This is a genomic window from Pseudomonas sp. NFACC46-3, from assembly GCF_900114515.1.
GTDB classification, from domain to species: Bacteria; Pseudomonadota; Gammaproteobacteria; order Pseudomonadales; family Pseudomonadaceae; genus Aquipseudomonas; species Aquipseudomonas fluorescens_Q.
The window spans coordinates 54,916-285,601 of sequence record NZ_FOTH01000002.1; the positions used below are offsets into that span (position 1 = coordinate 54,916).

At 61.1% G+C, this 230,686-nt stretch carries 210 protein-coding genes, 1 tRNA gene and 6 pseudogenes (1 of these 217 cut by a window edge); 129 read left to right on the plus strand and 88 right to left on the minus strand.

The annotated features are described in order from the left end of the window. The first annotated feature begins 93 nt into the window (after positions 1–93). From BM300_RS03915 to BM300_RS03950, 8 genes are all read left to right on the plus strand, one after another. Entirely contained in the window at positions 94–1,167 is a 1,074-nt protein-coding gene (locus BM300_RS03915) for an NAD(P)H-dependent flavin oxidoreductase (protein ID WP_092462067.1), read from the plus strand. Positions 1,168–1,295: 128 nt separating this feature from the next. Then, positions 1,296–2,048: a molybdate ABC transporter substrate-binding protein gene (gene modA / locus BM300_RS03920; RefSeq protein WP_092346270.1), complete on the plus strand. Its 753-nt coding sequence runs from the start codon at positions 1,296–1,298 to the stop codon at positions 2,046–2,048. Between the two features lies 1 nt (position 2,049). After that, positions 2,050–2,730: a molybdate ABC transporter permease subunit gene (modB, locus tag BM300_RS03925; protein ID WP_063320611.1), complete on the plus strand. Its 681-nt coding sequence runs from the start codon at positions 2,050–2,052 to the stop codon at positions 2,728–2,730. Positions 2,731–2,733: 3 nt separating this feature from the next. After that, positions 2,734–3,813: a molybdenum ABC transporter ATP-binding protein gene (gene modC / locus BM300_RS03930; RefSeq protein ID WP_092222778.1), complete on the plus strand. Its 1,080-nt coding sequence runs from the start codon at positions 2,734–2,736 to the stop codon at positions 3,811–3,813. A 185-nt stretch (positions 3,814–3,998) separates the two neighbouring features. Continuing rightward, a complete protein-coding gene (locus BM300_RS03935; RefSeq protein WP_092462069.1) occupies positions 3,999–5,054 on the plus strand; it encodes a DNA topoisomerase IB in 1,056 nt (351 codons plus the stop codon). A gap of 117 nt (positions 5,055–5,171) precedes the next feature. Beyond that, positions 5,172–5,735, plus strand: coding sequence for an ATP-dependent Clp protease proteolytic subunit (locus tag BM300_RS03940; RefSeq protein ID WP_014337800.1), 564 nt, complete (start codon positions 5,172–5,174; stop codon positions 5,733–5,735). A 125-nt stretch (positions 5,736–5,860) separates the two neighbouring features. Beyond that, positions 5,861–6,040 carry a con-10 family general stress protein gene (locus BM300_RS03945; RefSeq protein ID WP_003203031.1) on the plus strand — a complete coding sequence of 60 codons (180 nt, stop codon included), beginning with the start codon at positions 5,861–5,863 and terminating at the stop codon, positions 6,038–6,040. Positions 6,041–6,181: 141 nt separating this feature from the next. Then, entirely contained in the window at positions 6,182–6,652 is a 471-nt protein-coding gene (locus BM300_RS03950) for an arsenate reductase ArsC (RefSeq protein ID WP_063320607.1), read from the plus strand. Positions 6,653–6,656: 4 nt separating this feature from the next. On the opposite strand, the gene BM300_RS03955 is transcribed toward BM300_RS03950, so the two are convergent. Further along, positions 6,657–7,190, minus strand: coding sequence for a DUF3087 family protein (locus BM300_RS03955; RefSeq protein WP_092462071.1), 534 nt, complete (start codon positions 7,188–7,190; stop codon positions 6,657–6,659). Positions 7,191–7,407: 217 nt separating this feature from the next. Here BM300_RS03955 and ppnN point away from each other — a divergent pair, with 217 nt between their 5' ends. Then, positions 7,408–8,781 (plus strand): nucleotide 5'-monophosphate nucleosidase PpnN, encoded by a 1,374-nt coding sequence (gene ppnN / locus BM300_RS03960; RefSeq protein WP_063320605.1) that lies wholly within the window; start codon positions 7,408–7,410, stop codon positions 8,779–8,781. 129 nt (positions 8,782–8,910) lie between these two features. Here the strand turns inward: ppnN and BM300_RS03965 are convergent, their stop codons facing one another. Both BM300_RS03965 and BM300_RS03970 read right to left on the minus strand, forming a co-directional pair. Beyond that, the gene (locus BM300_RS03965) at positions 8,911–9,579 is read right to left on the minus strand and encodes an HAD family hydrolase (protein ID WP_092462264.1); all 669 of its coding nucleotides are present in this window, start codon (positions 9,577–9,579) and stop codon (positions 8,911–8,913) included. Positions 9,580–9,635: 56 nt separating this feature from the next. Further along, positions 9,636–10,982 (minus strand): MATE family efflux transporter, encoded by a 1,347-nt coding sequence (locus BM300_RS03970; RefSeq protein WP_092462073.1) that lies wholly within the window; start codon positions 10,980–10,982, stop codon positions 9,636–9,638. Between the two features lie 746 nt (positions 10,983–11,728). On the opposite strand from BM300_RS03970, the gene BM300_RS03975 reads away from it, so the two are divergent. From BM300_RS03975 to BM300_RS04025, 11 genes and pseudogenes are all read left to right on the plus strand, one after another. Then, positions 11,729–12,640: a methyl-accepting chemotaxis protein gene (locus BM300_RS03975; protein WP_371856143.1), complete on the plus strand. Its 912-nt coding sequence runs from the start codon at positions 11,729–11,731 to the stop codon at positions 12,638–12,640. An 11-nt stretch (positions 12,641–12,651) separates the two neighbouring features. Then, positions 12,652–13,020 (plus strand): response regulator, encoded by a 369-nt coding sequence (locus BM300_RS03980; RefSeq protein WP_003203044.1) that lies wholly within the window; start codon positions 12,652–12,654, stop codon positions 13,018–13,020. 15 nt (positions 13,021–13,035) lie between these two features. Next, entirely contained in the window at positions 13,036–13,320 is a 285-nt protein-coding gene (locus tag BM300_RS03985) for an STAS domain-containing protein (RefSeq protein WP_063320602.1), read from the plus strand. A gap of 39 nt (positions 13,321–13,359) precedes the next feature. Continuing rightward, a complete protein-coding gene (locus BM300_RS03990; RefSeq protein WP_092346325.1) occupies positions 13,360–15,462 on the plus strand; it encodes a chemotaxis protein CheA in 2,103 nt (700 codons plus the stop codon). 33 nt (positions 15,463–15,495) lie between these two features. Continuing rightward, positions 15,496–17,154 carry a methyl-accepting chemotaxis protein gene (locus BM300_RS03995; protein ID WP_092462075.1) on the plus strand — a complete coding sequence of 553 codons (1,659 nt, stop codon included), beginning with the start codon at positions 15,496–15,498 and terminating at the stop codon, positions 17,152–17,154. A gap of 39 nt (positions 17,155–17,193) precedes the next feature. Beyond that, positions 17,194–17,730: a chemotaxis protein CheW gene (locus BM300_RS04000; protein WP_092144655.1), complete on the plus strand. Its 537-nt coding sequence runs from the start codon at positions 17,194–17,196 to the stop codon at positions 17,728–17,730. Beyond that, positions 17,727–18,563 (plus strand): CheR family methyltransferase, encoded by an 837-nt coding sequence (locus BM300_RS04005; RefSeq protein WP_063320599.1) that lies wholly within the window; start codon positions 17,727–17,729, stop codon positions 18,561–18,563. The genes BM300_RS04000 and BM300_RS04005 overlap by 4 nt, the downstream gene beginning before the upstream one ends. Then, complete coding sequence (cheD, locus tag BM300_RS04010) at positions 18,560–19,057, plus strand: chemoreceptor glutamine deamidase CheD (protein WP_063320598.1); 498 nt, start codon at positions 18,560–18,562, stop codon at positions 19,055–19,057. The genes BM300_RS04005 and cheD overlap by 4 nt, the downstream gene beginning before the upstream one ends. Positions 19,058–19,059: 2 nt before the next feature. Further along, positions 19,060–20,133, plus strand: a complete 1,074-nt coding sequence (locus BM300_RS04015) for a protein-glutamate methylesterase/protein-glutamine glutaminase (RefSeq protein ID WP_003203057.1) — start codon at positions 19,060–19,062, stop codon at positions 20,131–20,133. Positions 20,134–20,583: 450 nt separating this feature from the next. Further along, a pseudogene (locus BM300_RS04020) lies at positions 20,584–20,766 on the plus strand (LuxR C-terminal-related transcriptional regulator); the annotation flags it as partial. Between the two features lie 76 nt (positions 20,767–20,842). After that, positions 20,843–21,385 (plus strand): hypothetical protein, encoded by a 543-nt coding sequence (locus BM300_RS04025; protein WP_092462077.1) that lies wholly within the window; start codon positions 20,843–20,845, stop codon positions 21,383–21,385. Between the two features lie 151 nt (positions 21,386–21,536). Here BM300_RS04025 and BM300_RS04030 read toward each other — a convergent pair whose 3' ends face one another. Both BM300_RS04030 and BM300_RS04035 read right to left on the minus strand, forming a co-directional pair. Next, the gene (locus BM300_RS04030) at positions 21,537–21,734 is read right to left on the minus strand and encodes an MbcA/ParS/Xre antitoxin family protein (RefSeq protein WP_092346264.1); all 198 of its coding nucleotides are present in this window, start codon (positions 21,732–21,734) and stop codon (positions 21,537–21,539) included. A gap of 224 nt (positions 21,735–21,958) precedes the next feature. Next, on the minus strand, positions 21,959–22,882 hold the full coding sequence (locus tag BM300_RS04035; protein ID WP_092462079.1) for a DMT family transporter: 924 nt from the start codon (positions 22,880–22,882) through the stop codon (positions 21,959–21,961). A gap of 110 nt (positions 22,883–22,992) precedes the next feature. Here BM300_RS04035 and BM300_RS04040 point away from each other — a divergent pair, with 110 nt between their 5' ends. After that, on the plus strand, positions 22,993–23,859 hold the full coding sequence (locus BM300_RS04040; protein WP_092462081.1) for a LysR family transcriptional regulator: 867 nt from the start codon (positions 22,993–22,995) through the stop codon (positions 23,857–23,859). A 720-nt stretch (positions 23,860–24,579) separates the two neighbouring features. Further along, positions 24,580–25,101, plus strand: a complete 522-nt coding sequence (locus BM300_RS04045; RefSeq protein WP_092462083.1) for an HIT family protein — start codon at positions 24,580–24,582, stop codon at positions 25,099–25,101. Here BM300_RS04045 and BM300_RS04050 read toward each other — a convergent pair. After that, positions 25,055–25,726 carry a DUF2268 domain-containing putative Zn-dependent protease gene (locus BM300_RS04050; RefSeq protein ID WP_092462085.1) on the minus strand — a complete coding sequence of 224 codons (672 nt, stop codon included), beginning with the start codon at positions 25,724–25,726 and terminating at the stop codon, positions 25,055–25,057. The two genes, BM300_RS04045 and BM300_RS04050, sit on opposite strands and share 47 nt — an antisense overlap. A 60-nt stretch (positions 25,727–25,786) precedes the next feature. Between BM300_RS04050 and BM300_RS31270 the strand changes: the two are divergent. Beyond that, positions 25,787–26,132, plus strand: a pseudogene (locus BM300_RS31270) (cytochrome c). 93 nt (positions 26,133–26,225) lie between these two features. Here the strand turns inward: BM300_RS31270 and BM300_RS04060 are convergent. The 3 genes from BM300_RS04060 to BM300_RS04070 form a co-directional block, all read right to left on the minus strand. Further along, a complete protein-coding gene (locus BM300_RS04060) occupies positions 26,226–26,861 on the minus strand; it encodes a pyridoxamine 5'-phosphate oxidase family protein (RefSeq protein ID WP_092462087.1) in 636 nt (211 codons plus the stop codon). Positions 26,862–26,895: 34 nt separating this feature from the next. Further along, the gene (locus tag BM300_RS04065; RefSeq protein WP_092346252.1) at positions 26,896–27,414 is read right to left on the minus strand and encodes a GNAT family N-acetyltransferase; all 519 of its coding nucleotides are present in this window, start codon (positions 27,412–27,414) and stop codon (positions 26,896–26,898) included. A 439-nt stretch (positions 27,415–27,853) separates the two neighbouring features. Then, positions 27,854–28,813, minus strand: coding sequence for a hypothetical protein (locus BM300_RS04070; protein WP_092346250.1), 960 nt, complete (start codon positions 28,811–28,813; stop codon positions 27,854–27,856). Positions 28,814–29,154: 341 nt separating this feature from the next. Between BM300_RS04070 and BM300_RS04075 the strand changes: the two genes are divergently transcribed. The 5 genes from BM300_RS04075 to BM300_RS04095 all read left to right on the plus strand — a co-directional run bounded on the left by BM300_RS04075 (position 29,155) and on the right by BM300_RS04095 (position 31,874). Next, entirely contained in the window at positions 29,155–29,427 is a 273-nt protein-coding gene (locus BM300_RS04075) for a hypothetical protein (RefSeq protein ID WP_063320592.1), read from the plus strand. Between the two features lie 169 nt (positions 29,428–29,596). Next, positions 29,597–29,911 (plus strand): type II toxin-antitoxin system RelE/ParE family toxin, encoded by a 315-nt coding sequence (locus BM300_RS04080; protein ID WP_092144732.1) that lies wholly within the window; start codon positions 29,597–29,599, stop codon positions 29,909–29,911. A gap of 1 nt (position 29,912) precedes the next feature. After that, positions 29,913–30,431, plus strand: coding sequence for an addiction module antidote protein (locus BM300_RS31520; RefSeq protein ID WP_092144647.1), 519 nt, complete (start codon positions 29,913–29,915; stop codon positions 30,429–30,431). A 237-nt stretch (positions 30,432–30,668) separates the two neighbouring features. After that, a complete protein-coding gene (locus BM300_RS04090; protein WP_092144645.1) occupies positions 30,669–31,118 on the plus strand; it encodes a GNAT family N-acetyltransferase in 450 nt (149 codons plus the stop codon). A 135-nt stretch (positions 31,119–31,253) separates the two neighbouring features. Next, entirely contained in the window at positions 31,254–31,874 is a 621-nt protein-coding gene (locus BM300_RS04095; protein ID WP_092144643.1) for a hypothetical protein, read from the plus strand. A gap of 363 nt (positions 31,875–32,237) precedes the next feature. On the opposite strand, the gene BM300_RS04100 is transcribed toward BM300_RS04095, so the two are convergent. The 3 genes from BM300_RS04100 to BM300_RS04110 all read right to left on the minus strand — a co-directional run bounded on the left by BM300_RS04100 (position 32,238) and on the right by BM300_RS04110 (position 33,774). Then, a complete protein-coding gene (locus BM300_RS04100) occupies positions 32,238–32,492 on the minus strand; it encodes a DUF2790 domain-containing protein (protein WP_092346248.1) in 255 nt (84 codons plus the stop codon). A gap of 112 nt (positions 32,493–32,604) precedes the next feature. Then, positions 32,605–33,075, minus strand: coding sequence for a cyanase (gene cynS / locus BM300_RS04105; RefSeq protein WP_063320589.1), 471 nt, complete (start codon positions 33,073–33,075; stop codon positions 32,605–32,607). A 39-nt stretch (positions 33,076–33,114) separates the two neighbouring features. Beyond that, entirely contained in the window at positions 33,115–33,774 is a 660-nt protein-coding gene (locus BM300_RS04110) for a carbonic anhydrase (RefSeq protein WP_092346246.1), read from the minus strand. 109 nt (positions 33,775–33,883) lie between these two features. Here BM300_RS04110 and cynR point away from each other — a divergent pair, with 109 nt between their 5' ends. Then, a complete protein-coding gene (gene cynR, locus BM300_RS04115; protein ID WP_092144730.1) occupies positions 33,884–34,771 on the plus strand; it encodes a transcriptional regulator CynR in 888 nt (295 codons plus the stop codon). A gap of 168 nt (positions 34,772–34,939) precedes the next feature. Here cynR and BM300_RS30970 read toward each other — a convergent pair whose 3' ends face one another. The 5 genes from BM300_RS30970 to BM300_RS04135 form a co-directional block, all read right to left on the minus strand. Further along, entirely contained in the window at positions 34,940–35,122 is a 183-nt protein-coding gene (locus BM300_RS30970; protein WP_158265806.1) for a hypothetical protein, read from the minus strand. A 237-nt stretch (positions 35,123–35,359) separates the two neighbouring features. Beyond that, positions 35,360–35,944 (minus strand): DUF805 domain-containing protein, encoded by a 585-nt coding sequence (locus BM300_RS04120; RefSeq protein ID WP_092346244.1) that lies wholly within the window; start codon positions 35,942–35,944, stop codon positions 35,360–35,362. 380 nt (positions 35,945–36,324) lie between these two features. Then, complete coding sequence (locus BM300_RS04125) at positions 36,325–38,724, minus strand: TonB-dependent receptor (protein WP_092346242.1); 2,400 nt, start codon at positions 38,722–38,724, stop codon at positions 36,325–36,327. Between the two features lie 129 nt (positions 38,725–38,853). After that, a complete protein-coding gene (locus BM300_RS04130) occupies positions 38,854–39,777 on the minus strand; it encodes a FecR family protein (protein ID WP_092346240.1) in 924 nt (307 codons plus the stop codon). Next, positions 39,774–40,280, minus strand: coding sequence for an RNA polymerase sigma factor (locus BM300_RS04135; protein ID WP_092346238.1), 507 nt, complete (start codon positions 40,278–40,280; stop codon positions 39,774–39,776). The genes BM300_RS04130 and BM300_RS04135 overlap by 4 nt, the downstream gene beginning before the upstream one ends. Positions 40,281–40,478: 198 nt before the next feature. On the opposite strand from BM300_RS04135, the gene BM300_RS04140 reads away from it, so the two are divergent. Further along, positions 40,479–42,464, plus strand: a complete 1,986-nt coding sequence (locus tag BM300_RS04140; RefSeq protein WP_092462089.1) for a M10 family metallopeptidase C-terminal domain-containing protein — start codon at positions 40,479–40,481, stop codon at positions 42,462–42,464. A 28-nt stretch (positions 42,465–42,492) separates the two neighbouring features. On the opposite strand, the gene BM300_RS04145 is transcribed toward BM300_RS04140, so the two are convergent. Together BM300_RS04145 and BM300_RS29905 are read right to left on the minus strand one after the other, a co-directional pair. Continuing rightward, positions 42,493–43,821: an alpha/beta hydrolase gene (locus BM300_RS04145; protein WP_092346234.1), complete on the minus strand. Its 1,329-nt coding sequence runs from the start codon at positions 43,819–43,821 to the stop codon at positions 42,493–42,495. 218 nt (positions 43,822–44,039) lie between these two features. Then, positions 44,040–44,975 (minus strand): Atg14 domain-containing protein, encoded by a 936-nt coding sequence (locus BM300_RS29905; RefSeq protein WP_092346232.1) that lies wholly within the window; start codon positions 44,973–44,975, stop codon positions 44,040–44,042. Between the two features lie 326 nt (positions 44,976–45,301). Between BM300_RS29905 and BM300_RS31635 the strand changes: the two are divergent. From BM300_RS31635 to BM300_RS04165, 3 genes and pseudogenes are all read left to right on the plus strand, one after another. Continuing rightward, positions 45,302–45,439, plus strand: a pseudogene (locus tag BM300_RS31635) (GNAT family N-acetyltransferase); the annotation flags it as partial. 135 nt (positions 45,440–45,574) lie between these two features. After that, complete coding sequence (locus BM300_RS04160) at positions 45,575–47,743, plus strand: TonB-dependent siderophore receptor (RefSeq protein ID WP_092462093.1); 2,169 nt, start codon at positions 45,575–45,577, stop codon at positions 47,741–47,743. Positions 47,744–47,876: 133 nt separating this feature from the next. After that, positions 47,877–48,128 carry a hypothetical protein gene (locus BM300_RS04165; RefSeq protein ID WP_092346228.1) on the plus strand — a complete coding sequence of 84 codons (252 nt, stop codon included), beginning with the start codon at positions 47,877–47,879 and terminating at the stop codon, positions 48,126–48,128. A gap of 171 nt (positions 48,129–48,299) precedes the next feature. Here the strand turns inward: BM300_RS04165 and BM300_RS04170 are convergent, their stop codons facing one another. Beyond that, positions 48,300–49,361 (minus strand): hypothetical protein, encoded by a 1,062-nt coding sequence (locus tag BM300_RS04170; protein ID WP_170862012.1) that lies wholly within the window; start codon positions 49,359–49,361, stop codon positions 48,300–48,302. Between the two features lie 47 nt (positions 49,362–49,408). Further along, positions 49,409–49,520 (minus strand) — tRNA-OTHER (locus BM300_RS30975). Between the two features lie 150 nt (positions 49,521–49,670). Between BM300_RS30975 and BM300_RS04175 the strand changes: the two genes are divergently transcribed. Both BM300_RS04175 and BM300_RS04180 read left to right on the plus strand, forming a co-directional pair. Then, positions 49,671–50,237 carry an RNA 2'-phosphotransferase gene (locus BM300_RS04175; RefSeq protein ID WP_086936753.1) on the plus strand — a complete coding sequence of 189 codons (567 nt, stop codon included), beginning with the start codon at positions 49,671–49,673 and terminating at the stop codon, positions 50,235–50,237. A 229-nt stretch (positions 50,238–50,466) separates the two neighbouring features. Beyond that, entirely contained in the window at positions 50,467–51,876 is a 1,410-nt protein-coding gene (locus BM300_RS04180) for a surface-adhesin E family protein (protein WP_256575789.1), read from the plus strand. A gap of 40 nt (positions 51,877–51,916) precedes the next feature. Here BM300_RS04180 and BM300_RS04185 read toward each other — a convergent pair whose 3' ends face one another. Further along, positions 51,917–52,666, minus strand: a complete 750-nt coding sequence (locus BM300_RS04185) for a substrate-binding periplasmic protein (protein WP_063320565.1) — start codon at positions 52,664–52,666, stop codon at positions 51,917–51,919. A gap of 215 nt (positions 52,667–52,881) precedes the next feature. Here BM300_RS04185 and BM300_RS04190 point away from each other — a divergent pair, with 215 nt between their 5' ends. The 4 genes from BM300_RS04190 (at position 52,882) to BM300_RS04200 (ending at position 55,936) form a co-directional block, all read left to right on the plus strand. Next, positions 52,882–53,682, plus strand: coding sequence for a DUF6630 family protein (locus BM300_RS04190; protein WP_092346222.1), 801 nt, complete (start codon positions 52,882–52,884; stop codon positions 53,680–53,682). Between the two features lie 161 nt (positions 53,683–53,843). Further along, positions 53,844–53,996, plus strand: coding sequence for a hypothetical protein (locus tag BM300_RS30980; RefSeq protein ID WP_158265810.1), 153 nt, complete (start codon positions 53,844–53,846; stop codon positions 53,994–53,996). Between the two features lie 39 nt (positions 53,997–54,035). Further along, positions 54,036–54,683 carry a VOC family protein gene (locus BM300_RS04195; RefSeq protein ID WP_092346220.1) on the plus strand — a complete coding sequence of 216 codons (648 nt, stop codon included), beginning with the start codon at positions 54,036–54,038 and terminating at the stop codon, positions 54,681–54,683. Between the two features lie 299 nt (positions 54,684–54,982). Next, complete coding sequence (locus tag BM300_RS04200) at positions 54,983–55,936, plus strand: alpha/beta fold hydrolase (RefSeq protein ID WP_092462097.1); 954 nt, start codon at positions 54,983–54,985, stop codon at positions 55,934–55,936. A gap of 128 nt (positions 55,937–56,064) precedes the next feature. Here BM300_RS04200 and BM300_RS04205 read toward each other — a convergent pair whose 3' ends face one another. The 3 genes from BM300_RS04205 to gabT all read right to left on the minus strand — a co-directional run bounded on the left by BM300_RS04205 (position 56,065) and on the right by gabT (position 58,635). Further along, positions 56,065–56,553, minus strand: a complete 489-nt coding sequence (locus BM300_RS04205) for an Lrp/AsnC family transcriptional regulator (protein WP_003203167.1) — start codon at positions 56,551–56,553, stop codon at positions 56,065–56,067. A gap of 45 nt (positions 56,554–56,598) precedes the next feature. After that, positions 56,599–57,255: an HAD family hydrolase gene (locus tag BM300_RS04210; protein WP_092462099.1), complete on the minus strand. Its 657-nt coding sequence runs from the start codon at positions 57,253–57,255 to the stop codon at positions 56,599–56,601. Positions 57,256–57,342: 87 nt separating this feature from the next. Further along, a complete protein-coding gene (gabT, locus tag BM300_RS04215) occupies positions 57,343–58,635 on the minus strand; it encodes a 4-aminobutyrate--2-oxoglutarate transaminase (RefSeq protein ID WP_092462101.1) in 1,293 nt (430 codons plus the stop codon). Between the two features lie 288 nt (positions 58,636–58,923). On the opposite strand from gabT, the gene BM300_RS04220 reads away from it, so the two are divergent. The 3 genes from BM300_RS04220 to BM300_RS04230 all read left to right on the plus strand — a co-directional run bounded on the left by BM300_RS04220 (position 58,924) and on the right by BM300_RS04230 (position 61,682). After that, positions 58,924–59,850 (plus strand): 2-hydroxyacid dehydrogenase, encoded by a 927-nt coding sequence (locus BM300_RS04220; RefSeq protein WP_092144578.1) that lies wholly within the window; start codon positions 58,924–58,926, stop codon positions 59,848–59,850. A gap of 225 nt (positions 59,851–60,075) precedes the next feature. Then, positions 60,076–60,933 (plus strand): GNAT family N-acetyltransferase, encoded by an 858-nt coding sequence (locus tag BM300_RS04225; protein ID WP_092462103.1) that lies wholly within the window; start codon positions 60,076–60,078, stop codon positions 60,931–60,933. A 41-nt stretch (positions 60,934–60,974) separates the two neighbouring features. Next, positions 60,975–61,682, plus strand: a complete 708-nt coding sequence (locus BM300_RS04230; RefSeq protein ID WP_092462105.1) for a cupin domain-containing protein — start codon at positions 60,975–60,977, stop codon at positions 61,680–61,682. A gap of 144 nt (positions 61,683–61,826) precedes the next feature. Here the strand turns inward: BM300_RS04230 and BM300_RS04235 are convergent, their stop codons facing one another. The 13 genes from BM300_RS04235 to BM300_RS04295 all read right to left on the minus strand — a co-directional run bounded on the left by BM300_RS04235 (position 61,827) and on the right by BM300_RS04295 (position 77,323). Next, entirely contained in the window at positions 61,827–62,906 is a 1,080-nt protein-coding gene (locus BM300_RS04235) for a tartrate dehydrogenase (protein WP_092462107.1), read from the minus strand. A gap of 40 nt (positions 62,907–62,946) precedes the next feature. Further along, complete coding sequence (locus BM300_RS04240) at positions 62,947–64,404, minus strand: NAD-dependent succinate-semialdehyde dehydrogenase (protein ID WP_092222765.1); 1,458 nt, start codon at positions 64,402–64,404, stop codon at positions 62,947–62,949. A 263-nt stretch (positions 64,405–64,667) separates the two neighbouring features. After that, complete coding sequence (gene argE / locus BM300_RS04245) at positions 64,668–65,825, minus strand: acetylornithine deacetylase (protein WP_092144570.1); 1,158 nt, start codon at positions 65,823–65,825, stop codon at positions 64,668–64,670. Then, positions 65,822–66,976, minus strand: a complete 1,155-nt coding sequence (locus BM300_RS04250) for an NAD(P)/FAD-dependent oxidoreductase (protein ID WP_092222763.1) — start codon at positions 66,974–66,976, stop codon at positions 65,822–65,824. The genes argE and BM300_RS04250 overlap by 4 nt, the downstream gene beginning before the upstream one ends. Further along, a complete protein-coding gene (locus BM300_RS04255; protein ID WP_092462109.1) occupies positions 66,973–68,364 on the minus strand; it encodes an FAD/NAD(P)-dependent oxidoreductase in 1,392 nt (463 codons plus the stop codon). The genes BM300_RS04250 and BM300_RS04255 overlap by 4 nt, the downstream gene beginning before the upstream one ends. Beyond that, positions 68,346–68,654: a (2Fe-2S)-binding protein gene (locus tag BM300_RS04260; protein WP_072339509.1), complete on the minus strand. Its 309-nt coding sequence runs from the start codon at positions 68,652–68,654 to the stop codon at positions 68,346–68,348. The genes BM300_RS04255 and BM300_RS04260 overlap by 19 nt, the downstream gene beginning before the upstream one ends. Then, positions 68,651–70,495 (minus strand): ABC transporter ATP-binding protein, encoded by a 1,845-nt coding sequence (locus tag BM300_RS04265; RefSeq protein ID WP_092144566.1) that lies wholly within the window; start codon positions 70,493–70,495, stop codon positions 68,651–68,653. Before BM300_RS04265 ends, BM300_RS04260 begins: the two co-directional genes overlap by 4 nt. Position 70,496: 1 nt before the next feature. Beyond that, a complete protein-coding gene (locus BM300_RS04270; RefSeq protein ID WP_063320549.1) occupies positions 70,497–71,372 on the minus strand; it encodes an ABC transporter permease in 876 nt (291 codons plus the stop codon). Then, positions 71,369–72,325: an ABC transporter permease gene (locus tag BM300_RS04275; RefSeq protein WP_014337747.1), complete on the minus strand. Its 957-nt coding sequence runs from the start codon at positions 72,323–72,325 to the stop codon at positions 71,369–71,371. Before BM300_RS04275 ends, BM300_RS04270 begins: the two co-directional genes overlap by 4 nt. A 43-nt stretch (positions 72,326–72,368) precedes the next feature. Beyond that, entirely contained in the window at positions 72,369–74,012 is a 1,644-nt protein-coding gene (locus BM300_RS04280) for an ABC transporter substrate-binding protein (RefSeq protein ID WP_092144564.1), read from the minus strand. An 86-nt stretch (positions 74,013–74,098) separates the two neighbouring features. Continuing rightward, positions 74,099–75,373: an NAD(P)/FAD-dependent oxidoreductase gene (locus tag BM300_RS04285; RefSeq protein ID WP_092144562.1), complete on the minus strand. Its 1,275-nt coding sequence runs from the start codon at positions 75,371–75,373 to the stop codon at positions 74,099–74,101. Between the two features lie 36 nt (positions 75,374–75,409). Continuing rightward, on the minus strand, positions 75,410–76,078 hold the full coding sequence (locus BM300_RS04290; protein WP_092144560.1) for a haloacid dehalogenase type II: 669 nt from the start codon (positions 76,076–76,078) through the stop codon (positions 75,410–75,412). A 360-nt stretch (positions 76,079–76,438) separates the two neighbouring features. Then, positions 76,439–77,323 carry a LysR family transcriptional regulator gene (locus BM300_RS04295; protein WP_072339520.1) on the minus strand — a complete coding sequence of 295 codons (885 nt, stop codon included), beginning with the start codon at positions 77,321–77,323 and terminating at the stop codon, positions 76,439–76,441. A 95-nt stretch (positions 77,324–77,418) separates the two neighbouring features. Here BM300_RS04295 and BM300_RS04300 point away from each other — a divergent pair, with 95 nt between their 5' ends. From BM300_RS04300 to BM300_RS04315, 4 genes are all read left to right on the plus strand, one after another. Next, a complete protein-coding gene (locus BM300_RS04300) occupies positions 77,419–78,555 on the plus strand; it encodes a DSD1 family PLP-dependent enzyme (RefSeq protein WP_092462111.1) in 1,137 nt (378 codons plus the stop codon). Next, positions 78,545–78,949 (plus strand): RidA family protein, encoded by a 405-nt coding sequence (locus BM300_RS04305; RefSeq protein WP_092462113.1) that lies wholly within the window; start codon positions 78,545–78,547, stop codon positions 78,947–78,949. Before BM300_RS04300 ends, BM300_RS04305 begins: the two co-directional genes overlap by 11 nt. 164 nt (positions 78,950–79,113) lie before the next feature. Continuing rightward, entirely contained in the window at positions 79,114–80,295 is a 1,182-nt protein-coding gene (locus BM300_RS04310; protein ID WP_092462115.1) for an NAD(P)/FAD-dependent oxidoreductase, read from the plus strand. Between the two features lie 203 nt (positions 80,296–80,498). Beyond that, a complete protein-coding gene (locus tag BM300_RS04315) occupies positions 80,499–81,947 on the plus strand; it encodes an aldehyde dehydrogenase family protein (RefSeq protein WP_092462117.1) in 1,449 nt (482 codons plus the stop codon). Positions 81,948–81,952: 5 nt separating this feature from the next. Here the strand turns inward: BM300_RS04315 and BM300_RS04320 are convergent, their stop codons facing one another. The 3 genes from BM300_RS04320 to BM300_RS04330 all read right to left on the minus strand — a co-directional run bounded on the left by BM300_RS04320 (position 81,953) and on the right by BM300_RS04330 (position 84,071). After that, positions 81,953–82,345, minus strand: coding sequence for a GFA family protein (locus BM300_RS04320; RefSeq protein ID WP_092462119.1), 393 nt, complete (start codon positions 82,343–82,345; stop codon positions 81,953–81,955). A gap of 65 nt (positions 82,346–82,410) precedes the next feature. Further along, positions 82,411–83,145: a CPBP family intramembrane glutamic endopeptidase gene (locus BM300_RS04325; RefSeq protein ID WP_092462121.1), complete on the minus strand. Its 735-nt coding sequence runs from the start codon at positions 83,143–83,145 to the stop codon at positions 82,411–82,413. Then, on the minus strand, positions 83,142–84,071 hold the full coding sequence (locus BM300_RS04330; protein WP_063320537.1) for a LysR family transcriptional regulator: 930 nt from the start codon (positions 84,069–84,071) through the stop codon (positions 83,142–83,144). Before BM300_RS04330 ends, BM300_RS04325 begins: the two co-directional genes overlap by 4 nt. Before the next feature lie 132 nt (positions 84,072–84,203). On the opposite strand from BM300_RS04330, the gene BM300_RS04335 reads away from it, so the two are divergent. Then, entirely contained in the window at positions 84,204–84,605 is a 402-nt protein-coding gene (locus BM300_RS04335; protein ID WP_092144544.1) for a RidA family protein, read from the plus strand. Between the two features lie 118 nt (positions 84,606–84,723). Here BM300_RS04335 and BM300_RS04340 read toward each other — a convergent pair whose 3' ends face one another. The 4 genes from BM300_RS04340 to BM300_RS04355 all read right to left on the minus strand — a co-directional run bounded on the left by BM300_RS04340 (position 84,724) and on the right by BM300_RS04355 (position 87,745). Continuing rightward, the gene (locus BM300_RS04340; RefSeq protein ID WP_092346194.1) at positions 84,724–85,203 is read right to left on the minus strand and encodes a VOC family protein; all 480 of its coding nucleotides are present in this window, start codon (positions 85,201–85,203) and stop codon (positions 84,724–84,726) included. A gap of 69 nt (positions 85,204–85,272) precedes the next feature. Then, a complete protein-coding gene (locus tag BM300_RS04345) occupies positions 85,273–86,574 on the minus strand; it encodes an Nramp family divalent metal transporter (protein ID WP_092346192.1) in 1,302 nt (433 codons plus the stop codon). Between the two features lie 153 nt (positions 86,575–86,727). Continuing rightward, on the minus strand, positions 86,728–86,964 hold the full coding sequence (locus BM300_RS04350; protein WP_063320533.1) for a hypothetical protein: 237 nt from the start codon (positions 86,962–86,964) through the stop codon (positions 86,728–86,730). Then, positions 86,957–87,745 carry an MlaA family lipoprotein gene (locus tag BM300_RS04355; protein WP_092462123.1) on the minus strand — a complete coding sequence of 263 codons (789 nt, stop codon included), beginning with the start codon at positions 87,743–87,745 and terminating at the stop codon, positions 86,957–86,959. The genes BM300_RS04350 and BM300_RS04355 overlap by 8 nt, the downstream gene beginning before the upstream one ends. A gap of 223 nt (positions 87,746–87,968) precedes the next feature. Here BM300_RS04355 and BM300_RS04360 point away from each other — a divergent pair, with 223 nt between their 5' ends. The 4 genes from BM300_RS04360 (at position 87,969) to kefC (ending at position 92,549) form a co-directional block, all read left to right on the plus strand. Further along, positions 87,969–88,679, plus strand: a complete 711-nt coding sequence (locus tag BM300_RS04360; protein WP_092346186.1) for a response regulator — start codon at positions 87,969–87,971, stop codon at positions 88,677–88,679. Next, entirely contained in the window at positions 88,676–90,022 is a 1,347-nt protein-coding gene (locus BM300_RS04365) for an ATP-binding protein (protein ID WP_092462124.1), read from the plus strand. Before BM300_RS04360 ends, BM300_RS04365 begins: the two co-directional genes overlap by 4 nt. A gap of 177 nt (positions 90,023–90,199) precedes the next feature. Next, positions 90,200–90,721: a glutathione-regulated potassium-efflux system oxidoreductase KefF gene (gene kefF / locus BM300_RS04370; RefSeq protein WP_092144533.1), complete on the plus strand. Its 522-nt coding sequence runs from the start codon at positions 90,200–90,202 to the stop codon at positions 90,719–90,721. A gap of 1 nt (position 90,722) precedes the next feature. After that, positions 90,723–92,549 (plus strand): glutathione-regulated potassium-efflux system protein KefC, encoded by a 1,827-nt coding sequence (kefC, locus tag BM300_RS04375; protein ID WP_092462126.1) that lies wholly within the window; start codon positions 90,723–90,725, stop codon positions 92,547–92,549. A gap of 6 nt (positions 92,550–92,555) precedes the next feature. On the opposite strand, the gene BM300_RS04380 is transcribed toward kefC, so the two are convergent. Continuing rightward, entirely contained in the window at positions 92,556–93,524 is a 969-nt protein-coding gene (locus tag BM300_RS04380) for a GlxA family transcriptional regulator (RefSeq protein ID WP_092462266.1), read from the minus strand. Positions 93,525–93,615: 91 nt separating this feature from the next. Here BM300_RS04380 and BM300_RS04385 point away from each other — a divergent pair, with 91 nt between their 5' ends. Then, a complete protein-coding gene (locus BM300_RS04385; protein ID WP_092462127.1) occupies positions 93,616–94,398 on the plus strand; it encodes an MBL fold metallo-hydrolase in 783 nt (260 codons plus the stop codon). Here BM300_RS04385 and BM300_RS04390 read toward each other — a convergent pair. Next, positions 94,395–95,258, minus strand: coding sequence for an aldo/keto reductase family oxidoreductase (locus BM300_RS04390; RefSeq protein WP_092462129.1), 864 nt, complete (start codon positions 95,256–95,258; stop codon positions 94,395–94,397). The genes BM300_RS04385 and BM300_RS04390 overlap by 4 nt on opposite strands. 100 nt (positions 95,259–95,358) lie before the next feature. Here BM300_RS04390 and BM300_RS04395 point away from each other — a divergent pair, with 100 nt between their 5' ends. From BM300_RS04395 to BM300_RS04420, 6 genes are all read left to right on the plus strand, one after another. Then, positions 95,359–96,312: a LysR family transcriptional regulator gene (locus tag BM300_RS04395; protein ID WP_092462131.1), complete on the plus strand. Its 954-nt coding sequence runs from the start codon at positions 95,359–95,361 to the stop codon at positions 96,310–96,312. A gap of 167 nt (positions 96,313–96,479) precedes the next feature. Then, positions 96,480–97,163, plus strand: a complete 684-nt coding sequence (locus BM300_RS04400) for an SOS response-associated peptidase family protein (protein ID WP_092462133.1) — start codon at positions 96,480–96,482, stop codon at positions 97,161–97,163. A gap of 17 nt (positions 97,164–97,180) precedes the next feature. Next, positions 97,181–98,059 carry an NmrA family NAD(P)-binding protein gene (locus BM300_RS04405; protein WP_092222733.1) on the plus strand — a complete coding sequence of 293 codons (879 nt, stop codon included), beginning with the start codon at positions 97,181–97,183 and terminating at the stop codon, positions 98,057–98,059. A gap of 74 nt (positions 98,060–98,133) precedes the next feature. Beyond that, positions 98,134–98,514: a RidA family protein gene (locus tag BM300_RS04410; RefSeq protein WP_079301342.1), complete on the plus strand. Its 381-nt coding sequence runs from the start codon at positions 98,134–98,136 to the stop codon at positions 98,512–98,514. Between the two features lie 265 nt (positions 98,515–98,779). Further along, positions 98,780–99,331 carry a thioesterase family protein gene (locus tag BM300_RS04415; RefSeq protein ID WP_092144521.1) on the plus strand — a complete coding sequence of 184 codons (552 nt, stop codon included), beginning with the start codon at positions 98,780–98,782 and terminating at the stop codon, positions 99,329–99,331. Positions 99,332–99,572: 241 nt separating this feature from the next. Continuing rightward, positions 99,573–101,336 carry an L-lactate permease gene (locus tag BM300_RS04420; RefSeq protein ID WP_092462135.1) on the plus strand — a complete coding sequence of 588 codons (1,764 nt, stop codon included), beginning with the start codon at positions 99,573–99,575 and terminating at the stop codon, positions 101,334–101,336. Between the two features lie 161 nt (positions 101,337–101,497). On the opposite strand, the gene BM300_RS04425 is transcribed toward BM300_RS04420, so the two are convergent. After that, positions 101,498–101,833, minus strand: a complete 336-nt coding sequence (locus BM300_RS04425; protein ID WP_063320519.1) for a hypothetical protein — start codon at positions 101,831–101,833, stop codon at positions 101,498–101,500. A gap of 246 nt (positions 101,834–102,079) precedes the next feature. Between BM300_RS04425 and BM300_RS04430 the strand changes: the two genes are divergently transcribed. Beyond that, on the plus strand, positions 102,080–102,736 hold the full coding sequence (locus BM300_RS04430) for a polysaccharide lyase family 7 protein (protein ID WP_092222729.1): 657 nt from the start codon (positions 102,080–102,082) through the stop codon (positions 102,734–102,736). Positions 102,737–102,754: 18 nt separating this feature from the next. Here the strand turns inward: BM300_RS04430 and BM300_RS04435 are convergent, their stop codons facing one another. From BM300_RS04435 to BM300_RS04445, 3 genes are all read right to left on the minus strand, one after another. Beyond that, the gene (locus BM300_RS04435) at positions 102,755–103,987 is read right to left on the minus strand and encodes a nucleoside permease (RefSeq protein WP_092144517.1); all 1,233 of its coding nucleotides are present in this window, start codon (positions 103,985–103,987) and stop codon (positions 102,755–102,757) included. A gap of 192 nt (positions 103,988–104,179) precedes the next feature. After that, positions 104,180–105,271, minus strand: coding sequence for a sugar phosphate isomerase/epimerase family protein (locus BM300_RS04440; RefSeq protein WP_092462137.1), 1,092 nt, complete (start codon positions 105,269–105,271; stop codon positions 104,180–104,182). Then, the gene (locus tag BM300_RS04445) at positions 105,268–106,443 is read right to left on the minus strand and encodes a Gfo/Idh/MocA family protein (protein ID WP_092462138.1); all 1,176 of its coding nucleotides are present in this window, start codon (positions 106,441–106,443) and stop codon (positions 105,268–105,270) included. Before BM300_RS04445 ends, BM300_RS04440 begins: the two co-directional genes overlap by 4 nt. Before the next feature lie 166 nt (positions 106,444–106,609). Between BM300_RS04445 and BM300_RS04450 the strand changes: the two genes are divergently transcribed. The 4 genes from BM300_RS04450 (at position 106,610) to BM300_RS04465 (ending at position 111,285) form a co-directional block, all read left to right on the plus strand. After that, positions 106,610–107,608, plus strand: a complete 999-nt coding sequence (locus BM300_RS04450; protein WP_092346172.1) for a LacI family DNA-binding transcriptional regulator — start codon at positions 106,610–106,612, stop codon at positions 107,606–107,608. 234 nt (positions 107,609–107,842) lie between these two features. Further along, positions 107,843–108,793: a TAXI family TRAP transporter solute-binding subunit gene (locus BM300_RS04455; RefSeq protein ID WP_092144509.1), complete on the plus strand. Its 951-nt coding sequence runs from the start codon at positions 107,843–107,845 to the stop codon at positions 108,791–108,793. Between the two features lie 81 nt (positions 108,794–108,874). Beyond that, positions 108,875–110,902 (plus strand): TRAP transporter permease, encoded by a 2,028-nt coding sequence (locus BM300_RS04460; RefSeq protein WP_092462140.1) that lies wholly within the window; start codon positions 108,875–108,877, stop codon positions 110,900–110,902. Next, positions 110,899–111,285, plus strand: coding sequence for a DUF1850 domain-containing protein (locus tag BM300_RS04465; protein ID WP_063320511.1), 387 nt, complete (start codon positions 110,899–110,901; stop codon positions 111,283–111,285). Before BM300_RS04460 ends, BM300_RS04465 begins: the two co-directional genes overlap by 4 nt. A 206-nt stretch (positions 111,286–111,491) precedes the next feature. Here the strand turns inward: BM300_RS04465 and BM300_RS04470 are convergent, their stop codons facing one another. Together BM300_RS04470 and BM300_RS04475 are read right to left on the minus strand one after the other, a co-directional pair. Further along, positions 111,492–112,583 (minus strand): SMP-30/gluconolactonase/LRE family protein, encoded by a 1,092-nt coding sequence (locus BM300_RS04470; RefSeq protein WP_092222717.1) that lies wholly within the window; start codon positions 112,581–112,583, stop codon positions 111,492–111,494. 96 nt (positions 112,584–112,679) lie between these two features. Further along, positions 112,680–113,810: a sensor histidine kinase gene (locus BM300_RS04475; RefSeq protein WP_092144507.1), complete on the minus strand. Its 1,131-nt coding sequence runs from the start codon at positions 113,808–113,810 to the stop codon at positions 112,680–112,682. A gap of 243 nt (positions 113,811–114,053) precedes the next feature. On the opposite strand from BM300_RS04475, the gene BM300_RS04480 reads away from it, so the two are divergent. Then, the gene (locus BM300_RS04480; RefSeq protein ID WP_092462142.1) at positions 114,054–115,019 is read left to right on the plus strand and encodes an EamA family transporter; all 966 of its coding nucleotides are present in this window, start codon (positions 114,054–114,056) and stop codon (positions 115,017–115,019) included. A gap of 294 nt (positions 115,020–115,313) precedes the next feature. Further along, positions 115,314–116,174: a CAP domain-containing protein gene (locus BM300_RS04485; protein ID WP_092222711.1), complete on the plus strand. Its 861-nt coding sequence runs from the start codon at positions 115,314–115,316 to the stop codon at positions 116,172–116,174. Positions 116,175–116,367: 193 nt separating this feature from the next. On the opposite strand, the gene BM300_RS04490 is transcribed toward BM300_RS04485, so the two are convergent. Next, entirely contained in the window at positions 116,368–116,901 is a 534-nt protein-coding gene (locus tag BM300_RS04490; protein ID WP_063320506.1) for a cysteine hydrolase family protein, read from the minus strand. A gap of 40 nt (positions 116,902–116,941) precedes the next feature. Then, entirely contained in the window at positions 116,942–118,669 is a 1,728-nt protein-coding gene (gene ggt / locus BM300_RS04495) for a gamma-glutamyltransferase (RefSeq protein WP_092346166.1), read from the minus strand. A 165-nt stretch (positions 118,670–118,834) separates the two neighbouring features. On the opposite strand from ggt, the gene BM300_RS04500 reads away from it, so the two are divergent. Further along, complete coding sequence (locus BM300_RS04500; RefSeq protein ID WP_092462144.1) at positions 118,835–119,266, plus strand: GNAT family N-acetyltransferase; 432 nt, start codon at positions 118,835–118,837, stop codon at positions 119,264–119,266. An 80-nt stretch (positions 119,267–119,346) separates the two neighbouring features. On the opposite strand, the gene BM300_RS04505 is transcribed toward BM300_RS04500, so the two are convergent. Then, on the minus strand, positions 119,347–119,697 hold the full coding sequence (locus BM300_RS04505) for a hypothetical protein (protein WP_013693699.1): 351 nt from the start codon (positions 119,695–119,697) through the stop codon (positions 119,347–119,349). Between the two features lie 144 nt (positions 119,698–119,841). On the opposite strand from BM300_RS04505, the gene BM300_RS04510 reads away from it, so the two are divergent. The 8 genes from BM300_RS04510 to BM300_RS04545 all read left to right on the plus strand — a co-directional run bounded on the left by BM300_RS04510 (position 119,842) and on the right by BM300_RS04545 (position 124,121). Next, positions 119,842–120,102, plus strand: coding sequence for a hypothetical protein (locus tag BM300_RS04510; protein WP_092222705.1), 261 nt, complete (start codon positions 119,842–119,844; stop codon positions 120,100–120,102). A 2-nt stretch (positions 120,103–120,104) separates the two neighbouring features. Beyond that, positions 120,105–120,434 carry a DUF6388 family protein gene (locus BM300_RS04515; RefSeq protein WP_092144499.1) on the plus strand — a complete coding sequence of 110 codons (330 nt, stop codon included), beginning with the start codon at positions 120,105–120,107 and terminating at the stop codon, positions 120,432–120,434. A 222-nt stretch (positions 120,435–120,656) separates the two neighbouring features. Beyond that, complete coding sequence (tusD, locus tag BM300_RS04520; protein ID WP_092144722.1) at positions 120,657–121,049, plus strand: sulfurtransferase complex subunit TusD; 393 nt, start codon at positions 120,657–120,659, stop codon at positions 121,047–121,049. Next, positions 121,049–121,411, plus strand: coding sequence for a sulfurtransferase complex subunit TusC (gene tusC / locus BM300_RS04525; RefSeq protein WP_072339595.1), 363 nt, complete (start codon positions 121,049–121,051; stop codon positions 121,409–121,411). The genes tusD and tusC overlap by 1 nt, the downstream gene beginning before the upstream one ends. Further along, positions 121,411–121,704 carry a sulfurtransferase complex subunit TusB gene (gene tusB, locus BM300_RS04530; protein ID WP_063320500.1) on the plus strand — a complete coding sequence of 98 codons (294 nt, stop codon included), beginning with the start codon at positions 121,411–121,413 and terminating at the stop codon, positions 121,702–121,704. The genes tusC and tusB overlap by 1 nt, the downstream gene beginning before the upstream one ends. Continuing rightward, positions 121,701–122,036, plus strand: a complete 336-nt coding sequence (locus tag BM300_RS04535; RefSeq protein ID WP_063320499.1) for a TusE/DsrC/DsvC family sulfur relay protein — start codon at positions 121,701–121,703, stop codon at positions 122,034–122,036. The genes tusB and BM300_RS04535 overlap by 4 nt, the downstream gene beginning before the upstream one ends. Further along, positions 122,033–123,034, plus strand: coding sequence for a glycosyl transferase family protein (locus BM300_RS04540; protein ID WP_092144495.1), 1,002 nt, complete (start codon positions 122,033–122,035; stop codon positions 123,032–123,034). Before BM300_RS04535 ends, BM300_RS04540 begins: the two co-directional genes overlap by 4 nt. 88 nt (positions 123,035–123,122) lie before the next feature. Continuing rightward, positions 123,123–124,121, plus strand: coding sequence for a glutathione S-transferase family protein (locus tag BM300_RS04545; RefSeq protein WP_092462146.1), 999 nt, complete (start codon positions 123,123–123,125; stop codon positions 124,119–124,121). Between the two features lie 119 nt (positions 124,122–124,240). Here BM300_RS04545 and cysG read toward each other — a convergent pair whose 3' ends face one another. From cysG to BM300_RS04575, 6 genes are all read right to left on the minus strand, one after another. Further along, positions 124,241–125,635, minus strand: coding sequence for a siroheme synthase CysG (cysG, locus tag BM300_RS04550; RefSeq protein ID WP_092462148.1), 1,395 nt, complete (start codon positions 125,633–125,635; stop codon positions 124,241–124,243). Next, the gene (serS, locus tag BM300_RS04555) at positions 125,636–126,916 is read right to left on the minus strand and encodes a serine--tRNA ligase (RefSeq protein ID WP_063320495.1); all 1,281 of its coding nucleotides are present in this window, start codon (positions 126,914–126,916) and stop codon (positions 125,636–125,638) included. Positions 126,917–126,928: 12 nt separating this feature from the next. Beyond that, positions 126,929–127,306, minus strand: coding sequence for a fluoride efflux transporter CrcB (gene crcB, locus BM300_RS04560; RefSeq protein WP_063320494.1), 378 nt, complete (start codon positions 127,304–127,306; stop codon positions 126,929–126,931). Continuing rightward, positions 127,303–128,628: a replication-associated recombination protein A gene (locus tag BM300_RS04565; protein WP_092144489.1), complete on the minus strand. Its 1,326-nt coding sequence runs from the start codon at positions 128,626–128,628 to the stop codon at positions 127,303–127,305. The genes crcB and BM300_RS04565 overlap by 4 nt, the downstream gene beginning before the upstream one ends. Before the next feature lie 108 nt (positions 128,629–128,736). Beyond that, complete coding sequence (gene lolA, locus BM300_RS04570) at positions 128,737–129,360, minus strand: outer membrane lipoprotein periplasmic chaperone LolA (RefSeq protein ID WP_063320492.1); 624 nt, start codon at positions 129,358–129,360, stop codon at positions 128,737–128,739. A gap of 57 nt (positions 129,361–129,417) precedes the next feature. Next, the gene (locus BM300_RS04575) at positions 129,418–131,823 is read right to left on the minus strand and encodes a DNA translocase FtsK (RefSeq protein WP_063320491.1); all 2,406 of its coding nucleotides are present in this window, start codon (positions 131,821–131,823) and stop codon (positions 129,418–129,420) included. A 308-nt stretch (positions 131,824–132,131) separates the two neighbouring features. Between BM300_RS04575 and trxB the strand changes: the two genes are divergently transcribed. The 4 genes from trxB to infA all read left to right on the plus strand — a co-directional run bounded on the left by trxB (position 132,132) and on the right by infA (position 134,960). Further along, the gene (trxB, locus tag BM300_RS04580) at positions 132,132–133,091 is read left to right on the plus strand and encodes a thioredoxin-disulfide reductase (RefSeq protein ID WP_063320490.1); all 960 of its coding nucleotides are present in this window, start codon (positions 132,132–132,134) and stop codon (positions 133,089–133,091) included. An 81-nt stretch (positions 133,092–133,172) separates the two neighbouring features. Continuing rightward, on the plus strand, positions 133,173–133,853 hold the full coding sequence (gene aat / locus BM300_RS04585; RefSeq protein WP_092144486.1) for a leucyl/phenylalanyl-tRNA--protein transferase: 681 nt from the start codon (positions 133,173–133,175) through the stop codon (positions 133,851–133,853). Between the two features lie 57 nt (positions 133,854–133,910). Further along, a complete protein-coding gene (locus BM300_RS04590) occupies positions 133,911–134,618 on the plus strand; it encodes an arginyltransferase (protein WP_063320488.1) in 708 nt (235 codons plus the stop codon). 123 nt (positions 134,619–134,741) lie between these two features. Continuing rightward, a complete protein-coding gene (gene infA, locus BM300_RS04595; protein WP_002553999.1) occupies positions 134,742–134,960 on the plus strand; it encodes a translation initiation factor IF-1 in 219 nt (72 codons plus the stop codon). 217 nt (positions 134,961–135,177) lie between these two features. On the opposite strand, the gene clpA is transcribed toward infA, so the two are convergent. Together clpA and clpS are read right to left on the minus strand one after the other, a co-directional pair. Then, on the minus strand, positions 135,178–137,448 hold the full coding sequence (gene clpA / locus BM300_RS04600) for an ATP-dependent Clp protease ATP-binding subunit ClpA (RefSeq protein ID WP_063320487.1): 2,271 nt from the start codon (positions 137,446–137,448) through the stop codon (positions 135,178–135,180). Positions 137,449–137,477: 29 nt separating this feature from the next. Continuing rightward, the gene (clpS, locus tag BM300_RS04605) at positions 137,478–137,840 is read right to left on the minus strand and encodes an ATP-dependent Clp protease adapter ClpS (protein WP_003180089.1); all 363 of its coding nucleotides are present in this window, start codon (positions 137,838–137,840) and stop codon (positions 137,478–137,480) included. 226 nt (positions 137,841–138,066) lie between these two features. On the opposite strand from clpS, the gene BM300_RS04610 reads away from it, so the two are divergent. Further along, the gene (locus tag BM300_RS04610; protein ID WP_092144484.1) at positions 138,067–138,336 is read left to right on the plus strand and encodes a cold shock domain-containing protein; all 270 of its coding nucleotides are present in this window, start codon (positions 138,067–138,069) and stop codon (positions 138,334–138,336) included. A gap of 77 nt (positions 138,337–138,413) precedes the next feature. Here the strand turns inward: BM300_RS04610 and icd are convergent, their stop codons facing one another. Further along, positions 138,414–139,670 carry an NADP-dependent isocitrate dehydrogenase gene (icd, locus tag BM300_RS04615; RefSeq protein WP_063320485.1) on the minus strand — a complete coding sequence of 419 codons (1,257 nt, stop codon included), beginning with the start codon at positions 139,668–139,670 and terminating at the stop codon, positions 138,414–138,416. Between the two features lie 482 nt (positions 139,671–140,152). Between icd and BM300_RS04625 the strand changes: the two genes are divergently transcribed. The 10 genes from BM300_RS04625 to aceA all read left to right on the plus strand — a co-directional run bounded on the left by BM300_RS04625 (position 140,153) and on the right by aceA (position 152,271). Next, a complete protein-coding gene (locus BM300_RS04625; RefSeq protein WP_072339621.1) occupies positions 140,153–142,378 on the plus strand; it encodes an NADP-dependent isocitrate dehydrogenase in 2,226 nt (741 codons plus the stop codon). Positions 142,379–142,829: 451 nt separating this feature from the next. After that, positions 142,830–143,708, plus strand: coding sequence for a hypothetical protein (locus BM300_RS04630; RefSeq protein ID WP_092462150.1), 879 nt, complete (start codon positions 142,830–142,832; stop codon positions 143,706–143,708). A 199-nt stretch (positions 143,709–143,907) separates the two neighbouring features. Next, the gene (locus BM300_RS04635; protein ID WP_092222683.1) at positions 143,908–144,354 is read left to right on the plus strand and encodes an NUDIX hydrolase; all 447 of its coding nucleotides are present in this window, start codon (positions 143,908–143,910) and stop codon (positions 144,352–144,354) included. A 59-nt stretch (positions 144,355–144,413) separates the two neighbouring features. Further along, entirely contained in the window at positions 144,414–145,538 is a 1,125-nt protein-coding gene (mnmA, locus tag BM300_RS04640; protein ID WP_057450008.1) for a tRNA 2-thiouridine(34) synthase MnmA, read from the plus strand. Further along, positions 145,535–146,158, plus strand: a complete 624-nt coding sequence (gene hflD, locus BM300_RS04645) for a high frequency lysogenization protein HflD (RefSeq protein WP_092462152.1) — start codon at positions 145,535–145,537, stop codon at positions 146,156–146,158. The genes mnmA and hflD overlap by 4 nt, the downstream gene beginning before the upstream one ends. A 272-nt stretch (positions 146,159–146,430) precedes the next feature. After that, the gene (gene purB / locus BM300_RS04650; RefSeq protein ID WP_092462154.1) at positions 146,431–147,801 is read left to right on the plus strand and encodes an adenylosuccinate lyase; all 1,371 of its coding nucleotides are present in this window, start codon (positions 146,431–146,433) and stop codon (positions 147,799–147,801) included. A gap of 84 nt (positions 147,802–147,885) precedes the next feature. After that, a complete protein-coding gene (locus tag BM300_RS04655; protein ID WP_003203358.1) occupies positions 147,886–149,052 on the plus strand; it encodes a ribosomal protein uL16 3-hydroxylase in 1,167 nt (388 codons plus the stop codon). Further along, positions 149,045–149,470: a GNAT family N-acetyltransferase gene (locus tag BM300_RS04660; RefSeq protein ID WP_018609216.1), complete on the plus strand. Its 426-nt coding sequence runs from the start codon at positions 149,045–149,047 to the stop codon at positions 149,468–149,470. Before BM300_RS04655 ends, BM300_RS04660 begins: the two co-directional genes overlap by 8 nt. Before the next feature lie 258 nt (positions 149,471–149,728). Then, on the plus strand, positions 149,729–150,490 hold the full coding sequence (locus BM300_RS04665; protein ID WP_092462156.1) for a secretin N-terminal domain-containing protein: 762 nt from the start codon (positions 149,729–149,731) through the stop codon (positions 150,488–150,490). A 455-nt stretch (positions 150,491–150,945) separates the two neighbouring features. After that, positions 150,946–152,271 carry an isocitrate lyase gene (aceA, locus tag BM300_RS04670; RefSeq protein WP_063320477.1) on the plus strand — a complete coding sequence of 442 codons (1,326 nt, stop codon included), beginning with the start codon at positions 150,946–150,948 and terminating at the stop codon, positions 152,269–152,271. 109 nt (positions 152,272–152,380) lie between these two features. On the opposite strand, the gene BM300_RS31640 is transcribed toward aceA, so the two are convergent. Further along, complete coding sequence (locus BM300_RS31640; protein WP_371914651.1) at positions 152,381–153,244, minus strand: methyl-accepting chemotaxis protein; 864 nt, start codon at positions 153,242–153,244, stop codon at positions 152,381–152,383. After that, positions 153,236–154,303: pseudogene (locus BM300_RS31645) on the minus strand (methyl-accepting chemotaxis protein); the annotation flags it as partial. The pseudogene BM300_RS31645 and the gene BM300_RS31640, both read right to left, overlap by 9 nt. A gap of 872 nt (positions 154,304–155,175) precedes the next feature. On the opposite strand from BM300_RS31645, the gene BM300_RS04685 reads away from it, so the two are divergent. From BM300_RS04685 to nuoN, 13 genes are all read left to right on the plus strand, one after another. Continuing rightward, the gene (locus BM300_RS04685; RefSeq protein ID WP_030141323.1) at positions 155,176–155,589 is read left to right on the plus strand and encodes an NADH-quinone oxidoreductase subunit A; all 414 of its coding nucleotides are present in this window, start codon (positions 155,176–155,178) and stop codon (positions 155,587–155,589) included. Positions 155,590–155,599: 10 nt separating this feature from the next. Further along, a complete protein-coding gene (locus BM300_RS04690) occupies positions 155,600–156,274 on the plus strand; it encodes a NuoB/complex I 20 kDa subunit family protein (RefSeq protein ID WP_013693708.1) in 675 nt (224 codons plus the stop codon). A gap of 72 nt (positions 156,275–156,346) precedes the next feature. Further along, positions 156,347–158,131, plus strand: a complete 1,785-nt coding sequence (gene nuoC / locus BM300_RS04695) for an NADH-quinone oxidoreductase subunit C/D (RefSeq protein WP_063320475.1) — start codon at positions 156,347–156,349, stop codon at positions 158,129–158,131. Positions 158,132–158,133: 2 nt separating this feature from the next. Continuing rightward, complete coding sequence (gene nuoE / locus BM300_RS04700) at positions 158,134–158,631, plus strand: NADH-quinone oxidoreductase subunit NuoE (RefSeq protein ID WP_053157826.1); 498 nt, start codon at positions 158,134–158,136, stop codon at positions 158,629–158,631. After that, positions 158,628–159,983, plus strand: a complete 1,356-nt coding sequence (nuoF, locus tag BM300_RS04705; protein WP_092144466.1) for an NADH-quinone oxidoreductase subunit NuoF — start codon at positions 158,628–158,630, stop codon at positions 159,981–159,983. The genes nuoE and nuoF overlap by 4 nt, the downstream gene beginning before the upstream one ends. Before the next feature lie 137 nt (positions 159,984–160,120). Beyond that, on the plus strand, positions 160,121–162,835 hold the full coding sequence (nuoG, locus tag BM300_RS04710) for an NADH-quinone oxidoreductase subunit NuoG (protein ID WP_092462160.1): 2,715 nt from the start codon (positions 160,121–160,123) through the stop codon (positions 162,833–162,835). Next, entirely contained in the window at positions 162,832–163,839 is a 1,008-nt protein-coding gene (gene nuoH / locus BM300_RS04715; protein ID WP_030141318.1) for an NADH-quinone oxidoreductase subunit NuoH, read from the plus strand. The genes nuoG and nuoH overlap by 4 nt, the downstream gene beginning before the upstream one ends. 11 nt (positions 163,840–163,850) lie before the next feature. Next, positions 163,851–164,399, plus strand: coding sequence for an NADH-quinone oxidoreductase subunit NuoI (gene nuoI, locus BM300_RS04720; protein ID WP_003180051.1), 549 nt, complete (start codon positions 163,851–163,853; stop codon positions 164,397–164,399). A 9-nt stretch (positions 164,400–164,408) separates the two neighbouring features. Next, entirely contained in the window at positions 164,409–164,909 is a 501-nt protein-coding gene (gene nuoJ, locus BM300_RS04725) for an NADH-quinone oxidoreductase subunit J (protein WP_063320471.1), read from the plus strand. 4 nt (positions 164,910–164,913) lie between these two features. Continuing rightward, positions 164,914–165,222: an NADH-quinone oxidoreductase subunit NuoK gene (gene nuoK, locus BM300_RS04730; protein WP_003180046.1), complete on the plus strand. Its 309-nt coding sequence runs from the start codon at positions 164,914–164,916 to the stop codon at positions 165,220–165,222. Next, positions 165,219–167,072, plus strand: coding sequence for an NADH-quinone oxidoreductase subunit L (nuoL, locus tag BM300_RS04735; protein WP_063320470.1), 1,854 nt, complete (start codon positions 165,219–165,221; stop codon positions 167,070–167,072). Before nuoK ends, nuoL begins: the two co-directional genes overlap by 4 nt. Positions 167,073–167,111: 39 nt before the next feature. After that, a complete protein-coding gene (gene nuoM, locus BM300_RS04740; RefSeq protein WP_063320469.1) occupies positions 167,112–168,644 on the plus strand; it encodes an NADH-quinone oxidoreductase subunit M in 1,533 nt (510 codons plus the stop codon). 7 nt (positions 168,645–168,651) lie between these two features. Then, a complete protein-coding gene (nuoN, locus tag BM300_RS04745) occupies positions 168,652–170,115 on the plus strand; it encodes an NADH-quinone oxidoreductase subunit NuoN (RefSeq protein WP_092222673.1) in 1,464 nt (487 codons plus the stop codon). A gap of 144 nt (positions 170,116–170,259) precedes the next feature. On the opposite strand, the gene BM300_RS31650 is transcribed toward nuoN, so the two are convergent. After that, complete coding sequence (locus BM300_RS31650; RefSeq protein WP_086936544.1) at positions 170,260–170,820, minus strand: TetR/AcrR family transcriptional regulator; 561 nt, start codon at positions 170,818–170,820, stop codon at positions 170,260–170,262. Positions 170,821–170,901: 81 nt separating this feature from the next. Here BM300_RS31650 and BM300_RS04755 point away from each other — a divergent pair, with 81 nt between their 5' ends. The 4 genes from BM300_RS04755 to BM300_RS04770 all read left to right on the plus strand — a co-directional run bounded on the left by BM300_RS04755 (position 170,902) and on the right by BM300_RS04770 (position 174,005). Then, on the plus strand, positions 170,902–171,591 hold the full coding sequence (locus BM300_RS04755) for a DJ-1/PfpI family protein (RefSeq protein ID WP_371914649.1): 690 nt from the start codon (positions 170,902–170,904) through the stop codon (positions 171,589–171,591). Positions 171,592–171,614: 23 nt separating this feature from the next. Next, the gene (locus BM300_RS04760; RefSeq protein WP_063320466.1) at positions 171,615–172,151 is read left to right on the plus strand and encodes a DUF2867 domain-containing protein; all 537 of its coding nucleotides are present in this window, start codon (positions 171,615–171,617) and stop codon (positions 172,149–172,151) included. Positions 172,152–172,220: 69 nt separating this feature from the next. Next, entirely contained in the window at positions 172,221–173,330 is a 1,110-nt protein-coding gene (locus BM300_RS04765; RefSeq protein WP_092462162.1) for an NAD(P)/FAD-dependent oxidoreductase, read from the plus strand. 198 nt (positions 173,331–173,528) lie between these two features. Continuing rightward, complete coding sequence (locus tag BM300_RS04770; protein ID WP_063320464.1) at positions 173,529–174,005, plus strand: hemerythrin domain-containing protein; 477 nt, start codon at positions 173,529–173,531, stop codon at positions 174,003–174,005. Between the two features lie 56 nt (positions 174,006–174,061). On the opposite strand, the gene BM300_RS04775 is transcribed toward BM300_RS04770, so the two are convergent. The 7 genes from BM300_RS04775 to BM300_RS04805 all read right to left on the minus strand — a co-directional run bounded on the left by BM300_RS04775 (position 174,062) and on the right by BM300_RS04805 (position 180,777). Further along, positions 174,062–174,940, minus strand: a complete 879-nt coding sequence (locus BM300_RS04775; protein ID WP_063320463.1) for a LysR family transcriptional regulator — start codon at positions 174,938–174,940, stop codon at positions 174,062–174,064. Positions 174,941–175,178: 238 nt separating this feature from the next. Then, positions 175,179–175,808, minus strand: coding sequence for an isochorismate family cysteine hydrolase YcaC (ycaC, locus tag BM300_RS04780; RefSeq protein ID WP_003203400.1), 630 nt, complete (start codon positions 175,806–175,808; stop codon positions 175,179–175,181). A 58-nt stretch (positions 175,809–175,866) separates the two neighbouring features. Then, on the minus strand, positions 175,867–177,705 hold the full coding sequence (locus BM300_RS04785; protein ID WP_024617381.1) for an amidohydrolase: 1,839 nt from the start codon (positions 177,703–177,705) through the stop codon (positions 175,867–175,869). Positions 177,706–177,823: 118 nt separating this feature from the next. After that, complete coding sequence (locus BM300_RS04790; protein WP_092346140.1) at positions 177,824–178,462, minus strand: antibiotic biosynthesis monooxygenase; 639 nt, start codon at positions 178,460–178,462, stop codon at positions 177,824–177,826. Then, positions 178,455–178,868, minus strand: coding sequence for a DoxX family protein (locus BM300_RS04795; RefSeq protein WP_092462164.1), 414 nt, complete (start codon positions 178,866–178,868; stop codon positions 178,455–178,457). Before BM300_RS04795 ends, BM300_RS04790 begins: the two co-directional genes overlap by 8 nt. Then, entirely contained in the window at positions 178,865–179,812 is a 948-nt protein-coding gene (locus BM300_RS04800; RefSeq protein ID WP_063320460.1) for a LysR family transcriptional regulator, read from the minus strand. The genes BM300_RS04795 and BM300_RS04800 overlap by 4 nt, the downstream gene beginning before the upstream one ends. A 143-nt stretch (positions 179,813–179,955) precedes the next feature. Then, positions 179,956–180,777, minus strand: a complete 822-nt coding sequence (locus BM300_RS04805; protein WP_092144450.1) for an alpha/beta fold hydrolase — start codon at positions 180,775–180,777, stop codon at positions 179,956–179,958. A 360-nt stretch (positions 180,778–181,137) separates the two neighbouring features. Here BM300_RS04805 and BM300_RS04810 point away from each other — a divergent pair, with 360 nt between their 5' ends. Next, on the plus strand, positions 181,138–183,927 hold the full coding sequence (locus tag BM300_RS04810; RefSeq protein ID WP_092462166.1) for an ATP-binding protein: 2,790 nt from the start codon (positions 181,138–181,140) through the stop codon (positions 183,925–183,927). Here BM300_RS04810 and BM300_RS04815 read toward each other — a convergent pair. Beyond that, entirely contained in the window at positions 183,889–185,376 is a 1,488-nt protein-coding gene (locus BM300_RS04815) for an ATP-binding protein (protein WP_092144447.1), read from the minus strand. The two genes, BM300_RS04810 and BM300_RS04815, sit on opposite strands and share 39 nt — an antisense overlap. Before the next feature lie 184 nt (positions 185,377–185,560). Next, on the minus strand, positions 185,561–186,511 hold the full coding sequence (locus tag BM300_RS04820) for a GlxA family transcriptional regulator (protein ID WP_092144445.1): 951 nt from the start codon (positions 186,509–186,511) through the stop codon (positions 185,561–185,563). A gap of 247 nt (positions 186,512–186,758) precedes the next feature. On the opposite strand from BM300_RS04820, the gene BM300_RS04825 reads away from it, so the two are divergent. Beyond that, positions 186,759–187,481 carry a pirin family protein gene (locus tag BM300_RS04825; protein ID WP_063320455.1) on the plus strand — a complete coding sequence of 241 codons (723 nt, stop codon included), beginning with the start codon at positions 186,759–186,761 and terminating at the stop codon, positions 187,479–187,481. Positions 187,482–187,847: 366 nt separating this feature from the next. Beyond that, on the plus strand, positions 187,848–188,261 hold the full coding sequence (locus BM300_RS04830; protein ID WP_092144441.1) for a hypothetical protein: 414 nt from the start codon (positions 187,848–187,850) through the stop codon (positions 188,259–188,261). 118 nt (positions 188,262–188,379) lie between these two features. Here the strand turns inward: BM300_RS04830 and BM300_RS04835 are convergent, their stop codons facing one another. Next, a complete protein-coding gene (locus tag BM300_RS04835; protein WP_063320453.1) occupies positions 188,380–189,423 on the minus strand; it encodes a GlxA family transcriptional regulator in 1,044 nt (347 codons plus the stop codon). Between the two features lie 293 nt (positions 189,424–189,716). Between BM300_RS04835 and BM300_RS31655 the strand changes: the two are divergent. From BM300_RS31655 to BM300_RS04890, 11 genes and pseudogenes are all read left to right on the plus strand, one after another. Continuing rightward, positions 189,717–190,799, plus strand: a pseudogene (locus BM300_RS31655) (cache domain-containing protein); the annotation flags it as partial. A 93-nt stretch (positions 190,800–190,892) separates the two neighbouring features. Then, entirely contained in the window at positions 190,893–191,660 is a 768-nt protein-coding gene (locus BM300_RS31660; RefSeq protein WP_371914652.1) for a methyl-accepting chemotaxis protein, read from the plus strand. A gap of 494 nt (positions 191,661–192,154) precedes the next feature. Next, the gene (locus BM300_RS04850) at positions 192,155–193,147 is read left to right on the plus strand and encodes a SphA family protein (protein WP_092462168.1); all 993 of its coding nucleotides are present in this window, start codon (positions 192,155–192,157) and stop codon (positions 193,145–193,147) included. 55 nt (positions 193,148–193,202) lie between these two features. Next, positions 193,203–194,384, plus strand: coding sequence for an MFS transporter (locus BM300_RS04855; RefSeq protein WP_092462170.1), 1,182 nt, complete (start codon positions 193,203–193,205; stop codon positions 194,382–194,384). A gap of 35 nt (positions 194,385–194,419) precedes the next feature. Beyond that, a complete protein-coding gene (locus BM300_RS04860; protein WP_092462172.1) occupies positions 194,420–195,868 on the plus strand; it encodes a carotenoid oxygenase family protein in 1,449 nt (482 codons plus the stop codon). Positions 195,869–196,186: 318 nt separating this feature from the next. Next, complete coding sequence (locus BM300_RS04865) at positions 196,187–197,038, plus strand: fumarylacetoacetate hydrolase family protein (RefSeq protein ID WP_092346126.1); 852 nt, start codon at positions 196,187–196,189, stop codon at positions 197,036–197,038. Positions 197,039–197,040: 2 nt separating this feature from the next. Next, a complete protein-coding gene (locus tag BM300_RS04870; RefSeq protein ID WP_092346124.1) occupies positions 197,041–197,862 on the plus strand; it encodes an IclR family transcriptional regulator in 822 nt (273 codons plus the stop codon). 21 nt (positions 197,863–197,883) lie between these two features. Next, on the plus strand, positions 197,884–199,530 hold the full coding sequence (locus BM300_RS04875; protein ID WP_092462174.1) for a bifunctional 3-(3-hydroxy-phenyl)propionate/3-hydroxycinnamic acid hydroxylase: 1,647 nt from the start codon (positions 197,884–197,886) through the stop codon (positions 199,528–199,530). Positions 199,531–199,552: 22 nt separating this feature from the next. Then, positions 199,553–200,401: a VOC family protein gene (locus BM300_RS04880; RefSeq protein ID WP_092346120.1), complete on the plus strand. Its 849-nt coding sequence runs from the start codon at positions 199,553–199,555 to the stop codon at positions 200,399–200,401. Positions 200,402–200,474: 73 nt separating this feature from the next. Beyond that, a complete protein-coding gene (locus BM300_RS04885) occupies positions 200,475–201,953 on the plus strand; it encodes an aldehyde dehydrogenase family protein (RefSeq protein WP_092346118.1) in 1,479 nt (492 codons plus the stop codon). A gap of 88 nt (positions 201,954–202,041) precedes the next feature. Then, positions 202,042–203,040 (plus strand): helix-turn-helix domain-containing protein, encoded by a 999-nt coding sequence (locus BM300_RS04890; RefSeq protein WP_092346116.1) that lies wholly within the window; start codon positions 202,042–202,044, stop codon positions 203,038–203,040. A 186-nt stretch (positions 203,041–203,226) separates the two neighbouring features. Here the strand turns inward: BM300_RS04890 and BM300_RS04895 are convergent, their stop codons facing one another. From BM300_RS04895 to BM300_RS04905, 3 genes are read right to left on the minus strand one after another with little or no spacing between them, the layout of a single operon-like run. Beyond that, on the minus strand, positions 203,227–204,624 hold the full coding sequence (locus BM300_RS04895; protein WP_092346114.1) for an efflux transporter outer membrane subunit: 1,398 nt from the start codon (positions 204,622–204,624) through the stop codon (positions 203,227–203,229). Next, the gene (locus BM300_RS04900) at positions 204,621–207,767 is read right to left on the minus strand and encodes an efflux RND transporter permease subunit (RefSeq protein ID WP_092462176.1); all 3,147 of its coding nucleotides are present in this window, start codon (positions 207,765–207,767) and stop codon (positions 204,621–204,623) included. Before BM300_RS04900 ends, BM300_RS04895 begins: the two co-directional genes overlap by 4 nt. A gap of 2 nt (positions 207,768–207,769) precedes the next feature. After that, entirely contained in the window at positions 207,770–208,963 is a 1,194-nt protein-coding gene (locus tag BM300_RS04905; RefSeq protein ID WP_092346110.1) for an efflux RND transporter periplasmic adaptor subunit, read from the minus strand. A gap of 112 nt (positions 208,964–209,075) precedes the next feature. On the opposite strand from BM300_RS04905, the gene baeS reads away from it, so the two are divergent. Together baeS and BM300_RS04915 are read left to right on the plus strand one after the other, a co-directional pair. Further along, positions 209,076–210,494, plus strand: coding sequence for a sensor histidine kinase efflux regulator BaeS (baeS, locus tag BM300_RS04910; RefSeq protein ID WP_092462178.1), 1,419 nt, complete (start codon positions 209,076–209,078; stop codon positions 210,492–210,494). Positions 210,495–210,496: 2 nt separating this feature from the next. Further along, positions 210,497–211,180, plus strand: a complete 684-nt coding sequence (locus tag BM300_RS04915) for a response regulator (RefSeq protein WP_092462180.1) — start codon at positions 210,497–210,499, stop codon at positions 211,178–211,180. A gap of 21 nt (positions 211,181–211,201) precedes the next feature. On the opposite strand, the gene BM300_RS04920 is transcribed toward BM300_RS04915, so the two are convergent. The 3 genes from BM300_RS04920 to BM300_RS04930 form a co-directional block, all read right to left on the minus strand. After that, the gene (locus BM300_RS04920; protein WP_092346104.1) at positions 211,202–211,651 is read right to left on the minus strand and encodes a hypothetical protein; all 450 of its coding nucleotides are present in this window, start codon (positions 211,649–211,651) and stop codon (positions 211,202–211,204) included. A gap of 107 nt (positions 211,652–211,758) precedes the next feature. Next, complete coding sequence (locus BM300_RS04925) at positions 211,759–213,021, minus strand: HAMP domain-containing sensor histidine kinase (protein ID WP_092462182.1); 1,263 nt, start codon at positions 213,019–213,021, stop codon at positions 211,759–211,761. Continuing rightward, positions 213,018–213,701, minus strand: a complete 684-nt coding sequence (locus BM300_RS04930; protein WP_060738151.1) for a response regulator transcription factor — start codon at positions 213,699–213,701, stop codon at positions 213,018–213,020. Before BM300_RS04930 ends, BM300_RS04925 begins: the two co-directional genes overlap by 4 nt. A gap of 225 nt (positions 213,702–213,926) precedes the next feature. Between BM300_RS04930 and bamA the strand changes: the two genes are divergently transcribed. The 3 genes from bamA to BM300_RS04945 all read left to right on the plus strand — a co-directional run bounded on the left by bamA (position 213,927) and on the right by BM300_RS04945 (position 218,207). Next, positions 213,927–216,293: an outer membrane protein assembly factor BamA gene (gene bamA / locus BM300_RS04935; RefSeq protein ID WP_092462184.1), complete on the plus strand. Its 2,367-nt coding sequence runs from the start codon at positions 213,927–213,929 to the stop codon at positions 216,291–216,293. Positions 216,294–216,400: 107 nt separating this feature from the next. Beyond that, on the plus strand, positions 216,401–217,345 hold the full coding sequence (locus BM300_RS04940; protein WP_092348317.1) for a glycosyltransferase family 2 protein: 945 nt from the start codon (positions 216,401–216,403) through the stop codon (positions 217,343–217,345). Between the two features lie 25 nt (positions 217,346–217,370). Beyond that, complete coding sequence (locus BM300_RS04945) at positions 217,371–218,207, plus strand: NAD-dependent epimerase/dehydratase family protein (RefSeq protein ID WP_218190625.1); 837 nt, start codon at positions 217,371–217,373, stop codon at positions 218,205–218,207. Between the two features lie 48 nt (positions 218,208–218,255). Here the strand turns inward: BM300_RS04945 and BM300_RS04950 are convergent, their stop codons facing one another. The 4 genes and pseudogenes from BM300_RS04950 to BM300_RS31300 form a co-directional block, all read right to left on the minus strand. Further along, positions 218,256–220,430 (minus strand): glycosyltransferase, encoded by a 2,175-nt coding sequence (locus tag BM300_RS04950; protein WP_092462188.1) that lies wholly within the window; start codon positions 220,428–220,430, stop codon positions 218,256–218,258. Beyond that, positions 220,423–221,109 carry a 2OG-Fe(II) oxygenase gene (locus tag BM300_RS04955; protein WP_170862013.1) on the minus strand — a complete coding sequence of 229 codons (687 nt, stop codon included), beginning with the start codon at positions 221,107–221,109 and terminating at the stop codon, positions 220,423–220,425. Before BM300_RS04955 ends, BM300_RS04950 begins: the two co-directional genes overlap by 8 nt. Continuing rightward, positions 221,103–222,623: a polysaccharide pyruvyl transferase family protein gene (locus BM300_RS31295; protein WP_256575801.1), complete on the minus strand. Its 1,521-nt coding sequence runs from the start codon at positions 222,621–222,623 to the stop codon at positions 221,103–221,105. Before BM300_RS31295 ends, BM300_RS04955 begins: the two co-directional genes overlap by 7 nt. Beyond that, a pseudogene (locus BM300_RS31300) lies at positions 222,603–223,826 on the minus strand (ABC transporter ATP-binding protein); the annotation flags it as partial. The gene BM300_RS31295 and the pseudogene BM300_RS31300, both read right to left, overlap by 21 nt. 183 nt (positions 223,827–224,009) lie before the next feature. On the opposite strand from BM300_RS31300, the gene BM300_RS04965 reads away from it, so the two are divergent. The 4 genes from BM300_RS04965 to BM300_RS04980 form a co-directional block, all read left to right on the plus strand. Then, a complete protein-coding gene (locus BM300_RS04965; protein ID WP_092348306.1) occupies positions 224,010–224,828 on the plus strand; it encodes an ABC transporter permease in 819 nt (272 codons plus the stop codon). A 148-nt stretch (positions 224,829–224,976) separates the two neighbouring features. Further along, positions 224,977–227,424, plus strand: coding sequence for a glycosyltransferase (locus BM300_RS04970; protein ID WP_092462192.1), 2,448 nt, complete (start codon positions 224,977–224,979; stop codon positions 227,422–227,424). A gap of 219 nt (positions 227,425–227,643) precedes the next feature. Then, entirely contained in the window at positions 227,644–230,052 is a 2,409-nt protein-coding gene (locus BM300_RS04975) for a phospholipid carrier-dependent glycosyltransferase (RefSeq protein ID WP_256575794.1), read from the plus strand. 12 nt (positions 230,053–230,064) lie between these two features. Further along, positions 230,065–230,686 carry the 5' portion of a glycosyltransferase family 2 protein gene (locus BM300_RS04980; RefSeq protein WP_092348297.1) on the plus strand. 401 nt of this gene lie beyond the right edge of the window, so only the first 622 of its 1,023 coding nucleotides appear in the window; it begins with the start codon at positions 230,065–230,067; the stop codon falls past the right edge of the window.

Genomic DNA, 230,686 nt, shown 5'->3' on the forward strand with positions numbered 1-230,686 from the left:
AAGTTGCAGCGCTCGATTGAAAAACTCGACTGGCCCTCGCCGGTCCACACCTGCTAAAACCGCTGTTTCCTTCTGCCGTCGGAGACCCCGCCCATGAGCCAGTGGCCAGACACTCGCATTCTTGACCTGCTCGGTATCGAGCTGCCCATCATTCAGGGGCCGCTGGCCGGGGTGACCGGGCCGGCCATGGTGGTCGCGACGTGCAATGCCGGCGGGCTGGGTTCGATGCCGGCGGCGATGCTCGATGTCGAACAACTGCGCCAGGCGCTGACGACCATCGGCGAGCAAACCGACAAGCCGTTCAACGTGAATTTTTTCTGTCACCAGCCCCCGGCCTTCGACGAACAGCGGGCCGCGGCCTGGAAGCAACGGCTCAAGCCGTACTACCAGGAACTGGGCGTCGACTTCGACGCGCCGACCCCGGTGTCCAACCGCACCCCCTTCGATGATGCCGCCTGCCAGGTGTTGGAAGAGATGCGTCCCAAAGTGGTCAGTTTTCATTTCGGCCTGCCGGAAAAATCCTTGCTGGATCGGGTGAAGGCCACTGGCGCGAAAATCCTTTCCTCGGCCACTACCGTCGAGGAGGCCATCTGGCTGGAACAGCATGGTTGCGATGCGATCATTGCCATGGGTTACGAAGCCGGTGGTCATCGCGGGATGTTCCTCAGCGACGACCTCAACACCCAAGTCGGGCTGTTTGCCTTGCTGCCGCAGGTGGTGGATGCGGTGAAGGTGCCGGTGATCGCCACCGGCGGCATTGGCGATGCACGGGGGATCGTCGCGGCGTTCGCCCTGGGCGCCTCGGCGGTGCAACTGGGCAGCGCCTATCTGTTCACCCCCGAGGCGAAGATCAGCGCTTCCCATCACCGCGCGTTGCGCACGGTCAAGGAAAGCCAGACCGCTGTTACCAACCTGTTCACTGGGCGCCCGGCCCGAGGCATCGTCAACCGGGTGATGCGCGAAGTGGGCCCGATGAGCCCGCTCGCACCGGCCTTTCCCCTGGCGGGCGGCGCGTTGATGCCGCTGCGCGCCAAGGATGAAGCGGGCTTCAGCAACCTGTGGGCCGGCCAGGCGTTTCCCCTGGGCCGCGAACTGTCGAGCGCCGAGTTGACCCGGCGGTTGGCTGAAGAGGCATTGGCCCGATTCAACAATCGTGGGCGGTCCTGACAGCCGTCATCGCCTGTCAGGCCGCCATCGCTTGCTCCCTCGCTCCCCAGGCAAAATGCCACGTTCCGTTTGTCGGCCATTCGCTATATATTCCGGTATATAGCGAACCTGCCCTCGGAGCCTCACCTATGCGCCTCACCCGCTTCGCGCCGTTGCTGTTGATCCCGTTCCTGACTATTGGCGCCGTCCAGGCCGCCGAGGTGCAGGTGGCGGTCGCCGCCAATTTCACCGCACCGATCCAGGCCATCGCCGCCGACTTCGAAAAAGACACCGGGCATAAATTGGTGGCGGCTTACGGCGCCACCGGGCAGTTCTACACGCAGATCAAGAACGGCGCGCCATTCGAAGTTTTCCTCGCCGCCGACGACACCACCCCGGCCAGACTCGAGAGCGAGGGCGACACCGTCAAGGGCTCGCGCTTCACCTACGCCGTCGGCACCCTGGCGCTGTGGTCAGCCAAAGAGGGTTATGTCGATGGCACGGGGCAGGTCCTCAAGCACAACGACTTCCAGCACCTGTCCATTGCCAACCCGAAAGCCGCACCCTACGGCCTCGCCGCGACCCAGGTGCTGGACAAGCTCGGCTTGACCGCGCAGGTGAAAGGCAAGCTCGTCGAAGGCCAGAACATCACCCAGGCCTATCAGTTCGTCTCCACCGGTAACGCCGAACTCGGTTTCGTCGCCTTGTCCCAGGTGTACAAGGACGGCAGAGTGACGGGCGGCTCGGCGTGGATCGTCCCGGCCGAACTGCACGACCCGATCAAACAGGACGCGGTGATTCTCAGCAAGGGCCGGGACAACCCCGCTGCCGCGGCTTTGGTGGATTACCTCAAGGGCCCGAAAGCCGCCGCCATCGTCCAAGCCTACGGTTACCATCGCTAAAATGCCCCTGACCAGCGCCGACTATGCCGCCATCTGGCTGACCCTCAAACTGGCGTCCTTGACCACGGTGATCCTGCTGCTCATCGGCACGCCCATCGCTTTATGGCTGTCGCGCACCCGCTCGTGGCTGCGCGGGCCGGTGGGCGCGGTGGTGGCATTGCCATTGGTGTTGCCACCCACGGTGATCGGCTTCTACCTGTTGCTGGCGTTGGGGCCGCACGGCTGGATCGGCCAATTCACCCAGGCCCTCGGGCTGGGCACCCTCACCTTCAGCTTCACCGGGCTGGTGATCGGCTCGGTGATCTACTCCATGCCGTTTGTGGTGCAGCCGTTGCAGAACGCCTTTGCCGCCATCGGCAGTCGCCCCTTGGAAGTCGCCGCTACCCTGCGGGCCGGGCCTTGGGATACGTTTTTCAGCGTCATCCTGCCCCTGGCCCGCCCCGGCTTCATCACCGCGGCGATTCTCGGCTTTGCCCACACCGTCGGCGAATTCGGCGTGGTGCTGATGATCGGCGGCAACATTCCGGAGAAAACCCGGGTGGTGTCGGTGCAGATCTACGACCATGTCGAAGCCTTGGAATACGCCCAGGCCCACTGGCTGGCAGCGGCGATGCTGGTGTTTTCATTCCTGGTGCTGCTGGCGCTGTATTCCAGCCGCCGAACCCGTGCCGGTTGGAGTTGATCGATGATTCAGGCGCGTTTTCAGCTCGACCACGGGGCTTTTTCCCTGGACCTGGATGTGCAACTGCCCGGCCGTGGCGTGACCGCACTGTATGGGCCTTCCGGTTCCGGTAAAACCACCTGCCTGCGCTGCATTGCCGGGTTGGAGCGACCGGCCCGGGGTTTTATCGAGGTCAACGGCCAAGTCTGGCAAGACAGTGAGCACGCGGTGTTCATGCCGCCCCATAAACGGCCGGTGGGGTATGTGTTCCAGGAGGCGAGCCTGTTCGCCCATCTGTCGGTGCAGGCCAACCTGGCGTTCGGCCTCAAGCGCATCGCGCCGGCACAACGGCGGGTGGACATGCAACAGGCGACCGAACTGCTGGGCATCGGCCACTTGCTCGATCGGCAGCCGCACAACCTGTCCGGCGGCGAGCGCCAGCGGGTGGGCATCGCCCGCGCCTTGCTCACCAGCCCGCAACTGCTGCTGATGGATGAGCCGCTGGCGGCCCTCGATACCCGGCGCAAAAACGAAATCCTGCCGTACCTGCAACGGCTCCACGATGAGCTGGACATTCCAGTGCTGTATGTCAGCCATTCCCAGGACGAAGTGGCGCGCCTGGCCGATCACATCGTGTTGCTCGACGGCGGTCGCGCGCTGGCCAGTGGGCCGATCGGCGAAACCCTGGCCCGGCTCGACCTGCCATTGGCCTTGGGGGACGACGCCGGCGTGGTGATCGAGGGCAAGGTCAGCGGTTATGACCCGGCTTATCAACTGCTGACCCTGAATCTGCCCGATAGCCAACTGAACGTACGCGTGGCCCACACGTCCCTGGCCCTCGGCCAGCCGCTGCGCTTCAAGGTCCAGGCCCGGGACGTCAGCCTCAGCCTGGCGAACGATGCCCAGACCAGCATCCTCAATCGCCTGCCGGTCACCGTGGTCAGCGAACAGGCCGCCGACAACACCGCCCATGTGCTGGTCCGCCTGGAAGCCGCCGGCACCCCGCTGCTGGCACGCATCACCCGCTATTCGCGCGATCAGCTCAAGCTGCATCCAGGGCAGTTGCTGTGGGCGCAGATCAAGGCGGTGGCGGTGTTGGCGTAGTCCACCTTGTGTGCGAGCTTGCTCGCGATGACGACGCATCCAACATTGATGCAAGCTGATTCACCGCTATCGCGAGCAAGCTCGCACACAGGGGTTGCGGGTAACCGCAGAATCTTGGCACGACCGCAACGGGCTGCGGTCAATCGATCACATGGCCACCGGATTCGCTGCCAAGGACTTTCTTCATGCCCGACACCCTGCCGCCGGATGCATTGCCGACCGACCTGCACTATGTCGATGACACGGCCCCCGGCATCACCCGCAAGAAATTGCGTGGCAAGTTCTGTTATTTCGACCCGCAAGGCCAGCGCATCACCGACGCAGCCGAGATCCAGCGCATCAATGCCCTGGCGGTGCCACCGGCCTATACCGATGTCTGGATCTGCACCGACCCGCGCGGCCATCTCCAGGCCACCGGGCGCGATGCCCGTGGACGCAAGCAGTACCGTTACCATGCGCGCTGGCGTGAGGTCCGTGATGCGGACAAGTATTCGCGGATGCTGGAATTCGGACGGGCCCTGCCGCGCTTGCGCAAACGCCTGGAGGAAATCCTCGCCACGCCCGGGTTCAGCCGCGACAAAGTCATGGCCACGGTCATCACCCTGCTGGACACGACCCTGATCCGCGTCGGCAACAGCCAATATGCCCGGGACAATCGCTCCTATGGCCTGACGACCCTGCGCAACAAGCATGTCGAGGTCAACGGCAGCGCCATCGCCTTCCAGTTCCGTGGCAAGAGCGGCATCGAGCACCAGATCACCGTGAAGGACCGGCGCCTGGCGCGGATCATCAAGCGCTGCCAGGAGATCCCCGGGCAGAACCTGTTCCAGTACCTGGACGAACACGGCGAACGCCACGCCATCAGTTCTTCGGACATCAACGCCTACCTCAAGACCCTCACTGGCGCTGACTTCACCGCCAAGGACTACCGCACCTGGGCCGGCAGCGCAGCCGCTCTGGCCGGGTTGCGGGCGCTGCGCTGGGAAACCGAAAGCGAGGCCAAAAGGCATGTCGCCGAGATGGTCAGGCAAGTCGCCCGACAACTGGGCAACACGCCAACCGTCTGTCGCAAGTGCTACATTCATCCTGCGGTGGTGGAGAGTTTCCTGCTCGGTGCCCTGACCCAGTTACCCAAACCCCGGGCACGTAAAGGCCTCAGCGAAGAAGAAGCCGGGCTGGCGTTATTCCTGCAGCGCATGACGCAAGCTGCCCAGAAATGCGAACAGCAGCAACCGGCTTGATGCGCTCACCGGCAGCCAGCCACGGATGAGGAACATCCGCAGACCGCTGGACTCCCAACTGTACGGCACAGCCGATCCGCAGGCACTTGCAAAGGGTGAAGTCGACAGGAGTTTCAGATGTCCGAACACATTGTCCATTTTCATTGCCAGATCGATCAGGGAACCACGGAACGCTTTCGCGATAACTGCCTGGAGGCCATTGAGAAAGGCGCCGACTCGCTGATGCTCAATCTCTCCACAGTCGGTGGCAGCACCAACTTCGGCTTCACCCTCTACACCTTCATCAAGTCCCTGCCGGTACCGGTACGTGCGGTGAACGCCGGCAACATCGAGTCGATGGGCATCGTCATGTACCTGGCCGCCAGCGACCGCACCACTACCCCGCACTCGCGTTTCCTGATTCATCCGATGAACTGGTACTTCGGCCAGAAGTCGGTGGACCACTCACGCTTGCGCGAGTACCTGTCCAGCCTGGACAACGACGTGGCGCGCTACGTGGAAATCTACGTCAAGGAAACCGCTGGCGCGGCGACGCAGCTGGATATCTTCAAATGCCTGTGTGCCGAGGAACGGGTGATTCCAGCGGAGAACTCCCTGGCTTTCGGCATTGCCCATCGGGTCGAGCAAGTGGTGTTCCCGGCAGATGCCAAGCATTGGAAAGTCAGCGGTGGCGAGGATTAGAAGTGAAGGCTGGTGGCAGACCATTCGTCGCCAGCAAGCGGTTTTTTTTAAACTTCCCCCGGCCATTTTCTTTCCCAACTAATGCGAGGCACGTTGCTCGCTCAACCAAAATGAGGATTCTCGAAATGGCCAGTAGCGGAAACAAAAACCCAGGCAACTTCGCCAATGATCGTGAAAAAGCATCGGAAGCCGGCAAGAAAGGCGGACAAGCGTCGGGCGGCAACGTTGCTAACGACCGGCAAAAAGGCACTGGAGCCGGTAACAAAGGTAGCGAACGCAGCCAAGGCGGCGGCAGAAAATCGTAACCACGCAAATCGTTGGGGCGCAGACGTATTGCGCCCCGGCGCTATCCGCTCTCGCTCTCGCTACAAATACGAAATTCCATATATTCGATTGTCCGCATATACTCCGGCGCAGCCCAACCTTGCGCTTATCGGAGCCGATCGATGAAAGTCCTCTTCATGTGCACAGCCAACAGTTGCCGCAGCATTCTCAGCGAAGCGATGTTCAACCATCTGGCCCCGGCCGGATTCCAGGCCGTCAGCGCCGGCAGTTTCCCCAAGGGCCACGTGCTCCCGCGCAGCCTGAGCACCTTGCAAGAAGCCGGTATCAGCGTAAAAGGCTTGCGCAGCAAGGGTAACGACGCATTCGAGGGCAGCCCGCCGGACATCGTCATCACCGTGTGCGACAGCGCCGCTCGCGATGCTTGCCCGGTGTACTTCGGTCCGGCCATCAAGGCCCACTGGGGCCTGGTCGATCCATCGACCGTCAGAGGCAGCGATGATCAGATCGGCCAGGCCTTCCATGCCACCCTGGATCGTATCGAAACCCGCTGCCGGGCCTTTTTTGCCCTGCCCTTCGACCAGCTCGATGCCCAGGCCTTGAAAGCCGAGCTCGACCGCATCGGCACCCTCTGACCGCTCAACCTGCGCGATAGGCCTGCTTCACCGTCTCGACCCAACTCGCCTCCAGGCGCGACTGTTCGGTGCCCAGGCCCAGCGCCTGCATCTTCGCCAGGTGCGCGTCGGCCTCTCGCGCCAGGGAGCCCTGGGCGCTGGAGTTGGCGTCCAGCTGATGCATCTGGGCCAGCCCCAGGTGATAGAAACGCAGCAGCTTCATAGCGGTGGGATCCTGGGCTTGCACGCCAGCGGTCACCTGGTGCATCACGTTGGTGATTTTCATCAGGCTGCGCTTGAGCTGCCAGCCGTACACGGCGGCGGCCATCCATGGCTGCGACCAGAAATACAGGCGCATCAGCGCGGCCATTGCCAGCACCGCGACAAGCACCCCGCCGAGATTGAAACGAAAGTTATCGCCTCCGGGCGTGCCCAGCAGCAGCACGGCCAGGCTGGACAGCAACATCGCCAGGGCCAGGAACACCACCGCGATGATCAGGGTGCTGCGGCGAGTCTGCTTGCGATAGGTGTCGCTATCCCACGGTTTGATCTCGAACATCGCGGTGCAATTTCCTTGTACGGCATCAAAAGAGTCACGCATTATCGCCTGCCCGGTCGATTTAGCTATGCTGGAGCTCATTTTGTATCGCAACCGACTCGCCGGGTCCGTATCGAAGTCCATGGCGATAGCGCAAGGATCGTGCGATCTTTCTGCGTGGACGTTTTTTTCAAGATGCCGTCGTTGTGTGCATGGCATCGTTTTCAAGGAAAGCTGAATGAATCAAAGACATGTAATCAACGCCTCGGTAAGCCCCAAAGGCAGCCTGGAGACCTTGTCCCAGCGCGAAGTCCAGCAACTGAGCGAAGCCGGTTCCGGCAGTATCTATACCCTCTTCCGCCAGTGCGCCCTGGCCATCCTCAACACCGGCGCCCATGTTGATAACGCCAAGACCATCCTGGAAGCCTACAAGGACTTCGAGATCCGTATTCACCAGCAGGACCGGGGCGTGCGCCTGGAGCTGCTGAACGCACCGGCCGACGCGTTCGTCGACGGCGAAATGATCGCCAGCACCCGGGAAATGCTGTTCAGCGCCCTGCGCGACATCGTCTACACCGAGAACGAGCTGGACAGCCAGCGCATCGACCTCAGCTCGTCCCAGGGCATCAGCGACTACGTCTTCCACCTGCTGCGCAACGCCCGCACCTTGCGTCCTGGCGTGGAGCCGAAAATCGTCGTGTGCTGGGGCGGTCACTCGATCAACACCGAAGAATACAAATACACCAAGAAGGTCGGCCACGAGCTGGGCCTGCGCAGCCTGGATATCTGCACCGGCTGCGGCCCTGGCGTGATGAAAGGCCCGATGAAAGGCGCCACCATTGCCCATGCCAAGCAGCGTATCCATGGCGGTCGCTACCTGGGCCTGACGGAACCAGGCATCATCGCCGCCGAGGCGCCGAACCCGATCGTCAATGAGCTGGTGATCCTGCCGGACATCGAGAAACGCCTCGAGGCTTTCGTACGTGTCGGTCACGGCATCATCATCTTCCCGGGTGGCGCTGGTACGGCGGAAGAGTTCCTCTACCTGCTGGGTATCCTGATGCACCCGGCCAACCAGGACCTGCCATTCCCGGTGGTGCTCACCGGACCGAAAAGCGCCGCGCCGTACCTCGATCAGTTGCATGCATTTGTCGGTGCAACCCTGGGTGAGGCCGCGCAGAAGCACTATCAGATCATCATCGACGACCCGGCCGAAGTGGCGCGGCAGATGACCCAGGGGCTCAAGGAGGTCAAGCAGTTCCGCCGCGAGCGCAACGACGCCTTCCACTTCAACTGGCTGCTGAAGATCGACGAAGGCTTCCAGCGCCCGTTCGACCCGACCCACGCCAACATGGCCAGCCTGGGCCTGAGCCGCGACCTGCCCGCCCACGAACTGGCGGCCAACCTGCGCCGGGCGTTCTCGGGCATCGTGGCCGGTAACGTCAAGGACAAGGGCATCCGCCTGATCGAAGAACACGGCCCTTACGAGATCCACGGTGACGCCGCCATCATGGAACCCCTCGACCGCCTGCTCCAGGCCTTCGTCGCCCAGCACCGCATGAAACTGCCAGGCGGCGCGGCGTATGTGCCGTGCTATCGCGTGGTGACCTGACCTACCCGAAGACCACAGATCCAATGTGGGAGCGAGCCTGCTCGCGATGGCGCCGGTACATTCAGCACTGATGCAAGCTGAACCACCGCTATCGCGAGCAAGCTCGCTCCCACAGGCGTTCTGCGGCGGTCATAGAACCGAAGGCAACCGCATCAGGCCGGCCTCATCCACCTCAATGCCTAGCCCAAGGTAATCCTCGATCTGCGGATGAAGGGTGACCACCGGGTGCGTATGCGTCGCCGTCACCACCAGCACATCCGCCCCCGCCGCCTCGCCAGCCCGAATGCCCGCCTCGGCGTCTTCAAACACCAGGCATTCCTGCGGTGCCACCTGCAAGCGTTCGGCAGCCAAGCGGTAGCAGGCGGGGTTGGGCTTGCCGTCGCTCACGTCCTCGGCAGTGACCATCACTGCGGGGCGTGGGATCCCGGCCGCTTCCATACGCCGCAAGGCCAGTGCCATCGGTGCCGAAGTGACGATCGCCCAGCGCTCTGGCGGCAGGCTGTTCACAAAGGCCTGCGCACCGGGCACCTGCACCACGCCTTCGACGTCTTCGATTTCCTCGCGGGTAATCTGCTCGGCCTCGGCCTGGGCATCCACCCCCGGCAGGTGCTGGCGGGTGATGGTGTCGATGGCGCGCACGCCATGGATCGTCGGCAGGAATGTCGCCACGTCCACGCCGTGGCGCAGGGCCCAGCGCGTCCAGATCCGCTCGGCGGCGGCAATGGAATTGAGCAGTGTGCCGTCCATGTCGAACAGGAAGGCGCGGTAGGCAATGTGGGTGGGGGGACTGGCAGGCATCGGATCCTCGGTGGCGGCGTGGCGGGTGATGGCCACAGGGTTTAATGGTGGGTTGGTTACACCAACCGCTCGATCGGCTGATGCTGCCACACCTGCTTGTAGTACAGCGTCTGCAACAGCAGCATGCTCAAGTAGGCCACCGGGAACGCCATCCACACCCCTTGCAGGCCGAAGTGAGCGTCCAGCAGATACGCCGTCGGCACCTGCACGGCGACGATGCAGAAGATCGAGATAGCGACTGGCACCAGCACCGTGCCGCTGGCGCGCATGATGCCGCCGACGATCGCCTGGAAGCCGAACACCAGCAGGCTCCAGAGCATGATGTGCAGCAGGTGTTCGGCCTGGACCCGTGCCGCCGGGTCGGTGATGAACAGCCCCAGCAGCCAGTGGGACAACAGATACCCCAGGACCACCAACCCGCCCGTAAGCCAGAGGTTGATCAACAACCCCGTGCGCAGGATCGGCCCCAGGCGCTCCAGGCGTCCGGCACCGATGGCCTGGGCGCCGAGGATCGAAGCGGTGATGGCGATCGACAGCGCCGGAAACTGCACGTAGTTGACGATCTGCGTCACCGCGCCGTAGGCCGCCGTGGCCTGGGAGCCATGGCTATTGACCAGCGTCAGGATGACCAACTCGGACAACGAGATCACCACCATCTGCAACCCTGTGGGCAAGCCTATACGCAGCACTTTGCCAAGGATCTCCATGTCCAGGCGCATCGCCGCGAACAACGCCCGGTCCGGCGCCAGGGCATGCTCGCGACGGTTCAGGCGCCACGCCAGCATGGCCATGGCCGAGGCCGTCCCCACCAACCCCGCCAGCGCCGCGCTCTGGATGCCCATCTGCGGCAACCCCAACCAGCCACGAATCAACGCTGGCGTGAGCAGCAGCCCGACACTGGTGGAGGTCAGCAGCGCCAACATCGGTGACACCGTATCGCTCACCCCGCGCAGCAGCTGGGTAAACAGCACAAATACCAGCAACATCGGCAGGATCCACAGCATGACCCGGGCATAGGAAACGGCATCCTCCAGCACATCGGCCGGCGTGCCGAGCCCCTGCAACGCCTGACGCGCAAAGACACTGCCAAGCACCGCCGCCGCCAGGCCGATGATCGCTCCCAGCAACAAGGTCGAACCGGCAATCGCCTTCACCGTCCCGGTTTCGCCGGCGCCGTAGGCCTGCCCGATCAACACCCCCGCCCCCGCGCCGAGGCCAATCACCAATGCGATAAAGAAAAACACGATGGGAAACATGCCCGACACCGCCGCCAAGGCCTGGGTACCGAGCATCTGGCCGATGTAGATGCTGTTGAACGTGCCAGACATGGACTGCAGGAAATTGGACAAGACCATGGGGATCAGGAACAGGAGGTAGGTTTTCCAGAGGGGCTGGGTGGGCATGGGGGCTCTGATGGCAGGTTCGAAATCCAATGCGGGGTAATTTAGCGCAATCCATGGATTCTGTTTCGGAAGATGTCCGTTTTTCGTGGCGAGGGAGCTTGCTCCCGCCGGGCTGCGCAGCAGTCCCAAAACCTAAACACGCAATCTATCAGGCCAACCGCACCCGCCAAGTTTGGGACCGCTTCGCGCTCCAGCGGGAGCAAGCTCCCTCGCCACAAAAGCCCATGCGCCATCTCCCTTGCCATGTGGCTTATACCTTCGTCGGGTGCATTCGACATTTCCCAGACAGCGTCTAACCTGAAATAGCACAGTGCCACGTACTGTGTAGGCCAATGCCTATGCAATACCGGTATCGGACAGCCGGTCTTAAAGTCCGAGTAGAGGTCGCAGATAACCAGTTATTCGCAAATAACCTGTTAGAAACTCTGTTCAAGGACCGAACCATGACGTCGTACCCACACGGTCATTCCTTCGCCCAACCACCTCGCATCCTCTGGAACACAGTGCTCGTCGCTTTCGTTGCTGCCGTTGGCGTCTTACTGCTCAATGGTCCAAGTGTACAAAACATCATCCTGGCTGTTGCCCTCCTGGCCGTTGGTGTCGGTGCTGGCGTATGGGGTGCGCGTTCACAACGTCAGCAGTTCGACAGCGCCATCGCCGCCGCCATGGCCCGCCGCGACCTGCAAGCCAGCGAGCATCTGGCCCATAAAGCCAGCGAGCAACTCAACGAAGTCATTCTCGGCGCCATGCCGATCTGGGCCAAGCAGGTCGAAAGCTCCCGGCAGCAGACCGAAACCGCAATCGTCTCGCTGACCAGCCGCTTCACCGGCATTTCTTCGCGCCTGGAAGAGACCGTGCAAGCTTCGCAACTGGCCGCCGGTGAGTTGGCCGGCAGCAGCAGTGGCGGTGCCGTGCAGGTGCTGGCCCAGAGCGAAAGTGAACTGGTCAAGGTCATCGATTCGCTGAAAGCCACCCAGGCCAGCCGCGATGAAACCCTGGCCCAGGTACGCAACCTGACGGCCTATACCGGGGAACTGCGGACCATGGCCGCCGATGTCGCGGCGATTGCCGCGCAGACCAACCTGCTGGCCCTCAACGCCGCCATCGAAGCCGCCCGTGCCGGCGAGGCCGGGCGTGGGTTTGCGGTGGTGGCCGACGCCGTGCGCAGCCTCTCGAGCAAGTCCAGCGAGACCGGCCAGCAGATGTCGGCCAAGGTCGACATCATCAACACCGCCATCACCCAACTGGTGCATGCCGCGTCCAGCGGCGCGGACCAGGACAGCCATTCGGTCAGTGCCTCCGAGCAAAGCATCCAGCAGGTGCTGGAGCGCTTCAAGAGTGTCACCGGCAGCTTGGCCGACTCGGCCGACATGCTGCAGCGGGAGAGCTTCGGCATCCGCGATGAACTCACCGAGGTGCTGGTCAGCCTGCAATTCCAGGATCGGGTCAGCCAGATCCTCAGCCACGTGCGCGACAACATCGAGGACCTGCATGTGCACATGCAGCAGGCCAGCCAGTCGCCCGAACAGGCCGTTTCCATCGACGCTCGCCAATGGCTGGCGCGCATGGAAACCACTTACGCCACCGACGAGCAACGCCGCAATCACCACGGCGACTCGGCCGCGCAACAGACTTCACAGGAAATCACCTTCTTTTAGGAGCGCCGTTCATGGCTAAAAGTGTATTGGTTGTCGACGACTCCGCGAGCGTTCGGCAGGTGGTCGGCATCGCGTTGAAAAGTGCCGGCTATGACGTGATCGAAGCCAGCGATGGCAAGGATGCCCTGGGCAAACTCAATGGCCAGAAAGTGCACCTGATCATCAGTGACGTGAACATGCCCAACATGGACGGCATCACCTTCGTCAAGGAGGTCAAGAAGCTGGCCAGCTACAAGTTCACGCCGATCATCATGCTCACCACCGAATCCCAGGAATCGAAGAAACAGGAAGGCCAGGCCGCCGGAGCCAAGGCCTGGGTGGTCAAGCCGTTCCAGCCGGCGCAGATGCTGGCGGCGGTATCCAAGCTGATTCTTCCTTGATGAGCGGAGGCGCCCATGTCGTTGCACTACGAAACACAGGATGACACCGCCCAGGTGCACATCGACGGCGAGCTGACGATCTACACCGCCGCCGACCTGGCCGCGCAATGGTTACCGCAGCTGGGCGCAACACCGCGGATGGCCCTTGATCTGTCGCAGATCACCGAGATGGACGGCGCCGGCCTGCAACTGCTGCTGATGGTACAACGCGAGGCCGCCAAGGCCGGCACCCAACTGACATTGACCGGCCAGAGCAAGGCCGTCATGGAAACACTTGCCCTGTGCAACCTGGTTGCCTAGGGCTGCTGCAATACGTCGGACACGACAAAGGATATGAGCGTGAGCATCAATCTCGATCAGGCACAACAGACGTTCATCGTCGAGGCACGGGAACAGTTGCAAGCGATGGAAGAGTCGCTGCTGCAACTGGAAACCGACCCCGGCGACGATGACGCCATCGGCGCGATCTTCCGGGCGGCGCACACGATCAAGGGCTCGGCCGGGCTGTTCGGCCTGGAACCGATCGTCAGCTTCACCCACATCGTCGAAGACGTGCTCGATCGCCTGCGCAACGGCAGCGTCGAAGTGGACGCCGGCCTGATCGCGGTACTGCTCAAGTCCAGCGATCACATGCTGGAGCTGATCAACGTGGCCGCCAACCAAGGCGGAGCGCTACCGCCACCGGCCCTGCAGCGGGAAGTGGAACTGTGCCAGATCCTGCAGGAGTACCAGGCGCCCTCGCCGGCCACGGCCCCAACGCCTGCCCAGGACACCGAAACCCGTGAACCCGGCGAAACGCGCCTCTGGCACATCTCCCTGCGTTTCGGCCAGGACGTGTTCCGCAACGGCATGGACCCTCTGTCGTTCCTGCGCTACCTGCAAACCCTGGGTGAAATCGTCGACATCACCACCGTGACCGACGCCCTGCCCGCCGCCGATGCCTGGGACGCCGAGTCCTGCTACCTGGGTTTCGACATCGAGTTTCGCTCGGCCGCGGGCCACGGCGCGATCAATGAAGTGTTCGATTTCGTCCGGGAAGACTGCGAGATCGAGATTGTTGCCCAGGACGACGACATCGCGCCCCAGGCCAACACCGGCCTGGTCACGACGTCGCCGGAACCGGCCGAGGAAACCACCGCATTGGTCGCCACCGGCGAGTTGTTGTCCGACCAGCGCAAGACGCCACGCATGCCCGCCCAGATCGCCACCGACAAACAAGCGGTGAGCAGCGACAGCAAGGCCAAGGACGGCACCTATGTGCGGGTCAATGCCGACAAGCTCGATGAACTGATCAACCTGGTGGGCGAACTGGTCATCGCCAGCGCCGGTGCCAGCCTGTTGGCCCGCACCTGCCAGAACGATCCGTTGCAGGAGGCCACCTCGTCAGTCTCCGGACTGGTGGAAGAAATCCTCGATGGCGCCCTGCGCCTGCGCATGATCCCCATCGGCGAAACCTTCAACCGGTTCCGTCGGGTGGTGCGCGATGTCAGCCAGGAACTGGGCAAGGACATCGACCTGATCATCAGCGGCGCGGAGACCGAACTGGACAAGACCGTGGTGGAAAAAATCGGCGACCCGCTCATGCACCTGCTGCGCAACGCCATGGACCACGGCATTGAAACCGCCGAGGCCCGGCTGGCGGCGGGCAAACCGGCCAAGGGGCACCTGCACCTCAACGCCTATCACGACTCGGGCAGCATCGTGCTGGAAATCGCCGACGACGGCGCCGGCCTGAACCGTGACCGGATCCTGGAAAAAGCCCAGGAGCGCGGCCTGGTCGCCCCCGGCGCGAGCCCGACCGACCAGGAGATCTACAACCTGATCTTCGAACCCGGTTTTTCCACCGCCCAGGCCGTGACCAACCTTTCGGGGCGTGGCGTGGGCATGGACGTGGTCAAGCGCAACATCACCCTGCTGCGCGGCACCGTCGACCTCGACAGCCAGCCCGGCAAGGGCACCGTGGTGCGTATCCGCCTGCCGCTGACCCTGGCGATCATCAATGGATTTCTGGTGGGCATCGGTCAGTCAACCTATGTCATTCCGCTGGACATGGTCCAGGAATGCATCGAGCTGAGCGAAAACGATGGGGTCGCCAGCCGCGAACAAGGCTATCTCGACCTGCGCGGCGAGGTGCTGCCCCTAGTCTACCTGCGCGATCACTTCAGCCACGAAGGCCCGCCCGCTCGCCGGCAGAACGTGGTGGTGGTGCGCTACGCCGAACTCAAGGCCGGGCTGGTGGTGGATGACTTGCTGGGTGAATTCCAGACCGTGATCAAGCCGCTGGGCAAGCTGTTTGGTGCCCTTCGCGGCATCAGTGGCTCGACCATCCTGGGCAGCGGCGCGGTGGCGTTGATTCTCGACGTACCGGCGCTGCTCACCCAGATCGCCCAAGTGGAAAACCGCTTCACATCAACTCAATTACAACAAGCCAACGCTCGCTGACGCTTAAGCAATTCCATGGAGAGGTACTTCCCAATGAAATGGTTCTACGATCTTAGAATCGCCACCAAACTGATCACTTCATTTCTTGTGGTGCTGGCCCTGACCGCCGTCATGGGAGTGTTCGCGATCATCCAACTGGGCGAGGTGAACAGCACCACCGTCGATATCAGGGAAAACTGGATGCCGTCCATGCGTGCGGCCTCGGGCATGCGTTTCTACGCGGCAAACTATCGCCTCAAGGAAAACCGCCACATTACCGCCGATTCCGAACAGGAACGCCTCGCTGTCGAACAAGAAGCGGAAGACGCCAGGAAGGGGTTTGAAACCCGCATGGCGACCTATGAAAAACTGCTCTCCAGCGCGGAAGATCGCCAGCTGTTCGAAACCACCCGCAATGACTGGGTCGCTTACCTCGCAGTCAGCAAAGACCTGCTTGCACTGTCTCGGCAAAACCTGATCGAGCAAGCCCATGCACTGCTCAAGGGCCAATCCAAGCGTCAATTCGATCTGGTGGTCAACGACCTGCAAAAACTGGTGGAACTCAATGACGCGGGCGCTGGCGCCGCCAGCGAGCATGGCGCAGCGCTGTTTGAAAAATCGCGCCTGTCGATCATCGTCGTGCTGATTGCCGCCCTGCTGGTGGGCCTGGGCCTGGCGCTGTTCATCTCGCGCATCATCTCGCGCCCCTTGAAACAGGCCGCGACCGTCGCCGAGCAATTGGCCGAAGGCAACCTGAACGCAAAAATCGACGGTGGCTCCAAAGACGAAACCGGCATGGTGCTCAACGCCATGCAGAACATGATCGGCAAGCTCTCGCACATCATTGGCGAAGTGCGTAACGCTGCGGACAACCTGGCCAGTGCTTCCGAAGAAGTCAGCGCCACCGCGCAATCGATGAGCCAGGCCACCAGTGAACAGGCAGCCAGCGTCGAGGAAACCAGCGCCTCCATCGAGCAGATGAGCGCCAGCATCAACCAGAACACCGAGAACGCCAAGGTCACCGACGGCATGGCCAGCAAGGCCGCCAAGGAAGCCACCGACGGCGGCGAATCGGTGCAGCAGACCGTGGTGGCGATGAAGAAAATCGCCCAGCGGATCAGCATCATCGACGACATCGCCTACCAGACCAACCTGCTGGCGCTCAACGCCGCCATTGAAGCCGCCCGCGCCGGTGAGCACGGCAAAGGCTTCGCGGTGGTCGCCGCCGAAGTGCGCAAGCTGGCCGAACGCAGCCAGGTGGCCGCCCAGGAAATCGGCGAGCTGTCCTCCAGCAGCGTCGATATGGCCGAGAAGGCCGGGAACCTGCTCAACGAGATGGTCCCCTCGATCAACAAGACCTCGGACCTGGTGCAGGAAATCAGCGCCGCCTCCGAAGAACAGGCCGCCGGTGTGGCGCAGATCAACACCGCCATGACCCAGCTCAACCAGGTGACCCAGCAAAACGCCTCCAGCAGCGAAGAACTGGCCGCCACCGCCGAGGAAATGAGCAGCCAGGCCGAACAGCTGCAACAGGCCATGAGCTTCTTCACCCTGGACACGCCGCCCAAGTCTGCCGTGCAAGTTGCCAGGGTCGACAACACCCCAGGCTCCTCCGGCCGCAAACCGACGCGGACACCGGCACCGATCATGCCCAAGGCGTTTGCCTACAACATGGCCAGTGCCCCGGACGAATCGGAATTCACCCGGTTCTGATGGCCCGGTTCCACAGGCTTGCTTAAAGGAGAAAAAGCAATGGGCGCCATCGCGACCACACGTCAAACCGCCATCGCGGTCGAGGAAGAAGCGCAATACCTGACGTTTATGCTCGGCACGGAGATGTTTGCCATCGGCATCCTGTGCATCAAGGAAATCATCGAATACGGCAACCTGACCGTGGTGCCGATGATGCCGACGTTCGTGCGCGGGGTGATCAACCTGCGCGGTGCCGTCGTGCCGGTGGTCGACCTGTCGGCCCGTTTCGGCCGGCCGAATTCGGCGATCAGCCGGCGCTCGTGCGTGGTGATCATCGAGGCGTCCAGCGCCGACGGTCAGGCCCAGGACATTGGCCTGCTGGTGGACACGGTGTCGGCGGTGCTGGAAATCCCGGCCTCGCAGATCGAGCCGCCACCGAGCTTCGGCGCGAAGATCCGGGCCGATTTCATCAGTGGCATGGCCAAGGTCGATGGCAAGTTTGTCATCGTACTGGAGGTGGACCGCGTGTTGTCCATCGACGAAATGTCCCAACTCGCCGAAGCCAGCCCGAACGTGCTGGAAGTGGATGCCCCGTGAACGCCGATACCTGCAAGGAACGCACGGCGAACGCGCTGGCGCTCAGTGACCGAGAGTTCGGCCAGTTCCAATCCTGGCTGTACCAGGCCGCCGGCATCAGCCTGTCCGAGGCCAAGAAAGCCTTGGTGGCCGGGCGTTTGTTCAAGCGCCTCAAGCACTATGGGCTGGACAGCTACGGCGAGTATTTCAAGCTGATCATGAACGGCCAGCGCACCGATGAATTACAAGTGGCGCTGGACCTGCTGACGACCAACGAGACCTACTTTTTCCGCGAGCCCAAACATTTCGATTTCCTGCGCCAACACGTACTGCCCCACGCAACGCCGGGCAAGACCTTCCGCCTGTGGAGCGCGGCCAGCTCTTCCGGGGAAGAGCCCTACAGCCTGGCCATGACCCTGGCCGAAGGGCTGGGCACCACGCCTTGGGAAGTGATCGGTTCGGACATCAGCAGCCAGGTACTGGCCAAGGCGCGCTCCGGGCATTACCCGATGGAACGCGCCCGCACCCTGCCTCAGCCGCTGCTGGTGAAATATTGCCTCAAGGGCACCGGCAGCCAGCAAGGCACGTTCCTCATCGACCGGGCGTTGCGCAACCGGGTCAACTTCATCCAGGTCAACCTCAACGACACCTTGCCAGAGCTGGGGGAGTTCGATGTGATCTTCCTGCGCAACGTCATGATCTATTTCGACCAACCCACCAAAAGCAAAGTGGTCGCCCGCTTGATCCCCCGACTCAAGCCCGGCGGGTATTTCATCGTCAGCCACTCGGAGAGTCTCAACGGTGTGTCCGATGCGTTGAAACTGGTGGCCCCTTCGATTTATCGCAAGCCATGAACACCGCAATGAGGGCAGTGGCCGAGGTGTACCTGGCACCGGGGGAGTTTCGCTTTGCCACTTGCCCGACCCGCCTGCGCACGATTCTCGGCTCTTGCGTGGCGATCACGCTGTGGCACCCCGAACGCAAGATCGGCGGCATGTGCCACTTCATGCTGCCCAGTCGGGTGCGTTGCTCCAAGGCCTTGAACGGCCTGTACGCCGATGAAGCCATTGAGCTGTTCATCCGCCAGGCCAGGGCCCATCACACCGAACCCGAGGACTATCAACTCAAGCTGTTCGGCGGCGGCGAGATGTTCCCCGAACTGCAACGCCATGTGCCCTACGGCGATGTGGCGCGGTTGAACGTCAATGCGGCGCTGGAAATCGCTGCCCTCTACCGCCTGGACCTGATCGCCCAGGACATGGGTAGCACCGGCCACCGAAGCATCATCTTCGACCTTTGCAGCGGCGATGTATGGGTCAGGCACCAACCTATAAGGACCCGGCACTGACTATGTCAAAAAAGATCAATGTACTGCTGGTGGATGACTCTGCGGTGGTTCGCCAGGTGTTGCTGGCGATCCTCAGCGACACACCGGACATCCACGTCATGGGCGCGGCGTCCGACCCGATTTTCGCCATGGACAAACTGGCCAAGGAATGGCCCGACGTGATCGTGCTGGACGTGGAAATGCCGCGCATGGACGGCATCACGTTCCTGAAAAAAATCATGAGCGAGCGCCCCACTCCGGTGGTGATCTGCTCGTCTCTGACGCCCCGGGGCGCGGAAACCACCTTGCAGGCGATGGCCGCTGGCGCGGTGGAAATCATCACCAAGCCCACCACCGGCCTGAAGAACTTTCTGTTGGAGTCGGCGCCGGAACTGGTGTCGGCGATCCGTGCCGCCGCCCAGGTCAACGTGCGCAACCTGGGCAAGCGTCCCGCCCCGATCGCGCTGACGCCCGCGACCAAACTCACCGCCGACGCCATGCTGCCCGCCGCCAACGGCCACGCCATGGCACAGACCACCGAACGCATCGTCGCCCTGGGCACCTCCACCGGTGGTACCCAGGCCCTGGAAGCGGTGCTCACCGCCCTGCCACGAGTGTGCCCGGGCATCGTCATCGTCCAGCACATGCCGGAAAAATTCACCGCCTCGTTCGCCGCCCGGCTGAACAGCCTGTGCCAGATCGAAGTGCGCGAGGCCCGCAACAACGACCGCATCCACCCGGGCCTGGCACTCATCGCACCAGGCGGCAAACACATGATGGTGACCCGCAGCGGCGCGTTCTATCACGTGCAGGTGGTGGATGGCCCACTGGTCAACCGCCACCGCCCTTCGGTGGATGTGCTGTTCCGCTCCGTGGCCAAATTCGCCGGCCGCAACGCCACCGGCATCATCATGACCGGCATGGGCGACGACGGCGCCCGCGGCCTGAAGGAAATGCTCGACGCCGGCAGCACCACCGTGGCCCAGGACGAAGCCAGTTGCGTGGTCTTCGGCATGCCCAAGGAAGCGATCAAACTCAATGCGGCGCAACGGGTGATGGGGTTGCAGGAGATTGCGCAGGTGATCTTGCATCGGTAACAACGACCGTCCCTACAGTGGAGCTTGATCAGGTGAATGATCGCTCCCCACGCTCCGCTTTCTGGAAAGTGACGCAGAGCGTCACGGGATGCATTGCCCACGCAGAGCGTGGGAATGATCGACCGCAGTGGGCTTGTCGCCACAGGCGCTTCAGCAGCCTGTGCCTACACGGGCGAAATCGTCGCCAGCACGCCGATCAAAAGAGTCAGTGCCAAAAACCCACCTAGAAAAATCGCCATCTTCGCCATGAGCACTCCTGGACCAAAAAATTGCAGTACACGGGTAGCCCGATAGGCCAGCCGCGTGATTATTCTGGGGCTGGGCCCGGGATCATTACAGAGGCACCTGGCGCAGAAAAATACGGATCAGACGAACGCCTTCCCTCGTCGCACAACTTTCAATAGGCGAAAAAAGTTAAAGCCATACCGCGAAGTTCTCTCTCCGACTGACGGCGAGCGCGAGGTGATGGAGCTGGTCGTGTCGGGGCTGTTGAACAAGCAAGTGGCCGCCCGATTGGGCTTGAGCGAGGTGACCGTGAAAGTGCGGCACGGGTCGTTGATGCGCAAGATGAATGCGGACTCGTTGGCAACGCTGGTGAAGATGTCGGAAAAACTCAAGGAAGCCGATCGCTAGCGGCCCATGATCACGGCTATCATTGCCGTTCGCCCTGTTGCCGGGCGATGTCGCTGCCCCCCTCAAGGACTCAGGTATGAACCTTCTGCCGTCACGCTCCACCCTCTTCGTCTCCAGCCTTTTGCTCAGCTCGCTGTGCTTCGCCGAAGGCGAGCCAACCGACGGCAGCCTCATCAAGGACTCGACCAAGGCAGCCGTCTCAAGCTTCATTACCGCTGGCAAGAACCTGTTGGGTGGCGTCAGCGAAGGCGTGCTCGATGGCCGCGAATCGGCCCAGGGCGCCGACGGCGCGGCGATCATTTCCTCCAACGAGCAACTGAAAGACCGTGTCTCCATCGAAGTCCTGAAGCTGGCGCCCGTCGACGACACCTTCAGCGTCACCCTCGGCTTCAAGAACAGCACCGACACGCAACTGCGCCTGATCAACCTCGGCCAAACGGGCGCCTTGCTCGCCATCGACCAGGCCGGTTACGCCAACAGGCTGGCAGGGTTTGAAAACCCGGATGAAGTCACCATTCCGCCGAAGACGGCCGTGCGCCAGAAGTTTGTGTTTGAAGGGTTGAACGAGAAAATCAACACCGTGCGCGTGTGGGGCCAGGATTATCAGGTTAAAAAATAAGGTGGCGGTACGTTGATTGTCCCAAGTGGCATCCCACGCACGGGAGCGATCGAAAGTTGTTAGCTCGAAACACAACCGTGGCGAGGGAGCTTGCTCCCGCTGGGCTGCGCAGCAGCCCCAAAACAGCGAGTTTCACGCCCCGACAAAGGACTCATTGATATACCCCGTGTTCAATCCGAGTCAGATAATCCTCAACCACTTGAAAGCCTTGCGAACTGTCGATCAGCTCCAGCGGTACATGATTGTCCAGGTACTTGCAGGGCTTCTGCAGCCAATCCTCAGCCAAATGCCGACTGCCGAAAACACCGGTGGCGTGCTCCAAAGTCTTGGCGTAGCGGCTTCCAGGCATTGATTTGTCCTCACGATCTAAAACGAAGCTGGGTGTACCGGATGCAACGCGCAGCACTGAGACAACGCCAGATCGTAAGTGCAGTACTTCCGAAGGCCAACCTTAAAAAGTTGTCAGAGACTTCCTCGATTTCTCCCAAAGTGATCACTTGCCCGTCGGACAGTGTTCAAAAACAGTCTGTGTGGCTACAACATCCAACATCATTGCCTACATCTACTACAGAATCAGCTGGCTTTCGCCACACTCACCGGCCCGACATTCAACGCAAGCACACTCGCCAACACGATAACCGCCCCAACAATCACCATCGCCACTGGGCGTTCGGCCAGGACTAGACAAGCCATCAACATCGCGCTGGGCGGTATCAGGTAAAGCGCCATGGAAGCGCGGCTCACGTCGCTGTGAGCCAGCACGTAAGCCCAGGCGAGGTACGCCAGCGCGCTGGGGAAAATACCGAGAACCAACACCGCCAGGTTCACCGAAGCCGAAGCCTGTCGCGCCGCGCTCAACATCCCCGGTGCGAAAATGAACAACAGGAGTGTGCCCGACCAGACGGTGTAGCAAACCAGGGTCAAGCCGTCGTAGCGATGGGCATGGTGCTTCTGCAAAGCGAAATACACACTCCAGGACAGCGCCGCCAGCAGGATCAACAGTCCATGGGCGTCCATGTCACCCAAGCCTCGATCCCCCGTGACGACCACGGCTGCGCCAAGCAAGCCGCACAGGACACAGCCCCATTGCCAAGCGCCGACTCTTTCCTTGAAGACAAAATGCGCAAGCAATGTGCTGAACAACGGCGTGGACTGGGCCAACACACTCGCCGCCGAGGCACTGACGCCCCGTTGGCCGTAGTTGAGGGCGATGTGGTGCAGACTCACGGCAAAGAAACCCAATACCGCCAGCAACGGTAAATCCCCGAGACGCGGCCAGGAAATACCCTTCGCCATCGCGACGACGGCCATGAACACCGAAGCGATGAGAAACCGCATCAACGCCAGTTGACCCGGTTCGTAGGCCTGCAAGCCGATGCGAATACCAACGGGCGAATAGGCCCAGCAAAGAATCACGAACGTGGTCGCCAGGATCACTTTTACGCGGGGTCTGCTGGGGTTCTTCAAGCCCTCAAACGGCACACAACGGGTTTCCATTCAGAGTTCCTGCGCACTGGGCGTCTGGTCGATTTACCCTGAAGTATCAAAACCACCCACTCTCAATACAAGTGACTTAAACTCAGCCAACCATTCACTTTGGGTGAGTTATGGAACTGTCCCAACTGCGCATGTTCAAGACCGTCTGCGACACCGGCAGCATCGCCCGCGCCGCCGAAGTGCTGCACTGCGTACCGTCCAACATCACGGCACGGCTCAAATCCCTGGAGCGGGAGTTGGGTACACCGTTGTTTTTTCGTGAAGGTCGCGGCTTGCGGGTCAGCCCGGCGGGCGAGGTGCTCCTGGGTTATGCGACAAAAATCCTCGGCCTGACGGAAGAAGCCCGCCGCGCGGTAAACCCCAGCCACACGCCAAGCGGACCGTTGCGCATTGGCGCCATCGAATCCAGCGCCACGGGGCGCCTGCCTCAGTTACTGGCCAAATACCACGCGCAATATCCTCAGGTGTCACTGGAGCTGAGCACGGGGACTTGGGCGCAGTTACTGGACGATACCCAACATCACCGGCTCGACGGTGTGATCGTGGCGGTCGATGTGGAACGGCCGGGGCTCAAGCGCGCCGTGATGTACAGCGAAGACCTGATACTCATCGCCTCCGAATCCCACGGCCCCTTGCGCAACGCCGCAGACCTGCAAGGCAAGGCGATCTTCATGTGGCCCCCAGGCTGCCCGTACCGCTTTGCCCTGGAGCAGTGGTTGCTACACCATGACCAAGTACAACCGATCATCAGCATCGCCAGCTATGGCGCCATCGTCGGCTGCGTCAGTGCCGGTGCCGGCGTCTCGCTGGTGCCGCGTGGGATCTATGAGCAATACCGCCAGGGGGCTGGCTGGACAGGGTATGAGTTCCCTGGATTGACGGGCATCGACAACCTGTTCTACTGGCATGAAAACGCTGGCCGGCATCCTGCCAGGGAAGCGTTTTTGACGATGTTGAAGACGGAGTTCGAAGGGTAGTTGCAACCTCGCCGAAAAAGCCATTGGACTGCGCTGAGCGACATCCCGCTGACCATCCTTGTGCACTCTGATGCATCCCTGTGGCGAGGGGATTTATCCCCGTTGGGCCGCGAAGCGGCCCTAAAGCGTTCACCTCGGTGCCCGGACAACACAAGACCCGTGGCGAGGGAGCTTGCTCCCGCTGGGTTGCGCAGCGACCCCAACCAAGCTGAACGCGTTCTGCCTGATGCACCGCGGGGTAGATTACAGGGCTGCTGCGCAGCCCAGCGGGAGCAAGCTCCCTCGCCACGGGTCCTCATCAACCGCACCTGTCAGCGCACGGCTGAGAAAAATGTACATAGTTGAAGGAACGGTCCGCGACCCCTCCCCACAAAAGCCATTGGACTGCGCTGAGCGGCATCCCGCCGACCATTCTTGTGGCGAGGGGATTTATCCCCCGTTGGGGCGCGAAGCGACCCCAAAGCTGACAACTCGGTCCACCGACCAAACAAAACCCTGTGGCGAGGGAGCTTGCTCCCGCTGGGTTGCGAAGCGACCCCAACCAAGCTGAACGCGTTCTGCCTGATGCACCGCGGGGTAGGTTTTAGGGCTGCTGCGCAGCCCAGCGGGAGCAAGCTCCCTCGCCACGGGTCCTCACCCGTCTCGCCTGTCAGCGCACGGCTGAAAAATGTTACATAGTTGAAGGAACGGTCCTGACCGCACTACGACAGGGAGTCTGCCTTGGAACTAGCACCACCGTTTATCCTCCATGAAACGAGCCATTGGACAGTCAACCATCACTTGGCGTCCGCCCTACCCGGCTACCTCATGCTCGGCTCCAAGGCTCATGTGAACTCATTGGCTCAATTACCCGCGTCGGCATTAGCAGAGCTGGGTGGCCTGATGGCGCATGTCCAGAGCGTTCTTGAAACACAGCTCCACCCCAAATGGCTTTACATCAGCCGATTCGGCCACGATCCCCGCTACCCCATCCACTTCCATTTCATTCCGGTGTACGACTGGGTCGAGACGTTGTTTTGGAAAGATACGCGGTACAGGCTGCTGGAGACTTTTGGGAGTCCAGGGAATGCCCAGACAATGACCGACGGTGCGGAGCTGACGTTGTTCATTTGGCGGGAGTTTGGGGAGAGCACGACGCCGCCAGCCATTCAGGGGCCGTCGATTGAGCAAGTGATTGAATGTTTGCGCGAGTCGTTCAAGGCTCGGCCAACACCAGACCTTCCTCCAGCGCAATGGCCATGATGTCTGCTGCGGGTACGTTGACCCAGGTTAAACTGTCGGTTTCCCCCCTCAATGCAAGCCAGCGTCCAACCATTTGATAACCCAATGAATAACCGAGCCATTTGGGTTTGTCGCCGACACCGAAGAACCACTCGTTGTGATCGTAATGCCTTGATTCAAGCGCTTGTAGTCTAGCCGGTGAGCGCAAAAGATCCGCAGATGCAATGGCATACTCCCAAGGCTCTGGGTCGCTACCGAGCAAATGCCGAACAAACTGGCCGGCCAGCCCTTCGCTGACCAAAGCTTCGCCTAGAGTCCAGCCGTAGCCAGGACCGCCCATGCGCAGGCAATGATGAACCTCATGGATAACATGTCGGCGTAATGCACCGGCGCCCAGGCTGGAAAAGAAATTTGGATTGTCGGGATCAAGGGTCATGGTGAACATCGAACTGCGATACGCCCGTCCTACCAAACCCATTTCCGGAATGGTTTCGCCCGAAAGCCTCTGAATCAGAATATCGAGTCGCGGTGGGGGCATCAGGCGCGCTATGGCCTCATAAGCGGCAGCGAATTCATCAGCCAGCTTGCTGCGAAGCTCGGCCAGGCTCCCCGAGGCTTCCAGCCAGTGCAGCGTCCATTTCTCCATGACCCTCTCCTTTCAAGTACTGGCTCGACGGCACTAGGCCGCTCGCGACAGTAAATTTCCATGGCGCAGCTGTCCGTGTCGATACAGATTCGGCTGCCCTCGCCTGCCAGGTCATCTCTGGCAAAAAACTATCGCGGTTCCGTGTGCCATGGCTCAGATATTAAAGGAAAAGGCGCCTTGGCCAAGAAAAGCCCCCCCATCCCCGACCTTACGACACCCCGCCTTCAAAAAACGACTGACCGATTACCCGGGAGTGATAGTCTCGTCGATCATACTTCGCCCAAATGGAAACCTGATTCCAAGGACCTTGAAAGAGAATGGCGTGAAGATCCCGCCGCACCCTTGGAGCGTCAAGGACCTGCGCGATCTGCATCAATACATGAGTGAGGTCATTTCAAATAAATGATCTTACGGGAAACTGCCCCCTCGGCTTATCGATAACAACAGGCAATGCCCAGATTTCTCGGACCTGGGCATTGAAGTGTTTTAAAAAACACCGTCAGTAAAGCGTATTGGCAACACGCTCGGGCAGTGCCTTGTCATAAGCGTCGCCATCGACCTGCGATGGGCAGATGCGTTTGAACACCTCACCGGCCGTGGGCAGTGCGCTGCGCTCGATCTGCCGCTTTACGTCCCACAGCCCCGCCCTGATCACCGCCCTGCTGCATTGGAAATAAACACTGGTTACGGTGACTTCCAGAACGGTTCGAGGGAGTTGCCCTTTTACTGCGAAGCGGGACAACAGGGCTGGCTCGACGGATATTCTGGCCGTGCCATTCACGCGCAAGGTTTCCCCCACGCCGGGCACGAGAAAAAGCAGCGCGACCCGAGAATCCTCGACGATATTTCGCAGGGAATCGATACGGTTGTTGCCACGGCGGTCGGGCAAATACAGCGTCTTGCTGTCATGGACATGAACGAACCCCGGCGCGTCGCCCCTCGGAGACGCGTCCAGCCCTCCGGGGCCTGAGGAAGCGAGGATCGCAAAGGATGCAGCCTCTATGAAGGGCTGGTAAACCGGATGGATATGGTCGACTTCCTTGAGGATTGAGGGTTTCGCGACGGGGCCATAGAGGCTTTCCAGCGCTTGCATCGTGGTGATGTAGGCGCTGCTGCTGTCGTTGTCGCGTTCCATGCTTGTCTCCGTTGCAGGTATTTAAAAATCGTATTCAGGTGACTGACCAGACCATTGCACAGCGGCTGCCCGGTGCGTATCCGCGTTGGTATTCGGCACTCAACAGGGCCGCCAGTCGCGGCCCCAGGTCTTGGGTGGCTTGAGCCTGGAAACCCATGCGTGCATAAAACGGAGCGTTCCAGGGCACGTCAATGAATGTTGTGAGGGTGACCAGATGCAGCCCGTTGGAGCGGGCATGCTCCTGGGCAACCTCTATCAGACGCCGCCCCACGCCCCGGCCCTGCCAGGGCCGCGCGACGGATATCTCATGGATATGAAGAGCCTCGCCGTAGCGCTCGGCACTGAGAAACCCTTGCGGTGCGCTTTCGTCATCGAGGGCAACCCAGCACGTCGACAACGCAATGAGCTGGCGATGTCGCTCGACAGACATCGGCGGCGACTGCGCCACCCAGCTCAGCCCATCAATGCTTCCGAACACCAGGGCGGCGGACGCCTCGATGGCGGACAGTTTTTGTGCGTCGTCCGCAACGGCGACACGAACAGTCACAGGCATAGGTTCCCTCGGTTCTGTGAATGGACTGGCCCGATCAAGGGCCTGGCAGGCCGCGCCCATTCGTTGGCGCAGCCTGCGCAAGCATCAGCGCAATGACCCTTGTGGTCAATGCGCCTCCCTCATCAGCTCGGCCACCGCTTTCTCCAGAAAGCCCACGCAGCGTTCATCCAGCCAGGTGCCCTCGGCAAGACTGGGCTCCTGTTGCATGGCTTGGCGGATCTTCTGATGGGTGCGCGGATCGTCTCCGGCATAACCCCGGAACAGGGCGAGCCAGCGCCCGGCCAGTGCCCGCCCCTGCTCTCCAGGTCCGCACGGTCAATCCCGTGCGCTTGGCCAGTTCACCCACTCGAAGCAACATCGTTTCAACTCCTGTTTCCTTAGACGACGCCCATGCTGCAGCCTCACGTTGCGTGAGGGTCAAGCCCCGGGTGGACGACCCTCAGGGCTTGGAACGCATCCGGCCGCGGATCGCCATGTACAGGCAACCCCAGGCAATGAAGCCAACGACCACGCCTCCGACGATACCCTCCAGCAGGTTCAAGGAAAAACTGAATGGCTGCTCGGCCCAGTAGAAGGTCGTCGAGCCCGTTCGAAAGCCACTGACGCGCAGCCGTCCGGTAAAAATGGCCGGCACCAAGGTCATGATGTTGGTCAGTTCCAACACCGCAAAGAAGGCGCCCAATAGCATGAGCAAGGCTCGTGCGGGCATGCCCAGTTTCTCGGTCGGCTCAGGCGCAGGAGCGTCGCCGTTTTCCCGGCGCTGACGGGCTGCCCTTACCGCCTTGCCGCTGGTAGGGGCCGGAGTTGGCCTATAGGGCACCTTCACAACCGGCGCCGCCCCTTCGACCACCTCGGTGGGCAGCGCCACGCCCAGGTAGTCGGCCAGCTCCCGCAGCCACAAGTCCGTGCGTTGACTGCCCGGCACCACCGGAACGTTGTCGGTGGTCAGGCGGTGCGCGGTGCCATCGCGCAGTATCAGCCACAGCTGGGTGCGAGCTCGCCCAGCCTGCGGGAGGCGGCGCAGTTCGAGGAATTTGGCAGCCTCGATCTGGAAGGCCGATTGCACACGCTCGCGGCGCCCGAAAAAGTTGCGGGTCAGGCGCTTGCCTTCGCCGTCGACCCGCGACAACACCAACGTCTCGTGGACGCCGGTGTACACCACCAGCAGCAGGCCAAGGGCAGGAATCAGCAGCCACAGCAGCACCATCAATAGAGCGGACAGTGGATCCACCTCAGCCATCAACGAGGCCCCGTCAACCATCACGAACACGGCGAACGCCATTGGCAAGATAAAGGCCAACGCCCCTATCACCAACACGACCAAGCTCTGCACCACGTTGCGCGAATGGATGTGCAGGTCACCCTGCGCCGTGCGCTCGAACCGATGTCCTATCAACATGCATGACTCCTGTTGCGTTGCTTTGCAGACTGTTCGAGGGGTTGGGATGACGATTGAACGCCTCGGGCCAGGGTGGGGTTTCAGGGGGCGGAGAATACCTGATGCCCGGGAGACTCAGGAATCGGGTGGGTTTTCTGCGGTGTGAGCAATTGGTCCTACGGAAATGGATCACGTCGATTCGTTTCCTTGGAGAATTCTCATGATTCCTACGAAGGCGTCGGAATCTCTCACCTTGTTCGTCTTGGGGGCGCAAATCTATAGTTCTTTCCGTCGCCAACCATGGTGATCAGGTTTGGCGACCTGCGTATCGGATAAGCCCTCTAACCAAATGGAGCAATCCCATGCAGAGATACATCCCCATCACCGGCATCGACTGCACCCCAGCCGCCCTGCTTATCGACACCCAAGCCCCCCTTGACGTCCTGCACGCAACTGCCGATTACCGTATCCGTACCGTGACCCAGGTATTGGAAAACATCGCGTTTCGCTCCGAGATTGCCAGCGATACGGTGGTGCTTTCGGATTTCGCGCAGCTTTTGGTGATTCCGCTGCGGGATGGGTGTGATTTGCTGGAGGTGATTGGTAGGCGACTTCAGGCGCAGGTCGAAAACTAATGGAACGACGGGCGCCTGAGAGCGCCCGTTTTCACGCAACTGCAGCATACAAATAGCGCCTACTGCCAGCCAGAGCGACACCATCGGCTCTATGTTCGATGAAAAGAACCATGATCTGCAGTCAATCCTCCCATCTATCAGGAGTAGCCATATGGCTACAAATGAGACTATGATCGATAAGAAAATGTACGAGATCCACCAGACGCCCGATTTTGAGGATTGGCTTGACAGTGTGAAGGATGCTCAAGGAAAAGCGGCCATCTTGGCCCGCCTGGATCGCGCCCGAAATGGCAATTTTGGTGATTGCGAACCGGTTGGCGATGGGGTGAGCGAAATGCGTGTTTTTATCGGACCGGGGTACAGAATCTACTTTGTACGCTCGGGGACCGCAGAGTACTTGATGCTCAGCGGAAGCGATAAAACAGATCAAAAACGAGGCATTAAGAGAGCCAAAGTGATTCTTGATGCCCTGAGAGGTCAATGACATGAGCGACAAATTCAATCCTGAGGATATGCCGGTCCTTAGCCTCGGCACTACCGGTACGACTCGTTACGAGGCTTCGCGTTTTCTCGATACCCCAGAAGCTATAGCGGCTTATCTGGCTGAAAGTATGAAAGCCGATGACACAGAGAGTCTTATTCATGCGTTGGCCGAGGTCGCAAAAGCTAAAGGTGTCAATAAAGTCGCCAAAGATGCCGGAGTTAATCGTGAAAGCCTTTATAAGGTGCTGAAATCTGGAGCAAAAACGCGGTTTGAAACCATCAGGAAATTGATGACCGCGATGGGTGTGGAACTCACGGTACAACCGATTAAAACATTAGCGGTGGCTTCCAAAGCTGCGGCTCCAAAAGCTGGAAAACCACCGGTCGCTGCATCAAAACCTACAGCAAAATCCGCTGCGAAAAAACCAGCCGTACCGGCGGCTAAAACAGACGCGAAACCTGCTGCGAGAAAATCAGCTGAGGAAGCTGGGTGGGAAGCTGGGGACAGACCACGATTTTGAATCCATCTGCGAAACCTCGCACAGCTTCACGGGGCTCCCCTTTTAAGAACAAATCTGCGTTGTCGCGAATCGCTGCATGAAGCTTCGGATATAGCACCCTGAGTCCTTCAATAAGCATGAACATCTGCGATGTTGACTTCCCCCTTGACCAGTGGAAGTGCAAACATGAGTGTCAGCGTCCGGGGAAGGCACATTGCGATGCGCTAAGCTGTAATCCTTTAGGATTGAGGTCCCAGCATGGAATGTCACGTTCGTCCCGCCACGAGCAGAGATGCAGCAGCGATAAGCCGCGTAGTTATTGCCGCCCTGCGTGAGTCAAATTCACAGGACTATCCGCCTGATGTGATCGCTCAGGTTGAGCAGAGCTTTTCTCCTGAAGCCATCACCACACAGCTTACGAAGCGTAGGGTCTTCGTAGCCTTATTGGGCGAAAACATTATTGGCACTGCCGGTCTCGACGGTGATGTGGTCAGAAGTGTTTTCGTTGACCCGGCTCACCAGAAAGGCGGTATCGGGCGGCATTTGATGGATGTCATTCATACAACTGCTGCCAGCGCAGGAGTTGGAGCTGTACGTGTGCCCTCGTCGATTACAGCTGAAAGGTTTTATACAGCGTTGGGTTATCAGAAAATCCGAGAGGAGTTTCATGGGGCGGAGCGCACCATCGTTATGGAGAAGCGGCTGTAGGGTAAGCGTCCAGTTAAGTCATCTACCGATCCAGCTATCAGCATGAGGATGACTGCTTGCCGCCCATGCCGTAAGGTTCGCTACCAAAATCACCACAGCCTTCCAGTGGTGGCAATACAGCAAAGAGAGCGAACAATGAACACCTTCAGATCATCAATCCAAAACGTAGCTGCGGCCATAGGCCTCATCGCAGCAGTGACAGTCGGGGGATGCGTGATGATCCCTTATGACACGCCGGAATCAAAAGCCCAAATCCAGCGCGATCTGAAAATTGCACCATCGGATATTCAAGCCGTGTCGGAAACGAACTGGTGCTTGTTCCCATATGGAAGCGAAGGCAGCTGCAAAGCCACTCAAGGCCTGGGAGTGTTGACCAGCAAAGGCCTGATCCTCAGTCTCTACAACAACCACACCTACACTGAAACCGCACGCATCCTCCCAGAACAAGTGCAGTGCGTGAAGACAGTTGGTGGTCGCACTGGAGTCGAACCGTTCGTTGTATTCACCAAAGACCGAGCGATCATGCTCGCCGTCATTACGCCTGGTGGACAAATGAATGTGCCTGTGAAAGTCAGTTTCTTTGATTACCTGACGAAGCCAGGGCAGCAAGTCTTCACTGGAGCGGATGGCGGATATGTGCGCAAGTCGGGTCGACAGCAAACCGTAGGCGGAATGGTGTCAGGCACTGCCATTCCGTGGCATACAACACTCGACGTAACCGAGGTTTTTAACCCTTGCCAGCAGGTTACAGATTAACAAGGAGTGGTGCGTTCCCTCGCAAGCGGTGCGCGCAGGCCGAAGCCCGTAGGTATGAAGGATGAAGCCGGAAGGGCCGAGACGCCCCGGTGGCTCGGCTCGCGACAGCCGCCCTCGTGAAGCTGGTGAGGCTGGGGACAGGCCACGATTTTGAATTCACCTGCAAAAAAGGAAACAGATTTTTTATCAGAAAAACAAATCTGTTCCTTTCTCCAGAATACCGTACGAGTAGAAGCAGCAAGCGTGGCGCGAGGCGCAAGTAGCGAAGGGTATTGCCCTCAAAAAGCACAGGGGTCGGCGGATGTTTGCCGCCCTCCCCCGGCGCCGAGTGATCAAGCGCCAGGTGAGTCAACGGCAGAGGAGTCAATTGGTACAGCCCGTACCTATAACCTGGCACTCCATGATGTGCCGATCGCCCTTGGAGTCGTCGTAAGTCATCCGCACCGGCACTACGTCGCAGATATTGGGTATTGGAGTCATCGCCACAATGTGCGCGATATCCAGGTTCTGAGAGTAACGATAGGGCTCGACCCTAACTTGCGCTGCCTGAGTATCCTGTTCATCGGCCATGGCGACAGAGCCAAGGCAGCCCAGGAATAAAACGAGTAACAGTCTCATAGCAATCACCTGCAATGAGGGCGTGAGAAGGCCAAAGCACTCAATTTGTGCTCAGTCGTAATAAAGGTTTGGGGTGTAGCCCGGTCGCCGCCAGACGCCGGGCTGACTTACATCAGAAAGGCTTGGTAGGCAGGTACTTGCCGTCCAGGGTGATCACGGCACGATGGCCGCCCTCCGGATCTTCGACTTTCTTGATGTCCAGCTTGAAGTTGATGGCACTGATGATGCCGTCGCCGAACTTTTCGTGAACCAGAGCTTTGAGGGTGGTGCCGTATACCGAGATCATCTCGTAGAAACGGTAGATGGTCGGATCGGAAGGTACGCCGTCAAAAAAGCTGCCGCGAATTGGCATCGATTGCAGCAAGGCGATCTGATCAGCATCGAGGTCGAGTTTCCTGCCCACGACATTGGCGGCGCTGGCAGGCAGCGGATGCTGGCCGAGCAAGGCAGCAGTGACGAAGGCTTCGGACAAGCCGGTGCCGTCAACGATTTCGGCGAAGGACAGGTCTTTGCGAGCCTTAGCCAGAATGATGGTTTCAGTCAGCTCCTGGCGAGCGGTGCGTGTGGCTTGAGTCTGGATCATGGCGTATCTCCTGGGTTAGCAAGGGTGCAGGTACAGGCTTCAGGCAACGTGCCTGGCTTGTTGGGAAACGGCGTGAACTTCGGAGTTCTCCGCGAGGGACACGAAGATCCCGGTACTGCCATCGAAGGCGTCGATACGCCCGCTCTCGATGTCATAGACCCAACCATGCAGGGTCAGGCGGCCTTCTTCGAGAGCCAGGCGAACGGATGGGTGTGTCTGGATGTTGGCCAACTGCGCGATGACGTTTTCGCGCACCATGGACGCTACTTTGCTCGGCAGATCCGGGTGTTTGCGGGCTTCGTTAACGACCTTGGCCGAGTCGGCGTAACGGAGCCATCCGGCGACGGCAGGCATGTGATCCAGACACTTGCAAGTTGCCACAGCGGTCATCGCGCCGCAGTCGGAGTGGCCGCATACCACGATGTCTGCGACCTGAAGTGCGGCGACTGCGTATTCAACCGAGGCCGAAACGCCACCCGGCTCTGGCCCATACGACGGCACGATGTTGCCGGCATTTCGAATGACAAACAGATCGCCTGGCTCGCGCTGGGTGACTAGTTCCGGCACCAAGCGGCTATCAGAACAGGAGATGAACAGCGCTCTCGGGCTCTGCTGATTGGCCAGGTCCTTGAACAATTTGGCTCGCTTAGGGAAGGCGTTTCTTTGGAATTTCAGAAAACCGTCGATGATCGCTTTCATGGTTGCTGTCTCAATGTCGCGGGTGTGAAACAAAGACTAAGCAACGCGTTACATAAGGTAAAAGTCTCATTTATTATGAGATGGATCAGATTACCTTATGGCAAAAACCATGCTTGCTCGGCACGTCCAATATTTCCTCGCGGTTGCGGAACATCTCAGTTTTACGAAGGCCGCAGCGGCGCTGCACGTCTCTCAGCCAGCCCTTTCGCAGCAGGTGAGGCAGTTGGAAGAAAGCCTTGGAGCCCAGTTGTTCGACCGCTCAGGACGCACAACCCGTTTGACTGACGCGGGAGACGTCTATCTTCTGTATGCGCGCCGTGCTTATCAGCAATTGCGGGAAGCCAAAAGCGCCATCCATGATGTGAGCGACCTCACCCGCGGCTCATTACGCCTGGCCGTGACGCCGACGTTCACGACCTATCTGGTGGGGCCGGTGATCGAAGCATTTCACTCCCGGCATCCTAAAATCACTCTCAACCTGAAGGAGATTTCCCAAGAGCGCATTGAGGAGCAGCTTTTGGCAGGAGATTTGGACGCGGGGATCGCGTTCGATGAAATAAATACACCGAACATTGATGCCGTCCCTTTGCTGAACGAAACCCTCGCTTTGGTGGTGAGTCGCAAACACCGCTTGGCCGAGGAGCGGTCCATTGGATTGCAGGACCTGAATGCTGAATCCCTGATTCTGCTCAGTCCAGAGTTTGCAACCCGCGAACAAATCGACCGCTACTTCCGCAAACACGCGATTCATCCTCAGGTGCAGATGGAGGCTAATGCCCTCGGCGCCGTGATCGAAATTGTTCGCAGGACAAATCTATCGACTTTGTTGCCTGCCAAAATAGCGTTGGCCCATGATGATCTGGTGGCTATCGCACTGGAGCCCGAGCGCTTGCAACGCACCGCCGTCCTTATGCGGCGCAAGGATGCCTTTCAGAGCGCAGCGATGCGAGTTTTCATCGAGGTGGCTAAAGAGGTATCCATTCAACTGAACGTGTAATACCTGTGCTCGTCGAGCTTGACGGGGCTGAGCCGAGCCTGTGCCGTGTTGATAGCAGGCTTGTTGGAAAACAACAGACTGCCCCTTTTTTCGGAACGCTGCTGTCCGCACGAAGATATGCTCGGACGCTGCGATTGCAGTGGCGGTTTCTGGCTGGCTCCAGCCGGTCTAGGGAAAGGGGGCAGATTTATTATCAGAAAAAATAAGCCTGTCCCATTTTTTTGTCCCGTTTTTTTCCATTACAACATTAGCGGTGACTTCCAAAGCTGCGGCTCCAAAAGCTGGAAAAACACCGGTCGCCGCATCAAAACCTATAGCAAAATCCTCTGCGAGAAAATCAGCTGCGGTCAAGCTTGGCGCATCGGAAGACCTCCAAACCTGCCCGGTGCTGGCAATACAAATAACAAAAGGGGGCCCGATAAGGGAACGAAACTATTTTCAAGCAAATAAATCAGTCCCCTTTTTTACTTGGACATCACCGCGGCGTACGCAGGGCTATCGCGTGGTGCGCGCAGCGCTCTCTACAAAGGCACCTGAGCACTTGGCGCCGCGCAATGAGGCGAAGCATGGACTTCGCGTACGCTAACGTTATGCCTGAACCAATGCATTAACGAACCACTCGTAGAGTGCCTGTGGGTGGTATTGGGGAAAATACGCAGCTAGCACGGTTGAAGTTACAAGCACCAGAACCACCAACAGCGCGGTAAGTAGCTTTACCAACGTCGAGAGAGGTGGATTGGGCGGGCCGTATTTATTAATCGCTTTACGCCCCGGAAGCATGATGAGCGGAAGCGTTATCACAAAGCCGATAACAGGGAACACCCAGAGAATTCCCCATATCGGACTCCAGCCTAGATCACGTGCCCTACGTACCAGTAGAGACACGTCGAGCAGGATGGCAGGAACGACAACGGTGACACCGACTATCAGCAAAACCACCAGTTGATGGCGCAACCCCACCATAAAGAACGACAGCAAAATGCACGGAAGAACCAGCACCAAGGGCACACGAATCAGCCAGAAGCGCGCCAGAGAAATACGCCCGGAAAAATCAAAAATCCTGGGTTTTGAAAACGTGACAACCTCGTCGTCAATCAGTTGGGCGTCGCCCAGTTGGTATGGGTTTTCGATTTCGCTGCTGATGCTGCCGAAAACGGGTTCTATCCTTGCCATTTAGTGCTATTTCCTTGTGTTTGATGGTGCTATTCACGTCACAACGTTTACGCTTGGTATCTAATCGAAGGCCGGCATCAAACTCAAGAGGAAACGCTATCGTGTAAGGGGGGCTGTGCGCACCACAGCATGTGGGGGTCTGTCGCATGGTGCGCGCAGTACACCTTATGAAGTGTTTTGCCGCTAGTAAGAAGGCGGGTCATGTCCCTACTCTGAACGACGGCTTCTGGCCGACTCCTGCCTAGCAAAAGGCTCCAATCGACCTAATCACAGCAATAACAACAGAGGCCGCAAATGCAGCCTCTCGGAGCGCCTGGCGAAATCGCCTTTAGCGTGTTTCCACACAGCTTGCAACGGCACCTCCTTAATCGTGAGCAACCTCAGAAATCAACAGTAGCCGACACCTTCAGCGTACGCGGTGCACCTTGAGTCAAATAACCACCATTAGCCGAGGCCCAGTAATTCTCATCGGCAACATTCTCCAGCATCGCGTTGAAGGTCACCCCGCGGCCATCCATTTTCGTCCGATAGCGCGCGCCCAGGTCGACACGGGTCCAGGCGGGGATGCTGTATTCGTTGGCGCTGTCAACGAACTGGCCGCCGGTGCGCAGTAGCAGGCCGTTCAGGCTCACCCCGGGCAAGCCGGGCACATCCCAGTCGGCGCCCAGATTGAACTGGAATTTCGGCACCCCCACCGCCTGGTTACCATCGTCGCGACCGCCGGTGGTGCCGCTAAGTTCGGCTTTGGTCCAGGTGGCGCCGCTCAGGAGGCGCAGGCCGTCCAGCGGTTCGCCGAACAGGCTCAGTTCCACGCCGCGGTTGCGCTGCTCGGCATCCACCCGGTAGTAGCCGTCGCCGCCGAGCACGCCTTGCGGCTGCTCGATGCGGAACAGGCTGAGGCTGCCGCCGAAGGTGCCCCAATCGAGCTTGGCGCCCACCTCGGTCTGCTTGGAGCGATAGGGCGCGAACATCTCGCCGTTGTTGAGCGCGGCGGCCGGCGCGGTCGGGCCCTGTTGCAGCGACTCGACGCGGTTGGCATAGAGCGACAGGAACTCGGTGGGCTTGATCACCAGGCCATAGGCCGGCGTGGTGATGCTTTCCTGATAGCTGGAGGTGCGGACACCGCTGGCCGCGCTCCAGGCATCAGCGCCGATGGATTGGCGGCGCACACCCAGGGTCAGCAGCACGCGGTCGTCGAGCAAGCCCAGGGTATCGGACACCGCCAGGCTACGGTTCTGCACCTTGGCGGTGGTGTCCGGGTCGTGGATATCGCCGGAGACGCTGGTGGCCGGCGGCTCGGCGACGGGCTGGCCGTCATACAGATTGCCGAAGCCGCGACTGCCCGCCGCGGTGGACTCGAACGCGTTGCGCTTCTCCTGCCAGATACCGTTGGCGGCCAGGTTGATGCGGTGGCTGACCGGCCCGGTGGCGAGTTCGCCGCGCAGCCCGGTGACGGCGCTGAGGGTTTCCTGGTCCAGCGGCGAATAGAGGCGGCCGATACGGGCGTCGCCATTCGCGCCATAGACGTAGTTGGAGGCGTAGACGCCGTTCTCCCGCGTGTATTTGCCGCCGGCGCTCAGGTAGGCGGTCCATGTGGGCGACAGGTCGTACTCGGCGCTGAACATGCCATAGGTGTCTTCGAGCTGCGACCAGCTCCAGGGTTGCGCGTAGTTGTGGTCGGCGTCGGGTGCCGACGGCGTCTTGCCGTTGAGTGTGCTGGTGGGCCCCGTCGTGGTCAGGTAGACCACCGAGCGTCCCTCATTGACCCGTTGCTTCTGGTAACCGAGGTCCGCGGACAGGCGCAGACGGTCACCGCGGTAATCCAGACCGAGGGTGGCCAGGCTGAAGCGCGAGTGCTCATCGTCCACCGCGGTCTCGCCCTCGCGCTGGGCCAGGTTCACCCGCACGCCGAAGCGGTTGTCCTCGCCGAAGCGCTGGCCCAGGTCGAGGTGCCCACCCACTCGGCTGTCGCTGGCATAGTCCAGGGTGGCGCTGCGCGTGGGGGTGTCCTCGGCACGCTTGGAGACCACGTTGATCGCCCCGCCGACACCGCTGCCCGACGGCGATACACCATTGACAAAGGCGTTGGCCCCCTTGAACACCTCGACCCGCTCGACCGACTCGGTGGAGATGATCTGGCGCGGCAGAATGCCGTACAGGCCGTTGAAGGCAATGTCGTCGCTGAACAGCTGGAACCCGCGCACGACGAACACTTGGGAGAAGTTGCCAAAGCCAAACGACTGACGCACGCCCGGATCGCTGGCCAGTACATCGGCCAGGGTCTGCGCCTGGCGCTTCTCGATCAGCTCGGAGGTGTAGCTGGAGAAAGCGAAGGGCACATCTTGCATGTCCTGGTTGCCCAGCACGCCGATGCGGGCACCGCGCGCCGCCTCCCCGCCGGCGTACTCGGCCGGCAGGTCGACACGGTCTTCGGCGAGCCCACTGATAGTGGTCGGGCCCAGCTCCAGCACGCCCTGCTCGGGCTGCGGCACCAGGGTGATGGTGCCGTCGTTGCCGGCCTGGAAGGTCAGGCCGCTGCCCTCCAGCAACCGCTGCAGGCCGTCGACCACCGAATAGTCGCCCTTGAGCGCCGGCACCATGGCGCTGCCACGAGTCAGACCAGCGTCATAGAGCAACCGCACGTTGGCCTGCTCGGCGAAATCGGTGAGTGCCGCGTCGAGCCGCTGGGCAGGCACGTCGAGCTCGACGGCTCGCGCCTGTGCGGCGGCCATGGCCAGGGGAAGAACGGCTAGCGCCGCGAGGAAGGAAGTCGACCGCATGCTGATGTCCTTGGCTTTCAATACGAAGAAGTCGCATTTGCAGGAACGGAAGACGAAGGCGGCGATGATTTCTGAACCATCGCCGCCTAAATATTTTCTTTTTTTGAAGGTACAGGCGCGGCGCGGGGCTCAGCGGGACGTGACCAGGATCAACCCCGGCAGGCGCACCAGACGCACAGGCAAGGTGGTTTCCACAGCGCTCAACACCGCCTGTGGGTCGTCAAGGGCGAACACGCCGGTCACCTGTAGCCGGCGAGCGGCTTCGTCGACAAACAGCACTCGCGCAGACTGGCTGCGCTCAAGCTCGGCGAACACTTGCTCCAGCGGCTGGTCGCGGAACACCAGCTTGCCGCGCTGCCAGCTCAAGCGCTGGCGCGCATCCAGTGCCTGCGGCGCCTGCAGCGCCCCGCCGCGCCACTGCACCTGCTGCCCGCCGACCACGGGCAGCGGTTCGCTTCCCTCGCTGGAGGCCAACACGCGGCCGTCGCTTACCGCAAGGTCGACACCGCCCTCCTCCAGACGCACATCGAAGCGCGTGCCAGTGACGCGGATGCGCGCCTCGCCGGCCCTGACAGTGAACGGTCGAGCCGGGTCATGGGCGACCTGGAAATCCGCCTCGCCGCGGTACAGCCTGACCTCGCGGCGACCGTCGACAAACTGCCAGTCCAGCGCCGAATCGCCGTTGAGGGTCAGCAGCGAACCATCGGCCAGCCGCACCTCGCGCACCTCCCCCGGTTGGGTGCTGATGTCGGCATACAGGCCAATCCAGGTGCCACGCGGTAACCACAGGGCGAGCAACAGCATCGCAGCGCAGGCAAGCGGGGCCGCCCACAGTCGATGGCGACGTATCACGCGTACCTGGGGCTGCTCGGCCGGACGTTCTATCTGGCCGAGCAACGACCACAGCCCTTCCACCTCACGCAACGCCTGCTCGTGCTCGGGCGCCGCCTGGCGCCAGGCCTGCGCGGCATCGCGATCGGCAGCGGTGGCGCGGCCAGAATGCAGCAGCACCTGCCATTGTCGGGCCTGGTCGAGAAGCGAAGGATGATTCACGGCTGCGGGTCCATCTGCTGCTGGCAGTGTTCGAGGGCCTTCAGGATATAGCGTCCGGCCATGCTTTCCGAGACACCCAGGCGCTCGCCGATCTCACGCTGGGTCAGCCCGTCCAGGCGATTCCACAACAACGCCTGGCGCAGGTGCGGGGGCAAACCCTCGACCACGCGCTGCAGTCGCTCCAGGCGCTGGGTGTCGCTTGCCGCTCGCTCCGGACCCGGCTGGGCACTGACCAATTCGATGGATAGCTCCTCCTCGACGGGGCGGGATTTTTGCTGGCGGCGGTAGTCGATGATCAGGTTGCGCGCGATGCGATAGAGGAACGCACGAAGGTTGCCGATCTCCTGCCCGGATTCGCGCCTGCGAAAGCGCAGCCAAGTCTCCTGGCGCAGGTCGGCCGCCAGTTCTGCGCACTTCACCTGCCGTGTGAGGAAGTGCAGCAGCTCGCTCGAATGGCTCTCGAACTGGCCGTCGGTGGAATGAGGATCGGATGGCCTGGACACGCAAGCGACTCAAGCGAGGAGGAGTCGCGAGAATATATCAGATGATAATGACTTTCAATTACTGACAGGCCTGCGGCATTTCGTCCTCCTTTTCCAGTATGGCCATCCCTGGAACGACCCTATCGTCGCCGCTGCTGGCAACCAGACTGAACCCTGTCTATTGTTTTTGGCGACGCAATAGCTATCGGAGGCATGGACATGAATCAGAGCATTTCGCCCGCCGCTTCAGCCGTGGGGAAAACAGGCATGGTCGCCACGTCCTTGTGGGGCTCGGACAAAATCGGCGGTATCACGGTCGATCCGGACGGTGCTATCTGGCTTGGCGCCTATAGTCGCCTGGGACTCGGCGGCGAAGAGGATTCAGGCTTCACCGGCAGCCTGGTCCGGTTCAATGCCAACGGTAGCCTGGACCGCCACTTCAGTGGCGACGGTAAATCCCTCCTGCCTGTGGCGCTCGATATCGAGGACGGCGGTAATGCCGCGGTGCAGCCGGGAGGGGGTTACCTGGTGGCGCAATACGTGAAAGTAGGCGACACCTGGGTGTCGGGCGTAAGCCGTACCTTGGCTGACGGCAGCCTCGATACGAGTTTCGGGAATGGCGGCACCGCGACAGTGCCTTTCTACTGGAATGACTCTCTAGGCCAGCAAGCGTCGTTCTCCGTGCAACGCGACGGCAGTTTTTTCGCCAGCGCCGCGTATCCCTCTGGGGAGATCTATATCGCCCGCTTCGACGCGACGGGGGCCTTGGTCTCGTCTTTCGCAGAGGCCGGGATCCTGCACCTGCCAGCGTCCGTCGGCATTCAACCCAGCCGCACGATCGACGTTTCGCTGCAGGGAGACGGGAAGGTATTGGTCACGGGGCAAGATACCCTGACCCGCCTCAACCAGGACGGTACCCTGGACAGCAGCTTTGCCAACGGCGGCAGCCTGGCCCTGGATGTTCACGCAGACGCCCTCGTCCTCCAGGATGACGGCAAAATTCTCCTGGCGGGCGCCTCGGGCGGCGTGGCGACCGTCATCCGGCTCAACGCCGATGGCTCGCTCGACACCGATTTCGGTAATCAGGGTCGGGTAAGTTGGGGCTCGCAAAGCGCGCCTTTCGCCGTAGCCGACATGGTCGTACTGGCCGACGGCAAGCTGTTGATTGGCGGAAGCCAAGGTACAAGCGCGGACGGCTATCTGGCCGCCCTGGTCCAGTTGAACCCCGACGGCAGCCTGGACCACAGCTTTGGCAATCCCGACGACGGCTATTACCACCTTGACGGTGGCCGCGATGATGACTTCTTGCTCGGCACCGCCTCGTTCGACGATGCGATCTTCGGCGGGGCCGGCAACGATCTGCTCGATGGCCAGCAAGGTCGCGACCTGCTGACGGGCGGTGCCGGGGCCGATACGTTCCGCTACCAGTCAGTCACAGACAGTTACCGAACCGCAACCGCGGCCCATAGCGACCGCATCACCGACTTCGACCCCAGCACCGATACGATCGACCTCGCCTCCCTGGGCTTCCTCGGGCTGGGCAATGGACATGACGGAACGCTGGCGATTCGAGTCAATGAAAGCGGGACGCGGACCTACCTCAAGAGTTTCGATGCCAACGCGGATGGGGAACGCTTCGAAGTGGTCTTCGACGGTGACTGGAGCCAAGCGCTGAATGAAACCAACCTCCTGTTCCAGCCAGCCAGGCTGATGGGCACCGAAGAGGCCGATCGTTTACAAGGCAACGCTCGCGGCGAAATCATCGAAGGATTCGCGGGCGATGATCGCCTTCATGGAGCGCTAGGCAATGATGTATTGGTTGGCGCAGAGGGCCGGGACCTATTGACGGGTGGCGGCAACAACGATGTGTTCCGCTTCGACGTACTGAGCGACAGCTACCGTACCGCCACCGAAAACCACACTGATCGCCTGGTTGACTATACCGCGGGTGAAGACACGATCGATTTGTCCGCCTTGGGCTTTACCCGGCTGGGAAACGGTTACAACGGCACGCTGGACGTGGTTTTCAATGAAACCAAGAACCTGACTTACTTGAAGAGCTACGAAGCCGACGCCTCTGGGGCTCGATTCGAGTTGAGCTTGGTCGGGGACCACTCCGGTTACCGTGACTTGGACATCACTTTCGCCGAGCCCCCGGCAGAGGAGGTCTTTCAGTTGATCGGAGTGGCTGACTTATGGGTGTAGAACGCAAACATTTGCGCTGGCGGCAGCTTCAAATAGGCGGCGCTATCTGCCCGGCAGGGATTCCACAATCCGTCGGGGCCAGGGGCATCGTCTCAGAGTGCTGGACCTCTTCCAGAAGCGTATGCAGTAGCGATTGCATTGGTTTCTCCCAGATGTCGACATGACTAGGAATAACACCCCTCGTGGCGCGAATATTGTAAATAGGAAATCGGTGGGGAATGTGCGTGCCGGCCTCTCCACGGTCTATGAAATGCCCGTCAGCTACCTCTGCGCAATCGGCGCTACTATCACACCGGGTAAGCTCCAGCTTGCCGTCGATGCACATGCTCAGCGGCCTCCCATTGCCTGCAAAGGAGAAGGTGGTTGCTCGATCTGAACAACTGCTGACCGTCTTCAGTTGATGCGTAATGTATGGAGTGTAGTGCCCTATCGCGGTGACATCCTGTTCCTTGTAGGCGCCATCTGGATATCCTTGAAAAATGGTCCCTAGATGGCGGCCTATCTTAAAAAAGAAGCCTGTAGCGGAATCAGCTTTGGAGGTAATGATCATTAGCCGCGGCTTCTGCTCATCAGGGTATTCGAAGTTCCGCGCATAACTATAGATCGGTCGCAACCGCATGGCTTCGAAGGCCGGGTTTATCAGCACCACGAGGTCAGCAATTGGTGTGTACTGCTTGCTCCGCTGGCAGTCCCGACGAATCTGTTCGGCAATGCCATCCGACAGAGCGGAATAGAGGATGGCCCCACCGAAGCTATGCCCTATTACTAGGAGCCGCGATGTCGGGTTTCGACTACGAATATCGGAGAGGGTGCGTAACAGCTCCGTCACTCCACCAGCGTTGCCGATGGTGTGAGCTGTGTTTTTGCGATCCCAGAAAGTACCCAGATAGCTGGGGCCATAGCCTAGTACCGAATCTGAGTTGATCGACTCCCCACGCCAGCCAACGTAGATACCGACAGCTGGCTTGCCCTGCTTAACCTCTTTGACCAGGTTGCGGAAGTTCGTTATGTCGGAATCGTCAATCTTGGCATTGTGATGCCAACCGTGGATGTAGACGACCATCATCCCCCCATGCTCGGCAACAGCTTTTGCCGCCGTAAGCCCAGCGTTGAATTGGTTGCGACTTTCCGCGTTCCCAAACTCATCGAACTCAACAAAGTTGACGCACCGATCCCCCCCCGTGCATTCCATCGAAGGGGCAAGCTTAAGTGCGGGAATCGTTCTCCCTTTCTCATAGTGGATCACACCGGTTGGGTCGGGAGGAGCGTCCCGTAGGGTTCTGTAAGGGGTATTGGGCGTGCACCCAGAGAACAGTAGAGCTAGTCCAAGAAAGGTGAGGTATCGAACGATAAGCATGTTTCCTCCGTGAAAATTGGTTACCCCAGCCTTCAGTACATCGAGGAGAGCTTCTTGGGGTTGGATACTAAATGCTGAATGGCTACGATTACGGCGATCGCATGATTCATCATTAACAATCTGGGCATCGATAATCGCAGCGTGATGCAGCAGCCCCCCCACGCCAATACTTGAAGATTACAAATCAAGTAACCCGCCCCCCTGAGCAGCTTCTAAAATTACGCTGACTCGACACACTCGTCCAACTTCGCCATCAGTTCATTTTTTTCAGCAGCGGGAACTGCCTGTCGCGCACTAATCACTCTGTCTAACGCCGTCCGCTTATCTTCATTCAACGTATCGATTTTCTCCTTCAGCAGATCCGCACGACTTCTCGTTAAGTCTTTCTGCCCCTCATCGTCCGTAGCTACTATTTGTCTATTTAGAGATTCAAACTCACCCTGACTCATTTGTATCTCATCCGTCAACCTCTGCACTTCATCTTCAGCTAGAGCCAGCTCAACTTCAGCCGCGCGCTTATTACCGGCAGCTGTCTGGCCCCTTTCAAATGCCAGCTTGAGCGCATCAACATCGGGAGCCATGAGTTCAAGGCTCCACTGAGCATCAAAAAGCTTGTCCACAGTTTTATTTATTTTTTCGTTTACTTCCGTAATCTCCGCCAAAGTTATCGCCCTGTAAGGGGTAATTCTATTTCTCAGACATCTAATTGAGTCATAGGCCTGACGATAGTTATGCGCCTGAACATCAAATTGATATCTTTGTGAATAAATAGACGATGCAGCCGCCAGACCAGCACCTCCGTAGATCGCTCCACTTTTCTCAAAAAAACCGCCAACCACGCCCACAACGGCACCTAAAGCAGTCCCGTCGCTGGATGTATAAGATTTCGTTCTATATTCGATTGCTGTCTTCTTAAACGATTGTTCATACAGCTTTAAAGATCTAATCAAATCACCGTAATTTTCAGCGGGATCTAGCCCACCGATAGTTTTATCAGGGTTATTTTTTACCTCACTGGAGGAGCCGTCTCCTGCAACAACCACGGAGTACTCCGACGGTTCCTTCAGCGGAATTGGATTATTAGAGCACCCCGGAATTACGATTACAGCAACTACAGTTAAAGCCCTATACTCCATGAAATGACTTCTGGACATTCCGTTGTTCTCCTAAGTTCGCACCAGACTCAGGGTAGCCCATAGCCATCACCACGTCAAAGCGCCCGCTTAAAAATGTAAAGCCTCGAAGTTTTCACTTTCTCCAACTATGCAATTGTGTGATTTTTCAAGCGATACTGGTTTTACACATTATTACCTCCCTACTGATTTTCGTCGCTTTTTCTCCGAACTCCTCTCTCTGATGACTCTATTGCCGTGAGGGCTCCTCTCGCCCTAACCCCAACGAACTGAAGCTCTCAATATCTAGATGCAGAGTCTCCACCTAGAGCAATAACCTCCGATATCACGATGTAGCCGGAAATGAAGTTCTTGGCACCGTTCTGGCTGGGTACGACGGCCATCGAGGATGGCTGTACTCGGTGGCGGTGCATCCTGCGCATCGTAGAAAAGGCTTAAGGGGCAAACATGGTGCATGCCTCTGGCGCCTTGACTGCCCAAGGTGAATGAAGATCAACGTGCAGATTGTCCCCCCACTGCGCATCGCCTCCTCCAACCGCAACAAACTTTATCGCTCAGATGAATCCTGCGACAATTAATGCGAATTACTCTCACAAGCATTAGCATCCAAGGATCCATTCATGTCGACTCGCACCACCCCGCCGCGTCACTTCACTCCTGCCCGCAATCTTCTGGCCATGGCTATCTGCATGATCTCCATGGCCCCCGCCTACGCCGATGACAACACCATCACCCCACCCGCCACCCTGGAACTAGACGCAACCGAGGTCTCCGGCAGTGGCCAACTGGGGAATACCACGGAAGGCACCGAGTCCTACACCACTGGCGCGATGTCGACCGCGACCAAACTCCCGCTGACGATGCGTGAAACCCCACAGGCCGTCACCGTCATTACGCGCCAGCGCATGGATGACCAGGTGATGACCGACATCAACGACGTGGTCAAGGCGACGCCCGGTTTGTTCCTGGACTTTTCCTCTGGTCCTGGTCGGCAGACCTACAAGGCGCGCGGTTTTGAAATCGACAACTTGATGTATGACGGCATCCCGAGTGGCTACAACGGCGTTAACGTTGGCGCCCAGCCTAACCTGGCCATGTTCGATCGGGTCGAGGTGGTGCGCGGTGCCACCGGCCTGGTGACGGGTGCAGGCAACCCTTCGGCCGCCATCAACCTGATTCGCAAGCGGCCATTGGCCGAGCAAAAAGTCACCCTGACCGGTGCCGCCGGCAGTTGGGACGACTACCGTGGCGAGGTCGATGCCTCCAGCCCGCTCAACGACAGCGGCACGCTGCGCGGCCGGGTCGTGACCTCTTATCAGGACGCCAACAGCTTCATCGACAATGTCGAAGAAGATCATGGCCTGTTCTATGCGGTCACCGAAGCGGACTTGAGCGAAGACACCACCCTGACCCTGGGTTTTTCCCACCAGAAGGACAAGACCAATTACTTCTGGGGCTCTTCGATGATCGGCCAGGACGGCCATCATCTGGATCTGCCACGTTCCTACAATCCGGGCACGGATTGGGAGAACAAGGATCAGGAGATCAACACCGTATTCGCCGAAGTCCGTCATCGCCTGGCCAACGACTGGAACCTTCAGGTCAACGCCAACTACGCCGAACAGAACGCGTTATTCTCCGGCTCTTACCAATCGCGCTGGGTCAACAACACACTGGCCCGCACGGTTTACCAGGCCGACTTCGATGAAAACCAGGCCGGCATAGACGCCTTTGCCAGTGGGCCCTTCGCAGCGTTCGGGCGTACCCATGAACTGGTGGTGGGCGCCAGCAAGCGCATCTACGACATGACCACCCACAACTACAGCCCGTACGACACCAACTGGCCGCTCAATGCGGGTAAACCGGACTTCGTCCACACCAGCAACCAGCGCGAAGTGACCACTCAGGACGGCGTCTACCTCACCACACGCCTGAGCCTGGCGGACCCGTTGAAGCTGATTCTCGGCGGGCGCCTGGACTGGTACGACTACGATAACCGGGATGGCGACGGCGACTACAAGGTAACCCGTAACCTCACCCGTTACGCCGGCTTGATCTACGACCTGGACGAACATCATTCGGTCTACGTCAGCTACAGCGATATCTTCACGCCGCAGAGTTCCAAGGATACTTCCGGTAGCCCGGTCAAGCCGATCGCCGGCAAAAACTACGAGGTCGGCATCAAGGGCGAATATTTTGATGGCGCGCTGAATGCGAGCGTGGCGCTGTTCCGCGTCGACCAGGAAAACCGCGCCGTGCAGCTGTTTACCGCAAACTGCCCACAGGCAACCTGCTACGAAGCCTCCGGCGAGATTCGCAGCCAGGGTATCGACTTCGAACTGCAAGGCGCCTTGACCGAAAACTGGCAAGTCGGCGGTGGCTACACCTACGCGCGCACACACACCATCAAGGATGCCGCGAACCCGCAGAACGTAAACAAGCAGTTCGACACCGACACGCCGGAGCATCTGTTCAAGCTGACCACCAGCTACCACTTCCAGGGCCCGCTGGAAAAACTGCGCGTGGGCGGCAACGTCTCCTGGCAGAGCCGTATGTACAACGACATCTCGCTGGCTGATGGCAGCACATACCGCCTCGAACAAGGCAGCTACGCGATCACCGATGTGATGGCCGGCTACCGGGTCAGCCAGAACCTGGACTTGCAGGTTAACGCCAACAACATCTTCGACCGCAAGTACTACTCGACCATCGCCAACTCCGTGAGCTACGGCGGTGATTCCTACGGCAATCCTCGCAACATGATGTTGACCGCCAAGTACAGTTTCTAGAAAGCAGAAAAAGGGGACGTAACTTGGAGCGCCCCCTTTCAACCCAAAGCAGTGCACTTGCGACCATCCTTATGGTCTACCGGAAGCCGCAAATGGCACCACCTGCCTACCTCTGCGCTAGAGAGACAATCACATGAAAATGGCTGCCATTTTTGTACTCACCTGGATTGGCTTCACCTCAGCGGGCGCATTTGCCGGTGATCGGAACCAGGACTATCGAGAGGCAAACAGGCGCCACTGGGAACACCAGCGCGAAATGGATAGAGCAGCAGACAGGAAACACCGCGAGCGCCATCAAGCGAGGGAGCGGGAAGAACGCAAGCATTATGAAGAAATGGAGCGAGAAGAAGCCAGGCGTAGAGCGCAGTACTATCAAGAGCGGTAGAACGTCTGCCGCGATTGGCTTCATCAGGCGCCTGATTCTGTCACTGCCTATATATCCGGAATTGAACTGACCTGTAGCATGCCAGAGACCTATACCTCAGCAGAAATCCGGATCAGACTATAACTTGACAGCCGTGGCCTGACCCGACTCTGCGATTTTGGCGTGATCTAGTTACCTTTTACAAATATCTGGAAAAACCAAGCTTGAAAGTTCCTTGAAATTCTTAGCATCAAGAAAACTCATGTCCTGCTTCGCGATCACGCGTCCAGGATAGCTTTTTTTCTTTCTGTCAAAAGTTGTGGAAACGAAGCCATGGTTACCGACCATTTTAAGCGCCTTTGAAATACGCTCAGGATAGCTCTTGCCTGCCCACTTCCGCAGGGTATCTTCTGGCGCACCACGCAAGTTCAGCTCCTCGCAAACGGCCTCTTGAACAAATCTACTAAGATCACAGGATGCGATTAGCCGAGCATCAATTGCGGCTAGATACCGCATGAGTATGGAGACGAGTGTAGAAATATCCTTAAGAGATGGCTCGCTCTTAGAACTGTATCGCTCAAGGGTTTTTTCGAAGTCTATACCGGCATGCTCGGCAGCCAGATACTCCTTATCCGCGATCAAGTCCGAAACGACCTTGGGATCTAGCGGATCCGTATCCATGTCGTGTACGAGTACATTGCGCCATGCAACCAATAGGACCACAGCCGAGTGATAGGACGGTCTTAGAGGAATGGCGGAAATGGCAGGTCCGTTCAAGGTTTGAGCGTGGGAAAAAAGCCCACCACAACGAGCATTCAACGATAGCGTTTTTTGTTTGCCACAGAACTTTTCCGAAAAATCACGCAGGACAGATTTGATCTCGGATGGGCGATCGATGACTTCATTCAGTCGCGTCTCGAGCATTGATATGCCGCTTGGCGTGAGCGCCTGGCCCCTTTGGGTAATCTGAGGCTCTTTTCTCAGCACTGAACGTAAGGTCATATCAGCCAATGGGCTCGGACCAACGCCTAAGTCTTCAAGGTAATGATCCAAGGCATCACAGGCCGTTACCATCAAAGACTTTATTGCAAACCCTCTTGCCTCACGCTCAGCCTGGATGAGATCACCAGGAGCCCAGCTAACAGCAAGATCCTTGGGTTTCAACGCTATTCCTGCACCGACCCCGCATAAACCAATCACGACACTGTTCAGGTTTCGCACCGGATTGCCAAGCTTGGTACGGAACAGCTTCAAAGCTCGCGTACGTAAAATTATAGTGCTCGTCATATTGCTGCTTAACGTGAAGTAGGCCGGATTCGAACCGGCATGGAGAAAACTTCTTCTCCCCCGCGGATAATGTAAAGCCGAAGCTTAAGTAAAGGGCGGGTGAGCTTACCGATGCTCAACTACTCCGCCGCGGATAGTACCAACTCAACTGAGTGATATCAACTCAACATCACTCAGAATGAGCCCGCTTCGGCCTCCGGGCAACGTTCGTTTGAGTGCCGCCATACAACCAAGCACAGTACTATTTGCAATCAGCTAATGAAAACGGACCTTTCCTTGAACAAGAAACAACGCGACGACATCAGCAAGCTCCTCAGCTACGTACTACGCCACGCCCCCGAATCCATGGGGCTAGTCCTGGACCGCGACGGTTGGGCCGACATTGATAATCTGATTTCGAACGCCCACCAACATGGCCATACCTTCGACTACCAGATGCTGCACGAGGTGGTCGAGACCAACGAAAAGAAGCGTTTCACGCTCTCTGAAGATGGCCAACGCATTCGAGCCGCACAAGGTCACAGCACCGGGCAGGTCCAGGTGCAACACGTCGAAAAAACACCACCTGCCCAGCTCTATCATGGAACCGCCAGCCGCTTCATGGCCTCCATCGAGGTGCAGGGCTTGATCCCAGGCAGTCGGCACCATGTCCATCTGACTGAAAGTCCCGAAACGGCAATGGCCGTCGGCAAGCGCTATGGACAACCTGTTCTACTCGCTGTTGATGTACAGGGTATGAAACAGGCAGGGGTTCGGTTCTTTCAGGCGGACAATGGCGTTTGGCTTGTGGAGTCGGTACCTGCGGCCTACTTGAAGACGGTAGAGGATAAAACTCATACATGAATGGGTCCGTGTTATACCTTTGGCCTGGAGCCCGTAGGTAAACCAGTTACCCATTGGACGTTCCGTCAAGCCCCGACCCGTGTTGTTGCTCGATGCAGTGCCACAGGCCGGTAGTCGTCGCTTCACCGACACTGGCCGGCCTGATTGCTGGCCAGGGCTCGCATCAGCTAATCACTCCCTCTATCCTAAGCCCCCAGCCCCAAGACATCGCCCCACCCCGCCTCCCTCAATGGACTTACCGGAGACATCTGTGCAACGCCCTACCCTTCTCATCGCCTCAGTGCTGCTAACCGCCTGCGCCAGCCAACAGCCACCAGCCGATAAGCAAGCCACCCTGCTCGCTCAGCCGTTGACGCCCAATAGCCTGATGCGCGAAGGCGACGTCATAAACTTCCAGGTGTTCGCCCCCCGCGAACCGAACATACCCTTCTGGCAAACGGTTCAGTTTTCGGCGGCCTGCTCCAGACCTCAGGTCAACCAGGTTTACTCGTTCATGCTCCGCCGCTCCTACGCCAACAATAGCGGCCACTATGCCCCGCCAACAGCGTTGCCCGAGCGTTATCACGCCACGCTGATGAACAACCGGGAGTTCACCCAGGCGTGTAAAAACCTCCCCGCTCCGGATTGGCGCCAGGTGATGAAGGGGGACGCTGAACGGTGGCTGTTGCTGGATAACAGCAGCGTGCGCAAAAACGGTAAACAGGTGCAGTTCTGGATGGCCTACGACGAGCCGCAGACCCGCCTGAACCCGCTGAGTAGGTCTCCTTTCACGCAGACCCGCGAGCAGTACACGCTGGACTGCGCAGCGCGAAAGGTCACGCTGTTGGCCCGTTATTACCTCAATGCCAATAACGAGGTCACTGACGGGAAAATCGAAATGTTTCCCGAGGCCAAGGCGATGACAGCGGCCGATCAGGATCAGTTGAAGGTTTTTGAACTCGTGTGCAACGCGCCTACGACCATTGCCACTCTGCCGACGTTCAAGTCTCGTACCAAAGCACCGATCGCGGCGGATGCTCTGCCCGACATCAACCCAGGTGTATTGAGGAGCATTGAGCAACTTCACATGCCGGCCCCGGTCAAGACGCTGACTTATATTGAGTTGGCAGGCACCGCCAGTCATGCCCAAGAAAGTTGGCCGGAGCGTACTGAGTACTTCCTGTCCACTGACCCTGTGACCCGGCAGCTCAGCATCGTTCACAAAAGCGAAAACCTCAATGGCCGCCAGATCAACTGGCGCGGCCTGATCAGGCTATCGGGCACAGAGCAGGCCACGCGTTCCGAGAACACCGAGGTGGTCAACAGCCTGAGTTTCCGTGGCGATTGGCAGCGTATGCCTGTGGGCAGTCAGCTGGGCTTTACCCGCCAGGGCAGCCTCACCAGCAATCTGATCGGCACCGTGGGCAAGGAACCGAAAACCTTCGACTGTACCGTCGACAGTGAAGGGCCAGCCAAACGACTGAACCCAGCCTTGAGCGGTAACGCCAAGGCGTTGAGCTGCCGTGAACAGCGCCCAAGCTCAACAGTCGTGCCGCTGACGCACTATTACTACTTGGTTGACTATGGGTTCTTCTATCACGCCAGTACTGACAAAAATGACTCGATATCCATCGACATGCATGTGCAGAGCGTGAAGTGAGTGCAGGTCTGCGGGGCCGGCTTTCGCCGGTTCCGCGCGCTCATTGCCCCACCGCCCCCTCATACCGCCGCTGAATCCGCTCCAACTCCCCGGAACGCCGCAACTTCTCCAACGCACTGGCCCACGCCGCCACCACTTCATCCTCACTGTCAGGGCTGAAGGCGATGTACAGCGATGAGCGATACAGTTCGATAGGGATCCGTCGCAAGGTGCCCGGCGCGATGTTCAACTGACGGCTGTAATAAGCCACGCCCGCATCGGTGTCACCGATGATGATGCCGGTGCGCCCGGCAAGCAGCATGCGGTAAAGCAACTTGCTCTCGGTGGCGCTTTTATCCAGGTTGTTGAAGCCCAGCGACTGCAACATCTGCGGCACCAGGCCGGCGTGACGGGTGGTGATCTGCGGGGCATGCAGCAGTTGTTCCAGGGAGTTGACCGGCGGCGTACTGGCCAGTTGATAGGGGTGGATGGACTCCTCCACGATCGGTCCGACCCATTTGTACAACGGCTCGCGCTCCGGTGTGCGGAACAGGGAGTACATGATGGTCTTGGGTCGCGTCTTCAGTACCTGGGTGGCTCGCATACTCGGCTGCAACAGCACCTCGAAGTCATTCCCGGTGAGCGCCATGATGGCCCGGACGATCTCGGTGGTCATGCCGGTGAGCTGATTGTTTTCCTGATAGTTGTACGGTGCCCACTCTTCGGTGATGACTTGATACTCCTCGGCCCTGGCATCAACCGTGCCGAGCAATAGGCAGATCAGCGCTGCAACCGGTGTCGAATGTCTCACATGTTCTCCCGGCGGATTGTTCGGTGTTTGTGCATGGACGGGCTTGGTTCAAGGGGGCAAGGTAAGCATAGACCCAAACACGCGCCCGCCAGTTGACGTAGCCCACATTCCGCCCCTTAGCAATCTCCAGGCCTTGGTGTACGATCAGCGCGATCCGGATATCGGACAGCGTACGCCGCGCTTCCGTTTCGCCCTTCTCCCTGTGACCCGCCCACATGAATCCGATCGACCCACTGTCGTTTCAACGCATCATCACCGCCCATGGCAACTGCGAAGGCGCGGCGTATTTCGACGCTGAGGAAAGCCTCGCCCATGAGGTGTTTGCTGACCGCATCGTTTTCCAGACCAACTACCTGGATTACCGCAGCTATGAGGTCGATCTCGCCGAGGGCAGCGTACGCGTGCGCAAGACACGGCTGGATAACTACCTGCGCGGCCATAAGGCCCAGGTGATCGATGACGACATGGACGACGAGGACTGGGCCGAACTGAGCAGTCTATGGCAGCGCTTGAGCCACGACCTGGACACCCAGGGACACGGGCCGCAGCCCGATTTGGCCGATACCCTGGCCGATCTGTTTGATTGCCTGTTCGACGAGGCGCGCGCGCAGGCGCTCATTCAGAACATCCCGGCGCCTACCGGGCAGTGGGATTGGGCTTGGACGCAGGTCGAGTCAGCACTCACCGAGACCAATCAGTTGGCCGGGTTCGAATGGAAGGAGTGGTCGTCCTGCGGGATCGATGCCGTCAATGCCCTCGCCCCGCTGCGACAGTTGGGCATTGAAATCCCTGTGCCCGAGCGTAACGCCATCGATGCCATCAACCGCGCCAACGATTGGGAGCGTGCGCTCCTGCAGTATTTCAACGCCCAGCTGGAGGCCCATGACTTGAAGTTGTTGGCCATCGGCACGCACTTCGATGAATACCAGGCCTTCGCCTGCCTGCCCATGAACGGCCTGGGCCTGACCAATGCCTTGGAGATCATGGGCAGGCTGGGCATCGTCTACAAATATTAAGCGACTGACGCCACACATGTTCGGTCCGCTTTTACGAGCCCATAAAGGGCCCCCCCTCCTTTGAGCCTCGAAGTGACGACATGACAAACTGTGATCAATGCGGGTCCCTCCTCCCTTACGACACCGCTGTTTGCCCGCGATGCGCCGGAGAAATTCGGCACATGGTCGAGGCACACGGGCCAAGGTCCCAGCCGTCGAAAGGGCAGAAAATCCTGAAATGGGTGCTGATCGGCATTGTGGTCGCCGCGCTGGCAGCAGTGGCGGCGGTCATGTGGATCTTGCACTCGCTGGGGCCGATGCCTTCTTTTGGTTGATGGCGACAGACACTTCCCAACCCACGGATGGATGAACACATGAAAACCACCCTTGATCACCTTGTCATCGTGGCAACGGACCTCGATACCGGCTGCGCGTTCGTGACTGACGCGCTGGGCGTCGACCTTCAGCCGGGTGGCGTCCACTCACGCATGGGCACCCATAACAGGCTGCTGCACCTTGGCCCCGGGGTCTACCTCGAAGTGATTGCCGTGGACCCGTCCGCCCTACGTCCGCACCGGGCACGCTGGTTCGGCCTCGATCAATTGGCTCCCGATTCGCCGGCACGCCTGGCGACCTGGGTAGCACGCACCGATGATATCCATACGGCTCGTGATGCCTGCCCTGGCCTTGTCGGAGATGTCGAACCCATGACGAGAGGAGCACTGAATTGGCAAATCACCATACCGGCTGATGGAAGCCTTCCCATGGCTGGATCAGTCCCCACCCTCATTCAATGGGCGCCTGGGCCTCATCCTGCGGACATGCTCCAGGACAAGGGGTGCGCGCTATTGACGCTGGAGATCTTCCATACGGATCCGGAAAAAGTCAGCGCGATCCTGACGGCCATGAACTTTTCTGGCCCGGTTCATCTTCATGCACGGCAAGCGTCTTCGGCTCCCTCCCTGGTTGCACATATTCAAACGCCAAATGGCCTGAAGACACTGCCGCTTTCATCCGTGTGAATCTGTACAGAGCAGGCAATTGTGGCGAGGGGATTTATCCCCGTTGGGCTGCGTAGCAGTCCCCTTAAATTTTGGGGTTGCTGCGCAACCCAGCGGGGATAAATCCCCTCGCCACAAGGTCACCATAACCCGCGCCGACCATTCACACGCAACCGAAGCGAAACGCAGCTATCCGATTTTCCCATAGTTGCTATCGATACCGGCGCCGTTCTCGTCCTCGGCCTCTCTCTCTAATCTGCCCACCAACGCGATCGACGACGATCGCCGCAGATCAAACTGACCTTATGGAGAGAGAAACGATGAACACATTCAACCGCACCCTCGCTGTCGCCACCCTGGCATTGGCCACCCTCAGCGCCGAAGCCGCGTCACCTGTCCAGTCCGCTGCCAGCGCGTCTGCTGTCGGCAGCGTGGTTCAGTCCGCCAGTTACATCACCACCAAGGATGGCGTCCAGCTGTATTACAAGGACTGGGGCCCGCGCGATGGTCAGGTCGTGACCTTCAGCCACGGCTGGCCACTGGACTCCGACAGCTGGGAAGGCCAGATGATGTTCCTCGCCTCGAAGGGTTATCGCGTGGTGGCTCATGACCGTCGCGGCCACGGTCGCTCCAGCCAGCCTTGGGAAGGCAACGACATGGATCACTATGCCGATGACCTGGCGGCGGTGATTGAAGCGCTGGACCTGAAGGACGTCACCTTGGTGGGCTTCTCGACAGGGGGCGGTGAAGTGGCTCGCTACATCGGCCGTCACGGCACCGCTCGAGTGAAGAAGGCCGTGCTGGTGTCCTCTGTCCCGCCGTTGATGCTCAAGACAGACACCAACCCCGGTGGCTTGCCTATCGAGGTGTTCGATGGCCTGCGCAAGGCATCCCTGGAGAACCGCTCGCAGCTGTACCTGGACATTGCCTCGGGCCCGTTCTACGGCTACAACCGCAAGGGCGCCAAGCCATCCCAGGGGTTGATCCAGTCGTTCTGGGTGCAAGGCATGCAGGGTGGCAGCAAGAATACCTATGACTCGATCGCGGCATTCTCGGCTACCGACTTGCGCGGCGATTTGAAGAAATTCGATGTGCCGACGCTGGTGATCCATGGCGATGACGACCAGATCGTGCCTATCGACGCTTCAGGCCGGGCCTCGGCGGCGCTGATCAAGGGCGCTCGACTGATCGTCTACCCTGGCGCGCCGCACGGCTTGACCGAGACGCACAAGGATCGTCTCAATCAGGATCTGCTGACCTTCCTCAAGGAATAAAAGCCCAGATCCCTTGTGGGAGCGAGCTTGCTCGCGATGGCGGTGGATCAGCTTGCCTCAATGCCGAATCTGCCGAAGCCTTCGCGAGCAAGCTCGCTCCCGCAGTTGTTTTAGGATGGTTCCCGAACTCAATGCCGCAACAACTTGCGCAATGGAATCTCATCCTTGCGCACCGGCGACTTGATGACGATGTAGCTGAAGTACTTGGAGATGCCGATGTTCTTGTCCAGCAGGCTTTCCATCACGTCCTGATAGTCCTGGATGCTGCGGGTCATGAAGCGCACTAGGTAGTCGTAGCCGCCGCTGATGAGGTGGCATTCGAGTACTTCATCCACCAGGCGGATGTTGGATTCGAACTTGGCGAAGTCCTCACGCTTGTGGTCGCTCAGGGTGACTTCGGTGAAGACCGTCACCGAGTCGGTAATCTTGGCCAGGTTCAGATGGGCCTTGTAGCTGGAAATGTACCCCAACGACTCCAGTCGCTTGACCCGCTGCAGGCACGGGCTGGCGGACAAGCCCACGGCATCGGCCAGGCTGACGTTGGTCATGCGGCCATCTTTTTGAAGCTCTACCAAAATGCTGATGTCGATCCGGTCCAGTTTCGCTAAACCTTCCATCGCATACCTCTTGCCTGCCGTTTGTAAGACAATCTTCTAACAAAATCAGCGTCGTAAGGACAGCTGATGCTGAGCGACCAGATCAGCCATGCTGTTGATGCAGTAGTCCGCCGCACAGGGCGCGGGAGACCTATCGGCGTTGCGGCAGATCAGGCAGACAGCCCCAACCGACCGTGGACGGGCGCCAGGACGGGTCACCTGAAGAATCGTCCCGGCGCTCAGGCCATTGGCCGCCAGCCAATCGTGATCCTGCAACGGGTCGCTCGCCAGCGAAATAAAATCATCAGGCTCGATGCCCAGGCGCTCGCACAACACGCCCCGGTCCTCGGCATCGCGATCCCCTTGCACCAACAACCGATAAAACTTGCGCAGATAGAGCATCGCACCCGGCGCATCCTCGAACAGCGTCCAACCAGCAGCCGAGCGGGCGAAGCTCATGCCCTCCTCCCAACTGATTTTGAGCTTCCAGCGCTCGGCCAATTGACGGTGGGCGAAACACAGCAAGCCGCTGAAGCCCAATTCGCCGAAACGCGGGTACAAGGCTTGCAGTACTTCGTCAAAATCGGCGAGCACCTGTGCTTTGTCCAACGGCTCGCCATGGTTTTCCAGCAACGGTTGCAACGCCGTCCAGACGCCGGAGTCCCGATCCACCAAGACCTCATCGCAGTCGATCAACAACGCCCGATATTCAGTCAGCCTCATCTGTAAAGCCTCCGATGATGTCCCATCGATCAACGCTCCATTAACCGCCACTGACGCTTGCCCCGGCAAACGTCATGAACGCGGGCATCAGCCCAGGACGCGTGCCAAGGCACCGTCGAGAATCTGCAACGCTTCGTCGATCTGCGCTTCGCTGGTCACCAGCGGCGCCAGGAAGCGCAAGACGTTGCGGTACACCCCGCACTTGATCACCAGCAAACCACCGGCCCGGGCTTCGTCGATCAGGCGTTGGTTCAGGTCGGCATCCGGGGTGCGCGCCTCATCATGCTTGATCAGTTCGATCGCCAGCATGAAGCCGCTGCCGCGCACGTCGCCGATCTGCGGGTAACGCGTTTGCAGATGCAGCAGGCCCTGGCGCAAGCGCTCACCCAGGACTTCGCCACGGGCCAGCAGCTGTTCTTGCTCGTACGCCTCGATCACCGCCAGCGCCGCCGCGCACGACAGCGCATTACCGCCGTACGTACCGCCCAGGCCACCCGGCAGTGGAGCGTCCATGATCTCGGCCTTGCCGACCACACCCGACAACGGCAAGCCACCGGCGAGGCTCTTGGCGACCGTGACCAGGTCCGGCTGGATGCCAGCGTGCTGGAAACCGAACCATTTACCGGTACGACCGAAACCGGTCTGGATTTCATCGAGAATCAACACAATGCCATGCTTTTGCGTCAATGCGCGCAGGCCCTGCAAAAACTCGGCGGGGGCCGACAGGAAACCGCCATCGCCCTGCACCGGCTCGATGATGATGGCCGCGACCCGCTCGGGCGCCACTTGGGTGGCCAACAGCTCGTCCAGCGCCTGCAGCGCCATGGCGCTGGTGATGCCGCGATAGGCATTTGGATACGGCGTGTGGAAGACCTCCGGCGCGAACGGGCCGAAGTTCTGTTTGTACGGCTGGCTCATGCCAGTCAGCGTGGTGCCGAGCAAGGTCCGGCCATGGAACCCGCCGCGAAAGGCAATCACGGCCGAGCGGTTGGTGTGGGCCCGGGCGATCTTCACCGCGTTTTCCACCGCTTCGGCACCGGAGGTGAAAAATGCCGCTTTATAGGCGTGCTGGCCGCCGATCATTTCGCACAGGCGCTGGGCCAGGTCCAGGTAAGGCTTATAGGCCACGACCTGGAAGCAGGCATGGGAGATCTTCTGCAACTGGGCCTGCACGGCCGCGACGACCTTGGGGTGATTGTGGCCGATGTTCAACACACCGATGCCGCCGACGAAGTCCAGGTAGCGCTTGCCATCCACGTCCCATAATTCCGAGCCCTGGGCCCGATCGATCACCAACGGGTGCGCGGTGACCAGGCCACGTGGCACGAATTGATCACGCTGACGGAGCAAACTTGGGGTTTCTTCGACTTTACTGTTCATTGGCATTTCCCATCGTGAGCCTCGCACCCAGGAAGCGGCTGCGGTGTGTTCACAGGTTAAGCGTTCGACGCGATTGTCTAAGCCGAACTTGGTCGTTGAGAAATTCGGATCGACTGTTTACACCCCGGCAAACAGCAGAATCCTCCAGAGGCATTCCAGCCCCATGGAATCTGCCGCAAGAGGCACCTTGCAACGCAGTGCGATGCTGCTACGCCGGCCCTTTCGACAGATCCTGCTCTGGCGTTGAGGCATGCTAGGGGCTCCTTGATTTCAGGCGAGAAGTGACCCATGGCCCTGCTCTATAAAGCTGACCCGGTACGCGGCGAACACTGGCGGCGCCTATTCGCCGAACACGCGCCGGACATTGAATGGCGTGCCTGGCCAGACATCGGCGACCCGCGGGATATCCGGTACCTGGCGGCCTGGCAGGCACCGGACGACGTCGAAACGCTGTTGCCGAATCTGCAGGTGCTGTTTGCCTTGTCGGCCGGCGTGGATCAACTTGACCTGAGCCGGTTGCCTACGACGCTGCCGGTGGTGCGCTTGCTCGACCCGGGCATCAGCCAGGGCATGTGCGAATACGCCAGTTTCGCCGTGCTCAGCCTGCACCGGGACATGTTGCGCTATCGCCAGCAACAGGCCGAACGGGGCTGGCAAGCGCACCGGCTGGTGCCCGCCGGGCAACGCCGGGTGGGCCTCATGGGCCTGGGTTTGCAGGCACGGCAGATACTCGCCACCTTGAAGACCTTTGGTTTTGCCTTATCGGGCTGGGCCCGCAGCGAGCATGACATCGAGGGCGTCGCGTGCTTTGCTGGCGACAAGCAATTGCCGGCCTTTCTCGGTCAATGCGACATTGTGCTGTGTGTCCTGCCGTTGACCGAGCAGACCCGGGGGATCCTCAACCGCCAGCTGTTCCAACACCTGCCCAAGGGCGCAGCGTTGGTCAACATGGGCCGAGGTGGGCACCTGGTGGAAGCGGACCTGCTTGAAGCCCTTGCCGACGGCCAACTCAGCGCCGCGGTGCTGGACGTGCTGGAGCAGGAGCCGGCACCGATGGATCACCCCTTCTGGCACCATCCACAGATACTGTTGACGCCGCACATCGCGGCGATGACTCAGCCTGAAAGTGCCTTTGGCGTGTTGTTGGAGAACATCCGCCGGCATCAACGGGGAAAATCGATGCTGGGCCTGGTTGATCGTGAGCGTAACTATTGAGCCCTCGATGACCTCTGGTTTCGATCTGAACAGCGAAAAAACGACCCGGTATTTACTGCTGGCCAAGCGTCTGATTTGAGCAAGAAATGTGGCCGGCAGAGCCGTTGCTTACGGAAGATACCGAATCGATTTGCCGCCCTTGCCAGGCCCGATGGCAGGTGAGATACAAAGACTTTCAGCGCACACATCCATCCGATTTCGCCCCTTATTTTATGGTGATCTGCCATGTCCATTTCGCAACGCCCTACTTACTTCTATCGCGCCATGACCGCCGCCGATGTGCCTGCGGCCCATGCCTTGTCCGTGCAATTGAAATGGCCCCATCGCCTGCAAGACTGGGCGATGTTGCAACGTGTTGCCCAGGGTTTTGTCGTGGAAGACCAGGGCCGTTTGATTGGCACGGCGTTCACCTGCGCCCAGGGGGATTACGCCACGATCGGCCTGGTGATTGTCGACGATGAATATCAAGGCCGGGGAATCGGTCGCAAACTGATGGAACTGGCAATCGAAGCTTGCGGCTCGCGAACCGCCATCCTCAATGCGACGCTGGCCGGTGCCCCGCTGTATGCCAGCCAGGGGTTCGTGGATTTTGGGCATATCCAGCAGCATCAAGGGCAAGCGCTGGTGCCGGCCCCGCAAGAACTGGCCACCGGCGAACGCTGCCGCGTGCTGGACGAAGCCGATCACGCCGAGTTGATCAAACTGGCCAATGCCGGGAGCGGGCTGGAGCGAACCGCCGTACTCAATGACCTGTTCGGTGTCGTTGAACATTGCGTGGGTATCGAACAGGACGGTCACCTGTGCGCTTTCGCCCTGCTGCGCCCCTTTGGCCGTGGTCGCTGCATTGGCCCAGTCATCGCCCAGACCCTGGAACAGGCTCAGCACTTGATCGCCGTGCTGCTGGCCCAAGTGCCGGGGGCATTCGTTCGCATCGACATCCCCTCAAACAGCGGTCTGGCCCCTTGGCTGGAAGAGGCCGGGCTCAAGCAGGTCGACACCGTCGCCCAAATGGCACGGGGCACGCCCCCGCAGGCTACCGGTGCGGTTCGGCAATTTGCGCCGGTGACCCAGGCCATTGGCTGAAAACCCACACTTCCCTCAATGCTCCCTGGAGAATCATCTTCATGCACGAACCCACTGCAGTGCTGTTGGCACACGCCGATGGCAGTCTTGCCTCAACCCCGTTCACCCCGGGTTCACTGGGTACCAAGGATCCGTTCGACCGCCTCATCGCCTATGCCGGGGAGGATGGCATGACTGCCGGCGTGGTCCGGGCGAGCGGGCTGTTCAGCGTCGATGAATACCCCTTCAGTGAGACGCTCGTGGTGCATGCCGGCGCAGTAACGCTGCGCAGCCAGGGGCAGACGCTGCAGCTCAAGCCAGGTGAAAGCGCGGTGATCGGTCGGGGGACCGCGCTTGAGGTCGAGGCGCAACCCGGCTCGCTTTGGGCCTTCTGTGCCGACACCCAGCGCATCGAAGCGCACCTTCCCGGACTGACGGCACTCCCCGCCCACACCCTGCTCTCGCCTTCCGCAGCCCCGGATGACGAGATCCTGCTCAGCCCGCCACCGCAATGCCGCTCGCACAATCTGTTTGTCGAAGAAGCGAGCAACCTGCGCATCGGTATCTGGGACTCGACGCCCTACACCCGCAAGTCACGACCGCACAAACTGCATGAACTGATGCACCTGCTCGAAGGCAGCGTCACCTTACAGGCAGCCGATGGCAGCGACTTGACGGTCAACACCGGCGATACCGTATTCGTCCCGCTGAATGCCCCGTGTGCCTGGAAAAGCAGCGTTTATGTGCGCAAGGTGTACGTCGTCAAGTAATCCGGTGTACGGCAGCACTGGCGCTATCGCGAGCAAGCTCGCTCCCACAAGGGATTGGTGGCGGGTGTGAAGTGGGTGGTCGATCTGGAATAAAAAAAGCCCGCCGTGTGGGCGGGCAAAAGGTGTCGCAGGTTGGATCAAGTCTCAGAGCGCCGCGGCGATGGCCTGGCCAACAGCCTGGGTCGAGCCTTGTCCACCCAGGTCGGGGGTGATGGGGCCTTCGGCGATCACCTGTTCGATGGCCTTGAGAATCCCATCATGGGCCGCGCGGTAGCGTTCATCGCCGTTACCCAGGAAGTCGAGCATCAAGGCGCCGGACCAGATCATCGCGATCGGGTTGGCGATGTTCTGCCCATAGATATCGGGGGCCGAACCATGCACCGGTTCGAACAGCGACGGGTAGCGGCGTTCCGGATCAAGGTTGGCCGACGGTGCGATGCCGATAGTGCCGGCGCAGGCCGGGCCTAGGTCGGAAAGGATGTCGCCGAACAGATTCGACGCCACCACCACATCAAACCGGTCGGGCTGCAAAACGAAGCGAGCGCACAGGATGTCGATGTGTTGCTTGTCCCACTGCACATCCGGGTACCGCTCGGCCATCAACGCCGTGCGCTCGTCCCAATACGGCATGCTGATGGAAATGCCGTTGGACTTGGTTGCCGCTGTCAACCGTTTGCGCGGTCGGGTCTGGGCCAGGTCGAAAGCGAACTTCAGGATCCGGTCGACCCCGCGCCGGGTGAACACCGATTCCTGCAGCACGAACTCATGCTCGGTGCCCTCGAACATCTTGCCGCCGATGGAAGAGTATTCGCCCTCGGTGTTTTCACGAATCACCACGAAGTCGATGTCCCCCGCCTTGCGCCCGGCCAGGGGGCACGGCACGCCCGGGAACAGCCGCACCGGGCGGATGTTCACGTATTGGTCGAAGTCGCGACGGAACTTGAGCAGCGAGCCCCACAGGGAAACATGATCCGGCACCTTGTCCGGCCAGCCCACGGCGCCGAAGTAGATGGCGTCGAAGTCCTTGAGTTGTTCGAACCAGTCGGCGGGCATCATCTGCCCGTGTTTCAAGTAGTAATCGCAATGGGCCCAATCGAGCACTTCGATGTCCAGCGACAACTGCCACTTTTTCGCGGCTTGCTCCAGTACCCGCAGCCCTTCCGGCAGGACTTCCTTGCCGATGCCATCGCCGGCAATGGCAGCGATTCGAAATGGTTTGCTCATCAATCGTGGCTCCCTGGTGTCTGTTCAAATGACGGTCGCATCACAACCCACCGATGTGGAAGGCTTTGACTTCAAGGTATTCGTCCAGGCCGTACTTGCTGCCTTCGCGCCCCAGGCCCGACTGCTTGATGCCGCCGAAGGGCGCGACTTCCATGGAAATGATCCCGGTGTTGAGCCCGACCATGCCGAACTCCAGCGCCTCGCCGAAACGCCATGAGCGGCGCAGGTCCTGGGTGAAGTAATAAGCGCCCAGGCCATACGGCGTGGCATTGGCCAGGACCAGGGCCTGCTCTTCTGTAGTAAAGCGCATCAGCGGAGCCACCGGGCCGAAGGTTTCTTCGTTGGCCAGCAACATCCCGGCGTGGGCCTCGCCCAGTACCGTTGGCTGGACGAACTGACTGTCGCCCTCGGGAACGCCACCACAGAGCAGGCGCGCGCCCTGGCTCAACGCATCGTCGATGTGCCGGGCAACTTTGTTCACCGCAGCGAGGTTGATCAGCGGGCCGATCATCACGCCAGCCTCCAGCCCATTGCCGACCTTGAGCTTGCCCACCTCCTCCACCAGCCGCGCGGCGAAGCGTTCGTAGATACCGTCCTGCACCAGGATGCGGTTGGCGCAGACGCAGGTCTGGCCGGCGTTGCGAAACTTGCTGAGCATGATGCCGGCGACGGCTTGCTCCAGGTCCGCATCGTCAAACACGATGAACGGCGCGTTGCCGCCCAGCTCCAGGCTCAAGCGCTTGATGTGCTCGGCGCTCTGGCGCATCAACAAACGCCCGACCGCCGTCGAACCGGTAAAGGAAATCTTGCGCACCGTCGGGTTGCCGGTCAGTTCTTCGCCGATACCGGCGGGCATACCCGTCACGACATTGAACACCCCGGCCGGAATCCCGACCCGCTCGGCCAGCACCGCCAGGGCCAGGGCCGACAAGGGAGTCAGGTCCGAGGGTTTGACGATGACCGGGCACCCCGCCGCCAAGGCCGGTGCGCACTTGCGAGTGATCATCGCATTGGGGAAATTCCATGGGGTGATCGCGGCACAGACCCCCACCGGCTGCTTGAGCGTGAGCAGGCGTCGGTCGCCGCTGGGCGCCGGGATGGTCTCGCCATAGACCCGCCGGGCCTCTTCGGCAAACCATTTGGCGAAACCGGCCCCGTAGCGGATTTCGCCTTTGGCTTCGCTCAACGGCTTGCCCTGTTCGCACGTCATGATCAGCGCGAGGTCGTCGAGGTTGTCCATCATGGCCTGATACCAGCGCTCCAACAGCGCTGCCCGCTCCGCCGCCGGACGCGCGCGCCACGCTGGCCAGGCGCGCTCGGCAGCCTCGATGGCACGCCGGGTTTCCACGCCTTGCATCGCGGGTACACGAGCCAGCGACTGGCCGGTGGCCGGGTCGATGACGTCAAGGGTGGCGGCGTTGTCGGCACCGATCCACTGACCGTCGACGTAAGCGAGTTCTGCCAATAGGCTGGGGTCTTTCAATCGATTCTTGAGCATGGTCGCGTCCTGTTCCGAGGTAGCTCCAGTCTAGGGAGATGCCGCGGGGCAGGATGCTGAAAGCGGGGATTGGGCAGTGTTGGATGCTGAAATTTCGAGGTGGGACGGCAGGCTCTACCGAGGTGTCAGCGTCACCACTGAAGCCTATGTGGGAGCGAGCCTGCTCGCGATGGTGGCGGCACATTCAACATCATTGCCAACTGAACCACCGCCATCGCGAGCAAGCTCGCACACAGGGGAAGGTAGTTTCACTTGAGAACAGCTTAGATTTTCAACGACCCCAACAACCCTTCCAGAAACCGCTCCCCCGCGTCCATCTGGCTGATTTCGATGAACTCGTCAGGCTTGTGCGCCTGTTCGATGGAGCCTGGGCCGCAGACCACCACGGGGACATCCAGACGCTGCTTGAACAGGCCGCCCTCGGTGCCGAAGGAGACCTTGGCGGTGCCGGTGTCCGGGGTGGCGAAGTTTTTCAGGAAGCGCACGGCTTCGACGCTCGGATGGGTGTCGAGGCCCGGATAGACGTTCAGGGTTTCGATCTCGATGTCCGCGACGCTGGAGAGTTTTTTCGCCTCGCGCACGATCACCTCGGCGCGCTCACGCAGTTGCTCCAGGAACAGGTCCAGATCATCGTCCGGCAAATTGCGCACTTCGAAATCCAGGGTGCACAGGTTTGGCACGATGTTCAGTGCCTTGCCGCCGACAATCTGCCCGACATGCACGGTGCTGTAGGGCACGTCGTAATCCGCGTCCTGGGCGCCTTGCTCCTGCAATTGCTGCTGGCTCTGGCGCAACGCCGCGATGAAATCGCAGGCCACGTGAATCGCATTGACCGAGCGCGGCGCCAGCGATGAGTGCGCTTCCAGGCCGCGACAGTAGGTGCGATAGGAACCCTTGCCCTTGTGGCCTAGCACGAATTGCATGTTGGTTGGCTCGCCAATCACGCACAGAAACGGTCGCACCGGCGCCAGGTGCAGCACGTCGAGCAAGCGCCGCACCCCCACGCAACCGATCTCTTCGTCGTGGGAAAGCGCCAGTTGCAATGGCCGGTTCAACGAATGGTCGGCGGCATCGAGCATGGCGTCGATGGCCAGCGCAATGAAACCTTTCATGTCACAACTGCCGCGCCCGTAGACCCGCCCATCGCGCACGGTCGCCTGGAACGCCGGAACGGTCCAGGCCTGCCCCGCCGCCGGCACCACGTCGGTGTGGCCGGACAGCAGGACCCCGGGCAAGTCACGCGGGCCAGTACTGGCGAACAGGTTGGCCTTCTTGCCGCTCTCATCCTTGACGATCAGCGACTCGATGCCCTTGCTCAGCAACAGCTCGCGCACGTACTCGATCAGGGCTAGGTTCGATTCTGAAGAGACCGTTTCAAACGCCAGCAGGCGTTCGAAAATGGCTAACACGCGGGGTTTCATGAGGCCTTGCTCCGTTGCTCGGCGAAAAGGGCGAACCGGCGGATGGAGAACGGCTCGATGAAGGTTCGAGTGCTGCCGGTGCTGATCAGTTCAGCCATGACATCGCCAACGCCCGGACCGAGCTGGAAGCCATGGCCGCTGAAGCCGAACGCATAGTACAAGCCATCGACGTTGCCGCTGGGCCCCATCACCGGCAGGGAATCGGGCAGGTAGCCTTCGATGCCGCTCCACACGCGGATGATGTTGAGATTGCCGACACCCGGCAGCAGCCGACGCATCTGGTCCAGTTGGTTGAGGATGCTGCGCGGCTCGACATAGGCCCGGCGGTTGAGCATGTCCGGCTTGCTGCGATAGCCGCCGCCGATGATGATATTGCCCCGGGGAATCTGGCGGAAATAGATCACTTCTTCAGGAATCTTGGTGTACACCCCGATCACCGTCGGCAAGGCGTAAGGCACCGGTTCGGTGACGGCCATCTGCGGGCCGTTGGTTTCCAGCGGCACCGGCTCGCCGAATTGCGCCGAGAGCTTCTGGCCCCAAGCGCCTGCGGTAATCAACAGTTGCGCGGCGCTGAACTGGCGACCATCGGTGGTGCTGATACCGAACCCTTCACCGACCTTCTGCACCTCGGCCACTTCGCAGCGCTCCTCGATGCGTGCCCCGAGCCGCCGCGCCGCCCGGGCGAACGCCGGGGCGGCCAGGCGCGGGTTGGCGTGACCGTCGTGGGGCGCATAGGAGCCGCCCTTGACGTCCTTGCCAAGAAACGGAAAACGCGCGTGAAGCTCGCTGCCGCGATAGATCTGCAAGTCCAGTTGCGCCGCTTCGGGGGCGGCCGCATAAGCCTCGAGCTCAGGGATCTCATCCTCGCGATAACACACGCGCATGTGCCCGCTGGCGATGAACTCCAGGTCGTCGTCGATCAGCTCCGGCAGGCGTTTCCACAGCGCCCAGGAGCGGTTCGCCAGTTCCAGTTGCCCAAGGAAACGTCCCTGGCGCCGGACGTTGCCGAAGTTGACGCCGCTGGCGTACTGGCCGATCTGGTCACGCTCCAGCAAGATCACCGACTGCCCCCGCTGGCGCAGGAAAAACGCTGCCGCCGAGCCCATCAGGCCGCCGCCGACAATCACCACATCAGCTTTATTCAGCGTCATGGCGTCACCTCCCGAGTGAGCATCGAAAGGGGTTTCACGGGCGCCTGGCCGCGCTGGCGACCCACCTCCTGCACCTGGACACCCGCTGCTGCTGCAATGACTTCGGCCCCGGCCTGGGAGCAATAACGTCCCTGGCAGCGGCCCATGCCAACCCGGCTGAACGCCTTGGCCCGATTGACTTCACAGGCGCCCTTTTCGCTGACCGTGCGGCGCAGTTCGCCGGCGCTGATCATCTCGCAGCGGCAGACGATGGCTTCGTCCGGCAAGGCCTTGGCTTGTGCCGCCGGCCACGGAAACGCCTGGGCCAAGCCTAGGCGAAACGCGTCCATCACCTTGAGCGCCTGGCGCTGTTCGGCGACGAGTGCGGCGTCCACCGGCTGCTGCAGATCGCTCAACAATGCCAGGGCGACCAGGCGTCCGGCGTGCTCGGCGGCATCGGCGCCACGGATCTTCGAACCATCACCGGCGGCGTAGACACCGCTGACCGAGGTCCGCCCCTCTTCGTCCGTGTCCAGCAGCCATTGACTGGAGGCCTCGTCAAAGCGCAGGCGGCAGCCCGCCAGGTCAGCCAGTTGGGTTTCCGGGCGCAAGTGATAACCCAGCGCCACCGCGTCGCACGCCACCGTCAAGGTTTCCCCACTCGCGGTACGAACCCGCACGCCGCTGACGCCGCTGCTCGCCTCTCCCAGGATTTGCAGCGGCGAAATGCCCAGGTGCACGGCAATCTTCGCCCGATACAACTGCGCCAACAATTTCATGCCGGTGAACAGCAAGCCCGGGCGCGCCATGAGCTTGGGCAAGGCTTTGATGCGCTGGCCCAGCGGCGATGTGTCCAGCACCGCTGCGACATTGGCGCCGGCCTTGAGGTATTGGCTGGCGACCAGATACAGCAATGGCCCGCTGCCCATGAACACCACCCGATGACCGATGGAAACCGCTTGGGCCTTCAAGGCGATCTGCGCGCCGCCGAGGCTGTAGGTGCCGCCCAACTGCCAGCCCTCGATGGGCATCAAGCGGTCGGTGGCGCCGGTGCAGAGGATCAGCGCGTCGTAATCCACCGTCGTGTGCTGGCCCTGGCTGACGCAGCACAATTGCCCGGGTATCAGGTTCCACACCAGGGTGTCCGGACGGTAGTCGATCTGCGGGCGCAGGCGGTCGAAGCTTTCGTGCAGGTCACGGGCCTTGTCCGCCTCGGTGCCGTACAGCGTGGCGTAGTTGCGGGTGAACCCTTCGGGCTGGCGCCGATAGATCTGCCCGCCATCGCGACGGTTTTCGTCGAGCAGGATCGGCTTGAAGCCCGCTGCGACCAGGGTCTGGGCACAACGGATGCCGGCCGGCCCGGCGCCGACGATGACGACTCGATGCGTGTTCAGCCGCGCAGTGGCCATATCGCCTCCGGTTGTTGAGTCATGATGTCCAGCCCTTCGCGTACTTCATTGGAGCAGGCCCGCAGGCGTTCGCCGCTGCGGGTCCAGACCCAGCAATCCTGGCAGGCGCCCATCAGGCAGAAACCGGCACGGCTGCCCGGATCGAATTCCGACTGGCGCAACGCCGGGCCGTGGGTCAGCAAGGCGACCATCAAGGTGTCGCCCTGCAACGCCTCGACCGGGACGCCATCCACTTTCAATTTGACGACAGGCCGGCCCTGTTCGGCCAACCTCACGAAACGCGCGTTCATGCGTAGGCTCCCACGATCATGCTGTTTGAATCCTGTTGGCGCTTGAGCAGCTCGGCGCTGTCGTGATGACAGAGCACCTCGCTGCCGCCATCGATGATCCGCCGGGGCGGCGCGGTGTGATTGCACAGGCCGTCGACCCGCACCGGGCAGCGATTGAGGAAGGTACACAGGTCCGGCACCTCGGCGCGCGCGCCCAACACCGGCAGCGTGCCGCAGGTGGTGGCGCCACAACTTTCCAGCCACCCCTGACGCATCTCCGGTACCGAGTGGATCAGCAGGTCGGTGTAGGGATGGAACGGCGCCTGGGCGAACGATTGTCGGGTGCCCGCCTGGACCTTGTGGCCGCTGTACATCACCACGATGTCGTCGCACAGCGCCCGCACCGTGGAGATGTCGTGGCTGATGAACAGGTAGGAAACCCCCAGTTGCTGGCGCAGGTCGCGCAGCAGTTCAAGGATCGCCGCGCCGACCACGGTGTCGAGGGCCGAGGTCACTTCATCACACAGGATCAGATCCGGCTTGGCCGCCAGCGCCCGGGCCAGGTTGACCCGCTGTTTCTGTCCGCCGGAGAGTTCGCTCGGGCGGCGCTCGGCCATGTCCCGTGGCAGACGCACCAGGTCGAGCAATTCGCCGATACGCTCACGCAGCGCCGCACCCTTGAGGCCGAAATACATCTTCAACGGCCGACTTAGGATAGTGCTGATGCTGTGCATCGGGTTGAGCGCGGTGTCGGCATTCTGGAACACCATTTGAATACGCCGGAACTGTTCGTCCGTGCGTTCCGACAAGCTGCCACCCAGTGGCTGACCGTCGAACGTCAGCCCGCCCAGGGCCGGGGTCAACAGCCCGGCCACCACCCGCGCCAGGGTCGATTTGCCCGAGCCTGACTCACCGATCACACCGATGGCCTGGCCCCTGCGCACCGTCAGGTCGATGTCTTCGAGCACCCGGATCGCCGGCATGCCCTGCTGGTTCTTGTTGCCGTAGCCTGCGACCAGGCCTTGGATGGTCAGCAACGGCGTGTCTTCGGCCACGCCGCAGGGTGGGCGAATCGTCGTGTCTGGCCGTGCCGCCGCCAGCAGGCTGCGGGTGTAGGCGTGAGCCGGGCCCTTGAGCAGCGGCGCCGTGGCGCTCTGTTCAAAGATCTGCCCGCCGTTGAGCACCACGATCTGATCGGCCATCTGCGCCACGACGGCCAGGTCGTGGGACACATAGACCGCCGTCGCGCCACGTTCGCGCACGACCCGCTTGAAGGCGCGCAGCACGTCGATCTGGGTCGTCACATCGAGGGCCGTGGTCGGCTCATCGAGCACCACCAGCAGCGGGTCGCTGATCAGCGCCATGGCCGCCATCACCCGCTGCAGTTGCCCGCCGGACACTTGATGGGGATAACGCTGGCCGATGCGCTCGGGATCCGGCAGCGCCAGGTCGCGGAACAGTTCGATGGCCTTGGCTTCGAGCACGGCACGGCTGCCCAGGCCATGGATCACCGCCCCTTCCACCACCTGGTCGATGAGTTTCTTGGCCGGGTTGAACGCCGCCGCGGCGCTTTGGGCGATGTACGACACCCGATTGCCGCGCAGGCCTTGCAGCTCGCGTTCACTCAAGGCGAGCATGTCGTGCTCGCCAATCTGCACCACGCCGCCGGCCAGGCGACAACCGCGCCGGGCATAACCGAGCAACGCCAGGGCGATGGTGGTCTTGCCCGAACCGGACTCGCCGATCAGCGCCAGCACTTCACCTTTCTCCAGGGAAAAACTCACGCCCTTGACGATCTCCACCTCGCTGCGCTCGCCACAGGCGACTACGCGCAGGTTCTCGACTCGGATCAATTGGCTCATATCAATGGCCTCCCGTACGTCGGTTGCGCCGCGAAGACAAGCGGTCGATAAACAGATTGACGCCGATGGTCAGGGTGCCGATGGCCAGGGCTGGAATCACGATGGCCGGCGCCCCCTGGTTGAGGCCGCCGATGTTTTCCCGCACCAGCGAGCCCAGGTCGGCATCCGGCGGTTGCACGCCCAGGCCGAGGAAGCTCATGCCGCTAAGCAGCAGGACGATGAAGCCGAAACGCAGGCCCAGGTCGGTCAGCACCGGGTTGAGCATGTTCGGCAGGATTTCCACACAAGCGATGTACAGCCGGCGTTCGCCACGGGTGCGGGCCACTTGCACGTATTCCAGGGCCTCGATGTTCACCGCCATGCTGCGGGCGATACGAAACGCCCCCGGCATGAAACTGAGCACCGCCGTGCAGATCAGCAGCGTCACCGACGAACCGAACGCCGAGACCATGATCAGCGCCAGCATCTTGCTCGGGATTGAAATGAAAGCGTCCATCAGGCGGCTGATCAGCTCGTCCAGCCACTTCGGCGAAACCACCGACAGCAGCGCGCAACTGGTGCCCAGCCCACTGGCCAGCACCGCCGCCACCAGCGCCAGGCCCACCGTGAAGCGCGCGCCCACGAGAATGCGGCTGAGCATGTCGCGGCCCAGATAATCGGTGCCCAGCGGATAAGTGGCGCTGAGGTTGTCGAAGACATTGTCGGAGACCACTTCACCCACCGGGTGCGGCGCCAGCCATGGCCCGAAGATAGCCACCAGCAACCAGATCACACACATCGCGGCACCGATCAGGCCGAGCCAGGGCGTTTTGCGCGACACCTTGACCAACGCCGGTTCGGGCGCCGCAGGCGGGGATTTCACAATGAGATTGTTCATTGGTTTCTCAGCCTCGGATTGGACAGGATCGCGCACAGGTCAGCCACCAGCACCAACGCCAGGTACGCCGTACAAAACAGCATGGTGCAGGCCTGGACCAACGCCATGTCGCGGTTGGTCACGGCATCGACCATCAAGCTGGCGATGCCGGGATAGTTGAAAATCGTCTCGACGATCACCACCCCACCCAACAGGTAGGACAGGCTCAGGGCGATGGCATTGGCGATCGGCCCGATGGCATTGGGCAAGGCATGGCGCAGCACCACCCGCACCGGACTCACGCCTTTGAGACGGGCCATTTCCACGTAGGGGCTGTCGAGTTGATCGATCACCGCCGCCCGGGTCATGCGCGCCATCTGCGCAACGATGACGCAGCACAGGGTCATCACCGGCAAGGCGTAGGTACGCATGAATTGCAGAGGCGAAGTGATCTCGCTGGAATAGGACAGCGCCGAAAGCCAACCCAGGTTCACCGCGAAAATCAGCACGGCAAGGGTGGCGACCAGGAACTCCGGCACCGCCACCATCGTCAGGGTGAAGAAGCTCAGGAAGCCGTCGATGCGTCCCCCTCGCCCCATCGCCGAGCCGATGCCCAGGATCAACGCCACGGGCACCGACACCAGCGCCGTGGCCGCCGCCAGCATCAGGGTGTTGGGCACCCGGCCAGCCATCAACTCGCTGACCGGCGTAGCGTTGGAGATCGACACGCCCATGTCACCGCTGAGCAGGCTCATCAACCAGTGCAGGTAGCGCAACACACCCGGTTGGTCCAGGCCCATCTTCACCCGTAGCGCCGCCACTTGCTCAGGCGTGGCGAACTGTCCAAGGGACTGTTGCGCCGCGTCTCCCGGCAACACCGCCGTAATGGCGAACACCACCATCGATACGATCAACAGGGTCACGACCGCAGCGCCCAGGCGCCGGCCGATCAACCAAAGTGTGTTGCTATTCATCGCCCTACCCCTTGTGCCATGTCACGCCGCAAGACAACACGCATCAAGCGTCAAGCCAGACTTGCTCGGCGAACATATAGCCCATGAAACCGCCCAACGGGTTGGTGCCATAACCTTTGACGCGTTGGTCGACGCCATCGATGTTGCTGATGAACACCGGGATGCCGATGCCGCTGTGTTCATGCACCAGGGCCTGCATGTCCCCGTACATCTTGCCGCGCTTGACCTCATCGGTTTCACCCCGGGCCTGGATCAGCAACTGGTCGAACTGCGGGTTTTTCCAGCCGGATTCATTCCAGGGCGCGGTCGATTGGAAGAATTGCGAGAAGATCATGTCGGCGTTGGGCCGTGGGTTGATGTTGCCAAAGCTCAGCGGGTGCTTGGCCCAGTGGTTGGACCAGTAGCCGTCGCTCGGCAGCCGATTGACGTTGAGCTTGAGCCCGGCCTCCTTGGCCGATTGCTGCAGCAGCACGGCAACGTCGACCGAACCGGTGGCGGCTGGCGAGCACATCACCGGCATGCTGATGCTTTCCATGCCGGCCTTCTTCAGCAGGAAACGAGCCTTCTCCGGATCGTAGGTCCGTTGCGGCAGGTCGGCGTTGTAGAAGCGTGCGCCGGGGGCGATCGGATGGTCGTTACCGACCCTGGCGAACCCACGGAAGATCGCCGACTTGACCTGTTCGCGGTCCAGCAGCAGTTTCATCGCCTCGGTGAACTCCGGGCTCTGGCCGGGCATCTGGTCCTGGCGAATGATCAGGTCGGTGTAGTTACCCGACGGCGAATCCACTACGCGATGGGTGGTGCTGTCCTTGATGCGCGTGGTCGAGCGCGGGTTGACCTCGTTGATGATCTGCACGTCGCCCGACAGCAACGCGTTGACCCGTGAAGGCTCGTCACCGATGCCGATGAATTCGATTTCGTCCAGGTACGGCAGGCCAGGTTTCCAGTAATTGGTATTGCGCGCACCGATGGAACGCACCCCAGGCTTGAACTCCTTGACCTTGAATGGACCGGTGCCGATGCCCTGGTTGAAGTCGCTGGTGCCCTCGGGGACGATCAACAGGTGGGAAATGGCAAGGATCGATGGCAGCTCGGCATTCGGGCCGCTCAGGCGTATCTGCACTTCATGGGTGCCGGTGGCCTTGACCTCGGCAAACTGCTCGGCCAGCGGCAAGACCTTGGAACCGGTGATCGGGTCCTTGTGGCGCATCAGGGAAAACACCACGTCGGCGGCGGTGAGGCCCTTGCCGTTGTGGAAGGTCACTTCCTTGCGCAGGGTAATCACCCAGAGCGTGGCATCGGTGGTGTCCATGCGCTCGGCCAGTTCCAGTTGCGGCACCATGTGGCTGTCGAAACGCGTCAGGCCGTTGTAAAACATGTAATGGCGCACGTAGTCCGTGGACGATGAGCCTTTGGCCGGGTCCAGGGTATCGGCGGTGGAACTGGAGATACCGGCGACCCGGATACGCCCGCCGGGCTTGCCTTTGCCGGGGCTCGCCTGTTCATCGGCAAGCAGCTTGCCGGCGGCGCCGAACAGGCTGCCGGCACCCGCCGCGGCCACACCGGCCAGCCCCAGCATTTGCAAGGCATGCCGGCGTGACATGCCACGATTGAGCCCTTCGAAAACACGCAGACTTTCTGTACCGGTGATCAACTGGTCTTTGATGCCGTTTTTAGTGTCACTCATGTCAGTTCTACCTTTCGGAAAATGATAGGGCTCGATGACGTTGCGTTAACGCAACGTGGTTGAAACGCCAAACAACGCGGTGAAACTCAGTGCAGGTAGTCCTGCAAGCGGTAATACGCGCCGACCAGCGGCAAAAACCAAGGCTTGCCGAAGTGCCCGGGAATGGCCGGCCAGTCCAGTTCGCGCCAAGGGTTGGCCTCGACCTTGCCGGCCATGACCTCGGCCATGACCTGGCCCATGTGCACCGACATCTGCACACCGTGGCCGCTGTAGCCCATGGAGTGATAAACCCCGCCATGCTGGCCGGCCCGGGGCAGGCGATCGGAGGTCATGTCCACCAGGCCGCCCCAGCAATAGTCGATCCGGGTGTTCGCCAACTGCGGGAACATCTGCACCATGGCGGCCTGCAACACCTTGCCGCTCTTGGCATCGGAAACACTGTCGGACATGGCAAACCGCGCACGGCCGCCAAACAGCAAGCGGTTGTCCGGGGTCAGGCGAAAGTAGTTGCCGATCATGCGGCTGGTGACATAGGAGCGGCGTGCCGGCAGCAAGCTGTCGATCAACGCTTGGGGCAATACCTCGGTGGCAATCACGAAACTGCCCACCGGCACGATTCGCCGCCGATACCAGCCCAGGCCGCCCTGCTGACAGGTACCGGTCGCCAGCAGGATCTGCGAGGCCAGCAGCGCCCCTTTGCTGGTGTTGACTCGATAGCCGCCGGCACTGGCCTTCCAGTCCTGCACCGCCACGCCCTGGAAGATCAACGCACCGTGACGGGCGGCCGCTTCAGCCAGGCCGACGCCGAAACGCCCGACATGCATCTGCACACCATTGCGCTGCAACAAGCCGCCATGAAACTGCGCCGAATTGACTTCCGCCCGCGTCTCCTGGGCCGAAAGCAACTCGACCTCGGCATCGACTTCCTTGCGGATCAATTCACAGGTGCGCGCCAACCCTTCGTAATGCATCGGCTTGGCAGCCAGCTTGAGCTTGCCGTTGCGCTTGAGGTCGCAAGCAATCTGCTCTTGCTCCACCAGCGTCACGACGCTGTGCACGGCGTTTTCATAAGCTTGGTAATACGCCCGGGCCTTGTCGGCGCCGAGGCTGGCGGTGAGCGCCGCGTAATCCTGGGCCACGCCGGTACTGCAATGCCCACCGTTGCGCCCCGACGCCTCGCCAATCACCCTGCCCGCTTCCAGCACGGCCACGCGGGCCCCCTTCAAGGCCAGGGCCCGCGCCGCCGCCAGGCCGGTGAAGCCGCCACCGACGATGGCGACATCGACCTGCCCGGGCAATCCGCCGAGCTGAGCACCGGTGAACGCCGGTGCGGTGTCGAGCCAATAGGACTCACTGCCCATGTCTAACCCCTTTCGCCTTCAAGCGTGCGTCGAGACTCAGAGCCCGACCAGAGCGGGCAACCCGCCGATGTCCGAGATCTGTTGGTAGCCAAAGGCAGCGTTGGCCGGTTGTTCATGACCGCGGGCGACGAAGGCCTTGTGCTTGATCTTCATGTCGTGGGCCGACATCAGGTCGTAGCGGAAGCTCGACGACACATGCAGGACGTCTTCCGGTCCGCAGCCAAGGTTATCGAGCATGAATTCGAACGCGGCCAGGCGCGGCTTGTAGGCCTGGGCCTGTTGGGCGGTGAAGACTTTGTAAAAAGGCGCGCCGAGCTTGTCGACGTTGGACATGATCTGCTCGTCCATCGCGTTGGAAAAAATCACCAGGGGGATCTTGTCGGCGATTTTCGACAGGCCCGCCGGTACATCGGCGTGGGGGCCCCAGGTTGGCACGGCGTCGTAATAGAGCTGGCCTTCGCCACGATATTCGACGCCCCAACGCTTGCAGACCCGCATCAGGGAGGTCTTGATGATTTCATCATAGGGCCGCCAGTCACCCATCACCTGGTCCAGGCGATAAGCGGAGAAATCCTTGACGAACTGGTCCATCTGCCCGGCATCGACACGGTCGGCGAACAGCTCGCGGGTCATGGTGCCCATCTGGAAATTGGTCAACGTGCCGTAGCAGTCGAAGGTGATGTACTTGGGTCGAAGAAAGCTCATGAGTGCGGTCCTGGATGGTTGTTGAAGGCTCGACGAGGCGAACATGGCGCCTTTCGTGAGGCATCGGTGCAACGCTGCATCACGTTTTCATTACAACACCATGAGACCGTGGATAAATCGTTAAAAATACCGGCCGCTTGGTACAAACCACCGTTTTGCGGGGCTCGCTCAGCAGACTTTGCGGGATGCTCCAGGCGTGGGCGTCGCGCCCGTGTTTCTTTGGGTTTGCGGGCAGTTATGGTGCGCCAAACGGCTCTGCAAAGCGTTGTTTTCGGCAGAATCTGCGCTTGGCGCAGCAGCTTCAGCATCCCTGGTGAATGGGCTCGCGATGGCGGTGGGTCGGTAGGAACAGTGTCCTGTTCAGACCTTCAGTTCGGCCTCCAGGAAACTCACCAACGCCTGCACCCGTGCACTGCGCAGTTTGCGCGAGGGCACCAGCAGGTTGATTGGGGCGCTGTCGAATTGCCAATCGGCGAGCACCCGTACCAGGCGGCCGTCGGCGATGGCTTTGTTGACGTCCCATTGCGAACGCAGCACCAGCCCCAGGCCCTGTTCGGCCCAGCGTCGAGCCACGCTGCCATCGTTGCTCAACAAGGCAGGCTTGATCCGCAGGGTCTTGCGCCCGTGCGCGTTGCGCAGGTGCCACAGGGTGACATCTTCATCGTTTTCACGAATACAGATACAACGATGCTCGGCGAGTTGCTCCGGCGCTAACGGTGTGCCGTTCTGCTCCAGGTAAGCGGGGCTCGCGCACAGCCAACGGTCATTTTGCGTAAGGGGCCGGGCGACCCACTGGCTGTCGCTCAGGTGACCGATGTGAATCACCGCATCGCTGTCATGACGGTCAGGCCAGGGCGTTTCCCGGAGATCCAGATGCAGGCATAGCTGCGGGTGCAACCTGGCAAAACGGGCCAGCAGCGGCGCGAGGCGTTGGCGTCCATAGCCGAACGGTGCCGCCAGCCTCAGGGTGCCGGCCAGTTGATCATCTTGCTGCCTGAACGATTCGGGAAGCGCCTCCAGCTGTTCCAGCAATAGCGCACTCTGGCGCGAGAAACGCTCGCCGTCGGCGGTCAGGCTCAGCCGCCGGGCGTCGCGATTGGCCAAGGTCAGGCCCAGGAACGTCTCCAGTTTGCGCAAGCGCATGGACAGCGCCGGTGGCGAGACATTGAGGGCCCTGGCAGCGGCGCTCAACGATTCGCAGCGTGCCAGCGTCACGGCCATACGCAGGTCTTCGAGGCTGATCATTCAGTTCAACTTAATGATTGATTACAGCGCATTGAACCACGGCTTTACGATGACTGAGTAGAGTCGAACCTGTCTTTCACCCGCGAGCCTCGTTCATGCCAGTCTCAATTGCTTCCCTCGATACTCCAGTCGCGCTCATCGATATGCCGCGAATGCAGCGCAATATCCAGCGCATGCAACAACGCATGGATGCCTTGGACGTGCGTTTGCGCCCGCACATCAAGACCAGCAAATGCCTGCCGGTGATCCGGGCGCAGCTTGCAGCAGGCGCCAACGCCATCACCGTGTCGACCCTTAAGGAAGCCGAGCATTGCTTCGCCGACGGCATCCGCGACATCTTTTATGCCGTGTCCATGGCACCTGGCAAACTGGCCCAGGCCCTGAGGCTGCGGCGCAAGGGCTGTCGATTGAGCATCTTGACCGACAGCCTGGCGGCGACGCAGGCCATCGTCGATTTCGGCAGGCAGCACGACGAGCGTTTCGAGGTCTGGATCGAGATTGATTGCGATGGCCATCGTTCCGGCGTGCGCGCTGAAGACGATGCACTCGTCGACATCGCACGGCGACTCAGCGAAGGCGGCATGCAGCTTTGCGGCGTCATGACCCACGCCGGGTCCAGCTACGAGCTCGATACCCCCCAAGCGCTGCAAGCCTTGGCCGAACAAGAACGCCACCTCTGCGTCAGCGCCGCCCAGCGCATCCGCGCAGCCGGGCTGGCCTGCCCCGAGGTCAGCATCGGCTCCACACCCACGGCACTTTCGGCGCAAAGCCTGGAGGGCGTCACTGAAGTGCGCGCTGGCGTCTATGTGTTCTTCGACCTGGTGATGCACAACATCGGTGTTTGCCAGGCGGATGAGCTGGCCCTGAGCGTACTAACCACCGTGATCGGCCATCAGCCGGACAAAGGCTGGATCATCACCGACGCCGGCTGGATGGCCATGAGTCGTGATCGGGCTACCCAGCGCCAGCAGCGGGATTTCGGGTATGGGCAAGTGTGCAGCGAAGCCGGCGACTGGATCGAGGGCGCCCTGCTCTGCAGCGCCAACCAGGAGCACGGTATCGTCACCCTTTCCACTCCCGGGGACATCGATATCACCGAGCGGTTTTCCATCGGCAGTCGCCTGCGCATCCTGCCCAACCACGCCTGCGCCACTGGTGCGCAATTCCCTGACTACCGCGCCTGCGATGCCTCGGGCGCGGTGCGCACCTGGAGTCGTCTGCATGGCTGGTGAAATCGAGTTGATTCACACGACCCAGGCGGCCGCAGCGGGCGGACATTACACCCAGGCGGTCTTGCACCAGGGCGTCTTGTACGTGTCCGGGCAACTGCCGGTACGCGCCGATGGCAGCCACAGCGTCGACCAACCGTTCGAAGTGCAAGCCGCCATCGCCCTGGACAACCTGATGGCGATTCTCGGCGCGGCAGGCCGCAGCCCCAGTGACCTGCTGAAGGTGACGGTCTATGTCGTCGGCATCGAACACTGGCCGGCTTTCGACCGGATCTACGCCCACTATCTCGGCGAACACCGGCCCGCACGCGCGGTAGTGCCCGTCCCGGCCTTGCACCATGGGTACCTGATCGAAATCGAAGCGCTGGCACGTGTGCACGCCTTCCCGACGGCCTAGATGAACCTGTGGCGAGGGAGCTTGCTCCCGCTTGAGTGCGAAGCGCTCACCGCTTTTTTTGGGGCCGCTGCGCGACCCAGCGGGAGCAAGCTCCCTCACCACAGGGGGCTGGCCAGGTCTTGTATTGCTATTGAACCGCGGTCGAGGATTTTCGAGGGAATATCATGAAGCCAGAAAAAAGCGATGTATTGATTATCGGCGGCGGCATCATGGGGTCGGCGTCGGCGTTCTTTCTGCGCCAGCGTGGGCACTCGGTGACCCTGTTGGAACGCGATCTGATCGGCCAATACGCCAGTGGGGTGAATTTCGGCAACGTGCGACGCCAAGGGCGATTCCTCGGCCAACTGGAACTGTCGAATCGCTCGTACGGATTGTGGAAACGGCTCCCCGAGTTGATTGGCGATGACCTGGAGTTCATCCCCAGCGGCCATATGCGCGTCTGTTATCGCGAGGACGAAATCGCCGAGCTTGAAGCCTACGCCGCCGCCCCCGAAGCCCGGGAGCTGGACTTGCAGATCATCACCGGCAAGGCGTTGCACGCGCGTTTCCCGTTCCTCGGCGCGGAGGTCAAGGGCGGCTCGTACGCCCCGCACGACGGCCACGCCAACCCGCGCCTGGCGGCCCCGGCATTTGCCCGCGCGGCGACACGGGCCGGGGCCAGCATCCGCGAGCGAACGGAAGTCGCCACGGTACGAAAGGAGAATGACCATTTCCACGTGACCACCACCGACGGCCAGCTATTCATCGCTGAGCAACTGCTGATCACGGCGGGCGCGTGGGGGGCGAAGCTGTCCGAGCAATTCGACGAAGCGGTGCCGTTGCAAGCCAATGGCCCACAGATGTCGGTCACCGAACCTGTGCCCTATGCCTTGCCGACCGTGATCGGCGTGTTCACCAAGATAAAGGAAGAAGTGATTTACTTCCGGCAGATCCCCCGAGGCAATCTCATCATCGGTGGCGGCAACCGCTGCAAACCGGACATGATCAACCGTCGCGCCTACTTCAAGCCCGAGAGCCTGCTCAACCAGATGCAGCAGATGAGCCGCCTGCTGCCCGGGGTGGCGAACCTCAACATCATCCGGGTGTGGAGCGGCATCGAAAGCTATACGCCAGACTCGCTGCCGATCATGGGCCCAAGCGGCAAGGTCAAGGGGTTGTTCTATGCCTTTGGGTTCTGCGGGCATGGCTTCCAGCTCGGCCCGGGCGTCGGCGACGTCATGGCCGAGCTGATCAGCACCGGCAGCACCCGCACCCTGATCAGCCCCTTCGATATTCGCAGGTTCACCGAACCGACCGCTCTGACAATGCCTCAGATGAGCACGCCCGGCACCGGCAGACTCATTTGACACAGGCGACTGGGCGCCCTTTTTGCCCTGGACGGGCGTCGCCATTTTTTTGCCAAGTTAGCCCGGCAGATACAGCAGATTCTTCTTTGCCAGGCTTGAGAACGGCATATCCCTTCCGGGCCGCTTTGTTAGTTTATCGAGAAGAAAACGGCCTCAGAATCTGTCGCCGGCAGTGCTATCACCGCTCTATGGGAGCCCGTTGGATGACCACCCCTTTTTTGAACACCTCGCCTACGTCCCAGCAGTTCTATATCAATGGTGACTGGCTGTCTCCGGCATACCCGGCCACGCTGCCCGTGGTCAATCCCGCTACCGAGCACGTCATTGCCGAGGTCGCCCGAGGGTCCGGCGAAGACGTTGACCGCGCCGTAGCGGCGGCTCGCGCAGCCTTTGCCGGCTGGTCTTCGACTGCGGTGGATGCCCGCGTGGCAATCCTGGGAAAGATCCATGCACTGATCCTTGAACGCAAAGAAGAACTGGCCCAGGCGCTCTCGCTGGAAATGGGCGCGGCCATCGGCTTCGCACGGGCCATGCAAGTGCCGCTGGCCGCCGAACACGTTCGGGTGGCCCGCGATGTGCTGTCCACTTACACCTTCCAGAAGATGGAGCATGGCACGGCCATTCAACGCGAACCCATTGGCGTCTGCGGCCTCATCACGCCGTGGAACTGGCCGCTGTACCAAATCACCGCCAAAGTCGCCCCGGCGATTGCCGCCGGTTGCACGGTGGTGTTGAAACCCAGCGAACTGTCGCCCCTGAGCGCCCTGCTCTTCGCCCAACTGGTGCATGACGCAGGCCTGCCTGCCGGCGTCTTCAACCTGGTGAACGGCAGCGGTGCCGAGGTCGGCGCGGCCATGGCGGCGCATCCCGACATCGACCTGATCTCCATCACCGGCTCGAACCGCGCGGGCGCACTGGTGGCCCAGGCGGCCGCCCCTACGGTCAAGCGCGTTACCCAAGAGTTGGGCGGCAAGTCACCGAACGTGCTGTTGCCCGACACCGACTTCGCCAAGGCCGTACCGTCGGGCGTGATGTCGGCTTTTCGCAACGTCGGCCAATCGTGCAGCGCACCGACCCGAATGATCGTGCCAAGGAATCGGCTGGCAGAAGTCGAGGCGTTGGCTGCCGCCACCGCCAACGCGATCATCGTGGGCAATCCGCAATTGGAAGAAACCGTACTCGGTCCCATCGCCAACGAGGCCCAGTTCAATCGCGTGCAAGCCATGATTGAAGTCGGCATGAATGAAGGAGCCAAGCTTGTGTGCGGTGGCCCAGGACGCCCGGAGGGTCTTGAACAAGGCTTCTACACCCGCCCCACGGTTTTCTCGCAGGTCGACAGCGCCATGCGCATCGCCCAAGAAGAAATCTTCGGCCCGGTGCTGTGCATCATTGCCTATGACACGGTGGATGAAGCCGTCGCCATCGCCAACGACACCGTCTATGGGCTGGGGGCGCATGTCCAGGGTCAGGACCTTGATCTTGCGCGCGCCGTTGCGTCGCGTATCCGCGCAGGGCAAGTGCTGTTGAACTACCCGGCGTGGAACCCGATGGCACCGTTCGGTGGCTACAAGCGTTCGGGCAATGGTCGTGAGTATGGGGTTCACGGTTTCGAGGAGTATCTGGAGACCAAGGCGATTGTCGGCTTCGAATGAGCGCCCTACTCCTCAGCCCGCCCGGTGCCCTCGCGATCATGCGCGTAATGTCGGCTGAACGGAAACGCCGGCAACCAGGCCTCACGGCGCACGGTCCAGCTTTCGTAGGTGGGCACCAGTTGATCGGGGGCATCCAGCGTGCCGAGGTTCACTTCGATTTCATCGCCGGTACGGGCGAACACCGACGAGCCACAGCGAGGGCAGAAAAAGCGCCCGGCGTAATCCCGTGTTTCGCCCTCGGTCGTCACGGCATCCTGGGGAAACACGGCAGCCGCGTAGAACAACGCGCCGTGATGCTTGCGACAGTCGAGGCAGTGACAGAGGCCAACCCGATACGGACGGCCCGAGGCCTCGATACGCACGTTGCCGCATAGGCAACCGCCGGTGAATCGGTCCATGGTGGGTCTCCTCTGTCGTCGAGCGATCGAGATACAACCTTCGACCGCGCCTGCCTGTTCCTGGTTTAACTCATCATCGGCACGGCGATCAGCAATATCGCCGTCCCATGGGTAGCACTCGATGCCACGACGCCGTAGCGCATGCGAATGAGCCCGCAGGCCAGGCCCTCTATCAGTGTAAACAGCAACACGGGCCAACCGAGTGGGGTGACGCTCAAAGCGAGAAAAGCATGCAGCGCCGAAAACGCCACGGCACTGATCAGCGCTGCTCGCAAGGCGCTGACGTGCAGTTCGAGGTAGCCCTGCAGGAAACCACGAAACAACACTTCTTCCAGGGCGTTGGCTCCGTAGGCCAGCACCGTCATGCCGAGCAGCCAGGCCCAATAACCTGGAATCGCCGTTTCAGCCCCTTGATAAAGCCGCAGCGGCAAGCCAATCAAGCAACCCACGGCGATGCCCAGGACCAGGCCAGCCAATCGATTGCCTTTGAATAGAACGACCAGTTGCCACAAGTCCGGCAACAGGCGCGCGCTCAACGCGACCAACAGCAGCGACGAAGCGCCCAACATCGCCAGGACGAACGGGTTGGCCAGAAAACCAATCTGCAGATCGCCGTTCAGGGACCACATGCCCAAGGGCGTCATCGCATCGCGCATCAACACGAACGCCAATAGCACAATCACGATACGCAACGCTGTCTGGGTCTTGGGCGTCAACGCGAACCAGAGGCCGAAGAGCGCCAGGCCCGGCAGCAGATACAGGGTGTAGTCCAGCAGTACAACGAGTCCTTCGGCGATCATTGCGCGCTTCCCTTGGCGTCAACCGGCGCATGTTGCGCCATCAGTTCCACAACCCAATCGATGAACACTCGCAGCTTGGCGCTGATGTGCCGGTTCGGAGGATAAGCCAAATACAGCGGCATCGGCTCGAGGTGCCAGTCTTCGAACAGCGGCACCAACTCACCCTGCGCTTCATGAGGCCTGGACATGTACTTGGGCAGCCAGAGCACCCCCAGCCCCGCCAAACCAGCCGCGAGGTAGGCGTTGCCGTCGTCGATGGCTAGCGAGTAACGCCCTTTGACGTGGAGCAGCTCACCGTCACGGCGCATGGCGTAGGGCAAGGATTTGCCGGTGCGTGCCCACAGGAAACCCACGGTGCGGTGGTGCGAATCTTCCAGTTCTCGCGGATGCGCGGGCAGGCCAAATCGTGCCAGGTAACTCGGGGCGGCGAAGACGCCGAGGGCGAGATCGCCAACGCGTCGGGCGACCAGCGACTGATCCCTCAACTCACCGCCGCGCACCACGCAATCGACGTTTTCATCGAGCATGTCGACGATGCGATCACTGACGCCCATGTCGATCTGGATGTCCGGGTATCGCGCGTAGAACGCCGGCAAGGCCGGTATCAGGATCATCGCGGCCAGCGGGCTCGGCACGTCCACACGCAGTCGCCCGCGAGGTAACGCCTGGGCGCCGGACACGCTGGTCTCGGCATCGTCCATGTCGGCCAGCAGCCGGATCACCCGCTCGTAATAAACCGCGCCGTCGGCGGTGACATTGACCTTGCGCGTGGTGCGGTTGAGCAGCTTGACCCGCAACCGTGCCTCGAGCTGCTGCACCAATTGGGTCACGGTGGTTTTGCTCATGTGCAGGGTTTCAGCCGCCTTGGTAAAGCTGCCCGCCTCCACGACTCGAACGAACGCTTGCATTGCATCAAAACGATCCATCTGTGCCTCGGGTGTCGATCCGATTGTTTGGATTCTACAAACAGTGATCGCCAAGGTTGCTCGTTTATCGCCAGGACACAAGCCCCTAGAGTGCGTTCAACGTTTGGAACCCACTCTTTGATGGAGGTACTCATGACACAGCGCGACGTGGTTTTCCCGCCTGGACGCCAGGCACTCTATGAGCGCAATCGCTATTCGCCGGCGATTCGTTCCAATGGCTTCCTGTTCGTCTCGGGACAGGTCGGCAGTACTGCCGAGGGCTCGCCAGAGCCAGACCTGGAGGCTCAAGTCCGGCTGGCGTTCAACAACCTGAAGGCGATTCTGGCTGCCGCCCATTGCAGTTTTGACGATGTGGTGGACGTCACGGTCTTCATGGTCGATCCCGAATCGACCTTCGAGCGGGTCTGGAGCGTTGTACCCGAGTTCTGGGGCAGCGCGCCGCATCCGACGCTGACGGCGGTGGGCGTGACGTGGCTATATGGGTTTCAGTTCGAGATCAAGGTGATTGCCAGGTTGCCCGAAACCACCTCGTGATATCGAGTGTGGGAGCGAGCCTGCTCGCGATAGCGGTGGGTCAGCTTGCATCACTGTTGGCTGTTCCGACGCCATCGCGAGCAAGCTCGCACACAAGGGAATGGAAGTGCTGCGCCGGCTAACCTTTCACCGCCGCCTCAATCGCCGCAATGTCGATCTTGGTCATCGTCATCATGGCCTCGAAGGCCCGCTTGGCAACGGCCTTGTCAGGACTGGCGACCGCTTCAAGCAACACACGCGGGCTGATCTGCCACGACAAGCCCCACTTGTCCTTGCACCAGCCGCAGGCACTGGCCTGGCCGCCGTTGTCGATGATCGCGTTCCACAAGCGGTCCGTTTCGGCCTGGTCTTCAGTTGTAATCTGGAATGAAAAGGCCTCGCTGTGCTTGAACACCGGCCCGCCGTTGAGGCCAATGCAAGGGATGCCGATCACCGTGAAATCCACCGTGATCACATCGCCCTCCTTGCCCGACGGATAATCGCTCGGGGCCTGGTAGACGGCGTTCACCGCACTGTCGGGAAACGTTTTGGCATAGAACTGCGCAGCTTCCTGGGCATTGCCGTCGTACCAGAGGCAGATCCTGTTTTTATTGTTCATTCCGCTTCTCCGAAAGGGACTGGACGATAAATTCTAGCAGTCCCCCCGAAAGTTGCAGATGGCCGGGCCTCAGGTAAACAGATCGACCCCCAACTGGAACGCAACCCACAACGCCAGGCCCGTGGCAAACATCAACGCGATGTTCTCGAACAGGTTGTTGCGGTACTCCTTGCCCAGCAGGGACTTCTGGTTGGACATGATCAGCAGACCCAGGGAAATCACCGGCAAGCCGATGATGTTCAGCGCATTGACGCCGATGGTCAGCGTGACGAAGTCCGGCATGCCGGGAAGCGACCAGATCAGTGGTGTCACGAGGATGAACAGCATGAACCATTTGTGCATCGGGTCACGGTGGAACTCTTTGCCGTAACGCTCCCGGCGCTCGGGCCGTACGTGCTGGAAGGCGTCGGTGATGAGCATCGGGAACGCCGTGGTCTTGCCGGATATGCTGGCGAACAGCGTGGCAAACACACCGATAAAGAACACGTACCAACCGATCGAACCGAAGAACATTTCCAAGGCCTTGCCCAAATCGCCCAGGGTTTTGACCTCGATGCCGTTGGGTCGCAGGATTTCCGCACCGACGATCCAGATCGCCAGGTTGATGACGATCCCGACAAACACAGCAAACAGCAGGTCGTTACGCTGGATACGCTTGTGTTCAGGCCCCACCCAGCCCTTCTGGCGCATGACATACGGATGAACGAAGTTGGCGATGGAACCGGCCACCGCACCGATCACCGAGACGGCCACCAGCAACGCACCGTGCACCCCTTCATCGGGCGGGATACTGAAGCCGATGGTGCCTCTGACAATGCCGGCGACATCCGGGCCGGACATCACCGCCAGGGCCAGGAACGCCAGCGTCATGATCGCCAGCAGTCCTTTCATCACGCCTTCAATCATCGAATAGATATTGCGCCCGACGAGCATCCACACCGCCAACACCACCGCCACCGAACACAGCAGTGGATAGTCGACCTTGAGCAACATGGCCAAGGCTTCGCCAGCTCCCTTGATCATGTAAGCGTTCATCAGGTGCCCCATGAGCAACGCATACACCAACAGGAACCAGGCGAAAAACGGATTGAGCTGGGCATAGCCTTGCAGGATGGTCATGCCCTGGTTATTGCAGAGCTGGAAGCGCGCGATGATGTTGACGATCAGGTAACGCAGCAGCAGAGAGACCGCCAGTACCCACATCATCGCGTAGCCATAATTCGCGCCGGCCACGGATGAAGTGATCAAATCGCCTGCGCCCAGCCAGGAAAGGACCGCGATGATGCCGGGGCCGAGAAGCTTGAGCAGGCGTACAAAACGGCCTTGCGTGGACGCCGCAGCCTGGCCTTCAGCGGAAGGAATGCTCGTCATGGATGGAATCTCCGTTATTTTTTTTGTGAGAAACGGCCACAGTCGAACATATTAGATACGACGTCGTACAACCATTATTATTGCCTAATTATGTAGAAATGTTTCATGGTATCCGCTCCCGAAATACCGTTGCATTCCAAGAGCAAATTGCCACTAACCCCTCTCCTGCTCGCCGTTATCGACCATCCAGCGCACCATCCTCGCCAACGGCACCCGATGCTGCTGGATGGCGCACCAACTGACGTGCTCATGGCGATACAACTCGACATAACGCTTGAGCAGCACGTGGCGGCCATCCTCGGCCAACCGCAGTTCAACCTCACGGCAATGCAGCACATCCGGATCGAGCGTGCGCATTCGCCGATGCAGGACCAACACCTCGCTACTCATCAGCGGCGGTTCCGTCCTGGCATTGCGGATGGTCCTGCACTACCGCCCCCAACTTCCCTTGCGCGACAAAATCGGCACGCCGCTGCGCCGTTGCATCGCGAAGCGCCGCGTAGTAATCCGCCTGGGCCTGCAACTGGTCGGTCAGCGGCAATGCCTCGGCGCGGCCATCGACAACGCCACCGACGGTGTTGATCGTACCCAGGGTGTCGACGGTGCTGCTGTTGTCGCCGAACGGGTCGACGGCAAAACTCAGCACCTTGCCCGACGCGTCCCTCAGGTTGGCGCTGCCCAGCAACGGCAGTTCCACGATCGGTCCGGGGGCGACGTTCCAGACGCCGAAGGTCTGGCCGAAATCGGCCTTATGGCGCTCGATGCCCAGCTTGCCCGACACGTCGATCAGCCCGACGATGCCCGCCGTGGTGTTGATGACGAACCGCCCCAGTGTGTTGACCGAGCGTTGTGCATTGCCTTGCAGCAGGTCGTTGATGAACACCTTGGGCTCACCGAAGTTCGCCACGAAGTTGTGGACGCCGGCCTGGAACATCTCCGGCAACTTGAGATAACCACGGGCGACCGGGGCCAGCACATAGTCATCCACGGTCCGGTTGAACGCGAAGATGCCGCGGTTGACCGGTTCTGCGGGATCGTGAACGGTATAGGCCGCGCGCTCACACACGCCCGGTTTTGCAGCGGGTGTGCTGGAGCAACCACTGGTGAATGCCGTCAATACAACCACAACGGTGGATCGAACAAGCAACGGAGCGGGTCTGGTGATCGGCATACAGGGTGATCTCGGCGAGGAATGGGGGCTGCCTATGCCGGTTAAAAGCCGAACACTGGCTGTTTAACTGACTGACATCGGGGCGATCCTGCCGCTGTTTCTTTGCCTGGAGATTTCCGGAATATTGCCCGTCGGCAACTTTATTGCCGGATTGAAATATATGACGCATGCCCTGGATTGCCCCTAGTATCGCCTCCTGTATTCATTACCCTGCGTGCCCACCGTGAGCCATTTATTACTGGTGGACGATGACCTCGAAGTCCTCGCCCTCTTGCGCAAGTTCCTCGAACAACATGGCTACAGCGTGGAGGTGGCCGCCGACGGCAACGCCCTGTGGCAGGCGGTGCAGCGTCGGGTGCCGGACCTCGTCATCCTCGACGTCATGCTGCCGGGCGACAATGGGCTGGTGCTCTGCCAACGACTGCGGGCCGAGCACACGGTCGGCATCATCATGCTCACCGCCATGGGCGAATTGAGTGATCGCGTCGTCGGCCTGGAGCTGGGGGCGGACGATTACCTGACCAAACCGTTCGACGCCCGGGAGCTGTTGGCCCGGGTGCGTTCGGTCCTGCGGCGCACTGGTGAAGCCAGGGACGCGTCGAGCGACGCCTTCCGGCCGATCCTGGAGTTCGAGAACTGGCAACTGGACGTTACCCGGCGCGAACTGCGCTCACCGGACAAGGTCATGATCCCGCTGTCCGCCGGAGAGTTCGAACTGCTGCTGGTGTTTGCCGAACACCCGCGCCGGGTGCTGACGCGCCAGCAGTTGCTGGACCTGGCCCGCGGCGAAACCTTCGAGGCGTTTGACCGCAGCATCGACGTCCAGGTCAGCCGCTTGCGGCGCAAGTTGGAGACCGACATCACCGGGGCGTCGATGATCCGCACCGTGCGCAACAGCGGCTACCTCTTTAGCCCTCATGTGGTGAAGCGATGAAACCCTCGCGCTCAGGCACCCAACGTCCACGGGACACGGTAGCGCGCTGGATCGCCCTGACCACCATGATCGCCATGCTGACCTTGTTGGCCCTCAATGAGTTGTTCAGCCTGCTGGCCGGTGCCTGGGCGCGCCCTCCCCTGATGGAAACCGGCCTGATGGAAAAGGCCGCCGCCATCACCCGCATCATTGACTCCGTCGCCCCCGCACAACGCCCCGCGATTGCCAGGGCCGCCAGCGACCAGGCGTTCAACGCACAATGGCTGCAACGGCATGAAGACGCGCGGTTGCCGGTGATCGACGACCCGGAGTTCAGTGAAGGTTCGGCGCTCCTGCGCCAACAATTGGGTCGGCCGGACGCCAGGATCGAAGCCTACGAACCGGGCGACTGGCCGGCCGACCAACCGGATGCACGCTACGCGGTGATCATCGAATTGGCCGACCATTCGTGGGTGATCTTCTCCGTGCCCTCGCGCAGTTGGGGGCTGGGCGAATGGGCGCGCAACGGGATCATCATCGCGCTCATCCTGCTCTCGACGTTGATCGTCGCGCTGATCGCCACCCGGCACCTGGCCGCACCGCTGGAACGTTTCGCCAAAGGCGCCCGGCGCTTTGGCGTCGACCACCAGGCACCACCGATTCCGGTCATTGGCCCCCACGAAATCCGCCAGGCGATCCTCGCGTTCAATGCCATGCAGGCCCAGCTCAAGCACTTCCTGCAGGACCGCACGCAGATGCTCGCCGCCATCTCCCATGACTTGCGCGCGCCGTTGACCCGCATGCGCCTGCGCGGGGAGTTCATCGAGGATGCCGAACAACAATCGCGCTTGTTCAGGGACGTGGACGAAATGCAGGCGATGGTCAACTCAGCCCTGGAGTTCTTCCGCGACGATGCCCGGCTTGAACACGCCACCGCGTTCGACCTGGCTGAGCTGCTGCACACCATCGTCGATGACCTCAAGGACGCCGGCACCGAGGTCGCGTTCAAAGGTGCCCAGCGCTTCGTCTATGTCGGCCGCCCCATCGGCATCAAACGCGCCTTGGTCAATCTGATCGACAACGCGATCAAATATGGCGGCCAGCCGACGGTTCGACTCGAAGCCGACGCCCACCGTGTGGACATTCGCATCCTGGACCGAGGGCCGGGCATCGACGCCCAATACCTTGAGCAGGTCTTCACGCCGTTCTTTCGCATCGAAGGTTCTCGCAACAAGCACACTGGCGGCGTCGGGCTGGGCCTGTCGGCGGCCCGGGCGACGGTGCTGGAGCATGGCGGCACGCTGACCCTGCGCAATCGAAAAAGCGGCGGATTGGAGGCCAGGGTCTCGCTGCCGCTTGACTGAAGTGCCCGATGTGACGATCCGCGCTAAACAATCAGCGCCTTCCTCGGTAGGATGTCCGGTTTTTCCGGCCTGGGCCCTGTTCCGGGAAGGCGCTCTTGTTTGTATCGCTCGACCCAGTGCCATCGTTCGCGCTCACGACAGACAGGAATCGACGGAGCCAAACCAAGGAATTCACCGATGATTCTTATCATTTATGCGCACCCCTACCCCGACAAATCGCGGGTCAACCAGCAGATGCTCAAGCGAGTGTCGACCAACCCGGACGTGGTCATACGTTCGCTCTATGCGCTTTATCCCGACTTCGATATCGACGTCGAGGCGGAACAGCGTGCGGTGGAACAAGCAGAGCTGGTCGTGCTCCAGCACCCGATGTACTGGTACAGCACACCGCCCTTGCTGAAGCTGTGGATCGATAAAGTCTTCACCCACGGCTGGGCCTATGGCAAAGGCGCCACGGCGCTCAAGGACAAATCCCTGCTGTGGGCCGTGACCACCGGTGGCGATCAGGGGCATTTCCAGATCGGCGGCTACCCAGGCTTTGCCGCACTGGCCCAACCGCTCCACGCCACGGCCCTCTATTGCGGCATGCGCTGGCTGGAGCCGGTTGTCGTGCATGGCGCCTATGCCGCCGAAGCGGATGCCCAACACGTCCAAATCGAACACTATGCCGCTCGCCTGGCCGCCTGGAAGGAAGATTGAAGTGGAAACTCACAGCCTGATTGAAATGCTCATCTACCTGGCCTCGGCGACGCTGATCGTACCCATTGCCGTTCGATTTGGCCTGGGCCCGGTGTTGGGTTATCTACTGGCCGGGTGCATCATCGGCCCGTGGGGGCTGAAGCTGATTACCGATGTAAAAGCCATCCTGGAGTTCGCTGAAATCGGCGTGGTGCTGATGCTGTTCATCATCGGCCTCGAGCTCGACCCCAAACGGCTCTGGGCCCTGCGCAAGATGGTGTTCGGTGGTGGCGCCCTGCAGATGCTCGCCTGTGGCGCTGCCATTGGCTTGTTCTGCACGGCCCTTGGCCTGAGCTGGACGGCAGCGCTGCTGGTCGGCCTGACCCTGAGCCTGTCCTCCACGGCCATCGCCATGCAGGCGATGAACGAACGCAACCTGACCGCCACCGCGGTCGGGCGCAGCAGTTTTGCCGTGCTGCTGTTCCAGGACATCGCGGCCATTCCGCTGGTGGCAATGATCCCGTTGTTGTCGGCCCACGGCGACACGCCTTCGGGCACGGCGCTGTTGCTATCGATTGGCAAAATCGTCGCTGCCATCGCCATCGTCGTGCTGTTGGGGCGCTACGTGACGCGACCGCTGCTGCGCTTCGCCGCGCGGTCAGGCTTGCGCGAGATCTTCAGTGCCGTGGCGCTTTTCCTGGTGTTCGGCTTCGGCTTTCTGCTGGAGGAAGCCGGCCTGTCGATGGCCATGGGCGCGTTCCTCGCCGGCGTGCTGCTGGCCAGTTCCGAATACCGCCATGCCCTGGAGAGCGACATCGAGCCGTTCAAGGGCCTGTTGTTGGGCCTGTTCTTCATCGGTGTCGGCATGTCGATCGATTTCGGCACCCTGATCGACGCACCGCTGAAAGTCGTCACCCTGACCCTGGGCTTCATCCTGATCAAGCTGCTGGTGATCAAGATGGCGGGCCGGTTCCTCAACGTCCCCGCCGGCCAGCGCTCCTGGCAGGCGGTGTTGCTGGGCCAGGGCAGCGAATTCGCCTTCGTGGTGTTTGGCGCGGCGACCGTGGCCGGCATCTTGACCGATCAATGGGGCAAGAGCCTGACCCTGGCGGTGGCCCTGTCCATGTGCCTGACGCCCTTGCTGATCGTGTTGCTGGATCGGTTCGAGTCCGTCGCCAAGAAAAACAAACGCGAATCCGACCTCGTCGACCAGCAGAATCCACGGGTGATCATCGCCGGGTTCGGCCGCTTCGGGCAGATCGCCGGTCGCCTGCTGATGTCTTGCGGCGTCGAAGTGGTGGTATTGGATCACGACCCAGACAACATCGAGACGCTGCGTAAATTCGGCGTGAAAGTCTTTTATGGCGATGCCACGCGCCTTGATCTGCTGCACGCAGCCGGCGCGGCCCAAGCGGTGGTGTTGATCAATGCGATCGACGATCGAGAAGACAACCTGACACTGACCCGGCTGGCCCAGGAGCACTTCCCCGCGTTGCAGTTGATCGTGCGGGCGCGGGACATGGGCCACCTCATAACCCTGCGACAGATGGGCGTGGAGGCGGCCGAGCGGGAAACCTTCGAGAGCGCGCTGGCATTGGGTCGCAGTGCACTGGAGCACATGGGCGTCGGGGCTTACGAAGCGCGTGAGCGGGCGGATCAGTTCCGCCGGCTGAACCTCAAGATGTTGGAGGAGATCGTCGCCCAGCCGGAAGACGACCTCAAGTTCCGCCACGACGCCTACCGGCGCGCCAACGCGCTGCTCACGGACATGTTCAACGAAGACCGTGCCCGCCCCGTCGACAACTGGCAGGAACACCATCGCAACGAAACCGACAAGACGCCGGGTTGACCGGCGTCATACCCGCCCGAACTTGCGCCGGTATTCCATCGGCGTCAGCCCGGTCAACGCCTTGAACATCCGCTGCAAGTTGGAGCTGCTGCTGAACCCCAGCTCGGCGCCGATGCTGGCGAGGGGCAGCGTGGTCAACGTCAGACGCTCGCTGACCTGGTTCAACTTGATGCGCCGGGCGTAGGCCGCGACGGCCTGCCCCGTCTCACGGCTGACCTTGCGCGCCAGGGTGCGCTCGGACACCGCCAACTGGCTGGCCAGTGCCTGCACAGTGACCCGCTCGGCCGGCATCTGTTCGATCAACCCATGCAACTGCCGCAACCATCCGCTGGGTTGCTCGATCAGGGCAGTGCCCTGGAACGCCGCATGGGGAATGGCTGGGCGCGGCAGCACCATGAGCCGCGTGATATCGCGCAGTACGTCGCTGCTGACACTTCGCTCAATGAGTTTTTCGGCGATGGGCAGGTAACCGTTCACCCCAGACGCGGTCGCCGTGCGCTCGTTGAACACACAGTTCCGCTCGCTTTGCCAATGGACTTTTCGATACTGCTGCTGCATCGCCTGCGCCAGCCACCAAGTCACCGTCGCACCCTGCCCGTCCAATCGGCCGGCGGCGGCCAGCAGGCAGACACCGGTGCAATAGGACCAGAGCTGAAGCGATCGGGCATGTTTCGACAGCGCACTCACGAGGGCTGTCTGTTCAGCCAGCAGCGCATTCATCTGCTCGGCCGACTCGGCCCAGAAACCGGGAACCAGGACAGCATCCAGCCCGGCGCTGCCCAACGCCGCTTCCGCCTGCAGGGTCACGCCATGGGCACACACCACCGGCCCGGCCTGCAACGCGATGTAGCGGGCCTCGAACAGCGCCCGCCCTCTTATGCGGTTGGCGGCATGCAGCAGATCGGCGAACGCGAACAGGCCGGCGGGCATGCAGCCGGGAAATAGAAGCAAACCGATTCGAAGTTTGTTTGTCATGGCCTGAAACGAATCAAAGATGTCAGATCCGGCCATTATGCACACGGGACCGGATCGGCACCATGAAGCACTCGCTCAACAGGAACGCCTCATGAACATCCAGCAGATCCGTAACGCCACGATCATTCTTGAATTCGGCCCGTATCGCGTGCTCGTCGACCCGATGCTGGCTGGCCAGGGCACGCTGCCGCCGCTTCGCCTGTTTGGCGCCACGCAACGCAATCCGCTGGTGGCACTTCCGGCCTCGACAGCGCAGGCCCTAGAGACCGTCACTCATTGCTTGATCACCCACTGCCAGAAAGGCCATTTCGACCATCTGGACCGCGCGGCCAAGCGCTGGCTGAGGGAAAAACAGATCCCGGTCATCTGCACGCCCCATGACGCGCCCTATCTCAACAAGCGTGGCTTGAATGTCCAGGCGCTCGCCCAGGCCCATGACCAACCCACCCCATTCCTGGGCGGCACTATTCGCACGGTCCGGTGCACCCACGGGCGGGGCCTGGTGGGAAAGTTGATGGAGCATGGCGTCGGCTACCTGATCGAGCTGCCCGGCGAACCGAGTGTCTACCTCACCGGCGACACCGTGCTCACCCCCACCGTGTGCGAATTCGTCTTGCAACACCAGCCACAGGTCAGCGTGGTTCCGGCAGGCGGGGCACGGTTCGATATCGGCGGCGACATCATCATGGGCATCGACGAGACGCTGGAATTCACCCGTTTGTCCCGCGGGACCGTGGTGGCCAATCACCTGGAAGCGATCAGCCACTGCCCGACGACTCGCAAGGCCCTTGCCGCAGCCACCGCGAAGGCCGGTGTCGAAGACCGGTTGTTGATACCGGAAGATGGCGAGACGTTGGTTTTCCAGGCGGCCTAGGCCAATGCGTCCAGCTCGGCAAGCATCGGCGCAGGGATCTTCAGCTCACTCGCCGTGAGGTTTTCCCGCAGGTGCGCCAGGGACGATGTGCCGGGAATCAGCAGCAGATTCGGCGCACGTTGCAGCAACCACGCCAGGGCCACGCACAGCGGTGACGCCTGCAAGCGCGCCGCCACGCTGGAAAGGGTTTGCGATTGCAGCGGTGTGAAGCCGCCCAAGGGGAAGAACGGCACGTAGGCGGTGCCCTGCCGGCCCAGGTCGGCGATGAGGTGTTCGTCGTCGCGATGGGTCAGGTTGTAGTGGTTCTGCACGCAGACCACCTGGGCAATGCCTTGGGCCTGCTTGACCTGCGCGGCCGTGACGTTGCTCAGCCCCAGGTGACGGATGAGGCCCTGGCGCTGCAGCTCGGCCAGTGTCGTGAACGATTCCTCAATGGAATCTTCCGTGGGCGAATGCAGGTCGCCCCACACCCGCAGGTTGACCACGTCCAATACCTCCACACCCAGGTTGCGCAGATTGTCGTGGACCGCCCGGGTCAGCTCGGCGGGGCTGTGGGCCGGGTTCCAGGACGCATCGGCACCGCGCACGGCACCGACCTTGGTCACGATGACCAGGTCCTGGGCATAAGGGTGCAGCGCTTCACGGATCAGTTGGTTGGTGACATGGGGCCCATAGAAATCGGCGGTGTCGATGTGGTTGACCCCGCTCGCCAATGCTTCGCGCAGCACAGCGACGGCCACCGCTGGGTCTTTCGGCGGTCCGAAGACCTGGGGCCCCGCCAACTGCATCGCGCCGTAACCCATGCGATTGACCGTGCGATCACCCAGTAAAAAGCTGCCTGCCTTGCCTGCAATGTTCATCTCGTAGCCCTCGGATCAATGTGCGTGGGCCGACTATAGACGTTGACCATTCTCATGATAATCAGGTGCAATCAGCACAGGTTGTACGGCGGAGAGAACAATGGCGACGGATATTCAAGACTTGCTGGCCTTCGTGGCCGTGGTCAACGCGAAGGGCTTTCGTGAAGGCGCGCGGCTGAGCGGCAAGTCTGCCTCAAGCCTGAGCGACGCCGTACGCCGGATGGAGAGCCGGCTCGGCGTACGCCTGCTCAATCGCACCACCCGCAGCGTGGTACCGACCGAGGCCGGTGCCCGGTTGATGGAACGCATCGTCCCGGCCCTGGGCGAGGTCGAGGCGGCCATGGACGTGGTCAACGACTTTCGCGACCGTCCTTCGGGCACCCTCAGGCTGAACGTGCCGGTCAGCGCGGCCCGGCTGGTGTTGCCCGCGATCATCACGCCGTTCCTGAAAAGCTATCCCGACATCCGCCTGGAAGTGGTCACCGAAGAAAGCTTCGTCGACATGCTGGCGGCCGGGTGTGACGCGGGTATTCGCTACGACGAGCGCCTGGAGCAGGACATGATCGCCATCCCCATCGGCCCACGGTTCCAGCGCTTCGCCACGGCCGCCGCCCCGGCATACCTCGATGCCCGGGGCAGGCCGGAACATCCCAGAGACCTGCTGGAACACGCGTGCCTGCGGGGCAAGTTCCCCAGCGGTGCCATGCCGCTGTGGGAGTATGAGCGCGGCGGCGAAACCATCAGCGTCGACCCGAGCGGCCCGTTGATCACGCGCATTGGCGGTGCGGTGGACCTGTCGGTGCAAGCCGCTGTAGACGGTCTGGGCATCGTCTACCTGTTCGAAGACTGGTTACGACCGTACCTGGACAGCGGCGCCCTCGAACCGGTACTCGAACCCTGGTGGCAGCGCTTTACCGGCCCATTTCTCTACTACCCCGGCCGCCGCTACCTGCCCTCGCCATTGAGGGCTTTCGTGGACTTCATCAACGCACAACAGTGTGGGAGCGAGCCTGCTCGCGAAGGCGTCGGCACAGCCAACCTCTCTGCAAACTGACACACCGCCCGCTCGTCTCCCCGCCGCAAGGATTTTCGAACCAAGCCATTCGCCACGGCTCGGACCTACATGACACCGCTGAAAGCCATGCTGACGCGCTTCGACGTCACGGCTTGAACAGCGGGTGGATCAAGGCTTCTTTGCGTTCACTGCCGGGAGTTTTCGTTATGTGTGACGGTCTTGTTCAACACGTTTCTTCAAAAGACTCCCTGGCGTATTTCGCCCAGCGAGACACGCCCGGCAGCCGTTTCGGTGCAAGCGTGACGCCCTTGGACCTGTACGTGGCAACGCCGCCCAAGGTCCAGGAGCGCCAGAGTCTGATCAAGCCAAACATGCAGGTCAGCGCCATTCGTCGTCGCGGTGGGCACTTGGAGTGCATCAAGGTTCGCTGGGGTTGGTCGCCAATCTGGTCGGTCGGGACGATGCCGCCCCTGACCCATCTACCCTTGCATCTGGTGATGCGCTCCAAGGTCTTCGACCCCATCAAGCACGAAGGCCGCGTATTGGTTCCCGTGGAGGGTTGGTATGAGTCACAAGCCCCCGCCTCGTCCTCCCAGGCGCAACGCCTCACCTACACGACCGCCCGCCAGTCGGCCCCGATTTTCCTGGCTGCCCTGGCCCAGGCCAGCGAGACCCCGTTTGGCTGTGACGGCCTGACCCTGGTGACGTATGGCGACATCGCCAGCCAGCAGCAACGGGTACTGGCCTTCAGTGCCGAAGATGCGCTCGAATGGCTGGAGCCCGCGCTGGGATGGGAACAGGCACAACAGCTGGCCGCACGCCTGAACGGCGCGCAACCGCACCTTGAACCGGCAATGACAACCCACCGTCCGACCCAGGGCGGACTTTGACTTCAGGAGATAAAGCCATGTACGTGATCATGGGCGCCACAGGTCACGTTGGCTCGGCCACAGGCCGCGCCTTGCTGGCGCCAGGGCATGCCGTGATTATCATGACCCGCAACGCCACCCACGCCACTGAATGGCGGGCCAGGGGCGCTCAAATCGTCGAAGCGGACGCCGAAAACGTCGAGTCGTTGCGCGCAGCGTTTCGGCTCGGGCGCAGGGCATTCATTCTCAACCCGCCAGCGGCTCCCAGTACCGATACCGATGCGGTGGAACGGCGCACGGTCGCCAACATCCTGGCCGCCCTCGACGGATCGGGTCTTGAGAAAATCGTCGTGCAATCCACCGCCGGCGCCCAGCCTGGCAGGCGTATCGGCGATCTCAGCGTCTTGTGGGAATTGGAAGAAGGGCTGCGCAACCAGTCGATCCCGGCGGCGATCAATCGCGGCGCTTATTACATGAGCAACTGGGACAGCCTGCTCGATACCGTCCGCGAGACCGGCAAGCTGCCGACGCTGTTTCCAGCCGACCTGGCCTTCCCCATGGTTGCGCCTCGGGACCTGGGCGAAGTGGCGGCCGCGCGATTGCTATCGTCGGTGGATGACATTGGCGTGCGTAACGTGCAGGGGCCTGGCCTGTACTCGCCCAACGATGTGGCGCAGGCTTTTTCCCAGGCGCTCGACCGACCGGTCGAGGTACAGGTGATACCCAGGGACCGATGGGAAAGCACCTTCCAGAGCCTCGGCTTCAGCCCCGCTGCGGCGCAATCCTATGGGCGCATGAGCGCCGTCAGCCTAGACAGCGGCTTCGACGTGGGCGACGACGCCTTGCACGGCACCATGACGCTTGAGGCCTACATCCAGGCACTGGTGCAAAACAACAGGCTGGGAGCGCACGGATAAAGGAATGCAGGAACGGCGCGGCAATGAACGGTAAACTGCGGCGCTCCTTTTTCTTTTCCAGCATGAGGTTTTGCATGAGCAACCCAGACATCACGTTTATTCCAGATCCGGATGCGGACTCCATTTCCTCCGACGTCGCCGGTTTCGGCGGCCTGCTGGTTTCCACGCAAATCCCCACCCACGCCGATGGCAGCCTGGAGCTGGGCGACATCACCCTGCAGAGCGAATGCACGCTGCAAGCCCTCAAGACTGCCTTGGAAGGCGCCGGCAGCTCCATGGACCGGGTCCTGCACCTGACCATCTACCTGACCGACATGGCCGACCGCGCCGCGTTCAACGAGGTCTACAAACGCTTCTTCGCCAAGCCTTGGCCGGTTCGTGCGGCGGTGGGTGTGGCAGCGCTGGCGGTTGAAGGCATGAAAGTGGAAGTGACGGCGATGGCGGCGAAGGGCTGAACGAGCGCCTTGCACCTTTGTAGCGCTGCACTGCTTTTGTGGCGAGGGAGCTTGCTCCCGCTGGACTGCGCAGCAGGCCCAGTTCTTTTGTTTCGACCCAAACTCTTGGAGCGGCTCGCCATACAGCGGGCCCAAGCTCCTGGCCACAACAGCCGCTCGAACATGCCCCAAATGCGCGATTGCCACGCAAATCGTCACTTTCGCACCTAGCCCGCTTCCTGCACGGGGTCTAAAGTGCGCCGTTTTCCCTCTTCACGGCCTCCTTATGAATCTCTGGTTTCGACTGTTGCTGATGCTGTTCCGCCGCCCGTGGCGCAAGCCGGCGGCGCCCCTGGACACCACGGTGGTGCGCATGCGGGTATGGCCGCTGGACCTGGACCTCAATCGCCACGTCACCAACGGACGCTACTTCACGTTGGCCGATGTGGGACGCATGGATTACGTGCTGCGCAGCGGCGCCTACAAAGTGGCGTTGCGCAACCGGGCGGTGCCGATCGTGGGGGATGTCTGGGGCAAGTTCAGGCGGGAATTGAAACTGTTCGAGGCGTTCGAGGTGCACACCCGCCTGCTCGGTTGGGACGAAAAATGGACGTTCATGGAGCACCGTTTCATCAGCCAGGGACGTGTGGTCGGGGTGGTGATCATGCGCGGCCTGTTCCGCTCGGCCAAAGGCACGATTGCACCGGCTGAGTTCATCCGCGAGTTGGGCCTGGCCGAACAATCGCCCGCCGTGCCCGACTGGCTGGTCGCCTGGTCGCAAAGCTGCGACGGCTTGAGCCTCGAGCTTCGCCAGGAGGAAGGTGAGCCCCCACGCTAGCCAGCACACCACTGACCTTGTGGCGAGGGAGCTTGCTCCCGCTGGGTGGCGAAGCCGCCCCAAGAATTTGTGCTTAAACAAAAAACTTGGGCCTGCTGCGCAGTCCAGCGGGAGCAAGCTCCCTCGCCACAGGGGCTTACCCCAGGCCTCTGCGCCATTCCCCTCGCCAATCCCCGCCTATACTTCTCTGCCAATCCCCCCCGGGGCCTGCACTTCCAACAATAAAAAGCAGAGGTGGAACATGGTCTGGCAACAAGTCTACGATCCCTTCGGTAATGCGGTGCTGTCGACGCTCCTGGCGGCGGTTCCGGTGGTGGTGATGCTGGCGTCCCTGGCGTTCTTTCATGTCAAGGCGCACCTGGCGGCGTTGATGGCCTTGGCCTCGGCCTTGCTGATCGCCATCTTCGCCTTCGGCATGCCCGCCGGCATGGCCGGGTCAGCGGCACTTTACGGCGCGGCCAACGGGCTGCTGCCCATTGGCTGGATTGTCCTCAACATCATCTTCTTGCACCGCCTGACCACCGAAAACGGCTCGTTCAAGGTCCTGCAGGATTCCCTCGCCCGCATCACCGACGACCGACGCCTGCAATTGCTGCTGATCGCCTTTTGCTTCGGTGCGTTCTTCGAGGGCGCCGCGGGTTTCGGGACGCCGGTGGCGGTGACCGGGGCGATCCTGATCGGGCTGGGCTTCTCCCCCTTGGCCGCCTCGGGCCTGGCGCTGATCGCCAACACCGCGCCCGTGGCCTTCGGCGCCCTGGGCACGCCGATCATCACCCTGGCCAAAGTCACCGGGCTGGATGAAATGGAGCTGTCGATGATGGTCGGTCGGCAGTTGCCATTTTTCTCGGTGCTGGTGCCGTTCTGGTTGATCTGGGCGTTTGCCGGGTGGCGCAAGATGCTGGAGGTCTGGCCGGCGATCCTGGTGGCCGGTGTCAGCTTCGCCATCCCGCAGTTCCTGGTGTCCAATTACCACGGGCCGATGCTGGTGGATGTGATTGCCGCGCTGATTTCCATGGCCTGCCTCACCGGTTTCCTCAAGGTCTGGAAACCGGCCACGGTGCACACCTCCGCCGCGCTGTCCGGGCGGGTCGACAACTCGAAGATCGACGCCAGCGAGGATGAAAAACCCGTCGCCAGCGCGGCATTTTCCAGCGACACCCGCTCCGCCGTGGGACGGGCCTGGATGCCCTGGATCATCCTCACAGTGTTCGTGTTCGCCTGGGGCCCCCAAGGCTTCAAGAACCTGTTCGACACCCGTCCAGCCATCGACCCCCAGACCCAATCGGCCCGACTGGATCCCCAAGGCAAGCCGATGCGCGAGGCCAATCCGATCTTCTCGCCCCTGCTGACCTTCGGCACCATCCACCAGCAGATCGAAAAAGTCCCGCCCGTGGTGCCCCAGCCAAAAACCGAGGAAGCGGTCTACAAGTTCAACTGGTTCACTGCCACGGGCAGCGGCATCTTCCTGGCGGCGATTCTCGGTGGCTTGCTGATGGGCTATTCCATCCCGCAACTGCTGCACCACTACCTGCGAACGCTCTGGGTGGTGCGCTACTCGCTGATTACCATCGTAGCAATGTTGGCCCTGGGGTTTCTCACGCGCTACTCAGGCCTGGACGCGACCATGGGCCTGGCCTTCGCCGCCACGGGCATTTTCTACCCCATGTTCGGCACCTTGCTGGGCTGGCTCGGCGTGGCGCTGACCGGTTCGGACACCGCCTCCAACGTGTTGTTTGGCGGCTTGCAACGAGTCACGTCCGAGCAACTGGGCATCAGCCCGGTGTTGATGGCCGCGGCCAACAGTTCCGGTGGGGTGATGGGCAAGATGGTCGACGCGCAGTCGATCGTGGTCGCCTCCACCGCGACCCGTTGGTACGGTCACGAAGGCGAAATCCTGCGCTACGTGTTTTTCCACTCGGTGGTGCTGGCGATTCTGGTGGGCGGGCTGGTGACGTTGCAGGCGTATGTGGCGCCGTTCACGCATATGGTGGTGGGAGGAAAGTGACAGAGGATCGGGCATGATCGGGCTGTTGTGGCGAGGGAGCTTGCTCCCGCTGGGCGGCGAAGCGGCCCTTTTGCGATCGCTGCGCGATCGAGCGGGAGCAAGCTCCCTCGCCACAGGCAAGCGCCCTTACAACCGGCGCTCACCTACTCTAAAGCAGGGTGTCACTGAACGCTTTTCAGCTTGACCACGTCACCGGACACCGAGGTGGTGTAACCGGTCAGGACCCAGGCCCAGAACCAGTTTTCCTGGACTTGGGTGTTGATCATGGCGTCGCCGCCCTTGGCCTTGATCGCCGCGGTCTGGGCGCGTACGAAACGGTTGTTCTGGCGAATCGGGATCACGCCGAACAGCAACAGGCCGGTGGCCTTGGCTTCACTGTGGCCGACAACGGTGTATTGGCTGCTGTCGTATTGCTGGGTTTTCATCGGGGTGCCGGTGCAACCCGCCAGGGCCAGGCCGAACAGTGCGCAGGCGACAACTTTGCTGATTTGATTCATTTGACGCTCCATGGAAAGACGCCCGGGATCCGTCTCTCGGGCGGCGCGTACTCTAACCGATCAGCAACAAATTGACACACGATAATCCGCCCAATTCAGTGCCTGAAAGGCTCATCGCAGAGCCATCCGTCAGGTGCACCTCCAGCGAAACAGCCCATCGTCGATAACATGAAAACTGCGCCACGGAAGGCAGTTTCTGTCTTGACGGCCGCCAGGTAACGGCCGGTCCCGTTGGAGGGTTTTATCATGATTGACCTGACTGTCTGGAACATTACCCTGCCCGTGCAAACGCCGGCGCAGGTCGTGGCGACCAAAGCCATGCCAACCCTGAAAAACAAGTATTTCGACAATAACGGCCAGCGGATCGTCTTCTGGGCGCCGGTCACCGGTTCCCATACCGGTAAAAGCGAATACCCGCGCTCCGAGCTGCGGGAAACCAGCAAGGACGGCAAGCTGCGCAACTGGCGCTACAACAGCGGCACCAATACCCTCAAGGGCACCCTGGCGGTGAACCAGGTGCCTTCCGAAGGCCGGGTGGTAGTGGCGCAGATCCACGCCAAGGACGCCCCTACGCCGTTGTTGAAACTGGTGTACCGCTACGCCAAGGGCACCGGCAATATCGACGTGGAATACCGGGTCAAGCCCAAGGACAAGAAGAGCCCGGTGATCTACACCGTGCCCAACGTGCCGCTGAACAAGGCCTTCTCCTATTCGCTGCAAATGGACAAGCAAGGCAAGCTCTCGGTGCTGATCGGCAACGCGGGCAAACAGGTGAAGTTGGACCCGTCCTGGTACGGCTATAACTTCTATTTCAAGGCCGGTGTCTACACCTTGGACAACAAGGGTTATTCCAACGAAGGCGGGAAAGTGACCTACACCAAGCTGGACGTCAGTCACAAATGACTGACGCCCAGCCCTGCTTCAAGCCTTTGACGACGCAGCGAGCGCTTGCTGGCCGCGGAAGGTAAACAGGAAGCAGAGCAACACCAGCAGCGCGAAACCGGCCGGGAACAACCAGATGCTCTGCCAGTCATGACCGCCCGCCACGACAAAGTGATCGGTCACCTGCCCCGCCACCCAGAAGCCGATCAGCATCCCCACACCGTAGGTCGCCAGGGTAATCAGCCCCTGGGCCGAGCTGCGAAAGCGCTCCGGTGCCTTGGCATCGGTGTAGATCTGCCCCGAGACAAAAAAGAAGTCGTAGCAGATGCCATGCAGGGCAATGCCGGTGAACAGCATGAACGCCAGGTCGCCGTTATTGCCGTAGGCGAACAATAGGTAGCGCACCGCCCACGCCAACATCCCCACCAACAGCGCCAGCTTGATGCCGAAGCGCTGGATGAACAGTGGCAACAGCAGCATGAACAACACTTCCGAGACCTGCCCGATGGCCATCTTCGCCGTTGGGTTGGTCATCCCGGTTTCGGCCAGGAACGGGTTGGCATTCTGGTAATAGAACGCCAGGGGAATGCAGATCAGGATCGAGGCGATGAAGAACACCAGGTAGCTGCGATCCTTCAACAGCCCCAACGCGTCCAGCCCCAGCAGCTGCCTGACGCCGCCCGCGCGGGCCTGTTCCTTGAGCGGCGCCGTGGCCGGCAGCGTGAAGCTGTAGAGCCCCAGTACCAGGGAAGCAACGGCCGCCATCAGGAACGTATTGCGCAAGCCGCCTGCCGAGATCGCTTCGCGCGAATCCCAGGCGAACACAAAACTGATCACCACGCCCGCGACGATCCAGCCAATCGTGCCCCACACCCGGATACGGGAGAACTCCAGCGCCGGATCGCGCATCTGCCGGAAGGCCACTGAATTGACCAGGGCCAGCGTCGGCATGTAGACCACCATGTACACCAGCACGTACGGGTAGAACACGCTGAAATCCGCCGCCGAATACAGCTGATACAGCAACACCGCGCCGAGCAGGTGCAACACCGCCAGGATCCGTTCGGCGTTGAAGAAGCGGTCGGCGATCAGGCCGATGACGAACGGCGCAATGATCGCTCCCCACGATTGCGTGGAGAACGCCATGCCGATCTGCCCACCGCTGGCGCCCAGGGTGCTGGAGAGGAAGGTGCCGAGGGTGACGAACCAGCCACCCCAGATAAAGAACTGCAGGAACATCATCACGCTGAGGCGTGCATTCATCGTGGTCATGAGCGTCACCGTTTTATTGTTGTTCTTGTGGAAATGGAGTTTTGCAGAGCCCCTGTGGCGAGGGGATTTATCCCCGTTGGGCTACGAAGCAGCCCAAAAAAACAGTCGACTCAATCAACCTGGGCGAACCGGGATGTCAGGGTTTAGGACTGCTTCGCAGCCCAGCGGGGATAAATCCCCTCGCCACAGGGGTTACGCTTTTGGCATTGGGGGCAAACCCAACAACCGTCGATTGGAATCCTCATCCGCCGTGACGCTGGCAAAATCATCGAACGCCTTGCCGGTCTTGCTGATCATGTGCCGCTGGATGAACGCTGCCCCTTCTGCGGCGCCCTGTTGTGAATCCTTCAAGCAGCATTCCCATTCCAGGACCGCCCAACCGCTGAAATCGTATTGGGTCAGTTTGCTGAAGATCGATTTGAAATCGATCTGGCCATCGCCCAACGAACGGAACCGCCCGGGCCGATCGACCCAGCCCTGGTAGCCGCCGTATACCCCGGAACGGGCATCGGGGCGGAATTCGGCGTCCTTGACGTGGAACATGCGGATGCGCGCGTGGTAGCGGTCGATGAAGCCCAGGTAGTCCATCTGTTGCAGCAGCAAATGACTGGGGTCGTAGAGGATCGCCGCCCGTGGGTGATGATCGACCGCCTCCAAAAAGCGCTCGAACGAGGCGCCGTCATGGAGGTCTTCGCCGGGGTGGATTTCGTAGCACAGGTCCACCCCCGACACGTCGAAGGCATCGAGAATCGGCAACCAGCGCCGGGCCAGTTCGGCGAACCCCTGCTCCACCAGACCCGCCGGCCGCTGCGGCCAAGGGTAGAGATACGGCCACAGCAGCGCGCCGGAAAACGTCGCATGGGCCTTGAGACCCAGCCGCTGGCTGGCACGGGCGGCCAGCTTGAGTTGCTCGATCGCCCACTCGGTCCGCGCCTGGGGCTGGCCGCGCAAATGGGCCGGGGCGAAGTCATCGAACAGCGCGTCGAACGCCGGGTGCACTGCCACCAACTGGCCTTGCAGGTGCGTCGATAACTCGCTGATCTCGACACCGGCCTGGGCACAGGTGGCCTTGAGCTCATCGCAATAGGCCTGGCTCTCGGCGGCCCGGGCCAGGTCAATGTATTGGGTGCCCGATGTCGGCAGCTGAATGGCCTTGTAGCCTTGCGACGCCGCCCACTGGGCGATGTTGGCCAGGGTATCGAACGGCGCTTCGGCGGACATGAATTGCGCCAGGAAAATACCTGGGCCACGCAGGCCGCTCGGTGGTGTGTCGAGGGTATTCACAACAGGGATGCTCCGGTTTGCACGGTGGTCCACTTCGCGTCGCCACGGTGGTTGAGGATGGCGGCCTCGATGAATGCCATGCCACGCAAGCCGGTCTCGATGCCGGGTACGCCTGGGGCGTCGGGGCCTTCGACATGGCTGCGAATAGCGTGGGCGAAATCGCCGTAGAGGTTGGCCATGGCTTCCAGGTAGCCCTCGGGATGCCCGGCCGGCAGGCGCATGCGCCGCGTGGCCGCCGCGCACAGCCACGGCTGGCCGACGCCGCTACGCAGGATGCGCAAAGGCTGGTCGAAGGCGCGATGGATCAGGCTCGCCGGTTCTTCCTGGCGCCACTCCAAGGCGCCCTTATCGCCGTAGACGCGAATCTTCAGCGGGTTCTCTTCGCCGGTGCAGACCTGGCTGGCGATCAACACGCCGCTGGCGCCACCCGCCATCTTGAACAGCATCGCGACGTCGTCATCCAATTGCCGGCCCGGCACATGGGTGCCCAACGTGGCGCATAGCTGCTGGATAGGCTGGTCTGCGACGAACTCGGCGAGGGAAAACGCGTGGGTGCCGATGTCGCCGATGCAACCGCCCAGGCCGGACTGGCCAGGGTCGTCGCGCCATTCGGCCTGTTTATTGCCCTGGGCGGCGACATCCTGGCTGAGCCAGCCTTGGGGGTACTCGACCAGCACTTTGCGCACCTGGCCGATCGCGCCCGAGCGCACCATCTCCCGGGCCTGCCACACCATGGGATAACCCAGGTAGGTATGGGCCAGCCCGTAGAGGCAACGGCTGCCTTGCAGCACTTCCCTGAGGGCCAGCAACTCGTTGAGGTCCAGCGCGGCGGGTTTCTCGCTGAACACATGGAAACCGGCTTTCAAGGCCTCGCTGGCGATGGGTGCATGAAGATGATTGGGGGTAACAATGACCAGCAATTCCATGCGCTGATCAAGCGGCAGCAGCGCTTCGGTGTCGAGCATCTGCTGCCAGTCGTGGTAGCAACGGGACGCGGCCAGGCCCAGGGCCGCGCCGGTCTGCCGAGTGTTGCGAGGGTCGCGGCTGAATGCGCCGCAGACCAGTTCGAAACCGCCATCCAGGCCCGCGGCCTGACGGTGGGCCTGGCCGATGAACGCGCCCTCTCCACCGCCGACGAAGCCCATTCTTATTTTTGGTGCTACAGGATTCATCGTGTTTGTCTTCCTGTCAGGATGATGATGTAACCGGTTACATCATGGCGAAAATCTAGGCTCAGTTTCCCCGCGTGTCAAACCCACAGGGTTCACCGTGGAATATTTGTGAGGCGCTCAACCTGCGGTAAGCTCCCCACCGTACCCCCTGTTCCCCGAGGTGATTTTGTCCAACATTCGTGAGGTGGCCCGGCTGGCGGGTGTTTCGGTGGCCACGGTGTCCAGAACCCTGAAATCGCCCGAGCGGGTACTCCCCGAAACACGGGACAAGGTCAACGCGGCGGTGGAACAGGCCGGCTATCGGCCCAACCTGATGGCGGTGCAATTTCGCTCCCGGCGCACCGGCAACCTGGTGATCCTGGTGCCGGCCATCGCCAATACGTTTTTCGCCCGGGTCATCAGCGGCGCGCAGCAGGCCGCGCAGGCGGCGGGTTATCGATTGCTGTTGTGCGACACCCAGGGTCGGACGCAGATCGAGCGGGAATTCGCCGCCCTGGTCTACGCCCACCAGGCCGACGGCGTGATCCAGTTGCGCGCCAGCGATCCTTTCGAATCGATGCCGGCAGGCGTCGAAAGCCTGCCGCTGGTCAACGCCTGCGAAGTGGTCAAGAACGCCCCCTACCCGACCATCAGTCTCGACAACCGCGCCGCCGCCCAGGCCATGACCGAGCACCTGATCGGCCTCGGCCACCGCCGCATCGGCATCATCAAGGGGCCACGCAGCAGCCCCCTGACCCTGGATCGCGTGGCCGGCTACCAGGATGCCCTGAGCCAGGCCGGTATCGCCGTCGACCCCAGCCTGATCTGCCATGGCGACTTCACCTTGAAGGCCGGTGATGACGGGGCCGGCGCGATGTTGGCGCTGGCCGACCGCCCCAGCGCACTGTTCTGTGAAAACGACGAGATGGCCATCGGCGCGCTCAGGCGCATCAAGCAAATGGGCCTGCGGGTGCCCGAGGATATTTCCCTGGTGGGCTTTGATGACATCCCGTTCGCCGCCTACTGCGACCCGCCCCTGACCACCATTTCACAGCCTGCCGAAATCTTTGGGGAAAAAGCGGTGCAGATGCTGATTGCTCTGATCGAGAAGAAGCCGATTGCCGAGCGGCATGTGGTGTTGCCGTTCGAGTTGACGGTGCGAGGCAGTACGGCGCCCCTGGCCTAACAAGGGACCAGTGGCGAGGGAGCTTGCTCCCGCTGGGTTGCGCAGCAGCCCCGAAAGAGGCTGACGCAATTTTTCAGGCAGACCGTGTTTGTCGGTTTTACGACGGCTGCGCCGCCGAGCGGGAGCAAGCTCCCTCGCCACAGAAGCCTTTACGGCCACTCGACTCGCCATCACCCGCGCTTGAACTACAGTGGAAAGACTCTGCATAAGCCATAACAAGACGGAGAGGTCCCCATGCGAGTCAACAAGCACTTCACCCTCCTGGCCGCCGCGGCAGCCCTGGTGGTCAGCACCACGGTCCAGGCCGCCCCGGTGTACATCAACATCCTCACGGGCGGCACCAGCGGGGTTTATTACCCGATCGGGGTCGGGCTTTCACAGATCTACAGCAACGGCATCCAGGACGCCAAGACATCGGTGCAAGCCACCAAGGCTTCGGTGGAAAACCTCAACCTGCTGCAAGCCGGTCGTGGTGAGCTGGCCCTGGCCCTGGGCGACTCGGTGGCGGATGCCAAGAACGGCGTGGAAGACGCCGGTTTCAAGGCGCCGTTGACCAAATTGCGCGCCATCGCTGGCGCCTATCCCAACTACATCCAGATCGTCGCCAGCCAGGAGTCCGGCATCAAGACATTGGCCGACCTCAAGGGCAAGACCGTTTCCGTCGGCGCGGCAAAATCCGGTACCGAACTCAATGCCCGGGCGATATTCAAGGCTGCGGGGCTGACCTACCAGGACATGAAGGTCCAGTACTTACCGTTCGCCGAGTCGGTGGACTTGATCAAGAACCGCCAACTGGACGCCACACTGCAGTCCTCGGGCCTGGGAATGGCGGCCATTCGCGACCTGGCCTCGACCATGGCGCTGAGCTACGTAGCGGTGCCCACCGATGTGGTGGAGAAAATCGGCAACCCGGCGTATCAGAGCGCAATGATTCCGGCCAATACCTACGATGGTCAGGCGGAGGCCGTACCGACGGTGGCCATCACCAACATCCTGGTCACCCGCGAGGATGTCCCGGATGAGGTGGCGTACCAGATGACCAAGCTGCTCTTCGAGAACCTCACTCGCCTGGGCACCTCCCATTCAGCGGCCAAGGACATCACCCTGAAAAACGCCGCGAAGAACCTGCCGATCGCACTCCACCCCGGTGCCGAGCGCTACTACAAGGAAGTGGGCGCGCTGTAACACCCTGCGTATCAACGGCGCCCTTCGCCGTTGATCCGTCGTGTTTTCGCCCCTTGAATGTGAACAGAAGGCAGGCACCTCATGAGTGAAGACCAGCACGGCATCGTCACGGACCCGCGAGACTGGCCCAAGACCCTGTTCTACGTGGCCTTGCTGTTTTCAATATTTCAGATCGTCACCGCCGCGTTTTCTCCGGTCTCCAGCATTGTGCTGAGGGCGGTACATGTCGGCTTTCTGTTGTGGGTGGTGTTCCTCAGCTACCCCGCGCATGGCAGGCAGCGCCCTTGGCAACCCTTGGCCTGGGTCTTGAGCCTGGGGGGCGTGGCGACGGCGCTTTATCAATGGGTGTTTGAGTCGGACCTGATCCAACGCTCCGGCGACTTGACCACCACGGACATGATCATGGGGATCGTCCTGGTCGTGCTGGTGTTCGAAGCCGCGCGGCGAGTGATGGGCATCGCACTACCGATCATTTGCGGCCTGTTCCTGGCCTATGGCCTGTTCGGCGAATACTTACCGGGCGACTTGGCCCATCGCGGCTATGGCCTCGATCAAATCATCAACCAGCTGTCGTTCGGCACCGAAGGGCTGTACGGCACGCCAACCTACGTGTCGGCCACCTATATTTTCCTGTTCATCCTGTTCGGCGCCTTCCTGGAAAAGGCCGGCATGATCAAACTCTTCACCGATTTCGCCATGGGCCTGTTCGGTCACAAGCTCGGTGGCCCGGCCAAGGTGTCCGTGGTGTCATCGGCACTGATGGGCACCATCACCGGTTCGGGCATCGCCAACGTGGTCACCACCGGGCAATTCACCATCCCGTTGATGAAGCGCTTCGGCTACAAGGCCGCGTTTGCCGGTGGTGTGGAAGCCACGTCCAGCATGGGCAGCCAGATAATGCCGCCGGTGATGGGCGCGGTGGCCTTCATCATGGCCGAAACCATCAATGTGCCGTTCGTTGAAATCGCCAAGGCCGCGTTGATACCCGCCTGCCTGTACTTCGGCTCGGTGTTCTGGATGGTTCACCTGGAGGCCAAGCGCTCCGACCTCAAGGGCTTGCCCAAGGACCAATGCCCCAGCGCCTGGGGCGCGGTCAAGGACAGCTGGTTCTTGCTGATCCCGCTCGGGGTGTTGGTCTACCTGTTGTTTTCCGGACGCACCCCCCTGTTTTCCGGCATGGTGGGCCTGGCATTGACAGCCATCGTGATTCTCGGCTCGGCGATCATTCTCAAAGTCTCGAACTACGCGTTGCGCTGCGCCTTCTGGATCGCCTTGGGGCTGCTTTGCGTCGGTTTTTTCCGCTTGGGCATCGGTGTCGTGTTTGCGGTGATCGGCGTGTTGGTGGTGGCCTGCTGGTTCATGCAAGGCACTCGGGAAACCCTCGTCATCTGCTTGCATGCGTTGGTAGATGGCGCGCGTCATGCCGTTCCAGTGGGGATCGCCTGCGCCTTGGTGGGCAGCATCATCGCGGTGGTCTCGCTGACTGGCGTGGCCTCCACCTTTGCCGGCTACATCCTCGCCATCGGCCGGGACAACCTGTTGCTGTCGCTGATCCTCACCATGCTCACCTGCCTGGTGCTGGGCATGGGTATACCGACCATCCCCAACTACATCATCACCAGCTCGATCGCCGCACCGGCCCTGCTGGAACTGGGCGTGCCGCTGATCGTGTCGCACATGTTCGTGTTCTATTTCGGTATCTTGGCCGACCTGACGCCGCCGGTGGCGCTGGCTTGTTTCGCCGCCGCGCCCATTGCCCGGGAAAGTGGCCTGAAGATCAGTTTCTGGGCGGTGCGCATTGCCCTCGCTGGCTTCGTCATTCCATTCATGACCGTCTATAACCCGGCCCTGATGCTCCAGGGCGACAACCTGTGGATGACGGCGTACATGCTGATCAAGACGTTGTTGGCCGTCGGGCTCTGGGGCATGGCGTCCACCGGCTACCTGCAACAGAAAATGCCGATTTGGGAACGCTTGCTGTGTTTTGCCGCCGGCGCGTTGCTGGTGGTTGCCCTGCCCGTGACCGATGAGATCGGCTTCGTGCTGGGTGGGCTGCTGATTCTCCAACACGTCTGGCGCGCACGACGCAGTGGACGGGCCTTGGCGTGATCGGTCTGTGCCTGGGCTTGTCCGGCGTGGTCTGGGCCCAGCTCGCCGTGGCCGATTTCACGTTGGCATGGAACCACACCATCGAGAAGATTCGCTGGGAGGAAGATTATCGCGTCAGCGAACAGGGCCTGATCCTGGGCGAGGCCAGGGTCAAAGGCAATGGCGCGGGCATGGAGATTCCCGACGATGCAAGGCTTGAAAACGGCAGCTGGCACTATCAACGCCAGGTGCCGCCCCTGCAACCGCTGAAACTGGGCCGCACGCCGCAGGCTGGCGACTATCAGTTATGTTTTGGTGGCGGTTGTCGGGCGATGAGTCATTGGCTGGGGCCGCCGACAGAGGGCCAGCCGACCGTGGAGCTATGGAGCTGCGGACAATCCTGAACCCATCAGAAAACACCGCAGGCACAGCGGACATCCTGTGGCCAGGGATTGCTCCCGCTGGGTTGCGCAGCAACCCCAAAGAGACCGAATGTTGAATGCGACCAATCAGGCACACCCAGGTGAATGGTTTTAGGGCTGCTACGCAGCCCAGCGGGAGCAAGCTCCCTCGCCACAAAGTCCATCAACTCCGAGGGTGAATGTGTCACTCAGGCAAACGTCGCCCCTCGGGTATTCACGAACAGCGAATACAGCGAGTGGCTGCCGGCCATGAACAACCGATTGCCTTCCCGCCCGCCGAAGCAGACGTTGGGACAGCGCTCCGGCAGGGAGATGTGCCCGATGGCCTTGCCTTCAGGGTTGAACACCCGCACGCCGTCGAGTTTTTCCAGGTCGGCCTTGGGGTCGCCATTGCCGCCCCAACCGCACCAGAGGTTGCCGCTTTCATCACATTTGATTCCGTCGATCGCCGCGTAATCCAGGCCTTCGATGTGCTTGCGCCGCTCACCCAGCGTGCCGTCATCCTTGACGGTGATCGCCCAGATCAAGCGGTTGGGCTTGGCCCGGCCTTCGACCACGTAGAGGATTTTCTCATCCGGGGAAAAACACAGCCCGTTCGGCCCCGCCAGGTCGTCGATGACCCGCGTGACCTTGCCGGTTTCGCCATCGATGCGATACACCGCGTGAGGCTGGGCGGGGGTGACTTTGTGTCCCTCGTAATTGTTGCCGGTCTGGAACGGTGGGTCGGTGAACCACACCGAGCCATCGCGCTTGCACACGATGTCGTTGGGCGAGTTCAGCGGCTTGCCTTCGAAACTGTCCGCCAGCACGGTGATAGTGCCGTTGTGCTCGGTGCGGGTGATGCGTCGGCCTTCGCTGGCGGTGGTGGAGCCTTCGCACACCAGCAGCCGGCCCTGGCGATCGCGGCACATGCCGTTGGAGAAGTTGGAATTCTCGCGGTAGACCGACAGGCCACCGGTAATTTCATCCCAGCGCACGATGCGGTTGTTGGGAATGTCGCTGACCAGCAGGTAACGACCGTCACCAACCCACACCGGCCCTTCTGCCCAACGCAAACCGGTGGCGAGTTTCTCCACGCTGGCATTGAAGATGCGCAAGTCCATGAAGCTGGGGTCAAGGATATTGATCAGCGGGTCCGGGTAACGCTGACTCAAGGGCTCGGCCTGAGCGAGCCCGGGCAGGTTGCCAAGGGCGGCCGCAGCAGCCGAGACCACCAGGGATTTTTTCAGGAATACCCGGCGGCCCTGATCGGCGGCGGTTGCAGATTGCGAAGCATCCATCGGTGCGTCTCCGTTAATTATTATTGGACGGGACGACAGTTTTACTACGTGATAAGACATCGTACAAGTATGCGAATCTGCTCTGCGCACAGTCGATCAGGCCGGGTTCAGCGGTATACGAACAGTAAAGGTCGTGCCGACTTGCGCCTCCGAGTGGACCTTGATGGTGCCCTGATGGGCCGATACGATCGCCGAAGCGATGTGCAGGCCAAGTCCGAGTCCAGCCGTGGAACCGTACTGCATTTCACTGCTGCACAGATTTCGGACCATTGGGTTGAAGATGTTGGCAATGGCCTCTTTCTCGATAGGCTTGCCCTGGTTGTTGATCGCGATCACGGCCATATCCTTTTCCACGCTCAACGAAACAGTCACCGGCGAGCCTTCGGCACCATGCTGGACGGCATTGCCAATCAGGTTGGCAAATACCTGCTCCATGCGGGCCGGATCAAACAGCGCCTCCAGGGCGCCGCTCGTTTTAAAGACAATTTTGCTTTCCGGGTGATAGGCCCGCGCCTCCTCCACCATACCTTCGCAGGCGGCCACCAGATCACCCTTGAAGCGCTGCACTGGAATGCCCGAGCCGAGTTGGGTGCGGGTGAAATCCAGCAGATCGCCGACGATTTTGTTGGCCCGCTTGACGCTGGTGTAGATGCGCGAAGTGATCTTGGTCGCCTTGGCGGGCAGGTCCCCCGCCCGCAGCAGCACTTCGGAACTCAGCAGGATCGCGCCCAAGGGGCTGCGCAAGTCATGCCCCAGAATCCCGAGAAAGATATTGCGCGACGCATCCACCGCCCCCGAGTAACTGACGACGGACTCGGCCAAGGCCTGGTCCACGGCCTCGTTGAATCGAATCAGATCGTCCATGACCTGTTTGTGATCCAACTGCGTGTGCGGCATCCAGAGCATAAGCACGCTGGTGCGCAGGGCCCGGTACTCGGAAACCATTTGCTCCACGGTAAAACCCGAGGACTGGCGGATGACCGCATGGGTTTCGGCGGCGGTTTCGGCATCAACCGGCGGGGCCTCGCCGTGGGACTTGGCAATCGCCTCATTGCGCGTTTGCGAGGTGCGCAGGTCAGCGGCGATAGTGCGCAGCATCTGCTCGGCATGGTCGCGCAGGGCCACGGAATCCATGCCAATGGATGCGGGGGTGATGGTTTTGGCGAAGTCTTCCCACGCCTGAAGAATCGGCTCGATATTGTCGAGAATGAAATCGGCCAGGCGCATGGGGCGGCTCCGCAAAGGGCAATGCTGTAAACGACACAACGGTCAGGTTGTTGTACAGCAAAGCGCAGGACAATGTGCGCGCGGTCGTTCACTTAAGAAGGTAGAGCTCCCCCGCAACCCCGACCTTGTCTCTTGTAATCCTATAGGGTAAAAACAGCCCTCAAAGTTGTACGACGACTTATAACTAAAAACAGCTGATCCAAGGCGATTTGCCTGGGCGGCCCACTATTGAGACACCCTGCCATGACTCGCCCCGCCTCTGCACCTGACGCCCCACCTCCATTGCCCCGTCACCTCGCGGTGCTCGTTCTGCTGTGCATGGGCTGTGCCTTTGCCGGCAATCATGTCGCCGCCCGAGCGGCGTTCGATGACGGTGCCGGGGTATTGCTGGCGATCCTGCTGCGCTCAGGCGGGACGCTGCTGGTGTTGGCCGCGATGGTACTGTGGCAACGTCAGAGCCTGCGTTTGCCGCCGGGCGCATGGCGTTGGCAGGTGCTGCTGGGGTTACTCATCGCTGCGCAGAGCCTGTGCCTGTACTCGGCCGTGGCCCGGGTGCCGGTGGCACTGGCGCTGTTGGTGGGCAACGTCTTTCCGATTCTGCTGGCCTTGCTGACCTGGGCGCTGGGCGGGCCACGGCCCACTGCACGCACCGCCGCGTTAATGGGCATGATCCTGGTGGGCCTGGTATTCGTGCTGGAGGTGCCGGCGCGGTTATCGTCTGAACAGAGCGTTGGCCCGCAATGGCTACTGGGGGTGGGCCTGGCCTTCTGTGCCGCTTGCGTGTTCGCTTGTGCGCTGTGGATCACCGACCACAAGCTGTCCCAGGTCCGTGGTTCGGTGCGCAGCCTGCTGACGATTTTCATCGTCTTCAGCAGCGTCAACCTCGCCGGCCTGACCGGTGCCCTGCCCGGCGGTTTCGACCTGCCAGCCAGCAGCACCGGTTGGTTCGCCCTGGCGACCCTGGTGGTGCTCTACGGCACCGGCTTCACTGTGCTGTTCATTTCCGTGCCCCGCCTGGACATGCCGCGCAACGCCCCGGTGATGAACATCGAACCGCTGGCCACGCTGCTGATCGGCTGGCTGGTACTGGACCAGATGCTCAACCCGGGCCAGGTGATGGGTGGCGCGATTGTGGTGACGGGCATCGTATTGCTGACCTATCGCAAGGTCGAGCGGGTCAAGGTGCCTGTGGCTGGAACAGCGAATTGAACTGACTGAACACCATTGTGGCGAGGGAGCTTGCTCCCGCTCGACCGGGCTGGCGCTCCAGCGCGAAGCGGTCGCCAATGCGTTGGGCCTGCTTCGCAGGCCAGCGGGAGCAAGCTCCCTCGCCACAATGGTGTTGTACCAGCTCGTAGAAAGTCTTCGTCCTCAGAAACTTGTTCCAAAACCCACAGTCCTACCCCAGCCGTGAAAACCCGCCGATCTGCAGCGCCGGGTTTTCCAGCTGATCGGCGCCAAGCCTGGCGCTAAGCACCTCCCCCTTCTTGAGCCGTTCGCCCCATGCGCCACCCTGTTCGCTCTAGCCGTTTCGTTTCGCTGTGCTTGCTTGCCCTGTTTCCCTTATTTGCCAGCCCCGTCCACGCCCGTGGCGAAAGGCAATTGGTGGACGCCATCAACGATTTCCGTAGCCAATCACGCCGCTGTGAATGGCGCACGGTGCGTGCCACGCCGCCGCTGGCGCTGCGCTCGAACCTGGGCTTGCCGATGGGCTTTCGCGGTGGTCTGCGGGAGACCTTGAAAGACGCCGGCTACCAGGCCCGGGCCGTGCGCAGCATCCGCCTGACCGATGCGCGGGACGCCGAAGAAGCGTTCGACATGTTGGCTGACGAACATTGCGCAGCACTGCTGGACAACCAATACGCCGACATTGGCGTCAATCGGGTCGGTGATGAGTGGCGCGTGGTGCTGGCGCAGCCCATGGGAGGCACACGGATGAGCGACGCGGGTGCGACGGACAAGTCGCTGCTGGCCCAGGTCAACGCCGCCAGGGCCAAGCCGCGGATGTGCGGGCGCCAGCGCTTCGCCGCGGCCCGGCCGCTGAGCTGGAACGCCGCGCTGGGAACCGCCGCCCAAGGCCACAGCCGGTCGATGGCCCGCGAGAATTATTTCGCCCATCGCGACCCGGACGGTCGCTCCTCTTCCGATCGGGCCAAGAGCGCCGGCTTTCGCGGACATAAATTGGGCGAGAACATCGCCGCCGGACAACGCTCACCGACCCAGGCCATGCACGACTGGCTGGCCAGCCCGGGGCACTGCGCCAACCTGATGAACCCGATGTTCACCCAGATGGGCGCCGCTTCCGCCAGCGATTCGCGCAGTGATGCGGGGGTGTACTGGACGATGGTGCTTGGCGCGCCGTGAAAAACCATCGTCGATGCTGAGCCATCCGCTGTTGTGGCGAGGGAGCTTGCCCCCGCTCGACCGGGCTGGCGCTCCAGCGCGAAGCGGTCGTAAAAATTTTAGGGTCGCTTCGCAACCCAGCGGGAGCAAGCTCCCTCGCCACAAGTGTGCCCCCAAGTCAAACCTGCGTCGCAGTACCGACAGTGAGTATCGGCTACAGGCGGATTTCAGCAGCCGGCACCACATCGATCCGCGATACCGCACTGCTCAGCCGCCCCAATCGGTTGTTGTGATTGGCAATGATCTGCTCGGCCGCCATGCTGCCGTTGTCCACCGTGGAGTGGGCATCGGCCACCAAAACCACGTCGTACCCCAGGGCATGGGCCTGGCGCACGGTGGCGTTGACGCAATAGTCGGTTTGCAGCCCACAGATCACCAGGCGGTCGATGCCTCGGGCCTGCAACAACGGTTGCAGGTCGGTCTGGTAGAAGGCATCGGGGGTGGTCTTGCGCACCCGCAGGTCATCGGCTGCGGTCAACAGGTCGTCGGCCAGTTGCCAGGCGGCAGAACCATAGGTCAGCGAACCTTCCAACTCTTCGTGCTGGATCAGGATCACCGTCAAGCCGAGGGCCCGGGTTTTGGCCGCCAGGTCGTTGATGGTCCGGATGATGCGCTGGCTGTCGAAGCATTCCTCTTCGCCTGAGCACAGCGCGTTCTGGACATCGATGATCAGCAATGCGGTGTTCATGACCTTCCCTCTTCAAACATTATCGGAGCCGCGCGATGACTCAATACCCCAGCGACAACCCAGTGTTGCGACGGGGGTCGTTGGCGCCATAGAAGCGGTTCTTGCCCACCGGCTTGCCACCCAATGACGGCGCGCCGACCAGGATCGCGGCGATGTGGTTGGGGTCCTGCGGGCCGGCAAACTTGTGCCCCCAGCTCTCCAGCAGCTTCCGGGTATCGGGGCTGGCCGCGAACGCCTCCAGGTTGGTTTCCTCCGGCATCCACTGCTGGTGGAAACGCGGCGCGTCGACCGCCTCCTGGAGGTTCATGCCGTAGTCGATCACATTGAGGATAGTCAGCAACGTCGCGGTGATGATCCGGCTACCGCCCGGGGTGCCCACCACCATGACCGTCTTGCCGTCCTTGGTGACAATGGTCGGGCTCATGGATGACAGCGGCGCCTTGCCCGGCGCGATGGCGTTGGCTTCGCCCTGCACCAGGCCGTACATGTTGGGCACGCCGACCTTGGCGGTGAAATCGTCCATTTCATCGTTGAGGATCACCCCGGTCTTGCTCGCCATGACACCGGCACCGAACCAGTCGTTCAGGGTGTAGGTGACCGAGACGGCGTTGCCCCACTTGTCGACAATGGAGTAATGGGTGGTGTTGCTGCCCTCATGGGGCGCCACGCCGGGCTTGATCTTCTGCGAGTCGCCGGCCTTTTGCGGTTCGATCGCGGCCCGCAGCTTGGCGGCGTAGTTTTTATCCAGCAGATGGTCGATGGGGTTCTTCACGAAGTCCGGGTCACCCAGGTAACTGTTGCGGTCCACGTAGGCGTGGCGCATGGCTTCGATCTGATAGTGCATGCCCTGGGCCGAATGGAACCCCAGGTCCTTCATCGGATAACCGTCGAGGATGTTCATGATCTGGCACAGCACCACCCCGCCGGAACTGGGCGGCGGCGCCGAGATGATGTGGTAGCCGCGGTAGTCGCACTCCACCGGGGCCAGCTCGCGGGTCTTGTACTTGTCCAGGTCGGCCTGGGTGATGATGCCTTTGTTGGCCTGGCTGGAGGTGACCAGCGCATCGGCGACCCAGCCCTTGTAGAAGCCGTCGGCACCCTTGGCGGAGATTTCCCGCAGGGTCTTGGCGAGATCCTTTTGCACCAGCTTCTGGCCGACCTGCATGGGCTCGCCGTTGTGCAGGAAGATCGCCCCGGAGTCGCGCATGTCCTTCTTGAACACATCGGTGGCTGTTTCCAGCAGATCGACATCTCCCTGCTCCAGGGCGAAGCCTTCCTCGGCGAACTTGATGGCCGGGGCGATCAGCTCCGCCCGAGGTTTACTGCCGTACTTCTTCAACGCCAACTCCATGCCGGAGACGGTGCCGGGCACGCCCACGGCCAGGTGTCCGCGGGTACTGAGGTCGGGGATGACGTTGCCGTCCTTGTCCAGATACATGTTGGCAGTGGCGGCCAGGGGCGCTTTTTCGCGGAAATCCAGGAACGTCTTGCGGCCATCGGCCATTTGAAGGGTCATGAACCCACCCCCGCCCAGATTGCCCGCCGCCGGATACACCACCGCCAAGGCATACCCCACCGCCACCGCCGCATCCACGGCATTGCCGCCGTTCTTGAGCACGTCGACACCCACGTGGGTCGCCAGGTGCTGGGCGGTGACCACCATGCCGTTCTCGGCGGCCACCGGTGCCTGGGAGGCGGCCTGGGCATACAAACAGCTGAGGGTCAGGGATATGGCAATGAGGGTTCGGGCTAAGGATTCGAACTTCATGATTCGGCCTCTTCTTGTTTTAAACAGTCGGCGATCGCATCAAGCAACTAGCTAGTATGGCCCGGTTTGCGTAATGCGCCTGTTTTCCAAGCCGACCGGGTGACGCCACGGCACCCTTTGAGATAGGCTCCTGCGGTTAATCTTGACTGAATAAGGACATTGCCGATGACGCTACGAATCGAACGCACGGACGCGCCCACCGACGAAGAACGCCAAGCCATCCTCGCTCCGCTGCGCGCCTATAACACGGCCAAGACCGGCGGGACGGTGCCTGAACTGGTGGCCTGGCTGGTGCGCGATGAACACGACGAAATCGTCGGGGGGCTCTATGGCCGAGTGTTTTTCCACTGGCTGTATATCGAGCTGCTGGTGGTGCCGGAACAGGCCCGGGGCCAGGGCACCGGCTCGACCCTGATGCAGATGGCCGAAGCACTGGCCCGGGAGAAAAACTGCGTGGGCATCTGGCTGGACACCTTCGACTTCCAGGCGCCGGAGTTCTACCGCAGGCACGGCTTCACGGAAATAGGCCAGATCGACGACTACCCGCCAGGTCACCAGCACTTCTTCTTCCAGAAGCGCCTGACGCCCTCTGACTAAAAACCAGTCCCTGTGGGTAATGCCGATCAGTTAAGCCTCAAACCCGTGGGGGCGAGCCTGCTCGCGATCGATCTATCTGTTCAAAGACACGTCGCCAACGCCGCCAACCGGCGCTTGGCCACGAAGTCGTCATGCTTGGCGTAATAACTCAACTCGGTGCCCGTCGCACCGGCGTGCAAATCGACAAACGATTCAGCGGAGCGGGTGTAGACCGTCGAGCCCCCCTTCTTGCCCGGTTGCAGGTAGGCGCCAGCATCGACACCGAACACTGCTTCGTCCTGCCAGGAGAACTGCACGCACTGGGCCACGACCTGTTCGGGTTTGTCCGAGGTCAGGGTCTTGTAAGGGGCCTGGGTCCGGGCCTCGTTCATCGCAGAACCCGCGCAGCCGGCCAGCAAGGTCGCGGCCAGGGCCACGGTCAACATTCGCATTGCGTTCACTCATCAAGAAAAAAACGGACTGTAGCACTGCGGCCCGGGCCTTCGTGCTGCTTTACTGAAATTTACACGGGACATCGGCCTGCGATTCGCGCACCCTGTCGCGCCATTGCCACCAGCCACAACGGAACACGCCCCATGACTCCCAACGCCGAATTCTACAAACCCACTGCCGAATACGCCGACAAACTGATCAGCCAGATCGGCCAGACACCGTCCTGGATCGCCAAGCGCATCGGCGTCACCGACAAGCGGGTTCGCTACATCCTCGACGGCGAACGGACCGTCAAGGGCGAAACCACGCCGATCCAGATGACCTACACCGAACAGTTCGCCCTCGAATGCCTGGCGGCTGCGGCCAAGGCCAGCAAGAAGCAGTCTGCATCCCCCAAGGAGTGACCATGGCGGCAACCGAACAGCAACACGAACGGGCCCTGGCAAAGTTTCTCGATGAGCGCCCCGAACTGCGCCACGAACTGGACCACCTCAACCCGCTGCTGGCCCAGGCCAAGGGCGAGACCGCCGCGCAGTACCGCGCCGAGCGCTTGCATGAAGCCTTCGAAGCCGAGGCCGAGCGCCTGGGCCTGTTTGCCTGGGAACTGACCCTGCAACTGACCGCCACCTCGCCCCAGGACTACCAAGCCCAGCGCCTGGAAGTGCACAAGGAAGTGGCGGAGATGGCAGGGATGGAATGGGCGGAGTATTGCGAGTTGCACGGACTTCAGGTCTAGCACTGCCCCCCTGTGGCGAGGGAGCTTGCTCCCGCTGGGGTGCGTAGCGCCCCCAAAACCTCCCAACGCGGTGTGTCAGCCAAACCACAGCGGATGAGTTGGGGCCGCTGCGCACCCCAGCGGGAGCAAGCTCCCTCGCCACACGGTCTCACCGTTTTCTGGCAATCGCCCCACCGCCAATAAAGCTTTATCATGGCCGCAGTTTTGCTGATCGGGTCTGTCATGAAGTTCGCCATTGCGCTGTTTTCCGCCGCCCATGCGCCCTCCTCGCGCCGTGCCTTGCTGTTTGCCCAGGCTGCGCTGGCGGGCGGGCATGAGATCGTGCGGCTGTTTTTCTATCAGGACGGCGTCTATAACGCCTGCGCCAGTGTCGTCACGCCCCAGGACGAACAGGACCTGCCCCAGCAGTGGCGAACCTTTGTCAGCGACAACCAGCTCGACGGTGTGGTCTGCATCGCGGCGGCGTTGCGCCGTGGGGTGTTGAACGAGGAAGAGGCCCAGCGCTACCAGCGCTCGGCGGTTAGCGTCGAGGCACCCTGGACCTTGTCCGGGCTGGGCCAGTTGCACGATGCGATCCAGGGCGCCGACCGTTTGATCTGCTTTGGAGGCGCGTGATGGCCAAGTCTTTGTTGTTGATCAGCCGCCAGGCCCCCTGGTCCGGCCCCGGCGCCCGTGAAGCGCTGGACATCGTCCTGGCCGGCGGCGCCTTCGACCTGCCCATCGGCCTGCTGTTTCTCGATGACGGGGTATTCCAACTGACAAGCGGCCAAAACGCCAAGGCCGTCCAGCAAAAGGACCTGAGCGCGAACTTGCAGGCATTGCCGATGTTTGGCGTCGACGACCTGTTTGTCTGTGCCGACAGCGCCGCCGAACGCGGTGTCGCCCTCGACACCCTGGCGCTGGCCGACATGAAAGCACTGACCGCGCCGCAAATCGCCGCGCTCATTGACCGTTACGACCAGGTGATCACCCTCTGATGTCGACTTTGCACGTGTTGTCTCATTCGCCCTTCGGCGATAACCGCCTCGCCAGTTGCCTGCGGGTACTGGGCAATCAGGATGCGCTGCTGCTGTGCGGCGACGCGACGTACGCGTTGCAACCGGGCAGCCCACCGTTTGCAGTGCTGCAGGCCGCTGGCGTGAACCTGTTCGTGCTCGCCGAAGACCTCCAGGCCCGCGCCCTGGACACGCCAGACTGGGCCGAAGCCATCAACTACTCGGGTTTCGTCGAGCTGTCGATCGAGCACGACAAGGTCAACACCTGGCTATGAAGACGCTGAACGTGGGCGACCGCACCATCGCGCTGGACAAGGACGGCTACCTGGCCGACCTTGACGACTGGTCGGCCGAGGTCGCCACGGCCCTGGCCACTGCCGAAGACATCGAGCTGGGCCCCGAACACTGGGAGATCCTCGAACTGCTGCGCGGCTTCTATAACGAATTCCAGCTCTCCCCCGCGACCCGGCCGCTGATCAAGTACACGGCACTGAAACTGGGCGCGGACAAAGGCAACAGCCTGCACCTGAACCGATTGTTCAAAGGCACTCCCGCCAAACTCGCCGCCAAGCTGGCGGGCCTGCCCAAACCGACGAATTGCTTATGACCGACTTTCCATCGCTGACCCTTGAGACCCCGGCCGAACACCCGTTCGCCCAGTTCGTGCGCATCCTGGGCAAAGGCAAGCGCGGCGCCCGCAACCTGACCCGCGAAGAAGCCCGCGAAGCCATGGGCCTGGTGCTCGACGAAAAGGTCGAGGATACCCAGCTTGGCGCCTTCCTGATGTTGCTGCGGCACAAGGAAGAAAGTGCCGAGGAGATGGCCGGTTTCACCGAGGCCCTGCGTGAACGCCTGGTGGTCCCGGCGTTGGCGGTGGACCTCGACTGGCCGACCTACGCCGGCAAGAAGCGCCATTTGCCGTGGTACCTGCTGGCGGCCAAGTGCCTTGGGCAGAACGGCGTGCGGATCTTCATGCACGGCGGCGGCGCTCATACGGCGGGCCGGCTCTACACCGAACAACTGTTGGCGTTTTTGCAGATCCCGCTATGCCGTGACTGGCAACAGGTCGGCAGTGCGCTGGACAACGGCGGCCTGGCCTTCATGCCGCTGGTGGACTGGGCGCCGCAGATGCAGCGGATGATCGACCTGCGCAACACCCTGGGCCTGCGCTCGCCGATCCACTCATTGGCACGCATCCTCAACCCTCTGGCCGCCCGTTGCGGCTTGCAAAGCATTTTCCACCCGGGCTACCAAGCCGTGCATCGCGACGCCAGCGGTTTGCTCGGTGATACCGCCATCGTGATCAAGGGCGACGGCGGCGAGATCGAAATCAACCCGGACGCTGACAGCCACCTGTACGGCACCACCGGCGGCGTCAGTTGGGATGAAGAATGGCCGCGACTGGCCGAGCAGCGCCACGTCAAACCGGAAAACCTCGATCCCGAGCACTTGAAAGCGATCTGGCGCGGTGACGTCGAAGACAGCTACCCGCAACTGGCGCTCATCGCCACCATGGCCCTGGCCTTGCGTGGCCTGGGCCTGGCTCGCGAAGAAGCGTTCGATAAAGCCCGGCGGTATTGGGATGCTCGGGATCGTTCGATTTAACCGATCATTAACGCCCAACCTTTGCGCTTTTAGTTCGAACCTATGGGAATAGACTCGTCTCCAATGATTATTGAGCGAGGACATCCAGATGGGTTTGTTGGTCAAGGGCCGCTGGCAGGACCAGTGGTATGAAAGCAAGGACGGCACCTTCCAGCGCGAACAGGCGCAGCGCCGTCATTGGGTCACCGCCGACGGCAGCGCTGGCCCCTCGGGCGAGAACGGCTTTGCCGCCGAGGCCGGGCGCTACCATTTGTATGTCTCCCTGGCTTGCCCCTGGGCCCACCGCACGCTGATCGTGCGCAAGCTCAAGGGCCTGGAGGCGCTGATCGATGTCTCGGTGGTCAGCTACCTGATGCTGGAAAACGGCTGGACCTTCGACAAGGCCCACGGCTCCACTGGCGACAAAATCGACAACCTGAGCTTCCTACACCAGCGCTACACCGCCGACACCGCCGACTACACCGGCCGCGTCACCGTGCCAGCGCTGTGGGACAAACGCCAACAGCGCATCGTCAACAACGAATCGGCGGAAATCATCCGCATGTTCAACAGCGCCTTCGACGGCTTGACCGGCAACGGCCTGGACCTCTATCCCGAACACCTGCGCGGCGAGATCGACGCGTTGAACGAGCGGATTTATCCGGCGGTGAACAATGGGGTGTATCGCGCCGGGTTCGCCACGACCCAAGCCGCGTATGAAGAAGCCTTCGACCGGCTATTCGCCGAACTGGATTGGCTGGAAGCGTTACTGGAAACCCGCCGCTACCTGGCTGGCGAATACCTGACCGAGGCCGACATCCGCCTGTTCACCACGATGATCCGCTTCGACGCGGTGTACTTCGGCCACTTCAAATGCAACCTGCGGCGCATCGCCGATTATCCGAACCTGTCGAACTGGCTACGAGAGCTGTACCAATGGCCGGGCATTGCCGAGACCGTGGATTTCACGCATATCCAGGGCCATTACTATGGCAGCCACAAGACCATCAACCCCAATGGAATCGTGCCCAAGGGGCCGAAGCAGGATTTCAGGGTTGCCCATGATCGGGGAAGGTTGAGTGGGAAAGGGATTTGGCAGCGCGATTAAGATCGTTCCCACGCTCCGCGTGGGAATGCATCCGGTGACGCTCTGCGTCACTCCAAGGCGGAACGCGGAGCGTCCCGGGCGGCGTTCCCACGGGAGTGGGAACGATCAACTACACGGCTTCAGACCTGCCCCTGAGCCCCTTCGAACCACGCCAGTTTCTCGCGCAGTTGCACCACTTCCCCGACGATCACCAGGGTCGGCGCATGAACTTCGTGCTCGGCCACCAGCCGTGGCAAGTCCGCCAAAGTGCCGGTAAAGACCCGCTGGTTGGACGTCGTGCCCTGCTGGATCAGTGCCGCTGGCGTATCCGCCGCACGGCCATGCTTGATCAGCTCGTCGCAGATCACTGGCAGCCCCACCAAGCCCATGTAGAACACTAGGGTCTGGGCAGGCGAAACCAGGTCCGCCCACGGCAAGTCGCTGGTGCCATCCTTGAGATGGCCGGTGATGAAACGCACCGATTGGGCATAGTCGCGATGGGTCAGCGGGATCCCGGCGTAGGCCGCGCAACCACTGGCCGCGGTGATGCCCGGGACGACCTGGAACGGAATGCCATGGGCTGCCAGTTCTTCGATCTCTTCGCCGCCGCGCCCGAAGATGAACGGATCGCCCCCCTTCAACCGCACCACGCGCTTGCCCTGGCGGGCCAGGTCGACCAATTGCTGGTTGATCTGGTCCTGGGGCACGGCGTGTTCGGAACGGCGCTTGCCGACGTAGATGCGCTCGGCGTCGCGCCGGCACAGTTCCAGGATCGCCGGCGCCACCAGGCGGTCGTACAGCACCACGTCGGCCTGCTGCATCAGGCGCAAGGCGCGGAAGGTCAGCAGGTCCGGATCACCCGGCCCGGCGCCCACCAGATAAACTTCGCCCGGCGCGTTCGGCGCCTGGCCATCGATCTTTTCCCGCAGTAGACGCTCGGCTTCCGCGCCCTGCCCGGCCAGTTGCCGGTCGGCGATAGGGCCCTGGAACACGTCTTCCCAGAACGCCCGTCGTTGCTGCACATCGGGAAACAAGCCTTTGACCTGGCTGCGAAAACGCGCCGCCAACCCAGCCAACTGCCCGTAGGTCGACGGAATCCAGGTTTCCAGCTTGGCCCGGATCAACCGCGCCAGCACCGGCGCATCGCCGCCACTGGACACCGCGATCACCAAGGGTGAACGGTCGACAATCGCCGGGAAGATCACACTGCACAGCGCCGGCGCGTCCACCACGTTGACCGGCACGCAACGCTTATGAGCGTCTGCCGAGACCTGGGCATTGAGCGGTTCGTCGTCGGTTGCGGCGATGATCAGGCCGCAGCCGTCCAGATCCGCTTCGACGTAACCACGCAGGATGCATTCACCGCCGCTGCCACTGACCAGCTCCCGCAACTGCGGCTCGATCTCGGGTGCGACTACCCGTAGCAGCGCACCGGCATCGGCCAGCAAGCGAGACTTGCGCAAGGCAATCTCGCCGCCGCCGACCACCAGCACGCGGCTGCCGCGCAGGTTGTGGAACAGTGGCAAATAGTCCATTTAGCCGATGACCTCGATGCCGCCCATGTAGGGCTTCAACACTTCAGGCACACGGATCGAACCGTCGGCCTGCTGGTAGTTTTCCAGCACCGCCACCAGGGTACGACCCACCGCCAGGCCGGAGCCATTGAGGGTATGGACCAGTTCCGGCTTGCCGGTTTCCGGATTGCGGAAACGCGCCTGCATGCGGCGGGCCTGGAAGTCACCGCAGTTGGAGCACGAAGAAATCTCGCGGTACTTGTCCTGGCTCGGGATCCAGACTTCCAGGTCGTAGGTCTTGACCGCACTGAAGCCCATGTCACCGGTGCACAGGGCCAGGGTGCGATACGGCAGTTCCAACAGTTGCAGGACCTTCTCGGCGTTGGCGGTCAGGCTTTCCAGCGCTTCCATGGATTTCGACGGTTCGACAATCTGGACCATCTCGACCTTGTCGAACTGGTGCTGGCGGATCATGCCGCGGGTATCACGGCCCGACGCCCCGGCTTCACTGCGGAAGCATGGCGTGTGGGCGACGAACTTGATCGGCAGTTGCTTGGCGTCGACGATTTCGCCGGCCACGATGTTGGTCAGCGACACTTCGGCGGTCGGGATCAGGTACAGGTCGGCCTCGCCTTCGCGGCTGATCTTGAACAGGTCTTCCTCGAATTTCGGCAACTGGCCAGTGCCTTGCAGGGCCGGGGCCTGGACCAGGTACGGCGTGTAGGCTTCTTCGTAGCCGTGCTCGGTGACGTGCAGGTTGATCATGAACTGCGCCAGGGCCCGGTGCAGACGGGCAATCGGCCCACGCAGCAAGGCAAAACGGGCGCCCGACAGCTTGGCGGCGGTTTCGAAGTCCAGCCAGCCGAATTTCTCGCCCAGGGCCACGTGGTCCTGCACCGGGAAATCGAAGGTTGTCGGCGTGCCCCAACGGCGCACTTCGACGTTGCCGTCTTCGTCTTCCCCGACCGGCACCGACTCATGAGGCAGGTTGGGGATGCCCAGCAGGATCGAATCCAGCTCGGTCTGGATTGCGTCCAGTTCGACCTTGCCGGCACTCAACTCGCCCGCCATGCGCTCGACATCGGCCATCAGCGGCGCGATGTCTTCACCGCGTTGCTTGGCCTGACCGATGGATTTGGAGCGCGCGTTACGTTCAGCCTGCAGGGCTTCGGTGCGGGTCTGGACGGTCTTGCGCTGTTCTTCCAGCGCTTCGATGCGCGCGACGTCCAGGGCAAAGCCACGGGATGCCAGGCGGTCCGCTACGTCCTGAAGGTTGCTACGTAACAGTTTGGAATCGAGCATGTCGGTCTCTCGTTAGATAAGTTTGGTCAGGGACAGGCCGGCCCAGGTGGCGAGCAGCCCGCCGAATACGCTGATGGCCGCGTAGCCCAGGGCCAGCGGCACCTGCCCGCTTTCCAGCAGGCGCACCGTATCCAGTGAAAAGGATGAAAAGGTCGTCAGGCCGCCAAGGAAGCCGACGATGAGCCCGGCACGCACTTCGACAGGCACTTCCGGGCGAATCAAAAACAGGCCGTACAGGACGCCGATCAGCAGACAGCCCACGATATTAACGGCCAGCGTCGCGGTATAGAAGTGCCGCGGCCAATTTGCGCTGACCCAATTGCTGGTGGCGAACCGTGCCAAGGTGCCGGCAACACCGCCAGCGGAGACTGCAAGGATCAAGGGAATCAAGGTTTTCTCCGCTGCCGTGGACTCAAGCGGTCCAGTTGGGCCAAGTGGTTGAGCTTCTCGCCGATCTTCAGCTCCAGGCCCCGGGGCACCGGCTGGTAGAACCGCTGGGGTTCGAATTCGTCGGGAAAATAGTCTTCACCGGCAGCATAGGCGTCCGGCTCATCGTGGGCGTAACGGTATTCTTCGCCGTAGCCCAACTGCTTCATGAGCTTGGTCGGCGCGTTGCGCAGGTGCAGCGGCACCTCGAGGGAGCCGTGCTCGGTAGCGCTGCGCATCGCGGCCTTGAAGCCCATGTAGACGGCGTTGCTTTTCGGCGCGCAGGCCAGGTAGGTAATGGCCTGGGCCACGGCGAGCTCGCCTTCCGGGCTGCCGAGGCGCTCCTGCACATCCCAGGCTGCCAGGCACAGGCTCAGGGCCCGCGGGTCGGCATTGCCGATGTCTTCGCTGGCCATGCGCACCACGCGCCGCGCCAGGTACAGCGGATCGCAGCCGCCGTCGATCATGCGCGCAAACCAGTACAAGGCCGCATCGGGGTTGGAACCACGGATGGATTTGTGCAGCGCCGAAATCTGGTCGTAGAACGCCTCGCCGCCCTTGTCGAAGCGACGCCGGGTATCGCCCAGCAGGCTTTGCAGCAGCTCGACGCCAATCTCGCTGTCGTCTTCGGCCAGGTCCGAGGCGTTTTCCAGCAGGTTGAGCAAGCGTCGGCCATCGCCATCGGCGGCTGAAAACAGGATCTGGAAGCCTTCATCGCTGAGGCTCAAATGCCGCTTGCCCAGGCCGCGCTCCTCGGTCAGCGCCCGATGCACCAGCTTGCGCATCGCCACCTCGTCGAGGCTCTTGAGCACATAGACCCGCGCCCGGGACAGCAAGGCATTGTTGAGTTCGAACGAAGGGTTTTCGGTGGTCGCACCGATGAAAATCAGCGTGCCGTCTTCGACGTAGGGCAGGAACGCGTCCTGTTGAGACTTGTTGAAGCGGTGGACTTCGTCGACGAACAGGATGGTGCGCTTGCCGTATTGCCCGGCCTGCTGCTTGGCCACTTCCACCGCCTGGCGGATTTCCTTGACCCCGGCCAGTACCGCCGACACCGTTTCGAAGTGGGCATCCGAGACTTCCGCCAGCAGTCGCGCCAGGGTGGTCTTGCCCACGCCCGGCGGGCCCCAGAAGATCATCGAGTGCAACGCACCCTGCTCCAAGGCCTCGCGCAGAGGCTTGCCGCGGGCGAGCACATGTTCCTGGCCGACGTACTCATCCAGGTTGGTCGCACGCAGGCGGGCGGCCAAGGGCTGGGCAATCGGGGCGCTTCGAAACAGGTCCATCACTACTTACACAACCTCCGCTGGGTCCTGTTGCCAATCCTCTCTGCCGGAGCAGATCGGCCCCCACAGACCTTTTCCCACAGGCCATTTCCAACAGGGGGCCAGTGTTTATTCCTGGATTACATCGGCACCCTTGGGGATGTCGAACTTGAACTTGGACGCGGCGATCGGCTCGTTGGCCTTGACCCCGGTGAACAGGATGTTGGTGCGCTGGCCGACACTGTCGATCAGTTGCATATCGTTGACCAGGCCGTTACGGAACGACAGGCGCAGGCTGTCGAACAGACTGTCCTTGGTCTTGGGCTTGAGGGTGAAGTCAATCACGCCCCCGGCCTCCTTGGAGGTGATCTCGAAGCTCTGGCTGATCTCGGAGATGTCGCCGGAGAGCAGCAACGCCGGCGTCTGGGTCAGGCGCTGGTCGAGGGTCTTGATGGTCACCTGTTCCAGGTCCGGGTCCCACAGGGAGACTTTCTTGCCATCGGAGACCATCAGTTGTTCGGCTGGCGCATCGGTGTGCCAGTAGAACAGGCCTGGACGCTGCAGGGCCATGTCGCCGGCGGTTTCCTGCAATTGGGTACCACTGCCATCGAGGGTCAACTGGGAGAAACGTGCCGTCAGGGTCTGGGAGCCCCCCAGCAATTGGGTCAGGCGGGCCACATCCTTTTCGCCGGCGTGGGCCGACAAGGTGGTCAGGGCCAGTACGGGCAACAGCAACATGCGAATCAGGCGCATGGGAGTCCTCATGAAGTCGTGGGGGGCGAGCGGCGTGTCAGCAGGCCGCCCGGGTCATTAGTCGCGCATCGGGCCCGGCGCCAGTACTTCGCGCGAGCCGTTGGTGTTCATGGCCGTCACCACCCCGGCCATTTCCATGGCTTCGATCATGCGGGCGGCGCGGTTGTAGCCAATCTTCAGCTTGCGCTGAACGGCAGAAATCGAGGCCCGGCGGCTCTCCAGGACGAACTGCACCGCTTCGTCATAGAGCGCATCGGTTTCAGCATCGTCGTCACCGCCGCCACTGCTGCCCTCGAAACCGCTGCCGGCTTCTTCGACACCGTTGAGAATGTCGTCGTTGTATTCAGGAGCACCGCGCAGTTTCCAGGCCTCCACCACGCGGTGCACTTCGTCGTCGGAGACGAACGCGCCATGCACGCGAATCGGCAGGCTGGTGCCCGGCGGCATGTAGAGCATGTCACCGTGACCAAGCAACTGCTCGGCGCCGCCCTGGTCGATGATGGTCCGTGAGTCGATCTTGCTCGACACCTGGAACGCCATGCGAGTCGGGATGTTGGCCTTGATCAAGCCGGTGATCACGTCCACCGACGGCCGCTGGGTGGCGAGAATCAAGTGGATACCGGCCGCACGGGCCTTCTGGGCAATACGGGCGATCAGCTCTTCGACCTTCTTGCCGACGATCATCATCATGTCGGCGAATTCGTCCACCACCACCACGATGGTCGGCAGCTTGTGCAGCAATGGCGCTTCGTCGTGAATATTTTCGCGGTGATACAGCGGGTCGCTCAACGGCGTGCCGGCCTCTTCGGCTTCCTTGACCTTGGCGTTGAAGCCCGACAGGTTGCGCACGCCCATCTTCGCCATCAGCTTGTAGCGGCGCTCCATCTCGGCGACGCTCCAGCGCAGCGCGTTGGCGGCGTCCTTCATGTCGGTGACCACCGGGCACAGCAAGTGCGGGATGCCCTCATAGATGGACAGCTCGAGCATTTTCGGGTCGATCATGATCAGCTTGGCGTCTTCGGGGCCGGATTTGAACAGAATCGACAGGATCATCGCGTTCACACCCACCGACTTACCGGAACCGGTGGTACCGGCTACCAGCAGGTGGGGCATTTTCGCCAGGTCGGTGATGACCGGCTTGCCGCCGATGTCGTGACCCAGGGCCAGGGTGACCGGCGACTTGTGGTTGTCGTACTCAGGCGTCGACAACACTTCAGAGAAGCGCACGATCTGCCGGTCTTCGTTGGGAATCTCGATACCCACGGTGGTCTTGCCGGGAATCACTTCCACCACCCGCACGCTGGTCACGGCCAGGGAACGCGCCAGGTCCTTCGCGAGGTTGGCGATGCGGCTGACCTTCACGCCGGCGGCCGGCTGGATTTCGTAGCGGGTGATGACCGGCCCCGGGTGGATCGAGTCCACCGAGACCTCGACGCCGAACTCCTTGAGCTTGATCTCCAGCAAATGACCGACGGCCGCCAGGGATTCGGGGGAATAGTTGAGTTGTTTCTTCTCGGCCGGGTCCAGGATCGAGATCGGCGGCAAGGTGCCTTCCACCGCGCTGTCGACGAACAGCGGCGCCTGCTTCTCCTTCTGGACACGCTTGCTTTGCTCGGGCGGCTTGGCCGGGGCCATGGTGATGACCGGCGGCACCTGTTTCTCGCGCTCGGACATGTGCTTGCTCAACGCCTGCTCACGCTCGATCAGGCGCTCCTTGACCTTGGCCTGCTCGCGTTTGTCCGGCGTCGTCGGGGCTACCACGTCGTGGACGCGGTCGTCGACTTCACGCAGTTGCGCCACCAGTTGCTTGCGCTCGGTGCGCGCCGCCCACCAGCGGTTCATGGCGCCCTGGATCAGCTCGATCAGGTCGAGGGTGATCTTGCCGGTGACGTCCATGACCTTGAACCACGACAGGTCGGTGAACACCGTCAGGCCGAACAGGAACAGGGCGATGAACAGCAGCGTACTGCCCTGGATGTTCAGGGCGTTCCTGGCCAGGTCGCCGAGGCTTTCCCCCAGCGCCCCGCCCGCCCCGGCCGGCAAGCCGGTGGGCGCGTGGAAATGGATATGGGCCAGTGCGGCCCCCGACAACACCAGGAACACCAGGCCGATCAGCCGCCAGGAGAACAGCCAGCCGCTCCACTGCCACGGCTCGTGGCGCTGGCGGAAGATCTGGTAGGCCTTGATCGCCAGCAGCAACGGGAAGATGTAGGCGAAATAGCCCAGCACCATGAACAGGATATCGGCGCTGTAGGAACCGGCCGGACCGCCGAAATTCTGCACGTCGTCGATCTTGCTGTTATGGCTCCAGCCCGGATCGTCCTTGCCGTAGGTCAGCAGGGCCATCATCAGGAACAGGCACAGGGCGCCGATGGCGATCAACGCACCTTCCTTGAGCCGGTAGTGCAGTTGCTGGCGCCAGAGCGGAACGACTGGTTTGGGTGCTGCGGTGGATTTCTTCAAAACGCTTCTTTTCCTGCGCCAACGGCGCGTCCATCTGTTGAATGACTATAAAAAACTGCCCACGACGAGCAGGTAAAAAAGTGAATGTGCACAACCGGTACTACTTTTACCACTGTGGGGTGCATCCAGAAAACCGCAGGCGTTGCCGAAGATTTTGATCTTTAGCCCATCCTGCGTTCAAAACTCAAGCATTGTACGGTTTTGTCCGCGCCAAGGCATTGCCTGACAGCATAGCCGAATACAGGGTATACACGCGCCAATTGGACCATGCATTCTCTTTTGTGACAAAGGCTTATGAGGTGTTTTTTATGAGCGAAGTGAAGCATTCACGCCTGATCATTCTCGGTTCGGGCCCTGCGGGGTACAGCGCTGCCGTCTATGCTGCCCGCGCCAACCTCAAACCCGTTGTCATTACCGGCCTGCAGGCCGGTGGCCAGCTCACCACCACGGTGGAAGTCGACAACTGGCCCGGCGACGTCGAAGGCCTGACGGGCCCGGTACTGATGGAACGCATGCAACGGCACGCCGAGCGCTTCGACACGCAGATCGTCTACGACCATATTCACACCGCCAAGTTGCAACAGCGCCCCTTCGAGCTTATCGGCGACAGCGGCACCTACACCTGCGATGCGCTGATCATTGCCACCGGCGCTTCCGCGCAATACCTGGGCCTGCCCTCGGAAGAGACCTTCGCCGGCAAAGGCGTTTCAGCCTGTGCAACCTGCGATGGCTTTTTCTATCGAAACCAGGTGGTGGCCGTGGTCGGCGGCGGTAACACGGCGGTCGAGGAAGCCTTGTACCTGTCGAACATCGCCAGGGAAGTGCACCTGATCCACCGTCGCGACAAGCTGCGTTCAGAGAAGATCCTGCAGGACAAACTCTTCGAAAAGGCCGCCAGCGGCAATATCAAGCTGCATTGGAACCAGAACCTGGATGAAGTCCTGGGCGACGCCAGCGGCGTGACTGGCGCGCGCCTGCGCCACAGCGAGACCGGCGAAACCAGCACCTTGCCCCTGGCCGGCGTATTCATTGCTATCGGCCATAAACCCAATACCGAGCTATTCCAGGGCCAGTTGAAGATGCGTGACGGCTACCTGTTCGTACGCGGCGGCAGCGAAGGCAACGCCACCGCAACCGATATCGAGGGCGTGTTCGCCGCCGGCGATGTGGCCGACCACGTCTATCGCCAGGCAATTACCTCCGCCGGTGCCGGCTGCATGGCCGCACTCGACGCTGAGAAGTATCTCGATGACATCCCTGCCGTTTGACGGTTAACCTTCCAGGCGGGCGCTCGCGGATGGGCGAAGCCCGCCACCAGCCGCCCTCCCCTTCTACTAAGCCGGATACCAATGCTGACCTGGTTACAACGCAACAGCTTCGAGTTCCCGCCCCTGGCAAAAGCCATGCGCGACCCCAACGGGTTATTGGCCGCCGGTGGCGACCTATCCGCCGACAGGTTGGTCCAAGCGTATCGCCATGGTTGCTTCCCATGGTTTTCCGAGGGGCAGCCGATCCTCTGGTGGTCGCCAGATCCGCGCACGGTGCTGTTTCCCGACGAACTGCACATCTCCCGCAGCCTGGGCAAACTGCTGCGCAAGCAGCGCTATGAAGTGACGTTCGATCGGGATTTTGCCGCAGTCATCCAGGCCTGCGCGGCGCCGCGGGACTATGCCGAGGGCACCTGGATCACCGACGCCATGCAAACCGCCTATCTGGAACTGCACCGACGCGGTTTCGCCCATTCGGTGGAAGTGTGGGACCAAGGGGCGCTGGTGGGCGGCCTGTATGGCTTGGCCATGGGCCAGCTGTTTTTTGGCGAGTCGATGTTCAGCCGAGCCGACAATGCGTCGAAATTCGGCTTCGCGAGGCTGGTCCAACACCTCAAGGCCGCCGGTTTCGTGCTGATCGACTGCCAGATGCCCACCGAGCATCTGCACAGCCTGGGCGCCCGCTCGATTCCACGGACTGAGTTTGCTGGCTATCTCAAGGCCCATCTGGATCAACCCAACCACGCAACCTGGGTTTGCTGAGCGACATTCGCGCGCGTGGCTTACACTTAAATCTAAAAGCTTATCCGAGGGTTGATCATGACCGAGTTGGCGCGCTTGAAGTTCTATGCCACTCAGCCCCACTCTTGCAGTTATCTGCCGGAGGAGCAGGCCACGACGCTGTTCCTCGACCCCAGCCAGCCCATGGATGTGCATGTCTACGCAGACCTGTCGGAAATGGGCTTTCGTCGTAGCGGCGACCACCTCTACCGGCCCCATTGCCAGCATTGCAACGCCTGCGTCCCGGCGCGCATCCCTGTGACGCAATTTTTGCCCAACCGTCAGCAGAAACGCATTTTCAAGCGCAACGCCGATCTTCAGGTCCGCCCGGCCAAGCCGCAGTTCACCGAAGAATATTTCGACCTGTACCAGCGCTACATCGAACAACGCCATGCCGATGGCGACATGTACCCACCCAGTCGGGATCAGTTCTCGACCTTCCTGGTGCGTGACCTGCCGTTTTCCCGCTTCTACGAGTTCCGACTGGACGGGCGCCTGGTCGCCATCGCCGTCACGGACCTGCTGCCCAATGGACTTTCGGCGGTGTACACCTTCTACGAGCCGGACGAAGAACGGCGCAGCCTGGGACGATTTGCCATCCTCTGGCAAATCAACGAAGCCCGGCGCCTGGGCCTGGAAGCGGTGTACCTGGGCTACTGGATCAAGAACTGCAAGAAAATGAACTACAAGACCCAATATCGCCCCATTGAACTGCTGATTAACCAGCGGTGGGTTGTCCTGAGTTAAACCCCTTCGGCTTATAAAGCTAGAACCCCTTGGCTTGCCCCCCCTTTTTCGGGCACAATGCACGCCGCTTTTGCCTGGCGCAGTTGCACCGGGCCATTCACTGGATACCGAGGGCTTTACTGCATGTCGAAAGAAGACAGCTTCGAAATGGAAGGCACTGTCGTCGACACCCTGCCCAACACCATGTTTCGTGTGGAGTTGGAAAATGGGCACGTCGTAACCGCGCATATCTCCGGCAAGATGCGCAAGAACTACATTCGTATTCTTACCGGTGACAAAGTGCGCGTCGAGCTGACGCCCTATGACTTGAGCAAAGGGCGCATCACTTACCGCGCTCGCTAACAAGTCAATACAAAACGCCCGGCTGATGCCGGGCGTTTTTGTTTGTGCGCAACGCGGATCATTCCCACGCTCTGCGTGGGAATGCAGCCAGGGACGCTCTGCGTCCCAAAAGCCGAACGCGGAGCGTCCGTTGAGGCATTCCCACGCGGAGCGTGGGAACGATCCCATACACAGCAAAAAGGCGCCTTTCAGCGCCTTTTGCTTTGTTGCGGGTCGATCAGGCCATTTCGGCCGTGGTTTCGAAGTCGAAGGTCAGTTCGCCGTCCTTGATGTCGATGTGCACCACACCGCCATGCTCGGCCAGTTCGCCAAAGAGGATTTCCTCGGCCAGCGGACGCTTGATCTTGTCCTGGATCAAGCGAGCCATCGGCCGCGCGCCCATCGTCACATCGTAACCACCTTCTGCCAGCCAACTGCGGGCCGCATCGGTGACTTCCAACAAGACACGCTTGTCTTCGAGTTGCGCCTGAAGTTCGGTAAGGAACTTGTCCACCACGCTCTTGATGACTTCATGGCTGAGGCGACCAAACTGGATAATGGTATCCAGGCGGTTGCGGAATTCAGGCGTGAAGCTCTTCTTGATCACTTCCATCGCATCGGACGAGTGGTCCTGATGGGTGAAACCGATCGAAGCGCGAGCCGCAGTTTCGGCACCGGCGTTCGTGGTCATGATGATGATCACGTTGCGGAAGTCCGCCTTGCGCCCGTTGTTATCGGTCAGCGTGCCGTGGTCCATGACCTGCAGGAGCAGGTTGAAGACTTCCGGATGCGCCTTCTCGATTTCGTCGAGCAACAATACGCAGTGTGGCTGCTTGGTGATGGCTTCGGTCAGCAGGCCGCCCTGGTCGAAACCGACATAGCCTGGAGGCGCACCGATAAGACGCGATACGGTGTGGCGCTCCATGTACTCGGACATGTCGAAGCGAACCAGCTCGATACCCATTGCCTTGGCCAGTTGCCGCGCGGCCTCGGTCTTGCCGACGCCGGTAGGACCGGCGAACAGGAACGAACCCACGGGCTTGTCCGGCGATTTGAGACCGGCGCGGGACAGCTTGATGGCGGTCGACAGCGAGTCGATGGCCGCATCCTGGCCGAACACCGTCAGCTTCAGGTCACGCTCCAGGTTACGCAGCAACTCCTTGTCGGAACTGGTGACGTGCTTAGGCGGAATACGCGCGATTTTCGCCACGATATCCTCGACCTGAGGCACTTCGATGCGCTTGACGCGCTTCTCCAACGGTTGCAGGCGCTGGTAGGCACCCGCCTCGTCGATGACGTCGATGGCCTTGTCCGGCATGTGCCGGTCGTTGATGTAACGCGAGGCCAGCTCAGCCGCCGCGCGCAGGGCTTCATCGCTGTATTCGATGTTGTGGTGCAGCTCGAAACGCCCTTTCAGGCCGCGCAGGATACCAATGGTGTCCTCCACCGAAGGCTCCGACACATCGACCTTCTGGAAACGCCGGGCCAGGGCCCGGTCTTTCTCGAAGATCCCGCGAAATTCCTGGAACGTGGTCGAGCCGATGCAACGAATATCACCCGACGACAGCAATGGCTTGAGCAGGTTCGACGCATCCATGACCCCACCCGACGCCGCCCCGGCACCAATAATGGTGTGGATTTCGTCGATAAACAGGATCGCTTGCGGACGTTTTTTCAACTCGCCGAGCAACGCCTTGAAGCGTTTCTCGAAGTCACCGCGGTACTTGGTACCGGCCAGCAAGGCACCCAGGTCGAGGGAATACACCACGCTGTTGGCCAGCAGGTCCGGCACCTGGTCGTCAACGATGCGCTTGGCCAGGCCTTCGGCGATGGCGGTCTTGCCCACGCCCGCCTCACCCACCAGCAATGGGTTGTTCTTGCGACGCCGAGCCAGGATCTGGGCAACACGCTCGACTTCCGCTTCGCGCCCGACCAGCGGGTCAATGCGCCCCTGGCGCGCCAGTTCGTTCAGGTTGCTGGCATAGGCATCCAATGGGTTGCCTGAAGAAGAAGACTCACCGCCCTCGTCGTCCTGCATATCCTGCTCACCCTCGGAATGATCGCCATGCCCCGGCACCTTGGAGATGCCATGGGCGATGTAGTTGACGACATCGATACGCGCAACGCTCTGCTGCTTGAGCAGGAACACCGCCTGGCTTTCCTGCTCGCTGAAGATGGCAACCAGCACGTTGGCGCCGGTGACTTCACGCTTGCCCGAGCTCTGTACATGGAAGACAGCACGCTGCAGGACACGCTGGAAGCCCAGGGTTGGCTGGGTTTCGCGATCCTCGTCATGAACGGGGATCAGTGGCGTGGTGGAGTCGATGAACTCCTGCAGATCATGCTTGAGTTTATCGAGGTTCGCGCCGCAGGCACGCAAAACGGTGGCGGCAGCCTCGTTATCCAATAGGGCCAGCAGCAGGTGTTCGACGGTCATGAATTCATGACGCTTCGAACGAGCCTCCTTGAAGGCAAGATTGAGGGTGACTTCGAGCTCGCGGTTTAACATAGCTTCACCTCATACCCAAGTGGTCGGCGTTAACCGTCCTTCTCGATTTCACAGAGTAGCGGATGCTGGCTTTCCCGGGCGTATTGGTTGACCTGCATGGCCTTCGTCTCGGCGATGTCGCGGGTAAACACTCCACATACTGCCCGTCCCTCTGTATGGACGGCCAGCATGACCTTGGTCGCCAGCTCGCGATTCAGGTTAAAAAACACCTCGAGCACTTCGACGACGAAATCCATCGGTGTGTAGTCATCGTTGAACAAAACCACCTTGTACATCGGTGGCGCCTGTAATGCAGGCTTTGCCTCCTGAACAGCAATGCCTGCGGAATCGTCGTCGTGTAGATCCGGGCGATCCTGATTGAATGTTAGTCGAATCTGGCTGACTGCATGCATGGAAAGAAAGGTTCGTTTAGTTGGCGAATACAGTGATGGGGGCGCTTGTGGGCGATTTCAACCACGACCACCCGGCCACCTTGACTATCGGCAAAACGGTGTTACAACCAATAGAGCCCATCGTGGGTTAAAAAGGTCCGTGGAATCTATCCTTACTTCAAGATTAGCCTGCGGATGGACTGGATGATACTCCAGTGATGGAGTGCGTTGCAGAGGGAAATGGGTTATGTCGGTCGTCAAGATGAATGGCAAGGTGAAATGGTTCAACAATGCCAAGGGCTACGGTTTCATTATCGCGGCCGGCAGGGATGATGAAGACCTTTTCGCCCATTACTCGGCCATCAACATGGAAGGCTATAAAACCCTGAAGGCCGGACAGCCTGTGACGTTCGACGTCATCCAGGGACCCAAGGGCCTGCACGCGGTCAACATCAAGGTTGTCACCGCCGAAGAAAAGCCCGCCCCTGTCCAGGTCAGGGTCACCGAGACCCATTGACCGGTCGCTGCACCGGACAAATGAAAATGCCCGGCTCGATCACTCGAGCCGGGCATTCGCGCTGAGCGCCGATCCGCTTACATGTGCGAGATCAGGGCATCGCCGAAGCCCGAGGACGACACCAGCTTGGCGCCCTCCATCAGACGTTCGAAGTCATAGGTCACGGTCTTGGCCGAAATCGCGCCGTTAGTGCCCTTGATGATCAGGTCGGCCGCTTCGGTCCAACCCATGTGGCGCAGCATCATTTCCGCCGACAGGATCAACGACCCCGGGTTGACCTGGTCCTTTCCGGCATACTTGGGCGCGGTACCGTGGGTGGCTTCGAACATGGCCACGGTGTCGGACAGGTTGGCGCCCGGCGCAATACCGATACCGCCCACTTCCGCCGCCAGGGCGTCGGACAGGTAGTCACCGTTCAGGTTCAGAGTGGCGATCACGTCATATTCGGCCGGACGCAGCAGGATCTGCTGCAACATCGCATCGGCGATGGCGTCCTTGACGATGACATTCTTGCCGGTCTTCGGATTCTTGAACTGCATCCACGGTCCGCCGTCGAGCAAGGTCGCGCCAAACTCCTCGGCCGCCACTTCGTAGGCCCATTCCTTGAAGGCACCTTCGGTGAACTTCATGATGTTGCCTTTATGCACGATGGTCAGCGAGTCGCGGTCATTGTCGACAACATACTGCAAGGCCTTGCGGGCCAGGCGCTTGGTGCCCTGCTTGGAAACCGGCTTGACGCCGATGCCGCAGTCCTCGTCGAAACGGATCTTGGTCACACCCATTTCTTCTTTCAGGAACTTGATGACCTTGGTCGCTTCGGCCGAACCGGCCTTCCACTCGATGCCAGCGTAGATGTCCTCGGAGTTCTCGCGGAAGATCGTCATGTCCACGTCGCCAGGCTTCTTGACAGGGCTTGGCACGCCTTCGAACCAGCGCACCGGACGCAGGCACACGTACAGGTCGAGCTGCTGGCGCAGGGCCACGTTCAGCGAACGGATACCACCACCCACCGGCGTGGTCAGCGGACCCTTGATGGAAACCACGTAATCCTTGACCGCGTCCAGGGTTTCCTGGGGCAGCCAGGTGTCCTGGTCGTAGACTTGAGTCGCTTTCTCACCGGCATAGACTTCCATCCAGGAAATCTTGCGCTTGCCGCCATAGGCCTTCTGAACCGCAGCGTCCACAACCTTGATCATGACCGGACTGATATCGACGCCAATGCCGTCGCCTTCGATGAAGGGGATGATCGGGTTGTCGGGAACATTAAGAGAATGGTCTGCATTGACGGTGATTTTGTCACCGACGGCTGGAACCTGAATCTTTTGATACCCCATGCTGAACTCCATTGCTTGGATTGAACATCTGGCTGCGTTCGAGCGTACCCCACTTGAATCGGCACGCAAACCCTACGTTAGGCTCATCCGGGGTAAAGCGTTGCAGTTCGCGGTGTACAACCCTGAAAACCAAGGGAAAAGCGCCAAACATGAGCATAGCCCGCTCCTTGGGTACTGCGACGTTTAGACCAATGGACGTGTACGGAAGTCTATGAACCATCGGCAGATTGCCAGCTACCTATGTATAATGCCGCCGCTGACCACAGGGTCACGCTGGCTGAGCGCTCTATCACAGGACTTTTCCGCCAGTTTAAAAGCCGGACCGTTACCGCGGCCCAACCGCTTGACGCTCGACTGATGCACCCAACATCACCGCGAAGAAACCTCGACATTCGGTTCACGGATGACTTTGAACGAACGCGCTTACCCGGCGCCCTCGAGTTTCTGCGCATGCTTTAGCAAAGAAGAGAGTTAATCCGAATATGCCCACCCGCTCGAAGATCATCTATACCTTCACCGACGAAGCGCCCGCCCTCGCCACCTATTCGCTGCTGCCGATCGTCGAAGCCTTTACCGCTTCGGCCGATATCGCCGTGGAAACCCGCGATATCTCCCTCGCAGGGCGCATCCTGGCCAGCTTCCCCGAGCAACTGGGTGACAAAGCCGTAGCCGACCACCTCGCCGAATTGGGCGACCTGGCCGTCACGCCTGAAGCCAACATCATCAAGCTGCCGAACATCAGCGCCTCGGTGCCGCAACTGCAGGCCGCGATCAAGGAATTGCAGGCCCAGGGCTACGCACTGCCGGACTATCCGGAAACCGTGACCACCGATGCCGAGAAAGACGCTCGCGCCCGCTACGACAAGGTCAAGGGCAGCGCCGTGAACCCGGTCCTGCGCGAAGGCAACTCCGACCGCCGCGCACCGCTGTCGGTCAAGAACTACGCCCGCAAGCACCCGCACAAGATGGGCGCCTGGGCAGCCGACTCCAAATCCCACGTGGCCCACATGAGCACCGGCGATTTCTACGGCAGCGAAAAAGCCGCCCTGATCGACGCCGCGGGCAGCGTGAAAATCGAGCTGATCGCCCAGGACGGCACTGCCACTGTCCTGAAAGAAAAAACCACCGTACAAGCCGGTGAGATCCTCGACTGCGCCGTGATGAGCAAAAACGCCCTGCGCGACTTCATCGCCGCTGAAATCGAAGACGCCAAGCAAAAAGGCGTCCTGCTGTCGGTTCACCTCAAGGCCACCATGATGAAGGTCTCCGACCCGATCATGTTCGGCCAGATCGTTGCCGAGTTCTATAAAGATGCCCTGGCCAAGCACGCACAAGTGCTGGAGCAGATCGGCTTCAACCTGAACAACGGCATCGGCGATCTGTACGCCCGCATCAAGGCCCTGCCGGCCGAGCAACAGGCGCAGATCGAAGCCGACATCCAGGCGGTCTACGCGGCGCGCCCATCCCTGGCGATGGTCAACTCCGACAAAGGCATCACCAACCTGCACGTGCCGAGCGACGTCATCGTCGACGCCTCGATGCCGGCCATGATCCGTGACTCCGGCAAGATGTGGGGCACCGACGGCCAACTGCACGACACCAAGGCCGTGATCCCGGATCGCTGCTATGCCACCATCTACCAGGCGGTGATCGAAGACTGCAAGCAACACGGCGCCTTCGACCCAACCACCATGGGCAGCGTGCCGAACGTTGGCCTGATGGCCAAGAAAGCCGAAGAGTACGGCTCCCACGACAAGACCTTCCAGATCAAGGTCGACGGCGTGGTCCGTGTTTCGGACAGCAACGGCCGCACCCTGCTGGAGCAAAGCGTCGAAGCTGGCGACATCTTCCGCATGTGCCAGACCAAGGACGCGCCGATCCAGGATTGGGTCAAGCTGGCCGTCAACCGTGCCCGCGCCAGCGACACGCCGGCAATCTTCTGGCTGGACCCGATGCGCGCCCATGACGGCGTCGTGATCGAGAAAGTCCAGACCTACCTGAAGGACTACGACACTGCCGGACTGGACATCCGCATCATGGCGCCGGTCGACGCGATGAAGTTCACCCTGGCCCGCACCCGCGAAGGCAAGGACACCATCTCGGTGACTGGCAACGTACTGCGCGACTACCTGACCGACCTGTTCCCGATCATGGAACTGGGCACCAGCGCCAAGATGCTGTCGATCGTGCCGCTGATGAACGGCGGTGGCCTGTTCGAAACCGGCGCTGGCGGCTCGGCCCCCAAGCACGTGCAGCAATTGCTGGAAGAAAACTTCCTGCGCTGGGATTCCCTGGGCGAGTTCCTGGCCCTGGCCGCTTCCCTCGAGCACCTGGGCGTGACCTACAACAACCCGAAAGCACTGGTGCTGGCCAAGACCCTGGACCAGGCTACCGGTGAGTTCCTGGACCGCAACAAGTCGCCTTCGCGCAAGGTCGGCGGCATCGACAACCGTGGCAGCCACTTCTACCTGACCCTGTTCTGGGCCCAGGCTCTGGCCGCCCAGGATGACGACGCAGCCCTCAAGGCTCAGTTCGCTTCCCTGGCCAAGACATTGACCGACAACGAAGAAAAAATCGTTGCCGAGCTCAACGCCGTCCAGGGCAAGCCCGTGGACATCGGCGGCTACTACTTCGCCAACCCGGAGCTGACCAGCAAGGCCATGCGCCCGAGCAACACCTTCAACGCAGCGATTGCCGCGCTGGTGTAAGGTTGTAAGGGAACACCACGAACCCCGGCCTTGTGCCGGGGTTTGTGTTTCCAGGCATACCAAGCGCTCCCCAACCTATCTTGCCCCACCCCATTGGCTGCCCAGGCTTACCTTGACAGTACAATCAGACAGCCTAGCCTTAAAAGCATCGTTCTAAGTACGCCCTCTTCACTGAAGGTGCATGAAGTAAACCGCGAGCGCTGAACGACCGGTGTGACCCCTACACCTTTTCAACCTTCGTGGATGCGAGATGTCTCGGCAAGAGAACGAGAGAGAGTCAGATCAGGCGTCATTCTGATTGCCAGCAGGTGTATCGACCTCAAGTGAGCGAAAACTGGATTGCTGAAATCGGCTACGTAGCGATAGCAACCCTTTTGGATAGTTTGAGTTTTCAGCGAAAAATACGCACTTATAAACTCACTACCAGACTCATAAACTGAGGAAATACACCATGAGAAAGACTGCGCAAGCAATTATGAACGCTCAAATACCCTTCACAATTGGAAATTTAGACTTTCAACAACTGCGAGGCTCCCCCACCCTATTTAGGAGAGAGGGCGCTGATGAGCCTTTTGAATACCCTAAAATAGAGGAATTTCCCGACCGTTACGCCATACGCTGCTCTACAGACATCCGCCCCAATCGCTTTGGACAGATATACAACTACACCCCCACCACACAACAACTAACCTTTACAAGCCCAGATGCCACATACACATTCAATTTAAACAAATTCGGAAATCAAGTTATCTACTCAACCAACTCACCTGGCGCAAGCGTCAGAGCCCCCTCTATTGTCTTCGAGGACTTTCCAGGGTTAATTCAGCTCGAAATGCACATACCCGGTAAAAAATTCGACCAACAGACAGATAAGGCCGAATGGCCCGAGGTGCAAATCAACGACCAGGTCATCAAACATTCCTCAACCAGCCCCGCGCTTACTACCCCGAAAGAAAAGGTCTTACAAGTCGTTATCAACCCCACGGACAGATTTTCATCTTTAGGTAACGTCACGCTCTATCTTTCAGGCTGCGATGTATACCAAGAGTACCCACCGGGAGAAATGCACAAAATCGACAAACTCGTAGGGACGATGTCTACCGACCTCTACCTGACACCGGACAAAAGCTATCCGCCTGGCGTAACCAACCTGACGATAGAAGACGGGTTTTCGGACGCAACTGCCGTCATCGAATTCAACCACGACACTTCAAAAAAACAGGTGACCATTACAATAAAATCATTTACAGGCGCAGGCAAACTTTGTGACATACGGGACTTCCCTTACCTCGACAAATACTATCCGAATGCAATATGCATCGCCCTGTGAGGATAGGCATACTTTGCTTAGAACCCCGAAGGGCAATTGAACTTACATCCCAGCCACTGACAGGAGAACTCAATCACCTGCATGGGAGTTTGCTCGGGACGGCGATTCATCATTCGTTTAGTATCGAGCAACCCGTTGCTATTGCGAGCAAGCTCTGCCCCACAGCGGCCTGCATTCCAATTTCAAGATAAGGACTCCCATGAACTGGCAACCCCACATCACCGTCGCCACCATCGTCGAAGACAACGGTCGCTTCCTCATGGTGGAAGAATCCAAGGGTGGACGCGCGGTGCTCAACCAGCCCGCCGGCCACCTGGACCCGGACGAAACACTGATCGAAGCCGCCGTGCGCGAAACCCTGGAAGAAACCGGCTGGGACGTCGAACCCACGAGCGTGGTGGGCATTTACCTGTACACCGCCCCCAGCAACGGCGTGACCTACCAGCGAGTCTGTTTCGCCGCCAAGGCCTTGAATCATCGCCCTGACTATCAACTGGACGACGGTATCCTCGGCGCCAAATGGCTAAGCCGCGACGAACTGCTGGAGCAACGCGACCGCTGGCGCAGCGAGCTGATCATCCGCTGCATCGACGATTATCTGGCCGGCCACTGCCACAGTCTGACGCTGATCCGTCCTTCTCTTTAGCCTTGTGCGCCCGGGCCTGATAGAATCGCGTCCTTTTTCAAGACACTCATTGAACTCCTATGCGTGATCCAGCTCCTTCTGACACATCCAAGAAGCGCGTCATTGTCGGCATGTCCGGCGGCGTGGACTCTTCCGTTTCCGCCCTTCTGCTGATCGAGCAGGGTTATGAGGTGGAAGGCCTGTTCATGAAGAACTGGGAAGAAGACGACGGCACCGAATACTGCACCGCCATGGACGACCTGGCGGACGCCCAGGCGGTGTGCGACAAGATCGGCATCAAGCTGCACACCGCCAACTTCGCCGCCGAGTACTGGGACAACGTGTTCGAGCACTTCCTGGCCGAATACAAGGCCGGCCGCACGCCGAACCCGGACATCCTCTGCAACCGCGAAATCAAGTTCAAGGCGTTCCTCGACTACGCCATGATGCTCGGCGCCGACCTGATTGCCACCGGCCACTACGTGCGCCGCCGCGACATCGACGGCCGCACCGAATTGCTCAAGGGCCTGGACCCGAACAAGGACCAGAGTTACTTCCTGCATGCCGTCGGCGGCGAGCAGATCGCCAAGACCCTGTTCCCGGTAGGCGAACTGGAAAAGCCCGAAGTGCGCGCGATCGCCGAAAAACACCAGCTCGCCACCGCCAAGAAAAAAGACTCCACCGGGATCTGCTTTATCGGTGAGCGCCGTTTCAGCGACTTCCTCAAGCAATACCTGCCGGCCCAACCGGGCGAGATCAAGACGACCGAAGGCGAAGTCATCGGCCGCCACCATGGCCTGATGTACCACACCATCGGCCAGCGCCAGGGCCTGGGCATCGGCGGCCTGAAGGATGCCGGGGAAGAGCCGTGGTACGTGCTGGTCAAGGACCTGGAGCACAATGAGCTGATCGTCGGCCAAGGCAACGACCATCCCTGGTTGTTTTCCCGCGCCCTGCTCGCCTCCGACATCTATTGGGTCAACCCGATCGACCTCAGCGAACCACGCCGCCTGACGGCCAAGGTTCGCTACCGCCAGAGCGACCAGCCCTGCACCCTGGAAAAAACCGCCACGGGCTACCGAGCCACCTTCGATGACCCGCAGCGGGCGGTCACGCCCGGCCAGTCCGTGGTGTTCTATGACGGCGAAATCTGCCTGGGCGGCGGCGTGATCGAAGTCGCAGAACCCTGGAGCAGCAAGGCATGAGCCCCCTCCAGGAACAACTGACGGCATTGGGCGGTGTGTTTCTCGCCGCCGTGCTGGTGGACAGGATCGCCAAGACCGGCCAGGCCACCGAAGCGGGCGTGGCCTGCATGCTCGGCAGCCTGCTGGTTCGCGACCCCAAGGACACCCTGGAAGTCTACGGCGGCGACGACTTGAACCTGCGCGAAGGCTATCGTGCACTGATCGGCGCCCTGGAGCGCGATCCCAGCGCCCTGCAACGCGAACCGCTGCGTTATGCGCTGTCGATGTTGGGCCTTGAGCGCCAGCTGGCCAAGCGCGACGACCTGCTGGAGACCATCGGCAAACGCTTGCCGCAGATCCAGTCCCAGGTCGAGCACTTCGGCCCGTCCCACGAAAACGTCGTCGCGGCCTGCGGCGCGCTGTACCAGGACACCCTGAGTACCCTGCGCCAACGCATCCAGGTGCATGGCGACATGCGCAACCTGCAGCAACCGAGCAATGCCTCGAAAATCCGCGCCCTGTTGCTGGCCGGTATCCGCTCGGCACGGTTGTGGCGGCAGCTGGGCGGCCATCGCTGGCAACTGGTGGTCAGCCGGCGCAAATTGCTTAAAGAGCTTTACCCGTTGATGCGCAACGAATAAGTCGCCTCAGCCTGCTTTTTTTGTGGTGAGGGGATTTATCCCCGCTGGGCTGCGAAGCGGCCCCAAACCAGGCAACTCGGTGCGCCAAGAAGATTGAGTTCGCTGCTTTTAGGGCTGCTGCGCAGCCCAGCGGGGATAAATCCCCTCGCCACAGGTAATAAACAGTTTTATCTTGTTACGCGTAATACGCCGGTCAGTTGGCGACGGACCGGCGCAAGATTTCATGTATGATACGCGCCCCATTTCGTTGCCCGACTGTCCGAGAACACCCCATGCAGCTCTCTTCGCTCACTGCGGTTTCCCCTGTTGACGGCCGCTACGCCGGCAAAACCCAGGCCCTGCGCCCGATTTTCAGCGAGTACGGCCTGATCCGTGCCCGCGTCCTGGTTGAAGTGCGCTGGCTCCAGCGCCTGGCCGCCCACCCTGCCATCGGCGAAGTCCCGGCGTTCTCCGCCGAAGCCAACGCGGTGCTGAACACCCTGGCCGACAATTTTGCGCTGGAGCACGCCGAGCGCGTCAAAGAGATCGAGCGCACCACCAACCACGACGTCAAGGCCATCGAATACCTGCTCAAGGAGCAGGCAGCCAAGCTGCCGGAACTGGCCAATGTCAGCGAGTTCATTCACTTTGCCTGCACCAGCGAGGACATCAATAACCTGTCCCACGCCCTGATGCTGCGTGAAGGCCGTGATGATGTACTGCTGCCGCTGATGCGCCAGATCGCCCAGGCCATCCGTGAGCTGGCGATTCGCTTCGCCGACGTGCCGATGCTGTCGCGCACCCACGGTCAACCGGCTTCGCCGACCACCCTGGGCAAGGAACTGGCGAACGTGGTCTACCGCCTGGAGCGCCAGATCGCCCAGGTGGCCGCCGTGCCGTTGCTGGGCAAGATCAACGGCGCCGTGGGCAACTACAACGCCCACCTGTCGGCCTACCCGGACATCGACTGGGAAGCCAACGCCCGCGCCTTCATCGAAGACGAACTGGGCCTGAGCTTCAACCCCTACACCACCCAGATCGAACCGCATGACTACATCGCCGAGCTGTTCGATGCGATCGCGCGCTTCAACACCATCCTGATCGACTTCGACCGCGACATCTGGGGCTACATTTCCCTGGGTTACTTCAAACAGCGCACCATCGCCGGCGAAATCGGTTCCTCGACCATGCCGCACAAGGTCAACCCGATCGACTTCGAAAACTCCGAAGGCAACCTGGGCATCGCCAACGCACTGTTCCAGCACCTGGCGAGCAAACTGCCGATCTCCCGCTGGCAGCGCGACCTGACCGACTCCACCGTGCTGCGCAACCTGGGCGTGGGTTTTGCCCATAGCGTCATTGCCTATGAAGCCAGCCTCAAGGGCATCAGCAAGCTGGAACTGAACGAGCAGAAGATCGCCGCCGACCTGGACGCCTGCTGGGAAGTCCTGGCCGAGCCGATCCAGACCGTGATGCGTCGCTACAACATCGAAAACCCGTATGAAAAGCTGAAAGAGCTGACCCGTGGCAAGGGCATCAGCCCTGAAGCGCTGCAGACTTTCATCGATGGCCTGGACATGCCCGCCGACGCCAAGGCTGAGCTGAAAAAGCTCACGCCGGCCAGTTACATCGGCAACGCAGCGGCACAAGCCAAGCGCATCTGATCCACGGCTTTACCTTTGAGACGCCCGGCCGCGCCGGGCGTTTTTATTCGCGTCTGAAAAGTATATTTTTTCAATAGGTTACACATGAATCCTGATATTCCTCTGCAACTCCTGGGCGGCATCACGGCACGGGAGTTCCTGCGCGACTACTGGCAGAAAAAACCCCTGCTGATCCGTCAGGCAATTCCTGACTTCCAAAGCCCGATCGATGCCGATGAACTGGCCGGCCTGGCCCTGGAAGAAGAAGTCGAATCGCGCCTGGTGATCGAACACGGCGAACGCCCTTGGGAATTGCGTCGCGGCCCGTTCGCCGAAGACGAATTCAGCAAGCTGCCAGAGCGCGAGTGGACCCTGCTGGTACAGGCGGTCGATCAGTTCGTACCGGAAGTCAGCGAGCTGCTGGAGAACTTCCGCTTCCTGCCGAGCTGGCGCATCGACGATGTGATGATCAGCTTCGCCGCACCGGGTGGCAGCGTGGGTCCGCATTTCGATAACTACGACGTATTCCTGCTACAGGGCCATGGCCAGCGCAACTGGAAGATCGGCCAGATGTGCGACTCCGAAAGCCCGCTGCTGCAGCACGCCGACCTGCGCATCCTCGCTGAATTCGAAGCCACTGATGAGTGGACCCTGGAACCAGGCGACATGCTCTACCTGCCGCCGCGCCTGGCGCACTGTGGCGTGGCCGTGGACGACTGCATGACCTACTCGGTGGGTTTCCGCGCACCGAGCGCCGCCGAAGTGCTGACCCATTTCACCGACTTCCTCAGCCAGTTCCTGCCGGACGAAGAACGCTACACCGACGCCGATGCGCGCCCGGTGGCCGACCCGCATCAGATCCAGCAGGACGCCCTCGACCGCCTCAAGGGCTTGCTGGCCGAGCACATGAGCGACGAACGCCTGCTGCTGACCTGGTTCGGCCAGTTCATGACCGAGCCGCGTTACCCGGAACTGGTGGTAGGCCCGGAACTGGAAGAAGACGACCTACTGGCCAGCCTGGAACAAGGCGCTGTGATCATTCGCAACCCGAGCGCGCGCCTGGCTTGGTCGGAAGTCGATGACGACCTGCTGCTGTTCGCCAGCGGCCAGAGCCGTTACCTGCCAGGCAAGCTGCGCGAGCTGCTGAAAATGATCTGCGCCGCTGACGCCCTGCACATCGAGAATCTCGGTCCGTGGTTGGCCGACGAAGACGGTCGCGGCCTGGTTTGCGAGCTGGTCAAGCAAGGCAGCCTGGGGTTCGCCGATGAATAAAATTCACGTTCGTGTCGCAGACTGGCAAAAGGATAACGCCGAGATCCGGCGCATTCGTGAGACCGTGTTCATTGCCGAGCAGTCTGTTCCACCTGAACTGGAATGGGATGCCGACGACCAGAGCGCGGTGCATTTTCTGGCGTTTGAAGGTGACTTTCCCATCGGCACCGCCCGCCTGTTGACCGATGGCCATATCGGCCGTGTCTCGGTCCTCAAGGACTGGCGCGGCCTGAAGGTGGGCGATGCGCTGATGCACGCCGTGATCGCCGAAGCCGAGAAGCGTGGGCTCCAGCAACAGATGCTCAGCGCCCAGGTGCACGCCACGCCGTTCTATGAGCGGCTGGGGTTTGCGGTGGTCAGCGAGGAGTTCCTGGAAGCCGGGATTCCCCATGTGGACATGGTGCGGCATTCGGCTTGAACCCCCGCCTACCAGCAAGATGATGGCCTTTGTGGCGAGGGAGCTTGCTCCCGCTGGGCTGCGCAGCAGTCCTGTTTTTTTAGGGCCGCTTCGCGACCCAGCGGGAGCAAGCTCCCTCGCCACACAAGGGCATCACACAGCACTCAAACGCCCCGTCATTCCCGCATGCCGGGGCGTTTTGCCGTCTACCATTCAACTTGCCCCACCCCAGGCCGACAAACTGGCAATATCAAGCCTTTGTCTCGCGGAGAAATGGACATGCCTCTACGCACCTTCCTGGTTACCCTGCTGCTCGGTTGCAGCCTGTCGGTCATGGCCGACACGCAAATCGTGCCGCTGAACTACCGCACCAGCGCCGACCTGCTGCCGGTGGCACAGAACTTCATCGGCAAGGACGGCCAGGTCAGCGCCTACGGCAACCAACTAATCGTCAACGCCGAGCCCAGCAAGATCGAAGAACTGCGGCAATTCCTCGCCCAATTGGACACCGCACCCAAGCGCCTGCTGATTACGGTCGACACCAACGAAAACAACCTGCAGGGCGACCAGGGTTACTCGATCAACGGCGTCGCCCCCAGCCAGACCCGCATTATCAACCGCAGCACCGCCAGCCGCGAAGGCGGCGTGCAGCAGGTGCAGGCCAGTGAAGGCCAGCCGGCGCTGATCCAGGTCGGCCAGAGCGTGCCATTCACTAGCAACCAGACCGACAACTACGGCCGCATGCAGAGCCAGACTGAATACCGCAACGTCACCCAGGGTTTTTATGTCACGGCCAGCGTCACCGGCGAGACCGTTCATCTGAGCATCAGCACCAATCGTGACCGCATGAGCCAGGAGCGTCCCGATGTAGTGAACGTTCAGAGTACCGACACAACCGTCAGTGGCCGCCTGGGCGAATGGATCACCCTGGCCGGCGTCAATCGCCAGACTCAAGCCGACAAACAGGGCCTGACCCGCAGCTACTCGACCCAGGGCCGCGACGACATGATTTTGCGGGTCAAGGTCGATACCCTGAACTGAAGCACCAAAAACTGACTGATGAGTCGTATTAGACCAAAGATGTAGTGCCATAAAAAAAGCACTACAAAACGTTTGACGAGCAAAAAAACCGAAGGCATGATGGCCTCGCTCCCGCTAATCAGGGGCCCTGGCAAGGGCCTTCGGGTCGACGCTTGCAACTACCCTGCGAGCCGATTCGTGTCTGTACCGCCCACAAGGTGTGTTTGACGAGGTTGCGACTGGAACGAAGTTGTCCCGAGGGACGGAAGCGTAACTAGGTAACCCGGCATCACTCTGAGTTCGTATGGAGGCCCACGACGCCCGAATGCGCCCGCAGTTCGCCCCTACCTGCTCACTTTCCCCTCGAGCCCATCGTTCATCCCGTCGCCTCCCCGCCTGAACCGACTTGTACGCCAACCCCTGGTCGGCAGGAGCAGGAATTTTCCACCAAGACCTATGCGACGAGGTTTATCTCCATGGCACTGACACGCGAACAGCAAATTGCAGCCCTTGAAAAAGACTGGGCTGAAAACCCGCGCTGGAAAGGCGTGAAGCGCAATTATTCCGCTGCTGACGTCGTCCGTCTGCGTGGCTCGGTTCAACCTGAGCACACCCTTGCGAAAATGGGCGCCGAGAAGCTCTGGAACCTGGTGACCCAGGGCGCCAAGCCAGCCTTCCGTCCCGAGAAAGATTTCGTCAACTGCATGGGCGCCCTGACCGGCGGCCAGGCTGTGCAGCAAGTCAAGGCCGGCATCCAGGCGATCTACCTGTCGGGCTGGCAAGTGGCCGCGGACAACAACTCCGCCGAGTCGATGTACCCCGACCAGTCGCTGTACCCGGTGGATTCGGTTCCAACCGTGGTCAAGCGCATCAACAACTCGTTCCGTCGCGCCGACCAGATCCAGTGGAAAGCCGGCAAGAACCCGGGCGACGAAGGCTACATCGACTACTTCGCGCCGATCGTGGCTGACGCTGAAGCCGGTTTCGGTGGCGTCCTGAACGCCTACGAGCTGATGAAGAGCATGATCGAGGCAGGCGCCGCCGGCGTTCACTTCGAAGACCAACTGGCCTCGGTGAAGAAATGCGGCCACATGGGCGGCAAGGTGCTGGTTCCAACCCAGGAAGCCGTGCAGAAGCTGACCGCTGCCCGCCTGGCTGCCGACGTTGCCGGGGTACCGACCATCATCCTGGCCCGTACCGACGCCAACGCCGCTGACCTGCTGACCTCCGACTGCGACCCGTACGACCAGCCGTTCGTAACCGGTACCCGCACCCAGGAAGGCTTCTACAAGGTGCGCGCCGGCCTCGACCAGGCCATCGCCCGTGGCCTGGCCTATGCGCCGTACGCCGACCTGATCTGGTGCGAAACCGCCAAGCCGGACCTGGACGAAGCCCGTCGCTTCGCCGAAGCGATCAAGAAGGAATACCCGGACCAGATCCTGTCGTACAACTGCTCGCCTTCCTTCAACTGGAAGAAGAACCTGGACGACGCGACCATCGCCAAGTTCCAGCGCGAACTGTCCGCCATGGGCTACAAGCACCAGTTCATTACCCTGGCCGGCATCCACAACATGTGGCACAGCATGTTCAACCTGGCGCACGACTACGCCCGCAACGACATGACCGCCTACGTGAAGCTGCAAGAGCAAGAGTTCGCTGACGCCGCCAAGGGCTACACCTTCGTGGCTCACCAGCAGGAAGTGGGCACCGGCTACTTCGACGACATGACCACCGTGATCCAGGGCGGCACTTCGTCGGTGACCGCACTGACCGGCTCCACCGAAGAAGAACAGTTCCACTGATTCACACGCTTGCCTCGAGTAAGCGGCCCTTGCGGACCGGATAAAAACTAACCGCAAAGCCGACGATCTGAAGCCCCGACTGGTTCGGGGCTTTTTTTTTACCGGTTTTTTACACTTTGAAGTGACTGACCAGTTGCTGCAACTGGTTACCCAGGCGCGCCAGCTCGATGCTGGAGGCTGCGGTTTCTTCGCTAGCCGAGGCGGTCTGTTCGGATACATCGCGCACACTCAGGATACTGCGGCTGATTTCTTCGGCCACCAAGCTTTGTTGCACCGCAGCAGCGGCAATCTGCTGGTTCATGGCCTGGATGCCCGAAACCGCCTGGGTGATGTTGCCCAGGGAAATGCCGGCCTTGCCGGCCAATTCCACGCTGCTGTCGGTCAGTTCGCGGCTATTGCGCATGATACTCGACACCTGGCGCGTGCCGTTCTGCAAGCCCGCCACCAGGCTTTCGATCTCTTCGGTGGAATGCTGGGTACGCTGGGCCAGCCCACGCACTTCGTCGGCGACCACGGCAAAACCGCGCCCGGCGTCACCCGCGCGGGCGGCCTCGATGGCGGCGTTAAGGGCCAGCAAATTGGTCTGCTCCGCCACCGCCCTGATCACGTCCATGATCTTGCCGATGCGCGCGCTTTCTTGTTCCAGCTCATCCATGGCGTCGACGGAACGCCCGACTTCGCTGGCCAAGCGTTCGATCTGAACGATGGCTTGCGCAACCACCTGGTCGCCGATACGGGCCTGTGCATCAGCCTCTGACGCGACCGTGCAAGCCTGTTCGGCATTACGCGCGACTTCGTGCACGGTGGCCGACATTTCCTGCATGGCGGTAGCCACCTGGTCGGTCTCGGTCTTCTGACTATTGACCCCCGCACTGGTCTGCTCGGTGACAGCCGACAACTCTTCGGCGGCGCTGGCGATTTGGGTGACGCCATCGCGGATGCCACCGATCAAGTCGCGCAACGTGGTGCCCATGCGCTGGATACCCTGCTGCAAAACACCCAGTTCATCACCACGGGTCACGACCGTGCCTTGCGTGAGGTCGCCTGCCGCAATGCGATCGACTACAGCCAATGTGTCCTGCAACGGCCGGGTAATCTGGCGAGTGATGATCATGGCCGCAAGAATCCCCAACAGCATCGCCAAGGCAGTGCAGCTCAACTGCAGGGTACGGGACTGGGCGCTTTCGTCACCCAGGGAGACCAACTGGCTGGCATACATTTCGTCAGTCAGACGGGTGATGGTTTCACCCAGATCGATGGTGTCCTGCACGGCCTTGCCAATGGCCTGATTACTGGCGGTGAAGTTCTGCACCGAGCGACGGTAAGCAATCAGCGCGGTTTCCAGCTGCTTGATGGTGTCGGCATAGCTCGGGCCGAAAGCACCGTTAAGGGTTTCGATGCTCTTGAGCGCATTTTCGAGCTGGCGGGTGGCGGCCTGTTCGGTGGCGCTGTTGGGGTTGCCCGTGTAGCCACGCACTTCATAACGCACCAGCGCGACGTCCTCTTTGGCTTTGAGGATAATCCTGTACAACTCAAAACGGCGCTCGTCCGTGGCAGGCATTGCTTCCACGTCATCGATGACCTTGGCAATCAGCGCGGCGCCCTTGACCGCATTGACGCCCATCTCCTTGCGCATGGCTGCGTCAGTGCGATAAGCCTCGCGCATTGTATTCAGCGCCACTTGATACTCGGTGCTGGCCTGCTCGATCAGCGCAAGTTTTTTCAGGTTTTCGGGTTTTTTCAACTCATTTGCAAGGCTTTTTTGCTTGGCGACAAATTGTTCCAGCGACGCCTGGATCAATTCACCCTTTTGTTCATCGCCCTTGTCCACCTGGTATTGCAAGCGAGCCCTGCGCAGGTGATCAAGACGGTTGCCGAGCTCGGTAATGCTGGTCATTCGATCCGCACGCTGGATCATTTTGCCCAGACTGGTCCAGCCGGTCGCGGCGAGGATCGCGGTCAGAAACAGCACAACAGCAAAACCCAGAGCCAGCTTGAGCATAACGCTCATGTTCGCGATCCAAGAGTTCATGACAGTCCTTTGGTAATCCGCCGCGAACGATGAAAACTGACGCAGCTATCTATGAAGGGGCAATTGTCTAATCAACATTGATATAGATGATTAGATGAGTGAGCGGAAAAGATAGCCATTTGCCATCAACTCTTCAAGGCTCTAGGGCCGGCCTCATGCCGATATTTGCAGGCAAAGCGGGTTCGCCTAACGCGCCAATGCCTGGGGCATAGGGTTCTTGGTTGGCTCGGCTGGGCGGCCTCGATCTGATGACGGAGGTTTTTTCACCCGTTTTCCTTGAAGCCACCTACGCTGTAAGAGCAAGCCTGCACTGTGGAAGCCAGGCTTGGCTGCGATGCACGATAAGGCTGTCTGCCTCGGGACCGCGTTGCCGACATTGCAAGCAAGCTTGGCTTCCACGGAGCAGTCCCTCATGCAGACCCAACCTTCGCCGGACACCGCCCCCACAAAAAACTCCTACGCAGTGCTAGGAAAATTGATCGAACGCAGTATTGGGCAGTCGGAAAAGGAGTAAAACGTCCGACGCTGACAATTGCAGTAGCGACGATGTAAGACAGCCTCTCGGACACGACACTAAGTGCACTGTAGAAAACGCTGGCTAGATAATAATAATTATCATTTGTAAGTCGTTATCATTGTTACATTCCGCACGAAATATTATTGCTGAACAGCCGGCCAACGCCCACGGGGCCGGGGCCGCAGGGCTCTGGAGGTGCGCTATGTCCTTATTCCAATAAATAATTTCGCCATAGGAATTTTACTTGCCCGGTGTTTAGCCATAAAATCACCGCGATTGATTGCTGCGACATATCGTCACTGCGTTATTTCTATTCAAGCTCAGAGACCTTTGCTCTCTGTTAAGGATTTCCAGCATGCCCGAAGCGACAGGACTCATGGCCCACAACTGGGGCTTTGCCATTTTCCTTCTGGGTGTCGTCGGCCTGTGCGCCTTCATGCTCGGCGTGTCGAGCCTGCTCGGGTCAAAAGCCTGGGGCCGCAGCAAAAATGAACCGTTCGAGTCCGGCATGCTACCTACCGGTGGCGCCCGCTTGCGGCTCTCAGCCAAATTCTATCTGGTCGCGATGCTCTTCGTGATCTTCGATATCGAAGCCCTCTTTCTCTTTGCCTGGTCTGTGTCCGTCCGCGAAAGCGGCTGGACCGGATTCGTCGAAGCTCTCGTTTTCATAGCAATTCTGTTGGCAGGTCTTGTCTACCTTTACCGAGTGGGGGCGCTTGATTGGGCTCCGGAAGCTCGGCGCAAGCGGCAAGCGAAGCTGAAACAATGAGGCTTTGGCAATGCAATACAATCTCACCAGGATCGACCCCGATGCTCCTAACGAGCAGTATCCGATTGGCGAACGGGAAACCGTCGCCGATCCGTTAGAAGATCAAGTCCACAAAAACATCTTCATGGGCAAGCTCGAAGACGTGCTGAACAGCACGGTCAACTGGGGTCGCAAGAACTCCCTGTGGCCGTACAACTTCGGTCTTTCGTGCTGCTACGTGGAAATGACCACCGCCTTCACGGCGCCCCACGACATCGCGCGCTTTGGCGCCGAAGTGATCCGGGCATCGCCACGCCAGGCGGATTTCATGGTTATCGCCGGTACCTGCTTCATCAAGATGGCGCCGATCATCCAGCGTCTCTACGAGCAAATGCTCGAGCCGAAGTGGGTTATCTCCATGGGTTCGTGCGCCAACTCCGGTGGCATGTACGACATCTATTCCGTCGTTCAAGGGGTGGACAAGTTCCTGCCCGTGGACGTCTACGTGCCCGGCTGCCCGCCTCGCCCTGAAGCTTTCCTGCAAGGCCTGATGCTGTTGCAGGAGTCGATTGGCCAGGAGCGTCGCCCGCTGTCCTGGGTCGTTGGCGATCAAGGCGTCTATCGCGCCGACATGCCATCGCAAAAGGAACAGCGCCGCGAACAGCGTATCGCAGTCACCAACTTGCGCAGCCCCGACGAAGTCTGATCCAGCTCTGTTCCCTACAAGAAACGAGAACCTGGCTTCATTCTTTACGTTGACCGAAAGCGATAAATAACCATGACTACAGGCAGTGCTCTGTACATCCCGCCTTACAAGGCAGACGACCAGGATGTGGTCGTCGAACTGAACAACCGTTTTGGCCCCGAGGCGTTCACCGCCCAGCCGACCCGCACCGGCATGCCGGTACTTTGGGTTGCCCGCGCCAAACTCGTCGAAGTCCTGACTTTCCTGCGCAACCTGCCCAAGCCGTACGTCATGCTCTATGACCTGCACGGCGTGGACGAGCGTCTGCGCACCAAGCGTCAAGGGCTGCCCGACGGCGTCGACTTCACCGTGTTCTATCACTTGCTGTCGATCGAGCGTAATAGTGACGTAATGATCAAGGTCGCCTTGTCCGAGAGCGACCTCAGCGTGCCGACCGTGACCGGTATCTGGCCGAACGCCAACTGGTACGAACGTGAAGTGTGGGACATGTTCGGGATCGACTTCCCCGGCCACCCGCACCTGTCGCGCATCATGATGCCACCGACCTGGGAAGGTCACCCGCTGCGCAAGGACTTCCCGGCCCGTGCCACCGAGTTCGACCCGTTCAGCCTGTCCCTGGCCAAGCAACAGCTCGAGGAAGAAGCCGCGCGCTTCAAGCCTGAAGACTGGGGCATGAAGCGTTCGGGTGCCAACGAGGACTACATGTTCCTCAACCTCGGCCCGAACCACCCTTCGGCCCACGGTGCGTTCCGCATCATCCTGCAGTTGGACGGCGAAGAGATCGTCGACTGCGTCCCTGACATCGGCTACCACCACCGTGGCGCCGAGAAAATGGCCGAGCGCCAGTCCTGGCACAGCTTCATCCCGTACACCGACCGCATCGACTACCTCGGCGGCGTGATGAACAACCTGCCGTACGTGCTGTCGGTCGAAAAACTGGCCGGGATCAAGGTACCGGAAAAGGTCGACGTCATCCGCATCATGATGGCCGAGTTCTTCCGTATCACCAGCCACCTGCTGTTCCTGGGGACCTATATCCAGGACGTGGGGGCGATGACCCCGGTGTTCTTCACCTTCACCGACCGCCAGAAGGCCTACACGGTGATCGAAGCCATCACCGGTTTCCGCCTGCACCCGGCCTGGTACCGCATCGGTGGCGTTGCCCACGACCTGCCACGCGGCTGGGAAAAGCTGGTCAAGGACTTCGTCGAGTGGATGCCCAAGCGCCTGGACGAATACACCAAGGCCGCCCTGCAGAACAGCATCCTCAAGGGTCGTACCATCGGGGTCGCTGCCTACAACACCAAAGAGGCCCTGGAATGGGGCGTCACTGGTGCCGGCCTGCGCTCCACCGGTTGCGACTTCGACCTGCGCAAGGCGCGCCCTTACTCCGGCTACGAAAACTTCGAATTCGAAGTACCGCTGGCGGCCAATGGCGATGCCTACGACCGCTGCATGGTTCGCGTCGAGGAAATGCGCCAGAGCATCAAGATCATCGACCAATGCCTGCGCAACATGCCGGAAGGCCCGTACAAGGCGGATCACCCGCTGACCACGCCGCCGCCAAAAGAGCGCACGCTGCAACACATCGAGACCCTGATCACGCACTTCCTGCAGGTTTCGTGGGGCCCGGTCATGCCGGCCAACGAGTCCTTCCAGATGATCGAAGCGACCAAGGGCATCAACAGTTATTACCTGACGAGCGACGGCGGCACCATGAGCTACCGCACCCGGATTCGCACCCCAAGCTACCCGCACCTGCAGCAGATCCCTTCCGTGATCAAAGGCAGCATGGTCGCGGACTTGATCGCGTACCTGGGTAGTATCGATTTCGTTATGGCCGACGTGGACCGCTAAGCATGAACAGCACGCTTATCCAGACAGACCGTTTCGCCCTGAGCGAAACCGAGCGCTCGGCCATCGAGCACGAGCTGCATCACTACGAAGACCCGCGCGCGGCGTCGATCGAAGCCCTGAAGATCGTCCAGAAGGAACGTGGCTGGGTGCCCGATGGCGCGCTCTACGCCATCGGCGAGATCCTCGGTATCCCGGCCAGCGACGTCGAAGGCGTCGCCACCTTCTACAGCCAGATTTTCCGCCAGCCAGTCGGTCGCCACATCATTCGCGTCTGCGACAGCATGGTCTGCTACATCGGCGGCCACGAATCGGTAGTCAGCGAGATCCAGAGCAAGCTGGGCATTGGCCTCGGCCAGACCACCGCCGACGGTCGCTTCACCCTGCTGCCAGTGTGCTGCCTGGGTAACTGCGACAAGGCCCCGGCACTGATGATCGATGACGACACCTTCGGTGACGTCAAGCCAGATGGTGTCGCCAAACTGCTGGAGGGCTACGTATGACCCTGACTTCCTTCGGGCCCGCCAACCGCATCCAGCGTTCGGCCGAAACCCATCCCCTGACCTGGCGTCTGCGTGACGACGGCGAAGCGGTATGGCTGGACGAATACCAGGCCAAGAACGGCTACGCTGCCGCGCGCAAGGCGTTCGCCGACATGGCCGGCGACGACATCGTCCAGACCGTGAAGGATTCCGGCCTCAAGGGCCGTGGCGGTGCGGGCTTCCCCACCGGCGTGAAGTGGGGCCTGATGCCCAAGGACGAATCCATCAACATCCGCTACCTGCTGTGCAACGCGGATGAAATGGAGCCCAACACCTGGAAAGACCGCATGCTGATGGAGCAACTGCCCCATCTGCTGATCGAAGGCATGCTGATCAGCGCCCGCGCGCTGAAGACCTACCGTGGCTATATCTTCCTGCGTGGCGAATACACCACCGCCGCCAAGCACCTGAACCGTGCCGTGGAAGAAGCCAAGGCCGCCGGCCTGTTGGGCAAGAACATCCTGGGCTCAGGCTTTGATTTCGAGTTGTTCGTCCACACCGGCGCCGGGCGTTACATCTGCGGTGAAGAAACCGCGCTGATCAACTCCCTCGAAGGCCGCCGCGCCAACCCGCGCTCCAAGCCGCCCTTCCCTGCCGCCGTGGGCGTGTGGGGCAAGCCGACCTGCGTGAACAACGTCGAGACCCTGTGCAACGTGCCGGCGATCATCGCCGACGGCGTGGACTGGTACAAATCCCTGGCCCGTGACGGCAGCGAAGACATGGGCACCAAGCTCATGGGCTTCTCCGGCAAGGTCAAGAACCCTGGCCTGTGGGAACTGCCGTTCGGCGTCACCGGCCGCGAACTGTTCGAAGACTACGCCGGCGGCATGCGCGACGGCTACACGCTCAAGTGCTGGCAGCCTGGCGGCGCCGGTACCGGGTTCCTGTTGCCCGAACACCTGGACGCCCAAATGTACGCCGGCGGCATCGCCAAGGTCGGCACCCGCATGGGTACCGGCCTGGCCATGGCGGTGGACGACAGCGTCAACATGGTGTCCCTGCTGCGCAACATGGAAGAGTTCTTCTCCCGCGAGTCGTGCGGTTTCTGCACCCCTTGCCGCGATGGCCTGCCTTGGAGCGTCAAGCTGCTGCGGGCCCTTGAAAACGGCGAAGGCCAGGCCGGCGACATCGAGACCCTGCTGGGTCTGGTGGGTTTCCTCGGCCCAGGCAAGACCTTCTGTGCTCACGCACCGGGTGCCGTGGAGCCGTTGGGCAGCGCGATCAAATACTTCCGTCCAGAGTTCGAAGCCGGCATCGCGCCCACCAGCGCCGTCGTCCCGCCTCTGGCAAAGCCGATCGTAGTCGGCGCGTAAACGCTTAAAAAGGCGAAGGGTCCGTACCCTTCGCCTTCTCGCGTGATGACGCCGTAAACGGCTGTGTTGATTCACGCGAATAACAAGATTCCATTAGCCACGCCCGCTGACACCGGGCCAACGAAGAACTTTGAACCATGGCCACTATCCACGTAGACGGCAAAGAGCTCGAAGTCGATGGCGCAGACAACCTGTTACAGGCATGTCTGTCCCTGGGCCTCGACATTCCTTATTTCTGCTGGCACCCCGCCCTTGGCAGCGTTGGCGCCTGTCGCCAGTGCGCGGTCAAGCAGTACACCGACGAGAACGACAAGCGTGGTCGGATCGTCATGTCCTGCATGACCCCCGCCACCGACGGCAGCTGGATCTCCATCGACGACGAAGAAGCGAAAGTGTTTCGCGCCAGCGTCGTCGAATGGCTGATGACCAACCACCCTCACGACTGCCCGGTCTGTGAGGAAGGCGGCCACTGCCATCTGCAAGACATGACCGTGATGACCGGCCACAACGAGCGCCGTTATCGCTTCACCAAGCGCACCCACCAGAACCAGGACCTCGGTCCGTTCATCTCCCACGAGATGAACCGCTGCATCGCCTGCTACCGTTGCGTGCGTTTCTACAAGGACTACGCCGGCGGCACCGACCTGGGCGTATTCGGCGCCCACGACAACGTGTATTTCGGTCGCGTTGAAGACGGCACCCTGGAAAGCGAATTTTCCGGCAACCTCACCGAGGTCTGCCCGACCGGCGTGTTCACCGACAAGACTCACTCCGAACGCTACAACCGCAAGTGGGACATGCAGTTCTCGCCGAGCATCTGCCATGGCTGCTCCAGCGGTTGCAACATCTCTCCGGGCGAGCGCTACGGTGAACTGCGGCGCATCGAAAACCGCTTCAACGGTTCGGTTAACCAGTACTTCCTGTGTGACCGTGGCCGTTTCGGCTATGGCTACGTCAACCGCAAGGATCGCCCACGCCAACCGCAGCTGGCGGGCGGTGCCAAGCTGAGCCTGGACGAAGCGCTGGACAAGGCCGCCGAGCTGCTGCGCGGTCGCAACATCGTCGGCATCGGTTCGCCACGGGCCAGCCTGGAAAGCAACTACGCCCTGCGTGAACTGGTCGGTGCCGAGCACTTCTACAGCGGCATCGAAGCCGGTGAGCTGGAACGCATCCGCCTAGTGCTGCAAGTGCTCAAGGACAGCCCGCTGCCCGTGCCGACGATGCGTGACATCGAAGACCACGACGCGGTGTTCGTGCTTGGCGAAGACCTGACCCAGACCGCCGCCCGCATGGCCCTGGCCCTGCGCCAGTCGGTCAAGGGCAAGGCCGAAGACATGGCCGACGCCATGCGCGTCCAGCCATGGCTCGACGCCGCCGTGAAGAACATCGGCCAGCACGCGCTGAACCCGCTGTTCATCGCCAGCCTCGCTGAAACCAAGCTCGACGACGTCGCCGAAGAATGCGTCCACGCCGCCCCTGACGACCTGGCCCGTATCGGCTTTGCCGTGGCCCACGCCCTGGACGCCAGCGCCCCGGCCGTCGAAGGCCTGGACAGCGAAGCGGCCGCCCTGGCCCAGCGCATCGCCGACGCCCTGCTGGCCGCCAAGCGCCCACTGATCATCGCCGGCACCTCGTTGGGCTCCAAGGCGCTGATCGAAGCCGCCGCCAACATCGCCAAGGCCCTGAAGCTGCGCGAGAAGAACGGTTCCATCAGCCTGATCGTGCCGGAAGCCAACAGCCTTGGCCTGGCCATGCTCGGTGGCGAATCGGTGGACGCGGCCCTGCAAGCGGTGATCGACGGCAGCGCCGACGCCATCGTGGTGCTGGAAAACGACCTGTACACCCGCACCGACAAGGCCCGCGTAGACGCCGCCCTGAACGCCGCGAAAGTGCTGATCGTCGCCGACCATCAGAAAACCGCCACCATCGACCGCGCCCACCTGGTGCTGCCGGCGGCGAGCTTCGCCGAAGGCGACGGTACACTGGTCAGCCAGGAAGGTCGCGCCCAGCGCTTCTTCCAGGTTTTCGACCCGCAATACCTGGACGCCAGCATCCTCGTACACGAAGGCTGGCGCTGGCTGCATGCCCTGCGCGCCACCCTGCTGGACCAGCCGATCGACTGGACGCAACTGGACCACGTCACCGCCGCCGTCGCTTCGAGCAGCCCGCAACTGGCCGCCATCGTCGACGCCGCACCGTCCGCCTCGTTCCGCATCAAAGGCCTGAAGCTGGCGCGCGAACCGCTGCGCTACTCCGGTCGCACCGCCATGCGCGCCGACATCAGCGTTCACGAACCGCGCACTTCCCAGGACAACGACACTGCGTTCTCGTTCTCCATGGAAGGCTACTCGGGCTCGACCGAACCGCGTTCCCAGGTGCCGTTCGCCTGGTCGCCGGGCTGGAACTCGCCACAAGCGTGGAACAAGTTCCAGGACGAAGTCGGCGGTCACCTGCGTGCCGGCGACCCGGGCACCCGCCTGATCGAAAGCCAGGGCGATGGCCTCAGCTGGTTCGCCAGCGTGCCGCGCGCCTTCAACCCAGCGCCGGGCACCTGGCAGGTCGTGCCGTTCCATCACCTGTTCGGCAGTGAAGAGAACTCTTCCAAAGCCGCACCGGTGCAAGAACGCATCCCAGCCGCCTACGTGGCGCTGGCCAAGTCCGAAGCCGATCGCCTGGGCGTCAACGACGGGGCCCTGTTGAGCCTGAACGTGGCCGGCCAGACCCTGCGTCTGCCGCTGCGCATCAATGAAGAACTGGGCGCCGGCCTGGTGGCTCTGCCGGCCGGTCTGGCGGGCATTCCGCCAGCCGTATTCGGCAAAACCGTCGACGGTCTGCAGGAGGCAGCGCAATGAGCTGGTTCACCCCCGAAGTGATCGCCGTGATCCTGACGGTTCTCAAGGCCATCGTGATCCTGCTGGCCGTGGTGGTCTGCGGCGCACTGCTGAGCTTCGTCGAGCGTCGCCTGCTGGGCTGGTGGCAGGACCGTTACGGTCCGAACCGTGTCGGCCCGTTCGGCATGTTCCAGATCGCCGCCGACATGATCAAGATGTTCTTCAAGGAAGACTGGACGCCGCCGTTCGCCGACAAGGTGATCTTCACCCTGGCACCGGTCGTGGCCATGAGCGCCTTGCTGATCGCCTTCGCGATCATCCCGATCACCCCGACCTGGGGCGTGGCGGACCTGAACATCGGCCTGCTGTTCTTCTTCGCCATGGCTGGCCTGTCGGTGTATGCGGTGCTGTTCGCCGGTTGGTCGAGCAACAACAAGTTCGCCCTGCTGGGCAGCCTGCGGGCCTCGGCCCAGACCGTGTCCTACGAAGTGTTCATGGGCCTGTCGCTCATGGGCATCGTGATCCAGGCCGGCTCGTTCAACATGCGCGACATCGTCGAGTACCAGGCCCAGAACCTGTGGTTCATCATTCCGCAGTTCTTCGGTTTCTGTACTTTCTTCATCGCTGGCGTGGCCGTGACTCACCGTCACCCCTTCGACCAGCCGGAAGCGGAGCAGGAACTCGCCGACGGTTACCACATTGAATATGCCGGCATGAAATGGGGCATGTTCTTCGTTGGTGAATACATCGGCATCATCCTGATCTCGGCGCTGCTGGTGACGCTGTTCTTCGGTGGCTGGCACGGCCCGTTCGGCATCCTGCCGCAACTGTCCTTCGTCTGGTTTGCGCTGAAGACCGCGTTCTTCATCATGCTGTTCGTCCTGCTGCGCGCCTCGATCCCGCGCCCACGCTACGACCAGGTGATGGACTTCAGTTGGAAATTCTGCCTGCCGCTGACCCTGATCAACATGCTGGTGACCGCTGCGATCGTTTTGATGAACGCGCCTGCGGCCGCGGTTCAGTGAGGATTTGACCCATGTTCAAATATATTGGCGACATCGTTAAGGGTACTGGTACCCAACTGCGAAGCCTGGTCATGATCTTCGGCCATGGCTTCCGCAAGCGCGACACCCTGCAATACCCGGAAGAGCCGGTCTACCTGGCCCCCCGCTATCGCGGCCGTATCGTCCTGACCCGCGACCCCGACGGCGAGGAACGCTGCGTGGCCTGCAACCTGTGCGCCGTGGCGTGCCCGGTAGGTTGCATCTCGCTACAGAAAGCTGAAACCGAAGACGGTCGCTGGTACCCGGACTTCTTCCGCATCAACTTCTCGCGCTGCATTTTCTGCGGCCTCTGCGAGGAAGCGTGCCCGACCACCGCGATCCAGCTCACGCCGGATTTCGAAATGGCCGAGTTCAAACGTCAGGACCTGGTGTACGAGAAAGAAGATCTGCTGATTTCCGGTCCCGGTAAAAACCCTGATTACAACTTCTATCGTGTTGCAGGCATGGCCATTGCCGGTAAGCCAAAAGGCGCCGCGCAGAACGAAGCCGAACCGATCAACGTGAAGAGCTTGCTGCCTTAAGGAAGAAAGATGGAATTCGCTTTCTATTTCGCATCGGGTATCGCGGTGGTGTCCACGCTTCGTGTGGTCACCAACACCAATCCCATCCATGCCCTGCTCTACCTGATCATTTCGCTGATCGCCGTGGCCATGACCTTCTTCGCCCTCGGTGCTCCGTTCGCCGGCGCGCTGGAAGTGATCGCCTACGCCGGCGCCATCATGGTGCTGTTCGTGTTCGTGGTGATGATGCTCAACCTCGGCCCGGCCGCGGTCCAGCAGGAACGCTCCTGGCTCAAGCCCGGCATCTGGGCGGGGCCGGTGATCCTGTCCGCCCTGCTGCTGGGTGAACTGCTGTATGTGCTGTTCGCTCACCAGAGCGGCCAGGCCATCGGCCACACCACCGTAGGTGCCAAGGCCGTGGGCATCAGCCTGTTCGGTCCGTACCTGCTGGTGGTTGAACTCGCCTCGATGCTGCTGCTTGCCGCAGCCGTCACGGCGTTCCATTTGGGCCGTAACGAGGCGAAGGAGTAATCACATGCCTGCTATCCCTCTCGAGCATGGTCTGGCGGTTGCCGGCATCCTGTTCTGCCTCGGTCTGGTTGGCCTGATGGTCCGCCGCAACATTCTGTTCGTGCTGATGAGCCTGGAGGTCATGATGAATGCCTCCGCCCTGGCCTTCATCGTCGCGGGCGCTCGCTGGGCGCAGCCGGATGGACAGATCATGTTCATCCTGGTGATCAGCCTGGCAGCCGCCGAGGCCAGTATCGGCCTGGCGATCCTGTTGCAGCTGTACCGCCGCTTCCACACTCTCGATATCGACGCTGCCAGCGAGATGCGCGGATGAACCTAATCTTTCTGACTTTCGTATTCCCCCTCATTGGTTTCCTGCTGCTGTCGTTCTCTCGTGGACGCTGGTCGGAAAACCTTTCGGCGCTGGTTGGCGTGGGTTCCATCGGCCTGTCTGCCATCGTCACGGCCTACGTGATCTGGCAGTTCAACGTCGCCCCGCCCGAAGGCGGTGTGTATGTGCAGGTGCTGTGGCGCTGGATGGCGGTGGAAGGCTTCACGCCGAACTTCGCCCTCTACCTGGACGGCCTGTCCATCACCATGCTTGGCGTGGTGGTCGGCGTGGGCTTCCTGATCCACCTGTTCGCCTCCTGGTACATGCGCGGTGAAGCCGGTTACTCGCGCTTCTTCGCCTACACCAACCTGTTCATCGCCAGCATGCTGTTCCTGGTGCTCGGCGATAACCTGTTGTTCCTGTACTTCGGCTGGGAAGGCGTGGGCCTGTGCTCGTACCTGTTGATCGGTTTCTACTACAGCAACCGCAACAACGGTAACGCGGCGCTCAAGGCGTTCATCGTCACCCGGATCGGCGACGTGTTCATGGCCATCGGCCTGTTCATCCTGTTCCAGCAACTGGGCACGCTGAACATCCAGGAACTGCTGGTCAAGGCGCCGGAGCACTTCAAGGTCGGTGACTTCTGGATCGTCCTGGCGACCCTGATGCTGCTCGGTGGCGCCGTCGGTAAATCCGCGCAACTGCCGCTGCAAACCTGGTTGGCGGACGCGATGGCCGGCCCTACCCCGGTCTCGGCACTGATCCACGCCGCGACCATGGTGACCGCTGGCGTCTACCTGATCGCCCGTACCCACGGCCTGTTCGCCCTGGCGCCGGACATCCTGCACCTGGTCGGCATCGTCGGTGGCGTGACCCTGGTACTGGCCGGTTTTGCCGCCCTGGTACAGACCGACATCAAGCGCATCCTCGCCTACTCGACCATGAGCCAGATCGGCTACATGTTCCTGGCCCTGGGCGTGGGTGCCTGGGAAGGCGCGATTTTCCACCTGATGACCCACGCGTTCTTCAAGGCCCTGCTGTTCCTGGCCTCCGGTGCGGTGATCGTTGCCTGCCACCACGAGCAGAACATCTTCAAGATGGGCGGCCTGTGGAAAAAACTGCCACTGGCCTATACCAGCTTCATCGTCGGCGGCGCGGCCCTGGCGGCCCTGCCACTGGTCACCGCCGGTTTCTACTCCAAGGACGAGATCCTCTGGGAAGCGTTCGCCAGCGGTAACCAGGCGCTGCTCTATGCCGGCCTGGTGGGTGCGTTCATGACCTCGCTGTACACCTTCCGCCTGATCTTCATCGCATTCCACGGTGAAGCCAAGACCGAAGCCCATGCCGGCCATGGCATTGCTCACTGGTTGCCACTGTCGGTGCTGATCGTGCTGTCGACCTTCGTCGGCGCCATGATCACCCCACCGCTGGCCGATGTGCTGCCGCAAAGCGTCGGCCATGCCGGCGGCGAAGCCAAGCACAGCCTGGAAATCGCCTCGGGCGCCATTGCCCTGGCGGGTATCCTGCTGGCCGCCCTGCTGTTCCTGGGCAAGCGTCGTTTCGTCACGGCGATCGCCAACAGCGGCATCGGGCGATTCCTTTCGGCCTGGTGGTTCGCCGCCTGGGGCTTCGACTGGATCTACGACAAACTGTTCGTCAAGCCATACCTTGCGATCAGCCACATTCTGCGCAAAGACCCGCTCGACCAGACCATTGGCCTGATCCCGCGCATGGCCAAGGGCGGCCACACTGCCCTGAGCCGTACCGAGACCGGTCAACTGCGTTGGTATGCGGCTTCCATGGCGGCTGGCGCCGTGCTGGTTATCGGCGCCATCGTGCTGGTAGCGGTCTGATATGAACCTTGCGAACTTGCGAAAGGAAACGAGCCCGTCATGATTCTGCCCTGGCTAATCCTGATCCCCTTCATCGGCGGCCTGCTGTGCTGGATCGCGGAGCGCTCCAGCTCCACGCTCCCGCGCTGGATTGCGCTGCTGACCATGTCCCTGGAACTCGCGCTCGGCCTCTGGCTGTGGGCGACCGGCGACTATTCATTTGCTCCGGCCCCTGGCGCCGATCCGACCTGGGCGCTTGAATTCAAGCACATCTGGATCGAACGCTTCGGCATCAGCGTGCACCTGGCCCTCGACGGCCTGTCGCTGCTGATGATCCTGCTGACCGGCCTGCTGGGTATCCTCTCGGTACTCTGCTCCTGGAAAGAGATCCAGCGTCACGTCGGTTTCTTCCACCTGAACCTGATGTGGATCCTGGGCGGCGTCATCGGCGTGTTCCTGGCGCTGGACCTGTTCATGTTCTTCTTCTTCTGGGAAATGATGCTGGTGCCGATGTACTTCCTCATCGCGCTCTGGGGTCACAGTTCTTCGGACGGCAAGAAAACCCGGATCTACGCGGCGACCAAGTTCTTCATCTTCACCCAGGCTTCCGGCCTGATCATGTTGGTGGCGATCCTTGGCCTGGTACTGGTCAACTTCAACAACACCGGTGTGATTACCTTCAATTACGCCGACCTGTTGAAAGTGCAGATGTCCAAGACCACCGAGTACGTGCTGATGCTCGGCTTCTTCATCGCCTTCGCGGTGAAGCTGCCGGTGGTGCCGTTCCACTCCTGGCTGCCGGACGCCCACGCCCAGGCGCCGACCGCCGGTTCCGTGGACCTGGCCGGTATCTTGCTCAAGACCGCGGCCTATGGCCTGCTGCGTTTTGCCCTGCCGCTGTTCCCCAATGCCTCGGCGGAGTTCGCGCCGATCGCCATGACCCTGGGCCTGATCGGGATTTTCTACGGTGCGTTCCTGGCGTTCGCCCAGACCGACATCAAGCGCCTGATCGCGTTCTCCAGCGTTTCGCACATGGGCTTCGTGCTGATCGGGATCTACTCCGGCAGCCAGCTTGCCCTGCAAGGCGCGGTGATCCAGATGCTGGCTCACGGCCTGTCGGCGGCGGCGCTGTTTATCCTCAGCGGCCAGTTGTACGAGCGCCTGCACACCCGGGACATGCGTGAGATGGGCGGCATCTGGTCGCGCATCGCCTACCTGCCGGCCATCAGCCTGTTCTTCGCGGCCGCGTCCCTGGGCTTGCCGGGCACGGGTAACTTCGTTGGCGAGTTCCTGATCCTGATCGGCTCGTTCGTCAGTTCGCCATGGATCACCGCCATTGCGACTTCCGGCCTGGTGTTCGGTTCGGTCTACTCGCTGATCATGATCCACCGCGCCTACTTCGGCCCGTCCAAGTCGGACGAAGTGCTGCGCGGCATGGACGGTCGCGAACTGATCATGGTGCTCGGCCTTGCGGTGCTGCTGGTTTACCTCGGCGTTTCCCCGCAACCGTTCCTCGACACCTCTGCCGCCACGATGCATGGCGTGCAGCAGTGGCTCGGCACCGCCTTCTCTCAACTCGCTTCGGCCCGGTAAGAGCGCTATGGAATTCACGATTCAACACTTTATCGCGCTTGCGCCGCTGTTGATCACCAGCGCCACGATCATCGTGGTGATGCTGGCGATCGCCTGGCGGCGCAATCACTCACAGACCTTCCTGCTGTCGGTGGCGGGGCTGAACCTGGCCTTGCTGTCGATCTTGCCGGCCCTGAAAGTCGCGCCCCTGGCGGTCACCCCGCTGATGCAGATCGACAGCTTCGCCTGCCTGTACATGGCGCTGATCCTGGTCGCCACCCTGGCCTGCGTTACCCTCGCCCACGCCTACCTCGGCGATGGCGGTTCGGGTTACCCGGGTAACCGCGAAGAACTGTACCTGCTGATCCTGATGGCCGCCGCCGGTGGCCTGGTCCTGGTCAGCGCGCAGCACCTGGCCAGCCTGTTCATCGGCCTGGAACTGCTGTCGGTACCGGTCTACGGCTTGGTGGCCTACGCCTTCTTCAACAAGCGCTCCCTGGAAGCCGGCATCAAGTACATGGTGCTGTCGGCGGCCGGTTCCGCGTTCCTGTTGTTCGGCATGGCCCTGCTCTATGCCGAAGCCGGCACCCTGAGCTTCGTCGGCATCGGCCAGGCCCTGGCGGCCACCGGCCTGCCTAGCCCGATCGCGCAACTGGGCCTGGGCATGATGCTGATCGGCCTGGCGTTCAAACTGTCGCTGGTGCCCTTCCATCTCTGGACCCCGGACGTTTACGAAGGCGCCCCGGCGCCAGTGGCGGCGTTCCTGGCCACCGCATCGAAAGTCGCGGTGTTCGCGGTGATGGTGCGTCTGTTCCAGATCTCGCCAGTGGCCAGCAGCGGTGTGCTGAGCAACGTGCTGACCCTCATCGCCATCGCGTCGATCCTGTTCGGTAACCTGTTGGCGCTGACCCAGAGCAACCTCAAGCGTCTGCTGGGTTACTCGTCCATTGCCCACTTCGGCTACCTGCTGATCGCCCTGATCGCCAGCAAAGGCCTGGCCGTGGAAGCCATCGGCGTGTACCTGGTCACCTACGTGATCACCAGCCTCGGCGCCTTCGGCGTGATCACCCTGATGTCCTCGCCGTACAACGGCCGCGACGCCGACGCCCTGTACGAGTACCGCGGCCTGTTCTGGCGCCGTCCGTACCTGACCGCCGTGCTGACCGTGATGATGCTGTCCCTGGCCGGCATCCCGCTGACCGCCGGCTTCATCGGCAAGTTCTACATCATCGCCACCGGCGTCGAGGCTCACCAATGGTGGCTGGTCGGCTCCCTGGTGCTGGGCAGTGCCATCGGCGTGTTCTACTACCTGCGCGTCATGGTCACCCTGTACCTGATGGAACCGAACCTGCGTCGCCACGACGCCGAGCTGCACTGGGAACAGAAGGCAGGCGGCGTGATGCTGCTGGCCATCGCCGTATTGGCGTTCTTCCTCGGCGTGTACCCGCAGCCGTTGTTGACCCTGGTTCAGCAGGCTGGCTTGACGGGCTGATCGCCTAGCGGTAGCTCGTAGAAAACAGAAACGGCACCTTTGGGGTGCCGTTTTTTTTGCGCAAGGGAAACACCCTTTAGTGCCGCAGGCCAGTGGCATGGGCGCTAGCACTGGAATGCTATTTATTCAGTTGCCCGATTTAGCTCATGACCCAGCCCGCCACGGTGGAAGCGCCCTTTCGAAAAGTGAAAAGGCGCCATGCAGGAAACGGTTGAAGCGAGCGGCATCACGCCGCAGTCCTGCCTGTTGACCACCAATCAGGCACAGATGGGCCATCTGACCTATCACTTCTGCTTCGCCTGGCATATGGACCAAGCGGCGGCACGTCCGTATCGCGAAGTCCAGTCTTCTTGTGTCAACACGCTGCTGAAACTCGCCTACCAACGGATCATGCAGCGACCAGGCGCGGATGGAAACTTCCCGCCCCGGTTGTTTCTCGGCGGCAATACTCAAATAGCGTTTCAGGATTTCACCCGCGCTACTGCCCTGCCCCGCATAAGCGAGCATGCGCTCCGTGTAGTCTTCTTCCCAAGCGGCCAGCAAGGTGCGGACAAAATCTTCGCGATTGCGGAAATGGTGGTAGAACGATCCGCGGGTCACATTCAATCGGCGCGATAGACTCTCGGCCGAAACACCGGTATGCCCTATTTGGTCGAGGGCCTCAAAACCAGCCGCGATCCAATGGTGACGCGTTAGCTTTCCCACCGATCATTTCGCTCCCTATTGAGCACCATACAGACTGTGTAGGGTGCGTAACCGATCAGTACGCTGCGAACACCCGCAAAGATGGCCGTTGCGTTTTGCACGCCAGCACTTTTCATGGAGCTCGCCTTGAAGAAAATCGTTCTGGTTGCTTTCGACCAATTCACTGATATCGACCTATTCCTGATGTGGGACATCTTAGGCCGCAACACTGAGGATTGGCACGTCCGAATATTGGGTTCCAGCGCTATCGTGCGATCGGCGCACGGCCTGCCTGTCCCGGTACACGGTCCACTTTCCGAGGCCAACAGTGCTGACGCGGTATTGTTCGTCAGCGGCAAGGAAGGGATACCCGCTGCACTTGCCGCCCCGGATTTCCTGCCGTCGTTTGAACTTGATGCCAGACGCCAGCGAATTGGCTCCATATGCGCCGGAGCGTTCATTCTCGAACGGCTTGGGCTACTCAGCGGCCCAGCCACTACACACCCGGATGCACGAGCGAGCCTGCAAGCGCTGGGACTTGAGTCCATGGATCAACCGCTTGTATGCCAGGGAAACGTTGCAACCGCTGGCGGATGCCTTTCGGCGCTCTATCTGGTGGGATGGTTGGTTGAATCCTGGTTCGATGCCGACAAACGCCGTGCGACGTTGCTCCCTGTTCTACCGGCTGGGCAGCAAGCACTCTATGATGCCTTGATCGGGCTCAGTATCCGACAGGGAGAAGTGGGCGCCGCCCAACAAGAAACGCGACATGGCCTGTCGCCGAATTGGTAGTTAGAACTCAGGAGAGATCCCCGATGCCCCGAGAATTTGAGCTCATCACGGCCGTGCCAGTCCCCTCGAGGTCCGGCATCACCCACCTTTACAAGTCGATGAACCTGGCGGACGCTTTTGCGATTCGGCTCCCTGCGGGCACATCCAGCAATCCAGATCTGCTGGCTCGATTCATCTTTTCCCACCAGCCATCCTGGATCGGATGGCTCCTGAAAGTCCGAGACACTGTCGTTGCCGGTTTTGGTCTCAAGACAGCCAGACACTTGGCAACCCTTGCCAATCGGGTTGGCATCTTCAAGGTCTACAGCACGAACCAGACTGAAATCGTATTGGGCGAGGACGACAAGCACCTCGACTTCCGGATATCGATCCTGTGTTCTGGTGAGGCAGAGCCAGAAGGCCGTCGCCAACTGGTTCTTTCAACCGTGGTCCAGTGCCACAACCGTCTGGGCCGGGCCTACATCTTCGTTATTGCCCCCTTTCACCGCATGGTCGTTAAAGCCAGCCTCCTGCGTGCAGCGCGTGTCGGCTGGCCTCAGGCTACCTGCCCCCAGGGCTGAGAGCGTGAGCGACCAAATCAAACCTGCGCTATGAAAGGCTAACTTGCAGGCCCGGAAGGAGAGACAAGGTTGAACTTCGATTTTGAATGCGTGGTCGTGGGCGCTGGCGTCGTTGGGCTCGCCGTGGCGCGAGAGATGGCGCGTGCCGGGCATGAAGTGCTGCTGATCGAAGCCACCGAAGCCATCGGCATGGGCATCAGCTCGCGCAACTCCGAAGTCATCCATGCGGGCATCTATTATCCGCCGGGCAGTCTCAAGGCGCAGCTGTGCGTCGAAGGCCGGCACCGGTTGTACACCTATTGTGAAAGCCATGGCGTCGCTACCCACCGGCTCGGCAAGCTGATCGTTGCCACGGATCAGGCACAGGTGGGCGGACTCGAAATATTGCTTGAGCGGGGCTTGAAGAACGGCGTGGACGACCTGCGCCTGCTCGACCAAGAACAGGCGCAGGCACTGGAACCGGCCCTGGCCTGTGTCGCCGCGCTGTATTCGCCTTCCACCGGTATCGTCGATTCCCACGCTCTGATGCTCGCCTTGCAGGGTGACGCCGAAGCGGCTGGGGCGAACATTGCTTTCCGTACGCCTTTACTGGGCGCTCGCATCATCACTGGGGGCTTCATCCTGGAATTGAGCGGCACGGCGCAGATGACCTTGTCCTGTCGCCTGCTGATCAACGCCGCGGGCCTCCAGGCACCTGCTCTCGCCCGCCGCATCGAAGGCCTGGAGATGCAATCGGTGCCCGAAGACTTTTTGTGCAAGGGCAACTACTTCAGCCTCGCCGGGCGAGCACCGTTCCGGCACTTGGTCTATCCCGCCCCGGAAGCCGCCGGCCTGGGCATCCACATGACGTTGGACCTGGCCGGCCAGGCGCGTTTCGGCCCGGACACCGAATGGGTCGACTGCGAGGACTACCGAGTGGATCCGGCCCGGGCCGAAGCGTTTTACCCGGCGATCCGCAATTATTGGCCGGGCCTGCCGGACCAGAGCCTGCAACCGGCGTACAGCGGCATCCGCCCGAAGATTTCCGCCCCCGGCGAGCCGGCCCACGACTTTGTCATCAGCAGCGAGGCCGAACACCGGGTGCCTGGGTTGATCAACCTGCTCGGCATCGAGTCGCCTGGGCTGACGTCCTGCCTGGCAATCGCCAGTCGGGTCCGACAGCGGATCGAAAATGTCTAGCCACCCGCGCAAAGTGCAACGCATTTTGCAGCCCGCTCATGCAGCTTGCACGACGCCGGAAATTATTTTCGTTCCAACTTATTGTTTTTAAAGAGTTTTTAAATCGATCTTCGGCTGGCACAGCTGATGCAATTCAGCTCTTACGCGGCGTAGGCGCTCGAAGCCTGCCCGCTTCCGTGTATTGCCGAGGAGCTACCTATGAATGCCATCGATCTGTTGAAAGCCGACCACGAACGCGTCAAAGCCATCCTGACTCAACTGAGCGAGTCGACTGAACGCGCCGTGAAAAAACGCACCGACCTGTTGGCGAAACTGGAAATGGAAATTTCCATCCACACCCGCCTGGAAGAAGAAATTCTTTATCCGGCTTTCAAGCAGGCCGGTGGCAAGGACGAGGCTGAAATGTATTACGAGGCCAAGGAAGAACACCGTACCGTCGACTCGCTGGTGCTGCCGGACCTCAAAGCCACCGATCCAACCCAGCCGGAATTCGCCGGTCGGGTGAAAGTGGTCAAGGAACTGCTCGAGCATCACATCGAGGAAGAAGAAAAGGAGATGTTCCCCCATGCGAAAAAATTGTTGGGCAAGGCAAAACTCGATGCCTTGGGTGCAGACATGGAAGCCATGAAAGCGCAGTACAAAAAAGAACTGAGCAGCGCCAACCTCGCCGCCTGATCAGAGCGCGGTAGATGCTTCAGCCGTCATGTGACGGCTGAATGCACTGCGGCGCTTTATTGCATTTGTTCACGCAAGAATTCCACCAACGCCTGCACCGGGCGTGCACTTTGCCGATGCTGGGGATACACCGCCGACAGCGCCAACGGTTCGGTCTCGAAGCCTTCCAGGACCTTGATCAGCCGCCCATCCTTCAAGGCATCGCCGAGGATGAAAGCAGGCAGATAGGTGATGCCCATGCCGGCGATGGCCGCGTCCCTGAGCAAGTCCCCGTTATTGGCGCGCATGCGTCCCGTGACCTCCAGGGTCAGCGGTTTGCCGGCCCCCACGAAACGCCACTGCACCTGACGGCTGTGACCATAGGGCAAGCAGTCGTGATTGCGCAGGTCTTCAGGCCGCGCGGGTGTGCCTTTTTGCGCCAGGTAGGCGGGGCTGGCGCAGTACACCCGCTCGATAGTCGCGATGCGCCGGGCAATCAGCGTCGAATCCTCCAGCACGCCGATGCGCAGCGCGAGGTCATAACCCTCCCCCAGCAGATCCACCGAGCGGTCGCTCAGGTCCACCTCGACGCTGACGCCCGGATAGCGCTGCAGAAACAGCGGCAGCAGGCTGCCCAGGTGCGCCATGGCGAAGGACAACGGTGCGCTGAGCCGAATGGTGCCGCGGGGCTCGCTGGTCTGGCCGCTGATGCCCTGCTCCACCTGTTCGAGCTCATTGAGCAGACGCAGCGCCGCTTCGTGATAGCGCTGGCCCAGGGGCGTGACATCCAGCCGCCGGGTCGAGCGATTGAGCAGGCGCACGCCCAGGCGCTGTTCCAGTTCCATCAGCTTGCGGCTGACGAACTGCTTGGACAGCCCCAACTTTTCCGCCGCTGCGGTGAAACTGCCCGACTCCATGACCTGGGCAAAGATGCGCATTTCTTCGAAGGGGTTCATTTCTTTCCAAGTAGACGGAAGGTGTCAGCCGAACACAGAACTGTGGCGAGGGGATTTATCCCCGCTGGGCTGCGCAGCAGACCCGGTAATGAATCATGGGCACATTCTGCCACAACTGGTTGGCTGACTTTGGGGCCGCTGCGCAGCCCAGCGGGGATAAATCCCCTCGCCACAAGGTTAATTGCCAGACAAAAAGATGCCCGCACGTTGGCGGGCATCCGTTCAGCAAGAAAGCAGCTTACTTGGCCGTCAGCGCCGAGTAGCTGTTCATCAGGTTGCGGTAGTTCGGAATGCGCTGGGACAGCAGGTTGCCCAGGCCTTCGATGTCGTTGCGCCAGTCGCGGTGCAGCTCACAGGCCACCGAGAACCAGTTCATCATCTGCGCGCCGGCAGCGGTCATGCGTACCCAGGCGGCCTGTTGCACGGTTTCGTTGAACGTACCCGAAGCGTCGGTGACGACGAACACGTCGAAACCTTCAGCCAGCGCCGACAGGGTCGGGAACGCCACGCAGACATCGGTGACCACGCCAGCGATGATCAGTTGCTTGCGGCCGGTGGCCTTGATCGCCTTGACGAAGTCTTCGTTGTCCCAGGCATTGATCTGGCCTGGACGCGGGATGTACGGCGCATCCGGGAACATCTCCTTGAGTTCCGGCACGATCGGGCCGTTAGGGCCTTTTTCAAAGCTGGTGGTGAGGATGGTGGGCAGTTCGAAGAACTTCGCCAGGTCGGCCAAGGCCAGCACGTTGTTCTTGAACTCGTTGGGCGAGAAGTCCTGGACCAGGGAAATCAGGCCGGTCTGGTGATCGACCAGCAGGACGACCGCGTCGTCTTTGTTCAGACGGTTGTAGGCGGGAACGTTGCTCATGGGATGACTCCTTTGGGATGGATGTTACAAAACCTGGTGGGAGATCTGTGTGGATCAGTTAAAAGGCAAAGCAGGAACAGCCAAACGCGCCCCAGAAGCCTTGGAAATCGCTGACCGGGACGTTCGACAACCGCGCCCGTTCATGGCTGTGGGCATGCACCGTGCACGGGCCGCTGCACTGGTGGACCTGAGCCTGCAACGGTGAGGTCGGGCGCCAGTGGCCCGGGACCTTGACCACCGGCGACCAGTCCGGCAGCACCGGGACGCTGGCCGGCCCGAGCTTTTCGAAGTCGCCGGCGGCGTACACCACCTTGCCGTCGACCACGGTCAGTACCGACTCGATCCACTTGATGGCTTCTTCCTCGACGCTGAAGAAATCCGCGCTCAGGGCCGCCAGGTCCGCCAGTTGGCCGACCTTGATCTGGCCTTTCTTGCCCTGCTCCGACGAGAACCAGGCGCTGCCATGGGTGAACAGTTCCAACGCGGTCAGGCGCGGCAAGCCCTCTTCGTGCAACGAAAGGCCGCCGACCGTGCGCCCGCTGACCATCCAGTACAGCGAGGTCCAGGGGTTGTAACTGGAAACGCGAGTGGCGTCGGTGCCGGCGCCCACCGGCACGCCTTCGGCGAGCATGCGCTTGATCGGCGGCGTGGCTTCGGCGGCCTTGGCGCCGTAGCGGTCGACAAAGTATTCACCCTGGAAGGCCATGCGATCCTGGATCGCAATGCCGCCGCCCAACGCCCGTACGCGCTCGATGTTCTTCGGCGTGATGGTTTCGGCGTGGTCGAAGAACCACGGCAAGCCATTGAACGGGATGTCACGGTTGACCTTCTCGAACACGTCGAGCATGCGGCTGATGGATTCGTCATAGGTGGCGTGCAGGCGGAACGGCCAGCGCTGTTCCACCAGGTGGCGGACCACCGGTTCCAGGTCCTGCTCCATGCCGGGCGGCAGGTCCGGACGCGGCTCGAGGAAGTCCTCGAAATCCGCCGCCGAGAACACCAGCATTTCACCGGCGCCGTTGTGCCGCAGGAAATCATCGCCCTGGTGCAACTTGACGCTGCCGGTCCAGTTCTTGAAATCGCTGAGTTCTTCCTTGGGCTTCTGGGTGAACAGGTTGTAGGCGATGCGCACCGTCAACTGCTGCTCGCGGGCCAACTGCTCGATCACCGCATAGTCGTCCGGGTAGTTCTGGAAGCCGCCGCCAGCATCGATGGCACTGGTCAGGCCCAGGCGATTGAGTTCACGCATGAATTGGCGCGTGGAGTTGACCTGGTACTCCAGCGGTAGCTTCGGCCCTTTCGCCAGCGTCGAATAAAGGATCATCGCGTTGGGCCGCGCCACCAGCATGCCGGTGGGTTCGCCCTTGCTGTCACGCACGATCTCGCCACCCGGCGGGTTCGGCGTGTCACGGGTGTAGCCGGCCACCCGCAGCGCGGCGCGGTTGAGCAAGGCACGGTCATACAGGTGCAGCACGAACACCGGCGTGTCGGGAGCGGCCTGGTTCAGTTCTTCCAGGGTCGGCATGCGTTTTTCGGCGAACTGGAATTCGTTCCAGCCGCCGACCACGCGCACCCACTGTGGCGTTGGCGTGCGGTCGGCCTGGTCCTTGAGCATGCGCAAGGCATCGGCCAGGGATGGCACGCCCTCCCAGCGCAGCTCCAGGTTGTAGTTCAGGCCGCCACGGATCAAGTGCAGGTGCGAGTCGTTGAGCCCGGGGATGACGGTGCGACCCTTGAGGTCGATGACCTGGGTGCCACTACCGCGCAGGGCCATGGCTTCGGCATCGGTGCCCACCGCGACGAAGCGTCCCTGGCTGATGGCGACTGCGCTGGCGCGGGGCTTCTCGCGGTCGACGGTATGGAATTGACCGTTGAATAGAATCAGATCGGCGTTCATCGGGTTTCCTTCTGAATGAGTAGAGGCAAGGGACAGACGTGGCCAGAAAGCCGCCGCCGCACTGAGCAAGGACCCAGCGGCCAAGAGTTGGCGGCGCAGCGGGTCGGTTGGATCGTCGTTATTGGCCATGGCCGGGCTCCAGGTGTTCGTGGGCCTTCGAAGCTTCCATCCAGGGTGCGAACAATCGAGTCGCCAGCGGCATGAACACGTACACGACCGAAAGCACGATGGTCAGGGTGATCAGGAACGTCGCCACCACATAGTTGGAAAGAAACGCATTGAGTTGCAGCAACGGCCCCCAGATCAGCGGCACTAGCAGGGTGTGCGGCAGGATGACCAGCAGCGTCACCACCGACTGCTTCCAACGCGGTGGCGGTGTGGCAGCATCGGCCAGCGGGGCGAACCAGAACTCCTTGTGCGGCGCGACTTCGGTCTGGTCGCCGTCGGCCAGCAAGGGCGTGGCCTCCTCCACCAGCTCACGGCGTTCGGGCGAGTCCAGCCAGCGTTGCATAGCCTCGGTGGAACAGAAGCGCAGCACGCAGGTGAACAGCGATAATCCGCCCCGCTTGCCCCGGACCACGTCCACACCCAGGTGCCCTGGCCACTGACCGGCCACGCTTACGATGCGCCGCAACCAAGCCTCGTAGGCCGCGTCCTGGCCGGCCTTGATCCGGTGCTTGACCACCAGGGTGACGATTTCGTCGAAGCCGGGTTTGGCCGGGCTCGCAGGGGAGCCGATGGTTTGAGATTCAGACATGGCGAAGCACTCCAACTAAACGCGTGTTCATCGCCAGGCGCCCGGGCCCGGCAATCAATACGCTGGTAAATATGATCAGCAGCAACCAACCGAACTGCCCTTCTTCCAGGCTCCACTGCGGGTGCACCACCAGCAGCGCCACGGCCAGGAGAAACAGGATCGGCAGGCACGCCAGGCGCACCAGCACACCGGCCATGATCAGCAGCGGACACAGCACCTCGGCGAAAATCGCCAGGATCAGGGTCGGTGCTGCGCCCAAGTGAAACGGGTCTTCGATGCGGGTCAGTTCGACGCTGTAGTGCAACAGCTTCGGCAACCCATGGACCCACAGCAAAAACAACGCGCCACTCAGGCGCAGGAACAACAAGCCCAGGTCCTGCCACGGGCGCTCATCGGTCATGTTCATCGGTGGGCTCCGTCCGCGGCGATCGAGGCCGCCGCTGGCAGCGGTTGGGACATGTGGCTGGCAATGCGCGAACGCAGCCAGCGCTCGGCCGGGTCGTTGTCATGCACCCCGCTCCAGACCATCGACAGCTCGGCGGCATTGATCTCGAACGGAGGGTCCTCGGCGCGCAGCGCACAGCCTTCCACCAGCGCGCAGGCGGCATAGTCGGGCACGGTGGCGATCAGCTCGGTGCCGGCCAGCAAGGCCCGTAGCCCGCTGAATTGCGGCACCGCCAGCACCACTTTGCGGGTCCGGCCGATGCGGGCCAGGTCCAGGTCGATGTTGCCGCTCAGGTCGCCCGAGAACGAGACCATGGCGTGGGGACGCGAGCAGTACTCGTCCAGGGTCAAGGGGCCCGGGCGCTTGTCGCCACGCAAGACCTTGCAAGGGATGTCCCGCAGTTTCTTGCGCTTGGCATTGGCCGGCAGATCGGTGGTGTAGCTGACACCGACGCTGATTTCACCGCTGGCCAGCAGCGACGACATCAGCAGGAAATTGGCCCGGCGCACCACCACGATGATCCCCGGCGCTTCTTCGCGCAGTTGGCTCAGCAACGGTGGAAACAGGCCGAATTCGGCATCGTCGGACAGACCGATACGGAACACGTCGCAACTGGTGGACGGGTCGAACGCCTTGGCCCGGCTGACCGCGCCAGAGATGGTGTCCATGGCCGGTTGCAGCTCTTGCAGGATCGCCAGGGCTCGCGGGGTCGGTTCCATGCCGCGACCGTGGCGGATCAGCAACGGGTCATCGAACAGATCCCGCAGCCGCCCCAGCGCCGCGCTCACCGCCGGCTGGCCCATGAACAGCTTTTCGGCGACGCGGGTCAGGTTTTTCTCGAACATCAGCGCCTCGAAGATCACCAGCAGGTTCATGTCGAGGCGGCGTAAATCGTTGCGGTTCATGGGTGTTGGTCCTGTCGAATACCGATCCTGTGGGAGCGAGCTTGCTCGCGATAGCCGGGTGTCAGTCGGCGGCGATGTTGACTGTTGCGCCGCCATCGTCGGAACGCCCGGAGCAAGCTCGCTCCCACAGGTGTGTGGCTTGATCAGCCCCGGATGAACGCCAGCAGGTCGGCGTTCAACCGGTCCTTGTGGGTATCGGTCAGGCCATGGGGCGCGCCCGGGTACACCAGCAACTGTGAGTTCTTCAGCAATTTGGCGGCGGCGATGCCAGCCGTTTCGATGGGGACCACCTGATCGTCATCGCCGTGGACTACCAGGGTCGGCACGTCGATGTTGCGCAGGTCTTCGGAAAGATCGGTCTCCGAGAACGCCTTGATGCAGTCATAGGTGTTCTTGTGGCCGGCGAGCATGCCCTGCATCCAGAACCAGTCGATCATGCCTTGGGAGACTTTGGCGCCCGGACGGTTGGCACCGAAAAACGCGCTGGCCACATCTTTGTATAGCTGAGAACGGTCAGCCAGGGAGGCCTGGCGGAAACCGTCGAACACCTCCACAGGCAGACCGCCGGGGTTGTCCGGGGTCTTGAGCATCAGCGGCGTCACCGCCGAAATCAGGCCGAGCTTGGCGACACGGGCAGCCCCATGGCGACCGATGTAGCGCGCCACTTCGCCACCGCCGGTGGAGAAGCCGAGCAACACCGCGTCCTTCAAGTCCAGCCGCTCGATCAGCTCGGCGAGGTCATCGGCGTAGGTGTCCATGTCGTTGCCGTCCCAGGGCTGGCTGGAACGCCCGTGCCCACGGCGGTCATGGGCGATCACCCGATAGCCATTGGACGCCAGGAACATCATCTGCGCTTCCCAACTGTCCGAGTTCAACGGCCAGCCGTGGCTGAAGACCACCGGTTGACCACTGCCCCAGTCCTTGTAGTAAATCTCGGTGCCGTCGCGGGTAATGAAGGTGCTCATGACGTGACTCCTTGAGGTGGGTGGATCGCTTTATGGTCCGGCCATGGGAGGCACCTGCGTGAGTTAAACGTTGTTAATTTTTTCGGAACTGAAGTGTTAAAAACCCTCGCTGTTGTGGCGAGGGAGCTTGCTCCCGCTGGACTGCGCAGCAGTCCTAGAACTGTCACCTCGGCGTGTCAGATTGATTGGGGGTGAGGCCTTTGGGGCCGCTTCGCGGCCCAGCGGGAGCAAGCTCCCACGCCACGGGGTTCTGTGTCTGGCAGACAGGCTGTGGGAAGCCCGCGCCGTTGCGCTTGACGCAAAACCTGAGGAATATGCTCGGGTAAAGCCCAGGCACCGGACCAGAACATTGAGAGCAACATGAGCCAATACCTCAGCCTGCCCGTCGAACAGACGGTGCACTTCGGCCCTTACCGGGTCCATCCTCGCCAGCGCCTGGTGCTCGAGGGTGGGCAACCGTTGCGCCTGGGCAGGCGGGCCGTGGAGATTCTGCTGGTGCTGCTCGAGCACGCTGGCGAGGTGGTGAGCAAGCAGCAACTGATCGCCCGGGTCTGGCCCAGGAGCGTGGTGGAAGATACCAACCTGCGCGTGCACGTCGCGGCACTGCGCAAGGCCCTCGGGGATGGCCAGGCCGGGCAGCGCTACATCGTCACCGTGGCGCAGCGCGGCTACAGTTTTGTCGCGCCGCTGTCATTCGAACCGCTCGACCAATGGGCGCACATCCCTCATCCGTCGTTGACGCGCAACCTGCCGCTGCAGCGCACCCGCATGATCGGGCGCCAGGCCCTGGTGGAAAACCTGGTAGCCCAGCTACCGCGAAAACGCTTCATTACCCTGGTCGGTACCGGCGGCATCGGCAAGACCACCGTTGCCCTGCGGGTCGCTGAACGGCTGATCGGCCAGTACCGTGACGGCACTCATCTGCTGGACCTGGCATCGCTCAACGAAGCGGCCATGATCGCCCCCAACCTGTGCGCATTGCTCGACCTGCCTCTGCAGGACGGTGATCCGCTGGACGCCATCGCCCGGCAGCTCAAGGAGCGACATCTGCTGCTGGTCATCGACAACTGCGAGCACCTGATCGACACCGTCGCCCTGCTCGCCGAAACCCTGCTGCGCGGCGCTCCTCACCTGCACATCCTGGCCACCAGCCGCGAAGACCTGCGCGCCGAAGGCGAACACGTGCAGCGCCTGGATGCCCTGGCGTTCCCGCCCCGGGAAATGCCCATCGAGGGCTATCCCGCCCTGGAATACCCGGCGCTGCAACTGTTTGCCGAGCGCGCGCTGGCCAGCCGTGATGACTTCGAACTGAGCGACCGCGAGGTGCCGTTGATAGTCGACATCTGCCAGCGGCTGGACGGGATTCCCCTGGCCATCGAGCTGGCCGCCGGACAACTCGGCCGCTTCAGCCTCGAAGCACTGCACCGGCAATTGCAAGACAGCGTCGCCCTGCTCCACAACGACACCGGCGCCGCCCCACGCCAACAGACCCTGCGCGCCACGCTGGACTGGAGCTTCGCGCTGCTCACGGCCTGCGAGCAGACCTGCCTGCGGCGGCTGGCGGTGTTCATGGGCAGTTTCAACCTGGCCTCGGCCGCCGCAGTGATCGTCGTCCAGCATGTCGCGCCCGATCAGGTGCTGGTGTCGGTCAGCCAGTTGGTCGCCAAATCGTTGCTCAATGTAGAGATCGGCGATGAAGAGGTGCGCTATCGCCTGCTGGACACCACCCGCCGTTATGCCTTGGAAAAACTGGCCGAAGCCGGGGAATTGGCGGCCAGCCAGGAACGCCATGCCGAGCGCTGCCTGGCGCTCATGGGACAAGCGGAAAGCGATTGGGAAAACACCCCCACCCGACTGTGGATCACCCGCTACGCCGACTATCGCGACGACATCCGCGCGGCGCTCGACCGAGGCTTGGGCCCGCAAGGTTCACACGCCGTCGCGATCCGCCTGACTGCCCGTACCCTGCCCCTCTGGCAGGAGCTGTCGCTGCTCAAGGAACACGGCCTCTACGTCAACAAAGCGCTGCAATTATTGCGGGCCAGCCCCGCGCCATGCCCGCGCTTGACCCTGGCCCTGGAACTGGCCCACGCCAGTTTCAACTACCACACCGAGGGCGGTACGCCGGCCACTGTCCGCGCCTTCGCCACGGCCCGGCAGCTGGCCCGGCAATGCCAGGAACTGGCCGGCGAACTGAGGGCCGTGTCCGGGCAAATGACCGTCGACCTCAGTTGCGGCGACTACCAACAGGCCCTGGCACACAGCCGGGATTTCGACCGGTTGGGCTTGCAGGGCGACCCGACCCTGTCCTTGAGCACTCAACGCCTGCGGGTGCTGGCGCTGCATTTCACCGGCGACCAGGGCGCGGCGCGGCGCGAAGCCGAACAGGTGATCCAGCGCCTGGCCCAAAGCGGTCACCTCAGCCGCTTCAGCCACGGCTTCGGCGTGCAATACGATCAGAGCGTGGCCGCGCTGACGGTTCTGGCGCGCATCCTCTGGCTGCAAGGTTTTGCCGAAAAAGCCCGGCGCACGGCCAACCTGGCGCTGCAAATCGCCTTGCAGATCAACCACGGCATTTCGATCTGCTACACCTTGGCGCTGACCGGTTGCGTGATCGCCCACTACACCGGCGATCATTCGATTGCCCGGGAAAGGCTCGACCTGTTGAAGCAACAGGCCAAGAAACATTCGGTGATGCTGTTCCACGACTGGGCCTGCCATTACGACCGCGCACTCGATGGCCTGCCCCTGGCAACACGCCCGACAAACGGCTTGATCCAGGACATCGCCGTCACCCTGCGTAGCGACTTCGTCAGCCCGGCGCAAATCGAACGGGCGCGCAGTGGCGCCGCGGGTTGGTGTTCGGCGGAGATCCTGCGGGCCGATGCCGAGACCTTGCTGGCCCGGAACGAGCCGTCTCTTGAAGAAGCAGCCGAAGCGCAACTGCTGGCCGCCCTGGGCATCGCCCGTCGTCACCAGGCCCTGGCCTGGGAACTGCGCAGCGCCACGTCCCTGGCCCGTTTGTGGCAGCGCCAAGGGCAGGCGCATGCTGCGCAGGCGCTGCTCGACCCCGTCTATCGACGCTTCACCGAAGGTTTCGAGACCCCAGACCTATTGGAAGCCGGCGCGCTGCTCCAGGCGCTGACTTGACGGTTGGGGTCTTGAATGCCGGACTCCCCAAGCGCCTTGCAACACGTAACGCCGATGAAACACAGGCCACTGGCCACTGCGTCGCAATTTGTCCATGGCATAGGCGCGAGTGGTGTGGAGCAGATGGAAGCGCCCCCCTTCGGCAAGCGGCTCGACCATCAGCAGTGACGCGCCCACCAGCCGCGACAGCAGCGAGGGTAATTGCCCGACACTCAGCTCAGCGCAACTGATCACGGCCAACGCCGCCTTGAGCGTAAACGGCCCCTCGAACACCGCCAGACGCTGGAATGCGGTTTTTTCGTCAGTGCTCAAACGCTCGAAACTCGAGTCCAACACCGCCTCCAGGCTGCGGTGCCGGGCCACCGCAGTACGCCGCCCGACGCTCAAGAGGGATAAACCGTGATCCAGTTGTTCCAGGACCCCTGCCACTCCCAAGGCATCGACCTGGGCCGCCGCCAATTCCAACGCCAGCGGCAATCCGTCCAGGCGCTGGCAGATCTGCGCAAGCGTCCGCCAGTCGCGACCACCCGGCCTGAAGCCCTGCTGCCGGGCGCCGACCCGCTCGATCAGCAACTGCACCGCCGGGCATGCCTCGATCTGATGCTCCGGTTCCAGGGGCGACGCCACGGCCAGGCCCGGCAGTGACACAATTCTTTCGTCGGGCAAGTCCAAGGGTGCGCGACTGCTGACCAGCAACGACACCCCGGGCGCCGCAGCCACTGCCTGGACCAGCTCCCGACAAGCATCGAGCAGGTGCTCGCAACCGTCGAGCACCAGCAACATCCGATAGGGTTCGAGAGAGCGGGCCAACGCCCCCTGCTCCACGCCCAGCACACCGGCCACTTGCGCCACCACTTGCGAGGGGTCGCTGACGTCCGCCAGGTCAACGAACCAGGCACCGTCCTTAAAGTGTTCGAGCAGCAGTTCCGCCACCCGCACCACCACGGTGGTCTTGCCGACCCCACCGGGGCCGGTCACGGTGGTCACGGCTTGACGGGGCACTTGCGCCAGTAACCGCCCCAGGACTTTGTCGCGACCCACCACCGGGTTCAAGCGCCTGGGCAGGTTGTGTCGCTCGGTTTGTGGACTGAAAGGCGACTCAACGCGCGCTTGCGCTACCAGGGGCAGCGCAAGGCAATAGCCTTGTCGAGGATGATTGAGGATATAGCGAGCGCCGCCGCGCCCATCACCGAAGGCCCGCCGCAGCGCCGCAATGTGCACCCGCAGGTTGATGGCCTCCACGACGCTGTCCGGCCAGACGTGGGCGATGAGTGTTTGCTTGCTGACGTACTGGCCGGCGTGCTCCACCAGCACCTGCAGGACATCCAGGGCACGGCCGCCCAGTGCGAGGGGCTGGCCGTCACGGGTGACCAGCCGCTGCTGCCGGTAGAAGACAAACGGACCGAAGCCCACCGCCGGCTCGCTATAAGGTTTGACGAAACTATTCATGGGCGATCCAGCGCCGGATAACCGGTGCGAGCGTCCGTGTGCGGATTCACCGGACACGTCTGCCCTGGCTCCTGCGCATCCTTTCCAAAGGGTTCGCCGTTATCTTGGCAGGCGCAGGCCTCAGGACAATGCTGGCACAGGGAGCGCCACGGACATCACAGTGCCCTGGACGGACACCGATGGCTCAACTGAACTGCTGGCGATACTGCACCGGGGTCAGGCCGAGCTTTTCACCGAACAAAAAACGCATGTGCCGCACGCTGCCGAAGCCACTGCGAAACGCCACGGTCTTGAGTGGCAGGTCGGTGGTTTCCAGCAACTGACGCGCCCGGTCAATGCGCGCGCCTTGCAGGAACTCCATGGGTGTCATCTTCACCTCACGGGCGAAGACCCGGGCGAAATGCCGCGCACTCATGGCAGCCAACGCGGCCATGCGCTCGATGGTGAAGGGTTCTTCCAGATGTTCCATCACATGATTCTGCACGCGGGTAATGGCCGATTCCTGCGTCGACACCGCCGCCACCGAGGGGCTGAACTGCGCCTGTCCGCCCTGGCGTTTCATCACTACCAGCAGCACCTTGGCCACATCCAACGCGACTTTGCGACCGTGATCCTGAGCGACGATGGACAAGGCCAGGTCGATTCCGGCGGTGACACCGCCGGAGGTGATCAGGCGGCGGTCCTGCAGGAAGATCTTGTCGGTTTCCACCAGGGCCTTGGGGAAACGTTGGATCAGGCGTTCGGTGTAATGCCAGTGGGTGGTGACGCGATAACCGTCGAGCAAGCCCGCCTCACCGAGCACAAAGGCGCCGGTGCAGATGGAGCCGTAGCGCGTGGCCCGTTGCGCCGCGGCCCGCAACCAGGTGTGCAGCCCCGGATGCTGGTCGTTATAGGCCCCCGGCCCGCCCGGTACCAGCAACACGTCATAGGCCGCCCATGCCTGGTCGATATGGATATCGGCCTGCACCGACACGCCGTTGGACGCCCGCAACGGCCCGCGCTCGGTTCCCAGCGTCAGCAATTGATAACGCTGATCCGCTGCGAGGTAACGATTGGCGATGGAAAACACCTCCAGAGGCCCGGCCATGTCGAGCAGCAAAAAATCCGGGAACAGCACCATTGCAACGGTTTTCATTTAAAAAGACGCCAAAAGAATCCAGAAACTATAAATGCCCCCTGTGGGAGCAAGCTCGCTCCCACAGGGTTTCTCGTCAGCATTATGTCGAAGCGAAGCACCCGCCGGTAGGCATTCTCGATTGTCCACCAGTAACGGACAGTCTTTCGTTTTCCACCCGCTTATTGAATATTTTGATAACCATTAATCTTCTTCTGAACCCGGCGAACGGCCCAGTCGTCGCCCACAGACATCAGGAGAATTGACCATGCTGACCCTTCGCAAAGCTTCGGACCGCGGCATTGCCCGCCACGGCTGGCTGACCTCGTTCCACACCTTCTCGTTCGCCAGCTACCGCGACCTCAACGAACAAGGCTTCTCCGACCTGCTGGTCATCAACGATGACCGGGTCGCCGCCGCCAAGGGTTTCGGCCAGCATCCCCACCGGGACATGGAGATCTTTTCCTACGTGCTTGAAGGGGCCCTGGAACACAAGGACACCCTGGGCACAGGCTCGGTCATCCGCCCCGGTGACGTGCAGTTGATGAGCGCCGGCAGCGGCGTGGCCCACAGCGAGTTCAACCACAGTGCGGACGAGCCGGTGCACTTCCTGCAGATCTGGATCGTGCCCAACGTCAGTGGCGCCACGCCACGCTATCAACAGGAGCATTTCAGCAGCGAGCAGAAACGCGGTCGCCTGCAATTGATCATCTCCCCGGACGGCACCGACGGCTCGCTCCAGGTGCGCCAGGATGCACGGGTCTACGCCGGGCTGTTCGATGGTGAGCAAAGCGCCACCCTGACCTTGGCGCCGGAACGCTATGCCTACGTGCACGTGGCACGAGGCGCTGTCGAGCTCAATGGCCTACCACTGCAGGAAGGTGATGGCGTGCGGGTGCGCGAGGAGCAAATCCTGACCTTGAGCAACGGCAAGGATGCCGAAGTGCTGGTGTTCGATCTGCGGCCTCAGGAACTGCCACAGATGCCCTGAAGCAACCCGATGAACCCTTGTGGGAGCGAACCAGCTCCCACAAGGGTTATCTTGCGTATAACGCTAAGAAAGATTGATCAATGACGTATTTCAGGCGAAAAACATCTAAAAAAAGTCAGGCGACCTGAATAATCCAGGCTTTGATAATGGAGGGGGCGCGCATTAGGAAAGATGCACCGGGCCGCCTCGGAATGCGTTCGTCTGTTGCCACGAGCCAGGCCGACCTATAAAGTTCCCAAAATAGTTTTGTTTCTGACCAATGGTCACTGCATGCTTCCAACACAAATTGACCCCATGCTCGCACCAAGGCAAAATAATTTCACTTTGCTATCAATTCTCCTGACTTGCTTATTCACGGAAGAAAGCATGAAAACCGTTATATCCCTCGCGTTACTCTCTATTGCGTGCAGTGCGGCTGCGGACGTCCAGAACATCAAGTACCTCTACGATGATTCGGATGCCGTGTACTCCATCGTTTCGTTTGTCGACAGCGGTTCAGCCATCCAGGCCACCGTACAAAGATCGGGCACTTACTTCACCAACTACACGAAGCTTGAACTCGACTGCGCCAACCGCAATGTTCGACACATGGGGATGTACAACAGTCTTTCAGGGGTGGAAAAAGCTCAGTTCGACCAGATGGAAGGGCGAATCATCGATGGCTCGATAGCCGACGAAGTCGGAAAAGTGCTGTGCAAAGACACCTCCTTGACCGCTTCGAAAGCCGCGCCACAAACTGAAGACCTGCCCACCGAAAAACAAACAGACGATAACACCTGACTTGCGTTCGTCGCGCAGGAACTGTGTGGGAGTAAAGCTTGCCCCCACATTGCTCCCGCGCTACGGCGCGGCAACGCCCTCGCGCCCCTGAAAACTCATCTCTGATCTGCCTGCGCCTTCATCGCACGGTTTGTTTGCGCTCCGATTTCGAGCGATAGCTGCCAGGTGGCACACCAAAAAAATCCCGGAAACGACGCTGGAAGTGCGGGGAGCTGACGAAGCCCGTCGCCACGGCGATTTCGGTCACGGATCGATTGGTTTGCTGGATGAGCTGGCGGGCACGCGTCAAGCGCAGTTCCAGGTAATAGCGCGTGGGCGTCGCACCGAGAAAACTGCAGAACCGCCGCTCCAACTGCCGCTTGGAAATCTTGACGCATGCCGCCAGCTCATCAATGGTCAACGGCTCTTCTACGTTTTGCCACATCAGTTCCAGGGCCAGCTTGAGGCTTTCCGGCAACGTCGGGTCGGTTTCGACGAAGACCGGAGGCAAGTCCGTCGCATCATCGCCAGACTCGTCACAACGAAGAATTTCCTCGATGGCGCCCACGAGCGCCGCCCCGCCCGTCTGGCGAATCAATTGGAGCATCATGCGCAGCGAACTGTTGGCACCCGCGCAACTGACCCGCTCCCGATCAACGACATAGGCCCGGCTGGACACCTTCACATGGGGAAACACCTCGGCCATCATGGCGCGGCTCTCCGGGTGGACAGCGCATTCGAAACCGTCCAGCAGATTGGCATCGGCCACAAAGAAGACGCCGTTCCACAGTCCTCCCAGTATCGTCCCAGACGCCGCGTTGGCACGCAGCTTGCGCCGCAGCAAGGGATGGCCTTGCAACTTCACGCGAAAGCCCCCGGCGACAATCAGCACGTCCTGGTTTTCCGGCATCTGCGCCAGTTCGATGTCGGTCGAGATGACAATGCCCAGGTCGCTCGTGACTTGCCCACCTGAAACCCCCACCGTCAGCACTTCATAGAGGGGCATGTCGCTCATCAGATTGGCGGTCACCAGCGCGTCCACCGCACCGGTGAAGGACATCATCGAGAAATTATCCATCAATACAAACGCGACGCGGATCGGCACCTGGCTGGCGGGCGCTGATCCGAGCGGTCGATAAGCCATGTTCTTGTTTTTGAGTACGCTCTCGAATGCGCTTGGCATAGGGCCTCGTTAATACATCAAAGACGATGATGATTGGCTGCACGTGGGGGCCTTGAGCCGCAGGGCGAAGGCGCAGAGCAAACCACGCTATCTTCCAGGCTAGTCAAGCCGGCTGCAATCGCGCCTGCGCCGTCCACCGGTCGGTCCGCGCCATAATGGAAAGCCTCAAGTGCCTACGACTTTGGTCGATACACTGTCAGTAGGCATGGGCGCTTTTCCCTTCCAGAGACTCGCAACGCCAAGCACTGCTGTTTCCGCCGCTCCAACACTTAAAATATTCCGCGGGAGAAGTCATGAATATCAAACAGAAGCTGACATGGGCGTTCGCGACCATCGCCTGCCTCCCGGTTATCCTGGTGGCGGTGCTTGTCGTGCTGAACCTGCGCGACGCCGCAAAAGCCAACTTCCTGGACAGCAGTGGTCGTGAGATTCGCCAGATCGACAACGGCATGAAGCAGTTTTTCGATGGCATCAGCCAGAACGTCGAGTTCTTTGCCAAGGATCCGCGCATCGTCGCCGCCAAAGACCTGAAAAACTATTCCGGCGCCGACGCCGCGCAGACTCCCCTGCCGGAAAACAACAAGCAGCTTTTGGAGATCTTCGACAGATTCGCCAAGAGCCATCCAACCACCGCCTATCTTTCCGTGGGGTTGGCCGATGGCGGCTACGCCAGTTGGCCTGACGATCCCAAGATCTCCAACTACGACCCACGCGTGCGTCCATGGTACAAGGCGGCCGTCGCCTCGCCCGGCAACACCGTGCGTACTGACGCCTACTACTGGGCGCCGGACGACGTGTCGCTGATCGGGATCGTACACACGATTGCCGATGCCAGCGGCAAGCTGGTGGGCGTTGTGGGCCTGGACGTGTCGCTCAAGCAACTGACCGAACTGGTCAAGAACATCAAGCTGGGTGAAAGCGGCTACCTGATGCTGGTCGAAGCCAACGGCAACGTCCTGGTGGACGCTGCCGATGCCAAGCACAACTTCAAGCCGCTGGCCGACCTTGGGCCCAACTATGCCGAGCTGGCCAAAAGCAGCGATGGCGTGACCCAGATCGAGATCGACGGCGTGCCCTACATGGCCAACGTGGTCAGCTCCAAAGGGTTGGGCTGGCGCTTCATCGGCCTGATCAAGCGCGATGAAGTGATGGCCGGGGCTTCGAGACTGACTTGGCTGATCGCCGCCATTGCCGCCGTACTGGCTGTGGTCTTCGCTTTGGTGGGCGCCAGTTTCGCCAGCGTCATCGTGCGGCCGATTCGCGGCGTTGCCAATGGCCTGCAGGAAATCGCCGAAGGTGAAGGCGACCTCACCCGCAAGCTCACCGTACAAGGCAAGGACGAAACGGCCACCCTGGCGGGCTGGTTCAACCAGTTCCTGGGCATGATCGCGCAACTGATGCAGCGCATCGGCAGCGCCTCTTCCGACCTGCAAACTGCCGCAGCCGATACCAGCCACGTGGCCCAGAACATGAACGACGCTGCCGGGCGCCAGCGCCAGGCCGTGGAACTGGTGAGCACTGCGTTCAACGAAATGGTCGCCACCGCCAACGAAGTGGCCCGCTCTTGCAGCCAGGCCGCCTCCAGTGCGGACGAAGGCTATCGTGACGTGCACGACGGCCAGCATCACATCGGCGAAGCCACCGGCAGCGTGATGAAACTGAGCGACGACCTGCAAAAGTCGACCCAGACCATGCAGGCGCTGGAACAAGACAGCAAGAACATCAACACCATCCTCGACACCATTCGCTCGATCGCCGAGCAGACCAACCTGTTGGCCCTCAACGCCGCCATCGAAGCCGCGCGGGCCGGCGATCAAGGTCGCGGGTTTGCCGTAGTGGCTGACGAAGTCCGGGCGCTGGCACGGCGTACCGCCGATTCCACCGGCGAGATCGACAGCCTGCTGGGTAACCTTGCTCGTCGCACCCAGGAAGTCACCCAGCAGATGCAAAGCAGCCTGCAGGTGTCGCAAACCAGCGTGGAACGCATCCAACAGGCCCGCGACAGTTTCGACAAGATCCGCAACTCGGTGGACTCGATTCGCGACCAGAATACGCAGATCGCCACGGCGGCAGAGGAGCAGCACCAGGTGGCCGAAGACATCAACCGGCACATCGCGCAGATCCATGCCGATGCCCAGTTGGTCGAGGAATTCGCCCACTCGGCGCAGACCGGCTCGGGGCGTCTGACGGATATTTCCGGGCAGCTCAAGGGCTTGGTGGGGCGCTTCAAGTTCTAAACCGGGCTTACGTCCACTGAAGATCAAATGTGGGAGCGAGCTTGCTCGCGAATGCGTGGTCACAACCAATGAATATGCTGGATGTGCCGGCCTCTTCGCGAGCAAGCTCGCTGGTAGCTCGCCGAACACCAACAGGCCAATCAGCGTGGCAAATACCAGCAGGGTGTAGTTGAACGGCTGGGATGTGGCCCCAGCACTGTTCCCGCCAAAGCGAACGTCATCAGAGCAAAAACCGCATACAAGGCATGCTTCTCAGGCAAGCTAAGATAACGCAGGCTGAATCCAACAACGCGATTTCGCCCGCGCCAACCAGGGCATGAGTTATCTGGAGAAAGGGTTCTGGCGGCTGAGCAACTCGCTCGGGTTTCTCCCGGTTCATGGCGCTCCCAGTCAACTCTGGCCGTTGCGCTCAAGCATCACCCACCACCGGGTCTTAAAGTCGAAGTGCCAGGGGACATTCCCCCGCTCACAATTCCAAGAATAGAGCCACTTCAATGAGCCTGACCAAATCCCTGCCAGCGTGCCTGGCACTCAGCTTCGCGTCATTTGCCGCCCATGCCGCCGATGGCCCTCCTCCACCTTCCGTAAGCCAACCCAGCGGTATCAACCTGGGCGGCACCAGCTTCTACGACGGGTTTGCGGGGCCACCCGGGCTGACTCACCAGACCTACCTGAAGTTCAGCACCGCCAGCAGCATCAGGACCAACGGCGGCAAGAAAAACGGCGCCTTCGATGACCCGAAGATCAACGTCATCACGATGATCAATCAGTTGAGCTACTACTCACCCGACACCTTCGCGGGAGGGGCACACCTGGGTTGGAGCCTGTTGGTACCCGTCGTGTCCCTGGACGGCGACTTCGGCGACAACGGCGCCAAGCTCAAGGACAACGCTACCGGCCTGGGCGATGTCACGGTGGGGCCCCAGGTCCAGTTCGATCCGATCGTCGACGCCAGCGGCCGGCCGGTTTTCGTGCAGCGCATGGCCTTCGACACCATCCTGCCAACAGGCAAGTACGACAAAGATAAAGACCTGAACCCTGGCTCCAACCACTTCTCCCTGAACCCCTACTGGGCAGCGACCTGGATGCCGGCACCCCGTTGGGAGGTGAGTTGGCGACTGAACTATCTGTACAACTTCAAAAACGACGATCCGGCGAGCAGTTCGCAGCAGTTCTTTGAAGGGCAAGCGGTGCACGACACCCTGTCAGGACAGTCGGCATGGGCCAACTTCACCGCCTCGTACGAAGTGTTCCCGAAGGTCTCGGTCGGCATCAACGGCTACTACTTCCGGCAGATCTCGGATGACAAGGTCAACGGCAACACCCTGACCGACTCCAGGGAAAAGGTGCTGGGCTTTGGCCCGGGCCTGTTCTGGAAAATCACCGAAGACAAAGCCTTCTGGCTCAACACCTATAAAGAAACCGGCGTCGAGAATCGCTCCCGAGCGGATTACCAGGTGCAGGTTCGCTACGTCCACAAGTTCTGATTGACGTGTAGGCCGGCTCACGCATGAGCGGGCTCTTTACCTGAGGTGATGCTTCATGAACGCACTCGACTCCATCGACAGCAAAAAATCACTGGGCGCCATCTGCCTGATGATGGTCATTTCCCTGGGGACACTGCAGATCCAACCGATCCTGGGCGGTGCCTTGATTGACCAACTCGGCCTGCCGCTCAATGCAATCGGCGCTCTTTTCGCCGCTGAACTCATGGCGATGGCCATCGCTTGCGGGGTCTGCGCCCTGTTCATGGCGAGCGTCGACCGGCGTCGCTTCGCCCTGGTGGCCTTGTTGATCCTGGCATTGGGTAACCTGGCCAGCACACAACTGCACAGCCAGGCCGGACTGGTCATTTCCAGGATGATCTGCGGCGCCAGCGGCGGCGCGGTCATGGCGGTTGTCTATGCCACCGCAGCGCTGCGTACATCCAAGGATGCGACCTTCGCGGTCATCAACATCGGCAACCTGCTGTGGGGCATGCTGCTGGTGACCTCCATGCCGCTGGTCCTTCAAGCATTTGGTGTGAATGGCGCGTTTTCCCTGTTGGCGATCACCAGCGTGCTCGCGGCGCTGGGTTGCTGGAGAGTGCCCAAGCGCTACCCGGACGCCCATCGCGCGGCCAATGGCTCGACCCAGCCATTCGGTCTCACCGCGATGCTGTTGATCCTGCTGTTTGCCCTGCTGTTCTTCGGCCACTCCGCCCTGTGGGTGTACCAGGAACGCATCGGCAGGAGCATCGGCCTGGAGTCCCAGCAGATTGGCGGCATCCTCGGCGGCAGCATCCTTGCCGGTGCCCTTGGCGCCGGGCTGGCCGGGCTGATCGGACGACGCCTGGGCCTACTGTTTCCGCAACTGTTGAGCTTCGGCACGGCATTGCTGGCGACCTTGATCATGGTCTATGGCACCAGCCCCGTTGCCTTTATCACCACGGCCTGCCTGATCCATATGGTCTGGTTTTTCAGCCTGCCCTACCTGCTTTCCATGGCGGCGGAACTGGACCCTTCCGGCCGATTGGCAGGCCTGGGTAACGCTGCGATTTTCATCGGTCAGGGACTCGGCCCGTTTGGCGCCGCACTGGTCGTGGGCGAGGGACACTTGCGCGCGGTCGGATGGCTGGCCGCCTCAGCCTATCTGCTAGCCTTGGTGATCTCGTGCCTGGTCGTTGCACGCTTTCGCCGCGGCGTGAAGCCCTCCGGGCCGGCAATGTCCCCGCAATCGGCCTGAACCTGAACGAACCCGCACATTGACGAGATTGCCCGATGAGTATTCCATTCCCTCAAACCCCTGAATTTTCCGGTGCTCTCTACACGCCCAGCCGCGTGGAAGCAGAGGTGTTCGATCTTGAGATCGAAGGCATCCTGCCTGTTTCGATCTGTGGGACTTTTTATCAGGTGGCGCCAGACCCGCAGTACCCCCCCATGCTGGGTAACGACATTTTTTTCAACGGCGACGGCGTGGTTAGCCGCTTCAACTTTGCCAATGGCAAAGTCTCGATGCGACGCCGCTACGTGAAAACCGATCGCTTGCTGGCCCAGCGCCGTGAAGGGCGTTCGCTCAACGGCGTCTATCGAAACGTCTACACCAATGACCCCCTCGCGGCGAAAAACAACACCACCGCCAACACCACCGTTATCCCTCACAACGGCGTCCTGTTGGCGCTCAAGGAAGATGCCCTGCCTTGGGCGATGGACCTCGAAACCCTGGAGACCCTCGGCGAATGGAGCTTTGACGGGCAGATCAAAGCCGCGACGTTCACTGCCCACCCCAAGCTCGATCCGGTGACAGGCAACCTGCTGGCCTGCAGTTATGAGGCCAAAGGCGACGGCACGCCCGACCTGGCCTATTTCGAAATCTCGCCGGACGGAAAGCTGCTGCACGAGATCTGGTTCCAGGCGCCTTATGCGGCGATGGTGCATGATTTCGCGGTGACCGAACGCTACGTCGTGTTCCCGTTGATTCCGTTGACGGTGGACGTCGAACGCATGAAAAACGGCGGGCCACATTTCCAGTGGCAACCCGACCTGCCCCAGCTGTTCGCCATCGTGCCGCGCAACGGGCGTGGGCAAGATGTGCGTTGGTTCAAGGGGCCCAAGGACGGTTTCCAGGGGCATACGCTCAATGCGTTCGATGAGGACGGCAAGGTGTATGTGGACATGCCGGTCACCGGCGGAAATATCTTCTACTTCTTCCCTCAGGCCGACGGCTACGTACCACCGCCTGAAACCCTGGCCGCCAGCCTGATGCGCTGGACCTTCGACCTGAATGGCGCGCAGGAGGACGTTCAACCGCAGCCACTGACGGCATATCCCTGCGAGTTTCCACGGTGTGATGATCGCTACATCGGTCGGAAATACCGGCATGGGTTCCTGCTCGCCTTCGATCCTGAGCGGCCTTACAGCCCGGCGAATGGACCGATGCCCTTCCAGTTTTTCAACCTGCTGGCCCATCTGGACCTGCAGACAGGCCGCACCGACGCCTGGTTTCCCGGCGACAGCGGATGCTTCCAGGAACCCATCTTCATACCGCGCTCGGCGGATGCAGAGGAAGCCGATGGCTACGTGGTTGCCCTGCTCAACCTCATTGCCGAAGGGCGCAGTGAACTGGTGGTGCTGGACACCCGTGACATGGCCAGCGGCCCCATTGCCCGGATCAGGATTCCCTTCCGGATGCGCATGTCGCTGCATGGCTGCTGGGCACCGAGCGATTAAACGCAAATCCCCTGTGGGAGCGGGCTTGCTCGCGAAGGCGGCGGTACAGTCGACATCGATGTCGCTTGTGATGCCGTCTTCGCGAGCAAGCCCGCTCCCACAGGATTAGAGCCTTTCCAAACCTCTCACAACACCCTGCCAACTGCGGTTGGCTGCCCGCTACCTCTCCCTCTGCTCCCCAGGTCCGCCAAAGGTACAGCCTCGCCAAAAATACATAAATTCCATATTTTAGGATTTTTGTATAAATCCTACTTTACAGGATTTTATAGCAAGACTAGATTAACCCTCATTGCACCCTCCCTCTCTCCAGGAACCGCCATGAAACTCGCAAGCTTTATTGTCCAAGGCCGTAGTAGCTACGGTGTGGTCGAAGGTGATCAAGTCATCGACCTGGAATCGCTCAAGCCAACCCTTGGCAGCGATCTCAAACAGGCCATCGGCCACAACCGCCTGAACGAACTGGGCGCCGCGCGCCTGGCACGCCTGCCGCGTATCCCCTTGGCTGACGTGACGTTCCTGCCGGTGATCCCGAACCCAGGCAAAGTGCTGTGCATCGGTATCAACTACGCCACCCACGTGCGCGAAACCGGTCGGGAAATGCCGACCTATCCGATGATTTTTACCCGCTTCGCCGACAGCCAGACCGCCCACTTGCAACCCATCGTTCGCCCGACCGCGTCCCACAAACTTGATTTCGAGGGCGAACTGGCGGTGGTGATCGGTAAAACGGCCCGTCACGTCAAACACGCCGACGCGCTGGACTACGTCGCCGGTTATGCCTGCTACAACGACGGCAGTGTCCGCGACTGGCAGAAGCACACCATTCAGTTCGTCCCCGGCAAGAACTTCCCGAACACCGGTGGGTTCGGCCCCTGGCTGGTGACCGGCGACGAGATCGGCGATCCGCAGGACCTGGAATTGACCACCCGCCTGAATGGCGAAGTGATGCAGCACACCCGCACCAGCGACATGATTTTCGACGTACGCCAACTGATCGAGTACTGCTCCACCTTCACCGAACTGGCCCCCGGTGACGTGATTGTCACTGGCACCACTGGCGGCGTCGGGGCGTTCCGCGAGCCGCCGGTGTGGATGAAACCAGGCGACGAAGTCGAGATCGAGATCGCTCGAATCGGCACCCTGCGCAACAGCATCGTGGACGAGCAATAAGCATGGAAAACCTACACACCCCTGACGCCCTGCCCGAGCCGGATGGCGACAGCAAAGGCTCGAGCCTGGAGCGCATGCTGCGGGTACTCGACCTGTTCACCGAACAGAGCCCGATCTGGGCGGTGGACGACATGGGCGGCGCCCTGGGTTTTACCCGTTCGACGATCTACCGCTACGTGCGCGAATTGGCCGAAGCCAACCTGTTGTTCCAGGTCGAAGCCGGGCGTTATGCCCTGGGCGCGCGAATCATTACCTGGGACCGCCAACTGCGCCTGAGCGACCCCCTCGTACGCGCCGCGCAATCGCTTGAGCCCAGCTTCCCGCAGTGGAGCGAACAACAGGTGTGGCTGATCTGCCGGCTGTTCAAGGACCAGGTTGTGTGCATTCACCAGCACGGGGACCTGTTCAGTGAGGTCAGCTACTCCCGTGGTTCACCCAGGCCCTTGTTCCTGGGAGCGACGTCCAAGGCGATCCTCGCCAACATGACCTCGCGCCAACACAGCCAACTGTTCCTCGATCACCCCGATGAAGTGCGCGCCAGTCAACTTGGCCAGACCTGGGAAGCGTTTCGTCGCTCGTTGCAGCAACTGCGTCGCCAAGGCTATGTGGCCAGCGCAGGTGAAGTCGACGCGGGCGTCTATGGCCTGGCCGCGCCGATCTTCGACGGCGATGGCAAGGTCGTCGGCAGCATCAGTTGCGTGCGCCCGGTACGAGAACGCGACAGCGCCCAGGAAGAGACACAAGGGCAACAGATCCTTGCCCTGGCGCAGGAACTGTCGCAACGCATGGCTGCGCTCGCCAACCGCGCCAAGCCACTGGGCTGAGCCATCCGGAAGGGAATAACAATGACAACCCTCAAACGCATCAACACCCAGGTCCTGGTCATCGGTGCTGGCCCTACCGGGCTGACCCTGGCCAACCTGCTCGGCCAAGCCGATGTGGACACCCTGATCATCGATCGCAAGCCGGGCACCGTGACCGAGCCCCGGGCGGTTTCAATCGATGACGAATCCTTGCGCACCATGCAGGCCATCGGGCTCGATGCCGCCGTGCTGCGTGATGTCGTGCCCGGCTACGGCGTGCATTACTTCACCCGGCCCGGCGGTCGCTGCTTCGGCAAGGTCGAGCCGACCGGCAAGCTGTATGGCTTCCCCAAGCGCAACGCGTTTCGCCAACCGCTGTTTGAAAACACCCTCAGGCGAGGCCTCGAACGTTTTGCCAGCCTGACGGCTCGGTTCAGCCACGAGCTGGTGGAATTCACCCAGGACCCACACGGCGTATGCGCGCGGGTACGTGACGCCGAAGGGCAACTGATGGAAGTCCACGCAGCTTACCTGGTGGCCTGCGACGGTGGCCGTAGCCCGGTGCGCAAGCAGCTCGGGATCGAGATGGTCGGTTCGAGCTTCTCCTCGCGCTGGCTGGTGGTCGATACCGACCAGGACGACGACCCCTTCTGGCAGACCCGTGTGTATTGCGACGCCAGGCGTCCGGTGGTGGAAGTGCCCGGCCCTCACCGTACGCGCCGATTCGAGTTCCTGCTCAAACCCGATGAAACGGACGAACAGGTGCTCGACGAAACCTGCCTGCAAGCATTGCTGCGCCCCTTCAAGAGTGACGCGCCGGTTTCCATCGTGCGCAAGACGGTCTACACCTTCCATGCCCGGGTCGCCGAGCGGTGGCAGGTGCAGCGGGTGTTTCTCGCCGGCGACGCCGCTCACCTGACCCCGCCCTATGCCGGGCAAGGCATGAACAGCGGCGTTCGCGATGCCCACAACCTGGGCTGGAAGCTGGTCGGCGTGTTGAAGGGAAAAATGGCGGAAAGCGCACTGCTGTCCTACGAAAGCGAGCGTCGTGATCATGCGTGGGCATTGATCAAGTTGGCCTTGAACCTCGGCGTGGTCATGGCACCGGCCACCGTCCTGCGTGCTCGCCTGATCAGTGGCGCATTCGCCTTGGTCGGCCTGTTGCCACCGTTGCGCGATTACTTCCTGCAAATGCGCTTCAAGCCCAAACCCCGCTTCACCCGGGGCCTGGTGCTGACCGAGGGACAAGCAGGCACGTTGTCCTGCGGACAGATGTTCCCGCAACCGATGCTCACCGACGCCCACGGCCAAGAACGCCTGCTCGATGACGCCATCGGCGCCGGCTTCGCCTTGATTCAATACGGCGACCCGACCCGCCAGCGTATCGATGAACTCAAGCATGGCCTCTGGAGCCACCTTGAAGCCAGGCGCATCCTGATCCTGCCCGCGTCCGTCCAGGCCATGCCGTCGATCCCCGGCTGCACGGTGCTCCAGGACCGTAAAGGCCAGCTCAAAACCCTGCTGGGCGATTCACACCCGTTCCTGCTGCTGCGCCCGGATCGCTATATCGCCGCGATTTTCGACAAGGCCACCGAAACCCCGGCCGCCGAATCGTTGCAGTCGCTGTTCGGCATCGCCGCGGCCCACAGCAGCGCAATCGAGCCGAGCATCGCGCCCGTCTTTCATTAAACCTTCAAGCACAGAGGTGGTTATGCAAACACTCCAGACTTCCACACCTGCACGCCTGTGCTACCTGCACCTGGCGAGCAAGGACGCGCAACGGCAAATCGATTTCTATCGACGGATGCTGGACATGGATAGCCAGGCGCAAGCCGACGGCAGCTGGATGCTCAGCGGCCCGCAACGCGCCATGCTCGTGTCTCCCGCCGACCACAGTGGCCTGCTCGCGGCGGCGTTCGACCTGGGCAGTCAGCCTCGCCTGCAAGCACTGCGGATTCGCCTGCTCGGCAACGGCTGTTTCATCGAAGAGCTCGACTCGCCACTGCTCGAAACGGGGGCTTTCCTGATCCGTGATCCCCAGGGCCGGCAAACGATATTTGGCGTCGCTCACCCCGCTCTCCAGGCCTCGGGCCAAGGCATGCCCGGCCGCTTGCAACACGTGGTGTTCCAGACCACGGAGCTGGAAGCCATGATCGATTTCTACGTCAACACGGTGGGCTTCACTGTTTCGGACAACGTCGTGGATGAGCAGACCGGCCAACTGATGACGTGCTTCCTGCGCTCGGACGACGAGCACCACACCTTGGCGTTTTTCCGCGGTTCGAAAAACGAGTGGGATCACCACTGTTACGAAACCAACGAATGGAATGACATCCGCGACTGGGGTGATCGCTTCGCCAAGGAACGCATCACCATTTTCTTCGGGCCCGGCCGACATGGGCCGGGCAACAACCTGTTTTTCATGGTGGTCGATGCTGATCGCAACCGCCTGGAGTTCTCGGCTGAGCTGGAAGTCACCGATGCCAGCCGACAGCCCGGCGTCTGGGCACAAGAGGAATACACACTCAATTCCTGGGGCCGCGCCTGGATCAGGAGCTGAGCAATTTCCCCATCGGCGTTTGCACCCTTGATTTCTAAACGAGGCGATCACCTGCCTCCAAAGGTAAAAGACCATGACGACTCAACCGCTCGCGCCCTACGCCATCAACGGCGACCAATACATCAACGGCACCTGGCGTGCAGGACGCTCCGCACGCCGCCTGGACGACCGCAACCCCTTCAACGGCGAACAACTGCTGGCGATGCCCCTGGCCTCGATTGCCGATCTCGACGACGCCTATCAGGCGGCGCAAAAGGCGCAGGCAGCGTGGGCACAACTGCACCCCACCCAGCGCGGCGCACAACTTGAAAAGCTCGCCCAGGTCATCCAGAGCCGCCGCGAAGAAATCATCGACTGGCTGATCCACGAATCCGGCAGCACCCGGATCAAGGCGAGCATGGAATGGCAGTTCACGCTTAACCTGGTGCGCGAATGCACGACGATGCCGATGCAGGTCGAAGGTCGGATCCTGACCAGCTACAAGCCCGGCGAACAGAGCTTTGTCTTCCGTGAGCCCTTGGGTGTGGTGGGCGTCATCAGCCCATGGAATTTCCCGCTGTACCTGAGCATGCGCTCGGTGGTGCCGGCACTCGCCCTGGGCAACACGATCGTGCTCAAGCCCGCCAGCGACACAGCAGTGACCGGCGGCCTGCTGATTGCCCACCTGTTCGAAGAGGCCGGCTTCCCCGAGGGCTCGCTCAACGTGGTGGTCGGCGCGGGCTCGGAAATCGGCGATGCTTTTGTCGAGCACCCTGTGCCGAGCCTGATTTCCTTCACTGGTTCGACGGATGTGGGACGCAATGTCGGCCGTATTGCCACCGGTGGCAAACACATCAAGCGCGTGGCCCTGGAACTGGGCGGCAATGCGCCGCTGGTGGTGCTGGATGACGCCGACATTGACGTTGCGGCGCACGCTGCGGTGGTCGGGCGTTTCCTGCACCAGGGCCAGATCTGCATGAGCGTCAACCGAGTGATTGTCGACCGCTCGCTGTATGCCGATTTCGCGTCGCTGGTGGTGGAGCGCGTGCGCAACCTCAAGACGGGTGATCCGACCAAGGCAGACACGGTGATCGGGCCAGTGGTCAATCAGAGCCAGCTCGATGGCCTGCTGCGCAAGCTCGACGGCGCCCGGAGTGCCGGCCTCAAGCAACTGTGCGGCGGCCCGGCATCCGGGCTGGTGCTGCCTGCCCATGTGTTCGGTGAAGTGGGAGCCGATCAGGAACTGGCCCGCGATGAAACGTTCGGCCCCCTGATGCCGCTGCTGGTCGCAGAAAACGAAACCCATGCATTGGCGTTGGCGAACGCCAGCGAGTATGGCCTGTCCAGTGCCGTGTTCACCCGGGACATGGCCCGTGGCTTGAACTTCGCCCGTGGCATTGTGGCGGGCATGACCCATATCAACGACATCACCGTCGATGACCAACCCAATGCCCCGTTCGGCGGTGAAAAGAATTCCGGCCTCGGGCGCTTCAACGGTCACTATGCCCTGGATGAATTTACTCGTGCCCATTGGGTGACCTGGCAGCCCGGAGGCCATCACTACCCGTTCTGAGTCTGTGGCAACCTTGATCAGGCCCGGATCGGGCAAATCGACCCCTTTGCCCGATCCGTCAGAAAACAATAATAAATAGAGGCGAAAAATGAACCATTTAGCCTGCGTGTCCACCGATCAGGTTGTTCGCTCCGACCGCCTGATGAAATGGAAAGAGTTCATGAGCGATCACCTGGGGCGTACGCCGGACTATATAAAACGGCTGGAATCGACGTTCATCGACCCGTTGCATGACAGCAACTTCCAGGGCCGGCTGGAGTACGGGGACCTGGGCCAGTTGCGTTTCTGTCGAATGACCGCCAGCGCCCATCGATATTCGCGCCACCTGAGCAAGGCGGTCGACGCCCTCGATACGCCGCGCATGTTGATCATGCAGGTGGCTGGCGTCAGTCATTTCGAGCAGGGCCAGCAAAGCAGCGTGCTGGCCCCTGACGAAATGCTCCTGGTGGACTGCGGTAAACCGTTCAACGTAACCAGCACGCAAGGCTGCGAACATTTCATCCTGCTGTTCCAGGGGGCGTCCGGGCAGTTCGCGCAAACCGCCGACATGCACCTTAATGGTCGCAATGGACTGGGGCGGATGCTCATGCACCTGATCAGCGATGCCTATAACCAATATCCCTTGCTGAACAACCATTCGGCCGGGCTGATCGGTGACAGCATCACCGGGCTGCTGGATAACGCGCTGAAGAACAAACAGGAAGAAAAGCAACTCGAACACGACTTCCGCTTCTTCAAGCAGAACCGCCTCAAGGCGTACATCGAGCGCCACCTGGGCGACCGCGACCTGACCATCGAACGCATCGCCAACGCCGAACAGTGCTCGGTACGCAGCCTGCACCGCGCGTTCCAGGATGAACTGGGGTGCAGTGTCAGCGAATACATCTGGCAGCGGCGCCTGTCACGTTGTGCCGAGGACCTGCGCAACCGGGAGCACGCCCACCGCTCGCTCACCGAGATCGCCTACGCCTGGGGCTATGGCAGCAGCTCCCACTTCAGCCGGCATTTCAAATCGACGTTCGGCATGTCGCCCCGGCTGTTCCGCGACACCGCGAGCGACAGCCGGGAGAAATCGACGGCGGCTTGAGCCTGGTTCCAATTCATCTGTGTTCACCACAAATCTCCTGTGGGGGCTGAGCTTGCTCGCGATGGCGGTGGGTCAGTTGGCAGGGATGGTGAATCTGCTGACGCTATCGCGAGCAAGCTCGGCTCCCACAAGGGGGCTTGGCGCTCACAGACACTCCTCTCACAGGTACTCCTCCCAGAGCACTCCTTAATTCCAGCCGCCGCCCATCACCTTGTACAACGTCACACGGTTGCTCTGCTCGGTCAGGCGCAAGGTGATCAGGTCCTGCTGCGCGCTGTACAGAGAGCGCTGGGCGTCGAGGGCTTCGAGATAGCTTTGCGAACCACCACGGTACAAAGCGTCGGAGAGTTCGAAGCTCTTGCGGCTGGCGTCGGTCAACGCCTGTTGGGCCTCGATACGGCGATCCAGCGTGCTGCGATCCGCCAGGGCATCGGCCACTTCCTTGAAGGCGCTCTGCAGTGTTTGCTGGTAGGTCTGCACCTGGATCTCGCGCTCGGTCTTGGCCGAGTCCAGCGTCGCGCGGTTACTGCCGGCATCGAAGATCGGCAGGCTGATGCTCGGGGCAAACGTCCAGGCGCCACTGCCGGACTTGAACAGGCCAGACAGGGCCGAGCTTGAGGAACCGGCATTGGCCGTCAGGCTGATGCTGGGAAAGAACGCCGCACGGGCGGCACCGATGTCGATATTGGCCGACTTGAGCGTGTGCTCGGCGGCCAGCACATCGGGGCGTCGTTGCAACAGGCTGGAAGGCAGCTCTGCCGGCACCTGCACCAGCGCCGCGGCCGATTCCAGGTAAGCACCCGGCAACAACTCTTCGGGGATGTCGCTGCCCACCAGCAGCCGCAGGGCGTTGCGATCCTGCAGGATCTGGCTTTCATACGCCGCTGCATCGACCCGCGCCGACTCCACGGTAGTTTGCGCCTGGGCCACGGACAGACCGGAGGAGCCGCCCAGGGCGTGGCTGCGTTGAGTCAGTTCGTAGGTCGCCTGCTGGCTGCGCAAGGTCTCCTGGGCCAAGTGCAGACGCTCGTTGTCGGCCGCCAGGGTCAGCCAGGCCGTCGCCACTTCGGCCACCAGGCTGATCTGCGTGCTGCGTCGGGTTTCGGTCAAGGACAGATAGTCCTCCAGGGCTTCGTCCTGAAGGTTCTGCACCCGTCCGAACAGATCCACTTCATAACTGCTCAACCCCAGTTGCGCACTGTAGTCATGGGTGGTGGCCGCCGAGCCTGTGTTGGACAACGAGCCAGGCGTGCGACTGTGAGTGCCACTGACACTCGCATCGATCGAAGGCAAGGACTCGGCGCGCTGGATGCGGTACTGCGCCTGGGCCTTTTCAACGTTCAGGACCGCCAGGCGCAGGTCGCGGTTGTTGCTCAGCGCCAGGGACTGCAAGCGCGCCAGGCGGCTGTCGGTGAAAAAATTCTGCCACTCGATGTCGGCACTCACCTCACCCTTGGGCGTGCTGGCCGCCGGCAGCCATTGCTCGGAGACTGGCGCCTCAGGGCGTTCATACTGCGGCGCCAGATTCATGCAGCCACCGAACAGCGTGAGGATGGCCAGCAATGGCCAGCGAAACTTGATCATGCGTCACCTGACTGGGCGGATGGAACAGAGGTCGAAACCGTGGAAACGCGGCCGAAACGCCGGCGAATCTGCACAAAAAACAAAGAAACGAAGAAGATCCCCAACACCGTGGCGGACAACATGCCGCCCAGCACACCGGTACCAATGGCCTGACGTCCGGCGGAACCGGCACCGCTACTCAGGGCCAGGGGCAATACGCCGAACATGAAGGCCAGGGACGTCATGAGAATCGGCCGCAGGCGTTGGCGCACAGCGATCAATGTCGCTTCGCGCAAGCTATTGCCCTGCTCTTGCAGGTGCTTGGCGAACTCGACGATCAGAATGGCGTTCTTGGCGGCCAATCCCACGGTGGTCAACAGCCCGACCTGAAAATACACGTCGTTGCTCAAGCCACTGACACGCGTAGCCAGCACCGCACCCACCACCCCCAGCGGCACCACCAGCATCACCGAGAAAGGCACCGACCAACTCTCATAGAGCGCAGCGAGGCAGAGGAACACGAACAGCACCGAAATCCCGTACAGCAACGGCGCCTGCGAACCGGAAAGGCGCAACTGATAGGACTGCCCCGTCCATTCGTAGCCGATACCCTCCGGCAATTGTTTGACCAGCGCTTGCACCGCATCCATGGCGTCCCCGGAACTGACGCCGGGCGCCGGATCGCCAACCACCTCCAGCGAGGCGTTGCCGTTGTAGCGCTCCAGCAACGGCGAGCCGTAGCTCCAGGAACTGCTGGCGAACGAAGAAAACGGCACCATTTCATCGTTGCTGTTGCGCACGAACCAGTGCTCCAGGTCAGCCGCCTGCATCCGCGCCGCAGCCTCACCCTGGACGTAGACCTTCTTCACCCGCCCCTGGTTGAGGAAGTCATTGACATAAGTGCCGCCCAACGCCGTGGACAGCGTGGTGTTGATGTCGCTGGTGCTCAGGCTCAAGGCCCCGGCCTTGCGATCATCGATGCTGACCTTGAGCTGCGGCGCGTCGTCCAGGCCATTGCTGCGTACCCCGAGCAAGCGAGGGTCCTGGTTGGCCAGCTCGATGAGTTTTTCCCGTGCCGCCACCAGCGTGTCATGCCCCAGGCCGGCGAGGTCCTTGAGTTGCAGGTCGAAGCCGGACGTCTGCCCCAGACCGCGCACGGCCGGCGGTTGCATGACGAACACATTGGCATCGCCGATGCTCGACAGCGCCATAGTCGCGCGCTGGGCGAAGGACGCCGCATCCTGCCCCGCCCCCGTGCGCTCGCTCCAGTCCTTGAGCCGGATAAAGGCACGGGCGCTGTTCTGGCTGTTGCCGTTCATGCCCAGGCCGGAAATGCTGATCAGTGCTTCGACTTCCGGCTGTTCGAGCAGGTAGCTTTCTAACTGCTTGACCACCGCTTGCGTGCGGCTGTCCGTGGCCCCGACGGGTAGCTGCACCTGGGCCATGAGAATGCCTTGGTCTTCGTCCGGCAGGAACGAAGTCGGCAGGCTGAAATATCCGACGGCCATCAGCAGCAGCACCAGCCCATACACCAGCCAGCCAACGCGCCCGCGCTGCAAAATGCCCCCCACCTGCCGTTTATAGGCCTCGGCAGCACGCTCGAACGTGCGGTTGAACCAGCCGAAGAATCCACGTTGAGCGCCATGGCCCTGACCATCGGACGGCTTGAGCAAGGTCGCGCACAATGCCGGCGTCAGCGTCATGGCGACGAGTACCGAGAGCACCATGGCCGAGACGATGGTGACCGAAAACTGCCGGTAGATAACGCCTGTGGAGCCGCCAAAAAACGCCATGGGAATGAACACCGCACTGAGCACCAGGGCGATGCCGACCAGGGCGCTGGTGATTTCATCCATCGACTGGCGCGTGGCGTCCAGGGCCGAGAGCCCCTGCTCGCCCATTACCCGCTCGACGTTCTCCACCACCACAATCGCGTCGTCCACCAATAGGCCGATGGCCAGGACCATGGCGAACATGGTCAGGGTATTGATCGAATAACCGAACAGCGCCAGCACGCCGAATGTCCCCAGCAGCACCACCGGCACCGTGATCGCGGGGATCAACGTGGCCCGCAGGTTCTGCAGGAAAAGGAACATGATCAGCACCACCAGGACAATCGCCTCACCCAGTGACTTGACCACTTCTTCGATGGACAGGCTGACAAAGGGCGTGGTGTCGTAGGCAATCACGTTCTTGAGTTGCAGCTCCGTCGGATAGAACGGCTCAAGCTCCTTGAGCTTGGCCTTCACCGCCTCACCGACGTTCAGGGCGTTGGCCCCGGCGGCGAGCTGGACGCCCATGGCGGCAGCGGGTTTGCCGTTGAGAGCAGAGCTGACATCGTAGCTTTCACTGCCCAATTCGACCCGCGCCACATCTCCAAGCAGCACCACCGCACCGTCACTGGTGGACTTGACCACCACATTGCGAAACTCCTCGACGGTTTGCAGCTTGCTGCGGGCGCTGATGGTGGCGTTCAACTGCTGACCTTTCACCGCCGGCATGGCGCCGAGCTGACCGGCAGAAACCTCGGTGTTCTGCGCCTCCAGGGCCGTGCTGACATCCGAAGGCATCAGCGCGTATTTTTCCAGCAGGGCCGGGTCCAGCCAGATACGCATGGCATAGCCGGAGCCCAATGTCTGCACATCGCCGACACCGTCGATGCGGCTGATGGAATCGAGCAAGGTGCTGGAAATGTAATCGCCGATCTGCGTGCCGGTGACGCTCGGATTGTCGGAGGCCAGGGCGGCAATCATCAGGAAGTCCGAACCGCCCTTGGTCACGGTCAGCCCCTCGCTTTGCACCGACTGCGGCAACCTCGACTCGGCCTGTTGCAGCTTGTTCTGCACCTGCATCTGGGCCACGTCCGGGTTGGTGCCGGCGGTGAAGGTCAGGCTGATGCTGGCGCTGCCGTCCGAGCTGCTGGAGGCCGACATGTAGGTCAGGTTGTCCAGGCCCTTCATTTGCTGTTCGATGACCTGGGTCACCGAGTCTTCCACGGTCTTGGCCGAGGCGCCGGTGTAGGTCGCGGAAATGCGCACCGTCGGCGGCGCGATGTCCGGGTACTGTTCCAGGGGCAACTGGCTGATGGACAAGGCGCCAGCGAGCATGATGACGATGGCGATGACCCAGGCGAAAATCGGTCGGTCGATAAAGAAACGCGCCATGTTCAGCCCTCCTGCGCGATGGCAACAGGCGTCGCTTTCTGCGTACGGCTGCGGGTACCGGTATTCTGTGCCACGACGGTTTCACCGACCCGGACCTTCTGCCCCCCCTCGACAATCACCTGGTCTCCCGCGTTCAGCCCCGCCGTGACCCACCACTGGTTATCCACGGCGCGGTCGATGGTCAGCATGCGCTGCTCGACTTTGCCGTCGACCACCACCAGCACCGAAGTCGCACCGCTGGCACTGCGGGTCACCGCCTTCTGTGGAATCAGGATGGCCTTGTCATCCCGCGCCTGCTCCAGCACCGCCCGCACGTACATACCCGGCAGCAACAGCCGGTCCGGGTTGGCGATTTGCGCCCGCAGGGTCACCGTGCCCGTGCCCTCATTGACGCTGACCCCACTGAACTTCAAGCGACCTTCATGGGCATAGGTGCTGCCGTCATCGAGCTTGAGGCTGATCCGCGCTTCACCTTCGCCATTGCTCTGCAGCACACCGCTGGCCAGGTCACGCTTGAGCCGCAACAGTTCGGTGGTCGACTGGGTGACGTCTACATACATCGGGTCCAACTGCTGCACGGTGGTCAGTGCGCTGTCCTGGTTGGCCACCACCAGCGCGCCGGGCGTGACCGTCGAGGTTTCGACGCGCCCACTGACGGGGGAACTGATGCGGGTATACGCCAGGTTGATGCGTGCGGTGTCGACATCGGCCTGGGCCACTTGCACTTCCGCTTCGGCGGTCATCAGGTTGGCCTGGGCATCCTCGTTGTCCTGCTGGCTGATGGCATCGATCTTTACCAACTGGGCGTCACGCTTGGCCGTGGCCTGGGCCGACTTCAAGGTGGCGCGTGCCTTGGCGAGGTTCGCCTGGGCCTCAGCCAATGCGGCCTTGTAAGAGGAAGCATCCAGTTGATACAGCGCCTGTCCGGCCTTGACCTCGGCCCCTTCGACAAACAACCGCTGCTGGACGATACCGCCGACCTGCGGGCGTATCTCGGCGACCATGAACGCCTGGGTGCGTCCGGCCAGCTCAGTGGTCAGCGCCTGACTTTGCGGCTGCACGGTGATCACCGAGACCTTGGGCGGTTCGGGTGTGGGTGCCGACTCGCCGGAGCAACCGCCCAACATGAACAAAACGATCAAGCACACCAGGATGGCGGCGGTCACCAGGGATTTGGCGAATAATTTGGTCGACATAAATGCCTCTGCAAGACGGATGGTTCAAGCCAGGCGCCATACTGCGAGGCAAATGTGCAGGAAAATTGAAGATTGCCCGCCACCCTTGAATCTTCATCGCACCAGGGCCTAAATGGTCGGGCCATTCATCGAACTGCCCGAGCCCATGAAACTGAGCATCTCCACCAAGCTGTTTATTGCCGTCATGGCCAGCGTGCTGTTTGTCATCCTGAGCATGGGGGCGGCCAACGGCTGGAGCTTTGGCAACGGTTTTCTCGACTACCTCAACGAACAGGCCCTGTTGCGCATGAAGCCGGTGCTCCCCCGCCTGGCCAACGCCTACGAGCGCGAAGGCGACTGGGAATTCCTGCGCAACCAGCCGGATCGCTGGTTCGAGCTCCTGCGCCCGGAACCGGGCGAAAACACCACCCACCCAGAGCGCCCCCCCATGCCGATGTCCGACCTGACCGGGGCGGTGTTTCGCATCGCCCTGCTGGATCAGCAGAAACAGTTGGTCATGGGCTACTCGGCGATTGCCGACGACGCCCTGATGCGCCCGATCGAGGTCGCCGGCAAAACCGTCGGCTGGCTGGCGGTGACGCCGTTCCAGAACGTGACCGAAGCTGGCGGTGAACGCTTTCGTCAGTATTTGGTGCGCACCAGCCTGGCCGTGGGCGTGCTCTCGTTGCTGTTGGCGATGCTGATTGCCTGGTGGATCGCCCGTACCCTGCTTGACCCGGTCAAGCGAGTGGCCGCCGCCACGCACCGGTTGGCCGCCGGGGAATACAGCAACCGCGTGTCGGTGGCCTCCAATGACGAAGTCGGTCAGTTGGCCCGAGACTTCAACCAGTTGGCGTATACCCTGGAACGCAACGAAAAAATGCGCCGGGAGTTCATGGCCGATGTGTCCCACGAACTGCGCACCCCGTTGTCGGTATTGCGTGGTGAGCTGGAAGCCATCAAAGACGGCGTGCGCACCCTCGACTCGTCCTCGATGAAATCGCTGCAAGGCGAAGTCGGCATGCTCAGCAAACTGGTGGATGATCTGTACGAACTGTCCCTGGCCGATGTCGGCGCGCTGACTTACCGCAAGAGCGAATGCGATCTCAACGAACTGCTGGACGGGTGCGTGGCGATGTTCCAGGAGCGCTGCAATGCCCGGCATCTGCGTTTGGAGCTGGAATTGCCGACAACGCCGCTGCAGGTCGAAGCCGACCCCAAGCGCCTGCAGCAACTGTTCGGCAATCTGCTGGAAAACGCAGTGCGTTATACCGACGAGGGTGGCGTGCTGCGCATTCGTGCCGCCAGCGAGGACGACGTCGTACGCATCGATTTTCTCGACTCTGGCCCCGGGGTCGATGCGGCTCAACTGCCGCGGCTGTTCGAGCGTTTTTACCGCGGCGAAACCTCACGCAATCGCGCCAGTGGCGGCGCCGGCCTGGGACTGGCCATCTGTCACAGCATCGCCCTGGCCCATGGCGGCAGCCTCAGCGCCGAGCACTCGCCGTTGGGCGGCCTTTGGCTGACCCTGCGCCTGCCACGGAATGCCTGAACATGACCCATGACAGCCCGATCCTGATCGTCGAAGACGAACCCAAGCTGGCCGCATTGATGCGCGACTACCTGATCGCCGCCGGCTATGCGACCCAGTGCCTGGACAATGGCCTTCAAGTGGTGCCGGCGGTACGGGCCAGCGAGCCGCGGTTGATCCTGCTCGACCTGATGCTGCCGGGGCGCGACGGCCTGCAAGTGTGCCAGGAGCTGCGCAGCTTCAGCGCCGTGCCGATCATCATGATCACCGCCCGCGTGGAGGAAGTCGATCGCCTGCTCGGGTTGGACCTGGGGGCCGACGATTACATCTGCAAACCCTTCAGTCCGCGTGAAGTGGTAGCCAGGGTCAAGACGATCCTGCGGCGCAGCCCGCAACTTCTCGTCACCGCGCCAGCCCGGCTGCTGATTGACGAAGACCGCTACCAGGCGTCACTCGATGGCATCGCCCTGGACCTGACGCCCTTGGAACTGCGCCTGCTCAGTACACTGGCCCAGTCCCCGGGGCGGGTGTTTTCCCGGGATCAATTGCTCAATCGGATCTATTCCGATCATCGGGTGGTCACTGATCGCACCGTCGATAGCCATATCCGTAATCTGCGGCGCAAGCTCGAACAGGCTTGCCCAGGAGAGCAGCCGATCGAGTCGTTGTATGGCGTGGGTTATCGGTTTCAGCTCGGCGAATCCTGAAGCGTCGCGTTGAAATCGAGCTTATTGTTCTGCCGAATAGATAACGGTTTGCGCACCGTCACCCCCAGCAGGCTGACGAGTGAAGTAGGTGTCGCCTTCGTCTGTCTGGATCTCGTAGTCGGCCTTGCTGGCGATCCGGCTCGATGCATCGGTGTGCTTGATGATTTTCAGCACCCGCTGGAACTTCACGCCTTGCGTGCCGTTCTGGGCCGGGCCGGTGAGTACATTGACTTTCTGGAACCAGCCCTTCTGCTTTTTGTTCGACACCAGGGTGCCGCTCAGTGCTTCAAAACGCTCAAGACGGGTAAATCCCCAGAGAGTCTGTTCCTCGACCACCTTGCCCGGGGTGGCGGAACCGGTGAAGACAAACAGGTTAAGGCTCGGATTGTCTTCGCAGAAGAAGTCATAAGGCACCAGACCGTCGACCATTCTCTTGCCGGGAACGAAACCCTTCTTATGAACCAGAAACATGAGCACCTCCACGCTGAAACACCAGCAAACGCTGAGTAAGTTTGAGCGCAAAGTCTACTGGGGAGGGGCGTACAGGGCCGTCAAGTCAATGTAATATCGTGTAAAGATCACCCCCTACGAGGCAAGCTGATTTCCACCGTCAGCCCACCGGACGGCTCGTTGCGCGCCAGGATGGTGCCACCGTGAATGTCCACGGACCTTGAGGCAATGGCCAGGCCCAGGCCGAAGCCGGCACTGACTTCGTTCAAGCCACGTTCGAACGGGTTGAAGATGCTCTGTAGTCGCGAATGTTCAACACCCGCGCCCTGATCGCTGATCTGCACCGTCAAGCCATCTGCGACGCCATTGACCTTCGCCACGACCATCACCGTGGTGTTTGGCCGGGTATGACGCACCGCGTTTCGAATGACGTTCTCGAAACACCGATACAACAGCTCACCGCTGACCCGACTGACAAACGCCGGGCACGCCTGCAAGGTGACCTGGCAGCCTTTCATTTGCGCTTCGAATCGGGCGTCCTCGACGATCACCGACAGCAACTCGACCACATCGGTTGGTTCGCGCTCGATACTCTCCGGTCGCCCCTGCAGGCGTGCCAGGGTCAACAACGCCTCGATCAGCGTGTCCATGCGCACCGACTCACGGTCGATGCGTTCCACCATTTCCAGGCGAGCTGGATCTTGCTGCAGCAGCCCGATGGCCGCTTGCATGCGGGTCAGCGGTGAGCGCAATTCGTGGGAGATGTCGTGCAGCAAGTGTTGCTGGGCGTCTACCAACAGCTTCAACTGGTTGGCCATTCGGTCGCAGTCTTCGGCCAGATCGACGATCTCATCACGTCGCGCACCCATGATCGGCTTGACCCGGGTCTCGAAGTGCCCCTGGGCCACGTCACTCATGGCGCGTCGAAGATAGGCCAGCGGCCATGCCAGGTAGAACGCCATGTAACCGCTGAACAGCGCACTCATGACCGTACCGATGATCAACGGCGTCCAGTGGCTGGGCCCTCTGTCGCCTTTTTTGTCCAGGGGATGGGATGACTTGAGCGACAGCACGATGCCGTCCTTGCCGATGATCGATCGCTCGTAGGCCGGTTGCGGCACTGGCGTGCCGGCCAACAGCTGACCTGCGCTGTCATAGACGCCAACGGCCTGGTCATCCGGGTGTTCCCACACCGCCAGCAGTTGCCGGCCCGACTCGATGCCAAACTGTCGCAATAGCTGCTCTTCTGTAGCAAGGACCGTTTCCAGATGAGAATCACCAGGCCTGGAACTGCCCATGACCAAGAGACCCAACCCGACCAGAAACGTCAAGCTGGTGGCGAGCCAGAACGCCAGGAACAGTTTCCAGAACAGCCGGCGGGGCTTCATCATTCGGCGATCAACAGGTAACCGAGGCCGCGCACGCTCTGGATCCAGGCCTTGGCATCGGGGCGCGGTCCCAGCTTGTGGCGAATGCTGCTGATGTGCACATCGATGCGCCGGTCATAGCGAGTCAAGGGACAGCCCAAGGCATTGAGCGACAGGTTCTGTTTACTCACCACTTGCCCGGCACAGCGGGCAAGTTCCTCGAGCAAACTGAACTCGGTGCTGGTCACCCCCAGCTCGCGCCCCTGCCAGAGCGCCTGGCGCTTGCCGGGCCACAGGACCAGCGGTCCGGTCCTGATCACTTCGCTGGATGGCCGATCCGCTGGCTGCACCCGGCGCATGATCGCCCGCAAACGCGCCACCAGCTCCCCCGGCGAACTGGGCTTGGGCACATAGTCATCGGCGCCCAGCTCCAGGCCGGTGATCTTGTCGATGTTGTCGCCACGAGCTGTCAGCAACACCACCGGCACCTGGCTCACGGCCCGAATGCGCCTGAGCACCTCGATACCCGACAACCGCGGCAGCATCACGTCCAGCACCACGATGCTATAGCGACCGGACAGCGCTTGCACCTCGCCTTCCTCCCCCGTGTGCACGGCAGTCGCCTCAAAGCCTTCGCGCTCCAGGTATTGGCTGAGCATTCCCGTCAGTTCCTGGTCATCGTCGACTAGCAATACAGAGATCATGGGGCGCTCTTGAGTAGGTGTCGGCCCATTATCGCCCGTGTGCCGCGCACCGTCATCGCCGCAGGCCAACCTTTACCTAACTTGACATTGGGTTAACCGCACCAAACGCAGCGAACTTTTATGCTTGCTCGCCACCAGCCCGCTCACTCCCGCGGTGACTCGTCTTGCGGTGAGATATCCGCGTCCACCTACACCACCTGTCGATGTGTCCTGGATAAGATCTTGATGAATTTTTCGCGCCTGCTCTGCTCGGCTGCACTGCTGCTCAATGTCACACTTGCCCACGCCCAAGGCTTCAAGATTTCCGATATTCGTATCAACGGCCTCCAGCGGGTCTCCGCGGGTAGCGTCTTTGGTGCCTTGCCGTTGAACGTCGGTGATAACGCGGATGAGCGGCGCCTGGTGGAGTCCACGCGTGCGCTGTTCAAGACCGGTTTTTTCCAGGACATTCAACTGGGACACGACGGTGATGTGCTGGTCATCACCGTTGTCGAGCGCCCGTCGGTCGCCAGTATCGAGATCGAAGGCAACAAGGCGATCTCCACTGAAGACCTGATGAAAGGCCTCAAGCAATCCGGCCTGGCCGAAGGCGAGATCTTCCAGCGCGCCACCCTCGAAGGTGTACGCAACGAACTGCAACGCCAGTACGTTGCCCAGGGTCGCTACTCGGCCACCGTCGACACCGAAGTGGTGCCGCAACCGCGCAACCGCGTCGGCCTGAAGGTCAACATCAACGAAGGCACCGTGGCAGCCATCCAGCAAATCAACGTGGTGGGCAACACGGTTTTCCCTGACGAAGACCTGATCGACCTGTTCGAACTCAAGACCACCAACTGGCTGTCGTTCTTCAAGAACGACGACAAGTACGCCCGTGAAAAACTCTCCGGTGACCTGGAGCGCCTGCGTTCCTACTACCTGGACCGCGGCTACATCAACATGGACATCGCCTCGACCCAGGTGTCCATCACCCCGGACAAGAAGCACGTCTACATCACAGTCAACGTCAACGAAGGCGAGAAATACACCGTTCGTGACGTCAAGCTCAGCGGCGACCTGAAAGTGCCTGAAGACCAGGTCAAGTCGCTGCTGCTGGTGCAGAAGGGCCAGGTGTTCTCGCGCAAGCTGATGACCACCACCTCCGAGCTGATCACCCGCCGCCTGGGTAACGAGGGTTACACCTTCGCCAACGTCAACGGCGTGCCACAGCCGCATGATGAAGACCATACCGTCGACATCACCTTCGCCGTGGACCCGGGCAAGCGCGCCTACGTCAACCGCATCAACTTCCGTGGCAACACCAAGTCCGAGGACGAAGTGCTGCGCCGTGAAATGCGCCAGATGGAAGGCGGCTGGGCCTCGACCTACCTGATCGACCAGTCCAAGACCCGCCTGGAGCGCCTGGGCTTCTTCAAGGAAGTCAACGTCGAGACCCCGGCAGTGCCCGGTGTCGATGACCAGGTCGATGTGAACTACAGCGTCGAAGAGCAGGCTTCCGGCTCGATCAGCGCCAGCGTCGGCTTCTCGCAAAGCGCCGGCCTGATCCTTGGCGGCTCGATCACCCAGAACAACTTTCTCGGCACCGGCAACTCCGCCAGCCTGGGCCTGACCCGCTCGTCCTACCAAAGCAAGTACAACATCGGCTTTACCGACCCCTACTTCACGCCAGACGGCGTGAGCCTGGGTTACAACCTGTTCTACAACGCCACTGACTACAACGAATATTACGATGACGATTATTCGTACTATTCCATCAATAGCTACGGCGCCGGCACCTCCCTCGGCTACCCGATCAATGAAACCTCACGGTTGAATTTCGGCATGACGGTGCAACATGACAGCATCGAACCGGGGACCTACAGCGCCGATGAGATCTACGATTTCATCGAGCGTGAAGGCAAGGACTTCACCAACTTCAAGGCAAATCTCGGCTGGTCCGAATCAACCCTGAACAAAGGCGTGCTGGCCACTCGGGGGCATTCGCAAAGCCTTAACCTGATGGCGACGGTGCCTGGCAGTGATCTGAGCTTCTACAAGATCGACTACACCGGGCAGGCCTTCCTGCCGGTCACCGACGCCACCTCGCTGCGTTTACACACCAAACTCGGCTACGGCAATAGCTACGGTTCGACCGACGGCCTGCCGTTCTATGAAAACTACACCGCCGGTGGCGAAGGCTCTGTGCGCGGCTTTGAAAGCGGCACCCTCGGCCCGCGCAACACGCCGGCCACCGGCACCTATGCCAGCGCCGGCCAAGCCTACTACTCCGACCGGGACACCGAGTCACTGGGCGGCAACATACTCATCACCGGCGGCGTGGAGTACCTGTTCCCACTGCCCTTCATCAAAGACAACAAATCACTGCGTACCTCGGTGTTCTGGGACGTTGGCAGCGTCTATTCCGACAAGTGCTACCTGAGCACCACCCTGGGATGCGATGGGGTCGACCTCAGCCAGATGGCCAGCTCGGTGGGGGTCGGGGTGACCTGGTATAGCCCGCTGGGCCCGTTGAGCGCCAACGTCGCCTTTCCGGTCCGAACGCCGGATAACGCTGATACGCAGGTATTCCAGTTTTCCTTGGGGCAAACGTTCTGAAAGCGCTGGCCGGAACTGGTCGCAGGGCACGGACCTGCTATCTTTGATACAGACCTGAGTAGTTGCGACCCCATACGTATCCAGGTTTGAGCAATGGAGTGATGAAGTTGGAAGCAGTGGAACTGCTCGCTATGGATGAATGGGCCACATCATCTCTGCGTGGCGAGTGTGATGTGATCATCGTCAATTACAACGCTGGCAAGCTTTTACTGGCGTGTGTAGGGTCGGCATTTGCCGCCGGCGCTTCCCGAGTGATCGTGGTGGATAACGACTCCCACGACGATAGCCTGATGCTGGTGGAGCGAACCCACGCTGCCGGCGACGCGCTTCAAATCATACGCAATGCCGCCAACCTCGGCTTCGCCGTGGCGTGCAACCAAGGTGCCCGCCTGTCAGCGGCCCCCAACTTGTTTTTCTTGAACCCGGACACCGTGCTGGCCGCCGATGCCATAGACCACTTGCTACTGGCGCTGCGCAGCGCGCCGGAGATCGGCATGGTCGGAGGGTTCCTGTGCAACCCGGACGGCAGCGAGCAAGCCGGTGGGCGCCGGGTATTCCCCACGCCCAGGCGCGCCTTCATGCGGGCTTTCGGACTTTCGCGGCTCTCAGTACTTTTCCCATCGCTGTTATCCGATTTTTTATTGCACAAGGAGCCGCTACCCGGCACCTCCATTGTCGTTGAGGCCATCTCCGGGGCATGCATGCTGGTCAAGCGCGAAGCGATCGAGAGTGTCGGCTTATGGGACGAAGACTATTTCCTTCATTGCGAAGACCTGGACTGGTGCATGCGCTTCCACCACGCCGGCTGGCGCGTACTGTTCGTACCTGATGCCCGGGTGATGCATGTATCAGGTGGTTGCAGTCGTCATCGTCCCTATTTCGTCGAATGGCACAAACACTTGGGATTCCTGCGTTTCTATCGCAAGTTCTTTCGCCGCAAGTACCCTACCGTCCTGTGGATCAGTGTGGTGATCGGGGTCTGGTTTCGATTCGGCCTGGTGGTCCTTCGCCACGCCACCACCCGGTTTAGAAATGCATGGAACCTACGATAAGAGTGCTCAATTGCGGATAGGAATATTGGGCGGTTCCAGCCTCCTGGGCGAGCGTACCCTGCCATTGCTGGCACAAACCGGCCACCTGACGAGCGCCTTCACTCGAAGCCTGCCCACGGTGTCCTGTCCCGGTGTGACCTGGCGAAAGGCTGACGACTGGCACGGATTGGCGCTGGACACGTTCCTGTCATTCGCCCCCCTCTGGGTGCTGCCCGACTACCTGGAGCGCCTTGCCAGCACTCACGTCAAACGCGTTGTCGTGCTCTCCTCCACGAGCCGCTTTGCCAAGCACGCATCGCCTGACGCTCGGGAGCGCGACGTGGCGCAACGCTTGATCTGTGCAGAAGAACAACTCGAGCAGTGGGCGATCGAACGGCAAATCGAATGGGTGATCCTGCGACCGACCCTGATCTATGGCTTTGGCCGCGACAAGAACATCTCGGAAATAGCACGTTTCATTCAACGCTTCGGATTTTTCCCGCTTATCGGTGGCGGTACCGGCTTGCGCCAGCCAGTGCATGGGGATGACGTGATCCAGGCGTGTCTGTCCGCCATGAGTACACCTGGCCTGCCCAGTGGCGGCTACAACCTCTCAGGAGGGGAAGTCTTGCCGTATCACACGATGGTGCGGCGAATCTTCCAGGCCATGGGACGCCCGGAGCGAACGCTGCCCCTCTCCGCCAAGGCACTCAGCGTGGGCGTTTCGATTTTGCGCTGCCTGCCACGTTACCGACATCTTTCAAGCGCCCTGGTGGGGCGGATGAACCAGGACCTGGTGTTCGACCATTCGCACGCCAGTGACTGGCTTGGTTTTGCTCCCCGGGCGTTTCATCTGATGGATGAAGATTTGCCTGGGCGCTGAAACAGCCTTGGCATGGTTGCGATGATGTTGGATGTGTCGGTGCCGGCCTTATTGCGACCCAGCCTTCTCCCCCGTTTCCCCGCCAGGCTCGTCACGATGAACATGGGCCTGCCACGCCCCCCATTTGCTTTCGAAGTACGCCTGGTTTTTGTCCCAGAGGGCCTGGTACTCACCACTGGCGATCAGCTTCCTGAACGACGCCTGCCCGTAATGATGGATAAACGCGTCTTCGGCGCAGACCGTCCGGTAGCCCGCCGCCTGTACGCGACGACTGTAGTCGTCGTCCTCGAACATGCCGATGCCGAATGCTTCATCCAGATACCCCACCTCTTCGAGGATGCTGCGGCGAAAGGCGACACAAAACATCGCCAGCATCGAGATGTCGAACGTCTGTCCCTTGCGGGCTTCGGTGTAGCGGTCTGCAAAATCTTGCATCTGTTGAATGTCGGTGTAGGAAATCGCGATTTTCGCTTCGTTGCCTACCGCATTCGTGACCGGCCCGACCAAGCCGATATTCGGCTCTCTCAAATGCCTGACCAGCGGGTCCAGCCAGCCGCCAGGCACTACCGTGTCGTTATTGAGCAACAGCAGGATGTCACCGTCGGCTTCTCGCAAGCCCTGGTTATTGGCCGCAGCGAAGCCTCGGTTGTCGGGGTTGAGGATGACCTTCGCGGTCGGCACCTCTTGGCGCAGGCGCTCAAGATAATCGCCCGTACCATCCTCCGAGCCGTTGTCGACGACAATGAGCTGGTAATTGGGCCAGGTGGTATTGCGCAGAATGCTGTTTACACATTGAATCGTCAGGTTGAGGTTGTTGTATGTCACGAGCACGATGGAGACTTTCTCGTACAGCCCGACGATAGCAAGTTGCATGCTATTGAACCGATCCTTCCAGTCGTTTGCTCGGGCGAGCTCCACGCGCCGCTTGTACAGGGCCAGGTCGCGCTCGGCCAAGGCACGCTCGATCTGCTCGATGAACTCATCGACCCCGGTGGCGAAGTACAGCAGGTCCTTATAAATGCTCATCTCCGTCAAAGGCGTGGAGATCACCGGCTTGCCTGCGCTGATGTACTCATAGAACTTCACCGGATCGACCGCATGCGTCACGTTGTAGAGCCTGAAGGGAATCAGGCAGGCATCGAAATGATCCAGGTAAAGCGGCATCTGCGAATAAGGCTTGCGGCCCAACAACTGGACATTGGGCTTGCGCTCAAGGCCCGCCAGATCGTCGACAAAAATATCCCCCACCAGGACGAAGTTCCACGCTGGCCGCCTGTCCGCCAACGCCGCCAGCAAAGGAAAATCGAGCCATTGCGCCAGAGCACCGTAGTAACCAATGACAGGCCCGACAAGCCCGTTCAGCACATCATTGGTAAAGCAGTGCTGCCGAAAAAAAGCGAAATCCACCGCGTTTCGGACCAGTACGCAGCGTGGGTTATGGGCGCACCACTTGTGGTAAAGCAACGCGGCGGAGACAGTCACCAGATCCGCCTGGGCAACCAGGGTCTTTTCCTCGCCCAGCAGCTGTTCGCCGATGTTCGGGAAACCATCCCAGTCATCCATGCAGTCATAGAGAATCCGCCAGCCATGCATGGCTCGCAGGCTGAGTGCCACGGGGCTCCAGTAAGCGATATGCACCACCGAGAGGGCGGTTCTGATCTGCATGTCGACGACCAATGCAGCCAGGGCACGCAGCAACGCCTGATGATTTTCAGGCGTCACTATTTTTTCGTAATACGCCTCTTGCGCCTCGCGCTGCAGGACCACTTCAAAGACATTGGGCGCCACCGATGTCAATCCATAGAGCTGTCCCTGTTCCGGCACACGGGCGGGGACGATATAGAACACCCGATAACCATTGCTCGCAAACTGACTCATCAACTGCTGCGGTCGCTGGAAGCGTGCGGCCCAATCGATGTTGGCGAAGCAGAGAATATCCAGGCGTCCCTTCGTGGCAAAATCAGCCTCCACCTCAACGTTCGGCAACGGTTCCGGTGCGGCCGGGTAGACGATTGCAGCGGCCGTGTCGGGGAACTCCTGGGTAGCGGCAAACCCATACCGCATCCATCGGAACAGCGAGCGCAAGGGGCGAGTGAAACGCCACGAACGGGTGTTTTGCAGGAAGTCGACTTTTGCCAAGGCAATATCGCGCTCATTGATGGCCGCATCTCTTTGAGCCAAGGCGGCGTCGCGGTCGATCAAGGTGCTGTCGAGCTTAAGCACGTGGGTATCCATGCAGTGGAGTGCTGTCGCCCGGTGGCCACATGGAACTGAGGGACCCCGGTCGGTAGAACGTTGCCGTCAGGCTGCGGCGGGAGGAATGACAGCCGCTCACCACGGGCGTGACAGCATGCCAGGAGTTATCCGAACGCACCAGGATCGCCGAGTTGCCCACCAGGGGCTCGATCTCGGCCGCCACGGCAGTGGGATCGTTACGGTGCAAGATGTTCAGGCACCCGCCGTCGTTGCGGTCCCAGGACTCATTGAAATACAGGATATGGGTGACCAGTTTATCGGGCAGGTCTGGATGGGCCCCCAGGCTCGCGCCAGGACCGTAATGAAAAACGTTGACCTCCATCGGCACGCTGCGCAGATCAATCCCGGTCAGCTCCGACATGGCCTCTCGATAGCCGGCCGAGCCAAGATCCTGCGCCAGCCTCAACCACGCCTCGCTCAGTTCTTCGGGGAAAGCGATGGTATGGCTGCCCATGTCTACCAGGGCGCGGGCCTCATAGTCATAGTTTTTTTCACCACCATAGCCACTTACCGTCTTGAAGTGATCATGGGGGAAGGTTGCCGCCAACGCAGCGGCATCCCCGGCCGAATACAGACTGCCAATTTCAGCCCATGAGAACGGATGAGACTTTAGCGCCGCTGGCGTGAGACGAGAGAGATCTAGCATTGTCTGTTCTTGTTCGCTGTCAGGTTTCTGATACCACGGGCGATGGAACGCAGTGGTGCGGTCATTCGGAATGAATTGGAGTTCTGCAACTCAAGCATCCTGGCATCACTGAGGGCCAGTTGCTGACTGAGTTGGGCAATCCGTTGCTGCTGGGCGAGCGCCTGTGTTGCCGGCTCCGGCGTCGGTTCGATGACCTCAGGCTCCGCCACGACGGGGCTTGCCGGACATTCAGCCGGCAATGGGTCGCGACCCTGGGCTGCGCTTTCGAGCAGATTGGGCAGATGCTGTAGAAAAGCGCCCAACACCGGCTGGGACGACGTTTTGCCCTGGCGAATGATCGCCGCGACCCGGTCCCAATGCTCGACCAACCGATCTGCCGCCGCAAGCGCCGCGGGCGATGGGCGGGTCTTGCCCACCCGCGCGAGAAACCATTGCGGATCGACCGTCGCCACATCCGGCAATGCGTGGAGTGTGTCGAACCCAGCCAACGCCGTGTATTTGCCCGTGGTCAGGTCCGCCGAGCAAAACACCGGGACGCCAAACGCCAGGGCGGTGATTGCCAGGTGGTAACTATGGCCGATCACCGCTTGGGCCTGGCTGAGAATTTCCGCCATCAGCAACGGTTCCGGCCAGAACGACAAGGTGACGGCCCCAGGCAAGCGCCCGGCAATGACCGACGGATCGTCCCCCAGCACAGGGCCTATCGGCACCACCAAAAACTGATAGCCCTGGAACGCCTCGGCGTGGTCTTCGAACAGTTTTACAAAAGATTCCACCACATGAATGGCGTGGATCACGATGTAGGGCCCCATCAACCCGGCCTGCTCACGCAGGCGAACGAACTCGACGGAAGGCTGCTGCTCATCGATCAGGCGGGGCAAGCCGAACGCGGTATCGGGCAGCACTTCGATCTCGGCCTGCGGGGTGAGCGCACCGAGGGCATCGCGCGACAGCGCATCACGGACGCGCACGTACAGGCTTTGCTCAAGGGCCATCGTCAACAACGGCCTGGCCCAGTCGGGAATACTGTTGCAATGCATCCCGGGGGCATTCCATATGACCGGAACCCCGTGCTGCTGCGCGATAAGCGCAGGGGTCAACCAGTAACCGGTGGGGTGATGGATATTGGCGGTTGTCGGACCATAGCCGTGGGCAACGACTTTATCGAACCGGATCAGGAAGCCCCCGCCGATCAAAACGCCATCCAGGCTGGCCGCTACACGAGGCAACTGCGTCAAAGACGTCACCGCATAGGGCCATTCAGGTCGATTTTTTCCGTGATAGGAAAACCGATGCAGGTTGACTGAACCCAAGCGCCGGACCAATTCCGCCTCGGCAATGATCGGAAACAGCAGATCACCGTAGTTTTCTACATCAAAGGTTCCGAATATAGCGACCTGCCACGTGCGCTCGTCCAGGTGTTGCGTCAAGACCTTCTCTCCTTGAGTCCCGCAGGCCTTGGCAAGCGACTCGACTGGCCGAGGGTCGATCCTCTGCAACCCCAGGTCAACCATGCCCAGAAAATGCTTGTTGTTCGGCAACATGTCGAACGCCAAGGGCGCCACCTGTTTCTCGATCAGTTGCGAGGTGTCTTCCGTCGCGCCGTGCAACAGCTTGAGCGTGACATGATAGCGCCCCTCGGCGAGGTTGGCCGGGAAGCGCACCGTGATCGCCGCGCGCCGCCAGCCATTCTCGGTCGGGCCTGCTTGCAGTGCGAAGTTGCCCCCGCCGATCACCAGCAGCCTGGCTTCCTGGATGGTGAAGCTGATGTTGGGTTGAGTGATCGACTCATGCAGCAACGCCTCGGCACGAATCTCGATGTCGTCGCCATACAGGTAGCTGGAGGAAAGTTGCTGGGTGTTGGTGAAGAAGGCAGCGCTGATGTGCCCCTCCTCGGTCCCGAAGGCCATCCCCTCCTGCCCGCCCATGAAGGACTTGCGCGTCACCGGTATGACCCCGCCACTGGCCCAGCGGCGTTGCTCGTCGCGCATGTCGAGCAAATGCAGCTCGGCCATTTCATCGGGCGAACCACTGGCAACGACCCGGCCTGCGCGCAGATAGATGACCCGATGGCAAAAGCGCTTGACCATGCTCATGTCATGGGAGACGAACAGCAGGGTCGTGCCTTTGGCAGCCAGTTCTTCCAGCCGATTCAGGCATTTGAATTGAAACGAGGCATCGCCGACGGAAAGGGCCTCATCGACGATCAGGATCTCGGGCTCGACACAGACCGAAACGGCGAAGGCCAGCCGCACCAGCATCCCGCTGGAATAGATTTTGGTGGGCTGGTCGATAAAGTCGCCGATATTGGCAAAAGCGAGGATGTCATCGAAGCGAGCGTCGATTTCCGAGCGACTCAAGCCCAGCACCGCCGCATTCACATAGACGTTTTCCCGGCCGGTGAACTCCGGATTGAAACCAGACCCCAGCTCGAGCAACGCCGCAATCCGCCCCTGCCCCTGGACACTGCCGCGAGTTGGCATCAACGTTCCGCAGATCAGTTGCAACAAGGTGGATTTGCCACTGCCATTACGGCCGATGATACCGACGGTCTCCCCCCTTGCGATGGTCAGGGAAACATCGTCCAGGGCCCAGAACTCGCGATAGAAACGCTTCCTGCCGCGCACCAGCATCTGCAACAGGCGGTCCTTGGGGGCATCGTAAATCTGATAACACTTGCTCAGGTTTTCGGCGTGGATGGCCACTTCAAACGACATCGGCAAAACCCTTCCATGAATCACGGCCATTATTGCGGTGCCACTGAAATCCGTCCTTCGTTGGGCGCTGCGGATGAGTTAAGCACAAATGGGATAAAACACTGCGAATGAATCTACACTGGGCCTACTCCATGAGGATGCGACTCAAGGAGCATCCGCTATTGTCTTAAGGATCAAGCACCGATGCAGTCGTTCAGCACGTCCCCCGTTGCCATGCTCAGGAGTGTCCTGATCAATCGAATCTTGATCTACGTGTTGATCCGCAGGGAAGTCATCGGTCGCTACAAAGGCTCGATGCTCGGTATTCTATGGTCGTTCTTCACGCCGGTTTTCATGCTGGTGGTCTACACATTCGTGTTCAGTGTCGTTTTCAAGGCCCGCTGGTCTGGGGGCGGTGAATCCAAGAGCGAATTCGCCTTGGTGCTGTTCGCGGGCCTGCTGGTCTTCAACCTGTTTTCCGAATGCGTGAACCGTGCGCCAGGCCTGGTGCTGGCCAATACCAACTACGTCAAGAAGATCGTGTTTCCACTGGAAACCCTGCCCCTGGTGTCGCTCGGCGCAGCGCTGTTCCACATGGCGGTCAGCGTCCTGGCCTGGCTGGTGTTCTATATCGTCCTGTTCGGTACCCCTCCGGTAACCGCGCTTCTGCTACCGGTGGTGCTGTTCCCATTGGTGCTGCTGACGCTGGGAATCTCCTGGTTTCTCGCCTCGATAAGCGTCTACCTGCGCGATATCGGCCAGTTCATCGGCATTATCATCACGGCGATGCTGTTTCTCTCACCGATTTTCTATCCACTCTCGACCCTGCCCCAAAGCTACCAGGTCGCCCTGCAGGCAAATCCCCTGACACTGCCGGTGGAAATGGTTCGCGATGTCCTGTTTTGGGGCAAGGCGCCACAATGGGGGCAACTGGCCGCTTATTCGGCGACCTCCGTACTGATTGCCTGCTCAGGGTTCGCCTGGTTCCAGCGGACACGCAAAGGCTTTGCCGACGTCATATGACGCTTGTTGGCGTGGCGCCCCGTCCAGCAGCCGCTATGATGATTCATGCACGGCTGGAGCCTGGGCCTGTCTGTGTTGATTGAAGCCAACATCGATCCTGAAAGACCGAGTATGCGTTGCCGTATTGACCAAAGGACCAGAAAACCGCATGGACCAGATCAACCGTCTTGTTGATTGCATTGACAAACTGACTCGCTCAACACATTCCAGATCCATTGAAGCCTTGCAACTGGTCAAGGAAATCGAGAATCGAGATCGGCTTATCAAACAACTGAACCTTGATTCAAAAGCGCTTCGCACCCGCCTGTCACTTCAAGAAGGCAAGACCGGGCGGCTGCGTGAGCGACTGCGGCTGGCCGAACAGCGCCTCAAGGACGCCGAGGCATTAATCCAGACAAAGGAAAAAGAGGCTGTCGTGTTTTCCGATTGGGCGGTGGATTTGCGTGCCCAACTGGCGGCCAAGCAAGCCGAGTTGTTCAAGCTTTCCGACTGGGGCAACGCCATCGAACGTGCACCGCTGCGTTATTCGATACGCAAGCAATTGTATAAATTATCGCGCCGGGTCTACGCCTGGTTGCCCCTCACCGCACAGCAGAAAAGCAAACTGGCGCGTCGGCTTCGAAATTGGCTGAAACCCGGCAAGGCAACACCAGGCGAATCATCGCCAGACGCTGGTTTTGCGCTGCAAACTCTGCCACCGCCCGTAAACGTTGCCGTACCGTCCAGCCTCGGGCAGCCCATGATCCTGATGTTCGGCGTGATTGACTGGCACTTTCGCATCCAACGCCCACAAAACCTGGCCAAGGAATTGGCCCGGGCCGGACAAACGACTTTTTATATCTCGAACAATTTCATCGACGACGAGGCCCCCGGCTTCCAAGCAGAACCTTTGGAAGGCTCCCACCGGCTGTTCCAGATCCGTTTCAAGGTACGCGGTGCACCGGCCATCTATCATGCCCCGCCGTCAGCGGCCGTGATCCGCCAGTTGTGCGAAGGCCTGGCCATGCTCCTGGAAGCGGCGAACGTCGATGCCGCAGATTGCATTGTCCAGCACGCCTACTGGTTTCCGCTGGCAAGGCGTGTCCCAAACGCCACCCTGGTCTATGACTGCATGGATCATCACGAAGGTTTCGGCAACGTTGCCCAGGAACTGCTCGACCTGGAAATCTCCCTGATGCGCAGGGCCGATCTGCTGGTGGCGACATCCGACTGGATCGAACAACACGGCAAGCGGGAAAACCGCAACGTCGAGGTGATCCGCAACGCCTGCGAGTTCAGTTTCTTCAGCCGACGTCCCGACAGGGTCTACCGGGACCCTGCCAACAGAAAGATCATCGGTTACTACGGCGTTATTGCCGAATGGTTCGACCTGGACCTGGTCAAGCGGGTCGCCCAATCCTTCCCGCAGCACCTGATTCTGTTGATCGGCAGTGATATCGTCCAGGCAAAAAAACACTTCAAGGCCTGCCCGAATGTGATCCTGGAAGGTGAAGTCCCGTATACCGCCCTGCCTTACTACCTCCACGCCATGGACGTTTGCCTGCTACCGTTCAAGGTCATGCCGTTGACCCTCGCCACCAACCCGGTCAAGGTCTATGAATACCTGAGCGCGGGCAAACCGGTGGTGTCGGTGAAACTGCCGGAGTTGAGCCAGTTCGGCAAACTGGTCTGGGCGGTTGAAGAGCCGACTGAGTTCATCTCGACCCTGCGCGCTGTCCTGGGGGCACTGCCGGAGGCCAGCGCCACATTGGAGGCTCGTCAATCGTTCGCCCGAGGCCAGACCTGGCAGCACCGGGCCGCCAGCCTGCGCGATGCCATCGCGGCATTGCCCCAGCCCAAAGTCAGCGTCGTGGTGCTGACCTACAACAACCTCGAACTGACCAAGGCCTGCCTCGACAGCCTGTTGACCCAGAGCCAATACCCGAACCTTGAAATCATCGTCGTCGACAACCACTCCAGCGACCAGACCCCGGCCTACCTCACCGCCTGGGCCAAGGGACATCCGGACCGGATCGTCATCCTCAACCCGGACAACAAGGGCTTCGCCGCCGGCAACAACCAGGGCCTCGCAGCGGCCAGTGGCGACTATCTGGTCATCCTGAACAACGACACGGTCGTCACCGCCGGCTGGATCAAAGGCTTGATCCGCCATCTGCAGGACCACAAGGAAATCGGCATCATCGGCCCGATCACCAACAACATCGGCAACGAGGCCAAAGTCAGCACCCGCTATGGCCGGATCGAAGACATGCCCGCCGAAGCCGCGCAGATGACCCGCGCCCGTATGGGCGAGTGGTTCGAAATCAACACCCTGGCCTTTTTCTGCGTGATGTTCCCGCGCTCGACCTACGAGCAAATCGGTGGCCTGTGCGAAGAGTATGGCCTGGGGTTCTTCGAGGATGACGATTACTGCCGTCGCGTGCAGCGTCGTGGCATGCGCGCGGCGTGTGCCGAAGACGTTTTCGTGCACCACCACCTGTCCGCCTCGTTCAATACCTTGGGTGCAAGGAAAAAACAGGCACTTTTCGAAAAGAACCGGGCGATCTACGAAAGCAAGTGGGGATCCTGGGTCCCGCACACGTACCGAGACGTATAAGCAGCCCCTTTGCAGGCGCAGCAGATGAATTTGTGGCGAGGGGATTTATCCCCGCTGGGCTGCGAAGCGGCCCTGAATCCAGCCACCGCAGCATGCCAGGTTGGTTGCATCCAGCCTTTTTGGGGCTGCTTCGCAGCCCAGCGGGGATAAATCCCCTCGCCACAATGAATCGAACAAGCATCCAGTGGACAGCATTGCCCCTTTAGCCGAGACGATATTTTGCCCAGATTCAGCCTGAAATACGCAGTGGTGTTGTTGGTTTTGCTGGCGAGTGCGGTGGTCGGCGCATACGGTTTTTCGACGCTTGAACTGGCGTCCATGAACAGCGGCACCCGGACGATATTGCTGTCACTGGCAGGGCTGGCCGCCCTCACCGTCTTCACTCGCAAGCCACCGATCATTCTTTGCCTGGGTTTGCTGGCGTGCCTGTCCATTGCCTGCGCACAGATTTGGCCGGTGATGGTCGTCGCGGTGTTCGCACTGTCTTCGACCGTGCTCGGCAGGTGGATGCTCAGGCAAGAAACCTTGGACGACTGGAGCGTCCACCTGCTGGTGGGAGCCGGTACGTTCGGCACGCTGACAGGCCTGGCGGCCTACTTGCCGATCAACTACCCCTGGCTGTATGGCGCGCTGCTGTTGTTGCCGCTTGTATTGGGGCGTAGACACATCACCTCGATAGGCCGTGAACTGTTGCGGCAAATCCGGGCCGACCGCTCAGCGCAAACACCCCTCCAGACGGGGCTCGACGTACTGATCTGCAGCTTCGCCTGCCTCTATGTGTTGGTCGCCTTCATGCCGGAGGTCGGGCACGACGCATTGGCCATGCACCTCTTTGTCCCGTCACACCTGGCCCAGCGGCATCAATGGTCGTTCGACGCCAGCACCTATGTGTGGGCGGTCATGCCCATGCTGGCCGACTGGATCTACAGCATTGTCTATATGCTGGCCGGTGAAACAGCCTCGCGCCTGAGCAACGGCGCGTTCACCCTGCTGCTGGCGTGGCAAATCCGCAACATGACCCTTTGGGCCGGCGGCTCCGCCACAAGCGCCCGCTGGGCCAGCCTGATCTTTCTGTCAACGCCTCTCGCCTTCGCTGAAAGCAGCAGCCTGCACATCGAATCGGCGTGGACCGCCTTCATGATGGCCGGGACGCTGGCGATCCTGAAGGTCTCAAGCGCTACGCCGGAACCCAGGGAGCGCCTGTCGCAATTGCTCCTGGCGGGCCTCCTGCTGGGCTTCGCCATGGCGACCAAGGCCGTGACCCTGAGCGTCCTGCCGGTCCTGCTGGTGATCCTCTTGCTGCACTACAAGGCCTGGGCCGTCCACGGGATCGCCAAGACGGTCCTACTGGGCAGTGTCGCCCTGATACTGGCCGGTGCTACCCCTTACGTCTCTGCCGGGTACTTGACCGGCAACCCCGTGTTCCCGTTTTTCAATGCCATTTTCCATTCGCCGCTCTGGCCGAACATCAACTTCGAACCACCGGCCACTTTCGGTACCGGGGTGACCTGGGACACCCTGTATCGAATGGTCTTCAAATCGCCTCAGTTCATCGAGGGACGGGTTGGCGCGGCAGGTTTTCAATGGCTGCTGCTGCCCACGGCTGCCGTCGCCGTGCTGTTGAGCGGCAACAAAAAAGCCCTGTGCATCCTCCTGGTCGGCGCCGGCGCGATGTTCATGACGTTCCACTCAACGGCCTACCTGCGTTATGTGTTCCCCTCCTTCGCGCTGTTCTCAGTGATCCTGGCCCTGCCCTTTTCCGACGCCAGGATCTTCCCGCGCAGCCTCGCCGTCGCCGCCGGTGCCGTGCTGGTCCTGACCAATACCCGTTTCATCCAGGCCGCGACTTACTATGGCGACATCAAACCCTCTGCGCTGTTGAGCCAGGCCGGTCGGGATGCCTATCTATTGGAACGCCTGCCCATTCGAAAAATGGTCGACACCGTCAACGCCTTGAATACCGGACATCAGCCCGTGGCGGTCTTTGCGTCGCCCTTGATGGCGGGTTTGCATGGCGATGCCCTTTACGCGTCGTGGTACAACCTGAAATGGAAAAACGAGTTCGACGCGGCGACCTCGCCATCAGAACTTGCCCAGCGCTTGCGCCGGCGCCAGGTGAGCTGGCTGGTGATCGACCTCAAGTCCCTTCACCAGGCGCCACTCGATCGGCTGCTCACGGTGTCCACGTCGTATGCCAGACTGGGTGACATGGAACTGCGCAAACTCAATGACACGCACTACGAACACCTGCTCAACCCAGAGCTGTCCAGCCTCGAGGGCTGGAGCCTGACGTCACCCTCGACCTATGACGCGTCGCGCAAGATCCTGACCGTCAACGTCAAGACACCGGCCACACAGCGGGTCGAAGTGACGCCGGGGCTGACGTACATCAACAGCGTTTCCGCACGTTGCGCAACGACGGTCACCGCCGGAAGAATCCAGGCCAATTGGATGGACGACCAAGGCAACTTCATTACCACCAGCATCGAAACGTTTGACTGCACCACGCAATGGGAGACCCATGAGATGAGCGTCGTCGCCCCTGCGAATGCCGCGTCCGTGATCATTTATGCATCCGGGCATACCGACACTCCCCTGGAGTTCAAGTCACTTTCATTCAGGCAATAGTGGGCGATATCGATGAACTCAAAAACAGCGCTTTTCACGGACGAGCAACGCGTCGCCGTCGTCATCCCCAGCTATCGGGTTACCGCTCATATAGACGCCGTCATAGCGGCCATAGGGCCGGAGGTCTGGCGCATCTACGTCATCGACGATGCCTGCCCGGACGGTTCCGGCGGGCATGTCCTGGCTTCCTGTCACGACCCCCGGGTCAAGGTGCTGCCCCATGAGGTCAACCAAGGCGTGGGCGGTGCGGTCATGACCGGCTATCGAGCCGCCCTCGCCGACGGTGCGCGTATCATCGTCAAAGTCGATGGGGACGGCCAGATGGACCCGACCCTGATCCCGCTGTTCATCGAGCCGATCCTGGCGGGAGAAGCCGACTACACCAAGGGCAATCGGTTTTTCGATCTGGAAGAGGTCCAATCGATGCCACGCATCCGCCTTTTCGGCAACGCCGTGTTGTCGCTGATGGCCAAACTGTCGACGGGTTATTGGGATCTGTTCGACCCCACCAACGGCTACACGGCGATTCACCGCGACGTCGCCAGGCTTTTACCCCTGGACAAGGTCAGCCAACGCTACTTTTTCGAGACCGACATTCTGTTCCGCCTGAACACCGTGCGTGCCGTCGTGGTGG

Bases quoted from the DNA above. Each gene is read 5' to 3' on its own strand.
- ppnN (WP_063320605.1), top strand. From the start codon at position 7,408: ATGAATCAAAGACATGTAATCAACGCCTCGGTAAGCCCCAAAGGCAGC.
- BM300_RS04210 (WP_092462099.1), bottom strand. From the start codon at position 57,255: ATGAGGCTGACTGAATATCGGGCGTTGTTGATCGACTGCGATGAGGTC.
- clpS (WP_003180089.1), bottom strand. From the start codon at position 137,840: ATGCATGCAGTCAGCCAGATTCGACTAACATTCAATCAGGATCGCCCG.
- BM300_RS04060 (WP_092462087.1), bottom strand. From the start codon at position 26,861: ATGGAACGCGACAACGACAGCAGCAGCGCCTACATCACCACGATGCAA.
- BM300_RS04035 (WP_092462079.1), bottom strand. From the start codon at position 22,882: ATGGAAACCCGTTGTGTGCCGTTTGAGGGCTTGAAGAACCCCAGCAGA.
- BM300_RS04815 (WP_092144447.1), bottom strand. From the start codon at position 185,376: ATGAATAGTTTCGTCAAACCTTATAGCGAGCCGGCGGTGGGCTTCGGT.
- cynS (WP_063320589.1), bottom strand. From the start codon at position 33,075: ATGATCCAGACTCAAGCCACACGCACCGCTCGCCAGGAGCTGACTGAA.
- BM300_RS04110 (WP_092346246.1), bottom strand. From the start codon at position 33,774: ATGAAAGCGATCATCGACGGTTTTCTGAAATTCCAAAGAAACGCCTTC.
- nuoM (WP_063320469.1), top strand. From the start codon at position 167,112: ATGATTCTGCCCTGGCTAATCCTGATCCCCTTCATCGGCGGCCTGCTG.
- BM300_RS04900 (WP_092462176.1), bottom strand. From the start codon at position 207,767: ATGGCGCGTTTCTTTATCGACCGACCGATTTTCGCCTGGGTCATCGCC.
- BM300_RS04515 (WP_092144499.1), top strand. From the start codon at position 120,105: ATGGCGGCAACCGAACAGCAACACGAACGGGCCCTGGCAAAGTTTCTC.
- tusD (WP_092144722.1), top strand. From the start codon at position 120,657: ATGAAGTTCGCCATTGCGCTGTTTTCCGCCGCCCATGCGCCCTCCTCG.
- BM300_RS04625 (WP_072339621.1), top strand. From the start codon at position 140,153: ATGCCCACCCGCTCGAAGATCATCTATACCTTCACCGACGAAGCGCCC.
- BM300_RS04925 (WP_092462182.1), bottom strand. From the start codon at position 213,021: ATGATGAAGCCCCGCCGGCTGTTCTGGAAACTGTTCCTGGCGTTCTGG.
- BM300_RS04460 (WP_092462140.1), top strand. From the start codon at position 108,875: ATGAGTGAAGACCAGCACGGCATCGTCACGGACCCGCGAGACTGGCCC.
- BM300_RS04190 (WP_092346222.1), top strand. From the start codon at position 52,882: ATGAATCCGATCGACCCACTGTCGTTTCAACGCATCATCACCGCCCAT.
- BM300_RS04260 (WP_072339509.1), bottom strand. From the start codon at position 68,654: ATGAACGCGCGTTTCGTGAGGTTGGCCGAACAGGGCCGGCCTGTCGTC.
- BM300_RS04400 (WP_092462133.1), top strand. From the start codon at position 96,480: ATGTGTGACGGTCTTGTTCAACACGTTTCTTCAAAAGACTCCCTGGCG.
- BM300_RS04505 (WP_013693699.1), bottom strand. From the start codon at position 119,697: ATGCGAATGTTGACCGTGGCCCTGGCCGCGACCTTGCTGGCCGGCTGC.
- BM300_RS04345 (WP_092346192.1), bottom strand. From the start codon at position 86,574: ATGACGAGCATTCCTTCCGCTGAAGGCCAGGCTGCGGCGTCCACGCAA.
- BM300_RS04545 (WP_092462146.1), top strand. From the start codon at position 123,123: ATGGGTTTGTTGGTCAAGGGCCGCTGGCAGGACCAGTGGTATGAAAGC.
- BM300_RS04425 (WP_063320519.1), bottom strand. From the start codon at position 101,833: ATGAATCAAATCAGCAAAGTTGTCGCCTGCGCACTGTTCGGCCTGGCC.
- BM300_RS04565 (WP_092144489.1), bottom strand. From the start codon at position 128,628: ATGGACCTGTTTCGAAGCGCCCCGATTGCCCAGCCCTTGGCCGCCCGC.
- BM300_RS04000 (WP_092144655.1), top strand. From the start codon at position 17,194: ATGGGCGCCATCGCGACCACACGTCAAACCGCCATCGCGGTCGAGGAA.
- BM300_RS04310 (WP_092462115.1), top strand. From the start codon at position 79,114: ATGAAGCCAGAAAAAAGCGATGTATTGATTATCGGCGGCGGCATCATG.
- BM300_RS04895 (WP_092346114.1), bottom strand. From the start codon at position 204,624: ATGATCAAGTTTCGCTGGCCATTGCTGGCCATCCTCACGCTGTTCGGT.
- BM300_RS04510 (WP_092222705.1), top strand. From the start codon at position 119,842: ATGACTCCCAACGCCGAATTCTACAAACCCACTGCCGAATACGCCGAC.
- BM300_RS04775 (WP_063320463.1), bottom strand. From the start codon at position 174,940: ATGAACCCCTTCGAAGAAATGCGCATCTTTGCCCAGGTCATGGAGTCG.
- BM300_RS04270 (WP_063320549.1), bottom strand. From the start codon at position 71,372: ATGAACAATCTCATTGTGAAATCCCCGCCTGCGGCGCCCGAACCGGCG.
- BM300_RS04235 (WP_092462107.1), bottom strand. From the start codon at position 62,906: ATGAGCAAACCATTTCGAATCGCTGCCATTGCCGGCGATGGCATCGGC.
- BM300_RS03915 (WP_092462067.1), top strand. From the start codon at position 94: ATGAGCCAGTGGCCAGACACTCGCATTCTTGACCTGCTCGGTATCGAG.
- BM300_RS04265 (WP_092144566.1), bottom strand. From the start codon at position 70,495: ATGAGCCAATTGATCCGAGTCGAGAACCTGCGCGTAGTCGCCTGTGGC.
- lolA (WP_063320492.1), bottom strand. From the start codon at position 129,360: ATGCGCCTGATTCGCATGTTGCTGTTGCCCGTACTGGCCCTGACCACC.
- BM300_RS04180 (WP_256575789.1), top strand. From the start codon at position 50,467: ATGGACTTACCGGAGACATCTGTGCAACGCCCTACCCTTCTCATCGCC.
- BM300_RS04820 (WP_092144445.1), bottom strand. From the start codon at position 186,511: ATGAAAACCGTTGCAATGGTGCTGTTCCCGGATTTTTTGCTGCTCGAC.
- BM300_RS04610 (WP_092144484.1), top strand. From the start codon at position 138,067: ATGTCGGTCGTCAAGATGAATGGCAAGGTGAAATGGTTCAACAATGCC.
- modB (WP_063320611.1), top strand. From the start codon at position 2,050: ATGCCCCTGACCAGCGCCGACTATGCCGCCATCTGGCTGACCCTCAAA.
- BM300_RS03965 (WP_092462264.1), bottom strand. From the start codon at position 9,579: ATGCCTGCCAGTCCCCCCACCCACATTGCCTACCGCGCCTTCCTGTTC.
- BM300_RS04920 (WP_092346104.1), bottom strand. From the start codon at position 211,651: ATGTTTCTGGTTCATAAGAAGGGTTTCGTTCCCGGCAAGAGAATGGTC.
- nuoI (WP_003180051.1), top strand. From the start codon at position 163,851: ATGTTCAAATATATTGGCGACATCGTTAAGGGTACTGGTACCCAACTG.
- BM300_RS04660 (WP_018609216.1), top strand. From the start codon at position 149,045: ATGAATAAAATTCACGTTCGTGTCGCAGACTGGCAAAAGGATAACGCC.
- BM300_RS04070 (WP_092346250.1), bottom strand. From the start codon at position 28,813: ATGTTGATAGGACATCGGTTCGAGCGCACGGCGCAGGGTGACCTGCAC.
- BM300_RS04685 (WP_030141323.1), top strand. From the start codon at position 155,176: ATGCCCGAAGCGACAGGACTCATGGCCCACAACTGGGGCTTTGCCATT.
- BM300_RS04405 (WP_092222733.1), top strand. From the start codon at position 97,181: ATGTACGTGATCATGGGCGCCACAGGTCACGTTGGCTCGGCCACAGGC.
- BM300_RS04205 (WP_003203167.1), bottom strand. From the start codon at position 56,553: ATGGAAGGTTTAGCGAAACTGGACCGGATCGACATCAGCATTTTGGTA.
- BM300_RS04320 (WP_092462119.1), bottom strand. From the start codon at position 82,345: ATGGACCGATTCACCGGCGGTTGCCTATGCGGCAACGTGCGTATCGAG.
- BM300_RS04760 (WP_063320466.1), top strand. From the start codon at position 171,615: ATGCCCCGAGAATTTGAGCTCATCACGGCCGTGCCAGTCCCCTCGAGG.
- BM300_RS04885 (WP_092346118.1), top strand. From the start codon at position 200,475: ATGACGACTCAACCGCTCGCGCCCTACGCCATCAACGGCGACCAATAC.
- BM300_RS04100 (WP_092346248.1), bottom strand. From the start codon at position 32,492: ATGAGACTGTTACTCGTTTTATTCCTGGGCTGCCTTGGCTCTGTCGCC.
- ggt (WP_092346166.1), bottom strand. From the start codon at position 118,669: ATGAAGTTCGAATCCTTAGCCCGAACCCTCATTGCCATATCCCTGACC.
- BM300_RS04860 (WP_092462172.1), top strand. From the start codon at position 194,420: ATGAGTATTCCATTCCCTCAAACCCCTGAATTTTCCGGTGCTCTCTAC.
- aceA (WP_063320477.1), top strand. From the start codon at position 150,946: ATGGCACTGACACGCGAACAGCAAATTGCAGCCCTTGAAAAAGACTGG.
- BM300_RS04810 (WP_092462166.1), top strand. From the start codon at position 181,138: ATGAGCCAATACCTCAGCCTGCCCGTCGAACAGACGGTGCACTTCGGC.
- BM300_RS04790 (WP_092346140.1), bottom strand. From the start codon at position 178,462: ATGTCTGAATCTCAAACCATCGGCTCCCCTGCGAGCCCGGCCAAACCC.
- BM300_RS04415 (WP_092144521.1), top strand. From the start codon at position 98,780: ATGAATCTCTGGTTTCGACTGTTGCTGATGCTGTTCCGCCGCCCGTGG.
- BM300_RS04290 (WP_092144560.1), bottom strand. From the start codon at position 76,078: ATGAGCTTTCTTCGACCCAAGTACATCACCTTCGACTGCTACGGCACG.
- BM300_RS04970 (WP_092462192.1), top strand. From the start codon at position 224,977: ATGGACCAGATCAACCGTCTTGTTGATTGCATTGACAAACTGACTCGC.
- BM300_RS04690 (WP_013693708.1), top strand. From the start codon at position 155,600: ATGCAATACAATCTCACCAGGATCGACCCCGATGCTCCTAACGAGCAG.
- hflD (WP_092462152.1), top strand. From the start codon at position 145,535: ATGAGCCCCCTCCAGGAACAACTGACGGCATTGGGCGGTGTGTTTCTC.
- BM300_RS04250 (WP_092222763.1), bottom strand. From the start codon at position 66,976: ATGACGCTGAATAAAGCTGATGTGGTGATTGTCGGCGGCGGCCTGATG.
- BM300_RS04410 (WP_079301342.1), top strand. From the start codon at position 98,134: ATGAGCAACCCAGACATCACGTTTATTCCAGATCCGGATGCGGACTCC.
- BM300_RS04435 (WP_092144517.1), bottom strand. From the start codon at position 103,987: ATGACCACGATGAATGCACGCCTCAGCGTGATGATGTTCCTGCAGTTC.
- BM300_RS04630 (WP_092462150.1), top strand. From the start codon at position 142,830: ATGAGAAAGACTGCGCAAGCAATTATGAACGCTCAAATACCCTTCACA.
- argE (WP_092144570.1), bottom strand. From the start codon at position 65,825: ATGAAACCCCGCGTGTTAGCCATTTTCGAACGCCTGCTGGCGTTTGAA.
- bamA (WP_092462184.1), top strand. From the start codon at position 213,927: ATGAATTTTTCGCGCCTGCTCTGCTCGGCTGCACTGCTGCTCAATGTC.
- modA (WP_092346270.1), top strand. From the start codon at position 1,296: ATGCGCCTCACCCGCTTCGCGCCGTTGCTGTTGATCCCGTTCCTGACT.
- BM300_RS04385 (WP_092462127.1), top strand. From the start codon at position 93,616: ATGAACATCCAGCAGATCCGTAACGCCACGATCATTCTTGAATTCGGC.
- BM300_RS04875 (WP_092462174.1), top strand. From the start codon at position 197,884: ATGACAACCCTCAAACGCATCAACACCCAGGTCCTGGTCATCGGTGCT.
- BM300_RS04870 (WP_092346124.1), top strand. From the start codon at position 197,041: ATGGAAAACCTACACACCCCTGACGCCCTGCCCGAGCCGGATGGCGAC.
- tusB (WP_063320500.1), top strand. From the start codon at position 121,411: ATGTCGACTTTGCACGTGTTGTCTCATTCGCCCTTCGGCGATAACCGC.
- BM300_RS04430 (WP_092222729.1), top strand. From the start codon at position 102,080: ATGATTGACCTGACTGTCTGGAACATTACCCTGCCCGTGCAAACGCCG.
- BM300_RS04850 (WP_092462168.1), top strand. From the start codon at position 192,155: ATGAGCCTGACCAAATCCCTGCCAGCGTGCCTGGCACTCAGCTTCGCG.
- BM300_RS03995 (WP_092462075.1), top strand. From the start codon at position 15,496: ATGAAATGGTTCTACGATCTTAGAATCGCCACCAAACTGATCACTTCA.
- BM300_RS04880 (WP_092346120.1), top strand. From the start codon at position 199,553: ATGCAAACACTCCAGACTTCCACACCTGCACGCCTGTGCTACCTGCAC.
- BM300_RS04075 (WP_063320592.1), top strand. From the start codon at position 29,155: ATGCAGAGATACATCCCCATCACCGGCATCGACTGCACCCCAGCCGCC.
- BM300_RS03970 (WP_092462073.1), bottom strand. From the start codon at position 10,982: ATGCCCACCCAGCCCCTCTGGAAAACCTACCTCCTGTTCCTGATCCCC.
- BM300_RS03935 (WP_092462069.1), top strand. From the start codon at position 3,999: ATGCCCGACACCCTGCCGCCGGATGCATTGCCGACCGACCTGCACTAT.
- BM300_RS04315 (WP_092462117.1), top strand. From the start codon at position 80,499: ATGACCACCCCTTTTTTGAACACCTCGCCTACGTCCCAGCAGTTCTAT.
- BM300_RS04825 (WP_063320455.1), top strand. From the start codon at position 186,759: ATGCTGACCCTTCGCAAAGCTTCGGACCGCGGCATTGCCCGCCACGGC.
- clpA (WP_063320487.1), bottom strand. From the start codon at position 137,448: ATGTTAAACCGCGAGCTCGAAGTCACCCTCAATCTTGCCTTCAAGGAG.
- BM300_RS04230 (WP_092462105.1), top strand. From the start codon at position 60,975: ATGCACGAACCCACTGCAGTGCTGTTGGCACACGCCGATGGCAGTCTT.
- BM300_RS04295 (WP_072339520.1), bottom strand. From the start codon at position 77,323: ATGATCAGCCTCGAAGACCTGCGTATGGCCGTGACGCTGGCACGCTGC.
- BM300_RS04125 (WP_092346242.1), bottom strand. From the start codon at position 38,724: ATGCGGTCGACTTCCTTCCTCGCGGCGCTAGCCGTTCTTCCCCTGGCC.
- BM300_RS04335 (WP_092144544.1), top strand. From the start codon at position 84,204: ATGACACAGCGCGACGTGGTTTTCCCGCCTGGACGCCAGGCACTCTAT.
- BM300_RS04755 (WP_371914649.1), top strand. From the start codon at position 170,902: ATGGCCGTTGCGTTTTGCACGCCAGCACTTTTCATGGAGCTCGCCTTG.
- nuoH (WP_030141318.1), top strand. From the start codon at position 162,832: ATGAGCTGGTTCACCCCCGAAGTGATCGCCGTGATCCTGACGGTTCTC.
- BM300_RS04540 (WP_092144495.1), top strand. From the start codon at position 122,033: ATGACCGACTTTCCATCGCTGACCCTTGAGACCCCGGCCGAACACCCG.
- BM300_RS04025 (WP_092462077.1), top strand. From the start codon at position 20,843: ATGAACCTTCTGCCGTCACGCTCCACCCTCTTCGTCTCCAGCCTTTTG.
- cheD (WP_063320598.1), top strand. From the start codon at position 18,560: ATGAACACCGCAATGAGGGCAGTGGCCGAGGTGTACCTGGCACCGGGG.
- BM300_RS04800 (WP_063320460.1), bottom strand. From the start codon at position 179,812: ATGAACCGCAACGATTTACGCCGCCTCGACATGAACCTGCTGGTGATC.
- BM300_RS04355 (WP_092462123.1), bottom strand. From the start codon at position 87,745: ATGCCGATCACCAGACCCGCTCCGTTGCTTGTTCGATCCACCGTTGTG.
- BM300_RS04240 (WP_092222765.1), bottom strand. From the start codon at position 64,404: ATGCTCAAGAATCGATTGAAAGACCCCAGCCTATTGGCAGAACTCGCT.
- BM300_RS04835 (WP_063320453.1), bottom strand. From the start codon at position 189,423: ATGCCAAGCGCATTCGAGAGCGTACTCAAAAACAAGAACATGGCTTAT.
- BM300_RS04195 (WP_092346220.1), top strand. From the start codon at position 54,036: ATGAAAACCACCCTTGATCACCTTGTCATCGTGGCAACGGACCTCGAT.
- BM300_RS03940 (WP_014337800.1), top strand. From the start codon at position 5,172: ATGTCCGAACACATTGTCCATTTTCATTGCCAGATCGATCAGGGAACC.
- BM300_RS04220 (WP_092144578.1), top strand. From the start codon at position 58,924: ATGGCCCTGCTCTATAAAGCTGACCCGGTACGCGGCGAACACTGGCGG.
- cynR (WP_092144730.1), top strand. From the start codon at position 33,884: ATGCTTGCTCGGCACGTCCAATATTTCCTCGCGGTTGCGGAACATCTC.
- BM300_RS04255 (WP_092462109.1), bottom strand. From the start codon at position 68,364: ATGGCCACTGCGCGGCTGAACACGCATCGAGTCGTCATCGTCGGCGCC.
- BM300_RS04635 (WP_092222683.1), top strand. From the start codon at position 143,908: ATGAACTGGCAACCCCACATCACCGTCGCCACCATCGTCGAAGACAAC.
- modC (WP_092222778.1), top strand. From the start codon at position 2,734: ATGATTCAGGCGCGTTTTCAGCTCGACCACGGGGCTTTTTCCCTGGAC.
- BM300_RS04830 (WP_092144441.1), top strand. From the start codon at position 187,848: ATGAAAACCGTTATATCCCTCGCGTTACTCTCTATTGCGTGCAGTGCG.
- BM300_RS04445 (WP_092462138.1), bottom strand. From the start codon at position 106,443: ATGAATCCTGTAGCACCAAAAATAAGAATGGGCTTCGTCGGCGGTGGA.
- BM300_RS04285 (WP_092144562.1), bottom strand. From the start codon at position 75,373: ATGGGCAGTGAGTCCTATTGGCTCGACACCGCACCGGCGTTCACCGGT.
- BM300_RS04330 (WP_063320537.1), bottom strand. From the start codon at position 84,071: ATGGATCGTTTTGATGCAATGCAAGCGTTCGTTCGAGTCGTGGAGGCG.
- BM300_RS04165 (WP_092346228.1), top strand. From the start codon at position 47,877: ATGAAAATGGCTGCCATTTTTGTACTCACCTGGATTGGCTTCACCTCA.
- BM300_RS04095 (WP_092144643.1), top strand. From the start codon at position 31,254: ATGAACACCTTCAGATCATCAATCCAAAACGTAGCTGCGGCCATAGGC.
- kefF (WP_092144533.1), top strand. From the start codon at position 90,200: ATGATTCTTATCATTTATGCGCACCCCTACCCCGACAAATCGCGGGTC.
- BM300_RS03950 (WP_063320607.1), top strand. From the start codon at position 6,182: ATGAAAGTCCTCTTCATGTGCACAGCCAACAGTTGCCGCAGCATTCTC.
- BM300_RS04470 (WP_092222717.1), bottom strand. From the start codon at position 112,583: ATGGATGCTTCGCAATCTGCAACCGCCGCCGATCAGGGCCGCCGGGTA.
- BM300_RS04030 (WP_092346264.1), bottom strand. From the start codon at position 21,734: ATGCCTGGAAGCCGCTACGCCAAGACTTTGGAGCACGCCACCGGTGTT.
- BM300_RS04280 (WP_092144564.1), bottom strand. From the start codon at position 74,012: ATGAGTGACACTAAAAACGGCATCAAAGACCAGTTGATCACCGGTACA.
- nuoL (WP_063320470.1), top strand. From the start codon at position 165,219: ATGAACCTAATCTTTCTGACTTTCGTATTCCCCCTCATTGGTTTCCTG.
- BM300_RS04955 (WP_170862013.1), bottom strand. From the start codon at position 221,109: ATGCTAGATCTCTCTCGTCTCACGCCAGCGGCGCTAAAGTCTCATCCG.
- BM300_RS04090 (WP_092144645.1), top strand. From the start codon at position 30,669: ATGGAATGTCACGTTCGTCCCGCCACGAGCAGAGATGCAGCAGCGATA.
- BM300_RS04475 (WP_092144507.1), bottom strand. From the start codon at position 113,810: ATGCGCCTGGCCGATTTCATTCTCGACAATATCGAGCCGATTCTTCAG.
- nuoC (WP_063320475.1), top strand. From the start codon at position 156,347: ATGACTACAGGCAGTGCTCTGTACATCCCGCCTTACAAGGCAGACGAC.
- BM300_RS04500 (WP_092462144.1), top strand. From the start codon at position 118,835: ATGACGCTACGAATCGAACGCACGGACGCGCCCACCGACGAAGAACGC.
- infA (WP_002553999.1), top strand. From the start codon at position 134,742: ATGTCGAAAGAAGACAGCTTCGAAATGGAAGGCACTGTCGTCGACACC.
- BM300_RS04050 (WP_092462085.1), bottom strand. From the start codon at position 25,726: ATGGAGAAATGGACGCTGCACTGGCTGGAAGCCTCGGGGAGCCTGGCC.
- BM300_RS04390 (WP_092462129.1), bottom strand. From the start codon at position 95,258: ATGAACATTGCAGGCAAGGCAGGCAGCTTTTTACTGGGTGATCGCACG.
- mnmA (WP_057450008.1), top strand. From the start codon at position 144,414: ATGCGTGATCCAGCTCCTTCTGACACATCCAAGAAGCGCGTCATTGTC.
- BM300_RS04420 (WP_092462135.1), top strand. From the start codon at position 99,573: ATGGTCTGGCAACAAGTCTACGATCCCTTCGGTAATGCGGTGCTGTCG.
- BM300_RS04300 (WP_092462111.1), top strand. From the start codon at position 77,419: ATGCCAGTCTCAATTGCTTCCCTCGATACTCCAGTCGCGCTCATCGAT.
- BM300_RS04395 (WP_092462131.1), top strand. From the start codon at position 95,359: ATGGCGACGGATATTCAAGACTTGCTGGCCTTCGTGGCCGTGGTCAAC.
- BM300_RS04225 (WP_092462103.1), top strand. From the start codon at position 60,076: ATGTCCATTTCGCAACGCCCTACTTACTTCTATCGCGCCATGACCGCC.
- BM300_RS04785 (WP_024617381.1), bottom strand. From the start codon at position 177,705: ATGAACGCCGATCTGATTCTATTCAACGGTCAATTCCATACCGTCGAC.
- BM300_RS04325 (WP_092462121.1), bottom strand. From the start codon at position 83,145: ATGATCGCCGAAGGACTCGTTGTACTGCTGGACTACACCCTGTATCTG.
- purB (WP_092462154.1), top strand. From the start codon at position 146,431: ATGCAGCTCTCTTCGCTCACTGCGGTTTCCCCTGTTGACGGCCGCTAC.
- BM300_RS30980 (WP_158265810.1), top strand. From the start codon at position 53,844: ATGGTCGAGGCACACGGGCCAAGGTCCCAGCCGTCGAAAGGGCAGAAA.
- nuoK (WP_003180046.1), top strand. From the start codon at position 164,914: ATGCCTGCTATCCCTCTCGAGCATGGTCTGGCGGTTGCCGGCATCCTG.
- BM300_RS04590 (WP_063320488.1), top strand. From the start codon at position 133,911: ATGACCGAGTTGGCGCGCTTGAAGTTCTATGCCACTCAGCCCCACTCT.
- BM300_RS04340 (WP_092346194.1), bottom strand. From the start codon at position 85,203: ATGAACAATAAAAACAGGATCTGCCTCTGGTACGACGGCAATGCCCAG.
- gabT (WP_092462101.1), bottom strand. From the start codon at position 58,635: ATGAACAGTAAAGTCGAAGAAACCCCAAGTTTGCTCCGTCAGCGTGAT.
- BM300_RS04795 (WP_092462164.1), bottom strand. From the start codon at position 178,868: ATGAACATGACCGATGAGCGCCCGTGGCAGGACCTGGGCTTGTTGTTC.
- BM300_RS31640 (WP_371914651.1), bottom strand. From the start codon at position 153,244: ATGGGCACCACGTTGCGCGACTTGATCGGTGGCATCCGCGATGGCGTC.
- BM300_RS04865 (WP_092346126.1), top strand. From the start codon at position 196,187: ATGAAACTCGCAAGCTTTATTGTCCAAGGCCGTAGTAGCTACGGTGTG.
- BM300_RS04490 (WP_063320506.1), bottom strand. From the start codon at position 116,901: ATGAACACCGCATTGCTGATCATCGATGTCCAGAACGCGCTGTGCTCA.
- BM300_RS29905 (WP_092346232.1), bottom strand. From the start codon at position 44,975: ATGTCCAGAAGTCATTTCATGGAGTATAGGGCTTTAACTGTAGTTGCT.
- BM300_RS04930 (WP_060738151.1), bottom strand. From the start codon at position 213,701: ATGATCTCTGTATTGCTAGTCGACGATGACCAGGAACTGACGGGAATG.
- nuoF (WP_092144466.1), top strand. From the start codon at position 158,628: ATGACCCTGACTTCCTTCGGGCCCGCCAACCGCATCCAGCGTTCGGCC.
- icd (WP_063320485.1), bottom strand. From the start codon at position 139,670: ATGGGGTATCAAAAGATTCAGGTTCCAGCCGTCGGTGACAAAATCACC.
- BM300_RS04200 (WP_092462097.1), top strand. From the start codon at position 54,983: ATGAACACATTCAACCGCACCCTCGCTGTCGCCACCCTGGCATTGGCC.
- aat (WP_092144486.1), top strand. From the start codon at position 133,173: ATGCTGACCTGGTTACAACGCAACAGCTTCGAGTTCCCGCCCCTGGCA.
- BM300_RS03945 (WP_003203031.1), top strand. From the start codon at position 5,861: ATGGCCAGTAGCGGAAACAAAAACCCAGGCAACTTCGCCAATGATCGT.
- BM300_RS04535 (WP_063320499.1), top strand. From the start codon at position 121,701: ATGAAGACGCTGAACGTGGGCGACCGCACCATCGCGCTGGACAAGGAC.
- BM300_RS04890 (WP_092346116.1), top strand. From the start codon at position 202,042: ATGAACCATTTAGCCTGCGTGTCCACCGATCAGGTTGTTCGCTCCGAC.
- tusC (WP_072339595.1), top strand. From the start codon at position 121,049: ATGGCCAAGTCTTTGTTGTTGATCAGCCGCCAGGCCCCCTGGTCCGGC.
- BM300_RS04770 (WP_063320464.1), top strand. From the start codon at position 173,529: ATGAATGCCATCGATCTGTTGAAAGCCGACCACGAACGCGTCAAAGCC.
- BM300_RS04015 (WP_003203057.1), top strand. From the start codon at position 19,060: ATGTCAAAAAAGATCAATGTACTGCTGGTGGATGACTCTGCGGTGGTT.
- BM300_RS04805 (WP_092144450.1), bottom strand. From the start codon at position 180,777: ATGAGCACCTTCATTACCCGCGACGGCACCGAGATTTACTACAAGGAC.
- trxB (WP_063320490.1), top strand. From the start codon at position 132,132: ATGAGCGAAGTGAAGCATTCACGCCTGATCATTCTCGGTTCGGGCCCT.
- nuoE (WP_053157826.1), top strand. From the start codon at position 158,134: ATGAACAGCACGCTTATCCAGACAGACCGTTTCGCCCTGAGCGAAACC.
- BM300_RS31520 (WP_092144647.1), top strand. From the start codon at position 29,913: ATGAGCGACAAATTCAATCCTGAGGATATGCCGGTCCTTAGCCTCGGC.
- cysG (WP_092462148.1), bottom strand. From the start codon at position 125,635: ATGGACTATTTGCCACTGTTCCACAACCTGCGCGGCAGCCGCGTGCTG.
- BM300_RS04380 (WP_092462266.1), bottom strand. From the start codon at position 93,524: ATGACAAACAAACTTCGAATCGGTTTGCTTCTATTTCCCGGCTGCATG.
- BM300_RS04065 (WP_092346252.1), bottom strand. From the start codon at position 27,414: ATGCCTGTGACTGTTCGTGTCGCCGTTGCGGACGACGCACAAAAACTG.
- BM300_RS04305 (WP_092462113.1), top strand. From the start codon at position 78,545: ATGGCTGGTGAAATCGAGTTGATTCACACGACCCAGGCGGCCGCAGCG.
- BM300_RS04350 (WP_063320533.1), bottom strand. From the start codon at position 86,964: ATGAGTAGCGAGGTGTTGGTCCTGCATCGGCGAATGCGCACGCTCGAT.
- BM300_RS04480 (WP_092462142.1), top strand. From the start codon at position 114,054: ATGACTCGCCCCGCCTCTGCACCTGACGCCCCACCTCCATTGCCCCGT.
- serS (WP_063320495.1), bottom strand. From the start codon at position 126,916: ATGCTCGATTCCAAACTGTTACGTAGCAACCTTCAGGACGTAGCGGAC.
- BM300_RS04485 (WP_092222711.1), top strand. From the start codon at position 115,314: ATGCGCCACCCTGTTCGCTCTAGCCGTTTCGTTTCGCTGTGCTTGCTT.
- BM300_RS03985 (WP_063320602.1), top strand. From the start codon at position 13,036: ATGTCGTTGCACTACGAAACACAGGATGACACCGCCCAGGTGCACATC.
- nuoJ (WP_063320471.1), top strand. From the start codon at position 164,409: ATGGAATTCGCTTTCTATTTCGCATCGGGTATCGCGGTGGTGTCCACG.
- BM300_RS04855 (WP_092462170.1), top strand. From the start codon at position 193,203: ATGAACGCACTCGACTCCATCGACAGCAAAAAATCACTGGGCGCCATC.
- BM300_RS04365 (WP_092462124.1), top strand. From the start codon at position 88,676: ATGAAACCCTCGCGCTCAGGCACCCAACGTCCACGGGACACGGTAGCG.
- BM300_RS31295 (WP_256575801.1), bottom strand. From the start codon at position 222,623: ATGGTTGACCTGGGGTTGCAGAGGATCGACCCTCGGCCAGTCGAGTCG.
- BM300_RS04965 (WP_092348306.1), top strand. From the start codon at position 224,010: ATGCAGTCGTTCAGCACGTCCCCCGTTGCCATGCTCAGGAGTGTCCTG.
- BM300_RS04120 (WP_092346244.1), bottom strand. From the start codon at position 35,944: ATGGCAAGGATAGAACCCGTTTTCGGCAGCATCAGCAGCGAAATCGAA.
- BM300_RS04040 (WP_092462081.1), top strand. From the start codon at position 22,993: ATGGAACTGTCCCAACTGCGCATGTTCAAGACCGTCTGCGACACCGGC.
- BM300_RS04080 (WP_092144732.1), top strand. From the start codon at position 29,597: ATGATCGATAAGAAAATGTACGAGATCCACCAGACGCCCGATTTTGAG.
- BM300_RS03980 (WP_003203044.1), top strand. From the start codon at position 12,652: ATGGCTAAAAGTGTATTGGTTGTCGACGACTCCGCGAGCGTTCGGCAG.
- BM300_RS04915 (WP_092462180.1), top strand. From the start codon at position 210,497: ATGACCCATGACAGCCCGATCCTGATCGTCGAAGACGAACCCAAGCTG.
- BM300_RS03975 (WP_371856143.1), top strand. From the start codon at position 11,729: ATGCCGATCTGGGCCAAGCAGGTCGAAAGCTCCCGGCAGCAGACCGAA.
- BM300_RS04275 (WP_014337747.1), bottom strand. From the start codon at position 72,325: ATGAATAGCAACACACTTTGGTTGATCGGCCGGCGCCTGGGCGCTGCG.
- BM300_RS03955 (WP_092462071.1), bottom strand. From the start codon at position 7,190: ATGTTCGAGATCAAACCGTGGGATAGCGACACCTATCGCAAGCAGACT.
- nuoN (WP_092222673.1), top strand. From the start codon at position 168,652: ATGGAATTCACGATTCAACACTTTATCGCGCTTGCGCCGCTGTTGATC.
- BM300_RS04655 (WP_003203358.1), top strand. From the start codon at position 147,886: ATGAATCCTGATATTCCTCTGCAACTCCTGGGCGGCATCACGGCACGG.
- baeS (WP_092462178.1), top strand. From the start codon at position 209,076: ATGGTCGGGCCATTCATCGAACTGCCCGAGCCCATGAAACTGAGCATC.
- BM300_RS04905 (WP_092346110.1), bottom strand. From the start codon at position 208,963: ATGTCGACCAAATTATTCGCCAAATCCCTGGTGACCGCCGCCATCCTG.
- BM300_RS04665 (WP_092462156.1), top strand. From the start codon at position 149,729: ATGCCTCTACGCACCTTCCTGGTTACCCTGCTGCTCGGTTGCAGCCTG.
- BM300_RS04145 (WP_092346234.1), bottom strand. From the start codon at position 43,821: ATGCTTATCGTTCGATACCTCACCTTTCTTGGACTAGCTCTACTGTTC.
- BM300_RS04140 (WP_092462089.1), top strand. From the start codon at position 40,479: ATGAATCAGAGCATTTCGCCCGCCGCTTCAGCCGTGGGGAAAACAGGC.
- BM300_RS31660 (WP_371914652.1), top strand. From the start codon at position 190,893: ATGAACGACGCTGCCGGGCGCCAGCGCCAGGCCGTGGAACTGGTGAGC.
- BM300_RS04455 (WP_092144509.1), top strand. From the start codon at position 107,843: ATGCGAGTCAACAAGCACTTCACCCTCCTGGCCGCCGCGGCAGCCCTG.
- ycaC (WP_003203400.1), bottom strand. From the start codon at position 175,808: ATGAGCAACGTTCCCGCCTACAACCGTCTGAACAAAGACGACGCGGTC.
- BM300_RS04160 (WP_092462093.1), top strand. From the start codon at position 45,575: ATGTCGACTCGCACCACCCCGCCGCGTCACTTCACTCCTGCCCGCAAT.
- nuoG (WP_092462160.1), top strand. From the start codon at position 160,121: ATGGCCACTATCCACGTAGACGGCAAAGAGCTCGAAGTCGATGGCGCA.